We start from the raw sequence: 223,714 nt of genomic DNA, 5'->3' as shown, positions 1-223,714 counted from the left end.
GATGGAACTCTCCCGACACGGCGTCGAGACGGCGTGGTGGACCCTCTTCTCGAAGGCGGCCTTCGCGGGCCTGATCGTTGCCGGCGTCGTCTGGATCGTCTACGCCTCCCGCGACACAATTTCGCGGCTCGTCGTCGTCTACATGGCCTTCCTCGCCATCCCGCTGGGCGACCTGTTCCACGTCGTCGTCTCCTTTACCGAGATGGTGTATCTGGTGCTGGCCGGCGAACTCGCCCTCTTGACCGGGCTCTACGGCTTCGTCCTCCCGGTCCTGCTGGGCAACACCATCGGCGGCATCGCCCTCGTCACCGTCGTCAACTACTTCCAGACCAGCGAACACCGCCTCGAGTCGGCCCGCTTCGAGGGCGCCGACAGACAGCTCTCGATCGGGGAGTGGGTGTTCGGCGGCTACGCGGGCCGCTCCTATGTGCCGCTGATCAACACGACCGAGATTCACGGCGACGACGAGGACGCCTATCGTATCCTCGTCCCCATCGCGAACCCGCGGACCGAGTCGGCGATCGTCGACTTCGCCTGCACGCTGGCCAGCGGCCGCGAGAACGCGATCATCCACGCCGTCCACGTCGTCCAGATGCCCAACCGGACGTCGATGCGCTACGGGGCCGGCCAGACCGAACGGATCGTCGCCGAATCCGAAGAGCGCATGGCGGACGTCCGGAAGCGGGCCGACGCCTACGACGTGCCCTGCGAGACGTCGACGGTCGTCTCCCACCGGTCGTTCGAGGACGTCTTCGCCACCGCCGAACGCGAGCGGTCCGACCTCGTCTTGCTCGGCTGGGGCACCGACCGACCCTGGAGTTCCGGCCGCGCCGAGCGCCGGATCAGCGAACTGACGAGCAACCTCCCCTGTGACTTTCTCATCCTCAAAGATCGGGAGCTGGATACCTCCCGGGTCCTCTTGGCGACCGCCGGCGGCCCGGACTCCGACCTGAGTGCCGAGGTCGCGCAGACGCTACAGACGAAAATCGGGGCCGACGTGACGCTGTTGCACGTCGTCGCCGGCCCGGACGACCGCGAGGCCGGCGAGCAGTTCCTCGCCGACTGGGCCGCCGAGCGGGATCTCGAGGACGCTGAACTCGTCGTCGACGATTCCGGCGACGTCGAGGACACCATCTGTCGGGCGGCCGCCGATCACCCGCTCGTCCTGCTGGGCGCGACCGAAGAAGGCGTGATTTCGCGACTGATGACGGATTCCCTGCACATGGACGTGGTCAACGAGGTCGAGGGGTCGGTCCTGCTCGCCGAGCGACCGAGCGATCGGAACGTCTTCGAGCGGCTGTTCGGTCACTGGTAGGCCGTCCCGACGATCCGAGAAGGGGACGTTCGATGCGTGTTGTCGTTTGCCGCACCACGCACGCTTTTTTCGCGGGTTTCCGTACGGCCGGTATGGAGTACACGACGCTCGGTTCGACCGGGATGCAGGTGAGTCGCATCTGTCTGGGCTGTATGAGCTTCGGCTCGAGCGACTGGCGCGAGTGGGTCCTGGATGACGAGGAGAGCAAGGAGATCATCGACCGCGCGATCGATCTGGGGATCAACTTCTTCGATACGGCAAACATGTACTCGATGGGCGAGTCCGAGCGCGTGCTGGGCGACGCTCTCGAGGGCCACCGCGAGGAGTCCGTCGTCGCGACGAAGGGCTTCTTCCGGATGCGCGAGGACGACCCGAACTCCGGTGGCCTCTCCCGGAAGGCGATCGAGCAGGAACTGGCGGCCAGCCGGGAGCGGCTGGGGATGGACACGATCGACCTCTATCAGATCCACCGGCTGGATCACAACACCCCGATCGAGACGACGCTCCGGGCGCTCGACGACGCGGTCCGCAGGGGCCACGCGCGGTACATCGGCGCCTCCTCGATGTGGGCCCACGAGTTCGCCGACGCGCTCCACGCGAGCGACTCGCTGGGACTCGAGCGCTTCGCGACGATGCAGAACCACTACAACCTCGTCTACCGGGAGGAGGAACGCGAGATGCTGCCGCTGTGTGACAAGGAGAACGTCGGCGTCGTTCCGTGGTCGCCGCTAGCGCGGGGCTATCTGACCCGCCCCCACGAGGAGATCGACGCGACGACGCGCGGCGAGTCCGAGGAATACCTCTACGAACACCCCTACCGCGAGGGCGGCGGTCCGGAGATCAACGAGCGCGTCGCGGAGGTCGCAGACGACAAGGGAGTCACGATGGCCCAGATCGCCCTCGCGTGGCTGCTCCACAAAGAGTGGGTCGACGCGCCGATCGTCGGCACGACCAGCGTCGAACACCTAGAGCAGGCCGTCGAGGCCCTCGAGATCAGCCTTTCGGATTCCGAAATGGAGTACCTCGAGGAGCCCTACGAACCGGTGCCGGTGTCGGGTCACCAGTAGCCGATTCGGCGGTCGCGCCAGGGGGTGGCAGGCTCCGGCCCGGCGGCCCTGCCCGTGGATCGCCGCCGCCCGCTCGAGTCACTCGCGCGAGCAGCACCCTTCGGTCGTGTCGATGCCGAGCACGAAGTTTCCGCCGCAGAATCGGGTCACCGCGTTGATCAGCAGGCCCGATCCGGCGATCGCCGTTGCGGCGGCGGTAGTCCGGCGATCGGTCAACAGGGCCGCACCCGCGACGACGAGCAACCACGTTCCCAGGACGGCCCTGACGATTCGATCGAGTCCGCCGACGTTTCGCTGCATATGCGGTCGGACGACCGCCGGGGTGGAATCGATTCGGCCGAATCGGTCGGGTGGGTTTATCATCTGCCGTTCGAGGCCGTCGTCGAGGCGAAGTGATTTCACGGGCGTTTTCGAACGCGAACGCATGAAACGCGTCCGCATCACGCTGGACCCGCGGGGTGACTACGCGCCGCCGATTTACGAGCGGCTCGCGGGCGGAGCCGACTACGTAGAGCGAGCCCGGATCGTCAACTGGAACGTCTCGAGCCCGCCGACGGGCTTTCTGTTCCGACTCGAGGGGGACTATCGGCGCTTCGAAGGCGAACTCGCCGAGAGTCCGATGGTGTCGAATTACGAGATACTGCCGGTCACGGACCGAGCGTGCTATTGCTTTCTCGAGGGAGAGGTCTCGACGGCGGCCCGCTCGCTGTTCGAGAACTTCACCCGCGGCAGCCTCATGACGGTGCCGCCGATCGAGTGCAACGACGACGGGACGAACACGTTCAGCATCGTCGGGACGGAGGCCGACATTCAAGCCGCGGTCGACGGCGTCCCCGACGGCGTCGGCGTGACCGTCGAGCGGGTCGGCGGGAAGCGCGTCGCCGCCGACAGCGTCGTCGGCCGCCTCTCCGAGCGCCAGCGGGAGGCGGTCGCGACCGCGCTCGAACTCGGCTACTACGACGTGCCCCGGACGGCGACGACCGAAGACGTAGCCCGCGAACTCGACTGCGCGACCGCGACCGCGGCGGAGCACCTCCGGAAGGCCGAGTCGACGCTACTCGCGTCGCTGTTCGACGGCTGATTCGATCGACGTGCACCCGGTGTCACTCCGGCCGCGTTCACGGCAGCGACTCGGCGGCCTCGACGAGGTCGGCCTCGGTCTCCCACCGGTACAGTCGCTCCTCGGTCTCGAGCAGGTCGAAGACGCCGTCCTCCATCCAGCCGTAGGGTCGGTCGTCCTCGGGGTACGTCCGCTTGAGCACGTGGGTCTTTTCGAAATACTCGGTCGTCCCGGCGAGGAGTCCCTGCTCGACGAGGAAGCCGCTGGGCTCGCGCTCCGCGACGCCGACGATGTGGGTGACCAGGTCCGCGAGCAGACAGAACTTCGCGATCCCGTTGTCCCAGTCGCCGCGAACGTCGACCATCCGGAAGGCATAGGCGTCCGGTCGGCGGTTCAGGCGATCGACGACCAGGTTCAGCCGGCGGATCGGCTCCCGGTCGTAGTTCCCGAGGACGAAATACGAGCGCTCGGTCTCGTAGAGCGGCCGGAGTTCGCTCAGTTCGTGGAGGAGTTCCTCGTTGTCCGACAGCGAAAGCTCCGCGTTCTCGAGTCGTTCCGTCGCGCTTGCCAACACCTCGTCCGGCTCCGGCGGATCGTCGTCGGTCATACGAATCAGTTATCGCGAATTACGGATAGTCGTTACCGTCCCGTTTCCGATTTTTCCGATACTGACCGCGGCGCGCTCGAGCCCCCGTAGTTTACCCCAGAGTAAACTACTTGGCGCTGCGTTCCGTACGGGCCCGTATGAGTACCGACGTGGGGACGCCGAAGGGGGCGAACGCGCGCGAACTCGTTCACTTCGTCACCCAAGAGACGCGGTTCGCGATCCTCGCGAACATCCTGCAACACCCAGAGGGGCTGCCGTCGCTGTACGAACTCGAGCAACTGAACCCGAGCGTGAGCGAGGCGACGGTATACAAGCACGTCCAGAAGTTGATCGACGCCGGAATCGTCGAGGCGGTCACCCTCCCGAACGACCGACGCCAACAGGGCTATCCTTGGACGTTCTACCGGCTGACCGACGAGGGACGGGCGTTCCTCGAGGATCACAACCTGCTCGCAGCCGAGGCGACCTTGCAACGAATCTACGAGACGATTTCCGATAAATCGGAAAAGATGATCAGATACGAGAACGCCCCTCGTCCCGATGTCGACTGAACTCGCGGGCATCGCCCGGTGGCGCGTTCCGGCGTCTCCGCTGCGCCGCGTCGGAGTGCCGACCGGTCCCCGCGTTGATCCGACCCGCTAAATCCGGTTTTCGACCGTCTGGAGTCCGTCCTCGAGCGTGTTGCGTTCGAAGTAGAGCACCTCGAGGCCGACGACGATCGCGGTGAGCGCGACGACGGTCACGAACACCGACCGCTGCTCGGTGTAGAGGCGATAGAGCAACAGCGGGAGCAGCGTCGCGGTGCCGAGCATGCCGACCGCGGGAACGAACGCGGAGACATCCTCGGCGTCGCGCTGGCGGAACGCGAGGTAGCTCATCGCGCCGAAGACGACCATGAAGGCGAGCGAGCCGAAGGAGGTGATCCCCTGAAGGCTGCCGTAGAAGGTGAACGCGGCGGCGGCGACGCCGATGACCAGAACCGTCTGTGTCGGGACGCCCTCCTGTTCGGCGTCGCCGAATCGATCCGGAAGGAGACCGTCGGCGAGCATTCCCTTCGCGAAGTGGGCGGCACTGAAGAGCGTCCCGTTGATCGCGCTCCCGGTCGAAAAGAGGGCCGCGACGGCCACGAAGACGAAGCCGAGACCGCCGAGGAACGGACGAACGGCCTCCGCGACCGCGATCTCGGGGTGGTTCGCGATCACGTTCGTCGCGACGAGGCTCGTGACGAGGATCGAGACCAGGCTGTCGACGACGATCGCCCCGAGTATCGAAACGTAGACCGCCCGCGGCACGTTCTTCGACGGGTTCTTGATGCTCTCCTGGTCGTACATCACGAGTTGCCACCCCTGGAACGAGACGAACGAGATCGCGACCGCAGTCAGGAAACTCGTGTTCGTCAGGTGGCCGAAACCGTACTCGAGTTGGTCGACCGTCCAGCCGTAGTACAGTCCCCAGCCGCTGATCGCGAGGAGGATCGCCAGCTTGAGCCCGACCAGCAGTTCCTCCGTCGTCCCCGTCGCCTTCGCGCCCACGACGTTGAGCGCGATGAACCCGCCGACGGCGAGGGCGGAGAGCAGCGGCCGGGCGGAGAACCCGAGGACCGAGTGGACATCCAGCAGCCGCTCGGCGAAGCCACCGAACGCGAACGCGTACATCGCGATCGCGCCCACGTACCCGAACAGCAGTGTCCAGCCCACCATCCCGGCGAGCGTCGAGTTCCCCACGTACGCTTCGATCATCGAGACCGAGCCGCCGCGCTCGTCGCTGAGTTGATTGAGTTTGATATACGAGTACGCGGCGGCCATCGAGACGAGGCTCGCCGCGGTAAACGCCAGCCACGCCGCAGCGCCGGCAATCGTCGCGACGACGCCGAGCACCGAGAACACGCCGCCGCCGATCATCCCACCGAGCCCGATCGAGGCCGCTCCGAGAAATCCGAGTTCGCCGTCTTCCTCGGCCATGATTGCATTCCCGACGGTCGAACTGATGAATATTCGGCCGGCAGTAGTCGGATGGGGTTGGGCGATACGCGCGCTCGAGGATCGAACGGGCGATCAGGAGAGCCGCGCGGCGATGTCCGCCTCGGTGATGATGCCGACGGTTTCGCCCGCCTCGGTGATCATCACGGCCTTGTAGTGCTCGAGCAGGTTGCTGATCTCGTCGAGGGTCGCGTCCTTCGAGACGGTCGGGAAGCTCTCGCTCATGTGCTCCTCGACGGGTTCGTCGCGGTCCTCCGAGTCTAAGTGGACCAGATCGGTCTGGCTGATCGAGCCGACGGGGATGCCGTCCTGGATGACCGCCAGTTGGGAGTAGGCCTCCTCTTCCATCTCGCGGGCGGCCTCGCTGACAGAATCGTCGGGCGCGACGCTGACGACGGCCTCGTTCATCAGGTCCGCCGCCCGAATCACGTCGCTCTCGGCTTTCTCTAAGGCGTTGACGATCCGGCGGAGCGTCGACAGACGCGGGTCGACGTCGCCGCCCTCGATGCGGGCGATCAGCGGTTGAGAGACGTCCGCCGTGTCCGCCAGTTCGCTTTGCGTGAGCCCGAGTTCGGTACGGCGCTGTCGGAGGTCCGCGGGCGTCGGAAGTTCCATGTCTCTAAATAACCGAGGGTTATAGAAAGAGCTTTGGGTCGATCGGCGAACTCAGTCCTCGTCCGGAACCTCGACGACTTCGACGACCGACAGCGGCACGTCACGCAGCGCGCCACCGACCTCGCTTTTCGCGATTCTGGAGGCGTGTTCTTCCCCATCGGCGTTGAAGACCTCCATCTCGAGTCCGAGGCCGACGAGCGCAGTGTCGGCAGCGATAAAGGCGGAGTCGAACGGCTCGCCGCAGGCCGGACAGCCCGTCGCGCCAACTTCGACCTCGACGTAGTCCATGTCTTCGCTGTTGAGTCGCTTCCCGGCTTCGCTGACGGCCACGCCGATCGCGTCGTCGATCTCGTCGACATCACGAACGAGCCATGCCGCCTCCATCGCGACGAGGTAGTTGCTCATACGTGGTGGTCGGTCCGGGGGGTTTCCTGCTTTGCGGTTCGTCGCCGCTCGTCCGCGCCACTGTGGCATGCTCACACGGCGACTGCGACGCTCTCGCAGGCGCGCGCCGTCGACGCAGCGGTGCGCACGTGAATCGAATGATTCCCATAACTTACGGGAAATCCCCGGATCGATTGGCGCCCGCTTAGGCGTAGATCGCCTCGAGTGCGCCTCCACTTGTGCTCGGAGAAAGCTAGATTGAATCGCACGACTGCGCCGACCCGTTCGCGACAGATAGATAATTATGAAATCCGTCCTTCAAGAAGGCTTATATACTCCCTCCGTCTGAGCCACGGCTGAACGCCGATGATATCCCGCGTGTACCGCGCGACGCTGTTCGCACTGTACCAGCTCTGCATTGTGACCGGCATCGTCGCAATGCCACTCGCCATCGCCGCCCGCCAGGCCGGGCTGACTCTCCCGATCCACCGCGTCCTCGCCAACGTCGAGGAAGCGTACGAGGCGACCCAGCCCTGATCGGCCAACCGCGTTCCGCGTTTTCCGTTCGTCGGTCCCCGAGCGACCGCGTTTCGATACCGCCGACCGGCGCTCGAGTCGACTTTACCTCGCGACCGCTGGAAGCGGAAACGAGGGCAGTGACCGCCGGTGTTTTATACCGTCCCGGTCGTATCTGTCCGGTAATGCGCACGCCCACACACGACTCCGACTTCTCCCGGACGGTCGACCAGTTGGCCGACGATCCGAACCCCTACGAGCCGGAGATCGGCTCCCTCCCGGAGAACGATCTGACGCGGGCCGACCTCGAGAACGTCAACAAGACCGGAACGACGACGATCGGCATCTCGACGGCCGACGGCGTCGTCATCGCGACGGACATGCGCGCCAGCCTCGGCGGCCGCTTCGTCTCGAACAAGAACGTCCAGAAGGTCGAACAGATCCACCCGACCGGCGCACTGACCCTCGTCGGCAGTGTCGGCGGCGCCCAGTCGTTCATCTCGAGTCTCCGCGCCGAGGTCAACCTCTACGAGGCCCGCCGCGGCGAGGACATGAGCATCGACGCGCTCGCGACGCTGGCGGGCAACTTCGCCCGCGGTGGCCCGTTCTTCGCCATCCACCCGATTCTGGGCGGCGTCGACGAGGAGGGCAGCCACGTCTACAGCATCGACCCCGCCGGCGGCGTCATGGAAGACGACTACACCGTCACCGGCTCCGGCATGCAACTCGCCTACGGTCACCTAGAGCAGGCCTACGAACCAGACATGTCCAACGAGGAAGCGAAGACGGTCGCCGCTCGCGGCATCAAATCGGCCGTCGAGCGCGATACCGGCTCCGGTAACGGCGTCTTCCTCTGTGAGATCACCGACGAGGGCGTCGATATCCACGGCCACCACGACTTCGACGACGTGCTGTAATCGGCGCTCTGGACAGATAGTCGGGGCGACCGCCCTCGGCTCCGTTCGTGCCTTCGCTTTTCGTTTTCTGACCGCAGATCAGTGCGTCTGAACGAGTAGTTACAGAAAACCGGGCCCCGTCACTGGTCGCCCTCGAGACGGGACATCTCGGGTGGCCGTCGGTGCGACCGGGGGACCGGACTACTTGATTCGCGTCGTCTGCTCGAGTTCGATCTCGGCCTCTCTCACCGTCGTCGCTCGACCGGTCTCGCTCGAGCGGTAGATCGCGTCGATGACGCGCTGGACGGTCAGGGCCTCCTCGATGGTGTTGCTCTCCGGCGTCGTGCCGGCGGCGATGGCCGCGAGGAACGCTGCGTCCTGTTCGGCGTAGCCGGTCATCGCGGTGTCGCCGGTCATCTCCACGTCGGCGTAGTGGTCGCAGCCGGCGGTGCCAGCTTCGAGGATCCGCAGGTCGGTGTCGCCGATGTCGAACTGGGCGCCGGCCCGCGTGCCGCGCACGCGGAAGTCCATGCTCCCTTCGCGGTTCGTCGCCCACGCGGCCTCGAGGGAGATGGTCTGTCCCTCGGCGGTGCGGATGAAAGCGCTGACGGAGTCGTCGACCTCGTATGTCTCGGCCTCGGCGTTCCAGTTGTCGCCGAAGCCGTCGGGGTCGGCGTACTCCGCTTGGGGCCCGAACGTCGTCCGGGCGACGCCGCTGACCTCGGTGATCTCGGGAAAGTCGAGCGCGTAGAGGGCGAGATCGAGGGCGTGGACGCCGATATCGAGGAGCGCTCCGCCGCCGGCGAGTTCCGGATCGGTGAACCAGGAGCCGGGACCGGGGACGCCGCGTCGGCGGACGTAGTTCGCCTCGACGTGGGTCAGGTCGCCGAAGCGACCGCGGGCGTGGTGTTCGTCGAACATAGCCATCGACGCCGCGTGGCGGTTGTGGAAGCCGACCATACAGATCCCGTCGGCTCTGGCCGCCGCCGCGGCGATGCGTTCGGCGCTCTCTAAGGTGTGCGCGAGGGGCTTCTCGACGAGTACGTCGCGGCCGGCCTCGAGTGCGGCGACGGTGATCGGTTCGTGAAACCGGTTCGGCGTCGTCACGATGACGGCGTCGACCGCGTCGTCGACGACGAGGTCCTCGTGGGTCTCGTAGGTCGCCGCGTCGAACTCGGCGGCGAACCGCTCGCGTTGCTCCGGGACGAGGTCCGCGCCCGCGACGACATCAGCGCCGAGGTCGCGGACGCTTTGTGCGTGGAGCGTCCCCATTCCACCGAGACCGACGACGCCGACGCCGATCTCCTCACCGTTCATATCTCAACCCCCGATTTCGCGCCCACACCGACGAGCGAGTAGTGAGAAATCAAGTATTTCGATGACGTTTGAGTGCGATCCCGGTCCATAGAGAGAGGCGGTCGGCGATCGAAATAAGAGTTGTGACCGATTAATCATACAGTCGGGCCATCATTCCGGTAAAACTAGACTATTACTCGCCAAGACCGGGCGTTAGATTTGATTTGTTATATTATTTCGTGAACGTATCCGGCGCTGACCGGCCGAGCTAAGGGCGGCGACGATGGAGGACACCGCTATGGCAGCAGTCACGATCTGGAACGAGTACCGACACGAGCGAGCGGACGACGAGGTTGCGGCCGTCTATCCCGACGGGATCCATGCGGCGATCGCCGATGCGCTCGCCGACGAGCACACGGTCCGAACCGCCACGCTCGACGATCCCGATCACGGCCTCACCGACGCAGTGCTCACATCGACCGACGTGCTGGTGTGGTGGGGCCACGAAGCCCACGACGAGGTCGCCGACGTAATCGTCGACCGGGTCCAGGAGCGCGTCCTCGAGGGGATGGGCCTGGTCGCGCTTCACTCGAGCCACTACGCGAAGATCTTCAAGCGACTCATGGGGACGACGTGTAGCCTGCAGTACCGCGAGGATGGCGGGACCGAGCGCCTGTGGATCGTCGATCCGGGTCATCCGATCGCCGACGGGCTCGCGGAGTCGATCGAACTCCCCCGGACGGAGATGTACGGCGAGCCGTTCGACGTGCCCGAGCCCGATCGGCAGGTGTTCGTCAGCTGGTTCGAAGGCGGCGAGGTGTTCCGCAGCGGCTGTTGCTACCGGCGCGGCAGCGGGCGCATCTTCTACTTTCGGCCGGGCCACGAGACGTATCCGATCTACGAGAACGAGGACGTTCGCCGGGTGCTCCGCAACGCGGTCGCGTGGGCCAGCCCGACGGACGGCTCGCCGCGAGCGTTCGGCGAACGGGACTGATCGCGCGTCGCGTCGGGGCCGTCAGAACTCCTGTCGCCCCTCGTCGGTGATCACGCTCTCGAGCAACGCCGTCGGCGTCGCGTCGTAGGCGGGGTTTTTCACGTCGAAGCCGTCGGCGGGTTCGGCCATCACTTCGCTGCCCGGCCGGAACTCGTTCTCGAAGACGAACCCCTCGCTGACGATCTTCGACGCCGAGCCGAGGACGGTGACCGGCACGTCCACCTGGGCGGCCGTCGCCGCGATCGGAAACGTGCCGACGCGGTTGTAGAGGGTGTCGTCGACGATACAGTCCATGCCGACGACGACGCGGTCGCACTCCTCGAGATAGATCCCGTGGGCGCTGTCGGCCAGCAGCGTCGCCTCGACGCCGTCCACGTCGGCCAGCGTCCGGGCGGTCTTGCGCCCCAGGTACCGGGGCCGGGCCTCGGTGACGTAGACCTCGAACGTCTTGCCGGCCGCGGTCGCCTGCTCGAGGGCCTCGAGCACCGTCGAAGAGTAGTCGTGAGTCAGCAGCGTCGCGCCGTCCGTGAGGTGCTCGACGGCGTTTTCGGCCGCGAGTCGCTTGCCGGATTCGATCCGCGTGACGACGTCTTCGATCTTCTCGCTGGTGAGCCGGCGGGCCGCCTCCACGCTGTCCAGGTCGGCGTCGGTCACATCGTCGACCACCTCGCGGACGGCGTTTTGCAGCGAGGCATGGGAAGGGTTGGCTCGCCGCAGGACCGAGCCGTTGCGCTCGAGCGCGCGGACGTACTCCTCGACGGTGGCGAACTCCCGCTCGGTCAGCTCCTCGAGGGCGCGCGCGGCGTTCGCCGCCACCACCGAGGAGCTGTGGGTCTGCATCTCACGGATTTCCTCGGCCGTCTCGTCGATCATACGTGGACGAATTCTCGTCAGCGGGAAAGGTGTTCCGGGTGGCGACACGCCGCGGGCCACAGCCTTACGTCCGCGAGCGCCCTAGGACGGCCGATGACAGTCACCGTTCGATACACCTGCCCCCACTGCGATGCCGTCGTGAGCGTCGAGCGCAGCCCAGACCTCGCCGACCGCTCCGTGACTACGGCCCCGCAACCGGGTTGGGAGTATGCCGGCCCGGACGACGACTTCGAGGACGCCGACGGGATCGAATTTCTCTGCGGCGAGGACGGCCCCGTCACCGACCTCGAGGGCGACCCAGTCGAGGGCTGTGGCCGCCCGTTCTATCTCAACTTCGTGCGCTACGAACAGGGGGTCGAACTCGAGCCCGATCCGCCGACCTACGGGGGGCCGCGGTTCGATTTCAACGCGTAGAGGCGAACTGTACGAGCGTTGCACCCCCGAACGACCAACCGTATGGCGCTTTGCGCCGTAAGGGCCTGCACCCGTGTGGTAGGGAGCGAGCGGCTTTTTTGGTCCAGATTTTTGTCGGGGTCCGAGGGCGGCAACGCCGCCCGAGGACTCCGATAAAAAGGTGGGAACACAACCCTTTTCGACGCCCGGCAGTACCTACTGGCATGGACGAAGCCGCCGTTCGCGACCGCCTTCGGGGGGTCGACGATCCCGAACTCGGCGACGACATCGTTTCGCTCGGACTCGTCAACGACATCAGCGTCGATGGCGACGAGGTCCACGTCGATCTCGCGCTCGGTGCACCCTACTCGCCGGCCGAGAGCGACATCGCCGCGGACGTTCGCCGTGTGCTGACCGACGCGGGTCTCGAGCCGGAGCTCACCGCGAGCGTGCCCGACCGGGACGATCTCACGAACGACGAACAGGTGTTGCCGAACGTCAAGAACGTCATCGCCGTCGCCTCCGGCAAGGGCGGCGTGGGCAAATCGACCGTCGCGGTCAACCTCGCGGCGGGGCTCTCGCAGTTGGGTGCCCGCGTCGGCCTCTTCGACGCCGACGTCTACGGCCCGAACGTCCCGCGGATGGTCGACGCCGACGAGCCGCCGATGGCCACCGAGGACGAGACCCTCGTGCCGCCCGAGAAGTACGGCGTGAAGCTCATGAGCATGGCCTTCCTCACGGGCGAGGACGACCCCGTCATCTGGCGCGGCCCGATGGTCCACAAGGTCATCACGCAACTCACCGAGGACGTCGAGTGGGGCCACCTCGACTACCTCGTGGTCGACCTGCCGCCGGGGACCGGCGACACCCAGCTGACGATGCTCCAGACCATGCCCGTCACCGGCGCGGTCATCGTCACAACGCCCCAAGACGTGGCGCTAGACGACGCTCGCAAGGGCCTCGAGATGTTCGCCAAACACGACACCGTCGTCCTGGGGATCGCCGAGAACATGTCGACGTTCGCCTGTCCCGACTGCGGCGGCGAACACGATATCTTCGGCTCCGGCGGCGGGGAGGCCTTCGCCGAGGAACACGAACTCCCCTTCCTCGGCTCGATCCCGCTCGATCCGGCCGTCCGCGAGGGCGGCGATGGCGGGAAGCCCACCGTGTTGAAAGACGGTGACGGCACCAGCGACGCCCTCCGGACGATCACGGAAAACGTCGCGAACAACACCGGGATCGTCCACCGACAGGGGATCTCGCAGACGCGCCGGAGCGAAGCCGCATCGCCCGATCGATGACCACCGGCGAAGCCGACGATGACGGCGGGGAGGCGACCCCTGCCGTCGCCGACGGGTTCGAACCCGACCCCGAACGCGTCACCCTCCTCCGCGAGGTCGCCGACGAGATTCGCGGCGACTCGAGCGAGCGCGACCAACTCGCGAACATCCTCTATCGAACGAGCGACCTGTACGACGAGTCCGAGGAAACCTCGCCCGAGGTGATCGTCCGCAACGTGAAGTACATCCTCGAGGTCGGCGAACGCGGCGGTCTCGAGCGCTAATTCTCGTCTCATCGTTTCCTGCTGTGGTTCCAAACCGGGGCGGCTCGAGACGGCTCGACGCGCCTGCTCGCGGTCTCGTTCGACCGACCACTCCGAGGCCGACGGACGGCCGCGCCAGCGGACGCAGCGGTGGCTGTTGGGTGCACTGAAACGCGACGCCTCCAGTGGAGGTTCCGCTCAGAGGTGTTCAATGGTGACTAAAACCATTTAGGGGAGTTGTTTATATCATTGACAGGTGTACGCCGGGGTAGGACCCGGCGACGGACGCGGCAAGCGCCGTCACCGATCCGCCACACTCATGACAAACGCAACGACCCCCATCGAAGCGACGTTCGAGTTGCAACGCCGGTCGATCAAGCACGGCCAGCAACTGCTCGAGCAGAGCCTCGAGATCCAAGAGAACGCGGCCGAGAGATTCCTCCGGACCGGCTTCGCAGCCCAGCGAAGCGCACAGCGTCAGGCGACGGAACTCGCTCGAGCGTTCTTCGATGCGCAACTCGAGGCGTTCGAGTCGGCGCTCGACGAGGACCGATACGACGTTCGATCGAGCGTCGACGAGCAGTTCGAAGAAGGGGCTGAGGGAACCATGCAACTGCTGAACGGCCAGTTCGAGCAGAGCGCGAAACTGACCCAGCAGCTCCTTCACGTCCAGTTCGACGCCCTCGAGTCGGCACTCGACGGGGACGGGCCCAACATGCGGACGGTCGTCGAAGCCCAGTTCGACGAGCTCGAACGAACGCAGGACGCAGCCTTGGAAGTGCTCGAGTCGAGGTTCCTCCGGGCGGTCGACGAACTGACCGACCAGCAACATCACGTTCTGGTGGAATCGACCGAATCACTCCTGGACGCACAGCTGGAAACCGAACACCAGACCATCAACGGGGTTCGCAGCGTCGAAGAGAGTGTCGAACTGGCCCAACAACAGACCGAGGATATCGCCGAGACGACCCGACAGGGCACGCAGGAGCCGGCCGGCGAAGCCGCCGCGGCGACCGAAGAGATAGCCATCGAAACGACGAGCGCGGTCGAAACGGCGACCGAACGAGAAACCGATGCAAACGAGCAGAGGGTACAGCGCATCGACGGCGTCGGGCAGACGTACGCCCAGCGACTCTCGGACGCGGGCATCGAGAGCGTCGCCGACCTCGCGGACGCGGCGGTGGACCACGTCGCCGAGGCCGCAGAGATCTCGGCCGACCGCGCCACGGAGTGGATCGAAACGGCCCAGTCCCGAGAGTGACACGGTTGCTGGGAGTGGTCTCGTCGTGGCGACCGCTCCGATTCGGCCAGTCGCGCAGCTTTTGCGTCCCAGCCACGAGAACCGAGTATGGACGCGAGTCAACGGTCTCGAGCGAACCCATTCGGGATGGACGAGGCGTGTCGGAACTGTCCGGCGCTGTGCGAGACGCGCACGCAGGTCGTCCACGGCTACGGTGACGTGGGCGCGGACTTCCTGTTCGTCGGCGAGCGGCCCACGGCGCGGGCCGACGAGACCGGCGTCCCTTTCGCTGGCGCAGGCGGCAGCGACGGCGACGGTGGGCTACGACGCATGCTCGAGCGACTCGGCCTCTGTGCTGTCGACTCGCCGGCCGAGCGCCCCGAACTCGAGAACGTCTATCTGACGACCCTCACCCGCTGTCGCGACCCCGAGCGGGGGCCGACCGACGAGGAGGTCGACAACTGCGAACCCTTCCTCAACGCCGAAATCAGGATGATCAACCCCGAGATCCTCGTCCCCGTCGGTGAGCGCACGCTCGCCGAACTGGGAACCGAGTACACGACGACGCCGGTCGACGACCTCACGCTCCCCGAGGACCACGCACAGCGAATCCGCGGCCGCGGCTTCGAACTCGTCCCGATGATCGACCCTCGCGACCAGACGGACGACCAGACGCAGGCGTGGCTCGAGGCGTTCGTCGAACTGATGGCGTCGGATTATCGGCAGACGAAAGGGCGGCGAGAACGCTGAGAGAGCCCCGGGACGGCAGAATCGGCTACCAGTAGGGGTTCTCGCGCCAGCGTCGCGACCCGGCGCCGAGCGCGGCCAGGCCGCCGACGACGAGGACCGCGACGACGAGGATGGCGACCGTCGGCGCGAGGTAGATACTGGTGGGCGGATCGATCAGGTAACCGCTACTGAAGCCGAAGACGCCGATGACTGCCAGCACGGCGATCGTGGCAGTCCCGACCAGTCCGGCGATCGTTCGTTCGTCCATACCGCCTCTGAGACGCTACTCCATTATAATTCATCGTCATTTCGTCCCTCATCTCCGCGTCCGCTCGTCGCGATCCCGGCCATCGATCCCCGGAAGCGCCGCGTTCAAGAAGCGCGCGCCCCGAGTGGGCAGCATGATCGTCGTCGTTCCGCTCGACCCGCCACAGGAGGGGCTCGTCCTTCCCTCGCTCGTCGAGGAGACGCCGCTGTCCGACGCCGAGGCCGTCTCGCTGTACGAGGCCGCCGTCGCCGACGTCCTCTGGGCCGTCGCATCGAGCGGCGGCGACCTCCTGCTCAACTACCGTGATGCCGAGACGCTGCCCGCGGCGTACGCGGACGGCGACCCCGAGGCCGAGGTCCGATCGCTCGCTCTCGGCGCGCTCGGCGAGGACGCCGACGTGCGATTCGAGCGCCAGGTCGGCTCGAGCCGCTCGGCACGGATCGGAAACACCGTCACGCACCTGCTCGAGCGGGAGGGTGCCCAGAGCGTGGGCGTGCTCGAGCCGACGGCCCCGCTGGTCGCCCGGACGGAGATCGACGGCGCGGCGATGTCGCTCCGCCGGCACGACGTGGTGCTCGGCCCCGCGGACGAGGGCCGGACCTACTTCGCGGGCTTTTCCGAACCGATCGACTTCGAGAGTGCGTACGCGACGCCGGAACTGTCCACGCTGGCCCGCCGTGGGGCCGATGCGGGGCTCGCCGTCGGGTTTGCGCCGATGCTGCCGACCGTGGCGACGCCGGCCGGGCTACGGGCGACCGTCGTGGGACTCGAGGCCCGCCGGGCCGCCGGCCGACCGGGAGCCGAGGCGACGGCGGCGTTCGTGGACGAACTCGGACTGCGGGTCGGGGAGGGCGGCGGGCTCGAGCGCGAATAGACCGACAACCCTTTTTGAACGTGTGGAGAAGCGGAGGGTGAGGTGGGGTGGCAGAGCGGCCTAACGCGCCTGCCTTGAGAGCAGGTGGCTGTCAAGCCTCATGGGTTCAAATCCCATCCCCACCGTTGCTGTCGCGAACAATACCGTGAGCGACAGCGAGGTCGATGGGATTTGAATCAGACCAGTCGCGCGCAGCGAAGCGAGCACGTCTGGGCGTGGTTCAAATCCCATCCCCACCGGTTTTCGCCAACGAACGAGAGGGGGGAGACCTCTCGAGTACGCTACCGTGGCCTCGAGAATGCAATTCTTGAACTGAGAGCACCGAGAAGGGGGTTTCGTCCTGCTATCGTGGCAACAGGGAATTTCCACGTCCTCCCCAACCGATTCGCTCGCTCCGCTCGCTCATCCCTCGCACAGCGTCGAGTCACGACTCGCTGGTCGCTCGTCGTGACACAGCGCGCGCCTCCGCAGTGGTACCCCGACCTCGCGCCGACGGAAATCGCAATGCGGCCCGCTGGACGGTTGCGTCGACGGAATTAAAAATCGTTCACTCGACGATTCGAGAGCGTCGGCGATCTCAGTTGTAGGAGAGCTCGAGTTCGCGGGCGCGCGTCAGCAGGTCGGCGTCGTAGTACTCCTCGGTCTGGTCGGGACGCATCTCGTCGATGGCGCGGACCTGTTGGACCGTGTTCTTGAAGTTCTTGAACGTGGCCTCGTCGACCATCTGGCCGTCGAGCGTGACCGCACCGGTGCCCTCGCGTTTGGCCTCGTTGAAGCGCTCGATCTTGCTCACGTCGCGCTCGAGCTCCTCGGGGGTGGGCATGTGGACGGTGTTGGCCTGGATGGTCTGTTTGGGGTACAGCGACCAGGAGCCGTCGAGCCCCAGTTGCGCTTCGTGTTCGACCTGATCCGCGTACTCGTCGGCGTTGTAGTAGGTCAGGCCGGCGCGCTCCTTGAACAGGTCGTCGAAGGGGCCGCCGATCGAGAGCAGGCCGGCGGCGCTGGCCTCGTTCGAGAGGGCCTCGAGCAGGCCGTCCCAGCGGGGCATCCCGTCACCGAGGTCGCGGCCGCCGAGTTCGGCGGCGTAGTCGACGGGGCCGAAGATGAGCGCGGTGAGCCGGGAGTCCTCGCCGAACTTGGAGATTTCGCGGAGATCGGAGCGGGCGCGGCCGGTCTCGATGATGATCGAGAGACCGATCGAGCCGTCCTCGTAGCCGTGCTCGGCTTCGGCCTCGGCGACGACTTCCGCGGCGCGCTCGACGTCCTCGAGGCGGCCGACTTTGGGGACGACGACGCCGTCGATCTCGTCGCCGATCTCGGCGACGAGCCGGTCGATCTGGTCGCGACCCTTCTCGCAGTACTCCTCGTCCTCGTAGCTCCACTCGACGCGGGGCCAGATCTCGCCGGGGAAGTCGTACTCGGGAACCTTCTCGATGGTGTTCTCGAGGCCCTCGGCTTTCATGTTCGGCGCTGTCCCGTCTTCCATGTCGGGGACGAGCCAGTCGGGGGCCTGGAAGCCCTCGGCCTCGAGCGCGGAGACGAGGTACTTCGCGGAGTCGTCTTTCGGAACGCCGGCCGGTGCGGTCTGGAACGTGCGGCAGAGTCGGATGTCGTCAGTCATGGATTCGTGATTGTCTGCGGTCGTTTGTGATAATCGATCGTGTTAGTTAGAACGCTTTCGAATCTCGGCGGTCCGCGTCCCCGAGTAGACGGGTTCGTCGTCCTGGTTGAACGCAATGTGTTCGAAGGTGACGGTGCCCGCCTCGTCGCTCGAGGCGTCGTCGTCGGCCTCGATGACGCGCGTGAAGGCGTAGACGGTGTCGCCGACGGCGACGAACGTGTGGAACGACTCGTCGTCGAAGCCGACCTCGCGCCAGGTCTCCTCGTCCGAGCGGGCGTGGCCGAGCGCCGTCGACCGGGTCACGTCGCCGTAGGTGACGATACTTCCCGACGGGGAGTCGCTCATCACGTCGACGTTGTGGTGCTGTTTGGCCGTGTTCAGCGTCGCGAGCGGCAGCGAGGCGACGGTCACGTCGTCTTGCGTACGGCCGCGCTCGTGGCGGTAGGCGACGGCGGCGTTCTCGTCGTCGGCCGCTTCGAGAGCCTCGACGAAGTCCTCGAAATACCCTCCCTCAGGAGCGACGAACTCCTCGGGGAGTTCGGGGCCGTCCTCGTCGTCTTCGGCCGCCGCGGCGCCGCTCCCGTCGGTCGCGACGGGCTCGCGGCGGGGAATCATGTTCGTGCGCTCGTACGAACAGAGCACGTCGCCGGTCTCGGCGTCTTTGCCGCGGGTGCGCCAGGAAACGATGCCGTACTCGGGTCGGGAACTCGAGGTGGCGCAGTTGACGACCTCGCTCTCGACGTGGAGTTCGGTGCCGGTGTAGACCGGCGAAGTGGGGAATCGCACGTCGGTGCGACCGAGGAAGTAGCCGCCCTTCTCACTGAGGTCCTCGACGGTGATACCGAGCGTCGCGGCGGTCAGATAATCAGGGTGGACCGGCGGCTCGTCGAAGCCGCGTTCCTCGGCGGCGTCGGCTCGCCAGTAGGCGGGGTCGTGGTTGAGCGTCTGGCTCATCCAGCCCTCGTTACCGAACTGCGTGAGCGTGAGGCCGGGGTCGTGTTCGATCACGTCCCCTTCTTCGAAGTCCTCGAAGCAGTTCCCCTTCTCTTTGGTCTCGACCTGCTCGAGCGCCTGTGCGAACGTGTCGGGATCGGTCCAGTCAGTCATCTGCTGTCACCTCGTCGGTATCGGCCGTTAACTGTTCTCGTTCTCGTCGGGCGATCGTTCGTCGCATCTCGTTTTCGACGATCATGTAGCCCTCGTCGAAGCCCATCCCGGGCTTTGCGAGCACCTGCGCGGCGTCCGTCGCGAGCGCGACGTGGGCGCAGGCACGCGCGGAGGTTTCCGTCTCGTTGCAGGTGCCGCCAAGGTAGGCGCGGGTCTCGGTCCCCTCGCAGTAGCGGACCGCCTGTCCGCTGCGGTGGATCCCGCCGAGGTCGGGCGTCTTGACCTGCACGAGGTCCGCGGCCCCGGCGTCGACGAACGCCTGCACGTCCTCGAAGGTGTTACACCACTCGTCGGCCACGATGTCGACGCCGACGCCGGCGTCGGCCAGCCCCTCGCGGAGTTCGACCATCGCGTCGATCTGGTCGGCGCGGTTGCCCACGTCCATCGGCCCCTCGATCTGGATCGGGAACGGTGCGGCGGCCTCCTCGAGCGCGGCGAAGTAGTCGACGACCTCCTCGCGGTCGTAGGGCGCGCCGAAGATCTCGCCGATCATCCCGTAAACGTCGATGTGGAAGCGGGGCTCGTACCCCTCGGGACCCAGTTCCTGCGAACGCTCGACTAACCACTCGACGTACTCGAGCAGGACCTCGCCGTCCTCGCCGATCTTCTCGACGCTGTTGATCAGCGCGTGGGGGAGGACGGGGACGCCCTTGACGAACATCTTCTCGGTGTTGTTGTAGCGGTCGTCGCCGGACTGTCCGAAGACCGGCACCGGCTCCGTCGCGGGCTCGGTGCCGAGCGCGTCGGCGACGATGTCCGTCTGCGTCGTGTTCTCGGCCTCGGCGGCCGCGGCGAGCAGCGCCTGGGAGACGCCGTAGCGGATCGCCGTGTGGAGCCGGTCGCCCTCGACTTCCAGCTCCTCGAGCAACTCGGCGTTGTCGAGGAAGTCGGTGGCGTCCCGTCCCTCGAGTTCGTCGGCGACGGGACCCTCGATGACTGGGGCGTACTCCTCAGCCTGAAAGAGCGGGTCGCGGCCGCCGGCACCGGAGTACTGGACCGCGGCGCAGTCGCCCCGCACCACGGTGCCGTCGGCGAGTTCGATATCGACGATGATCGTTTCGCCGGCCTGTCGAATCTCGTCGAAGCCGTCGGTGACGGGCTCGCCCTCGTAGGTGAAGCCGTCCTGCGTTGCTCCTTGCTTGATTGCGCGCTGGTCGTCGAAGAAGAACCCGGAGTAGCCGGGCGTCGCGTACACTCCTGTGATTTCCATATTAGACGTCACCCTGCGGTCGGCCGATGAGCTTTCCATCGCTGATAGCGTCGACGTCGTCCGCGACCATTCGGAACGACTGGTCGCGGCCTTCGGTGTCGGCGCGCTGCGAGAGTCGAGCCTTGTGAATCTCCTTGATGTCGTCGTCCATCTCGAGGTCGGCCCACTCGAAGATGCGGACGCGACCGTCGTCGTCGCGGGCCGGGAGGACGGCTCCCCGCGCACTGTCGCTGGGCGCAAAGGGCACGTCGAGCGCCCCGGAGTCGAACGCCTTGAGCGTCCCCTGAACGACGTCGCCGTCGCCGTGGTCGAAGATGGTGTCCATTAGACACCGGGTCTCGCGCTCGATTAAGTCCTGTTCCTCCTCGATGCCGTCGATGTCGATCTTCTGCTCGATCGCCATGTCGATGACCTGCCGCGTGGTGCGCAGGCCCGAGGCGTTGGCTTCCTTGGTCGGAACCCCCTGGAACTCCTGGGGCGACTTGGTGATGACCTTGTCCGGCTTCGCGATGGCGGCGGTCATGCCGCCGAGGCTGATGACGCCGTTGGCGCGGGCCTCGTCCGGCGGGAAGCCGCCCATCCACTCGTGGAAGACGGTGGTGACGACGACCTCGTCGGGGAGGTACTCGTTGCCCAGCTTTTTGAGGGCGTTCAGGGCGGCCACGTCCTGGACGACGTTACCGACCTGCCCGTAGCCGAGCGTGATCGAGCGCACGCCCTGCGTGGCGGCGAGCTTGCCCTCGACCAGCATGATCGCGATGGCGATCGACGGTGGGACGAGCGTCCCCGTGAGGGGACCGAACGGCTCGCGGTTGATCCGGATGCCGCGTTCCGTGTACGCGCCGGCCAGCCGGTCGACGAACTGCCATCGCTCGATGGTCTCCTCTAAGCCGTGGCGCTTCGTGTACGGGATGTTGTAGGAGATCGGCCCGCCCTCGAAGCTCTGGAAGCCGCCGGCGAAGGTGATCGCCGCGAGCAACCGGGCGTCCGGCGTCCCGTGGCGAACCTCGATCGGCGCGTCGACCGCGTCGATCAGCTTCCGGCAGCCGTCGACGCCGTGGTTGACGGCGGGGAAGCCGTTCAACGTGTCGTCGCCCGTCTCGCGGGCCTTCTCCAGACCCTGCTGGGCCTTCTCGTACTCGTTGTCACGCGTGTACGAGTCGATCGTCGTCGGAAGCAGGTCCGCCTGCCCTTCCCGATGGAGGTACTGGAGAAGTTCGATCTGGTCGTCGAGTCGAGGGACGCCGGCCCGCGGCTGGAGCAGCGGTTTGTCGGCCGACTCGAGGACGTCGGCGAACTGCTTGTGGTCCGGTAGCGATTCGTGGTACTCGATGGCTTCCTCGAAGTCGACGTCTGCCCCCGTTGGCCAGTTCGACCGGATCTCCTCGTCGATACGCTGTAGCTCGTCGGATGGAATGCGTTCGTCTCGTATCATCTAGACATCTAAGAACTGATAGTTGCCCGCTCGGACTCCGGTGGCTTGAGCTGGAGGTCTTCGCGGAGTGTGGCAATCGCGTCCTCGGGATCCGTCTCGGAGTCGAACACGCGGTCGAACCCGAGCTCCCGGAACGTCTTCCGGGTCTGCTCGAAGTCGTCTTGTCCGACGGCGAGGTTGCCGCCGATGTAGCTGACCGCGTCGACGCCAGCGTCCTCGAGGACGCTGTGGAATCCCTGGCAGTCCTGCTCGGCGTGTCCGTAGAGCGACGAGACCAGTACAGCCTCGGCGTCGTGGGCTACCGCGGCCTCGGCGAACTCCTCTTGGGAGGTCTGGACGCCGAGGTTGACGACATCGAAGCCGGCTGCACTGAAGGCTTGCTCTAGGATTGTGATGCCAACGACGTGGGCATCGGAGCCGATCACGCCGAGGACGACCGTTTGGGACATCGTATCCAGAACCATGAGGGACTCGGGTATAAACCTAATGATCTTCCATGATAATACACCTTAAACGTCCTAGCAGCGTCCCTATGTCGGGCGTTCCCACGTCCCCTGGTAGGCGAACTCAACTACATGATCGATGGTAAGGGTTTTGGTAATGGTTTGGTAAGGTGGGCGTACAGACTATGGGAGCGCTTTCCAACCTTCGTGTCGTTGATCTAACGCAGGTGCTCGCCGGGCCGTACTGTACGATGTTGCTCGCGGACCTGGGCGCGGACGTGGTCAAAATCGAGCGACCGGGCGGCGACATGATCCGGTCGAACCCGCCGTTCGTCGACGACCCCGAAGAAGAAGCCTACGGGGGCTACTTCCAGAGCGTCAATCGCGGCAAGAAGAGCATCGAACTGAACTTCCGCGAGGAGGACGACCGCGAGGACTTCCTCTCGCTCGTCGAGGAGGCCGACATCGTCGTCGAGAACTACCGCGCGGGGACGATGGAAAAGTACGGCCTCGGTTACGAGACGCTGAAAGAACACAACCCCGATCTCATCTACTCCTCGATCCGGGGCTTCGGCGACCCGCGCACCGGCGAGACTGACCGACAGGGCCAGCCCTCCTTCGACCTCATCGCGCAGGCCCTGGGTGGCGTCATGGAGACCACCGGCCAGCCCGACGGCCCGCCGACGAAGACCGGTCCCGGCGTCGGCGACCTCTTCACCGCGACGCTGAACTGCATCGGCATCCTCGCCGCCGTCAACCACCGCGAACAGACCGGCGAGGGCCAGTACGTCGACACCGGCATGTACGACTCCATGATCAGCTTCACCGAGCGCGCCATCTACCAGCAGTCCTACACCGGCGAGGCCCCCACCCGGCGGGGCAACTCCCACCCTACGCTGTTCCCCTACAACGCCTTCGAGACCGACGACGGCTACGCCGTCATCGCCGCGTTCAACAACAACCACTGGGCGGAACTCTGCGATATAATGGACCGCGAGGACCTCGCAGAGGAGTACCCCACGACCCCCGAGCGCCTCGAGCACCGTGACGCCTTGCGCGAGGAGATCGCCGACTGGACCCGCGAGCAGACCAACGACGAACTCGTAGGCAAACTCGAGGGCCGCGTGCCCGCCGCACCCGTCCAGACCACCGAAGAGATCTTCGACGACCCGCACGTCCACGCACGCGACATGCTGTACCCCGTCGAACAGCCCGGCGCCGACCGAAAGGTCGAGATCGCGGGCAACCCGATCAAGATGAGCGAGACGAATCCCGAGCCCCGCGGTCGCGCGCCGCTGTTAGACGAGCACCGCGAAGAAGTGCTGGGCGAGGATGCAGACGCCGAAACGGCCGACGACTGAGCGGCAGCCGACGTATCGATCGGTTTTCAGCTGAGACAGTGCTTTCGAAGAGGGGGTCGGGACGTTTCCGTACCTCCCCGAATTCCGGAGAGCGGCTTCCAGTTTGACGGTTGACTCGTTGTGCCGTATACCTGTTCGTTGTTCTATGAAAGAGAGGCGGACTCGAGGTCGAGTCGCGACTGTGAGGAGCGACGACGACCGAATTACTGTTTCACTTTCACTCCGCTACGCGAGCCCTTACGACCGCTCGCCCCCTTTCGATTTCATGGTCACCGTGACTCTCACACCGCTACTCGAGACCGCGAGCACGGCGTCGAAAGCGGCGGATCGACCCTCCCTCGAGTCGGCCGGCGGTGATCGCCGATGACGGAGAGCCGAACCCCACCCACGGACCCCACGCCAGAGCACAATCGCTCTCGACTCGAGGACGGCCCCACCCTCGATCGGGTGACCTTCCGGGCGACCGACGAACAGCTCGCGGCGATCGAATCGCTCGTCGACGACGATCTCTATCGGAATCGAAGCGAGGCGATCAGAGCCGGGCTGCAGCGGTTGCTCGAGTACCACACCGAGACCGACGACGATCGTGACGAGCGATAAGGTCGTGGGTCGCCGACGGTCGACCGCCTCGATCTCCGCTCATCATCCGTAACTGTGCGCGATCGGTCACACCGCGGTGCTCGAGTCGCGTCGGGCTCTCAGCACGCGCCGCCGCCACCGCCCGCCGCGCCAGCGCCGGCACAGGAGGCGGCGCTCGCGCTAGCACCCGCCGCGGCGGCCGCACCGGCCGTGACGATCGCCGCGTTGGTCGTGCGACTGTAGTTTTTGCACTCGCCCCACGCGACCGGCGCGATCGCATCGTCGATGTCGTCCGCGGCGACGACCGCCTCGCGGAGGTCGTCGATCCCGAACCCCGGATCGGTCGCGAATCGGTCGACGAGGTCGTCGGTCAGCGCGATGCGACGACACTCCTCGGCCTCGAAGAGTTCGTCGCCATCGAAGGTGAACTGAATATCGTAGTGGCGAACGAACACGTCGTCGAAGGGGTCCTGCACGGCGTCGACCGCCTCGCCGACGAGGTCCCAGACCAGATCCATATCCGGGTCCTCGACATCCTCGCCGAGCGAGAAGCGGGCGATCGGCACGACGACCGGCTCGCCGTCCGGCCCTTCGTTGACGACCGCGACGCCGGTCACGCCGCAGTCCTCGACGGCGTAGCCGGCTCGCTCCGTGGCGTCGCGCAGCGCCTCGTCCGCCTCGTTCTGGCGCGACTCGAGGTCGACCTGTTCGTCGGGCGTGTCGTCACCGAGCAAGCGCTCGAGCAGGGACATTGTAGCAGCCCGTTGCACGACGAGCCACTTTGTCATTGTGATAACTAGTTCGCCCGATCCCCGACGGGGTGCGATGGGGAGAAACGAGAGCGTGCAACTGGAGGGCGATCGGTCTACGACGAGCCGGTCGAAATCGTGATCTCGACGGTCTCGCCCGCGTCGAGATCCGCCGTGTCGACGAGTCGCAGGACCTGCTCGCCGTCGCCGTCGGTGAGGACGCGAGCCCGGACGGTCTCCCCGTCGGGCTGCTCGAGTTTCGATTCGATCGCCGCAAGCCGGTCGAGAAGTTCCGCCTCGAGCGACCGGTCGTCCGCCTCCTTCACCTCGGCGTCGGCCGTCGTCCCGTCAGTCGTCGGCTCGCCTTCGACGCCGACCGCCGTCCCCGCAGTCGCCGGCTCGTCCTCGGCGGTCGACGCTTCGTAGGGATCCGCCGACGATCGAGCGAAGGCGTCCTCGAGCGCCTCGAGATCGAGCCCCTCCGCAGCGAGGTTGACCGAGTCCCGTCGGACGGTCGGAACTGCTCCGGCCGCATCGAACGAGCGGTTTTTCATCGCTTTCCACTGTCGCGTGCGGATCTTCGTCGCCGTCGTCTCCGCGATCCAGTCGGGGGCCAGCCACTCGCCGCCCTCGTAGAGTCGGTGGATCTCGTCGTCGTTCGTCCCCCACGTGAAACAGCGGTCGAAGCGGCGCTGGAACCGATTTAACGTCTCTCCCATCGCGTGTTTGATCACGACCTGCGTCGGCGCGAGGTCGCGGACGGTGTCATCGATCGTCTCGATCGACGGGTGATTCCGCAGTTCGACACAGCGCGTCGTACACCGCACGTTCGACACCGCCACGCTGTCGCCCGTCGCGAGCTGGACGAACACGGCGGCGGGGTCGTCCGCGACCGCCTCGAGCAGTCGAGACGCGCTTCCCCGCGTCGGCGTCTCCGGCCCGCCGATCGTGACTCGGCCCTGCTCGAGTACCTCGCCGGGCCGGTCGAACACGTCCCGCGTCTCGATCCCGGGGTCGTCGAGCCCGAGTCCGTCGTACAGCTTGGCGGCCTGGCCAACGAGCGTGATCGGGAGGTCGCGGTCGAGCGCCGCCGCCGCGTGGCCCAGCAGCGTCGCGTAGTGAACGCCGGTCAGCGAACTCGTCGCGACGACGACCCGGGAGCCGGCGTAGGCGCGCTCGAGGACCGTCCGCACCGATTCGTCGAGCGCGCTCGGATAGGCGTCCTCGGTCGAGGCGTTCAACAGGACGGCGTCGATGTCGAACGGGTAAGTCGTCTCCAGCCCGGGATAGCCCGCACAGGGGCGCTCGGTGAAATCGCCCGTCGCCAGGAGATGGTGCTCGCCGTTCAGGAGTTCGCCGGTCGTCTCCGTCTCCCGGAATCGGACGAGAAACCCTGCCCCACCGGGCGTGTGGCCCGCGGGGACGGGCCGAACGTCGAGGTTGGGAAGGATCGACGTCCAGTCGTCGATGGGCTCGAGCGCGTCGAGCGCGGCCGAGATATCGCCCAGATCGTTGTCCTTTCGCGCCTCCGGGAGCGCCCGCTTGAGGACGGTCGCCGTCGCGGGCGAGGTGTAGATCGGGGCGTTGTGCCGAACGTTTCTCGCCAGCGTCCGGTAGTGATCGATGTGTGCGTGTGTCAGGAGGATCGCGTTCAGATACTCGTCGGGTCCAAGCAGCGAGTCCAGATCGACGTCGTCGCCGGAGTCGACGAGGATGCACGCCCGTGTCCCATCGTCGGTCGTGAATCGGAGGAGCGTGGACTCGTTCCCGCTCCGAACGTTGGCGTGTTGATAGGACACACGCATGCTTTCGAACCCACTATGTTTCACCGCTACTTCAATGTCAGCACATTTGTTGTGTGCCATACCATACGAAAACAACAGGTATAACGAGAAGCGGGACGGACCCGGGCCGCCGAAACGTGACTTCGCTGAGTCGGGCGAGGACGCGATACCGAGTGAGCGCCGTCTCGTTCCGCTACACCGTCGAATGAGGCACGGAGAGTGCGTCAGAAACAGCAACTGCTCGCACCGCTCGGTTCCGACGGGCGGTAGTTACCGGGCGGCTGGCCACCGTCGATAGTTCCGCCCAGCCGCAACTGGAACCCGACCCCAAGTTATTTCTCCGCTGTAACGAGAGAGAACCTATGCAAACCCGAGACGAATCCCCTCCCGGGAGCGTCTCGATGGAGCCGATCCGCGTACTCTACGTGGACGACGACCCGGAGTATCCCGACGCATCAGCCGCCCTCGAGCGAGCAGACGAGACCATCGAAACGTTTCGCGCGAACAGCGCCGACGACGGGCTCGAGCGCCTCGCAGAGACCGAAGTCGACTGTATCGTCTCGGAGTACGATCTCCCTGATATGGACGGACTGGCCTTTCTCGAGTCCGTCCGGGCGGAAACCGACGATGTACCGTTCATCCTCTATACGGATGCGGGGTCGGAAGCGATCGCGAGCGAGGCAATCTCGGCGGGCGTTACAGACTACGTGTGCAAGGGGCACGAAGGGGGCGCGACGTTGGCCGATCGGATCGTCGACGCCGTCGCAACGACGCGGGCGCGACTAGGGCGCCAGCGACAGCTCCGTGCCATCGAAACGGCCCAGGAAGGGATCGGGATTCTCAACGACGACGGCCAGTTCGTCTACGTGAACCAGGCGTACGCAGACCTCTACGGCTACGAGCCTGCTGACCTGGTCGGCCAGGGATGGGGGCACCTCTATCCCGAGGACGACCTCGCGACCGTCCGGGAGGAGATCGTACCGACGGTGATGGCGGAGGGCGACTGGCACGGGGAGACGACCGGACTCCGAGCGGACGGATCGACGTTCACCGAGGCCCACTCGCTGTCGGCGGCGGGTGACGGCGACCTGATCTGTACGGTACAAGACATCTCCGACCGCAAAGCGCGCGAGCGGGACCTCGAGCGCTACGAAACGATCATCGAGGCGCTGGGCGACCCTGTCTACACGGTCGACGCCGACGGCCGGTACACGTACGTCAACGATGCCTACGCCGAGTTGACCGGCTACGAAAAAGGCGAGATCGTCGGCCAGCACGTCTCGGTCCTACTCGACGAGGCGTCCGTCGAACGCGCCACCGACAGCGTCCAGTCGCTGTTCGCAAAGACCGAGACGGACCAGCGGACCTACGAGACCACCGTCACGACCAAAGACGGCGAGCGGATTCAGTGTGAGGCGAAAGTCTCGCTGTTGCCCCTCGAGGACGGCCAGTATCGCGGCGTCGCCGGCGTCGTTCGCGACATCACCGACCGAAAGGTGCGAGAGCGAGAACTCGAGGAGTACGAGACGATCCTCAAAACGGTTCCCGACGAAGTATACGCGCTGGACGCCGACGGCTACTTCACCAAGGTCGTGCCGCCGGTCGACGCCGAAGTGACAGTGTCCGGGTATCGATCCGACGAGATGGTCGGCAAACACGTCTCGCACGTGCTCAGTGACGACGACATCGAGCGAGCCGAGTCGATAATCGAATCGATGTTGCGCGACGGTGACCGTGACCGCGCATCGTTCGAGATGGAGACGATAACGGCGGACGGCGAACGCGTCCCCAACGAGAATCACTTCGCCCTCCTCCCGCCCGACGAGGACGGCCGCTTCCGAGGGACCGTCGGCGTCCTGCGAGATATTACCGAGCGGAAGGCCCGAGAGCGCGAACTGAAGGCGCAGAACGAACGCCTCGACCGGTTCGCCGGCATCGTCTCCCACGATCTCCGGAACCCACTGAACGTCGCGCAGGGCCGCCTCGAGCTGGCCCGCGAGGAGTGCGATAGCGAGGACCTCGAGGCCGTCGCCTGGGCGCACGACCGGATGGTCGTCCTGATCGAGAACATTCTGGCGGTCGCCCGCGAGCGCGATCCCGATCCGGACACGAACCCGGTCGGTCTCGCGGCGATCGCCGAGGATTGCTGGGCACACGTCGAGACGGGCGAAGCGACGCTTCGACTCGAGACGGACGCCGTCGTGAATGCCGACCGGACGCGGCTCAAACAGTTCCTCGAGAATCTGATCCGGAATGCGGTCGAACACGGCTCGGGGAGTCCGGACCCGTTCGCCCAGCAGGGCGGGGCTGACCGCAGCGGCGCAGGCGTCACGATCACCATTGGCGACCTTGCCGACGACCGAGGACCCGGATTCTACGTCGAAGACGACGGCCCCGGCATCGCCGACGACGAGCGCAGCAAGATCTTCGAGAGCGGCTACTCGAGCGCCAGCGACGGCACCGGGCTCGGGCTGGCGATCGTCGCGGACGTCGCCGAGGCCCACGGCTGGACCGTGACCGTCACCGACGGTGCCGACGGCGGGGCGCGGTTCGAGTTTACCGGCGTCGAGCGAGCGGACTGGCGGCGACCCGACGGCGACGGAGAGTAATCCTTTTGCAGGACCCCTGCACACGTCCGGGTATGAGCAACGATTGGCCGGTCGACCCCGACGGCGAGGAAGGTAGCGAGGGGATGCGCAAGTTCGACATGCGGATCATCGCGGACAAAGTCGACGAGGAGGAGGACTTCCCGATGAACCGCGACGAGTTCGTCGAGGAGTACGGCGACTACCCGATCCGGATCAACTACCAGCGCGTCGTCCCGATGCGTGAGATCTTCGAGTACGTCGAACCCGAGGAGTTCGAGACGATGGTCGACATGCACAAAGCCGTCGGCGCGGCGATGCGCGCCGGCGACTTCTGGGAGTACCACCCGCAGGGGGCCGACCCCGAGAAGAAACACGCCTGACCCGTTCTCGAGCCGAATCACGAATCTGGATTGCGTATCACTTATACGACGGCGTTCGAAACCATCGCCCACAGTGACTAACACGCAGGTAACGCTCGTTCAGATCGACAACTACGGTCCCTGGACGGTGACGCCCGAGCCGCGACGGGAGGCCGACCTCCAGACCATGCAGTCGCGGCTGTACGCGGACATCTCTCAGTTCGTCGGCAACCGCGGCGGCTACACCTTCTTCACTCGCTTCGACAACATGATCGCCGTCACGAACGGCTGCTCGCTCGAGGACCACGCGCTCCTCCAGGAGTCGGTCGGTAACCGCTACCCGGTGACGCTCAGTCTCGGCGTCGCGACCGGCCGCAATCCGGTACAGGCGCTGTCTGACGCGACCGAGCGTCTTCAGGACGCCGGCAGCGCTCAGGACAAGGACCGACGCGAGTGTCTCGAGGGCCGCGTCATCGACGAGGAGTACCGGACCGGCGAGGACGTTCAGATCGCCCACTTCGACGTGGTCGATGCGACCGGCAACTACACGGACGAACTCAACGCCTTCGACACCTTCATCGAGATCGAGCAGGGGTACGCGGAACTCATGCGCCACATGCGCTACGCCCACGATAGCCTCTCGTTTTTCGTCGGCGGCGACAACGTCATCGTCGTTTGTCCCGACCTCGCAGCCAGCGAGTACGAGGACGCAATCGCCCACGTCGAGGCGGCCGTCGATGTCGAGATGCAGGTCGGCGTCGGCCGCGGAAAAAGCGCACACGACGCCGGCTACGCCGCCAAGCACGCCCTCGAGACGTGCCGAGCCCACGGGACCAGAGTCGAACTCGAGTGGGAAACGGCTTAAAACCCGGAGACAGTGAACTTCGACGCCGTTTTGCTTAAGTGTAGCGGGGGTAGCTTTTAGCCCATCCGTGCTATTCGTTCACACATGGAATCAGAACTGTCCGTCAGGGATGTCCTGACGAACGAGTACGTCGGCGTCAGCGAATCCGACAGCGTCCTCGAGACCGTCCGGCTCATGCGCGAGGAACGGACGAGTTGTGCGCTGGTCGTCCGCGGGAGCGAGCCGGTCGGCATCGTGACCGAGTGGGACGTCCTCGGGCTCGTCGCCGACGAGGACGACACCGCCACGACGACCGTCGAGGAAGCGATGACGACCCCGGTCATCACGGTCGGTCCCGATCGCTCGCTCACCGACGTCGCCACGACGATGGCCCGCCAGAACATCCGCAACGTCCTCGTCGAGGACGAGGACGGGATCGTCGGCCTCGTCACCCAGCGCGACGTCATCGCCGCCGCGGGCTCGTTCCAGGCGACGATGACCCCCGTTCGCTCGAGCGGGTCGCTGCTCGACTACGACCGGGAGGTCGCCGAGGCGACGACGGCCCCCGCGACCGAGTCGGCGGACGCTCGTCTCGTTCCGAACGGCGGCGACGAGTACACGACCCAGGGCGTCTGCGAGGCCTGTGGCTCCCTCGCGGACGCGTTATGGGACGCCAACGGCCAGCTAGTCTGTGCGGACTGCCGCACGGTGTGATCGGTAGGCCTGGTTTACGGCATCGTGAGCCGTGTCACCAGCCACCGGACGCTATCTCTCCGATAGAAAGACCTTTCGGGTGGCGCGGTGGAGGGCCCGGTAATGATCGAGACCCTCGACGACCTGGACGTCGACGGGACTACCGTCGGCGTTCGCGTCGACGTCAATAGTCCGATCGACGACGACGGGACGCTCGCGGACGACGCCCGACTGCGCGCCCACGTCGATACCCTCTCCGAACTGCTCGAGCGCGGCGGTCGGGTCGCCGTCCTCGCTCACCAGGGCCGACCCGGCGGTGACGACTTCGTCTCCCTCGAGTCCCACGCCGATCGCCTCGCCGAACTGCTCGGCCGACCCGTCGACTACGCCGACGTGACCTTCTCCGCGGCCGCCCGCGACGCCGTCGACGAACTCGAGAACGGCGACTGCCTCGTGCTCGAGAACACCCGCTTCTACAGCGAGGAGTACATGGAGTTCGACCCAGAACGAGCCGCCCGAACGCACCTCGTCAAGGGGCTCGAGCCCGTCCTCGACGCCTACGTCAACGACGCCTTCGCGGCGGCCCACCGCTCGCAGCCCTCGCTGGTCGGCCTCCCGACGGTCCTCCCGAGCTACGCCGGCCGCGTCATGGAGTCGGAACTCGACGTGCTCGGCTCTATCGAGGAGACCGCCGAGCCCCGCGTCTACGTCCTCGGCGGCGCGAAGGTTCCCGACTCGATCGACGTCGCTTGGTCGGTACTCGAGAAGGGGCTGGCCGATCACATCCTCACCGCCGGCGTCGTCGGCAACGTCTTCCTCATCGCCGACGGCGTCGATCTGGGCGACGAGAGCTCCGATTTCATCTACGACCAGGGCTACTGGGACGAGATCGATCGCGCCGCCGACTTACTCGACGCCTACGGCGACCGGATCGCGCTTCCCCGTGACGTCGCGGTCGACCGCGACGACGAGCGCCACGAACTCGGCGTCAACGCCCTCCCGCCGGGCGACGGCGAGTCCGCGATGGACATCGGCGGCTCGACGCTCGACTACTACCGGCGGATCCTCGACGACGCGGAGACGGTCATCCTCAACGGCCCCGCGGGCGTCTTCGAGGACGAGCGCTTCCAGACGGGCACCCGCCAACTCTACAGCGCGGCGACCGACAGCCCCACGAGCATCGTCGGCGGCGGCGACACGGCTTCGGCGCTGCGCAAACTCGGCGTCGAGGGCTTCTCCCACGTCAGCACCGGCGGCGGCGCTGCCCTGCGGATGCTTACCGCCGAATCGCTCCCTGCCGTGACGGCCCTCGAGAATGCCCCACGACAGCCCGCAGCCGACGATTGAACCCGCCTCGGCGGACGACGTGGAGACCCTGGCGGACATGTGGGTCCGGCTGGCGCGCGACCAGCGCCGGCACGACTCGGCGGTCCTCGCCGACGCGAACCGGGAGACGATGCGCCAGACGCTCGGCGCCTATCGAGTCAGCGACGGCCTCCTCGTCGCCCGCCTCGAGGGCGAGCTCGTCGGCTTCGCCTCGATATCGATCGAACGCGGCTCGCTCGAGCTCGACGCCACCCGCGGCCTGCTCTCGAACATCTACGTCGAGCCCGCCGTCCGCGGGCGAGGGATCGGCACCGCCCTGCTCGAGGCCGCCGAGGAGTCACTCGCCGACAAGGGTGCCGACACGATGGTGCTCGAGGTGATGGCCGACAACGAGGCCGCCAGACGATTTTATCGCCGGCATGGCTACGACGCGTTTCGGGTGTCGATGTCCCGATCGCTCGACGAGTCGGGCGAAAACGATACACACTCAAAGGAGGACGGCTAACCCACGGCCTGCGCCAGGGGAGCATGGGCGGTTCATGCACTCGACTTGTAATCGAGACTTCCGGGGTTCAAATCCCCGCCCTGGCTTTCAGTCTTCTCGGACGGATTCGTTTGGCCCAACCGCGGCGATTGCTCGAACGCCAGTCGAAATTTGTTAAATTAACGTAGGTCTTATATACGATGTGTGTGACATGTTCGGTATGTCAACTGATGTGGATGGAGATACGACGATGGCAGCCTTAGCACACCTATCGTCGCTGATTGCGTCGTTTGTCGGCCCACTGCTCATTCTCATACTCGCCGACGACGACGATACACTGGTCAAAGAGAACGCGAAGAACTCGTTGAATTTCCAGATAATGATCGCTATCGCGCTCATTATTTCTGGGATACTGATGGTTGTCCTCATCGGCTTCCTCTTGTTCCCGGTGATCGCTTTGGTCGACCTCATCCTGGTCATTATCGCGACAGTGAAAGCCAACAACGGTGAAGTCTACTCCTACCCCTTCACGCCGGACATCGTCTGAGACAGCCGCTGTCGTGCGGTTCCGTCGTACCCGCAGCGAAGATACAATCCTACACTACCGAACTTCGTGGCTCGTTTCGACAGTCGTCGCCACTCGAGCGGAGTCACCAAATATACCGGACACAATGCGACGGTACGACGCGACGAGGACGCCGCGCCTACTCCTCTCGAGACTGGTCCGTTCGCCGGTACCGCAACGCGGCGGCACCGCTGATGCCTGCGACCGCCGTCAGTGTGCCAAAGCCCGGTGAGCCGCTTGCAGAGCCCGAGGTGGTTCCGTCGGACGTCGACGGTTCGCCGTCCGAACGAGTGGAGTCGTTCGATGCCCCACTCCCGGCACCTTGGGTGCTTTCGCTGGAAGACGAGCCGTCGCTCTGCTCGGTGTCGTCGGACCCTCCCCCGATGTCGTCGGGGTGTACGGGCTGTGGTTCGGATGGCTGGTCGCCGCCGAAGTCGAGTTCGCCGAACGCGACCGACTCTCCGGCCCAGGCACCGGTGTGGCCGACCGTCCCGAACCGAACACGTGATCCGGTACTCGAGGCGTCGCTGTGAGCCTGGACCGCCTCCAGATGACCGGCGTCGCCACCGAGGTAGACGACGCCGTTCGAAACCGTCGCGCCGGTGAGCGTCTCGTTTCTCGAGTCGTAGGTCCACCGCTGGTCGCCGTTCTGGGTGTTCAGGGCGTACAGCGTGCCGGTGTCGGTTCCGACGTAGACGGTCTCACCCGCGACGGTCGGCGGAACGCCGAGATACCCATCGAACTGTGTCGCCCACCGGCCGCCGCCGCTGATCTCGAAGGCGTGGAGGGTGCCGTCCAGCGCCGGGACGAACACGGCCCCGTTCGCGACGGTCGGCGTGTCGTATACCGCATCGCTCGTCCCGGACGACCAGCGTCGCTCCCCCGACTGCGCGTCGATTCGATAGGCGTTGCCGGCCTCGTCGCCGACGAAGACCGAGCCGGCGGCGACCGTCGGCGCGCTGTCGACGTAGCCGTTCGTCTGGTGGTGCCACACCTGATCGCCCGTCTCCGCGTCGATGGCGAAGACGCCCCTATCGTCGCTGTCTCTCACGTTCGGCGAACTGCCGACGAAGACCGTGCCGCCGACCACGGTCGGCGTGCTGGCGTTCAACTGTTGAGCGCGGAACTCCCACACCCCTTCGCCCGTCGCCGCATCGAGAGCGACGACGGTGTTGGCGTCCCCGAGGTAGACGGTGCCGTCAACGACCGTTGGCGCTGTCTCGACGGCACCGCCCATCGGGCGTTCCCACAGTTGCTCGCCGGTCGCGGCGTCAAGCGCCCGGAGCGTGCTGCTCGCGTCGACGTAGACGGTGCCGTCGACGACCGTCGGCGACGCGTCGACGGTACGCACGTCCGTCGACCAGGTCTCGTCACCCGTCGCCGCGTCGACGGCGTAGACGGTTCCGGTAGGTGTGTTCGGACGGTTGTCGCTACCAATGTAGACCGTTCCATCGACGATCGTCGGAGAGCCGCCGATCGAGCCGCCGGTCTCGAGGTGCCACTCGGACGCACCGGGTGCGAGCGTGCGCCCCGATGCCACGGCAGTCTGTAGTCCCGCGATCCCGAAACCGATTCCCCCACAGTGAGAGATGAATGAACGTCGTCTCACGTGTCGCTCGAGAGATGGAATTCCGAAAAGGATTGGGAATACGGAAGTTTCAGCCAGCCCGAACGCTACCGTCGTGTCCGCCGGTCACGGGACTGGTCGTCGATTATCGCGCCGGAGAACCGAGATCGAAGCCGATATCGGGCCGGGTCCGGTTCTCGCAGCCTCCCGTAGCGATCTCAGTCGCCGATTCCCGAATCCGGAAAGCGGTATTGATCCGTATAGAACGTATATAGTATCATATACTACTACCCAAGAAATTCTTATATCACATGGCGGTGATTACTGGTTTGCAATGGTAACTTCAGACGGAACTCGGCGGACGAAAACGCTGTCGCGTCGCCAAGCACTGAAAGTCACCGGTTGCAGTCTCGGTGCGTTCACGGTTGCAGGAGCGGGGATCACCGCGGCCAGCACGACCGACACCCGATGGCGAGTCGGGCTGTCGTTCCCGACGCTCGCCATGGACGACAACGGCCAGGATCGGCTCTTCAACGTCGACAACGCCGACGGGACGGTCGAAGGCTACGAGGGATACGAGTACGACGGCATGTTCGTCCTGCCGAACGGGACACAGAACACCAACTGTTCGTTCTGGAACGGCTGTGACTACTACCGCGCGAAACTGCCGTACATTCTCGAGTGGGGCTGTGAGACCTCGAACTTCGGCGAGGTGGAGATCATCATCAACACGACGCCGTTCAGCGGAGTCGGGTACGGTGCGGTCCACCAGTTCAACAGCCAGCACGACTCGGTAGCAATCGAGTCGGGCGCACCCGGCTCCGATCTGCTGCAGCCGAAGTTCACGAAAGAGAGCGTCCCGGCGCAGAACTACTTCAGGCCGTTCGACGTGGAGTTGACGGTGAATCTGAGTAACTCGTCGCTCGGCGACGGCGAGGTGAGCACGACGATCCCGGCGGCGATCCCGAGCGTGGACATCCTGAACGATCTCGAGAATCTGGTGAACACGACGGACGAGATCTACTCGCAGGGCGTCGATCTGGCCGACAAGACGACGCCGGTCGACCTCAACCGGCTGGACAAACTCGGCCGGTACTACGCGTACACGGCCTCAGCAGCGGTCGGACTCGACGACGATCTCCCGCGGGCGGCAGCGAAAGACGGGATCGGTGCGTTCACCGAGCCGATCAAAGACTACCAGGAGCGGCAAATCTACGGCGAGAACACCGTCTCGACAATGGGCGGCCCGACGATCTTCAATACGCCGTAACGCCTTCGGCGGGGCTGCTCGAGAACCCCCCTTGACTACCGCGGCCGTCACAGTCCCGCCGGAAGCACCACCGCCACGCGAGGCGGGGATAGCGGGTCAGTCCTCGAGACGGTTGCTCGTCCGTGCGACCACGTCGAGGCCGGGGCTATAGTATCGCACTGGGTCGGCTTCGGGGTACGCGAAGCCGTTCCCCGAGAGTAGCGTGTTGGTCTCGACATCGGCGGTCGCCGGATACAACGTCCAGGGCTCGTGGTCGACATCAGTATAACGCACCGAGCCGTCGGGGGCTTCCGTATAAAATCGGTAGCGTTCGACGAGGAAGCTCGCCAACGGATCGTCCGGAGCCGAGAACGAATCGCCGGTCGGCCGATAGGTTGCCTCGTAGCGGGCGGGGCGCGCGCCGGGATGGTATCGGCGACTGCTGAACGCGACGCCGCCATTGGCTCGAGACAGCGAGATTCGGGCGTAGTAGTACGGGAGGTGATGGAACAGTCGCGCACCCGTCACGCTCGCGACTCCCTGTGCGTCGAGGCTGAAGAAATACACGCTCGGGACGCCGTCGTGCGTGACGTACGTCCTGACGTTGATCTCCGGCAGCGCGACGCCGGCCCACTCGGGGAGCCCCTTCGGCCGGACGGCGACGTTCGTAAAGGGAATCACCGAGAGCCACGCGGAGCCGTCGTAGGTGTCTGCCTCGAGCGCGTCGGGGAGCCGCGCGTTCAGTTCCGCGGGATCGACCGGCCAGTTCTCGAACAGGAGGTTGCGCCACCCCATCGCCAGCGGGAGGACCATAGCGGTAGCTCGGTGCTGGTCTCAGAAATAGGTCCTGTCTCGTCGAGTGAACCGTCGGCGGGATCGACGGCCCGTCGGATCGTGACTGTCGCCGGTGTCACCCCCGCAGAAAACGCCGGTCGGACGCCGGCGTTCGAGCCCCCGTTCGATCGTGGTGTGTCAATCGACGGGCCGAAATCGAGACACGCGGCCGATGCGCCGTCGTGGACCGATCCCGGAACGGCGAGGACTGATGCATGGTCGGACGAATTCCGTCGCTGAAGACCGAACCCGTTCCTCGCCATCCGGTCTGTCACATCCGGGGAGAATAACGTTGGCGGCCGATCGGCTCGAGCCAACAGCTATAAATGCGGGCGCCGACTCAACCCGGCAAAGCGGTGCACGACGTGATTCCGACAACAACCGGCACGGACCGACCCCTGCTCGCCGCCTCGCTCGCCTGTTTTGCAGTCGCCGGCGTCGGAACCGTCGCCGTCGACGCGATCGAACTCACGCTCGGGGCCACGACGCTCGCGATCGGCGGCGTCTACTGCGTCGCTCGATACGCCCAGTCGGTCGACCGGCGGGTACTCGCACGGACGGCGCTGGGCCTCTGGCTCGCATTCCTCGGGGTTGCGGGCAGCCACGCCGTCGGCCTCGAGACGATCGGCGCGGCCACACCGGGTCCCGCCGAAATAACGATCGTCGCGCTCACCGCAGTGACGTGGGCGACGCTGCTCGCCGCGGCCGCCGCGACGATCTTCCTCGGCTTCCGTGAGTACGGCTCCCCGGCCCCGGCCGAAGAGCCCGACGAGAGCGTGTTCGAGGGCGACGCCTCCGACTACTCGATGCGGTAACTCACCGCGATTCCTTCGCCCAGCGGGACGCCGATCGTCTCGAAGGCCGGATCGGCCCGCACCGTCTCGAGGTAGTCGATGATTCCCTGCGTGTGATCGTTCACGTCGGTCGGGGAACCGCCCTCCGCCCACTCGAGGATCGCGTCGAAGTCGACGACGCTGGCCGTGATCGCGTTGTCGGCGACGACGACCCCGCCGACCGGGACCTTCGATCGGATGGCCTCGAACGCGTCCGCGTAGCGCTCCTTCTGGTGGTCGATCAGGACGACATCGAACGGGCCGTCGTAGTCCTCGACGGCCTCCATCGCGTCGCCGAGTTCGTACCGGGCGATCCCGTCGTAGCCGCCCGCAGCCATGTACTCGCGGGCCAACTCGAGTTCGACCTCGTCGACCTCGGTGAGGACTATTTCGCCGGCGTCGGGCAGCGCCGCGGCGAGCCAGTAGGCCGAGTAGCCGTAGCCAGAGCCGAACTCGAAGACCCGCTCGGCGTCGGTCAGTCGGGCGAGAAACCGGAGGAACGCGCCCACCTCGGGGCCGACGTGGGGGAACCCCTCGGCGGCCGCATACTCGTCCATCTCGAGCAAGGTCTCGTCGGGGTCCGGGCCGACCGCGCGAACGAAGCGAGCGATCTCGTCGGAGAGAACGTCGGTCATAGGCGACGCTACGCGCGCCAGCCTATAGGAGTCGGGGCTGTGGGCGAACCTGAATCCTTTTTCCCGCTCGAAACCGTCGTTTCGAGTAACATGTCCGCCGACCATCCCTTCGCCGAGAGCGTCGACAATCTAGTGTACGAGCCAACTCAGGTCCACGAACACGGGATCGACCTGACGGTCAGCGCGGTCTACGAGGTGGCCGCCCCCGGCCGCATCGATTTCGGCGGCGACGAACTCGCGGACGCCGATTTAGAGCCCGTGCCGACGGTGCTGCGAAACCCCGACGACGAGTTCGGCTGGTGGGAACTCGCCGGCGGCCAGTACGTGATCCAGCACAACGAGTTCCTGACGGGACTCGGGGAGCCGGCGCTGCTCCAGCCGCGCAACGAACTGCTCGCCCGCGGCGGGTCCCATCCATCCGTGCAGGTGCGCGACCACCTGCCGCTGCTGCCGCTGTCGGTCGCCGACGGCGGCCTCGAGCTCAAGGAGAACGCGCGGGTCTCGACGCTGCTGCCGACCGGCCGCGAGTCGAGAGGTGTCGAGTAACGCTCTACGGCCACTCGACGGCCGCCCACTCGCCGGTGTGACCACTCAACCGTCGGTGGACGGAACCCGATCCGATACTTTCGTATAGAATCCCTTTAATGTAGCATGTGATGGGGGATCACACTGCTTACGATTCGGCCGATTCGGTGTCGGACTCGGTGGCAGAGTCCGACTCCGGTCGGTCGGGGGATTGGGGAATCGAGACGCGACAGATACTGGCCGCGATCGCCGTCGGCCTGGTACTCGTCGCCGCCGGAACGGCGGTCGGCAACTGGGCCACGACCGGCGGTGGCGAGGTCGAGGTCCGCGAGACGACGGTCGAGACCGACTCCGGGGTCGCGCTCGCCGCGACCGTCTACGAACCGGCGAGCGTCAGCGCAGACGATCCCGCGCCGGCCGCGCTGCTGATCCACGGCTACACGGGCGACCGCGGGACGATGTCGAGTTTCGCGACGGAACTCGCCGATCGCGGCTACGTCGCCGTCACCGTCGACCAGCCCGGCCACGGCGACTCGGCGCCGCCGGCCTTCGCCGACGGCTGGGGCGGCCCGGCGAGTCTGGAGTACACCCGCTCGCTCGAGACGGTGGACGAAGATCGGGTCGCGCTGGCGGGACACTCGATGGGCGGGTTCGCCTCGCTGGCGGCCGCGGAGGCCCATCCCGACGGCTACGAGTCGATCGTCCTGATCGGCTCGACGTGGGGCTTTGTGGGCGCGCCGGCGGCCAACGAGACGTTCCCGCGGAACGTGGCGGTCGTCTACGCGCCGTACGACGAGTACAGTTCGGCGATGTGGAACGAGTCGACTCCGGGGAACGTCAACGAGGGTGAGAAACTCGCCACCGCGTTCCCGACGGCGCCGCCGGTCGAGCCCGGCCGGACCTACGGCTCGATCGAGGACGGCACCGCGCGGCAGTTCACCGCACCGCCGACGATCCACACCGGCATGCACCGGTCGACGACCGCCGTCGCGGACACGGTCGGCTGGATCGAACGCACCACGGGCGGCGCCGACGAGCCGACGACCGCCGACCAGCGCTGGTACTGGGCCTCGATCGGCCACGCCGTCGCGCTGCTCGGCGGGGTCGTCGTCGCGGTCGGCACGAGCGCGCTCGTCTGGCGGCGCCTCGAGGGGAGCGGGGCACGAAGCGCTCGAGAATCGCCTTGCGATTCTCGCAGCCCATCAGAAGTGCGAAGCACTTCTGAGGACGCCTCGGAGGAGCGAGCGGGGAGCGAAGCGACCCGCGAGACTGGGGCGACCGCACCGATCGGGGCCGACGATGGGAGTTCACTGTCGATGCGCGTCGGGCTCTCGCTCCTGCCAGCGCTCACGCTCTACCCGCTGTACGCGATCGGCACCGCCGCCGTGCCGACGACGCGGCTCACGCATCAGGAACTCACCCACGGCTACCTCCTCTGGATCGTCGGGACGGTCGCGCTCGCCGCCGGCGTCGTCCGCTGGCGGCGCGGTGGTGTCGACCGGGCGTCGCTCCGGCGGCTCGCACCCGACGGCGCGACGATCGGCCGCGCGCTCACCGCGGCCGTCGCCGGTATCGGCGCGCTGTACATCCTCGCGGTCGTCGCCGACGCCGTGGCCGGCGGGGCGCTCAATGCCTGGGTCGTCGGCGTCACGACGCTCTCTCCGGTGCGGTGGGTCTCGCTCGCGGTGTACGTCCTGCCGATCACGGCTGCCGCGGTCGCCTTCGCGGCCGGCCTCGAGCGCGTCGGCGGCTCGAACGGGCTCGAGGCGCGCTCGCTCCCGCGGACGCTCGGTCGCGCGCTCGCGGTCACCTGCGGGGGACTGCTCGTCTTGCTGGCCGTCCAGTACGTGCCGCTGTTCCTCGGCTACGGACTGCCGGTGCCGAGCGCGGGGCCGCTGGCGATCACGGCGATCAGCGCGACCGGGACCCTCGCGGTCGCGACCGTCGTCGCGACGGCGGCCGCGCGACTGACCGACTCGCCGCTGGTTGGCGGGCTCCTGACCGGGGTCCTCGTGACCTGGATGATCGTCGGGACCGGCCCGATCCACGTCGCACCGTTCTAGACTGCTGGGCCGGCATGGCGTTTTCGGCGGTCCTCACTCGACCTCGTAGGCGAGGTGCTCGACCGCCAGCACCAGTCGGTAGAACAGATAGCAGATGAACGCGGATCCGAGCAGGAAGATCGGAAGGACCGAATAGAGCAGGAGTTCACGAGACAGGAATCCGACGACGATACTTGCGAGCACGAGTCCGGCGATACCGAGCCCGTGACGCGTGTCGAGTCGTACCCCAGAGTGCGGTGTCGACATGGCGGCGCGTTCGACCGATCGTTACAAAACGATTGTGTTATCAAATTGATGTCAGAGAGACAAACCGGGCCTCGAGACGGCGACGTTCCCACCCTCGAGAAACAGAAACAGGAGTCCGAATCGGTAGCGACCGGCTAGCGGCCTTCGAACTCGGGATCGCGGTCCTCGAGGAAGGCGCTGACACCCTCCTCGTGATCCCCGGTCTCGAAGACGATCCCCTGTGCGACGGCCTCGTCGGTCAGGGCTTGCTCGAGGGATTTCTCGAGGCCTTCGCCGACGAGCCGGTTGGCGTGGCGCAGCGCGATCGGCGGGCCGGAGACGACCTTGTCGACGAACTCGTCGGCACGCTCGTCGAACTCGTCGGCGTCGTAGACGTGGTTGACCAGTCCGAGATCTTTCGCGCGGTCCGCACCGAAGATGTCGCCGGTGAGGACGAGTTCCTTCGCGACGTTCTCGCCGACGATCCGGGGCAGCAGGTAGGACGTGCCGGCGTCGACGCTCAGACCGACCTGCCGGAAGACGAAGCCGAACACCGAGCGGTCGCTGGCCAGTTGCACGTCACAGCCGATGGCGAGGTTCGCGCCGGCACCGACGGCGGGGCCGTCGATCACGGCGATCGTCGGGATCGGGCAGTCGACCAGCGCGGTCATCATCTCCTTCGTTCGCTGCTCGAGGCTGCGCGCCCGCTCGTCGGCGGGGATATCCTCCTCGAGGGCGTCGACCATCCGGTTGACGTCGCCGCCGGCCGAGAACGCGCCGCCGGCGCCTTCGATGACGACACAGCGGGCATCGCTGCCTTCGATCTCTTCGAAGGCCGCGACGAATCCGTCGTGGATCTCCGCCGAGAAGGCGTTGCGGCGGTCAGGCTGGTTCAGCGTGATCGTCGCGGGGCCGTCGTCTTCGATATCGAGAAGGACTGCATCTCCGAGTGCCATTATTCGTCACCTCCTTCCTGTCCACGAAGCTTAAATTTTTGCACTTTCCCGGTGGTCGTCCGTGGCAGTTCCTGAACGAACTCGACCTCGCGGGGGTGTTTGTACTCCGCCATGTTGGTCAGGCAGTACTCTTTGATTTCCTCCTCGGTCACGTCGCCGTCGGGAGTGCGAACGATGAACGCCTTGACGGTCTCGCCGCGGCGTTCGTCCGGGATCCCGGCGACGGCCGCGTCGGCCACGTCGGGGTGCTCGAAGAGCAACTCCTCGACTTCACGCGGGTAGACGTTGTAGCCGCCGGTGACGATCATGTGCTTCTCGCGGTCGACGACGTAGAAGAACCCGTCCTCATCCTTGTAGCCGATGTCGCCGGTGTGGAACCAGCGCCGGCCGCCGTCCTCGGTGAAGACCTCCTCGTTGGCCTCGGGCAGCCCGTAGTAGCCCTTCATCACGTTCGGACCGGCGACGACGATTTCGCCGGTGATCTCGCGGAGGTCGGCCTCCTCCTCGTCGATCGGGCCCTCCTCGACCGGCGAGACCTCGTTGAAGTCCTCGTCGACGACTTTCGAGTCGACGCCGGGGACGGTCTTGCCCACGCTGCCGACGCGACGACCCTCGATCGGGCTGTTGAAGTGGGTGATCGGGCTGGTTTCGGTCAGGCCGTACCCCTCGTAGATCTTCGGTTCGTAGAGCTCCTCGAACTGGCGCAGCACTTCGACGGGGATGCCGGAGCCGCCGACGCCACAGAGGCGCAGCGAGGACATGTCGAACTCCTCGGCGTTGGGCTGGTTGATCACGTCGTTGTACATCGCCGGCACGCCGTGCATGATCGTTAGCTGCTCGTCTTCGATGAGCGAAATGGCGTCCTGTGCCTCCCACGAAGGCATCGGGTAGTAGGCGGCCCCGTTGAATAACGCCGCGTTCATCGTCACGGTCATCCCGTAGATGTGGAACAGCGGGAGGACGCCGAGCCCTTTGTCGTCGGGTCGGATCCCGTCGGGGATCAGCTCCGAGGCGGCGTTCGCGTTCGACGCGAGGTTGCCGTGAGTGAGCTGGACGCCCTTTGGCTGGCCCGTCGTTCCGGACGTGTACGGCTGGACGGCGTCGTCGTCGTCGTCACGGTCGACGATTTCGGGCGCGCCGCGCTCTAAGAACGCCTCGAACGCGGTCGCACCGTCGGCGTCGCCGCCGACGCTGACGACGTGTTCGACGCTCGTCTCGTCCTGTACCTCGTTGACGAAGGGGACGAGGTCGGCCAGCGCGACGACGACCTTCGCCTCGCTGTCGTCGAGCAGATGGCCGATCTCACGGGACTTGTACTGCGGGTTCATCGGAACGACGACTCCGCCGGCACGAAGCGTCCCGTGGAACGCGATCACGAACTGCGGCAGATTCGGAAGGTACAGTGCGACGCGGTCGTCGGGACCGAGGCCGCGTTCCTCGAGCGCGGCCGCGAACGCGCCCGTCTGCCCCCAGAACTCCTCGTAGCTGATGTCGGACCCCTGGAACCCGATTGCGGTGTTGTCGCCGTACTCCTCGACGGCACTGGCGACGTTAGTGACAAGATTTGTCATGCTCCGTGCGAACCGTTTCCGCGTACCGTAAAAAAGATTCTCAAAGGCGGGACGGCTGCCCGTTTCGACCTCGGCTCGAGCGGGCGAACATCCTGTGGTGGTCCGAAGCCGACAGGATCCGACTCGAGGGTATTTAGGCACGGGTTCCCTAGGCACGCGATATCGATGTATCAGGACATTCTCGTGCCGACGGACGGGAGCGACGGCACCCGGCGGTCGCTCAATCACGGGGTGACGATCGCGGATCGGTTCGGCGCGACGATCCACGCGCTGTCGGTCGTGCCCGAGGGGCCGCTTGGCACGCTTCAGACCGACGAGGCGATTCCGGCGGCCGAACGCGCGGTCGAGCGCATCGAGACCGAAGCGAGCCGAGAGGGCGTCGAGGTCGTCACGGCGGTCGAACAGGGCGTCCCCCACGAACAGATCCTCGCGTACGCCGACGAGCACGGGATCGACATGATCGTGATGGGGACCCAGGGCCGGACCGGGCTCGACCGGGTACTGGTCGGCAGCGTCACCGAACGGATCGTCCGCATGGCCGACGTGCCCGTCGTCACCGTCCGCCTGACCGACGAGATCCGCATCGAGGACGCCGACGAGGCCGCCGATATCGCTCGCAAAACCGCCGAGCAGGAGGGGTACGACGACATCAGCGTGCTCGAGGACCCACACCGGACCAGCGCGTCGTGGATCGTCCCGCTCGAGACGGGCTCGGGGCGGGTTCACGTCCACGTCGATGCGGTGACGAGCGAGGGTCGCGTCGCGAAAGGTCGGGAGTAGGGACCCCGTAGGGGCCGCCGACGGCGACGACGCCGGTACTGAGGAGTGTGTCGGCGCCGTTCCGGATCGGTGGTGTTAGAGCCCGACCGCGGTTTCAGGGGGAGCCTGACGCGGCGAATGGGAGGTTTTCCGGCCGAAACGGTAGCGCCGCTTTTTACCCGGAATTCCGGTTTCCGATCACGAATGACGGTCAACCGGCGGACGCTGTTGCGAGGGGCCGTGGCGAGTAGTATCGTTCCCGCTACGTACGGCCGCGTCCGTTCTCGGGGCGACCGGACGGAACGTGCGCCTCGAGACGACGCATCGGAACCGATCTCCGACGGCTCGGGCGTGCTCGTCCGGATCGCCGACGCGACCGATCCCGTCGCGGGTGCGGGGCTACTCGAGGTGACCGCCGAACTCGAGAACGCGACGGACCGGACGGCGCGTCCGACTGTCGAGTATTTCGTCGACGGCGAGTCCGTCGGCAACGTCACGCTGACGCTCGAGCCGGGCGAGACGAGGCGACCGTTCCCCGCGAGCCACCGCGTCGAACCCGCCGACGAGGACCGCGACGTGACGGTCCGCGTCGAGGCCGCGGGCGGGTCGGCCGCGCGGACGGTGACCGTCCGCGGTGTCGACGAACTCGGCGACGGACTGACGCGCCCGAACGCTGAGATCGCGGTGCAGCCCGGTGCGTCGGTCCTGCTCGAGGCCGGCGCGGTCGATCCCGACGCGTCACAGACCACCGCCTGGTGGGTCGACGGCGAGTCCGTCGGCGAGTCGACGGCCTCCCCCTGGCAGTCGATCTACTACGCCGAGCGCAACGCCCACTACTGGCAGTACACCGCCGACGCCGAGGGCGATCACGAGGTTACCGCGGGAATCGAGAGCGAGGCCGGTAACTACCGGGCCGACTGGACGGTCACGGTGACGCCCAACGGGCACGCGCCGCCCACGATCGAAGCCGCTCGACCGGCGCGAGGGTCACTGCCGGTCGATCACGAGGGAACGACCGACCTCGCGCTCGAGGTCGCCGATCCCGACGGGGCGCTGGATCGCGTCGTCTGGTGGGTCAGTCAGGTCGACCGCTTGCTGGGCGTCTCCGGCGTGTCAGGCGCGACCGACACCGCGTCGCTGACGATCGAGGGTGGGCTCCCGCAGCGCTGCCCGATCGTCGCCTGGGTGATCGCGGACGACGGGACGATCGCGTCGGAGCGCGTCTGGACGGTCGGCAGCGCCGACGGCGGTGCCGGCGGTGACGCCGGCGTGACCGTCTCGATCGCGGGGACGAACGACCCCGTCGACGCCGGCGACGTACTCGAGGTGACCGCGACCCTCGAGAACGCGGGCGACCGGTCGGTCACACAGGCCGTCGAACTGCTCGTCGGCCACGATCCGACGCTGGTGGACACGCAACACGTCTCGATCGACGGCGGGGAGTCGAAAACGGCGATTCTCGAGTTCGAGACGGCGGTCGTCGCGAACGACCAGTCGTTCCCCGTCAGGGTCGAAACGGTCGGGAGTACGGCCGAGCAGTCGGAGACCGTTCGCGGGACCGACGGGTCGTAGCCGGCTCGAGCCCATCGCGGACAGTCCCACGCGACAGCCTACTGGACGAAGTCGCCGCCGCAGTCGTACTGCTGGATCATGATCTCGCTCGTCGATTCGGTCTCGTTGTACGGCTCGGAGGGCTGTCGGACGTAGTAGAGCTCGAGGTCCTCGATGTCGGTCTCGTGGCTGCGGTTCCAGCGCTCACAGAGGTAGTTCGACAGGTACGACCGATGGTTCTTGTTGTCGGCCCCGTAGACGTTCGAGAGGTACTTTCGCCAGCGGGCGTTGGGGTACACCGCCGCGCCGCTCGGCGGGGGCTCCCAGCTTACCTCGGACTCGTACATCGCGTCGACCGTCGACCCGTTCTCGAGGGTGGCCGGGACGACGTACCAGCCGTCGGTCTGGAGCGGCTCGGGCGCGAACATGCGCCAGTGCTGTTCGGCCGCGGCCGCGTCGAGGGCCGACTGGCCGGGATCGGGCACCTGCGTGTAGCCGACCGCCTGTGCGTTCGAGAGGACCACGAGGACGAGGAACAGCGCCGGGACGGCCGTCGTGAACAGCGTCCCCCCGCGCTCGCGGACGTTCGAGACGGCCGATCGGATTCCCCGAGCGGTGGGTATCGGGGCCGCGGGCGCGTCAATCCGCGAGTCGAAACCGCGGACGGCGGTCGCGAGCCGTCTCCCCCAGCGGCGGCTCGGCTCGGCGAGACCGGTTCGCGTCGCCAGCGCGCTCGCGCCGTTCCAGACGACCGGCGGATAGAACGGAACGAACGCCGCGACGACGATCAGCGGGAACAGCCCGATCCGCATCGTCAGCAACATCCCGAAGTGCATGCCGACGAACGCGGACGCCAGCGCCGCGCGCGGCAGGCCGGTGAGGATGAGCAACAGCGGCGAGCAGATGACCAGCGCGATCCACGCGTACGTCATGAGCGACAGGAGATCGTGGTACTCGGCGAGGACGTTGCCCAGCAGGACCGTGAACTGATAGTCGAGGCTGAAGACGTAGACGACCGCCTCGCCGTTCATCCACATCTCCCCCTCCGTCTTGTGGAGGGCGTTTACCACGTACATCGCGACGACCTGGCAGAGCAGCGCCATCGTGGCGACGTTCGAGACAGTCGTTCGAGCCCAATCGGTGCGACCGGCGTCGATCGCCCACCGGTCGCTCAACGGGAGGAACATCGCCCAAAAGAGCAGCATCCGGAACAGGACGTCCCCGCCGTTGAGGACCATCGGATTGCGAACGTGCAGCGAGACGAGGAGTAGCCACGAGCCGATCGTCGCCAGCCGCGTCCGGTAGCCGACGACCATCGCGGTGGCGAAGCCGGCGGCGACGACGAACAACAGCCCGATCGCCCACGCCTCGCCGGAGACGGCGTGTATCGAGTAGACGGCACCGTAATCCGAGTACAGCGCCGATCGCGGGAGGACGCCAGCGTCGGTGTAGAACGCCTCGAGGTTCCGCGCGCGGAGCGTGAGGTCGGCGAGCAACAGGAGTCCGAGCGCGATCCGAAACGCCGCGAGCGCTCGCCGGTCCACCGCGAACCGGCGCGTGATCGCGCCGGAGAGGCGGTCGAGAGCGGCTGCGAGCCGGTCGTCTGATCCGAGGGAGGGGAGTCGTCGATGCATCGTTCGCGCTAGATATCATCGGTCTCTCGAGGGGATCGGCATAAGCTTGCTGTTAACTGAAACGAACGTTTCGGGCCGGGAGTGTGCGATCCGAGACGGGGCGCTCGAGTCGTCTCGGGCGCGATCGTCGCCGGTTCGACGGCGATCCCCCACCGATGGCCGATAACCCTATTGAGCCGTGTCTCGACTGCATGATCGCGAGGGGCAGAGCGCCGGTCGTTGCCACGATTGGGGTTCCGACACCGAGACATCCCCCTCGCTCCGCTCAGGGATCTCGTCCAACGTCGATCTCTGGCCGGGTTTTCCGATCAGTAGCTACTAGCGCGATTTCTGTATTCAGAGCGCCGACTGAACCTGAACCGAACAGTTCGGTCACTACACATGAGAACTTAGCGCCGATATATCCACCATCGACCGAAGATGTTGATAGAGGCGTTCTGGGTACAGAGCGCGAATGCGGTCCGGAGGCTCGAGGGCACCTCAGAAAAAGTAGATTGTCTCAGTTACCGGGTAGAGTCCAACTCGTAGGCCGCCGGATGTTCGGGGTCCTTCCATCCCCTTTTGCCACTCCAAGAATCTACGTCGAGACGGTAAACGGCCGTCCGATCGATGGACTCCTCGGACATCTCTCGGTAATCTTCACCCGATGTCAGTTGGGGAGCGAATTTCTCCATGAACTGCTCTAGAACGCCTCGTTTTTCTTCCCGATCAGAAAGGAGTTCGATCGATCCATACGCGACCACGCTCGAATATTCGACGGTGAAGTTCACTGGTTCGTTGGCCGGAACGTAGCGTCCTTTCTCGCTCGTCGTAAAAGCGACTCGTGGCTGGGCGCCGTCCTCGACGAGACCGTGGGCACGCCCCGCTTGTGCGCCATGAAGAAATATACAGCCCTCCTCGGGATCGAAGACGAAAAGTTGGGTCACGAGATGAGGGGAATCGTCATCTACGAGACCGAGCACGCCAGTCTCCTGCTCGGCGAGAAATTCGGCCATCCACGCCGGGTCATCAATCGCTTTTCCCTGGTACCTAATCGAATCGGAGACATCTTCCGGCGTCCCTCTGGGCATACGGGATACTAGTCGAATCTCGATAAAAAGCTTAAGCGACGGATGACCCTCGAGACTCTGCCGGCTGACTGCGGATTCACCTCCTCGCCGATGCTCTGCTGAATTCACTCTGTATTCAGCACGCAGTTTCTGCCGTTTCTCGTAGAAATCGTTCGTCGCTTCGTCTCCTACTTACCCTATACCGAAATATAATCCCATAAAATAAAGAAGTGGCAGTACCAACTACTGCAGTACAACGAGGCGTTCGCCGTAACCCGTCTGTTACGGTTTCGAGAAGCTACCGGAGCGACGTCGAGAAGCGAGCCGCAGGACGGTCGTATCGCCCATGGGGTCGGTAGGTGGTGTGGTTTCGGTGGCAACCCCACGGGCAGTTCGACAAGCGGGTGCGATCCAAATAAACCTGCGGAAGCTACGTTCTTTCCCAGCTTCCAGCGTTAACGAGCCGTCTCCCCACGGTTTACGATTCGCCGTCGACCGCGGGGAGCGTGACCGAGAACGTCGCGCCCTCGCCGGGCGTCGAGTCGACCCTGATCTCGCCGCCGTGGCGCTCGACGATCCGCTTGCACAGCGCCAGTCCGATCCCCGTCCCCGCGTGCTTCTCGGGGGCGTGGAGCCGCTGAAATACCCGAAAGATCCGCTCCTGATCGTCGGGGTCGATGCCGATCCCCTCGTCGGCGACCGCGACCTCCCACGCGCCGTCGGTTCGCTCGGCGCTCACGCGGACCCGCGGGGGCTCGTCGCCGCTGTACTCGAGCGCGTTCGACAGCAGGTTCTGGAACACCTGCCGGAGTTGACTTTCGTCGCCCTCGACGCAGGGCAACGGCTCGACGCTGATGTCGGCGTCGCGCTCCTCGATTCTCACCTGAAGATCCTCGCGGACGTCTTCGAGGACCGCCTCGAGATCGACCGGTTCGAGCGGGTCGCCGCGCGTCTCGACGCGGGAGTACTCGAGGAGGCCGTCGATCATCTCGCGCATCCGCTCGGCCCCGTCGACAGCGTGCGCGATGAACTCCTCGCCGTCACCATCGAGCGCGTCCGCGTACCGGTCCTCGAGCAATCGCAGGTAGCTGGTGACCATCCGCAAGGGCTCTTGTAAGTCGTGGGACGCGGCGTAGGCGAACTGCTCTAACCGTTCGTTCGACGCCTCGAGTTTGCGCTGGTACTCCCGTCGTTCGGTGATGTCTTGGATGACCAGCATGCCCGCAGTGACTACATCGCCGGTGCGAACGGGAAGGGTGTGGGCGCGCAGTTCGCGGCCGTAGTAGCTCACGTCGAAGGTTCGCTCGTCGCCGTCGAGCGCGGCGCGGAAGTGGGGTTCGATCTCGGCAACCAGCTCGTCGGGGTACCGTTCGTAGATCGTCTGCCCGATCGTGGTCGCCCGGTCGATCCCGAGATCGCCGAGGAGCTGCCCGCCGGCGGCCGTGTACCGCAGGCTGTCGTCGAACAGCGCGACGACACCGTTCGGGAAGTTCTCGGCGAGGGTGCGGTAACGCTGTTCGCTTTCCTCGAGTTTCCGCTGTCGCTCCTTTCGGTCGGTGATGTCCCGGACGACGCCGATCCGCTGGCGGCCGGTGTCGGTCGACGCGGTCGATGTCACAGTCGCCTCGACCGGGACGCGGTCGCCGCCGCTCGTCTCGAGTTCGGCCTCGATCGTCGAGGCGTCGCTCTCGTCGGCCGCGACCCGCCGGGCGAGTTCCATCACCTGCTCGTCGACGACCAGCGAGGCGTGGCTCTCGAGTAGTTCGTCGCGGTCGTAGCCGGTCAGATCGACGTAGGCGTCGTTGACGGTTACGAACCGACCGTCCTCCTCGAGCACGTAGATGCCGTCCTCGACCGTTTCGATGATCCGTTCGTACTGCTCGAGTTGCCGCTCGCGGCGCTTCCGGTCGGTGATGTCCCGGAAGTACACCGACAACCCCGTCTCGGAGGGATAGGCCTGAATCTCCATCCAGATCCCGAGGGACTCGGAGTAGCGTTCCCACGAGAGGGGGCGTTGCGTCGCCATCGCTTCGCGATAACGCTCGCGGAGGTCGGACCGCGTTCCGCTGGGGAATCGCGCCCAGATGTTCTCGCCGACGAGTTCCTCGGGATCGTGGCCGAGCAGCTCCGCGGCGCGGTCGTTGACGTGGGTGAAGCGCCACTCGTCGTCGAGCGCGTAGAACGCGTCCGAGACGCGACCGAGGATTTCGCTCAGTTCGGTCTCGAGTTCGTGTTTGCGGCGCTCGAGGCGGCGCTCCTGTTCTTTGAGGGCCGTCACGTCCTCGGCGGCGGAGACGACTCGCTCGAGCGATCCGTCGGGGTCGAACACGGGGACGGCGGTGATCGAGAACCAGCGCCGCTCGCCGTCGGCGTCCTCGACCGCGAGTTCCTCGTTCGTGACTGGCTCGCCGGTCGCCCTGACGCGCGCCGAGGGGCCGTTCTCGGGAGAAACGGGCTCGCCATCGGCGTCGCGAACATCGAGTTCGGCGAGCAGTTCGGTCTCCCCGAGGGGTCCGCGGTCGTCGAGTCCGAGTTTGGTCTGTCCGTACCGGTTCGCCAGCAGCCGCTCGCCGTCGTCGTCCTCGACCGAGATACCGACCGGAGCGGTCTGGAGGAGCGTCGCCGTCTGGGTCCGCTCGCGCTCGACGGCCCGTTCGTGGCTGATCCGGTCGAAGGCCGCTTCCAGGCTCGAGGCGACAATCTTTGCGAGCGAGAGGTCGCCGTCGTCGAACGCACCCCGCTCCAGGGAGCCGATGAGGACGACGCCGTGGTCCTCGATCGGGAGGCAGATCTCGCTTCGAATCGGCGTCTCGGGGTTGTAGACGTCGGGGTCGGCTCTGATGTCGTCGTAAATCGCCGGCTCGGCGGTCTCGAAGACGCGCCAGGCGACGCCCTCGCCCGCCGCGAACGTTGGGAGGTCGTCGAACAGCGCCGCCGCCGCCTCAGAGCGGGCGACCGGCTCGAGCGCGTCGGTTTCGGGCTCGTGGAGGAAGATGCCGTTGATCTCGAGATCGAGGATGTCGGAGAGGTGTCGGCAGGCCTGCACGGCGAGTTCGTCCCGGCTGCCGGAGCCGAACCACTCGCGGACGGCCTCGTTCAACCGGCGCAGTTGGTAGGCGCGCCGGTGCTGTTCGGTGACATCGTAGTAGAGCTCGATTCGACCGCCGGCGTAGGGGCCGGACTCGATCGGCTTGCTCCGGTGCTCGAGCCAACGTTCCGCTCGGTTCTCGCCCGGCGTGACGCGACACTCGAACCGTTCGCTGCCGCTGTTGTCGTCGTAGATCGCGCCGACGCTCTCGAGGAACCGATCCGGCTCCGCGACGCGCTTGGAGATCGTCTCCTCGATCAGGTCCCGCTTGTCCCGACCGACGACGCTCGCTTGCTCGAGGCCGAAGTACCGCTCGGTGGCGTCGTTGATCCACGCCACGTCGAACTCGCTGTCAAGGACGAAGACGCCCACGTCGGCCTCCTCGAGTGCGGCGGTGATCGAGTCGAGTGGCGGTCCCGACGCCGGTGCTCCGTCGCCGGCCGGTTCGTTCCAGCCGGTCGTCGCTGTGTCCAGTCCCTTGGGGTCCGTCTGCGAGTCCGCTTCTGGCTCGCCGGACTCGCACGCCCGAACGACGCCGACCGTCCCCGCTCGACCGCTGTCGGCCGGCACCACACCGAGCCGGAGCTCGCAGGGGATCACCGCGCCGGTCGCGGTCCGGATCGCCTGTTCGAGCGAGACGGGTGCGGTCGCACCGGTGTCGGACTCGGCGCGGCGATCGTCGCTGTCGGCCGATACGGGCCACTCGAGGGAGTCGGCGTCCCCGTCGGCGATGAGGTGCGACACGTGTTCACCGCGGAGCGCCTCGCGGTCGTAGCCCGATAGCTCGAGGAGGGTGTCGTCGACCGCGACGATGCGATCGTCCGCGTCCAGCCGGAAGACGCCGCCCGCGACGATGTCGGCGAGGGTTCGATACCACTGGTGGGCCGCGCGGCCGTCACCGTCGCCTACGGGTACCTGTCCCGCCGATTCCGCCGGTTCAGTCATTAGCAGACAGTGGACGCTCAAACGGATAAGGACAGCGCCGACAGCCGTCTCGAGGACCGAACCGACTGTCGGGCCGTGACGGTAGCTGCTGTCTTCGATCGGCCGGCGATCAGGGGTTCCGGGTCCCGTAGGCTATTGGGCGTCCGCATCCGATACCGTCACATGTACCTCGGCGACGAAGCCTGGCCGGACCTCGAGTCGTACTTCGAGTCGGAATCGCTCGCGCTCGTGCCGCTGGGCTCGACGGAACAGCACGGCCCGCACTTGCCGGAAGCGACCGACCACCTGATCGCGGAGGCGTTCGCGCGCGAAGCGGCCGACCGAACCGGCTACCTCTGTACGTCGACGATCAATATCGGCGTCAGCGGTCATCACCGCCAGTTCCACGGCACGATGTGGGTCGAACCGCCCGAGTTCCGCCAGTACGTGGAGTCGCTGACGCGGAACCTCACGTCCCACGGGATCGACCGTGTGATCTACGTCAACGCCCACGGGGGCAACGTTCCCCACCTTCGGGAGGTCGGCGCGCGGCTCCGGCAAGACGAGACCGCCTACGCCATCGAGTGGATGTGGGACGAGTCGATCCCCCAACTCGTCGACGAGGTTTTCGAGCAAAACGGCCCCCACGGCGGCCCCAAGGAGACCGCGATGATCCAGTACCTCGAGCCGGAGCTGGTCCACGACGACCGACTCGAGGAGGCCCGCGACACCGGCGTGCCGAGCGTCGCCGACGCCGACACGGTCAAACACGGCTCCCGAACGTTCTACGACGCCGCTGACAACACCCAAAACGGCGTACTGGGCGACCAGACGGACGCGACGGCCGAGAAGGGCGAGCAGTTGTTCGAGGCCGCGAGCGACCAGCTCGCCCAGCTCTGCGAGTGGCTCGCCGCCCAGGAGTTCGCGGACCTCATGCCGAGAGAGCACGTTTAGCTCGGGCGCTCGAGAGCGGGGAAAGCGAAAGTACGAGCTCGGCGCGAACCCACGGAAGCGCCGAGAGCGTCCGTCGAGGTCGCTCGAGCCGACGGCGGCCGACGCCGGAAGCGGTTGCCGGGCAGTTCGATAATAAGCCTTAATAGATCACTGCCGGTCGATTATTACATGGCCGTCGTCAGCGTCTCGATGCCGGACGAACTGCTGGAGCGACTCGATCAGTTCGCCGACGAGCACGGGTACACCGGGCGGAGCGAAGTCGTCAGGGAGGCCTCCCGCAATCTCCTCGGGGAGTTCGAGGACACACGACTCGAGGACCGCGACCTGATGGGCATCGTCACCGTCCTCTTCGATTACGAGACCACGAGCGTCGAGGAGCGCATGATGCACCTGCGCCACGAACACGAGGACCTCGTCGCCTCGAACTTCCACAGCCACGTCGGCGATCACTACTGTATGGAGCTGTTCGTCCTCGAGGGGGAGCTCGAGGAGATCTCTGCGTTCGTCGGGAAGATCCGGGCGACGAAGGACGCGCTGACCGTCGATTATTCCGTCATTCCGGTCGATAGCTTCGATCCGCTCGCGCAATCCTAACGAATTCGGTCCCGAACTGTGGCGAACCGTCGCGGTTCGTCGTGGAAACTACACGGACCGAGAGGGAACGCGTAGTTTTACTGTCGCCCTCACCAATGGAGACGTATGTCATACCGGAAGGTCAACTACGAGGAGGTCGAGCAGGTCTCGAGCGCGATGCACTTTCTCAGCGACCCGCTCGAGACCGAGCAGGTCGGGGTGACGGTGGCGCGGTGCGATCCCGACTGGAAGAGCATGCCACACGATCATACGGACAACGATCACGAGGAGATTTACGTCCTCATCGAAGGCGAGGCGACGGTCGTCGTCGACGACGAACCCGTGGAGATGGAAGCCGGCGACGCGCTGTGGCTGCCGCCCGAGTCGACCCGCCAGATCCGCAACGGTGACAGCGAGAGCGCGTTCGTGCTCGTGAGCGCGCCGAGTATCGCGGACGACGAGGGCGACGGCGACGAGTGGCTCCTGTCGGGCTTCGCGGGATAGAAGCGCGACGGGGCTGGAGCTGTCCGCGCTGGCCTCGCGAGCGGACGACGACGGAACGATTTACCGGATCGACGTAATCGTCTTTGGTAGGTGAGTCTCTATTTACTCGAAACACCACGCGCTCGTCTCGCTCATCGTCGCAGCGATCCTCGCATCTCTGCTTCCGCCGGTCACCGTCAGCGGCTATTCGGTTCCCGTCGTGGCCGTCGTCGCCTACGGGACCGCCGTCGGCGTCTGCATCGATCTCGACCACTTCCTCATCGCTCGCGCTAAGACCGGCGGCTGGGACGCCGTCCGGTTCTGTCTCGCGAATCCCGGCGCGGCGGTCGCCGACCAGTCGCGGATCTTCGAGCCCGGCGACGTGGGCGTCCTCTCGAGGCTGACGAGCCACGTCGTCATCGCCGGCGTCGTCGTCCCGGCGCTCGCCCTCGTCAGCGTGCCGCTTGCGATCCTGACCGGGGCCGTCCTCTACGCACACCTGTTGGCCGACCTCCTCTGGGACATCTATCTGCTCCCCGAGCACGCGGAGGCGGCCGACTCGATCGACGACCTCGCACGGATGCTGGGGTAGGAGACGCGAACAGACGTGCGCGGGCGTCGACGCCGTGATCGAATCGCGTCGAGACGGCCGGATTCTCAGGTTGCATTGTTCGACCACGGCTATTTGCCCCGCGCGGTCGTCCTACGTGGTATGGAGTTGCTCGACGACAGCATCGTTCCGGAACACGCACGGGACGTCAAGGCGGAGGCCCGCGAGTTCGCCCGCGAGCACATCGAACCCAACGCACAGGAGTACTTCCAGGCTGGCGAATATCCCGAGGAGATCCTCGAGGCAGGCCGGGAGGCGAACCTCGTCGCACAGGACATCCCCGAGGAATGGGGCGGTCGCGGGCTGGATCTCGCACAACTGCTCGCGATCACCGAGGAGTTCTACCGGGCCGACGCGGGGATCGCGCTGACGCTGCAGTTGGCGAGTTTCGGCTGTGAGATCACCTACGAGTACGGCACCGACGAGCAGTGCGAGGAGTACATCCGGCCGGTCGCGACGGGCGAGCAGCGCTCCGGACTCGCCGTGTCGGAACCCGACACCGGGAGCGACCTCTCGGGGATGCAGACCCGCGCCGAGAAGGACGGCGACGAGTGGGTCATCAACGGCGAGAAGTACTGGATCGGCAACGGCGTCGAGGCCGACTGGGTGACGCTCTACGCCCGCACCGGCGACGACGAGGAGAACCCCTACGGCAACCACTCGATGTTCATCGTCCCGACCGATACGGACGGCTACGAGGCCGAACACATCCCCGAGAAGATGGCGATGCGCGCCTCGAAACAGGCCCACATCGAGTTCGAGGACTGCCGAATCCCCGAAGAGAACCTGATCGGCGAGGAGGGAGACGGCTTCTTCATGCTCGCGGACTTCTTCAACCACGGTCGCGTCGCCGTCGCGGGCCACGGCCTCGGCATCGCCGCGGCCGCCATCGAGGAGGCCTGGGAGTTCACCCACGACCGCGAGGAGTTCGGGCGGACGATCAGCGACTTTCAGGCCGTCCAGCACGGCCTCGCCGACATGATCCTCGAGTTCGAAAGCGCCCGGACGCTCACCTGGCGCGCCCGCGAGAAAGTGGCCAACGAGGAGAACGCGGGTTACTGGGCCGCGATGGCGAAGACGAAGGCAACCGAGACGGCCGTCGATGTCGCAGAGCAGGGCATGCAGTTCCACGGCGGCCGGTCGGTTCTGGACGAACGCCGGATCGCGCGCGTCTACCGCGACGCGCGGATTCCGGTCATCTACGAGGGGGCGAACGAAATCCAGCGCAACCTGATCTACGGCCAGGCCCCCTGAGCACTGCTCGTTTTCAGGCTGGTAGCGGCCCCGGACACTCCGTATACCGCACCGGCCGGCGGGAGACCGCTGTCGTCCGTCAGAGAGCATCCGAGTAGACTTATTGTCAGACACACTAGTAGTCGGTCGAAAGAACAATCCCGATCGACTACGTTCGTACCGGCAACCAACCGCCGTTGTGAGAGAGATGCTATCCGGAACTATCCACCCGATATGAGTCGGCCACGCGTCCTCTGTGTGAGCAACGATCGGACGACGCGCGCGGCCGTCACGCTGTCGCTGACCGACGCCCCCGTCGACATGGTCGTCGCCCAGCGACCGTCCGAGGCCGTCGACCGACTCGAGCGAGAGGCGATCGACGCGGTCGTCATCGACGTGAACACGGTCGGCAGCGTGGCTGCGCTCGTCGATGCCGTCGAGAGCGAGACGGCGACGACACCCACGTTCGTCCACTGGGGTAACGGCGACGAGGACGCCACCGTGCTGAGCGAAGTCGTTGCTCGAACGGACGAAACCGATTCCGACACGCGGCTCGTCGACGCGATCAGCGAGCGGATCGGGACCGGATCCGACGCCGAGATCGACGCGAGCGCCGGCGGCGACGTGTCGGCTGCAAGACCGACCCCATCGATCCGCGACCTGCCGGACGGACTCGCGTCGATCGTCAGCACCGCCCGCTGTCGGCTCGTCGACGTCACCTCGCCGCTCGCGGTCGAACGGACCCTCCGCGAGGAGTTGACGGCCAGCGATCGCTTCTCGTTCGCCTGGGTCGGCGAGTACGACCGCGGCGAACGCGCGGTGGTCCCGTGGCTGTCCGATCCCGACGCCGTCGAGTGGTCGCTCCAGCGGACGTTCCCCATCGGGGACGGCGACCACCCCGTGCTCGAGCGAGCGCTCCGAACGCGGACGCTGCAGACCCAGCGCTACGACGCGACAAGCCGCGACGCCGTGCCGTTCGGCGACCGCGCCTTCGAACACGGCGTCCGATCGGTTGCGGTCGCACCGCTTGCTGCGAGCGGCGACCTCTACGGCGTCGTCGTCGTCTACGCGCCGGACCCGATCTCGGACGCGGAGCGAGACGCCATCCGGGCGGCCGCGGGAGCGGCGTCCCACGTTCTCGAGACGATCGCCCTGCGCGGCCGACACCAGCAGCAAGAACGAACACTACACCGGTACGAACGCCTCGTCGAGACCGCGGGCGACGGGATGTACGTCCTCGACGCTACCGGACACTTCACGACCGTCAACGATGCGCTCGTCGAGATGACCGGCTACAGCCGCGAAGGGCTGCTCGGCGAGCACGCCTCGTTGCTGTTCGACGCCGACGACATCGAGGCCGCCACCGACACCGTCCGATCGCTCTTGCAGCGTGGCGCGAGCACCGACACCCTCGAACTCCCCCTCGAGACGAAAGCCGGCGACCGGATCCCCTGTGAGGCACAGATAGCGGTCCTCGTCCCGGACGGCGAGTTCAACGGCACCGTCGGCGTCCTGCGTGACATCACCGAGCGCAAGCGCCGCGAGCGCGAACTCCGCGAGCGCAACGAACAACTCGATGCCTTCGCCCAGATCGTCAGCCACGACCTCCGCAACCCGCTGGGGGTCGCCCAGGGTTACCTCGAACTGCTCGAAGACACCGGCGACCTCGAGTACGCCGAGCGGACTCACGAGGGGCTCGACCGGATGGAGACGATCATCGAGGACGTGCTGGCCATCGCCCGCGAAGGCGAGTGGGCGACCGACACGGCGTCTCTCGACCTCGAGTCGGCCGTCCGCGACGCGTGGGACCACGTTTCGACGCCGAACGCGACGCTATCGATGACGGGCACGACGACGCTCGAGGCAGATCGCTCGCGGCTCCTGCGATTGCTCGAGAACTGTTTTCGCAATAGCATCGAACACGGCGGCGCGACCGTCCGCGTCCGCGTCGGGCTGCTCGAGGCGGATGATCAGGGGGACGGCTGCCGCGGCTTTTTCATCGAGGACGACGGCGAGGGGCTCCCCGAGGAGCTTCAGGGGCGGCTGTTCGATCCGTCGGTCTCGTCGTCTTCAGACGGGTTAGGAATCGGACTCTGGGTCGTCAGAGAAGTGGCTACCGGACACGGGTGGTCGGTCACGGCGACCGAAAGCGAGGGCGAGGGGGCCCGATTCGAGTTCGAAACTGACGGTTAGTGCTCCGATTGGAGGTCCTGAAACGCGCCGACGAAGTCGTCGTGGGAGGACATGCCGGAAACCGTCTCGTCGACCCGTTGCTCGAGGTCGTCGACGTGTTCACAGAGCTCCTGATACTCTTCGTTGTCCGCGAGTTCGCGGTCGGCCTTCTCGGACTCCAGCAGGGCCTTCTTCGACACGAGCGCGTAGTACTCCTGAATATCCGACTCGTAGTCCGAGCGGTCGGCGACATCGTCGACCATCTCGACGAGTTCGTCCTTCGAGACCGGCTTGACGAGATAATCGTCGAATCCCATCTCGATGATGTCGAAGTCGGGATCGACCGCCGTTACCATGACGACCCGCGAATCGTGTTCCCGGTCGCGGATCTCCTCGAGGACTTCGTCGCCGGAGAGCCCCGGCATTCGCCGGTCCAGGAGGACGACCTCGACGGAGTCGGCCATCTTCTCGAGCGCTTCCTCTCCGTCGTATGCCGTCTCGACGTTCCACTCGCTCTGGAGCCACGCGGCGAACAGGTCCGCGAGTCGGGCTTCGTCGTCGACGACGAGTATTTCGGGCCCGTCAGTCATCGGGTACCCCCTCTGTTCGTTGCATCGATTACAGCCACGCGTCACCAATGGTACCTCTGCATGATAAATCTCGCGACCAACTGTCAACGTTCGAGAACGTGTCGCGAACAACAATGCTGGTTCGGTCGGGCCGTCTAGCTCCCTTCGAACTCCGGCTCCTCGCCCTCCATGAACGCCGTGATACCTTCCACGAGGTCGTCGGTCGCCATCAGGTGGCCGAACGCGGAGGCCTCGTACTCGAGGCCGGACTCCGTGTCGTCGCGCCCCGCGAGCATCGCGCGCTTGGTGAACGTCTGTGCGATCGGCGGCCCGCCGGCGAGGTCGGTCGCTTGCTCGAGCGCGCGATCGGCGAGGTCGTCGCTGTCGACGACCTCGTTGACGAAGCCGTAGTCGGCCATCGTCGCCGCGTCGTAGCGCTCTGCGGTGAGGATGATCTCCTTCGCGCGGCCCTCGCCGACGACGTGCTTGAGTCGCTGCGTGCCGCCCCAGCCGGGAATGAGCCCGAGATTCAATTCCGGCTGGCCGAACTCCGAGCGCTCGCTGGCGATCCGCAAGTCGGCACAGGTCGCAAGCTCCATCCCGCCACCGAGACAGAAGCCGTCGATCCCGGCGACGACGGGCAGGTCGCAGGCCTCGAGTTCGCCGAACGTCGACTGGCCCAGCCGCGACAGTTCCTGCCCCTCGAGTGGGTCAGCACCGCTGCCGGCCATGCTCTGGACGTCCGCACCCGCGGAGAACGCCTGCTCACCCTCGCCCGTAATGAGAATCGCGCGCACGTCATCGTCGTCCTCGAGGGTCTCGATCGCGGTCGAGAGCTCCTCGAGGAGCGTGTCGCTGATGGTGTTCATCCGGTGGGGCCGATCGAGAACGATGTGCCCGACCATATCGCCGGGGTACTCGATCCGTACCGTTTCGAAGTCGATCTCGTCGGACGCTTCACCGTCCCCGTAGAATCCGCCGTCCTCGGCGCGCTCCGCGAGGTAATCCGCGGGCGCGTACCGCTCGTGGCCGGTCTCCTCGTAGGCCGCCTCGAGGGCCTCGTGGAGCCGATCGAGCCCGTAGTCGTCGACCATCGCGACCGGGCCGTCGGGGAAGCCGGCGCCTAGCTTCACCGCCTCGTCGATCGATTCGGGCGGCGCGACGTCGCCGCCGATCAGCTTCGCGGCCTCGTTCGCGACGATCGCGAGCAGTCGCTTCTCGACGAGTTCGGACTGCTGATCGGTCGGGATCTGTGCCCCGTCGCCGTCCTCGTAGTCGTAGAAGCCTTTGCCAGTCTTCTTGCCGAGTTCCTCGTTCTCGACCGTCTCCTCGAGCAGCGGCGCCGGCTCGTAGGCCTCGCCCAGCACCTCGTGCATGTACTCGAGGACGTGATAGCTCACGTCGTTACCGACCTGGTCGCCGAGTTCGAAGCTGCCCATCGGTAGCCCGAGCCCGTACTTCGTCGTCGAATCGACCTCGGCGATGGTGGACTCGCCCTCGCCGACGAGCCAGCAGGCCTCGTTCATCAGCGGCACGAGGATGCGGTTGACGATGAAGCCCGGCGAGTCCTTGCGGACGCGAACCGGCGTCTTCCCGAGCTCCGCAGCGAGGCCCTCGATCAACTCGAGCGTCTCCTCGGCCGTTTCAGCGCCCGAGATCACTTCGACCAGCTGCATCCGGACCGGCGGGTTGAAGAAGTGCATCCCGCAGAACCGCTCGGGGCGCTCGGTCACGTCCGCCAGTTCGGTGATCGAGAGGCTCGAGGTGTTCGTCGCGAACACCGCGCGGTCGGGGGCGTACTCCTCGAGTTCGCCGTAGACGTCTTTCTTGATCTCCATCTGCTCGGGAACGGCCTCGATGACGACGTCGGCATCGGCGACGGCCGCTTCCATGTCGACGACCGGCGTCACGCGCTCGAGCGCCGCCTCGGCTTCCTCATCGGTGAGCCGGTCGTTCTCGGCGAGTTTCTCGAGCGACCACTCGATCTGCTCGTAGCCGTTCTGGACGAACTCGTCTTTGATGTCGCGCATGACCACGTCGTAGCCCGCCATCGCGGCGACCTCCGTGATACCGTGGCCCATGTTTCCCGCACCCAGAACTGTGATGGTGTTGATATCCTCGAGATCCATAGTCGAAAATCCCATGTGGCCCCGTTTCAACGTTTCCCTATTATCGACTAGAAACTATAATTCAGTTCATCCACGGTTACAAAGCTCTTTATCGCTCGGATAGTAAGGAACGACCATGGAATTCGGACTCAGCGAAGAACAGCAGCAGATCCGCGACGAAGTCCGCCGATTTGCCGAGAACGAGATCGTCCCCAACGCGGAGGAGTACGACACCGAAGAGAAGTTCCCCCACGAGATCGTCGACAAGGCCGCCGAGATGGGCCTGGTCGGCTCCTCGATCCCGATCGAGTACGGCGGTGCCGGCTACTCGACCCTCGAGTCGATCATCATCTCGGAGGAGCTGTTCTCCCACGACCCCGGGATCGCGCTCTCGATTCTGGCCTGTTCGTTCGGGACCGAGGCCATCCGCGAGTTCGGGACCGAAGACCAGAAGGAGCGCTTCTTAGAGCCCGTCGCGATGGGCGAGAAGATCTCCGGCGCTGCGATTTCCGAACCCGACACGGGCTCGGATGTCTCGTCGGTCTCGACTCGCGCCGAGAAAGACGGCGACGAGTGGGTGATCAACGGCAACAAGATGTGGATCACCAACGGCACCGTCGGCGACTTCTTCGTCGTCCTCTGTAAGACCGACCCCGACGCGGACAGCCGGTACGGCGGCTTCAGCCAGATCATCGTCGAATCCGACCGCGACGGGTTCTCTTCGGACAAGATCACGGGCAAGCTCGGCATCCGCGCCTCCGACACCGCCGAACTCATCTTCGACGACGTCCGCGTCCCCGAGGAGAACCTCGTCGGCGACGAGGACGCCGCCTTCCTCCAGCAGATGCAGTTCTTCGACGCCACCCGCGCCGGCGTCGCCGCACAGGGGGTTGGCATCGCGAAGGGCGCGCTCGAAGCCGCCCTCGACTACGCGCAGGACCGCGAACAGTTCGACCAGCCCATCTCGGACTTCCAGGCCATCCAGCACAAGCTCGCCGACATGGCGACCAAGACCGAGGCCGCGCGCAACCTGACCTACAAGGCCGCTTGGAACGTCGATCAGGGCAACGACATCACCATGGGCGCGTCGATGGCCAAGGAGTACGCCTCCCGCGTCGCCGTCGACGTCGCCAACGAGGCCGTCCAGATCCACGGCGGTGCCGGCTACGTCAACGACTTCCCCGTCGAGCGGTTCTACCGAGACTCGAAGATCACCCAGATCTACGAGGGCACCACCGAGATCCAGAAGAACGTCATCGCGCGGGAACTCCTAGACGACTAACAACCTTTTGCGCTGCGGGCGCGGCGAAGCCGCGCCCTCGGCAAAACGTTGATGAAAAGCACTCCTCCCTCCGTTTCGAGCGCAACGCGCTCTTCACATCGGTCGTCGGCCCGCTCGCTCGTCTTTCGGCCTCGCTCGCGGTCGTAATCAGGCAGCGGCCTGCCCTTCCCCGGATCGCGCGACTCTCACTGTCGTTCGAGCCGCGCTCTCGGCCACCGGTCTCCGTCGTTTTGGTTTCAAGCGACGACGATCACCAGCGACAGCGCGACGAAGATCACGTGCGTGGCCATGTGACCGATCATGGCCGCCTCGAGGCTCCGTCGCCAGAACAGCCAGCCGTACGCCAGACCACCGATCGTGTTGCCGGCGATAATCCACGCGACGACGGCCGGAGTGAGCCCGCCGTAGGTGGTCGACGCCGCGGGAAGGTGGCCGAGGCCGAAGACGACCGCCGCGACGACGACCGCCGTCGCCAGCAGCCGGTCGGACGGGCGATCCGTCCCACGGCCGACCGTCTTCCAGAGGGCGAACGCGACCAGTGACAGGAACCCCCAGCGCAGGAGCAGTTCCTCGGTCAGCCCGCCGTAGAGGAATCGGACCGGCAAACTCGAGAGCACCGCGCCGACGGTCGCCTCGGTGGCCCCCGCATCGGCCGGGATCGCGGGGGCGAAGACGGCCTCCGCGAGGACGATCACCAGTCCGGCGACGGCCCCGAGGCCGAGCGCGGTCGGGAGATCGGCGCGGAGGTTCGGGCCGATGGGCGTTCCCTCGGAGACGCGCTCGAGCAGGTGCGAGCGAAGCCCGAGTCGCGGTGCGGCATAACAGCCGATCAACACCGCAATCGCGAGGAGGACCGAGGACTGGACGATCACCGCGACGACGAGGACCGCCGTGGGAACGGCCGGCGCGTCGGGGACCGCCTCGAGTTGCGCAGGCGTCGTGACCGCGAGCGCGACGATTCCCAACAGACCGACCGCGAACAGGACGCCGAATCGACGGATCGTAACACTCGGCGTGGTCCCGGTCGCTCGCTGACTGTCAGCGTGAGAGTCCATTCGGCGATAGATATCGCTCCACGACGATAAAAGTCGCCGTGCGCGAACGAGAGGCTCGGCGAGCGTCGGGAAGCCCTTTGTCGCGTCGGGTCCTACCCGTTCGCAATGAGAGAGTTCGTCTTCGCCCTCGAGTACGATCCCGGAACGAACCCGGTCGCGGACGTGCTCGAGGCCAACCCGGACACGACGGTTCGATCGCTGTCGTGTCACGTCACTCCCGAGAGCCTCTGGCGGGTCGACCACGCGACCGGCTCCGAAGCGGGGATCGAGGCCCTCGAGGCGGCCTATCGCGAGCCGGCGTACTGCGCGGACTGCCTCGTTCGAGACGACTGCGGAGCCGACTGCGAGACTCAGATTCTCGACCGCTCGAGCGACGAACTCGTCGTCTACACCTACTGGGATCGCACCGACGTCTGCACGTCGGTTCCCCACCTCGCGCTCGAGTACATCGGCGAGGGACTGCTGTTCGAGACCTACCGCGAGGGACGGCGCTACCGCTGGCGGATTGTCCTCGGGAGCGACGCGCCGATTCACGACTTCTTCGACGCGCTCGGCGAGGAAGTCGGCGAGTGTACCGGAATGGAGATGCTCCGGCTGACGGACCTCGATCCGGACCGCGATCGATTCGAGTCGGACGACGAACTCCCGCCCGAACAGCGAGACGCGCTCCGCGCGGCGGTCGAGCGCGGCTACTACGAGACGCCGCGCCGGATCGACCTCTCCGACCTCGCCGACGTGCTCGAGATTCCGCGATCGACGCTCTCCTATCGGCTTCGACGGGCCGAAGCGAGCCTCGCGACGGCGTTCGTCGACGGCGACTCGCTCGAGGCGCTCGCGGCCGGTCGCTGAGCGTCGCGCCGACGGTCGAGTTGGCGCACGCCGAATAACCCGTATGGGGAACGAGTACTTACAACGGAGTAATGAGTGATTCGACACCACCGACGCCGCCCGATCGGGACGGAGAGTCCGACACGAGCCGAACCCTCGAGCTTCGCGTCCCCGAGATGGACTGTTCGTCTTGCGCCGGCAAGGTGACCAACAGCGTCGAGCGACTCGAGGGAATAGGGGAGTTGGACGCACGCGTGGCCAGCGGCCGCCTCGTCGTCGAGTTCGATCCGGCGCGGACGAGCGACGGGGAGATCCGTGACCGGGTCCGTGCGGCCGGCTACGAGATCGCAGGCGAGGACGCGGACGCCGAGCTAACGGTGTCGGTCCCGGGAATGGACTGTGCCTCGTGTGCGACCAAGGTCGAGAACGCCCTCGCGGGCGTCGACGGCGTCGACGAAATCGAGACTCAGCCCGCGTCGGGCCGCGTGACCGTGGCGGTGGCCGAAGCGACCGACGCCGAGACCGTCACCGCCGCGATCGAGGGAGCCGGCTACGACGCGACGCCGGTCGGCGGCGAGGGCGATCCGATCGACGCCGACCCCGTCTGGAAGAGCCGCCGAGCGGTCATCACGGCTGTCGGTGCCGTCGTCGTCACCACCGGGATGGCCCTCGAGTTCGTCTTCGCCGGGTCGAACCCGACCCTGTTCTCGGCCGTCGGCCGGAGCTACGAGCTCTCGACGCTGCTTTTCGTCCTCACCGCGGCCGTCGCAGGCGCGCCGATCTTCCGGAACGGCTACTACTCCGCGCGGACGCTGAGCCTCGACATCGACTTCCTGATGAGCGTCGGTATCGTCGCCGCGGTCGCCGCCCACCACCCCTTCGAGGGCGCGACCCTCGCGGTCCTGTTCAGCGTCGCCGAGTTACTCGAGACGTACTCGATGGACCGGGCGCGAGACTCCCTGCGGGAGCTAATGGATCTCTCACCGGAGACGGCGACCGTCAAGCGCGAGGACGGTTCCGAGGAGGAGATTCCGGCCGACGACCTCGCGGTCGGCGACACCGTCGTCGTCCGGCCGGGCGAGAAGATCCCCGCGGACGGGACGATTCGAGAGGGCGAGAGCGCGATCGATGAGTCGCCCATCACGGGCGAGAGCGTCCCCGCAGACAAGGCGGCGGGCGACGAGGTTTTCGCCGGCACCATCGCCGAGTCGGGCTACCTCGAGGTCGCGGTCGAGCACGCGGCCGGCGACTCGACGATCGCGCGGATCGTCCGGCTGGTCGAGGACGCCGAACGCGAGCGGACGGACCGCGAGCAGTTCGTCGATCGCTTCGCGAGCGTCTACACGCCGATCGTCGTCGCGCTCGCGATCGCGGTCGCCGTCGGGCCGCCGCTACTCGGCGGCGCATCGTGGAACACGTGGTTCCTCCGCGGGCTGACGCTGCTGGTCATCGCCTGTCCCTGCGCGTTCGTCATCTCGACGCCCGTCAGCGTCGTCTCCGGGATCACCAGCGCGGCGCGCAACGGCGTTCTCATCAAGGGCGGCCGGTACCTCGAGGCGGTCGCCGAGAGCGACGTGCTCGCGGTCGACAAGACCGGGACCCTCACCACCGGCGATCTGTCGGTGACCGACGTGATCCCGCTCGAGGGGGCCGACGAGACCGATGTCCTTCGGCGCGCGAGCGCGGTCGAACGCCGGAGCGAACACCCGCTCGGCCGCGCGATCGTCGGCTTCGCCGAAGAGCGGGGGCTCGAGCCCGACGTGCCGGACGTGTCCGACTTCGAGGCGCTGACCGGGAAGGGCGTCCGCGCCGCCGTCGACGGCGAGACGCACTACGTCGGCAAACCCGACCTCTTCGAGGGGCTGGCGGACTTAGAGCACGCCCACGCGACGACCGACGGCGGGGAACTGCTCGAGGCCGCGTCGACGGGCGGCGATTCGCGGCCGGATTGCGACCGCGACGGCTGTCTGGACGTGTTACGGGACGTCGTCCCGCGCCTCGAGAGCGAGGGTAAGACCGTCGTGGTCGTCGGCACGGAGGACGGCCCGCTTGGCGTCGTCGCCGTCGCCGACCGAGTGCGACCGGAAGCGGAGTGGGCCGTCTCGCGACTGCAGGAGTCGGGGGTCCGCGTCGTGATGCTCACCGGTGACAACGAGGGGACCGCCCGCGCGATCGCCGATCGGGTGGGAATCGACGAGTTCCACGCCGAGTTGTTGCCGGACGAGAAACTCGAGTGGATCCGGCGACTCGACGGCGAAGCGCGAAGCGCCGACGACGAGTCCGACGACGCGGGAAGCGTCGCCATGCTCGGTGACGGCATCAACGACGCGCCCGCGCTCGCGACGGCCGACATCGGCATCGCGATGGGCGCGGCGGGGACGGACACGGCCCTCGAGACGGCCGACGTGGCGCTGATGGGCGACGACCTCACTCGCCTGCCGTATCTCTACCGGCTCTCGCGGACGGCAAACGGCGTCATCCGGCAGAACATCTGGGCGAGCCTGGCGGTGAAGGCGGTCCTCGCCGTCGGCGCACCCCTCGGTATCGTGACGGTGATCCACGCGGTCGTCGTCGGCGACATGGGGATGAGCCTCGGCGTGACCGGCAACGCGATGCGACTCGCGAATATCGAGCCCGAGGCGCCCGCTGCGTTCGACGGCTCCGACGCCGAGCAGTAGTCGGTACCGCCGCGATCGTCGGCGGACGATCGACCGTTCGTGTGCGGTCTCGTTTTCCGCTCGAATTGCACGCCCGAAGTCGGCAAATCAGCCGACTGAGGGCCCTCGTACGCTGCTTTGCACTGTTCGGGAACGGGGCTAAACGCGGCCGGCACTAACCTAACAGTGATGACAGAAACACCGTCCGACAGCCACGGACCGACGGCCGGCGATCGCCGAGCGACGGGTCGCGGACGGCCCGCTGGCGGCCTCGAGAGCCGCATCGAGACCGACGCCGATCCGGAGTCGACCGACGAGCTCGAGTACGAAATCGTGACGACGCCCGTACTCGTCATCGGCGCAGGCGCGGCCGGCGCTCGCGTCGCGATCGAGATCGCCGAGTCGGGGATCGAACCGCTCGTGATCGGCAAGCGTGACCACGGCGACGCCCACACCACGTGGGCGGCCGGCGGCGTCAACGCCGCGCTCGGCTCGCTCGACCCCGAGGACGACTGGCCGATCCACGCGGCGGACACGCTCACCGAGGGCCACCACCTGAACGACCCCGAGGCCGTCGAACTGACGGCGCGAGAGATGCCCGACCGCATCCGTGAACTCGACGAGTGGGGAATGCCGTTCGATCGAACGGACGACGGGGCGATCAACCAGCGCTACTTCGGCGCCCAGTCCTACCGGCGCACCTGTTTCGTCGGCGACCGAACCGGCGAGGCCATGCTCGAGACGCTCGTCGGCCGCGCTCGCGAGTTGGAGATCCCCTATCGCGAGAACGTGATGATCACGCGGCTGCTCTCCGACGGCGAACGCGTCGACGGCGCCGTCGGCTTCGACATGGAGACCGGCGAGGGGCTGTTGTTCCGGACGAACCACGTCGTGCTCGCGGCCGGCGGGTTCTCCGCGCTCTACCACCGCCACTCCTCGCGGGACGACGAGAACAACGGCGACGGTCAGGCGCTGGCGCTCGAGGCCGGCGCGCGGCTGCTCGACCTCGAGTTCGTCCAGTTCCATCCGACCGGGATGGTCGGCGAGCGCTACGGCGAGGAGTGGGACGGCCGACTCGTCACCGAGGCGGTCCGCGGCGAGGGCGGCCGACTCTACAACGCCGACGGGGAGCGGTTCATGGAGCGCTACTCGCCGGATCAGATGGAACTCGACGCCCGCGATGTCGTCGCTCGAGCCATCGCCCAAGAGGTCCGCGAGGGGCGGGGAACCGACGACGGCGGCGTCTTCCTCGATATCACCCATCGAGAGTCCGAGTACATCCGCGAGCGATTGCCCTCGATGGTCGAACGGTTCGACTCCCTCGGCGTCGATATCACCGCAGAGCCGATGACGGTCGCGCCGACCGCACACTACACGATGGGCGGCGTCGACATCGACTTCCGGACGGGCGAGACCGGCGTCGAGGGCCTTTACGCCGTCGGCGAGACGGTCGCCGGCGTCCACGGCGCGAACCGACTGGGCGGGAATTCGCTCGCCGAAACCGTCGCGATCGGTAAACTCGTCGGCGACCACGTCGCGAGCGCGGTGACGCGAGCCGACGAAGAGCCCGGCGTCACCGACGGTCAGCGGGCGCTGGCCGAACGCGAGTTCCGCGCCCACCGGGCCCTCGCCGCCTCGGACGGCACCGTCACGCCGACGGAACTCCTCCACGAACTCGGCGACCTGCTCTGGGAGCACGCCGGCATCCTCCGCGACGAGGCGGGGCTCCGGGCGGGCCTCGAGAAACTCGCGGCCCTCCGGGAACGGACGACCGACCTCCGCGTCGACGGCGGCCGCACGTCGAAATCGTTCGAGTACGCCGTCGACCTCTCGGCGAGTCTCACCGTCGCCGAGGCGATGCTTCGGGCGGCGCTCGAGCGAACCGAGTCCCGCGGCGCGCACTACCGGACGGACTACCCCGAGACGAAGTCCGACTGGCGGGTGAATCTGGTCGTCGACGCCGATACCGGCGACCTGTCGATTACCCGGCGCGGCGTGGGCGAGCCCAGCGAACCGGTTCGGGAGGCGCTCGCGGAGGGGTACGAACTCGACTATCACCACCTCGAGTAGCGAGCGCGTGCATACGAGCCCAGTCGGTCGGCGCTAACCGGGACGCATATGCGTTCTCGGTCCTGTACTCTCGTATCCCCTTCCCATGAGAGACGAGGCACACGCCGTCCTCCGACAGGACCCCGTGATGGCGGGCCTGATCGACCGACACGATCCGTACGTCGAACCGGACTGGACCGAGTACGAACGGCTCTGTATCTCGATCATCAACCAGCAGCTCTCGACGGCGAGCGCAGCGGCCGTTCGGGAGCGCGTGTTCGACCTCCTCGACGGTGACGTGACCCCGGAGGCCGTGCTAGCCGCGGAGGACGCGGCGCTCCGGGACGCTGGGCTCTCGAGGATGAAAATCGAGTACCTCCGAAACGCCGCCCGCGCGTTTCAGGAGCGTGACTACACGCGAGCGGGGCTCGCCTCGCACACAGACGAGGAGGTCATCGAACTCCTCACGGAGATCAAGGGGATCGGCGCGTGGACGGCGCGGATGTACCTCCTGTTCGTCCTCGAGCGCCCCGATATCCTCCCGCTCGGCGACCTCGCCGTTCGCCGCGGGATCGAGCAACTGTACGGAGACGGGGACGAACTAAGCCGCGGAGAGATGCGCGAGATCGCCGAACCGTGGCGACCGCATCGAAGCACCGCGACGCGATATATCTGGGCCGAGTACGAATCGGACTGACATCGTCGGGCGAAGGATCGTCACCGATCGAATGCGGTATCGGTCGACTCCAGTAATAGCGTACTACCTGTAGCGTGCGCCGTGAAGCGGTTCCCGCCGGAACGAGGTCGGCGAGACGACTTGAGCGATACCGCCGACAGGCGGAACGGCGAGTGAGGGCGACCGCCGCTTACTCGAGGTCGAAGCGGTCGTGGCTCATCACTTTGTGCCACGCGTCCACGAAGTCGCGAACGAACATTTCCTCCGCGTCGTCGGACGCGTAGACATCTGCGATGGCTCGAAGCCGGGAGTTCGAACCGAAGATGAGGTCGGCGCGAGTCGCCGTCCACTCGAGCTCGCCCGTCTCGCGGTCGTACAGGTCGAACACGTCGTCCTCCTCGGTGTCCGTGGTCGCCTCCCAGCCCATGATGTCCTGGGACCCGTCGGACGCTTCCCACTCGTAGCTCATGTCGAGCAGGTTCACGAAGAAGTCGTTGGTCAGCGTCTCGGGCCGGTCGGTGAGGACGCCGAGCTCGGTGTCCCGGTAGGTCGCGTTCAGGGCGCGCATGCCGCCGACCAGCACCGTCATCTCGGGTGCCGTCAGGTCTAAGAGATCGGCCTTGTCGATCAGCAGTTCCTCCTGGGACTGGTCGGCTTCGTCGCCGTAGTAGTTCCGGAACCCGTCGGCCGGGGGCTTGAGCGCCTCGAAGGAGTCTACGTCGGTTTGTTCCTGCGTCGCGTCGGTGCGGCCTGGCTCGAACGGGACCTCAACATCGTGGCCGGCGTCGGCCGCTGCCTGCTCGACGGCCGCGTTACCGCCCAGCACGATGAGGTCGGCCAGCGAGACCCGCACGTCGTCGGCTCGCGAGCCGTTGAACTCTTTCTGGATCTCCTCGTAGGTCGACAGCACCGTCTCGAGTTCGTCGGGCTCGTTCACTTCCCAGCTCTTCTGGGGTTCGAGGCGGATGCGAGCGCCGTTGGCGCCGCCGCGCTTGTCGCTGTCGCGGTAGGTCGACGCGGACGCCCAGGCGGTCTTGACGAGCTGAGAGACCGAGAGGTCCGACGCGAGGACCTCCGCTTTGAGTTCGTCGATCTCCGCGTCGCCGATCAGGTCGTAGTCGGCGTCGGGAATGGGATCCTGCCAGATCATTTCCTCGTCCGGCACTTCCGGACCGAGGAATCGCTCTTTCGGGCCCATGTCGCGGTGAATCAGCTTGTACCAGGCTTTCGCGAACGCCTCCCGGAACTCCTCGGGATTCTCTTGGAAGCGCTCTACGATCTCCCGGTAGTCGGGGTCGCGCTTGAGCGCGATGTCCGTCGTCAGCATCATCACGTCCTCTTTCTCCGACGGATCTTCGGTCCCCGGTGCGGCCTCGTCGAGTTCGCCGTTCTGCGTGGTCCACTGCCACGCACCGCCGGGCCCCTTCTCGGGCCACCACTTGTGCTCGAGCAGGTTGTCGATGTAGCCCATGTCCCACTGGGTCGGCGTGGTGTTCCACGGGCCCTCGATCCCGCTGGTGATCGTGTCGGCTCCGCTGCCGGAGCCGTGGCTGCTCTCCCAGCCGAGGCCCTGCTTGTCGATCGGGGCTGCCTCGGGCTCGGGGCCGACGTGCTCGTCGGGGTCGTCGGCGCCGTGGACTTTCCCGAAGGTGTGTCCGCCCGCGATGAGGGCGGCCGTCTCCTCGTCGTTCATCGCCATCTGGCCGAACGACTCCCGAATCCGTTCCGCGGACTTCTCCGGATCCGGCTCGCCGTCGGGCCCCTCCGGATTCACGTAGATGAGACCCATCACGGTGGCCGCGAGGTTCCCCTCGAGTTCGCCGGTCTCGTCGAAGCGCTCGGACGCTTCCCACTCGTCTTCGGGCCCCCAGTCGACGGCGTCGTCGGGTTTGTACTCGTCCTCGCGGCCGCCGGCGAAACCGAACGTTTCGAATCCCATCGACTCGAGGGCGACGTTCCCGGCCAGGACGATCAGATCCCCCCACGAGAGTTTGCGGCCGTATTTCTGCTTGACTGGCCAGAGCAGTCGGCGTGCCTTGTCGAGGTTCGCGTTGTCGGGCCAGCTATTGAGCGGCGCGAAGCGTTGTCGACCGCCGGACGCCCCGCCGCGACCGTCGCTGGTCCGGTAGGTCCCGGCGCTGTGCCACGCCATTCGGATCATCAACGGGCCGTAGTGGCCGTAGTCCGCCGGCCACCAGTCTTGCGACGTCGTCAGGACGTCCTCGATATCCGCCTTCACTTCCTCGAGGTCGAGGGTCTGGAACTCCTCGGCGTAGTCGAAGTCCTCGTCCATCGGAGTGGACGTGGGGACGTTCTGATCGAGGATATCCACGTTCAGCTGGTTCGGCCACCAGTCTTGGTTTGACCGGGTCATCGCTGAGTTATTGCTACTTTCTCCTATTAAGATTTCCTAATCAGGTGGGTTAGTCTTCGCTTTTAGGTAAGAAATATTGATAAACTGTGAACCAGCCTCGACAGTGAGTCCGCGCTACGTATTCAGTGCGGCCGCTGTGTCCCATCACTACCGGAGAATTTTACCGAGGGCCGAGCCTCGAGGGGGGAATATCGCCCGTCAGCATGACCCGTAGGCGCCCCTGCGCCCGCAGTCCGTCGGGGTCAGCCGTCAGTCGTTTCAGTCTCCCGACTCCGGCGAGTGGCACCTCGCGGTCGCCGAACTCGCGTTTCGGGCTCCGTCTCGCTGTGATAGCAGTCGCCTGACTGGACGAGTGTCGCAAGAAGTGAGTCGAACGCGACTCCGTTCCCGATGACGACCGCGATCGTTTCGAAAATCGAACGAGGAGTTCGGATCGCTGCTCGAGCAGCGGGCGACCGTGCCCTCCGTTCACTCCTCTTCTTCGGGCGTATCGCCGCTGTCGCTATCGATTCGGCGGCTCACATCGACCTGATAGTTCTCGAGGATATCCCGGCCGAGCAAGACGGGGTAGTCCATGTGGCTGCGATCTTCGACGCTGGCCGTGACCGTGTGTTGGTTCCCGCCGACGCCGACGACGACATCGACGACGGGACGGCTCTTGGACTGCTTGCTGCTCCCCGAGCGGATGCGGGTGATCGACTTGATCGGGCCGGCGCCGATGTCGGCGGCGAGTCCGGTGTCGATGCTCGTCCGCGTCGCGCCCGTGTCCGACTTGGCGAGTACCGATTTCGAGCCGCTGGTCCCCGAGAGGACGACCTCCTCGGTGTAGCCGATCACGGCCGGTTCGGTGTCCTGCGTGACCGATCCGGACGGCTGAGCCGTCGGCCGGGAGTCGTCGAGGACGTTCGCGAGGTCCTGGACGCGCTCGTCGTCGACCTCGCCGCCAGCGCGTTCGATCGCCAGCTTGGCGATATACGGTGCGGGACTGACCTGTGTGGCTTCGTAGAGCCCTTTGAACCCCGCCGTCGGGTTGACCTCGAGGACGAACCAGCCCTCGTCGCCCTCGACGAGGTCGACGCCGGCGTAGTCGAGACCGACGACGTTCGCCGCTCGGCGCGCCATCTCGGCGGCCTCCTCGGGGAGATCGTCGGTCGCGTCCTCGACCGAGCCGCCGAGCGCGACGTTGGTCCGCCAGTCGTTGTCCGGCGCGTAGCGGTACATCGCACCGACGATCTCGTCGCCGACGACGTAGACGCGCAGGTCGCGATTAGGCACGTCTTCCTGATCGACGAGTTCCTGTAAGAAGGCGTATCGGTTGCCCACCTTGGCGTTGATCGGATCGTCGGGGCCGACCTTCCACGTTCCCCCACCGTGCGTGCCGATCGCGGTCTTGTATACCGCTTCCTCGCCGTATCGGTCCCGCGCGGCGTTCAACACCTCAGCGCTGAGCGCGAGGGTGACGTCGGGCGTCCGCACGTCGTCCGACGCGAGCGCGGTCGCCGTCGAGAGCTTGTGCATCGCCGTCATCACCGCGCTCGGCTCGTTGAGCGTCGGGACGAGCTGTGAGAACGCGTTGACGAGCCCGAGCTCCTCGGCGGGCTGTTCGGTGTTCGACAGCAGCATCCGATTCGCGATCACATCGACCGCCGGCTCGAGGACCGGGCTCCCGTCTTCGACGCTGATCGACGTGTTCTCGGATCGAAGCCACTCCGTGTCGTGGCCGAGTTCCTCGGCCGCGTTGAGAATCGCTTTCGTTTCCTTGCTCGTATGAAGGCTCAATACCCCGACAGTCACGGGATCGGCACCGACCATAGCGACTAGATGCTGAGCCGTCGGATAAATATTGATAGTCGACTCATTTCCTGTTCGTCACCGTACCGTTCCGACGCCGGACGATACCGGTCTTCGACTCGAGGCGACTCAGCCGATCACCGACCGAACCTGTCGCGGATCGACCAGCCCGCTCAGCACCGCCAGCACGGCCCAGGTAACCGCTCCGAGCGCGATCGCACCGACCAGCATCACCAGACTCGAGACCATCGGCGTCACGAGCAACACGGCGACCGCCATCACGCCCGTGATGGCACAGATGAGCCCCGTGGTGCGGGCGAGCCGCGTCACGTTCAGCGAGAGTTCGGTGTGGACGACGTAGAGGTTGACTGCGACGTACACCGAGTGGGTCCCGACCGTCGCGATCGCCGCGCCGACGACCCCGATCCGGGGGATCAACACGATGTTCAGACAGAGGTTCGCAAGCGCCGTCACCCCCTTCGCGACCGCGCGGGCCCGAGCGCGCCCGAGGTAGTCCAGACTGTCGCTGGTCAGGTTCGTGATCGCCTGCAACACGACGAAGCCAGCGAGCACCTGCAGGACGGGCACCGCGGCCGCGTAGTCCTGCCCGAAGACCATCGTCAGGAACGGCCCCGCGACGATCGCCAGGCCAGCCGCGGCCGGGATGTAGAGCAACAGGACGTTCGTCAGCGATTTCTCGTAGATCCGCCTGGCTTCGGCGAGTTCGTCGGCGGCTTTCTGCTCGCCGAAGTTCGGCGAGATGGTGAAGCCGAGCGACGCCGCGGGCGCGAGGACGAAGTCCGTGATCTGCTTTGCGAGCGTGTAGAACGCCACCGCGGCGGGGTTCAAGAACAGCCCGACCAGCACGATGTCGATCTGCTTGTCGATGACGTTCGCGCTCTGGGTCGCCGTCAGCGGCACGCTGTACTCGAGCAGCCGACGCGAGAGGCCGTCCTCGTACTCGTCGGCCGTCTCGTACCGCCTGAAGAAGCCGTAGTAGAGGATCCCGAGACCGATGGCGCCGGCGAGGGCGTAGCCGACGACGTAGCCGAAGAAGGCCCCCAGCGCCCCGAGGCCCGCGAGGACGAACACGACGGCGAAGAGTAGCCGACCCGCGCCGCTGATCGCCTGCACGATGGCGCTGTAGCCGAGGTGGTTGAATCCCTGAAACGCCACCTGCGAGAAGGTGCTGGCCGAGTAGGCGACGAGATAGAGGGCCCCGGCCGCGAGAAACGGCGCCGCGCCCGGTTCGCCGAGGGCGCTCGCGAGCCACTCGTGGAACAGCAAGAGGACGTACGTGACGAACGCGATCAGGACCAGTTTAGCCGTGACCGTCGTCTTGAGGAGGTGCGGTACCTGCCCCGGATCCGTCTCGCGATACTCCGAGAGGTACCGAGCGACGGACCGCGAGAGCCCCAGATCGGCGAACAACTGGACGATCGCTAACACCCCGATCGCCCAGTACAGCGCGCCGTACCCGTCCGGGTCGAGCAGGTACCGCGCCAGTACGATCATCAACAGCGCGCTCGAGATCATGTAGATCGCGCGCGCAACGAGCGTTGCCTTGAAGCCGTGAACGATGTGATCCTCCCTGTTCATTCGACGTAATGGGTGCGATGAGACGCGCGGTGTCCGCCCGACGGTACAGCCGATAGCGACTATCGTACTCTCGGCATCGCGGGATCGACCAATTGTAATGCGGGGACAACTGACGGAAACCGACTGTAACGAACGGGGGACAGTCGCGTTCGCGCCACGGAAGGCGGCCGAAACCGCGGTCCGAGCGGATCGGACGCGACCGCCGTCGGTAACGTGGTTCAAACGGCGGAAGGCACTCCGTACGAGAGGACCGACGACCAAAACGGAACGAGACGAGCGCGAGTGTCATCCACCGATCGATCGGCGGACTCGGATCGAACGTAGGAGCGAGCGAACCGGCGGCCGGGAATCGGCTTACATGTACGAGGCGTCCCACCGGGTCGCTTTCCGGCGGTTCCCGCAGTCGTTACACTCGATTCGGCCCATGGCGTCCATCGCATTGTCGATCGAATCGCAGTTCCCGCAGAACCAGGCGTAGCGATCGGCCCGATCCTCCGTCCGGTAGGCCGTGTAAAACGGTGCCTTCGATCCGCGGGCGGCCTCGCCGTAGCTCACGTAGACCGTCTCGCCGTCGGCAACAACCTCGTCGATCGCGCCCCACTCGCCGTCGCCCTCGAGGTCGCTCTCGACGTAGACGTTCTCGGTGAACGTTTCGTCGCCGATCTCGACCTCTCGCTGGCCGGCCTGCTCGAAGCCGTGGTCGCGGTAGAACTGGTTGCCGCCCTCGTTGTCCGCGAGGACGAAACACTGGATCGCCGACGCTCCCTCCTCTAACAGCGCCTCGCGGGTTCGGACGAGCAGTCGGATGCCGGTGCCGCCATCGCGGTGGTCGGGATGGATGTGCAACCAGAGAAGGTGGCCGGTGTTCGCCCGCTGGCCGACCAGTTCGCTCTGGGAGAAGCCGACGACCGCACCGTCTCGTTCGACGACCAGAGAGAGCAGTCGATCGTCCGCGAGCTCGTCCGCGAACGACTCGCCGTACCACTGGTCGACCGCATCGTCGATGGTGTCCTCGTCGAGGAAGGCGGTGTACGTGGAGTTGAGCGACTCGTGTGCGATCGACCGAATCGCGTCAGTGTCGTCGGTAGTTGCCTCACGAATTTGCATAGGTGACTATACTGCGGCCAGATACAAAACGTATGCCCACAGTCCCAGATTCCGATCGTCGTTGTTCGAGTGTAACCAGTTTTCTCCGGAAAAAGCGACACGGAACCGCTCGAGAGCGCTCGAAGGTGCACTTTCGGGCCCGGAAGGGGGAAGATTCACGGTCGTGCCGCCGGAGGAGTGGGTATGAGCGACGACGCCGGCGCGACCGAACCGCCCGACGGGGAACCGAACTCCGAACCCTTGAACGATGTGTTTACGTACAACGGCGGCCGGGTTGACCCCGGCGAATCGGCGAACATCCGCTACGGCATCAGCGAGACGTACCTCGGTGACCCCGTTCGGATTCCCGTCACGGTGATCAACGGCGAGCAACCCGGACCGACGGTCTTCCTCTCGGCGGCGGCCCACGGCGACGAGTTGAACGGCATCGAGGTCGTCCGCGAAGTGGCCCACGACTGGGATCACTCCATACTCCACGGGACGCTGATCTGTCTGCCCGTGATGAACGTCCCCGGCTTTCTCGCCCAGGAGCGGTATCTCCCGATCTACGACCGGGACCTGAACCGGTCGTTTCCCGGCCGCGAGGGGTCGACCAGCGCCATGCGCATGGCCCACCAGATCTACACGAACTTCATCGAACCCTGCGACCTCGGCATCGACTTCCACACGTCTACGCGCGGGCGAACGAACATGCTCCACGTCCGGGCGAACATGGACCGCTCGAGCGTGAGCAGACTCGCCAGAGCGTTCAGTTCGAACGTCATCATCGCCGGCGAAGGTCCGTCGGGCACGCTACGGCGGGAAGCGACCGACGCCGGCATCCCCACGATCACCGTCGAGATGGGCGAGGCCCACCGATTCCAGCGGCGACTGATCGACCGCGCGCTCACCGGCGTCGCGAGCGTCCTCGCCGAGTTCGGCCTCCACCGGGAGTCGTCGGTCCACTGGCCCGGCTGGCGGACCGTCATCGACAGCGACGACGAGAAGACTTGGCTCCGCGCCGACGCGGGCGGCATCGTCGACATGAAACGCGGTCGTGGCGCGCTCGTCGAAGAAGGGGAGGTCATCTGTACCATCACCAACCCGTTCAAAGAGGAGGAGGACATCGTCACCGTCGAGGCACCCTTTACGGGCCTCATCGTCGGCGTCCTCGAGAACCCCGTCGTCTATCCCGGGAACCCGCTGTGCCATCTGGTCGGCCTCTCGCCGGACACGCTCACCGCCTTAGAGCGCGAGCGGACGACCGAGAGTTCGCGATCGGATCTCTGAGCGAGGCCCGACAGCGGAAAAGTCGGACATCCGAAAGGATTCGGCCGAACAGAGTCGGAATTTGTCGGGAATTTGGTTTCGTTTCCGTGAATTCTACCCTGTGGGGAGAGTCCAGTGGAAGCGATAAAAGTAACTTCTATACCCCCACGGTCTAACGGACCACATGAGCGTATGAGTCAGTCTTACAATCGCGGCCTCATTGAGGACTTCGGCCGCTGGAAGGAGTTCTCGGCCGGCATGTGGGCGTGGATCTTCCACAAGTTCACCGGATGGGTGTTGATCGGCTACCTGTTTACCCACATCGCCGTGCTGAGTACCTCTATTGGTGGCGCACAGGGCGAAACGACAATGGTCGACGGCGAAGCGGTCAACGTGTACACCGCGACGCTACAGGGCCTCGAGAGCCTGTTTCTCATCCGGCTCCTCGAGATCGGCCTGCTCGCGGTGGCCGTCTTCCACATCCTGAACGGGCTCCGCCTGCTGATGGTCGACCTCGGCATCGGGCTGGACTCGCAGGACAAGAGTTTCTACGCGTCACTGGTGTTGACGGGCGCGATCACCGTCGCGAGCGTCCCGACTTTCCTCACGGGGGTGTCGATCTGATGGCGGAGCGCTACTCCTCTTTCACGCCCGGCGGCACGCGCTGGTTCCTCCAGCGCATCACGGCGGCGTTTCTGGTCGTCGTTCTCGCGTTTCACTTCTTCCTCCTGCACTTCGTCAACCACGCGTACGAAGTAACCTTCATGCAGACGCAGGTCCGAATGGAGAACATCGGCTACTTCCTCACGATGGTGCTGTTCCTGATCACCGCCGCGTTCCACGGCGTCAACGGCGTCTACAACGCGCTGGTCAATCAGGGCCTCGAGGGAGGGCAGAAGAAAGTCGTGCTGGCAGTACTCGTCATCGCCGGCGTCGGCCTCGTCGCACAGGGCATCTACGTCGCGCTCACGATGAACGGGATGATCTAACATGAGTACGCAACAAGCCGAACCCGAAAGTCAGGAAGCACCGAAAGACCCGGAGATGCAGGGCGCGGAATCGCCGGCCGCCGAGACGCAGGAAGGCGACGGCGCAGTCGATCAGACGTCGACCGACGCGTCCGAACTCGACGGAGAGACGGTCCACATCAAGGTGTTCCGTTACGACCCCGAGGTCGAGGGGAAACAGGAACCCCGCTTCGACGACTTCCACGTCCCCTTCGAGAAGGGGATGACCGTCCTCGACGCGGTCATGTACGCCCGCGACGAGTACGACTCGTCGCTTACCTTCCGACACTCCTGTCGGCAGGCCGTCTGTGGCTCCGACGCGTTCTTCGTCAACGGGAAGCAGCGACTGGGCTGTAAGACCCAGATCGCCGACCTCGAGGCGCCGGTTCGTATCGAACCGCTGCCCCACCAGGAGGTCGTCAAGGACTTGGTCGTCGACATGGACCACTTCTACGACCAGATGCACACGGTCGAGCCGTACTTCCAAGACGAGGATACGCCTGCGGTGGACGACCTCGAGGAGCAGCGCCAGAGCCCGGAGAACCGCGAGAAGATCAAGATGTCCTCGCGGTGTATCTGGTGTGGCGCGTGTATGTCCAGTTGTAACATCGCGGCCGGCGACAACGAGTATCTGGGCCCCGCAGCGATCAACAAGGCCTACAAGTTCGCGATGGACGACCGCGAGAGCGAGGAGATCAAAGAGCACCGACTCCGCATTCTCGAGCAGGAACACGGCGTCTGGCGGTGCCAGACCCAGTTCTCCTGTACCGAGGTGTGTCCGAAAGACATTCCGCTCACCGAGCACATTCAGGAGCTCAAGCGGGAAGCGGTCAAGAAAAACCTGAAGTTCTGGTAACTATGTACGAACACGACGTTATCGTGGTCGGCGCAGGCGGTGCCGGCCTCCGAGCCGCGGTCGCAGCGCACGAAGCGGGAGCCGACGTGGCGATGGTCTCGAAGCTCCACCCCGTCCGCAGCCACACCGGCGCGGCGGAAGGCGGCATCAACGCCGCCTTACAGGAGGGCGACGACTGGGAACTCCACGCCTACGACACGATGAAAGGGTCGGACTACCTCGGCGACGCGCCGGCGGTCGAGACCCTCGCGAAGAACGCCCCCGAAGAGACGATGAACTTAGAGCACTGGGGGATGCCGTTCTCCCGCGAGGAGGACGGTCGCGTCTCCCAGCGGCCGTTCGGCGGCCTCTCCTATCCGCGGACGACCTACGCCGGGGCCGAAACCGGTCACCACCTGCTGCACACGATGTACGAGCAGGTCGTCAAGCGCGGCATTCAAGTCTACGACGAGTGGTACGTGATGGACCTGGCCGTCACCGACGAACCCGACCCGAACGATCGGGAGTGTCACGGCGTCGTCGCCTACGACGTTCAGTCCGGCAAAATCGAGGGCTTCAAAGCGAACGACGGCGTCGTCCTCGCGACCGGCGGCCCCGGACAGGCCTTCGACCACACCACCAACGCCGTCTCCTGTACCGGCGACGGCCACGCGATGGCGTATCGAGCGGGCGCGCCCCTCGAGGACATGGAGTTCATCCAGTTCCACCCGACCTCGCTGCCCTCCACGGGCGTCCTCATCAGTGAGGGTGTCCGCGGGGAAGGCGGCATCCTCTACAACAACGAGGGCGAGCGGTTCATGTTCGAGTACGGCTACGCGAACAACTCCGGCGAACTCGCCAGCCGCGACGTCGTCGCTCGCGCCGAACTCACCGAGGTCGACGAAGGGCGAGGCGTCAACGACGAGTACGTCCACCTCGACATGCGCCACTTGGGCGAGGAGCGCATCATGGACCGCCTCGAGAACATCCTCCACCTTGCGGAGGACTTCGAGGGCGTCGACGGCCTCGTCGAACCGATGCCGGTCAAGCCCGGCCAGCACTACGCGATGGGCGGCATCGAGGTCGACGAGAACGGCCAGACCTGCGTCAGCGGTCTCTACGCCGCCGGCGAGTGTGCCTGCGTCTCCGTCCACGGCGGCAATCGCCTCGGCGGCAACGCCCTGCCGGAACTGATCGTCTTCGGCAAGCGCGCCGGCCGCCACGCCGCCGGCGACGACCTCGGCGAACCCGAGATCCGAACCGGCTACGGCGACGACGTGGAAGACGAGACCGACACCGAATTGCCGGTCCAACCCGGCGAAGCAGGTCTCGACACTACCGGTGGCGTCGCCGCCGACGGCGGTGTCACGGCCGACGCGGAGGGCGTCTTAGAGCGGACCGTCGAGACGGCCCGCGAGCGCGTCGACTACTTGATGGAGAAAGACGAGGGCGTCCAGCACGCCGAAATCCGCGCGAAGCTCCAGCGGGCGATGACCGACTACGTCAACGTCTTCCGCACCGGCGATGGCATCAGGGAGGCGCTGAAGGTCATCCGCGAGTGTCGCCAAGAGTACCAAAACGTCTACGTCGACGACCCGTCGCGGACGTTCAACACTGACCTCCAGCAGACCATCGAGACGCGCAACCTGATCGACGTCGCCGAGACAATCGCGCTCGGCGCACTCGTGCGCAACGAGTTCCGCGGCGCGCACTGGCGTCAAGAAAACCAGATCCGTGACGACGAAAACTGGCTCAAGCACACGCTCATCTCGTGGGACGACGGCGAGCCCTCGATCTTCTACCGACCCGTCATCCTCGAGGGCGAGAACAAGACCTACGAGCCGAAAGAGCGCAGTTACTGACCGCGAGTTTCCGTTTCTGTGTTCACGGTTCGTGAGGCGACCGTCACCTCGAGTAGAATCGTTTATCCCTGCTCCATCTAATGGCGGATATATGGGCACCAGCTTACTGTTCGCCGTCGTCGCGGCTCTCTTCAGCAGTTCCATTCTGGCCGGACCGCTGCTGTTCGTGGCGGTCGTGTTCGCGCCCGCAGCGCTCTTGGTCGTGCTGTGGACCCTCATGCGGTTTTTCTTTACAGCCGACTCGGCGGCCTGAACTCCGGTCACTCTCGCCGCTCGGCCGGCTCGCTACAGCCCCAGCGTCTCGAGCAGATCGACCCCGATATCCAGATACTCGATCACTCTGTAGCCGACGTAAATCCCGACGATACCCATGAGTCCGGGCAACTCCGGCGGTGCGGGGATCGGAATATTGAGAAACCGAAACAGCGCGCCGGTTGTCAGTCCGGTCAGAAGCGCGAGGGCTGTAAGTTGCGTCGACATTCGTCCCTGTCATTCGGGGGCGCGTCTACAAAAAGCGATCCGCCGGCCTGCATCGATCGCGTGGCGCGGTACCACGGGGCGTCGATACGACGATCGCCTATACTCGAACGCGGCGGCTCGAGCCGCTCACGTCCGCTCTCGAGGGCGTTCGACGATCGACGACCGACATATCGACGGTCATTCCGTCGCCGCGTTTTCGACGATCGTTGTAGAGTGACTTTATTATCGTCGAAAGAAAGAGATGGAAGTATGACCTCGACAACGACGACGGGGCTCGACGCATCGATACCGACCGATCTCGATTCCGCGCGAGCGAAACTCGTGTACCTGTATCTCGCCGCCGTCGGGAGCGCGACCGCCGAAGACCTCTGTGAGGAACTCGCGGTCAACAAGGGAACCGTCCTCTCGATCACCGGCACGCTCCGGGATCGCGGCTATCTCGAGCGGCGAAACGGTCGATTCGAACTGGCCTGAGACCACGGCCGAGAGCGGGTTCCGAGCGCTGCGAGGAACCCGTGATCTGGGGAAAGGCAGGCAGTCACCCGATCACCAACCGCGAGCGAACGAATGCGCGGCGCGTAGCGCCGCGGTAAGACGAGCGGCCGACAGCCGCGAGTCAGGGAGCGAGCGGGCCGACGACTGACCCGGAAGGAACGAAGTGAGTGGAGGGGAGGGAGGAGTGCTTTTGGTCCAGCTTTTGCCGAGAGACGCCGCGCTGGGTGACGAAGTCACCAGCGCGGCAAACCGTAGGGCAAAAGGTGGATTTTAGAGCTCGATCCGCTCGACCAGCTGCTCGCGGTTCTCGTTGGTGTTGAGCGCGACGATTCGGATCCGGTCTTCGAGGCCGGAGTCCTCGAGTTTGGCTTTGAGGAGATTGTCGACCTGGTAGACGCCAGCGGCGTTGGTCATCTCGATTTCGACCATGACTGGCGTGGTGTCGCCTTGCTGGAGCGAGACGCGGCTGATGGCCTGACTCGAGAGGGTGTTGATACCCCGACCGCCGTGTTCGTAGGGGATCCGCGAGCGGCCGTGTTCCATGTCCAGGGCGTCGGCGACGCGGATGACACCCGCTTCTGTCGTCAGGGGCGTCTCCGAACGGTGGTGACAGAGGATCGCGTGGAGCACTTCGCCTTTCATTCGGACCGTGTCGGCGACATCGTAGAACTCGGGGAGAACCCTATCGAGAATGTCCGCAGCGAGCGGAATCGAATAGTAGGCGTGGCTGTCGCGATGGACGACGTGGCCCACGTCGTGGAGGGTAGCCGCGAGCGCGATGATGACCGACTCGTCTTCCTCCTCGAGGCCCTGCTGGCGCGCGCCGTTGAAGTCGACGTCGCCCTGCTTGAGCAGGTCGTAGAGACAGAGCGCGCGGTTGCGGACGATCTCGATGTGTTTCGTTCCGTGATCGTTGTACCGCATCCGGTCGACCGCGTTGACGTTCTGGGCCTCGAGGTAGGCCGCGATTTCCTCGTCGGTTTTGACGTACTCGAGGACGGCATTGAGTTTCTCGTCGGGGAAGGCGTGGTCGTCGTCGGGAGAGTAGACGCGGCGGGGATCCTCGTTGGCGGCAGAATCACTCATACGCGAACGTCGGCTGCCTGCGTCAAAAGCGCTACGCCGTCGCGTCTGGGCGTTCGTCGCGGCCGTCAGGAGAGGTCCTCGACGGCGGCCTCGACCTCGTCGTAGTCGGGTTCGACGCCGGGGTCGTCGCTGACCCACGCGTAGGTGATCTCGCCGTGGCCGTCGATTACGAAGACGGCTCGCTTGGCGACGCCGTAGACGCCCAAGTCGGCGAAGTCCATCGCGATGCCGTAGTCGTCGGTGATCTCCTTGTTGTAGTCGCTGATGAGTCCGAACTCGAGGCCGTTCTGTTCGCGGAACTCGTTTAGCGTAAACGGCGAGTCGCGGCTGACCCCGTAGACCGCGGCGTCGAGGTCGTTGAAGTCCGCCAGCCGATCCTGGAACGCACACATTTCGGTCGTACAGACGCTCGTGAACGCGCCGGGGAAGAACGCGAGGACGATCGGTGCTTCGTCTTCGAGGCGGTCCGAGAGCGCGAACTCCTCGATGTCGCCGTTTGCGAGCGGTGCGGTGAAGTCGGGTGCGTCGTCTCCGGTCGTTACCATCGTCCGCGTATTGTGTCCACCTCGGAAAGACAGTTTCGCTCGCGGAACGGAGGAGGGGGCCGGACGATCGCCACGGACCCGCCGGGCCTAGAGAGCCGAACCTAGTTCTCGGCGAATCTCGCGCTCAGGACGACTGTCGCGGCCGCTTGCTTGCCTTATCGGTCCAAAAAGGTTATAATTGCCAGCGGGTAAGCCACGCATAGAGATGGTAGTCGAAACCGCACCGCTGTTCATCCCGGGCGGCATGGGGCCTCCGGAGCTCGCAATCATCCTCATCATCGCGATCTTGCTCTTCGGGGCCAACAAGATCCCGAAACTGGCTCGGTCGACAGGTGAAGCCATGGGTGAGTTCCAGAAGGGGCGCGAAAAGGTCGAATCGGAACTCGAGGAAATGCGCGACGGCAGTCAGGCCGAGGGCGCTAGCCAGCAAAACGAGGATTTCGTCGACACGGAGCCGGTCACCACCGAGGAGGAGTCGACGACCGAGGCCGAGACCGAGACCGAAACGGAAACCAACTAGCGTTCTTTTCACGCCGGGGCGTGTGGCCTAGCGGAGAGGGCAGGAGGTTCCTAACCTTCTGATCGTGGGTTCGAATCCCGCCACGCCCGTACAGCGATCCGCACACGTAGTTCGAATCCCGCCATAGAACCCACCAGCGTACCCCCCTCGAGCCACCACACGCTGACTCGAGGCCGGGCCGCATCGCGGGTCGCGTTCGCGCGCCAGTCTCGAGCGCGGAGACACGCCGATTGTGGCTCGATTCTGCGTCCAGATTGCCGATCGAACGGCCGGAATTGTCGGGGTGCGGATCTAGATGATCGTGCCAACGACGGTCACAGCGCCGGTCGATACGTCGCGGATGCGGCGTCGGTCGTGACTAGCCGCTGAACGGAGGGGAACCGGAGCGTCGACCGTCGACCGTCGTTTCGGCGCTCGAGACGGTGTCGGCAGTCGCCACACCACCGACGCGCATCGCCGACCGCCGCTGCCATCCGTGGGCAGCGCTCGCGGGTAGACCACACGAGGGTTCCGTCTCGGGTGAGGGGAGATCGTGACGATCGAAAACGAGTTCGGGCGATCTCTGGCGAAATTGGTCGGCGTTACGATCGAACGCCGCGGCGATTCAGTGGTCCGCGCCTCGGTCGCGGTTCGGATCGCCGAAGCGGGTGAGCGGCTCGAGTTCTTCCTCGGGAACGTCTTCGAAGGCGGCGCGGGCGATGACCCGGCGGTGGACCTCGTCTGCGCCGTCGACGATGCGGAACGCGCGGACGGCCTCGTAGAAATCCGAGATGGGAAGGTCCTTCCCGATACCGTTCGCGCCGCAACACTGGACCGCGAGGTCGATGGCGTCCTGCGTGGCGTTGGCGGTGAACACCTTGCACATCGAGACGGGGAGACGGGCCTCGTCGCCGGCGGCGATCCGGTCGGCGGCGTCGCGGATCCCGGTGCGGGCCATGTGGAGTTTCGTCTCGGCGTCGGCGATCCGGTAGCGAATCGACTGCTTGTCCGACAGGGTCGAATCGAATCCCTCGCGCTCGCTGACGTACGCCTTCGCGATGTCGAGCGAGCGCTGGGCCATCCCGGAGTAGCGCATACAGTGGGTCAGGCGGGCCGGACCGAGCCGTTCCTGAGCGTGGGTAAAGCCCTGATTCAGCTCTCCGAGCAGGTGTTCCTCGGGGACGCGGACGTTCTTGTAACGGATCTCGGCGTGGGAGGCGCCGCGGTTACCGCCGCCCATGTGGGGCACGTCGCGGATGACCTCGACGCCGTCGGCGTCGGCCGGCACGAGGAACAGCGAACAGGCCTCGTAGGGGTGGGCATCCGGGTCCGTTCGGGCGAGGACGATCAGGATATCGGCTTCGACGCCCTGTGTCGTCCACCACTTGTGGCCGTCGATGACCCACTCGTCGCCGTCCTTCTCGGCCGTGGTCTGGATCATCTTCGGATCCGAGCCCGCGCCTTGCATCGGCTCCGTCATCGAGAAGCCGGACTTGATCTCGCCCTGAACGAGGGGCTCGAGGTAGGTCTCCTTCTGGAGGTCGTCCCCGGCCAGCTCGAGGAGGTGCATGTTCCCCTCGTCGGGCGCGTCAACGCGCATCGCGACCTGTCCGAGCATGCTGCGACCGGCCTCTTCGAACGCCGGGAGGGAGTCGCGGAAGGAAAGCCCCATGCCGCCGTACTCCTCGGGGATCTGCGGTGCGTAGACATCGTACTCGCGAGCCGCCTCGCGGAGCTCCGCGATGGTCCCGCTCGAGACGGCCATCCCGCCGGCTCGTTCGCGTTCGATCGGAAGGACGACCTCTTCCATCAGGTCGTGAGCGCGCTCGGCGACCTCGCGTGCTTGGGCACTGTCATTATAGCGCATAGGAGATCTTCTCCCGTTTCGCGCGTAAGGATTAGGAGAACCACCACTCGGTAGCAACCATCCCCACGTTTTTTGATTCGAACGCGTTCGAGCCGAACCTGATCGGGTGAACGATATTGAGTGTCGTTGCGTGGCGGTTCGAATCGCTGCAAGTGACGGCGCAGCGTTATCGTGCCGTCCAGCCGCCGTCAGCCGCGAACACCGAGCCGGTCACGTAGCTGGCGGCATCGCTCGCGAGAAAGACGACCGGGCCGGCGATCTCCTCGGGGTCGGCGAACCGATCCAGCGGCGTGCGGTCGATGATCGACTGACGCAGGCGGTCGTTCGCCTCGAGATCGGTGGTCAGGTCCGTCGAGACGTAGCCCGGCGCGACGGCGTTGACGCGAACCTCGGGCGCCCAGTCCAGGGACATGCTCTTGGTGAGCCCGACCAGTCCGTGCTTGGAGGCGACGTAGGGGTGCTGGCGCGGCAGGCCGACGAGGCCGCCGACGCTAGCGACGTTGATGACGGAGCCGCCGTCGCTCTCGAGGAGGTACTCGGCCGCCGTTCGCGTCACCTCGTATGCGCCGTTTAGGTTGACATCGAGGACGCGGTCGAGGCTCTCGGTCTCGACGTCCTCCGGCCGGCCGAGCGCGTCATCGGGGTTGAAGCCGGCGTTGTTGACGACGACATCGACACCGCCGAACTCGTCGGCCGCTCGGTCGATCACGTCGCTCACGGCGTCGGAATCGGTCACGTCCGCGGGGACGGCGACGGCGTCGCCGCCGTCCGCTTCGATGTCCGCGGCGACGGCCTCGATCTCGTCCACCGACCGGGCGCTCGGAACGACCGCGGCACCCGCGTTCGCCAGTTCGACGGCGATCGCGCGGCCGATACCGCGGCCGCCGCCCGTCACCACTGCGACTCGCCCCTCGAGGTCGAACAGGTCGCTCATCGCTCTCTCGTACCGCCGTCGCACACGTCAAGGTTTCCACACGGCGGCCGCTCGCGACGTTCGAGTCCTGTCTGCCGAACAACCCGTGAGTGTGTAGCGTGGAGACAGGCGCGCGTGCGTATCGTTACTGGCTCCTGTTTGGCTGTGACAGCGTCGAACTCGAGCAAAATCCGGCGTCGCCAGGATTATCAGAAGTGGTAATGGACGGATGAATTTTTTGAGGGGTGAGAGTTAGGGTGGATGCAATGGCTATTGACGAGGCCGACCAGTCGGATGCCGGGGACTTATCTGAGGGGGAGGTGTCCGACCCCGCGTCGGAGGATGAGCGGTCTCAAGAGTCGGATCCCACACCGGACCCGGGTGCTCGGGTCGGCGAGTACACGTGGGCGGAGTTCATGGACGAGTACGGCCACGGGGACGAAGTGTCCACGCTCTACCCGGACGACCCGGAGGCCGACGACCAGCTCGGGCTCGACACCAACGAAGGCGGACGAGTACCGAGCGGTGAGGACTGGGCTCGAGTCGAGTTCGATCCAGCGGCGTACCTCGGTCACCACCCGGACGACCTCGTGGACAGCGTCCTGCCGACCGCCGGCGACAACGCCGACGCGCTCTGGGAAATCTTCCTCGAGCACGTCGACCCGGAGACGACGCCGGTCGTCAAGGACACCTGGTCCTGGGAACACTACAAGTGGGAGTACTACTACGAGGACGACGGGAGCCGCCCGCGGGACTCGAGCGGTGAGATCGTTCGCCACGACGAGGAGGAGGCGCTCGGGTTCGATCCCGAGACGCTCGAGGGGCGGCTCGCGGCCGGCAACGATGCGGCGCTGGAACTCGACGATATCGTCGAGGAACGAACCGTCAACGTCCAAGAGGACGTAGACGAAGACGAATTCTTCTCGACGGCCGCCGGCAACACCACCGTCTCCAACCGCTACGACCTCGAGAAGGCGGTTCCGATGGAGAAGAAAACCCACTTTCGTGAGGTCGAGCGCTACTGGGTGAACAAACCCTACGCGTACGTGGTCATCTTCCACTCGGAGAAGGAAAACGAGAAGAAGTACTACATGATCGAGCCGTACCAAAACGAGATCGAGACGGAACTCCAGGAGTTCCTCTCGGGCAAACTCCGGACGGCGATCAAGTACTCCGAGGAAGGCATCAAAGAGCAATCGACCGAGGACGGCCGTCGGACGGTCATCGAGGACGAGACGCGACGCCTGCTGAAACGCTACGACCTCTTCGAGGCGACCTCCGAGGAGGCGTCGAAAGGGATCCTCGATACGCTTCGGGGACTGCTCGACGACGATGACGACGATGTCGAACTCGAGTCCGGCCCGAGCCAACTCGACGGGATCGAGGTCCGGCCCGAGCCGGCGATCCTCGCGGACGATCCGGACACGTTAAACGAGTATCAGGTCGAGAAGCTCCTCTACCTGCTCAAGCGCAACTTCATCGGCTACGAGCGCATCGACGGCATCAAACACGACATCAACGTCGAGGACATCTCCGTCGACGGCTACAATTCGCCCGTCTTCGTCTACCACTCCGAGTACGAACAGATCATCTCGAACATCTACCACGGCGAGGACGAGCTCGACGACTTCGTCGTCAAACTCGCCCAGCGCTCCGGGAAAGGGATCAGCAAGCGGCTCCCACAGGTCGACGCGACGCTCCCCGACGGCTCGCGTGCCCAACTGACGCTCGGCAAGGAAGTCTCCGACCACGGGACCAACTACACCATCCGTCAGTTCAAGGACGTTCCGTTCACCCCGATCGACCTCATCAACTGGAACACGTTCAGTTTAGACGAGATGGCCTTCCTCTGGCTCGCCATCGAGAACCACAAGAGCCTGATCTTCGCCGGTGGTACCGCGTCCGGGAAGACCACCTCGCTGAACGCCGTCTCGCTGTTTATCCCCTCGAGCGCGAAGATCGTCTCCATCGAGGACACCCGCGAGGTCGAGTTGCCACAGCGAAACTGGATCGCCTCCGTGACGCGGCCCTCGTTCGCCGACGACGAACAGGGCGACGTCGACGAGTTCGACCTGCTCGAGGCCGCGCTCCGGCAGCGGCCCGACTACATCGTCATGGGTGAGATCCGTGGGGAGGAAGGTCGGACGCTGTTCCAGGTCATGTCGACCGGGCACACCACCTACACCACCTTCCACGCCGACTCCGTCGACGAGGTGCTCAAGCGCTTTACCACGGACCCGATCAACGTCTCGAAGACGATGTTCACCGCGCTGGACCTGGTCTCGATCCAGACCCAGACTCGGGTGCAGGGTCGGAAGGTCCGCCGGAACAAGTCCCTGACCGAGATCAACCACTACGACGCCGAACACGACGAGATCAACGTTCAGGACGTCTACCAGTGGCAAGCCGAGACCGACGAGTACCTCAAGATGGGGGACTCGAACACGTTAGAGGAGATCCAGTTCGATCGCGGCTGGAGCGACGAGAAGCTCCAACAGGAGTTGTTCAAACGCGAGATCATCCTCGCGTACCTCATCAAGAACGAACTCAACACGTACGCGCAGGTCGCGGCGACGGTCCAAGCGTTCATCAACGATCCCGATACGATCCTCACGCTCATCGCGAACGGCCAACTCGAGGACAGCCTCGAGGACCTCCGGGAGATGGAGAGCGTCCTGATCGACGTCGATCAGGAGAAAGAGGAACTCGTCCCACGACCCGAGGCGACCAGCGAGACGTACAACCTCTCGATGGACATCTTAGAACGGGCCGAGGAGTCGCTGTTCGAGGAGTACCGCGGCAAGGTGCCAAGCGGCCTCGCGACCGCGCTCGGTGACGTCGAATCGGAGAGCACGATCGACGTCGACCGCGCCGACAGCGACGACTTCGACTTCGCCGGCGAAGTCGACGACGGCGTCGAGGACGACGAGTGGGAACTGGGCGACGGCTCGACCGCGTTCGCTCCCGAGAGCGAGGCCGAGGACGGCAACGAGCCGGCGTGGCTCAACGAGGACTCCGGCTTCGATATCGGCGACGACAACGCGAGCGCTGCCGACGCCTCGGCCGGTGAGGGTGGCGACGCTGCGCCGGCGACAGCGTCGACGGCCGAACCCGAGACCGCAGTCACGACCGCGGAGTCGTCGGGAGCGGCGACGGACGCCGAGCCAAGCGGTGATCCGTCACCGGCCTCGAGCTCCGGAGCGGACGCCGGCGGCGGGGGCGGAACTGCCGGCACCGGTAGCTCGGGATCGACAGTCTTACCGTCCGAAGACGCCGAAGACGGCGACTTCGGCGGATTGTTCGACGATATGGGAGAGACGATCGACGAACTCGACGATCCGGACACCGGACAGGCGACCGCGGGCGGCGGTTCGGCCGCCGAGCAGCCGGATACCTCCGGATTCGATACGATGTTCCCGGAGGACGACCTCGATTCGATCTTCGATCCGGACTCCTCAGACACCGAATCCGACGCCGACTTTAGCGAGCAACTGGCCGACGCCGGACAGGCCACCGACGAACGGGAGCCGCCGACGATCGACCTCGGTGATGGCACCGACGATGACGGCGACGATCGGGCGGACTCGGCCGACGATCCCGGCGCCGACGCCGATACTGACGCTCCCGACGACGAATCGGCGGCTGCCCCCGAACCACCGACGATCGATGTCGGCGACGCTCCCGACGACGAATCGGCGGCTGCCCCTGAACCACCGACGATCGACGTCGGTGACGCTTCCGACGACGGCGATGCGGGACCGTCGGACGACGAGGAACCGATCGCCGGCTCGCCACCGGAGTCGGCCGGGGAGCCCGACACCGACGCCGAACCGGCCACCACACCCGCTGACGACGATGTCGACGAGGACGAGAGCGGGTCGATCTTCGGCGACGAGTCGAACTCGGTCTTCAGCGACGACGACGAGGACGACGACGGTGGCTCGCTGTTCGACGACTCCGACGAGGACGACGGTGAATCGATTTTCAGAGACGACGGTGACGACGATGCGTCCGAGAGCGACGGCAGCATCTTCGGCACCGACGAGAGCGACGAGGACGGCGACGCATGAGCCTCCAGACCGACAGCGGAAGTGGCTCGGGGATGTCGGCCTCCTCCGACGCGCTCGGAGATCGGTTCTACCCCCTCTACGAACGCGTGTTCGGCGACGACAGCGAGTTCGTCGCCGACGTCGAGACGAAACTCGCACAGGCTCGGATGACCGACACCGTCGAGCTCTACCTCTCTCGAGCCCTCGGAATCGGCACCATCAGCGGACTGAGCCTCTGGATGCTCGGATTGATGCTCGGCTACGGCCTCTTTGCCACCGGGCTCATCGACGTCGGAACGATCCTCGGCATCCCGATCAGCAACGAGCAGTTGCTCAATCTCGTCCTCGCGCTTCGCATGCCGGCGCTGATCCTGTTTACCGGGCTCCTGTTCGGCACGATCGGCTTCGCGATGGGGTTCGGATCGATGGTCGCGATCCCCTACTCGCGCGCCTCGGCCCGCAAGCGCGAGATCAACATGCTGTTGACCGACGCGGTCTCCTTTATGTACGCGCTGTCCGTCGGTGGGCTCAATCAACTCGAGATCATCGAGGCGATGGCGCAGGCCGACGACACCTACGGCGAGGTCGCAAAGGAGTTCCAGAGCATCGTCAAAGAGACGGAGTACTTCGACATCGACTACCGGACCTCGATTCGGAAACAGGCCCTCGAGACGCCGAGCGACGACCTCTCGCAGTTCCTGACGGACATGCTCTCGATCGTCAACAGCGGCGGCGACATGGAGAGCTTCCTCGAGGACAAGAAGGAAAAGCACATGCGAACGGCGAAACAGGAGCAGGAACTCACGCTCGAGACGCTCGAGCTGTTCGGCGAGATGTACATGACGCTGTCGCTGTTCCCGCTGCTGTTGATCATCATCATGGTCGTGATGAAGATGATCCCGAACGCGAGCGTGACGAACAACATGCTCTACATGACCGTCTACGGCCTCATCCCGATGATCGGCGTGGGCTTTCTCGTCCTCGTCTCGACGGTCAAACACGACGAGCCCGGTGACGGCTACCTCTCGATGGGATCGACCGAACAGCGGACCGAGACCGGCCAGCAGGGAGGGCTGTTGAGTCTGGGCCTCGTCGAGCAGTTCACCGGCGACCACAGCGTCTTCGATCGGATCAAGAACCGCGAGGGGACCTACGAGACGATGGAGGTCCTGCGAAACCCCCACCTGTTCTTCCGCGACCATCCGCTGGTGACGCTGGCACTGACCGGCCCCCTGGCGCTGGTGATCATCGTGACGGCGATGGTCAGCGGCTCCGCTCCCACGTCGTGGCAGGGGATGCTCGAGCGGCCGATCTGGGGGACGTTCATCTACGTCTACCTGCCGCTGTACATCACCGCGGTTCCCCTCTCGATCTTCCGCGAATGGAACGTCCGCCACCGCAACGCCGTCGTCAACAAGCTCTCCGAAGACCTCCGGAAGCTCTCGAGTTCGAACGACACTGGGCTGACGTTGCTCGAATCGCTCAAGGCGGTCTCCGACACGACGAGCGGGAAGCTGGCCCGCGAGTTCGAGATGATGCACACGAAGGTCAACTACGGAACGAGCCTGAAGGAGGCGCTCATCGAGTTCAACAACAAGTACCACATTCCGCGACTCGCCCGGACGACGCGCCTGATCACCGAAGCTCAGGAGGCGTCGAATCAGATTTCGGCCGTCCTTCGAACGGCCGCGCGGGCGAGCGAGAACCACGACGACATCGAGCGCGAACGCAAGTCCCGGACCCGGATGCAGATCGTGATCATCATCATGACGTTCATGACGGTGCTCGCGGTGATCGCGATCCTCAAGACCCAGTTCATCGATACGATGGCCAACCTCAACGCCGGCGGCGGTTCCGGTGCCAGTTCCAGTGCTAGCAGTAGTGCCAGCGGTGCCGGCGGCGGTGCGATGCAAGGCGGGAACCTGAGCGAGAACATCGACGTCGAGATGCTGTCGGTGCTGTTCTTCCACGCGGTGACGCTGCAGGCGATCATCTCCGGATTCATCTGCGGCTACATCCGCGACGCCGACCTGCTGAGTGGACTGAAGTATGCGATCGGACTGTCGGCGGTCGCGCTCATCGGCTGGACGCTGGTGGCCTAACATGACTCGAGCACAGACCCACGACCGAACGCAGCCTCGGGGAACGCGGACTCGACGGTCGCGGACGGTTTCGGTCTCGCTCGAAGAACGCGGCCAGACGACGCAGGACTTCGCCGTTGGAATCGGCATCTTCCTGCTGGCGATCGCCTTCGTGTTCGCTTTTCTACCGTCGGTCATCACGCCGTTCGATTCCTCGGTCGGGGGAGCGGAGACCGCACAGGCCGATCGGATCGCCGATCTGATCGTTCACAACACGTCGACCGGCGGGAACAATATCAGCAAGAGCGAGTTCGACACCAGGTATACGAAATCGGATCTGACCGCAGAGTTGGGACTTCGGAAAGCGAATGGCAACACTATCGATCAGGTGAACGTGAGCGTCGAATATCTCGGCAACAGCAGCACGATCGGACCCCCGTCCGACTGGACCGGCGGAGACGAATACGATAGTCAGTCCGCGGCCAGCGCGGCACGAATTATCACGACGGACGACCCGCGTTGCAAACCGGCGTGTCGACTCGTCGTGAGGGTCTGGTGATCGTATGTATCGGCCACACGACTCACCGGAAGACGAGACTGAGACTGACCGCGGACAGGCCTACACCCTCGAGGGATTCATCGGCGCGATGGTAGTCCTGATGGCCGTGCTGTTCGCGCTACAGGCGGTCGTCATCACGCCGACGACCGGAGGGCTAGCCGATCGGACGGCCCAACTGCAGATCCAACAGGAGATACAGGACTCGCTCGTCGTCTCGAGCCAGAACGGGAATCTCTCCGAGATCGTGCGAAATTGGGCGGGCGGCGGCGGGTTCGAAGACACGAGTCAGCCCCCAGCGCCCGGCGAGAGCAACGAGACGTACTCGGTCGATCGGTTCGCGAACGAATCCGATCTCGGCCACATACTGAAAGAGCGGTTCAGCGAAAACGGCTGGACGTACAACGTCGAACTGCACGCCGAAGGCGGCGAAGAGCGGACGCTCGTCTATCAGGGTAGTCCGCCCGCAAGCGCGCTGACGGCGAGTTACACCGTTACGCTGTACGACAATCAGACCGTGACATCGGACACGTCGAACGATAACCTGTACGAAACGAACGGTAGCGAACGAATGATTCCGCGAAGGTACGGCGACGACACGCCGCTGTACAACGTCGTCGAGGTCCGGGTGATCATATGGTAAGCGAACGTGACGACCGCGCGCAGTTGATCCTGATCGGCGCGATCACCCTCGCGTTCATCCTCCTCGGCATCGTCGTCGTCTTCAACGGCGTCCTCTACACCGAGACGCTCTCCTCAGGCGGAACGAGCCAGAGCGCGAGCACCGCCGACACGGTCGAACTCGAGGTCCAACAGGGCGTCGGCTGTCTGCTCGAGGAGGTCAATGATGATACCGGTACGACCGCTCTCCTCGATGATCACGCTGAGGATAATATCACGATGTTCAGTAACGCATACCGAGATTCGACGGTTCACTCAACGCCAGCAGTAGTGACTGTCAGTTACGACGGTATAAATATACTATCTGGTTCCATAACTGATGTTGACATAATAGTCACATACGACACGAACGAGCTACACTTCAGGCGGGAATTGACCGTGGGACCAGGTGACTGCCCAACATGAGAGCCAGGATTCACCGGAGCACTGGACAAGACCGTGCGGTATCTATTTCGATCACCCACGTCCTGACGCTCGGCATCACGACGGTCCTGATCGCGATGCTCGTGACCAGCGCCGGGACGATGCTCGAGACGGAAACGGATCGGAGCGCCGAATCATCGCTCGAGACGATCGGCGAGCGACTGGCAGACGAGATCGGAAACGTCGACCAGATCGGCTCGGGGTCGGCGCACAACGCGACCATCAGGAGCGACCACCCGCAGCGGGTCGCGGGTTCGCGGTACACTGTCGAGTTACTGGAGAGCGGCAACTGTGCCACGGCATCGCTGCTCGATGGGAGCACGCCCTGTGTGAAGCTGACGGCCGAAGACGCGAACGCCGAGGTGTACGTGCCAATCAAGACCGACGCCGGCGTTGACGGCGGAAGTTCGGTATCCGGCGGGACGATTACCATCGTCTACGAGAGCGGTGCGAACGAGATATCGATCGAGGACGGGACCCAATGAGACGAACACGACCGCAGACGGTGGGACCGAGTCGCGACGACGACCGTGGCGTCTCCGACGTGCTCGCGTTCGTCCTCGTCTTCGGGATCATCCTCAGCTCCGTCGCCTTGCTGGCGACGGTCGGCTTCCAGTCGATGCGCGACTATCAGGAGGGCGAACAGCTGCGCAACGCCGAACGGGCGATGGAGGCGCTCGCGGTGAACTTCGATTCCGTCCTGCGACACGATGGCGTCGAGAAACGATACGGAGAACTCTCGCTGCGTGAGGGAACGATTTCGACGGGCCCCAGCGGGACGAACCTCACGATACTGATCGATGGCAACGCGGGCAACGTCTCTGCGAATCCCATCGACCTCGGCGAGTTCACGTACGAAACCGGTGAGACCACCATCGCCTACGAGGGCGGCGGGGTCGTTCGCGCCGGCGAAACCGGCAGCGCCGTCGTCAAGCGACCGCAGTTGACGTGTCGACCCGAGAGCGACACCGTCGTCATCTCGGTGGTCGCGATCAACGCGAGCGACCAGTCGATCCTGAGCAGCGGCGGGCTCGGGGTCTCGATGACCGAACGCCAGCGCGAGACGTATATCGAAGACGGCGATGTCTCGGTGCGGCTCAACACGTCCTACGAACGGGCGTGGAACGCCACCCTCGAGCGGTCGGGTTGGCAGACATCGGGGTCGGCCAGCGGGGATATCCTCGCGACCTGTAACAACCCAACAGACCGAGTCGTCATCACGGTCGTCCGGGCGGACGTCAACTACTGATTACGCCGTCCACTCTCGTCGGCACGGAAACGCGTTATCCCCAGTCACCGGTCAGCATCGCTCGCAGCCCAGCTTGAGCGGCCAGCGCCTCGACGCGTGCAGCCCGCTCGTCGGTGTCGCCGGCAGTTTCGAGAACGAGGCCGTTCGAGAGCTGCCGCGGCCTCGCCATCGGTGACCCGTCGGCGTGTGCCGGTTCGGCGTTCAGCACGGTCTCGTCGGCGTCGTCGGGGCTCCAGGGGACATCGACCCCGGCGAGTCCTCGCTCGAGGAGATAGTCGGCGGTCTGGACGAGCGCGCCCGCGGACGTCGAGTGGCCGACCGCGCCGATCGAACCCCGCTCGTTGAAGAACCGAACGACGTACTCCCCGTCGCCGTCCTCGTCGTCGGCGATCGAGGGCACGTGGTCCGAGCCGTCGCCTCGAGCGTCGGCCGTCGGTCCGGAGCCGTCGACGCCAGGCTCGTCGGACGCGGCCGGTCTGTCGGCTTTGCCGTCACCGCTCGCGTCCGAGACATCCGCTCGCTCCGTCGATGCCGGCTCCGGATCGGTGCCGTCGCTGCCGTGGGGCCGGTCCGCGTCGCCGTGTTCCGATCGAGTCCGCCACTCGCGTTCGGCGACCGTCGATTCGTCGTCGCCGATCGTCGACTCGTCGAACCGGATCGAGACGTCGTCCGTCTCCTCGGCAGGCACCGTCTCGTGTTCGTCATCGTCGGCGAACGCGACGACGAGTCGGTCGAGAAAGCGGTCCGTCGCGGACTCGAGTTCGCCGGCGTAGACCTCGCCCTGTACGGTCACGTCCGCGAGGCGATCGACGATCGATTCGACCAGCGCCGGCCGTTCGACGGCGAGCTGGCGGGCGACGTGGTCGCGAGCGTGGTGCTCGAGACGGCGTTCGCAAGCCGCTCGCGAGTAGTCGGCGACGGCCGCGTCCGCGTCGACGAGTTCGGTGACGGTGAGCGCGTGATACTCGATGTCAGTCGTGCCCGAGAGAAAGAGGTACTGCCGTCCGTTCGTGTAGATCGCACGATCGACGCCGGTCCACACCATGGCCGATCGGAGGGCGTTCACCCGGGGTTCCTCCAGCGAGTCGTCGTAGCGTTCGACGGCGACGAACAGCGCCGGGACCGACTCGATCTTCGGGACGTACTCGACGTGCATTCCGCCAACGGCGCGGTCCGTCACACAGGCGTCGGCAAGCTCCCAGCCCAGCGTCTCGAGGAAGGGTTCGACGAGCCAGCTGCGGGTCTCACCCAGATCTGCCGGCGGCGATGCGTCGGCAAGCGCCACGGCGCGGGCGACGAACGAGCGGAGGTCGAGCGAAGGCATTCGTCGGGAGTAGTCGGCGGACGGTCATGTAACACCCGGTCGGTTTCGCCGACGAACCGCGGAGGATCAGGATTCGGGGCTCGAGTTCGCGCGCCGATCCGACTGTTCGGCGCTCGTCCTCGCCATCTCTCGCTGATAGATGCGCAAGCGAGCCTCGCGAACGGTGAAGGCGGACTTGAGGTTCGGCGGGATCGTCTCCGCCTTACCGATGACGAGGTAGCCGGCCGGTCGCAGCGACCGCGCGATGGTCTCGAGCATCGACTGCTTGTACGCGTTGTCGATGTAGATAAACAGGTTCCGACAGACGACGAGGTCGAAGCCGGACTTGGGCTCGTCGTTGATCAGGTCGTGGCGCTGAAAGCGCACGTTACGTCTCACGTCGTCGCGGATCCGGTAGGTCCGCCCGTCGACGTCGACGTACTGATGGTAGTCGTCGAGATAGGAGAGCTGGTCGTCCAAGTCGACCGTTCGAGACTCCTCGTAGACGCCGGCTCGAGCCGTCTCCAGTGCCGGTTCGCTGATGTCGGTGCCGAGAACGTAGACGGAGGACGCGTCGATATCGGGGTCGTCGCGGGCGAGCATCGCCAGCGAGTAGGGTTCACGGCCGTCCGCACACGCGGCGCTCCAGACGCGGACGGTCTCGGTGGTCGCGGTGAGCCCCCGGAGGACCGTTCGGATCCCCGACCAGACATCGGGGTTGCGAAAGAAGCCCGTGACGTTGATGCTCAGCGCCTCGAGTAGTTCCTCCTGTTCATCGGGGTCCTCGCGCAGGACGTCGAAATAGGCCTCGTAGCTCTCGCTTTGCGTGCGGCGCATCCGCGAGGAGACGCGCCGGTCGAGGTAGCTGTCGTTGTAGTGACTCGTCGCGAAAGCCAGTTCGTCCTCGACGAACGCGAGGAGGTCGGCGAAGGTGTCGTCGTCCGTTCGGTCCGGGGGGGTATCGGCGTCGCCAGCGCCGTCGCCGATCACAGCTCCGTCACTCCGTTGTCACTGTTCGAGGACTTCACCGTAAGCGTGCCCGATCCGGGCGTGAACTCGACGGTCCGGCCGTACTCCCCGCCGACGTCTTCGGCCTCGAGGGGAACGCCTAACTTCTCGAGTTCCTCTTTCGCGGCGGCGATGTTTCGCTGGCCGACGCCGTCGCCGAAGCTCTCGAACTCGAACATGTCGCTGCCGCCGGCGATCTTCGCTTCGACGGTGGTGTAGTTGGCTCCCTGCTCGACCATCCGCCGCAGCAGTGCGCGAATCGCGGTGTCGGCGTACTTGCCGGGTTTGCGCTCGCTGTTGTCCGCGGCGTCGCCGTCGGGGAGCATGACGTGTGCGAGCCCGCCGATCCCGGAGTCCGGATCGTACAGGGCGATCGCCAGACACGAGCCGAGTCCGTAGGACTTGAGCGTGTCGTCGCCGTCGCTGACGACCAGCTCGGAGATACCCACCTGGACCGGCGTCGGTGCACCTGGTTCGGTTCCGTAGGTTTTCATGCGTTATCGACTTCCTGGAACTCCGCCGTCGTCGGGGTGTCCTCGATCCGATCGACGTCTAAGTTGTTCAGCGCTCGTTCGAGATCCGACTCGTCCGGGATCGCGTACACTTCACAGTCGAACTCGCGGCCGTCGGCGACGACGACCGTATCGAAGACGAACGCGAAGTCCTGATTCTCGCCGAGTTGGATGATCACGGGGTCGACGGCGGCAGCGCCGATGTCGTGGATGAACTCCGGCGTCGAGTGATCGATCGTCGTATCGAGGACGTTCGCCCAGCCATCCAGAAAGCCACTGGCCATGATGTTGCCCAGTTCTTTGATCGCGCTGGTCCCCATCTCGCCGAAGCCCTCCTCCTCGATCTCCATCGGCACCATCGCGTCGACGATCTCGTGGGCCGACTCCTCGTCGAACAGGAAGAGGAGATAGCCACTCGGCATCCCGTCGAACTCGAAGGCGACCCCGACGAGCGTCTCGTTTGCGACCTGCTCGGGGATCGCCTCGAGCGAAACGAAGTTGAGCCGGCGGATCTCGACGCTCGTATCGATTCCGGTCAGCGTGGTCGCGGTCTTGGCGACCTCTTCGGCCCCGCGTTCGGCCATCCGGTCGAAACCGTCCAGCTTGTCGTACTCGATGCCGTCGCTGCTGCGCAGTCGCTCGAGGAGCTTCGAGAGCGACTCGCGTTTGGGGAAGAGGTAGTGGCTGAAGCCGACCTCGGTGCCGACGGTCTCGATCCGACTCTGGAAGAGCAAGGCGAGGTCGTCGTCGGCCGGCGCCTCGTCGATGTCGCCGAAGAACGGTTCCGCGGTCTGGCCCTCGACGAACTCCGGCGTCGAGACGTCGATGACGGCCTCGAGCACGTCGGCCCAGCCGTCGATGAACCCGCTGTTCATGATGTGGCCGACCTCGGTCGTGGCGCTCTCGGTCATTTCGTCGAAGCCCTCGAGATCGTCGACATCGGCGTCGACGTCGGCCTCGGGACCGGCCTCGGCGAGCAGCGTCTGGACGATCCGCAACGCGTTCTCGCGCTCGAAGACGACGACCGAGTAGCCCTCGATCGCGCCGGTCAGCTTGACCCGAACGCCGACCTTCTCGGTCGAGTCCTCGAAGTCACGCCGGATCTCCTGACCGCGCATGAAGTTGAGTTTCGTCACACCGACCTGCGTTTCGACGCCTAACATGTGGGTGAGTCGGCCCGCCGCCAGTCCGGCCCCTTCTCGAGCCATCCGGTAGAACGTGCCGAGCGCGTTGACGTCGAGTTTCATGCGGGCTGGACTTCGATGCCGTTGACCATTTCGACGAACTCAGCCAGGTCGGGGAAGGCGTATATTTCGGCTTCGATCTGATAGCTGGGCACGGAGAGATCCGAGTCGAAGAACAGGGCGAGATCGTCGCCGCCCAGACTGGCCGTCCGGGTGACGATGTCGCCGGCGGGCGCGTAGACGAGTTGGGGCGCGGCGATGTCGATCGCGCGCCCGAGCACGTCGGCCCAGCCGTCGATGAACCCGCTGGCCATCATGTTGCCCATCTCTTCGACAGCGCTTCTGGCCATCTTGCCCGAGACATCGCCCATGTCGTCGACGACGTCGCGCAGCATGATCGCGGTGATCTTCTTCGCGCTCGCCTCGGGGAAGAGGATGAGGATGTGTCCGTGGGGCGGATCGAGCAGTCGGACCCGGACGCCGACCCGCTTGCCGCCGTCGAGTTGGGACTCGATGTCCTCGACGTCGATGAAGTTGGTTTTGGTCACCTCCATCTGGGCGTCCTCGCCCGTGAGTTTGCTCATGTTGTCGGCGACGCCGTTCGTCCCGACTTTCGCCATTTCGTTTATGAAGCTCAGCTTGCGTATGTCGACCATCATCGTCATGGTTTCCTCCGTAGGGTTGGGTGTTTGCGTTCGTTCATAATGTCGTCACATCCAAGATGTTGACTACCTCTCCCCGCCCTCGCACCGTCGCACCGCTGAGCCCCGGAACCCCGCTCATGAAGCCCTCGAAGGGCTTGACGACGACCTCCTGCTGGCCATGGACGCGGTCGCAGTGCAGGGCCACCTCGCGGACCTCGCCGCGGATTCGGACGACCATTCCGTCGCCGTTCGCGCCCGGCGCCGGCGTCTCGAGCACGTCGGCGAGCGGGATAACGGGGTAGTCGCCGTCCTCGCTGGGGAGGACGGAGTGCTCGCCGGTCGACTCGAGGGCGCTGGCCGACTCGATGTCGCGGACGGCCTTGGTCGGGACGCCGAACTCCTCGCCGCCGCTCTCGACGAACAGGATCTCGTCGATCGCGACCGTCACGGGGAGTTCCATCGTCACGGTCGTGCCCTCGCTGGGCTCGCTGTCGATCGAGACCGTCCCATCCAAGTCCTCGATCGTCCGCTTGACCACGTCCATGCCGACGCCCCGGCCGCTGATGTCGGTCACTTCGTCGACCGTCGAGAGGCCGGGATGGAAGATGAGTTCGTAGGCATCCTCGTCGGACAACTCGGCCGCTTCGGATTCCGTTATGACTTCGGCATCGACGGCCTCCGCCCGGAGTCGATCGGGGTCGAGCCCGCTGCCGTCGTCCTCGACCGAGATCGTCACGCGATCCCGGGCGCGGTCTGCGTGGACCTCGACGGTCCCTTCGGGAGATTTGTCCGCTTGTTCGCGCGCCTCGGGCGATTCGATCCCGTGGTCGACGGCGTTGCGGACGAGGTGGATCAGCGGGTCGCCGATCCGGTCGAGAATACTCCGGTCGAGTTCGACGGTCTCACCGTGCATCTCGAAGGCGACCTCTTTGTCCTGATCGCGAGCGATGTCGCGGACGACCCGCGGCAAGCGGTTCGTCACGGTCTGGAGCGGCACGAGTCGGATGTCCATGACCGTCTCCTGGAGGTCCGTCGTCAGTTCCGACAGCGCATCGAGTTCCGTCTCGAGCGCGTCGTTGCCCTCGGCCTCTGCTTCGGCCGCGTGGCGAAGGCGGACGCGGCTCGTGACCAGCCCCTCGACGAGGGTCAGCAGCGAGTCGATCTGTTCGACGTCGACCCGGACGGACTGGACCTCGCCGGGCTGGCTCTCGTCGTCGTCCGCCTGTTCGTCCGTCTCGGGGACGGTGAGCTCCGGAATCTCGAGAGTCGGCTCCTCGATAGTCCGTTCGATGTCGTCGTCGGCATCGGTACCGTCGTCGGTCGGATCGTCGCCGAAGGCGGCCGACTCGGCGGTCGCGTCGGTCGCATCCGAGTCCGGCGTCGGCGAATCGAATCCCGCCGCGCCGACGTCGAATTCGTCGGTTCCAGCGAAGACCTCGTCGTCGAGTTCCTCGTCGAAGTCGTCGTCGAAACCGTCGTCAAACTCATCATCGAGGTCGTCATCAAACTCGTCATCGAGGTCGTCGTCGAAACCGTCGTCTGCCGATTCAAACCCGTCGTCGAACGCCTCTGTCTCGGCGTCCGCGGAGCCGAAGTCGCCGAACGCCGCCGTGGGCTCGACATCGTCGGCGTCGTCTCCGAACGAGTCGACGGTCCCTGACTCGTCGTCCTCGGCTGTCTCGACCGCCTCGGTCTCGAGGTCGACGTCGTCGGCCGCGTCGTCGCTCGGTGCAGCCGGGTCCGCTGCTTGCACCGACGCGTCGTCCGTCTCCGGAGCGTCCGATTCGACCGGTTCCGCGGCCGAGTCGGTCTCGGCTCCGTCCTCGGCCGGAGACTCGATGGCCTCCGTCTCTTCGCCCGGATCGGCGTCGGTGGGAGCCACATCATCGGTCGCCGTCGACCGATCGTCGTCACCACCGGTTTCGTCGTCGGCCGCCGGTTCATCATCGACGCCGCCGTCAGACGGTTCCTCTGCGTCGTCGCCTTCGGTATCTGCGTCGACTGCTGGCTCCTCGAGATCGGAGTCATCGGTCTCATCGCCGGTATCGACCTGCTCGAGATCGGAGTCGTCGGTCGCATCGGCCGAGTCGTCGGAGTCCACGTCCGCCTCGGATGCGTCCGAATCGTCGTCGACTCGCTCCGTCTCCGGCGCTTGCGTCGCCGTCGAGTCCGCGGCGTCGTCGGTGGCGTCTACCACGTGGTCGCCGTTGTCGGCCGTTCCGTCGTCGCTCGCGTCCGATTCCGTCGGCTCGACCGTGGATTCGATCTCGGCACTCTCGTCGGCTTCGATATCGTCGGCTTCGACATCATCGTCGACGAGGATGTCGTCGACCTCGCTCTCGGACGGCGCATCGCCCTCGAGGAACGAGTCGTCGTCGGCGTCCTCGCCGAGGAGTTCGTCCATGCCGACTTCCTCCTCGTCGTCGAACTCGTCGAACTCGAGTTCGGCGAGTTCGTCTTGGAGTTCGTCGAAGCCGACCATCTCCACCTCGTCTTTGAGCTCGTTGAAGACGGCACTGGCGTCGTCGACATCGTCGGTGTCGGACCCCGCGTCGGCCGTCGACCCCTGCTCGGACGCGTCGGTGTCGGCCTCGTCGAGCGCTTCGGCCGGCGGTTCGCCGGGCTCGTCATCGATGTCGACATCTTGCTCCGCGAGCAGGTCGTCGAACGAGCCGGCCTCGCCCATGTCCTCAAAGGCAGCGAGGTCGTCGTCGTCGACGTCTTCGACCATCTCGTCTAAGTCGTCGAACTCGGTGAACTCGTCGAGGAGGTCGTCGACCTCGAGGTCCTGAGCCTCTTCGGCGGAGATCCCCTCGCCCGGCTCGGGGTCGTCGACAGGCTGGGATGGCTGGTCGGTCTCGTCGGCCTCCTCGAACCGGTCGCTTACGTCGACGATCTCGAACTCGTCGACCTCCTCGACCGGCTCGAGGCCGGACGTGATCGCGGCTTCGCCGACCGCAGTCCCGAAGACAGCGTCGAATCGGCCGTCGTACTCCGCGGCCTCGAGACGCTCCTGTGAGGGGGCGGTCCCGATTAGATCGAACGCGTCTATTAGGGCGTCGACGACCAGCTTGCCGTTGTTCACGCCCTCGCGCTCGGCGATGTCGAGTCGGACGAGATAGACGTCGTGGTCGTCGTCTTCGGGCGGGTCGAACCGCGAACAGACATCGTCGATCTCGTCGGCCGTCGGCGCGGCGAATCCGGCCGCCTCGTCGGCGCGATCGAGCTGCGCACGGAGCGCCCGGATCGTCGCCGACGGATCGGTCTCGATCTCGCCGGTCGCGGCGACTTCGTCGATCATCGTCTCGAGTTCGTCGACGGCGTCGAAGACGGCGTCCATCAGTTCCGACGTCACCTCGAGGTCGTCCCGACGAACGGCGTCGAGCAAGTCCTCGATCGCGTGGGCGAGATCGCTGGCCGAGTCCAGCCCCATCGCCCCACAGTTACCCTTGAGGGTGTGTGCGATCCGGAAGATGTTCTCCATCGCCTCCTCATCGTCGGGCTCGCGCTCGAGGGTGAGCAAGGCGTTGTTCAGTTCCGTGATTCGTTCTTCGCTCTCCTGAACGAAGTCTGTGAGATAATCAGTCATCGTTCTCACCGTCCGTCGTGAACGCGTCGACGATCGCGTCGGCGACGCCGTCCGCGGGCACGATCGTGTCCACACAGCCCGTTTCGATTGCTTGACAGGGGATGCCAAAGACCGGACTCGTCGCCTCGTCCTGTGCGATCGTGTGGCCGCCGGCGGCTTTGATCGCCTCGATTCCGGCTGCTCCGTCGCGGCCCATTCCGGTCAGCACGACGCCACAGAGGGCGTCAGAAACCCGTTTAGCGGCGCTTTCCATCGTCACGTCGATCGCCGGGCGCACGCCGTGGACGCGCTCGCCGTCGTCGAGTCGCAGGCGCAACCCATCGCCGACGTTGCTCACCACCTCGAGGTGGTGGCCGCCCGGCGCGACAGCGACCTCGCCGGACTCGAGTCGCTGTCGGTCCGTCGCCTCGGTCACGTCGTAGGCGCTGCGCTCGTCGAGCCGTTCTGCCAGCCGCGCCGTGAAGCCGGCGGGCATGTGCTGGACGACCAGCACCTTCGCCTCGAGAGCGGCGGGAAGCCGGTCGAACAACCGCTCGACGATCTTCGGGCCGCCGGTCGACGCGCCGATGACGACCGTCGGGGCGTCCGCGCGATCATCGTCGACGGCGATCGGTGTGGTCTCGTCGCCGGCGGAATCGGAGCCGAAACCGGGCGTGACGCCCGGACTGATCGTTCCGCTGTCGACGTTCGACTGGACGTCCGAACCGCCCGCGACAGCGTTCCCGGTCGCTGTCGTGTGGCCGGGGTTTTCGGCGCGGCCCGCGCTGGTCGCGTAGGCCGTCGCCGCAGTGCGGGCGAGCGCGACCGACGAGACATCGGCTTCCGCGAGGTCGTCGACCGTCTCGATAACCTCGTCGGTCAAGTGAGCGATGTTCCGCGAGCCGGAGCCGTCGGGTTTGTGGAGAAAGTCCACTGCTCCACGCTCTAAGGCGTCGAGCGTCGCCTCCGCACCGCGTTCGGTATGGACGCTGAGCATGAGAATCGCGGTCGGATTCGTGGCCATAATTCGTTCGACGGCGTCGATGCCGTCCATTTCGGGCATCTCGACGTCCATCGTAACGACGTCCGGATCGAACGTACCCGCGAGTTCGACGCCTTCCGATCCGTTCGCAGCTGTTTCCACGTCGTATCCGGCCCCAGAGAGCGCGTTGCCGATGACTGTCCGCATAAACCTCGAGTCGTCGACAACGAGTACTCGCGTCATGCCGCAACGACGTCTGAGAGGGCCTTTCTGACGCTGGGTTCTTCGAACGGTTTCGTGACATAGCCGTCCGCGCCAGCCTTCACGGCGAGTTTCATCTTCTCACGCTGTCCGACGCTCGTACACATGATGACGCGGGCGTCCGGATCGATCTTCTTAATCGCCGCGGTCGCCTTGATGCCGTTGCACTTGGGCATCACGATGTCCATCATCACGATATCGGGATCGTGTTCTTTGTACAGTTTGACGGCTTCTGCTCCGTTGGACGCCTCTCCGAGGATGCGGTAATCCTGCTCCAAGATCTGACGCAGTAAATTCCGCATAAAATGAGAGTCGTCCACGATGAGCACCCCTGTCGACATTCAGTAGTACACCAAACTCTGGTAGAGATACAACTACCATAAATGCTGTCTCTCGATTATCAGTCGTGATAAGCGTCGAATACGCCCCGGAGAAGCCTCTCAAGCCGCGATCTCGTGAACCGCCCGTCAGCGCCCGTCTTCTGCCTGACCCGACGCCAACAGCAGTCGGTCGACATCGACGAGCGGCGTTGCCTCGACGGAGATCTCTTCGATCGAGTCCTCGTCCGCTCCCCCCGTCTCGGCGTCGGGTTCGGCGTCGGCGTCCTCGCCCTCGAGCTCGAACGTTTCGCCGACCGATTCGCCGAGTCCGCCGCCGACGCCTCGAGCCGACGACAGCGTCGCGGAACCACCCGCGCTGGCCGCACCGCCAACGTCGAGGCTCGGCGTCGTCGCGACACCCGTGTCGCCCGGCTGTTCCGTGACCGCGCGACCGACGTCGGCCCGCGGCGTCTGTTCCTGTCTAACGAGGGCGACGACCAGCGGATGGTCGAGTGCGTCGCCGTCGAACTCGCTCGCCTCGATCGCGTCGCCGTCGAGGACGTCGCTTTCCGGAACCGTTTCGACGCCGATCACGTCGTCGACCCGGATCGCGGCCGACTGCTGATCGCTGGGTCGGTCGAGAACGAGCAGACGCTCGCGTCCAGATCGGGACTCCGTCGTCGGGAAGTGGACGTGCGCATCGATCACCGCGGTGATCTCCCCGCGCAAGTCCATCAGTCCCTCGACCGCGGGCGGCGACCGCGGGACGCGAGTCAGTTCGGTCGGCGGTTCCGTGATCGTCCTGACCGCATCGACCGGCAGCGCGAGCCGGTGTTCGCCGACGCCGACGAACACGAACTGAACGAGTTCCTCCTCCTCGCCGTCGTCGCCGCCCGCCTCGCGAGTCCGGTCGGCAGCGTCGTTGTCCGTTCCGAGAAGCGTTTCCGAGAGATCCGGGGCCATAGTCCTGTTCGTGTATCAGGTTCCATCAATAAAACGTTGACTCTGCTTTGACAACCGCTTGTCAGAGAGTGTTGTGTCCGCTAACACCGTTCGTCGACTCGGCCCGGAGTGATGGAACTCGGTTTGTGAACGACTGCTTTCCCGTCGTGATTCTCACTCCCTCCGTCGTTACCCCGGCCATCCGGGCCGGAATCAACGCGGTCAGCGACCTGCAGACACGGCCAGTTGTTCGTAAAGATGTCTGTCAACTCTGACTTTGTGTTCTCATACGAGACTACGTCATAAGTGAGAGATAATGGATCTCAACTTCCGTCTTCGTGTGCTTGGATGGAACCGACCCGTCCTCTAGTTCCCAGCCATGCCGTTACCGGAACAACAGTGTTAACGGCCGACAGCTATTCTCCAACAGCGTAACCTAATTAATCGTATGTCGGGATGGTAACAAATAATGGTCGCTATTGATCCGTTGAACTTCGACTTCTCTCGTTCAGGACAACGCCGATCATCGCTCATTACATCGCACGTGACTGACTCGAGAAAAATCGCCTTCCCAGTAGTCAGGTGATTTGCCTGGCATGAATCGCCCAAATGGGACTTCGACCGCACTCGCCAGCCTCGGTGGCCTCGCGAATGCGGTCATCGTCGTCGGCCTTCTGCGCTATTTCGAGTATCCACTAGTCGAGACGACTATCGGGTTCGCCTCAGTGGTGGTCACTGCATTCGTCTTCGGATTCCTCCCGGTACTGATCTCGGTTAGAACGGGATTGCTCACGCCTACGATCGGTTTCCTCACACTACTGATCGGCGTCGTGCTCGTCGAGATTACTACGCCAGCCCCTGAGCGAGTAGGACGGCTCGGGAGTTCCCATATCGTCGAGGGCCCGTTCTACGTTTACGAATACGCGGATTCGTGGTACGTCTGGCTCGCGTTGCTACTGGTCGCTGGCGTCGGCGAGTTCGCGATTCGACGCGGGTACGGCCTCGGAGACCAGCGGCTTCGCCGAGTACCAACCCTGCCGCTATCGCAGGCCGCGTCCGTCGGAGTCGCCGTCGGCCTCGGGAGCGTCCTCGGTGCTGCGACGGCCCTCCTCACCGGCGTTTCTCTCGGTCTCGGGCCGATCGAGAGCGTGATAATCGGGTGTTTAGTGGCAGCGGCAACTGCGATCCCGCTCACAGCGTTGCTATCGTCCGGTATCGTCGCTCCGTTCGCGTTGTTCGCATTCTGGATCGTGCTCGTCCTCCGCGCGCTCGTCTTCGGCTCTCCGACTGGTATCGCCGCACTCGCCGTCCCCGGCTTGCTCGCGGTTCTCTGTACGGTCGTTTGGATCGTCGAACACCTCCTCAGGTCTCGATTTCGCGGCTGGAACGGTGGTCGGTTCGCTAACAGCATACGGCCGCGATAACACGAACGCAACTACCGACCGCCGCTCCTGCGAGGCCCACGTCTGGATCACGGGGATTCCGCTTCGCCCGATCTCATACTCGGCCCAATATTCCTCCCCTACCGGCACTTATTTTATGGCATTCAAACCTTCAGACAGAATGGGAGCGGCGTCGAACCCCGAATCCAGTACCGACGACCGCGTTACCGTGTCACGTTCGACCTCGAGGAGCGAGGCTACTGCGTCAGGGCCGAGTCGGTGGCCTCCGTCCTCGGCGTCGCAGACGAAACACCGCTCTGAGAGGCCGCCGACCCGCGGAACGCGGGAACGATCACGGTCGCCGGCGAGCGGATCAGAGTCGTCGACTTGCCGCGCGTGTTCGGATCGACGTTTCGGACACCGGCGCGGATCGACGACCCGCGACTGCTCGTCCTCGATATCACCGATGCGGACGAGCGGTACTACGGCTGGCTCGTGGACGACGTCGCGACGACAAGAACGGTCCGGCCGTCCTCGCTCGAGCCACCACACGTCGAGACGACCCACGTCAAGGGACGGCTCGAGATCGGCGACGCGGACGTAATCTGGCTCAACGAACGAACGATACACGGCTGAGCGCTGTTTCGGTCGAACGTGACGGCGGCTAGAGGAGCCCCGGCGGGCCGCCACCGTCCGAGTCGTCGTCGGCGTCGACGTCGATACCGAACTGCTCGCGTTGTTCTTGCAGCCGTTTGACTTGCCGGTAGTAGTAGCCGATCCCGATCCCGCCGAGCAGAACGGCGATCCCGATGAGTCCGAGGAACACCGGGATGTCTCGAGCGAGGTAGTACCGCAGCGAGATCGTGCGGTCGGCCTCGATCTCCTCCCAGTAGAGTCGTTCTTGCCCGTCGACGATCTCTCGCTCGGCGCCGTTGGGCGAGACATCACCGAACAGGAAGTTCGTCGTTCGATGATTCTCGGGCAGCGTGACCTCGTAAGAGCCGTCGACATAGGCCGGGAGACGGAACGTCTTGCGGCCGGCCTCGCCCGAGAACGCGAGGGTCCCGTTCTCATCGGGAACCGCGACCGTCGTCGCAGAGCGCCCCTGGCTGACCTCGAGTTCCGAGCCGGTCACCTCGGTGCCGTTGGGATACCAGTAGCGGACGCTGTGGATCTGGAGCGGCTCGTCGCGGTAGATCGTCGACCGGTGGAGGGACAACTCCTCGGTCCCGTTCAGGTCGTACACCGCCCGGAACTCGCCGCTGTTGATGACGTTGCCACTCGAGAGTTCCATTGCCACGTCGGCGTCGCTGTCACGCAGATCGCTGTAGTTTTGCTCCCGATCGAGTTGCTCGTCGGAGATGCCGCCGAAGAACCCGGTACAGCCCGCTCCCATCGTGAGGAGCGCGACCGCGACCATCCCGAGAACGAGTCGTCGGTTCATGCTAAGGAACGACACAGCGGAGTTCCGCCGACAGGTACTCGCCGACGCTCGCGAGCAGTCCCGGCGGATCGGTGTCTTCGGTACAGATCACGCTCTGCTCCAAGAGCCCCAGCCGTTCGACGGTGACGTAGTCCTGGGCGTGGCCCGCGCGGTTGAGCGTCGCTCGCACTTCCGCCCGGGTGGCGCTGTTGACGTTGAGTCGGCCGGCACCGCGAGTCCACTCGTAGAGCCGATCGCGCTCGGCGTCGGCGAGGCGGGCGGGCTCGCCGTAGACGAACTGCAACGGCATGTGCTGGACCAGCCCGTAGCGATCGCGGATCTGCGTTGCCGATCCCGGGCCGAGCCCGAGTTCGTCGGTCGGAATTCGGACGCCCTCGCCCTGTCCGGCATCGAGCACAAGCCCGTCCTCGTCCCAGGACTCGAGCGTGCCGACGTAGGTCTCGCCGGCCTCGAGATCGGGGACGATCTCACCGAACGCCTCGCGGAGGACGTTGCGCGCGACGACGGCGTCCTCACCCTCGATCGTCACTGAGGGGAAGTCGTCGTGGCGCACGCCGATGTCGAACGCGACGTCCAAGTCGCCGATCTCGTTTGCCACCAGCGACCGCAGCGAATCTATCGAGCGCTCGCGGGCGTCGCCCTCGACGTACAGTTTGGTTGCGAGTACGACCATCAGGCGTCCGCGTCGATGTTGAGTTCGTCCTCGAGGGCGTCGAGGCGGTCGTCCATCGCGGTGACCAGGCGGTTGTTGTCCATCGATTCCAGCGGCGAGCCGCATTCGGGACACTCGAAACCGAAGTCCATCGCCTCGCCGAACTCGAAGCGGATCGAGCAGATCTCACAGAGGTAAAACTCGTGGTTTCGCTCGTACTCGCGCCGGTCCGCTAAGGCCTCGTGGAGCCGGTACATCTCCTCCTCGAGATTCTCCGGGATGTTGTCGTACTCGAACGTCCAGAGGTAGGTCAGCCACCCCGAGTCCTCGTCGCGCAGCCGCCGGTAGCTGGCGAGGTCGTTCTCGTAGAGTATAAACAGCGCGCGCCGCACGTCGTTCAACTCGAGGTCGAGTTCCTCCGCAAGCTCCTCGTCGGTCACCTCCCCGTCCGGGGGCGCCGCCGCAACGGGCATCCCCTTGGGACCGACCAGCTCGTGCAAATATTTCTGGATCACCGGGTCCTCGAGCAGGTCCTCAAAAGCCATTACCTACGTATAACGGCATGACGCCATTAAGTCTTATCAACTGTCGTGCCCCGGTGAGTCTGGATTCGGGAGGGCGATATCACACCGGACCGTGAAATCGCCGTGCGGTGGCGCGCGCTGTGCGACGGTTCGCCATCGGCGAACCGTCCGCTCGACGCCGTGCGAGGTCTTCGCGAGTTTCACGAGCGAAGGCTTGTCAGAGCGTGCGCTGACAGTGGATGAGCGAGCGGCGCGAGGCCGAACGGAGAGAGCCCTCGAGAGCGAACGGCGACCAGCGGGAGCCGTGAGCAGTGAGTGAATCGGCTGGGGAGGGTGTGGAAATCCCTCGTGCCCACGATAGCAGGAGCCTTCGTTTTCGGTTCTCCTCTTTCGAAGCCATCGCTCGATGGAGACGTTCGCTAGCTAGATCGAGGCAAATTCCACCACGAGCGCCGTAAATCCGACCGTTGCCGGAGAGTGGCCGGGCGCGACGTTTATGTGGATGGATGGCACTTCTCGAGACAATGACTACCGATTCCTCCTGCAGAACCATCCGGGCCGACCGCGCCCGCTCGCGGATCCATCGCCTCGAGTTCGAGGTGCCCTGGCCTCCGAAACACGTCGCGGCCTACTTACTCGAGGGGCCGGAATCGATCCTCGTCGATGCAGGCGCGCCGGGCGAAGTCGGCCGGTCGGAACTGCTCGAGGGACTCGCCGAGATCGACCGCGAACCGGCCGATGTCGATCACGTGCTCGTGACCCACGTCCACAGCGACCACATCGGCCAGCTTCCCGCGCTCAGAGAAGCCGGCGCGACGGTCCACGTTCCGAAGGCTGCACTGGCGCGACTCGAGCGCGACCGCGAGACGGCCCGCGAGGAGATGTGGGCGGCGGCGACGGCGGCCGGCTACCGCGGCGACGATCGCGAGGAGATCGTCGACGAGGAGAGCAGCGAGATCGGTCGGCATCGGCAGCTGATCGGCTTCGAGACGGCGCGCTCCGTCGACCCAACCGGGCCGTTCACCGTCGGCGGCCGCGAGTTCCGCGCCTTCGAGACCCCTGGCCACGAGATCAACCACCTCTGTTACGAGACGACGATCGAGGGGACGACGGTGCTGTTCGCCGGCGACGCGCTCATCGAGCCGTTCCGCGCCGGGGCCTTTCAGGTCGGCATCGACGACGGAGCCTACGAGGCTGTCGACGACTACTACACGGCGATGGACCGGCTAACCGAGACCGACGCGACGCACGTCTTCCCCGGCCACGGGCCGTCGTTCGAGGACCCACAACGGGTCATCGAGACCACTCGCGACCGACTCGACGAGCTGCTGGCCAAGACGCAGGCGGCGACCGCGGCGATCGAACCCGCCACGCCGCTGTCGATCGCGAAGGAGCGCGCCGGGACCGTCCGACATATGGCACCGGTACTCGACACGCTCGGAGCGCTGGGCACGCTCAAGCGGCGGGACGAAGTCACGTATGAAACCAACGACGGCGTTCGGTACTACGAGACGACCTAAGCGCTGCTCAGCGGGCCTCAGTACGCGGCAGAATCAGTGACTCGAGTCGATAGTATGCTGGAATCGAGACGCCGAAATAGCCGGAATCGGGTACGAACAAAATATTTATCACCGACTGATTGCAGTAACGAAACATGAAAGAGACTAGTACGGGGACTGAGAAGTTCTTTTCTTCACTCCACCGAACATTCCTTGGCTACCTGCTTACGCTGATTGGCCTCGCTGGGCTGGGACTGGTGACGCAGGGCGATAGCCTGTCGGCCGTCGTTTTCGGTGCTGCCGTCGTTGGTGTTGCAGGCTGCTGGATCGGGTATCTGTTCGTCGACGGACTACGAGAGCGATAACGCCGTCCCGAGAGGGACGCTGCGGCCCATGATCCAATCGTCGAGCAGGACTGCAGTAGCGTGGAACTGTTCGATAAAACCGCTGACCCGCACACCGTTCCGAGAACCGCCGTCGGCCGAAATCGTCGCTACTCCTCGTCCTCGAGTTTGAACTTCTGAATCTTCCCGCTGGTCGTCCGCGGGAGTTCGTCGATGAACTCGATCTCGCGGGGGTGTTTGTAGCTGGCCACCTCCTCGAGACAGAACTCCTTGAGCTCCTCGGCGGTCACGTCGCTGCCGGGTTCGACGTCCTTGGCCGTGACGATGAACGCCTTGGGAACCTCGTTGCGCCGCTCGTCCGGCACGCCGACGATGGCCACGTCCGCGACGGCTTCGTGCTCGAGCAGGAGGTTCTCGAGTTCGCTCGGATAGACGTTGTAGCCGGCGGTGTTGATCATGTGCTTTTTGCGGTCGACGATCTCGTAGTAGTTGTTTCCGTCGCGGCGGGCGATGTCGCCGGTCCGGAAGTAGCCGTGTTCGGTGAAGGACTCCTCCGTGGCCCTGGGCAGATTGTGGTAGCCTTTCATCACCTGCGGGCCTCGGACGACGAGTTCGCCCTCCTCGCCGGGCGCGACCTCGTCGCCGGACTCGTCGACGATCTTGCAGTCGGTCATTCGCAGGGGCTGGCCGATCGTACCGTGTTTCAGGCCGAACGTCGAGCCGCTCTGGGTGTGGGTTGCGCCGTGGGTCTCGGTGAGGCCGTACCCCTCCGAGATGTCGACGCCGGCGGTCTCCTCGAACCGCTCTTGGACCGCCGTCGAGAGCTTCGCGCCGCCCTCGGAGGCCGCCTCGAGGCTGGTCAGGTCGTACTCCCCGAACTCGTCGGAGTCGACCATGTCGGCGTACATCGTCGTCACGCCGACGAAGTGGGTGATCCCCTCCGCCTCGATGAGCTGCATGCACTCCTTGGCGTCCCACTCGAGCGCGCTGCGGAAGTAGAGCCGGCCGCCGCCGACCAGCGGCTGAAGCGCGGTGTGAGTAAAGCCGGTGATGTGGTACAGCGGCAGCCAGGTGAGGCTGCGCACCTCCTCGGGTTCCACATCGACGTTCGAGGCGACCAGCGGCCACATGAGCTGCGCTCGCGTGTTGTTGTGGGTGAGCTGGACGCCCTTCGGATCGCCCGTCGTCCCGGAGGTGTAGGGCAACAGCGCCACGTCGTCGCCGTCGCGGTCGACCAACGTCGGCTCGCCGCGCAGTTCCTCGAAGGCGTGGTCCGCGTCGTCTCGCGGCCAGTCCTCGCTTTGAATCGTGATCACCTCGGGGTCCATCCCGGCGTCCTCGGTCCCCTCGTCGACGACCTCCCGAAGCGCCGGGTGGGTGACGATCGCCTTCGCGTTCGTGTCCTCGAGCTGGTAGGCCACCTCGCGGCGCTTGTACTGCGGGTTGACCGGCGAGATCTCGACGCCGGCTTTGAACGCGCCGATCGAGGCGACTAGATACTGTGGGCAATTCGGCAGGAAGAGCAACATTCGGTCACCGGGCTCGAGCCCGAGATCGTGGAGACCGCCGGCGAGTTCGGCCGTCCACTCGCGCAGTTCCGCGTGCGTCCAGCGGCGGCCGTGGTGTTCCATCGCCTGTGCCTCCCCGTGCTGGGCCGCCGTCTGATCGAAGAGCTTCGCGACGTTCCCCTCCAGTGCGGATTCGTCGACCGCGTCTAAATCCATGGATCGTGATACCGAAGGCCACATGTAAAAACTTCCGTCCGACGGCGGCGGGATAGCTTGCCGCGACTCGCTCGAGACGGGGAACCGGTACGTTTAGTGTCGTCCGTGTGAAAGGACCAGGAAATGGTTCAGCGGATCGCTGGGCGGCTCCGGAAATCGATCGACGCGAGCGACATCGCCGCCGTCGCGTTCCTCGGCGTCGTCCTCTCGGCGTTCGGACTCGAGCCGGTCGAAATCGCCACGGTCGTCTCCGCGGTGGTCGTCGGTCCGATGATCGCCGACGCAGCGTCCGGCGCGTCCGATATCGACTCGGCTCCGGGACTCGCCGAACTCGCCTTCGGCGTGCTCTGTGTCGTCGCCGGCGTCGTCCACCTTCGAAGCGCGAGTAGCTGGCTCGGGTGGGTGTTCGTTGCGGTCGGCGGCTGGCTCTGTCTCGACGGCGTCTACGCGCGGCGGGCAGCGGGTGACGACCCGACGACCGCCCGCGAGGACGACGTGACGGAAGGGGAGGTCTACCTCGCCGGACTCCACAACCGGTGGCTGCTCACAGAACTCCGCGAGGCCGACCGGCCGCTCACGAAAGCGGAACTCTGCGACCGGACCGGACTACTGGAAGACGATTTCGAACGGCTGCTCGAGCTCCACGGCGAGTCGGGGCCGATCGAGCGGGTCGGCACCGGCTACGCGATCGACGAGCGCGAGATGGGGACCGGCGGGATCGCTCGAGCGGTCGGCCGCCGACTGTACCGACCGATTCGCCTGTTTCGACCGGCCGGCTAAGACTGCCGCGCCGAAATCGTTCGAGCCGTTACTCCTCGCCGTCGCCCGCCGACTCGACGCGCTTGCCCGTCTCCATCGGAATTACGCGCCGGTCAGCGTCGGCCCACTCCCGCTCGAGTTCGCGCCCTTCGAACAGGCGGTCGAGAAAGACCGCGAGCCCCGCGACCTCGGAATGGGGCTGGTTGGTGACGCCGACGTTCCAGTCGGCTTCCTCGTAGACGTCGAAGGAGACCTTCTCGGAGCCGACGACGAGCAAGAGGGGGTCGCCGTCCTCGAGATGCGCACCCCGAATCTCAGCTTCTACGTCCTGAACGCGTTCGCCGTACATCGTGAGGTGGACGACCCGTCCCTCCCAGTTACGGATGATTCCGTGGGGCGAGTCGGTGAGTTCGGCCTCGAACGGGCCGCCGAAGCGGTCGGTGATGTCCGCGACCGTCTCGAGCGATTGGCCGGCGTTGTCGGGAAAGAGGACGCGGTCGGCACCCAGTGCCCGCGCGGTCAGGCCGACGTGGGTCGTCATCCGGTCGTCCCGGCCGGGGCGGTGACCGAGCCGGAGGACGGCGACCTCGCTGTCGTCGTGCATGCCTGAAGTCACTCTCGGACGGGGTTAGGGGGTTTCGTTTTCGACTTGATCAGTTCGGGATTCGCCGCTCCTGTGTAGTCTACCCCCGTTCTCGTCTCTGTCACGATAATCGACAAACGTCGCGGTGTCGTGGTCGGTTCCAGCGGCTCCTCCGCTTCGAACGGTCAGTTCCGCTCTGTTCGGTTGCCGTGGAACGGCTACTCGGATCGCGATATTGTACGGTGTCATGACCGTTCCGTTCGCCCCACCGTTGTGATAGCGACACGTGTACGCGTGGACCGATCTGCTCGCTGGTCGTGTGACGCCGACGATTTCGATTTGATAGCCGGTGCTCGCGGTACTCGTTTGCCAGACGAGAAGCGTCTCCGTTTCGAAGTCCGTCTCCGCGATGAACGACCGAACCGTCGCGTGGTCGGCATCAGTCTCGTCAAGCGCATCCAATCGGAGGCGTGTCTCGATGTCTGCTTCCGTCGAAACGAGCACAAACGGTGTCGTCTCCTCGGTTTTCGCACCATCGACGAACTCGCCACCGACGACGAGGGGGACGTAGTCGTGACGGAGAATCGCCGTCTCGTATTGCAGTTGGTCGCCAGTAGCCGGCATATGCGAACACGCTGCGTCTCGACGGTCCGATTCGGACGACTCGAGACAACCGGCAGTAGCGGAACCGAACGTGATTCCAGCAGTGGTAAGAATCGATCGGCGGTTCATAAGGATGGTTCCGGCCGCGAATAAAATAGTTCTAACGTGTCAGTGTACATTCGATCTGTTCTGCGTACTTCGGACGCCGCGTCCGATCGACGCCGGATCTATCGAAACTGCCGCGGAATACTAAATCCCTGACGAGAGTGAACGGGTGTATGAAGAAAGTAAACGAGTCCGCGATCGACTGGAAAGCGTACGAACGCGAGGAGACGATGTTCCGCCGGAAAGAGCTCTCGAGCGCCGTCGACGCCGATGACCTCGGCTGTAGCCTCTACGAACTCCCGCCGGGGCGGCGCTCGTGGCCCTACCACTACCACACGGCCAACGAGGAGGCGATTTACGTGCTGGCCGGCGACGGCCAACTCCGGACTGAGGAGGGCCTCGAGCCCCTGACTGCGGGCGATTTCGTCACCCTGCCGGCCGACGAAAGCGGCGGTCACCGACTCGTCAACGACGGCGAGGAGACGCTCAGATATCTCGCGATCTCGACGATGAACGAGCCGGACGTGACGATTTACCCCGAAATGGAGAAATTCGGCGTCTTCGTCGGCTCGCCGCCGGGCGGCCGCGACGAGCGCTCGTTCCACGGCTACTACAACATCGACGACGAGACGAGCTACTGGGACGAGTGACGGGGTATCGAACCCTCGAGGAGCCGTCTGCGCCGCCCCTCCGATAGGCTTTTTCGGGACCCTGCGAAACGGTCACACTATGGTCGATCACAGGAGCCGGGTGACGGGGCGATGACCGGGATTCGCGAGTGGCTGCAGACGGCGCGCGAAGAGCGGTGGGGGATACTGACGGATCTGGCGTTCGCGGTCGTCTGGGTGACCGGGGTCGATCTGGTCTTCCGCGTTCTGGACGGCCCGACGTGGGCGTACTACATGTTCATGCTCGCGGGGATCGCCGCCTACTTCGGCCTTATCTGGAGTTTCAAGCTCGCGACCGCCCAGCAGAAGTAGTCGGGCCGATCGGCGTTCCGCTCGCGCTCGGCGGACGGCGCTTTCGCTACCCGAAACGGGCGCATCGTCGCAAAAAATCACCGTAGTCTACGATCGCTACTCGCTTTTGTCGATGTCGACAACCAACACGGGTACGTGGGTCGACCGGAGCGTCCGCTCGGTGACGCTGCCGAGCAGCGCTCGGCGGATGCCCGAGCGGCCGTGCGACCCCATCACGACGAGGTCGATATCGTTGTCCTCGATGTAGTCCGCGATCAGCGAGTGGGGCCTGCCGGCCGAGACGTGCTCGACGGTCTCGAGGCCGCGGTCTCGAGCGCGGTCGGCGACGTGGCCGGTCGCGCGGTCGGCGCGCTCTCGGACCTCCTCCATCTCGCCGTACTGGCCCTGCTCGATGCGATCGAGTTGTTCAGCACCGAGGCTGAGACTCATCGAGTCGGTGTCGATCACGTACAGCGCGTGGACCTCGGCCTCGTACTTCTCGGCGAGGTCGAGCGCGTGATCGACGGCTGATTCGGCCGTACCGCTACCGTCCGTGGGAACGAGGATGCGTTCGTACATGGGTTAGTCGTCCGCGGGGGTCTGGCCCCCGTCGGTGGCGACGTCTTCGGCGGTCTGCTGGCGACTCATCGGTTCGGGGCTGTGACACTGGCGGACGATCCGCTTGGTCTCCATATCGGGTTCGTCGGTCACCATCGAGACGACGATGGTGACGGCGAACACGACCGGGACCGCGATCAGCGCGGAGCCGATCGCGGGCACCCACTGTGCCAGCACCGGCACGTACGGTTCTCCGCCGCCCGTGTACGTCGGCAGCACCTCGTTGATCATCGGAATCGTCCAGATGGTCAGCCCGGTGAGCATGCCGGCGAGTGCGCCCTCGCGGTTCGTGTTCTCCCACCACATGCCGAGGAAGAACATCGGGAACAACACGGCACCCGCGAGCGAGAACGCGTACGAGACGAGCGCCGCGATCGGTGCCGCGGGGTTGAGCGCGGCGGCCGTCGTCAGGACGCCGAGCGCGACGATGCTCAGGCGACCGACCAGCACCTGCTGGCGCTGGGTCGCGTCGGGGTTGATGATGTTCGTGTAGATGTCGTGGGAGATGGCCGACGAGCCCGCGATGAACAGGCCGGCGACCGTCGCGATCGCCGCGGCGATCCCGCCCGCCGCGACGAGGCCGACGAACCACTGGGGCAGTTCCGCGAGCTGTGCGGCCAGCACGACGATAACGTCACCTGCAGCGCTGCTCATTCCGGGGTCGCCGTAGACCGGTCCGACGTTCTCCGCGAAGAGGTCGGTCCCGAACGCGGCGAACGCGGGCGCGCTCCAGTACAGCAGGCAGATGAAGAACAGGCCCCACACCGTCGACCAGCGGGCCGTCCGCTCGCTCTCGACGGTGTAGAACCGAACTAACACGTGCGGGAGCCCGCAAGTTCCGACGATCAGTGAGAAACACGTCGCGATCCATAAGTAGTAGCTGCCGCTCGAGAAGGGCTCGCTGAACTCAGCACCGAGCTGGTTGATCAGCGCCCCGTACTCGAGCTGGGGAAGCACCGTCGAGTACCCCTGCGTGAAGCCGACGACGTAGAGGCCGAGGATGAACGCAGCGATGAGGATGACGTACTGGACGGCCATGTTCTTGGTCGCACCCAGCATCCCCGAGATGGTCAGATAGCCGACCGTGATGGCCATCATGAAGACGACCATCGACTGGTAGCCGGTCAGGCCCGGCAGGCCGATGTCACCGAAGATGTAGAGCCCGACCAGGCCCATCCCGCGGGCCTGACCGATCGAGTAGACGAACCCGATGAGGAACGTCGTGATCGCCGCGATCGCGCGTGCGGCGTCGGAGTTGAATCGATCGCCGACGAAGTCCGGCGCGGTGTACTTGCCGAACCGGCGCAGCTGTGCGGCCATGAAGATCAGGAGGATGAAATAGCCCGTCGTCCAGCCGACGACGAACGCCAGGCCGTAGAAGCCCGACAGCGCGATCAGCGCAGCCATTCCGAGATAGGACGCCGCCGACATCCAGTTGGCACCGATCGCCATCCCGTTCTCGACGTTCCCGATGGATCGGCCGGCGACCCACATGTCCTCGGTATCGGCCACGCGGAAGACGAATCCGATCGCGAGGAACAACAGCAGCATCGAGAGGACCAGAATGGCCGGGCCGAGCTTGAACGAGACGTTCAGCCCCTCGGGGAGGAGCCCGCTCTGGAGGACGACTCCGGCAGCGCCCGTCATTCGTCGACCCCTCCGTCAGTCGCCGCGGCGTCCCCGCCGCGACCGGCCTCCTCGACCGTCCGATGTTCGATGCCGTACTTGTCGTCTAACGCGTCGCGCTTGCGAGCGTACCAGAACGAGAGGATCAGCGCGCCGGTCGGGGCGACGAAGGCCACCAGGAAGTAGTGCAGCGGGAAGCCGATCACCGGTAGCTCCGTCGTCATTACGCCGGGCGCGAGCCGCGTCAGCGTCACTGGCCCGAAGACGATGACGAACCAGATGGCGAACCCGGTCCAAACGATGCGCAGATGATCGCGCATGAACGTCGTACTCGGGTTCAGCAGGTTTACCTCCGAGCTGAGGTAGTCAGTGTTTCGGTGAGCCTGACCGGGCTGTCCGGCCACCCCACCGTCCGTTGCGACCTGTTCGTCGGTCGAATCGTGGCTGTGATTGTCTGCCATATGTTCGTGAATCGTGTGTTTTCGTCGCGTTCGTGTTCGAAAATCGAACGGTAGCTAGTCGCTCGACACCTGTTCTGCGATGTCGTCGACGACCTCCGGGTTGCGAAGCGTCGACGTGTTCCCGAGTTCGTTGCCGCTCGCGATGTCCTCGAGCAGACGGCGCATGATCTTGCCCGAGCGCGTCTTCGGCAGCTCGTGGGTGAAGACGATCTCTTCGGGCTTTGCGATCGGACCGATCGAGTCGAGGACGGCCTCCATGGCCTGTTCCTCGAGTTCGTCGTGTCGGTCCTCGTAACCGTCCTCGGGGATGGCGTAGACGTAGACCGCCTCGCCTTTGACCTCGTGGTCGCCCCCGACGACGGCGGCTTCGGCGACCCCTTCGACGCCGACGACGGCCGACTCGATCTCCATCGTCCCCAGCCGGTGGCCGGAGACGTTGATCACGTCGTCGACCCGGCCGAGGATGGTGATGTAGCCGTCCTCGTCGATCTTCGCGCCGTCTTCGGGGAAGTAGACCCACTCGTCGGTCTCCTCGTCGGAGTACTCCTGCCAGTACTCGGAGATGAACCGCTCGTCGTTGTCGTACAGGGTACGGAGCATGCCGGGCCACGGGTTGTTGACCGTGACGTAGCCGGCCTGACCGGCGTCGACCTCCTCGCCCTGTGCGTCGACCACGCGGGCGTCGATGCCCGGTAGCGGCGGCCCCGCGGAGCCGGGCTTCATGGTGTTGATTCCCGGCAGCGTCGTGATCATCATGCCGCCGGTCTCGGTCTGCCACCAGGTGTCGATGATCGGGCACTCCTCGTCGCCGATGTGCTTGTAGTACCACTTCCACGCGCGCGGATTGATCGGCTCCCCGACGGTCCCGAGCAACCGCAGGCTCGAGAGGTCGTGTTTCTCGGGGTACTCCGACCCCCACTTCATGAACGCGCGAATGGCCGTCGGCGCGGTGTAGAAGATGTCGACCTCGTTCTTCTCGACGATCTCCCACAGCCGGTCCTTCTCGGGGTAATCCGGCGTCCCCTCGTACATGACGCTGGTCGTGCCAAGCGCCATCGGCCCGTAGACGATGTAGGAGTGGCCCGTGATCCAGCCGATGTCGGCCGAACACCAGTAGGTGTCGTCGGCCTCGATGTCCAGAACGGCGTGGCTCGTCCACGCGGTGTACGCGAGGTAGCCGCCGGTGGTGTGTTTGACACCCTTCGGCTGGCCGGTCGTCCCCGACGTGTACATCAGGAACAGCATGTCCTCGGCGTCGCGGGAGACCGGCTCGACCGTCGACCCCTCGTGGTCGGCCACGAGTTCGTCGTAGTCGTGCTGGTTGTCCGCGAGTTCGTGTTCGAGTTCGTCGCCGAGTCGGTCGACGACGACGACGTCGGAGACCTCGTGCTCGACGCCCTCGAGGCCCTCGTTGGCCTTCGAGATGTGATCGAGCGCGTCGCCGCGGCGGTAGTAGCCGTCACAGGTGACGAGGTACTCGCTGTCGGCCGAGTTCATCCGCGTCGCGAGCGCGTCGGCCGAGAAGCCGGCGAAGACGACGCTGTGTGGCGCGCCGATGCGGGCACACGCCAGCATGGCGATCGGCAGCTCCGGAATCATCGGCATGTACAGCGTGACGATGTCGTCTTCCTCGACGCCGAGGTCCCGCAGCGTCGCGGCGAAGTCCTCGACCTCGTCCAACAGCTCCTCGTAAGTGTAGGTGCGCGTCTCGCCGAGTTCGCCCTCCCACTCGATCGCGACGCTGTCGCCGCGACCCTCTTCTACGTGCCGGTCGAGACAGTTGTACGACGCGTTCAACTCGCCGCCGGTGAACCACTCGTAAAACGGGGCGTTCCCGTCCTCGAGAACCGTATCGTACTCCTCGTCCCACGTGAGCAAGTCGGCAGCCCGCTCCCAACACTCCGGCCAGTTCTCCTCGAACTCGTCGTAGATCCCCGGATCCGTGACGTTTGCCTGCTCGACGAACGACTCGGGCGGCTCGAAGGCCTCCTGTTCCTCGAGTCGTGCCTCGAGTTCGGCGTTGTCCTGTGACATGGTACACTCACCCAGTCATCAACTATCATAGTAAAGCCGGCCTCTAGCTGTACAAAATCGACCCCATTCTCGGAGGAAAACATAGGGAATATTGACCATATTAGGTCCTGATAGACGGGCGGCGACCGTCACTCGCGGGGAAAATCGGCGGCGCGACGAATCGCTGCTCGAAGACCGACGGAGGAATGTGTGTATCGGCCCACATATTCGGCACGGACATCTAGAAGCTTAGTACCGAACAGGTCGCCGACCGAGAGATGGGGTGCCCGCCAGATACAGTGCATTCGCCCGCGCGCGACGAGACTGGTTCACTGCGAGCTCCCGTCCGGTTCGTCGAAGAACGTCCGGAGCAACTCGTGTTGGCCCTTCCGCAGGTGGTTGTGCAGCGTCGGCGACGAGACCCCCATCGCGTCGGCGACCTCCTCGGCCGTGCTCTCTCGAGGCCAGTCGTAGTAACCGCCGAAGTAGGCCGCCCGAAGCGCCGCCTCCTGGCGATCGGTAAGTCGATCCTCGAGCCCCTCCCGGAACTCGCGGGCCGTCTGGACGGCCCGTTCGGCCTCGCGTTTGCCCACCAGTTCGGAGTCGGGGAACGCGGTGCGCAGGCCGTCGACGATCGTCCGGAGGTCGGCGTCGGCCGCGCAGTCGCCGGTGATCGTCGCCGTCCCGACCTCGAAGGCCGCCTCGCGGACGGTGACGCCGTACTCGGTGAGCGTGACGACCGGGCAAGAGCCCTCGATGACGAACTCCACGCGCCAGCCCTCTTCGCCGGTCTCGACCAGCCGGCAGTCGTCGATTCCGGGATCGTCCTCGGCGAGGTCGAAGACGTCGGCCGGCGACGCCCCCTCGAGGCGGACGTAGTACAGCTGGGTCCCCTCTCCGAGCGGCACCAACGAGTCGAGTTCGAACCGGCAGTCCAGCCGCCGCGAGGCGTCGACGAAGAACGACCCGGCGTCGCGACAGGTGACCTCGAGTTCGGTCACCCGGTCCGACAGCAGGAGGTTCCGCCGGCGGACAGCGGCGATGGCGTAGCCGACCTGACGGCCGATCGTCGCCAGCCACTCGCGTTCGTCCTCGGCGAACGCGCCCGGCCGCTCGGTCGCGACCGAGAGCGTCCCGTAGACGGTGTCCCCGTAAGCGAGGGGCACCCTCCCGACAGCGCCCGCGAACGCGTCGCCGTCGACCGCCCCCGAGACGTCGTCCGCGACGGTCACCGTCCGCTCGCGCAGGTCGGTCTCGGCGTCCAACGCCGGCCGGTCTGCGGTCGGCTCGTCCTCGCGCCACTCTTCTGGGAGGAGCCGGCCGACTTCCCCAGATTCGATGCCGCTGGCCGCGCGCTGCTCCCGGCGGCGATCCCCGACCGTCGCCCGGTCGATCCAGGCGGCGTCGTAGGCGGTTCCGTCCGTCAGCGTCGTACAGGTCGCCGTTTCGACCTCCTCGTGATCGGTCGAGTCGAGCAACGCGTGGGTGACGGCCCGGTGTCGATTGGCGACGGTGTACAACCCCTCGAGTTCGTCCCGACGCTCGCGGGCGGCCTCGAGGTCCTCGTAGGCGGCCGTCGCGTCGCGGACGAAGACGGCAAAGCCGCGGTGGCGGCCCTGGTCGTCGCGCAGCGGCGAGACGACCTCCGTCGCGCGAAACCGCGAGCCGTCCTCGTGGACGCGCCAGCCCTCGGTTTCGGCGCCGGACTCCTCTATGGCCGCCGAGAGCGTCCGTTCGGGCTCCCCAACCTCGATGGCGTCGTCGGTGTAGAACGTCGAGACGTGCGTGCCGACGATCTGGCTGGCCCGGTAGCCAAACAGTGCGGCTGCGCTGCGGTTCCAGCGCTCGACGTAGCCGTCCGCGTCGAGGCGCACGAGCGCGTATCGGTCGCTGGCAGCCAACAGGAGTCGAACGACGCTGTCGTCGCTCACCGCGGGACCGGACCGGGACTCCCCGGGGTGGGCGCCCGACGGCCGCTCGACGGCGTCGAAGGCATCGACGAGCTCGGTGTCGGTCGGCTCGGGCAGGTAGGCCTCGAGCGCTTCGAAGCTGCGCCAGCCGCCCGCGGCCTTGACGACGCGGGGATTGATGTCGTGATCGACCAGGGCCGTGTGAGCGAAATATCGCCGGAGATCGCTCGTCGAGGCGTCCGCTAGAGACGGGTCGTCGAACAGGTCGCTCGCCCGGTCGGCGACGCCAGCGACGAGCATCTGGAGTCGGCGGGCCGTGACCGAGAAGACTCGATCCTCGGGCGAGAGATCGTTGCTGCGGGCGTACCGCCGGAGTTCGCGTTCGACGCGGGTGGGCAGGTACGCGGTTCGGTCGCGTCCTTCGTCGCCGCCCGGCACCCGAACCAGATACCGCGGCGGGTCGATCCGCACCTGCTCGATGTCGTCGACCGTCAGCCGCGTCAGTTCGGCCGGCCGAAGCCCCACATCCCCGCAGAGACGGACGACCAGCGCCTCGCGGTAGGTCTCGGCGGCGTCGAGAAGCGACTCGTACTCCCGGCGCCGCAGCACCGACTCCTCGGCTCCCTCGAGGCTCATGGTTCGCTCGTTCTGGCGACGCGAACATAACTGTGTCGCCGAGCGCGCCGATCGATACGTAATCCGCTGGTAGAACTGCGGCCGTAGTACCTGCGAGCGTTTCGTGAAAATTGAAACGGCGAAATCATCTGCCGCGCCCGTCGCCGTCGTCTCCGATTTCGGCCTGAATCTCGCCGACGATCTCGGGGTTACGAAGCGCGCTCGTGTCGCCCAGTTCCTCGCCGTTTGCCACGTCCTCGAGCAGGCGGCGCATGATCTTGCCCGAGCGCGTCTTCGGGAGTTCTGGCGTGAAGACGACCTCAGTCGGCCGGGCGATCGGTCCGATCGCAGACTCGATGTTCTCGAGGATCGCTTGGCGGATCGCCCCGTCGGGCTCGCGGCCGCGCTCGGTGCTGACGTACGCGTATATTTCGGTGTCGCCGGTCGCGCTCGAGCGGCCAACGACGGCTGCCTCGGCGACCCCGTCGACGTCGGCGATCGCGCCCTCGATCTCCATCGTCCCCAGCCGGTGGCCGGAGACGGTGATCACGTCGTCGACCCGGCCGAGGACGGTGACGTACCCGTCCTCGTCGACTCGGGCAGTGTCGCCGCTGAAGTAGCGCCACTCGTCGGCGTCCGGGTCGGAAAAGCGCCGCCAGTACTCCGTGACGAAGCGTTCGTCGTTGTCGTACAGCGTCCGAGCCATGCCCGGCCACGGCTGGGTGATCGTGAGGTAGCCGGCCTCGCCGGGGTCGACCGCCTCGCCCCCCGCATCGACGATCCGGGCGTCGATTCCGGGCAGCGGCGGCCCGGCGGAACCGGGCTTCATGTCGTCGACGCCCGGCAGCGTCGAGATGGTCACCGCGCCCGTCTCGGTCTGCCACCAGGTGTCGACGACCGGACAGTCGCCGCCGCCGACGTGCTCGCGGTACCAGTTCCACGGACGGGGACTGATCGGTTCGCCGACGGTCCCGAGCAAGCGCAACGAGGAGAGGTCGTGGCGCTCCGGATACTCGGCTCCCCACTTCATGAACGCGCGGATGGCCGTCGGTGCGGTGTAGAAGACGTCGACGGCGTTGCGGTCGACGATTTCCCAGAGCCGATCGCGGTCGGGATAGTCGGGCGTTCCCTCGTACATCACCGTGGTCGTCCCCAGCGCGAGCGGGCCGTAGACGATGTAGGAGTGGCCCGTGATCCAGCCGATGTCGGCCGCACACCAGTAGGTGTCCTCGGGCTTGACATCGAGGACGGCGTGGCTCGTCCACGCGACGTGTGCGAGATAGCCCCCCGTCGAGTGGACGACGCCTTTCGGTTCGCCGGTCGTCCCCGACGTGTACATCAGGAACAGCATGTCCTCCGCATCGCGGGAGACCGGCGCGACGGTCTCGCCCGCGAATGCATCGCGAAGCTCGTGGTAGTCCCACTCCTCGTCGCCGAGGACGTGGGGCAGGTCGTCGCCGAGTCGATCCACGACGACCGTCCGCACGTCTTGCTCGAGGCCGATACGGGCGTTGTCGGCCTTGCTCTTCTGGTTGAAGGCGTCGCCGCGGCGGTAGTAGCCGTCGCAGGTGACGAGGAACTCGCTGTCAGCGGCCTCCATTCGCGTTGCAAGCGCGTCCGCGGAGAGTCCGGCGAAGACGACGCTGTGTGGCGCGCCGATGCGGGCACACGCTAGCATCGCGATCGGTAACTCCGGGATCATCGGCAGGTAGATCGTCACCACGTCGTCCTCCTCGACGCCGAGGTCCCGCAGTGCGGCCGCGAACTCGTTGACCTCGACGTACAGATCCCGATAGGTGTAGGTCCGGCGCTCGCCCTGTTTGCCCTCCCAGCGGATCGCCGCGTGGTTCTTCCGCCCCGCCTCGAGATGTCGATCCAGGCAGTTGTACGCGGCGTTCAGCCGGCCGCCGGCGAACCACCGGTAGAAGGGGGCATCGGCCTCCTCGAGGACGGTGTCGTAGGACTCGTCCCACGAGAGGAGGTCGGCGGCACGCGTCCAGCAGTCCGGCCAGTTCTCCTCGAACATCTCGTGAATGTCCGGATCGGCGACGTTCGCCTGGGCGACGAACGACGCTGGGGGCCTATGGGCGGAACCGGTCGGCGCCGTCGCGTCCCGGTCCCACCCGTTCCGATCGTCCATTTCGTCCGAACCGTGGTCGGTCAGCGGAATAAACGTTCCTCCGAATCGCCGTGCGGTGGGCGGGTCGACGGGCGGCCCTGCTGCCAATCAGAGGTCGTCCTGTGTCGAGTCGATATCGGCCAGTTCCTCGGGATCGATCTCCTCGCCGGGTTCGCGGACGACGTAGACATCGTAGCGCTGATCGTTGGCGACCGGACTGCCGACGCTGGACTGGGGCGCGATGACCGAGCCCGCGTTCTCCGAGCCGATGAAGACCACGGAAGCTTCGACCTCACCGGCGACCCGCCGGATCTCTCGGACGACGTTCGTCGTCGACGTGGCGGTCGGCTCGTCCGAACTCACTCGCTCGGTCCGGAACGTCGCCTCCGGCGCGACCTCGTCGGCGCGACGCTGCATTCCCGCAGCGATCGCCTCCGCGTCGAACGGCTCGCCTTCCGTGATCCAGCCTCGAGCCCGCGCGTAGTCCGCGTCGTCGGGGATGACCGTCAGTACGACGACCTCCTCGTCGAGTAAGTCGCCGAACGTCGAGGCTCGCTCGAGTGCGTTCGTCGCCAACACCGATCCGTCGAAGGGAACAAGCAGTGACATACTGGTAGGTCACACGACAGTATAGGTAAGTGTTCTCCCTCCCCCATCCGGCCAGCGTTCTCACCGGCCGTTGACACCGGCCTCGGACGACGGCTCGCCGCCGCCGGCGGGGCGGTTCGGCGCCGAATCCGCCGGCCCGTCACTCGTCGGTTCCGACGACGAGCACCGTCCGGTCCGCCACCCGGACGACCCTGTCGACGGTGCTGCCCAGCAGCGCGCCCTTGAACGACGAGCGGCCGCGGGCGCCGACGACGATCACGTCGCTCTCGGTCTCGGCCGCGTACCCGAGGATCTCCTCGTGGGGCACGCCGGTTCGAACCGTCGTCTCGACTGCCACGTCGGACTCGCTCGCCGTTTCCTCGAGGTCTGCGAGCCACCCCACGGCACGCTCGCGGAGGTGCTGGCGGGCTTCCTCGGGATCGACGATGCCGGTGTCGTACTCGGTGCGATCGTCGACGACGGCGATGGCATACAGCGGCGCGTCGAATCGCTCCGCGAGCGCGACAGCGTGATCGACCGCGGTTGCCGCGGCCTCGCTGCCGTCGGTCGCGACCAGAATGGAGTCGTACATGCGAGTTGATACGGATCCCCACGAAAAAGACCTGTGGCTCTCGGCGCAGCGTCTCGTTGGTAGGCCCCGCATACGGCCGACACATACAGCGCCGAAACGCGGGTTTGGACGGACTAGCAGCCGTCCTCGAGCGCGACCCCACGCGCCGCGGTCGCCTTCACCGACGCGACGATCGATCGGCCGGGATCGAGGCCGAGCGCGTCGACGCTGCGGCGAGTGACCAGCGCCACGAGTTCGGCGCGCTCGTCGCCGTTCGAGGCGCTCTCGAGGGTGACGCCGACCCGTGCGACCGCGTCGCCGGCCTCGAGCCACGAGACGGTCCCCGAGAACTGGTTCCGGACGCTGGTCCCCTCGGCCCGCGGCGCGTCCGCGGGCGCGTGTAGGCTCACGGCGTCGGACCGGATCGTCACGGACGCGGTCGACGCGTCGGCCGGGACGACCGCCAGCACCTCGCCGACCGCCGTCTCGACGGTCGCGAGTTCGCCGTCGCGAGCCACGACCGGCCCCGACAGCACCGTCTCGTCGACGCGGGCGACCCCCTCGTAGGCCGCGACCAGCCGATCGAATCGCGCCAGCAGGTCCCTGGCCGCCCCCGTCAGGGAACTCCCGCCGCCGTCGGCCCCGCCGCGGGTGCGCTCGACCAGCGGACCGATCGCCGCCTCGAGTTCCACTACCCGCTGCTGGAGGCGGGGGTAGGATCGCTCGAGGGCGTCGGCCGCGCCGGACAGCGAGCCGCGGTCGTCGATCGCGCGCAACATCGCGACGTCGCTGCGATCGACGGCCACGTCGTCGATCCGCAGGTACGGGTCGAACTCCTTTTCCATGGGCAATAGTCGGTGACACGAATCGGCCGTTCGGGCGGCCGTTTGCGTCTCCGTTCGCGCTCGGACGAGAAGTTCGTTTTCATCGACCGAGCGGCGTTGGCTACCGCCCCGCGGTTTAGTGTCGAGCGGGCTGCCCGCTCGGCAAGCGCATTCGATCGAGGAATAGAGGGGTGCTCCGTGCAGATCGTGAGGGAAACGATTATACTCGTGCCAACGGAAGGGCGATATATCTATGTCGGAATATCGGAGTCGACGGGCGTTTCTGGCGGGGGGCGGGAGCGCGGTGGCGCTCGCCGTAGCCGGCTGCATCGGAGAGAGTGGCAGTAGCGACTCGATGATGATCTTCCACGCCGGGTCGCTCGCCCCGCCGTTCGGCGAGGCAGAACCGCACTTCGAGGAAGAACACGGCGTCGACGTCACGCGCGAAGCCAAAGGGTCGGTCGACTCGAAGAACAAGATTACCCAGCAAAATCGGAAAGCGGACGTGCTCGGTGTCTCCGACTTCCGGCTCATTCGCGACGACATCGTTCCCGATTACGGGGACTGGTACGCCGTCTTCACGACGAACTCGATGTCGATCCAGTACCGGGAGGACTCGCCGGGCGCGGACGACATCTCGAAGGACAACTGGTGGGAGGTGCTCAGCCGCGACGGAATCACGATCGGTCACTCCGATCCGGCGGTCGACCCCGGCGGCTACCGCGCGGTGATGACCCAGCAACTCGGCAAGGAGGAGTTCGAGGGCGAGCGACTGTACGACGAGGCCACCTACCGGAAGCTCCGCGAGAACTCGACGGTCCCGACCGGGACGGAGACGCATCTCGAGGGACAACTCGAGTCGGGCGAACTCGATTACGTGTTCTACTACCAGTCGATCTCCAGTACGTCGGGGAAACCGTTCATCGACCTGCAGCCGGAGGTCGACCTCTCGAAGGCGACCAGTACGTACGCGGACCACTACGCCAAGGCGGAGGTCGAGACCGATTCGGGGACGTACACCGGTGCACCCATCGCCTACGGCCTCACCGTACCGAGTGTTGCACGGTCACCCGAACTCGGCGCGAAGTGGGTCGAGTACTTCGGCACCGAACCGGGGCGGGAGATCCTGAAAAATCAGGGGCTCACCCCCGTCGACCCCATCGTCGTGCCGAAGAGCGGCGAGGACGCGGTCCCGGACCGCGTGATGGAGGTCGCCGGCGCGAAGTCGAACCTCGGTCCGCTCGAGCTCAGCGGATCGTAGACAGCCTCGCTTTGCGAACCGAAATCGACACCAAATGACACTCACAAAGGATGGCAACGGGTACTGAAACTGAGACGGGATTCGGGGACAGGAACATCGGACGAGCGCCGCTCGTGGCGGCGTTCATAGCCGTGCAGCTACTCGCGTTCGTCGCAGCCTTCCTGCTCGAGAGGCCGACCTGGTACGCGTTCTTCATGGTGGGCAGTGCGGCCGTCACCGCCTACGCGCTCGACGGGTCGCCGTTCACCATCGCGACCGCGACCGCCGGGAGTCTCCTCATGGTCGCACTGGGGCTGCCGCTGTTCCTCTTCGTCGCGCGACAGTCCCCGTCGCTCGTTCTGGAGAAGGCACTCGACCCGGACGTGCAACGCGTGCTCTATCTCGGCGTCTACGGCCCGCTGTTGGCGGCGGTTCTCAGCCTCCTGCTGGGCGTCCCGCTCGCGCACCTGCTCGCGCAGGGATTCGCCGGCCAGCAGTTCGTCGAAAGTCTCGTCGACCTCCCGCTGGTCGTTCCCCACTCCGTCGCGGGCATCATCATCCTGTTCGGCTTCGGCCAGAACGGCGCATTTCCCCGGCTGTCGGTGCTCGGGACGATGGTCGGCATGGTGCTCGCGATGACGTTCGTCGCTGCACCCTACGCCGTGAACACGACTCGAGAGGCGTTCGAGACGATCGACGTGCGTCTGGAGTACGCCTCCCGCATTCACGGCGCGAACCGCTGGCAGACGTTTCGCCGGGTGACCGGTCCGCTCGCGGTCCGAGGCATGATTACCGGCGGCGTCCTCGCGTGGGCGCGGGCCGTCTCGGAGTTCGGAGCCGTCGCCGTCGTCGCCTACAGCGTCTCGTTCTTCTACCCGCCCGCGGGCGGACAGGTGACCGCACAACACGCCCCCGTCTTCGTCTACAACTCGTACCTCCAGGGCGGACTCGACGAGAGCGGCGCGGTCGCGTTCCTGCTACTCGGGGTGTCCGCGCTGGTCTTCCTCGTCGTCAGATATCTCACCGACAGCAACGCGACCGGCGGAGGGATATCCCGATGAGCCTGCGCGCCGATCTCAGGGCGACGTTCACCGCGCAAGGGGCCGAGACGTTCACCGTCGACGCCGCGTTCGCCGTCGAGCGCGGCGAGAGCCTCGTCGTCCTCGGCCCGAGCGGCAGCGGCAAGACGCTGCTGCTCGAGGCCGTCGCCGGCTTTCACGACCACGACGGCACCGTGACGCTCGACGAGCGACGGCTCGACGACCGGCCGCCGGAGCGGCGCGGCTTCGGGTTCGTCTTTCAGGACTACGCGCTGTTCCCGCACCTCTCGGTCCGGGAGAACGTCGAATACGGCGTCCGCTACCGCGACGAGACGCGCGATCCCGACGAGTTGCTGGCCGAACTCGGCGTCGCGGCTCTCGCCGACCGCTACCCGCCGACGCTCTCCGGCGGCGAAAAACAGCGAGTTGCGCTCGCCCGCGCACTCGCCGTTCGGCCCGACGTCATGTTGCTCGACGAGCCGCTGGCCGCGCTCGACGTGCCGACTCGACAGACGCTGCGGGCCGACCTAGCAGACATCCTCGCGGATGTCACCAGTGTATACGTGACGCACAACCGGACGACAGCACGTGCGATTGCGGATCGAATTGCCGTAATGCGGGATGGCCACGTGGTCCAGATCGGAACGCCGGAAGACGTTTTTCAACGCCCTGCATCGCCGATGGTCGCCGATTTCACGGGATCGAACGCGATCGCGCTGTCGGCTGCGCCGTCGCTCGCGGACGCACTCGGACGCGAGGGGCCGTCTGACGAATACGCGGCGATCCGGCCGGAAGCAGTTGCAATCGACGAGACTGACGGTGACGTTTCGGGAGTCGTCGAACGGGTCGTCCGCGAAGACGCGACCAACAGGGTGACGATCTCGTTCGACGAAACCGCCGTCGAGGCGTTCGCCGACGACCCTCCGACCGTCGGAGCAACGGTCCGGCTGACGTTTCCGCGACCCGACCTCCATTACTGTTGAATTGTCTGTGGGCCCTCGAGGGGCACCGATCGACGCTACTCGAGCGAGGCGACCCGAAGCGCGTATTCGCCGCGGGTCTCCCCCTCGTCGTGGTACCGCACCGGTTCCTCGATGGCGGCGACGGTGCCGTCGGCGACGGCGGCCGCCGTGGCGATGCCGTCGAACCGCTCGCGACCGCCCGCGCCGGACTCGAGGTCGAAGCAACTGATGGCGTGCGTGTCGGGATCGCGCACGCGGAAGTTCTGCGCGCAGGGGGCGACGAGCCGATTTCCGTCGGCCGCGAGCCCGTGGACGAAGCCGCGGACCGCGTCGTCCCACAGCGGGTCGCCGTCGGCGTCGAACGCGGCGACCCGGTGTTCGTTCGGGTGCCGGTTCTCGGTCTCGCGGCTCTCGACGGCGTAGGTGTTGCCGGTGACGAACGCCACCCGGGCGTCGTTCGCGTAGGCGTGGTTCGGGTACGCGTACAGCGTCTCGCCGTCGATTTCGGTCTCGACGGCGAGGTCAACGCTCCAGCGCTCGGCCCCGCCCGGACCGAGCAGGTAGCCGCGCTTGTCGCCGTGGCTCGAGACGGCGATCGATTCCCCGTCGACGGAAACGTCGCCGATGCGGCGGTCGCCCTCGGTGCCGGGGTCCCACGTCCACGCGAGCTCGCCCGACGCCGTCTCGAGAACGACGAGTCCGGTGTCGTGGTCGCCCAGACAGCGGTTGTAGCCCACCGCGAGGCGGTCGCCGTCGCCGTCGAGATCGAGCGCGATCGGCGAGGCGTCGGTCTCGTGAGTCCACCGGATCGATCCGTCGGCGTCGAACGCGTAGACGGTGCTGTGCCACTGCCGGGTCTCCCCGTCGCGCTCGTAGCGGCGCGCGGCCGCGTAGAGCACGGCGTTTCCGTCGGCGTCGGTGCCGGCCTCGAGCGCGACGACGTAGGGTAGATAGAAGACGGTGTCTTCGACCGCCTCGCCCACGTCGGCGACGGTGTCGTAGCGCCAGCGCCGGTCGCCCGTCTCCGCGTCGTAGGCCGCGATCGTCCCCGTTTCGCCGCGGCCGGCGACGACGATCGTCTCGGCCTCGTCTCCGTCGGCGTTCGCGTCGCCCCTGTCCTCGAGCGACGCGATCCCGACTGCGTGGTCCGGATGATCGGCCGTCCAGCGCGCCTCGAGGGAGTCGGCGTCGCGGGCGGTGACGGTGCCGTCCCACTCGCCGGTGACGACGAGGTAGCCGGACGCGGCGATGCAGACCGCAGAACGGGTCCACATATGCCGGCTGCGGGCGGGTTCGATCTCGCCGAGCGGGACCGATCGGAACCTGGGCTCGCGATCGGTATCGGTTGCAGTTTCGCTCATCGTCACTCCTCGACCGGGAACGTCTCGTGGAGGGTGTCGTGAGCGTCGCCGAGTCCGTCGACGATGTGCTCGCCCTGTGCGGACAGCCGCTGGACCGCCCGCTCGGCGTCGCGAACGGCGAGCAACCGCCCCCGCGTGTAATCGTATTCGGGGTCGTCGCTCTCCATCGCGGCGACCTCCTCTTCTAGATCGACCAGCGCCGCATCGAGGTGGCGCGTTACTTCCGCGAGGCTGTCGGCCTCCGCGAGCCCCTGGATAGGGCCCTCGAGGTGACCCTCGAGTTCCTTTTCCGCGTGTTCGCGAGCGCTGTCGTCCCCGACGCCGAGGACGCTCATCAGTCCGAGTCGCAGTGCTTCGATTTCGTGGCAGCTCATGGGTTATGTGTTGAATCGAGTTCGTATCTGCAGTCAGTTGGCGTGCTATTCGATGAGGATACTGCGATAATTTGCGCGGCTACAGCGTCTGATCGACGAGGTCGCTGACGATGCGGTCCCGATCGAGGTGGTCGGCCACGATCCGTTCGGCGTCCGCGCCCGCCACGTCGCCGTACCAGATCCCGTCCGGGTAGACCGCGACCATCGGCCCGTCGCCACAGCGCCCCAGACAGGACGACCGCGTGATGCGGGCGTCACAGTGCTCGGAGTCGCGGGCTTCCTGGCGTAAGCGCTCGAGGACCGCCGGCGACCCCTGTTCGGCGCAGGTCTGGTTCAGACAGACCGCGACGTGTTTTTCGGGCGCGTCGTGGCTGTGGGGCTCGTCGTCGACGTCCTCGCGGTCGGCGTGGGCCTCCTGGTGGGCGAGCGCGCGGAGCATCGCCCGCGCGCCGCCGACGTCCTCCTCGTAGCCCTCGAGGTCGACCTTGTACTTGCACGTGTCACAGGACATCTCGACGCTCCCCGATCGCGCCTCCTGCCAGCGGTCGGCGAAGACATCGAGCAGCCGCGAATCCGTGCCGAGCGGGTCGCCGGCGAGCGCGTCGACGTAGGGGTAGTCCGCGTCGAAGTCGGCGGTCCAATCGCGCACCCGCTGGGTGAGGACGCCGTCGCCGAGCATATAGGGCAGGACGACGACCGCGTCTGGTCGGTGCTTCGAGAGTCCGTGGAGGCTCTCCTCGAGCGTCGGCTCGGTGACGCCGATAAAGGACGCCTCGACGCGGTCGAACGCGCGGCCCTCGAACAGCAGCCGAGCGAGTTTGTGTACGTCGCCGTTGGCGTCCGGGTCGCTCGAGCCCCGGCCACAGACGACGACGGCCACGTCGTCGTCCTCGCGGTCGACGCCGAGGTCGCGCTCGACGGCGGCAGCGCGGTCGTCCAGCAGGTCCAAGATTGCGGGGTGGACGCCGAGATGCGCGCCGTTTCGGATCTCGAGGTCGTGTTCGGCGCGAGCCTGCTCGATCGCCAGCGGCACGTCGTTTTTGACGTGGCTCGCGGCGAACAGCGAACAGTGGACGACGGTCACGCGCTCGGCGACGGGCGCGAGCCCCGCGAACGCCTCGTCGATCGCCGGCTCCGCGAGTTCGAGGAAGGCGGCGTCGACCGGAATCCCGAGTCGCGACTCGAGGTCGGCGGCCAGTTCGCGCACCTGTTCGTTGGATTTCTCGCGTCTGGAGCCGTGGCCGACCAGCAGGACGGCTTCGTCGTCGAAGCCAGCGACCGCCGCGGACATGGTCTCGTCGGGTGTGCTCATCGATCGTCGGTCTCAGGCCGCCTCGCCGTCGTACGCCGACGCTTGCTCGAGGCTCCGCTCGAGTTTGCGCCGGCGACTCGGGGCGAACAGTCCGGTTTCCTCACAGTTCTCGTAGAGCCACGTGCCGAAGGCGGGCGCGGCGTCGTCGTCGACGCCGAACCAGTAGCCGCCCGAGGACGTCTCGGAGAGGTCGTCGACGGGCGCGTCCACGGGAGACTCCGAAATCACGTCCTGTGCGAACTCGAGCAGCTCCCGGTCGTCGTGAACGAACGAGATTCCCACGGTGCCCGTCGAGGACTTGAAGCAGATGGTGCCACAGCCCTCGAGCAGCCCCGGCAGGAGTTCCCGATCGTGGTTCACGAACGCGCCGAAGCGGTAGTTGCCGCGGCCGTCGACGGGAAGGCCCAGCGCGCCGCTGCGGCCGAGCAGTCCCGACTCGTCCGTTTCGTCGTCCTCGCTGCCATCGCCGCCGATCGACAGCGTGTACTCGTCCTCCGTACGCGTAATCGAGGTGTCGTGAGCGTAGTCTCGAGTCGTCATCTCGTGCTCGAGATCGCCGCCGGCGACGGCCGCAAGCACCTGCGCGGACGCCTCGTCGTTGGTGGCGACCTCGATCACACTGTCGGCGACGTCGCCGCTGCCGGCGACGTGCCCCCAGAAGTACGCCGTCGCGGGGTGGCCGGCGAGGGGGTCAGACGGGACGGCGACCTCGAGGGCGCCGTCGTCGGTCGTCGGCCCCGCGTCGCTCATTCGCCCACCTCCCGGACGACGATGGCGTCCGTCGGGCAGGCCGCCGCGGCCTGCTGCGCTTCGTCGATGCGGTCGTCGTCGAACGTCGCGACGACGCGCTCGGCAGTGTCCGTGACCTCGCCCTCGCAGTCGTAGACCGGATCCGCGTTCGGGTCGATCGTCGCGAGGCCGTCCGCGCCCTCGACGAACCGTGGGTCGCGGGTCAGACAGGCGAAGATGCCGTCGCAGGCGTCTTTCTCGATGGTGACTTCGTATCGTGCCATCGTTAGTAATCGTACTTCGTCTCGTAGCCCCGCGGCGTGACCATCCGGTCGTCCCAGACGTAGGTGTCCTCGGTGCCGACGACGATCGTCGTCGTCATGTCGATGAGCTCGCTCTCACCGAGGTCCTCGAGTTCGGCGAGTTCGGTGATCATCACCTGCTCGTCCTCGCGGCCGGCACCGTGGACGATGCCGACCGGCGTGTCGGGGTCGCGGTGGGTCAGGAGGATCTCACAGCACTTCTGGAAGTTCTCTCGGCGCTTGCGGCTCCACGGGTTGTAGATCGTGATCGTGAAGTTCTCGCTTGCGACGGAGTGCAGCCGCGATTCGATCTCCGGCATCGGGACGAGGTGGTCCGACAGCGAGACCGAGACGGTGTCGTTGACCAGCGGCGCGCCCAGCCGGGCCGCACAGGACTGGGCCGCCGGCACGCCGGGAACGACCTCGAAGTCAACCATCGAGGCCGTCGCGCCCTTGGACTCCAAGATCTCGAGTGCGAGTCCGGACAGCGCGTAGACGTTGGGGTCGCCGCTGCCGACGATCGCCACGTCGTTGCCCGCGAGCGCGCGATCGATCGATTCCTCGGTGCGGGAGACCTCGCCGCACATCGGCGTGTCGTAGATATCGTCGGCTTCCTCGGTGATCTCGTCCGGGATGAGCTCGATGTAAGTCGTGTAGCCGACGATGTGGTCGGCCTCGAGCAGCGCCGCCTTCGCGCGGTCGGTCATCCCTTCCGGGTGGCCGGGGCCGAGACCGACGGCGATCAGCTGCCCGGGCTCGGCATCGAAGTCGTCGACCGTCGCGCCGACCTCCTGCTCGTTCGAGCCACCATCGTCCGAACTCGAGGCGCCGCAACTCGAGGCCGAGGAACTCGCACTCGAGGATGCGCCGCACGTCGAGGTACTCGAGTCGTCGGTGTCGCTGGTGCTCGAAGCTCCGCATTTGGACCTCGAGGGCTCGGTGCTGGCCTCGCCGTTCGAGGAGGCACCGCACTTAGAAGTCGATTCGTCGTCAGCGTCCGCATTTGTGTCCGTACTCATGGTTGGGTTCAGAAATCGTCGACGTCACGCCCGCCGCGCGGGGTGACGAGGTACGTTCGGTCGTCGTTGCGCCAGGTCTCGGTCTCGTGGGTGCCGATGAGCAGCGAGGTGCCCATCCCCGACACCTTGTCGTCGTGGTCGACGGCCTCGCCGAGCGTCGTGATGAACTGGCTCTCGCCGTTGCGGCCGGCGTCCTCTCGGCCGGCGTCGTTGACGATGGCCACGTAGGCGTCGTCGGTCCGCTCCTCGCGGACGATCTCGACGGCCTTCTCGTAGTTTCGCCAGCAGTTGTAGAGGACGATCACGAAGTCGCTGATTGCGGCCGCGCGCAGCTTCTCCTCGATCTCGTCCCAGCCGCGCCACTTGTCCGACAGCGAGACGGTACAGAAGTCGTTACACAGCGGCGCGCCGACGTTGGCCGCACCGCCCAGCGCCGCGGTGATGCCGGGGACGATCTCGATGGGAACGTCCGTGGCGTCCTCCGCTTCGGCCATCGTGAAGACGAGGTCGGACTTGCCGTACACGGAGGGGTCACCGCCCGAGACGTGGGCCACGTCCTTTCCCTCGCGCACGTAGTCGAACGCCGCGCGGGCGAGTTCGATCTGCCGACCCATCGTCGAGCGGACGATCTCCTGCTCGAAGCCGTCCTCGCGGTCGCCTTGGGCTCGCGCTGCGGTGTCGCCCTCGCGGACGGCGACACCGTCCTCGTCCGTCTCCTCCTCGGGCAGGAGGGTGCCGTCGGCCCGCAGGAACTCCTGATAGAGGCTCGAGGCGATGACCACGTCTGCGGACTCGATGACCTCCTTCGCTCGCGCGGTCATGTGGTCGGGCAGACCGGGGCCGATCCCGACGACATAAAGCGTGCCGTGGTCGTCGGGCGTGCCGTCGCCGCTGGTAGCTGCATCCTCGACGTTCATCGACCGATCGCCACCGTGACCTCGTTCTCGTAGCTCACCTTCTCGAGGACCAGTTCCTGCTCGGCCCCGCCGGCGATCGCGCTCGCCTCGGAGACGCCCGGCCAGCCGATCAGCTCCTTCGATTTGGAGGGCGTCGGCCCCTCGTGTGCGAGCAGCGTCTCCTTGTCGAAGGCAACGACGCCCAGATCGAGTTCCCGTGCGGCCTCAAGCAGCCCCTCCTCGTCTTCCTTTCGCGTCGCAGTGCCGACGAACTCGACGTCCGCGACGTCGTAGTCGGTCCGCTCGAGGGCGTCCTCCCAGGCGGCGAGGAAGGCCGCTTTGCTCGCGCCGGAGACGCTGCCGGTACCGAGCACGACGCCGTCGTCTTCGTTGCGCTTGAGCACCGTCACGTCGTCGCCGACGAGGACGGCTCTGGGCCCCTCGAGTCGGGCGACGGGACCGAGATCGTCGTCCAGCACGGCGAGGTTCGTCTTCACCGTCGAGTCGCCGTTGACGACGTGGGCGTCCATCGCCTTCGCGCGGGACTCGACACCCTGCTTGCCGGCCGCTTCGGAGGCGGTCGTCATCGCCGGAACCGCACCCATCGTCGCCAGATCTTGCGCGACCTGATTCGCGCCGTGGTGCCCGCCCGTGATCGGGATCGCCCACGTGAGTTCCTCGTCGACGACGCAGATCGCGGGGTCCTCCCACTTGTCGTCGAGCAGGTGGGCCGTCTTCCGCATGGCGATCCCCGAGGCCATCAGCCCGACGAAGCAGTCGTACTCGCCCCAGTGTTCCTCGAAGACGTCGCCGTGGTACTCGAGGATCTCGATCGCCTCGTAGCGATCCTCGAGTTCGGCTTTGATCTCCTCGGCGGTGTCCATCTTCCGACCGAAGGAGACGATCGCGATCTCCTCGGCGACCTCGCCGTCCGAATCCGGCGTCGAGCAGTGGCCGCCGCCGGAGTCCGATTCGTCCGTCGTATCCGTGTTCTCAGTTCCTGAACTCATTGTGAAACCTCTCTCGTGCCGAAATCGTCCTGTCCACGTGCTATCGACCCGTCCAGACCACTGCGGGGGTGGGACTGAAAGGGGCTGCCGCGCTCGGTCCGGTGAGCCGACGCAAGGACCGCAACGCAGTGAGGACCGCAGCGAGGCGCAACCGGTCGAGCGCGGCAGGGGCTTTCATCGTGTTCGCGGTAGCAACTCCAGCGAATCTCAGTCATTACCAGCCTCCGTTCCACCCGAGTTTTCAGCGGACCCTCGATTCGCCCAGTCGCCGTAGAGGAAGGATCGCTCGTAGCCCGCGCCGGTCACCGCGTCGCCGATGACGACCAGCGCCGAGGCCCGATACCCCGCTTCCTCCACTTTGTCGGCGATGTCGCCGACCGAGCCGACGATCACATCCTCGTCCGGCCACGAGGCGTGGTAAATGACCGCGACCGGCGTCTCGGGGTCGTGGTCATCCTCGAGCAGCCGATCCATCGTCTCCCGAACCGCGTGGGTGCCGAGGTAGATGCAGGTCGTTACATCGCCCATCTCGACGAACTCGGAGATGTGGTCTTCCTCCGGCGTCAGGGTCTTCCCCTGCGGCCGGGTGAACGCGACGTGGTTCGAGACCTCGTTCAACGTCAACTGGGTCCGCAGCGTCGCGCTGGCCGCGAAGGCTGAGGTGACGCCGGGCACGAAGTACGTCGGGACGCCTTCGTGTTCCAGCGCGTCCATCTGCTCGAGCGCGGCCCCGTAGATCGCTGGGTCGCCGCTGTGGAGCCGGACGACGTTGTCGCCGTCCTCGTAGGCGTCCCGCATCAGCGGGATCAGTTCCTCGAGGTCTTTCCCGACCGAATTGACGAGTTCGGCGTGGCCGCAGTACTCGTCGAGCAGTTCGCTGTTGACCAGCGAACCCGCGTGAACGACGAGGTCTGCCGCCTCGAGCACTTCCTTCCCGGCGACGGTCAGCAGGCGCGGGTTGCCGGGGCCGGCGCCGACGAAGGGGATCCCCGCCTGCTCGTCGCCGGCGCTGTGTTCGAAGATCCGGTCGTCCAGTTTCTCGCGGCGGGCTTCGCCTTGGGAGTCGATCGCGTCCTGCGGATCGTCGCCCGTCTCGTCTGTCATCGCTTCCCTCCGCGGTGCTCGCCGCAGTCGCCGCCCTCGCAGCCCTCGCTTCGCTCGAGTGCGGCCAGTTCGTCGGCGCTCAGTTCGCGACCGCCGTCGGAGCGAACCTCCGATTCGCTACCGTCGGTCTCGAAGGCCGCCGTCGTCTGGTCGACCTCGAGATCGGCCTTCTCGGCGTAGGCGAGCGTATAGTAATCGCGCTCGTCGATCTCCGCGGGGTCGTCGGTGACGATCGTCTCGCCTTGCTCCATGAACAGTCGGCGGCCGTAGGTCACCTCGTAGCCGGCCTCGACGAGTCCCTCGTGGGTCGCCGGCGCGTCGGTGACCTTGAACAGGATCATCCGGTCCGGTCCTGTCGGGCTGTGACCACCCGCCGCTTCGCGCAAGGAAAGTCCCGCGCCAGCCTCGATCTCGACCCCCATCGCGGTCGCAAAGGCCGTCACCGCGCTCACGCCGGGGACGATCTCGAGGGCCACGTCGGGGTGGAAGGCGTCGATCGTCCGGCGCAGGTGGCCGAACGTCGAGTAGACGTTCGGATCGCCGAGCGTCACGAACGCCACGTCGCCGTCGCGGGCGTTCGGGGCGATCTCCGCCGCGGCCGCCTTCCAGGCCGCTCGCAGCTTCTCTTCGTCTTTCGTCATCGGGAAGTCGAGATCGCCGATCTTCGACTCGTCGACGTGCTCGAGCGCGACGGTCCGCGAGAGTCGGCCCGGCGAGTAGACCACGTCCGCGTTCTCGAGCACTGCCTTCCCGCGAACGGTCACGAGATCGGCCTCGCCGGGGCCGAGTCCGACGCCGTAGAGTGTCATTGGCGGCTCACCTCGCCGCCATCGGCTGCGACTTTCTCGCCGCCGTCTTCGTCCTCGTCCGCGGTCGCACTCCCGACCAACATGTACACCGGGTTGTCCGAGTCGAAACTCGTCGCACCGGCGAGTTCGTAGCCGTGACTCACCTGAAACTGGACGACCTCTTCCAAGATCCCTCGCTCGCGGAACGCTTCGGTCGCCTTCCCGGCGACCTCGAGCCGCGAGACGTTCATCACGACCCGATCGACCTCGGTTGCGACGGCGTGGTCGAGCACCGCCTCGAAGTTGCGGCTCCCGCCCAGAAAGAGCGCGTCGGCGTCGTCGGGCAGCCCTTCGGGCGCTTCCGCGTTGCGGAGGTCGATCTCCGCGCGGATCGAGTCCTCGTTCGCGGCGAGATTCTTTTCGGTCGTCGCGAGGCGCGCTGCCTTCCGTTCTACGGCGGTCACGCGCCCGGCTCGCTGTGCGGCGTCGATCGTGACGGCTCCCGTACAGGAGCCGACCTCCGCGAAGTGGTCGTCCGGCTCGAGCGCGAGCTTCGAGCGGACGACGGCTCGAACCTCCGACTTGGTCGGCCCGGCCTTCGCGTCGTGTGGAAGCGCGATGGGTGGCATCACCCGTTGGAACAGAGCCCGTCCCTAAAACAATTTTGTTTGGAGTAGACCAACTCCGGTTGCCCAGGTAGAGTTGGAGTAGAACAAAGAAACTTGTCGAAGTGGGCGCGAATTTCCGTATCAGAAACGAGCGACACGACTCGTCATGCCGCGGCTCGAGCACCTCCAACTGTCGGCCTTACCACTCCATGCCCCCGTTGATGCCCAGCACTTGCCCTGTCATGTACTCGGCTTGATCGCCGGCGAGAAATCGGACCATCCCGACGATGTCTTCGGTTTTTGCGAACCGATCGAGCGGAATGTCCTGGCGGATCTTCTCCTGAACGCGTTCGGGCACCTTCTCGAGCATGTCCGTCTCGGTAAAGCCCGGCGCGACGCAGTTGGCCGTCGAGCCGTGGCTCGCGAGTTCGAGGGCGAGCGTCCGAGTGAGCGCGAAGAGTCCGCCCTTCGAGGTCGCGTAGTTGGCCTGTCCGTAGTTACCCTGCTGGCCGACAACGCTCGAGATGTTGATCAGTCGGCCGTACTCGGAGGTTTTGATGTCGTCGTAGAACTCCTTCGTACAGTTGAACGTCCCGTTCAAGTTGACGTCGATGACGGTCTGCCAGTCCTCGTAGGTCATGTCCTCGAACGTGCGATCGACGGTGATCCCCGCGTTGTTGACCAGCACGTCAACTTCGCCGAGGTCGTCGCGGACCGCCTCGGCCATTCGCTCGACCTGCGCCGGATCGGAGACGTCGGCTTGTACCGAGACGGCCGTCTCGCCGTTCTCCTCGATGGTGTCGGTCACCTCGAGCGCTCGTTCCTCCGACGAGCGGTAGTTGACCGCCACGTCGGCACCCGCGCGGGCGAGTTCGAACGCGATATCGCGACCGATCCCGCGCGAGGAACCGGTGACGAGGCAAGTGCGGTCGGTCAGCGGACGGCGCTCCAGGGGCTCGAGACGCTGGACGGTTTCGGACACACTTCGTATCGCCACCACCATCGTGTTAATTATACGACCGAGTCTCAGAATTTGCGAATCACCGTTCGCTCGTCACGTCGTCGCCACCCGCTCGAGGAACCGATCGAACGCGCCGCTCTCCGGATGGACGTGGACGTACGTGCCGAGCGACTCGTACTCGGTAAGTCCGTCGTGATCGCCGTCGATGCCGTCGCCCCGGACGGTTTCGAAGGCGAAGCGGGCGTCGCCGTCGACGGCGGCACTCGAGTAGTGGAACTCGTGACCGCGAATCGTCTCGCCGGCGGTCGCGTTCAGAGTGCCGTCGACGGCCTCGAGTTCGACGTGATCCAGTGCCTGATAGCGGTCGTGCATGGTCACGTCGGCGGGGAGAATCCCGGCCAGTTCGCTGCGCTCGCCGTCGGCGGTGGTCAGCGACCGGCTCATCGCCATCAGCCCGCCGCACTCGCCGAGCACGGGCAGCCCCTCGCTGGCCCGCTCGCCCAGTTCGGCGAGGGTGCCGGCCGACTCGAGGTCGGCGGCGTGGAGTTCGGGGTAGCCGCCGGGCAGGTAGACCGCGTCGCAGTCGGGAACGGGATCACCCGCGACGGGCGAGAACGCGACCACGTCGGCCCGCTCGCGGAACCGTTCGATCGTCGCCGGATACCGAAAGCAGAACGCGGCATCGCTGGCGACGGCGACAGTGGCGTCGACCGGTGCGGTGGACTCGAGCGGCGCGCCGGGTGCGGGCGGTTCGTTCGCAACCTCGGCCAGTCGCTCGGCGCGCAGCGATTCCGCGGCCTCCCGCAACGCTCCCGTCGGCAGCGCGGCCTCACCGCCCATCTCGAGGCCCAGGTGGCGATCGGGAATCTCGAGGTCCGCCGACGGCGGAATCCGGCCGAAGTACTCGAGATCCGCCGGGAGTGCGTCGCGGATCCCCTGTTCGTGGCGGCCGCCGTGGGCGCGCTGGGCGACGATCCCGGCGACGTCGATATCGCGGCCGACAGCGTCCGCATACTCGCGAAATCCCAGCGCGGTCGCCGCGACGCTTTCCATCCCCGCTTTCGCGTCGACCACGAGGACGACCGGCAACTCGAGCGTGTCGGCGACCATCGCGGTGCTCGAGCCGTCGCCGTCGTACAGCCCCATCACGCCCTCGACGACGCAGATGTCGCCCTCGCCGCGGTGGTAGTTCCGCCGGAGGCCGTCCTCGCCACAGAGCCACGAATCGAGCGTTCTGGACGGGCGACCCGCGATCGCTTCGTGGTGGCTCGGGTCGATGAAATCGGGGCCGGCTTTGGCCGGCTGGACCGCGTAGCCGGCGTCCTCGAGGGCCTGTACGATCGACAGCGTCGCAACCGTCTTCCCGACGCCGGAGCTAACGCCGCCGAGGACGAACCCGTTCATCGGTCGCCCTCCGGAGCCTGATCGATCGTCTCCGCTCGAGCGACCGCGCCGGTCGACCGGTGTACAGTCATTGTACTTGGATTAGAACAAGTAGACTTGAAACCGTCGGTGAGGGCGAGGCTCCGACCGTGAGTCGACAGGAGCGCCGAGGGTTCGCGGCGGCGTCTCCCGCGCGTCGGGTCACTCGTTGGCGAGCGAGAGGACCACGTTGGCATAGACGTTCGCCCCGGCGACGCAGTCCTCCCAGGCGGTGTACTCGGACTCGTTGTGCGTTTGCCCGTCGACCGAGGGGACGAAAATCATCGCGGTCGGCGCGATATCGCTGACGTACTTCGCGTCGTGGCCGGCACCGCTCACGAGGCGTTCGTAGTCTACCCCCACCGTTTCCGCAGCAGCGGCGACGGCGTCACAGACGTTCGGATCGAACTCGGTGTGCGGGATCCGCCACACTTCCTCGATGTCGGCGGTCGTCCCGTGCCGTTCGCAGGCCGCCTCGATCTCGCTCTCGGCCCGAGCGACGGCCCGGTCGACGGTATCGTCGTCGTAAGACCGGAGATCGACGGAAAACGTCGCGCGGTTCGGAATCACGTTGATCGAGTCCGGTTCGAGGTCGAACTCGCCGACGGTCGAGACGGCGTCCGCTGAGAGCCGGTTCGGGAGCGCGGTGATCGCGCTGACGGCATCGGCCGCGGCCGCCATCGCGTCGCGCCGAGCGTGCATCGGCGTCGGGCCGGCGTGATCCGACTCGCCGCGGATCGTCACGTTGAGCCACGCGATCCCGTAGACTCCCTCGACGACGCCGACGGCGTTGCCGTGGGCCTCGAGTTTCGGTCCCTGCTCGATGTGGAGTTCGACGTGACTGTGGATGTCGAAAGGGTCGACCGAATGGTCGCCGTCGTAGCCGATCCGCTCGAGTTCGTCGCCCAGCCGAACGCCCTCGTCGTCCGTCAGGTCCAGCGCGGTCTCGAGGTCGGTTTCGCCGGTGACCACCGCGCTACCGAGCATCGCGTGCTGAAAGCGCGATCCCTCCTCGTTGGTCCAGTTGACGATCTCGATCGGACGCTCCGTCTCGACGCCGTTCGCCTCCAGGGTTCGGAGGGTCTCGAGCGCCGAGAGGACCCCGAGTTGCCCGTCGAACCGACCGCCAGACGGCTGGGAGTCGAGGTGCGAGCCGATCAGAACGGGGGCCGCGTCGGGGTCCGCGCCGTCGCGTCGTCCGAACACGTTCCCGATTTCGTCGATCCGGACGTCCAATCCGAGTGCCTCCAGATCGTCGACGAACCGATCTCGGGCCTGCTCGTCTTCGTCCGTCAGTGTGAGGCGGTCGAGTCCGCCCGCATCAGTCGCGCCGATCTCGGAGTACGTCTCGAAACTCTCTCGGAACCGCTCCTCGTCGATCGTTATCATATGTGAATTCGTATCACGGACGCCCTTAGCTCCTCGGAGCGAAGCCCAACGCGGGCGTGCTGATCCGGGTCGTCGCCGACGTCCGCGCGGAGTATAGGCGGACTCGGCCCACCGACGACCTTAACCGCTCGAGTCAGTTACGACTCGCCGCTCGAACTATGGCTGACGAAAACGAAACCGATATCGAACGGCACCTTCGGCAGACGCTTCGGCACCTGAACGAGGCGCAGGAAGCCGACGATCTCAGGAAGACCAACGCCGTCGCGCTCGAGGAAGTCTCGAACACGGTTTCGTCCGTGCTACGCGAATACGAAGACGACGAGTAACGGCGAACCCGTTTCTCTGCGCCATTCGCAGTGACGACGGGCGACGCTCGTCGCCGATTCCCGGTCGCACGCGGCGCGTCGGCCGGCGGTCGTCCGTTACCGTCCGCGAGACGGCTCCGTCGACTGTCGAGTTCGACCCGGAGGCGGACGACCCGAACACTTATATTAGCAGGCGCTAATATTAGCAATCGCTAAAATGAGTGGGCAACAGACGGACGAGACGGCGACCGAATCGCGAAGCGAGGAGAGCGCCGACTGCTGTTCGGTCGGCCGTTCGCCGGCAGCTGAAACGGTCGCCGCCGACGTTCGGACGCTCGCCGCGCTCGGAAACGATACCCGATACGAAGCGCTTCGGCTCATCGCAGACGCAGACGGCGCCGTCTGTGTCTGCGAGCTAGAACCGGTACTCGGGGTGAGCCAGGGAGCGGTCAGCCAGGCTCTCTCGCGGCTCTTCGGCGCCGACCTCGTCGAGCGACGAAAAGAGGGTCGATGGCGGTACTACACCGCGACGCCGCGCGCGGAACGGCTCCTCCGTGCCCTCGACGAGACGAGATCGCTCGAGGAGAACTGACGCACCCACCGATACCGACGACGGAGATCGATCAGACGATGCACGTACCACCGACCGATCCGACCTCGAGACGCCCCGATGGACGAACGATACTCACTGGCTACGCGCTGGTAGCTGCAGTCCCTGTGGTTCTCTGGGCCGTCGAGTATCCGTCGACCGCCGTCGCGGCCCTCGTGATTGTCGTCAGCCTCGTCGCCGCCACGCGGCGCGCCTCGCGAGTAGTCCGCTGCCTCTACGGCTGTCGGCCGCTCACGGTCGATCTGGCCGGCAGAGTTCGACTCACGATTACTCGCCCGCACACCGATGACTCGAGCTAACCGACGTTTCGAGGGGGTCGACGCGACCGGATGACCGACGTTACGATAACCGTCTCGAGGGCGGAGACGGGCGCTCTCGGCCGCATCGAAGCCATACTGAAAGCGAACGATCTCCCACATCGAGACGTGCGAACGAAGCCGGAGTGTTTCTTCGTCGCCGTCTCCGACGCGGAATTCGTCGGCGCCGGCGGAATCGAACGGTACGAGCCCGACGGACTCCTCCGGTCAATCGTTACGAAGCGATCGGTTCGTGACCAGGGCTATGGGTCCGCGATATACGACGAGCTGGAAACCCACGCCCGAAAGAACGGAATAGAGACGCTCTACCTGTTGACCACGACAGCTGCGGAGTTTTTCCGACGGCGGGGATACGAAGCGATCGACCGCGAGGAGGTGCCGTCGAGGATTCGGCAGACAGCCGAGTTCGCCGAGCTGTGTCCGTCGTCGGCGACCTGTCTGAAGAAATCGCTTCGATAGGTCGCTGTCTAGACCGGCTGTCGAACCGCCAGCACGACCAGATCGGAGAACGGGGTATCGTCTTTCCCGCTCCCGCCGGCATGGGCCGCCAACTCCGCGAGCGTAAACCGATGGATCGCCTCGTCGTCGTGAGTCAGCTTCTCGAGCACCAGCGCCTCGAGATCCGACTCGGCACCCGCCTCGAGCAGGAACTGCGCGATATCGCCGGGCATCCGATCGTAGGGTCGCGGGAGCGCGAGCAGGTGTCGCCCGTCGTCGGTCACGGCGGCCGCGAGGCGGTCCATGTCGGAGTCGAGGTCGCCGCTCTTGTGGAGCGTGACGAACTCGGTGTCCTCCATCGGCATCCGGGCGCGGCTGGCGGCCAGCTGGAGCGACGAGATGCCCGGAACGACGCGGACGGGGGTAGCGGGCGCGTCGCGCTCGACGGCGTCCTGCTGCGCCTGCGAAGCAGGGTTCGTCGTGCTCCGCTCGACGGCATCTTGCACCTTGCCGACGAACTGGTAGCCCGAGTGATTCGGGTCGCCCATTGCGACCGCGGTGCCCGACTCGCCGGCCGCGACGCGCTCGCCGAAGGCCTCGAGCGCCGCGGCCTCGTCCCTGTAGCCGCAGGTCAGTAGATCGGCGTCAGTCAGGTCCGCGATGAATTCGACGACGGTCGTAAAGCCGACGACGACATCGGCCTCCCGGATCGCTCGTTTGCCACGGGGGGTGAGATACTCCTGATTCCCCGGGCCGACGCCGACGGCGTAGACCGGATCGTCGGCCTCCTCGTCGATGGCCGGCTCCGGCGCTCCCGCTGCGAACGTCGCCGGGTCCGGCCCCGCCTCGAGGTCGTAGTCGCCGCTCATCGGTTCCGGCCGTCCGCGGCCCGCGTCTCGGCGTCGATCTCGAGGTCGAGTTCGTCGGTTCGAACGTCCGTCGCGACGTGGATCAGTTCGTTCGTCAGCGCGGCGGCGAGCCCGCTCCCGCCCCGCCGGCCGACGTGCGTGATCGCGGGGACGCCATACGCCTCGCTGACCTCGCGGATGCGCCCGCGACTCTCCTCGGCCTTGACGAAGCCGACGGGGTTAGCGACGACGACCGCCGGCCGGGTCCCCTGCTCGATACAGTCGGCCAGCGCCAGCGCCGCCGTCGGCGCGTTGCCGATCGTCACGATCGACCCGTCGAAGGCGTCGGCCTTGTCGAGCTCGAGCATCGCCGCCGCGGTCCGGGTCATCCCCGTCTCCTCGGCGAGTTCCTTCCCGTGGCCGATGGCCTTCGAGACCTCGCAGTCGTGGCCCCGCCCCGTGACGCCGGCTTTCACCATCGTGATGTCCGTGATGATGTCGGCGTCCTCGAGTACAGCCCGCGCGCCGGCCCGGACCGGCGCGTCTTCGTCGTCGCCGACCGCGTCGCCGCCGGTGAACTCGATCAGGTGCTGGAACTCGATGTCGCCCATCGAGTGGACGGACTTCTGTCGGATCCGGTCGGCGAGCGTCTCGTCCGGCGTGAACTGCCGGACGATGTCCATGCTCGTCTCCGCGATGTCCATCGCGTTCTGCGTCGTTGCTCCCAGATCGACGTATTCGTTCTCGAATTCTTGACTGTCACTCATTGGCAATCACCCTCCGCGGCCCGCGTATCGCTCGTCGGTCGAACACCGTCGTTAGTCATCGTTCGCTACCCCCACGGCCTCGTTGGTCGTCCGCGCTTCCAGATCGCCCTCGACCTCGAGGTTCAGGTCGCGCAACCGGTCGACCGTCTCGTCGTCGGCATCCCACAGATCGCGCTCGATCGCCTCGAGTAAGGTGTCCGTGATGGACTCGAGCGCCCACGGGTTCACGTCGCGCATCCATTCTTGACGAGCGTCGTCGAAGGCGAACTTCTCGGCGACTTCCTCCCAGAGGGTGTCGCTGACGACGCCGGTCGTCGCGTCCCAGCCGAGCGTCACGTCGACCGTCGTCGAGAGGTCGCCCGCGCCCTTGTAGCCGTGGTCCTCCATGGACTCGAGCCAGTCCGGATTCAGGACCCGAGAACGCATCGCCTTGCGGACCTTTTCCTCGTTGGTGTAGACGTCGACGTTGTCGGGATCGGAAGAGTCGCCGACGTAGGAGGCGGGCTCCTCGCCCGAGATCTCCGAGACGGCGGAGATGAAGCCGCCGTGGAAGGCATACCAGTCCGAGGAGTCGAACTCGTCTTGCTCCATCGTGTCCTCGAGTTTGACCGTCGCGTCGACGCTCGAGAGGCGGCGCTCGAACGCGTCGTGGGCGTCCGAAACGCGGCCTCTCGACCCCATCGCGTAGCCACCCCACTGGACGTAGACGGAGGCGAGATCGGAACGGTCGTCCCAGTTGCCCTCGTCGACGGCCTTGTTCGTCCCGGCACCGTAGCCGCCGGGGCGAGTCGTGAAGACGCGGTGTTTCGCCGCTTTTCGTGCATCCGATTCGTCGAGCCCCTCCTCCTCTTCGAGTTCCGCCTGCTCTTCCTCGACGTGTTTCTTCACGTAGTTCATCTCGTGCGGTTCGTCGAGGTCGACGACGGCGTCGACGGCGTCGTGGATGACCCCCGTCGCGGCCGGGAAGGCGTCGCGGAACAGTCCCGAGACGCGGGTCGTCACGTCGATCCGCGGCCGATCGAGTTCCTCGAGCGGGATCGGCTCGACGTCGTCGATTCGGCCGGCGTCGGTCCACTGGGGCTCGACGCCCATCATCGCGAGCACCTGCGCGATGGTCTCGCCGCGGGTGCGCACGGTCGGGGTCCCCCAGGCGACCACGCCGATCTCCTCGGGGTACCCGCCGTTTTCGTCGTGGTGGCGCTCGAGCACGCCCTCCGCGACTTCGCTCCCGACCTGCCAGGCGGCCTTCGCGGGCACCTTCCGCGGGTCAAGCGTGTAGAAGTTCCGCGCGGTCGGCAGCAGGTCGACGCCGCCACGGGTCGGCGCACCGGAGCCGCCGGGCGGGACGTACTCGCCCGAGAGGGCATCCGCGGTGCGCGGGATCTCGTCTTCGGCCCCCTGCACGCGGGGCTGGGCCTCCTCGCAGATGTACGCCAAGACCTCCCGCAGGTCGTCGTGTGCGCCCGACTTCGCTCGCGCGTCGCCGATCGTCTCGAGGTCGACCACGAGCAGGTTCATATTGACCTCATCGTCTGGACCGGCTTCGCGCTCCGATTCAGGTACGTCGAAGTCGTGTTCGGCGAGCGTCTCGAGCAGGTCGACGCTAGTCTCGTAGACTTCGTCTGCGGCCTCGGCGTAGGTCATCCCGAGGGCCGCGTCGTACTCCCCGGGCGCGTTCAGCATCTTTTCGTAGTCGACGCCCAGTGCGCCGGCCACGCTCTCGCGCAGGCTCGGTGCGCCGGGGTTCTCGAGGCGGGTCAGCGCGACGAGGTACTCCACGAGGCGCTCGTCGGCCGGCGGCTCGGACATGGTGTGCAGTCCGAGCCGGATCTGGGTCGTCTTCACGTCCGTGAGGTATTCGTGGACGCGCTCGACCAGCTCGTCGATCTCGAGGTCGTCACCGGCGACCTCGCCCTCCGCCAGCGTCGACCCCGCTTCCTCTGGCCCGCGGACATCTGCCTTCTCGTCTACGGTCCCCGAAACCCCGAGTTCGACGGCGAGATCGAGTTCCTCGACTGTCTCGCGGATCAGCGTCTCGAGGTGCTCGCCGTCGTCGCTTCGGGCGTCTTCCATGCCGGCCTCGCGGTACTGGTTGGCCAGTTCCTCGAGTTCCGAGAGCTCGTCGTAGGTGCCGGCGTTTCGCATGACGGGCGTCAGGTAGTCGACGATAGCGGCGTAGGAGCGGCGCTTGGCCTGCGTCCCCTCACCGGGGTTGTTCACGATGTAGGGGTAGACGTTCGGAATATCGTCGATCAACTGGTCGGGCGCGCTCTCGCCGTTCAGCCCGACCGTCTTCCCGGGGAGCCACTCGAGGCTGCCGTGGGTGCCGAGGTGGACGACAGCGTCGGTCTCGAACGTATTCCGCAGCCAGCCGTAGAAGGCGAAGTAGTCGTGTGGCGGCTGCAGGTCAGAATCGTGGTAGACCTTCGAGGGGTCCATCCCGAACCCGCGGGGGGGCTGAACCGTTACGAGGACGTTGCCGAACTCGACGCCCGGAATCGCGAACGGCCGATCGGGGACCTCGCCCCACTCCTCGACCACGTTCTCCTGGAAGCGCTCGTCGGCCTCGCCGAACCAGTCCGCGTAGGTCTCCGGCGACACCACGTCGACCGAGAGGTCGCGAACGTCCTCGGGGGCGACCCAGCGGTCCTCGAGCGTGAGTTGGGCAGTGAGTTTCTCCACCAGGGACTGCCCGCTGTCCGGCATGTCGTCGCCTACATCGTACCCTCGAGCGTCGAGTTCGGAGAGCAGGTTGACGGTCGACTCGGGGGAATCGAGGCCGAACGCGGTGCCGATCCCGTCGTCGCTCGGCGGGTAGTTGTGGAGGACGACGGCGACCCGCTTCTCCTCGTTCGGCGTGTGCCGAAGCTCGGCCCAGTTGACCGCCAGCCGCGTGGCGTGGTCGATCCGGTCTTCCATCGGGAAGTGGTGTTTCGGCGCGGAGCCGATGCCGGCCTCGTCGTCGGTGCGCTCCTTGCCCGAGATCGGGTGCGTGATGACGTTGCCGTCGAACTCCGGGAGCGCCACGGAGAGGGCGAGTTCGAAACCCATCACACCCGTGTCGCTGGACTCGTAGCGCGATCGCGAGCGCATCGTCGTGATCGTCTGCAGGACGGGGACCCCGAGGCGGTCGAGGAAGACGTCTTCCGCGGAACTGCCCTCGTCGTCGGCGCTGCGGCCGCGCTCGTCCATCGAGAGCGAGAACATAAAGGACGAAAGCACGGCGTCGACCACCGGATTCCTGGCGTCGGCGGTTTCACCGCCTCCTCGAGGCGTCGGAGACGCCTCGCCGTCAAGCAGCCAGTTGTCCGTCACCCACTCGGCGTCTTCCTGTTCGTCCGTATCGGTCGCCGGATTACAGAAGATCGGCAGTGCGTTCGCTCCCTGCTCCTCGAGCGCCCGGACCTGCGCATCGACGTAGCGGGTGTTCTCGTGGGTCCAGTGTGATTCGTAGAACCAGATCGCGACCGTCGGCCTGTCGGGGTCGTGGGTCGCGAGCAGATCCTCGTACTCGATCCCCGGATGATCGGGGTGGTAGACTCCCTCCGTGGGAAGTTCCGCGGGCTCGTCGTACTCGAGGTCCCGGCCCTCGTACTCGGCGGCGAGGAACCGACACAGGTTCGCGACGTTGATCGTCCCGCCTTTCTCGAGGTAGTCGTAGACCTGATCGCGATGGTCCGTCGATACCGTCGTGTCCTCGACGGCGAAGGCGTCACCGGTCGCCTTGACGATCAGCGGGACGCCGGCGTCCTCGAGCGCGCCCGTCGCGTAGTCGTAGCCCGGCATGCTGTCTTCGGCCCCGTGCAGCCAGAAGATCGCTGCCGCGGCGTCGCGCAATTCCTCGACGAACTCCTCGATGTCGGCCTCCTCGGCGAGGTCGCTCTCCGAGCGGACGACCAGTTCGACCCCCTCGAGGCGGTCGGCCGCCTGCCCGATCGAGCCGAGTTCGTTCTCCGTCGCGGTGTAAATACCGATGCGTGTCATCGCGTTTTTAAACCTCTATTGTATTAGCTCAAGTATGGTTGCAAACGCCGGGGCCAAAAAGCTGTCGTCACTCCCCTTTCCGGCGATCGTCGGACAGGACGATCTGAAGCGAGTGTTGCTGACCGTCGCGGCCAACGACGGCCTCGACGGGGCGCTGATCGTCGGCGAGAAGGGGACCGCGAAGTCGACCGCCGTCCGAGCGCTCGTCGAGCTCCTGCCCGAGCAGCGGGCCGTCGCCGACTGCCCGTACGGCTGTTCGCCGGACGACCCCGACCTGCAGTGTGCGGACTGTCGCGACCGCGAACCCGACGATCTGCCGGTCGAAACGCGGCCGGTCCCCCTCGTCACGCTCCCGCTCGGCGCGACTCGAGACCGCGTCGTCGGCACCCTCTCGGTCGAGGACGCGCTGGCCGGTGCGGCCGACTTCGATCCCGGCCTGTTGGCTCGCGCCCATCGGGGCATCCTCTACGTCGACGAGGTCAACTTGCTCGACGACCACCTCGTGGACGTCGTGCTCGACGCGGCAGCCAGCGGTGTCAACACCGTCGAGCGCGACGGGATCAGCGTCTCCCATCCCGCGGACTTCACGCTGATCGGGACGATGAACCCCGAGGAGGGCGACCTCCGACCACAGTTGCGGGACCGCTTCGCCCTGCAGGCCACCGTCGAGGGCTGTCGCGAGATCGACGACCGCGTCGAGATCATCGACCGCGCGCTCGAGGCCGACGGCGGCGAGACGGACCCGAAAGCGGCGTATGCCGACGACGTAGCGGCCCTGCGCGACGAGCTGGCCGCGGCCCGCGAGCGCCTCTCGAGCGTCTCGCTCCCGACCGAGTTCAAAGCAGAGATCGCCCGCCTCTGTCTCGAGGCCGGCGTCGACGGCCACCGCGGCGACGTGGCGACCGCCCGAACGGCGATGACGCTGGCCGCGCTCGAGGGCCGCGAGACGGTCATCGAGTCCGATATCCACGAGGCCGCGACGTACGCGCTCCCCCATCGCCTCCGGAGCACGCCGTTCGAGGACGAACCGGACCTGGACGACCTGCTCGAGGACCGGTTCGACGGAGAAGCGCCGGACGACGCCGACGGCGAGGGGGAATCCAACGAGAGCGACGCGGACGAGGGAGACGGCGACGAGGAAGTCGACTCCGACTCGGGCGACGACGAATCCGGTGATCGCGAGGGAGAGCGCGACGAGGGAGCTGAGAACGAGGACGGCGGCTCGAGCGGGGACGACGCCGACGACGATTCCGACGGCAGGAACGGTGACGAGGGTAGCTCCGAACGGCGACCGGAGGACGGCGAGCGACCGGCCTCGACGAACCAGTCGTCCGCGGAAACCGGTGACGGAAGGTCCGACGACTCGAGCGGCCGCGACTCCGATTCGGAGTCAGAATCGGACGAGTCGCCAGACGACGCGGAGGACGAAACCGCCGAGCCGCTGGTCCCCGGCCAGCAGCGGGCCGAGATCGGCGAGGCGCGGGCACCCGATCTCGAGGCCGCGACGGTCGAGCGCGGCGACGGAACGGCGGCGACGGGATCGCGAGCGGGCACCGCCCCGAGCGTCGACAACCGAGGCGCTCGCGTCCGCACCGAGCCCGCGTCCGGCGAGGGGCCGATCGACGCCGCGGCGTCGGTCCGATCGGCCGCGGCCCGCGGCGAGTCTCGGGTCGAGAAACGGGACCTCCGCCAGTCCGTGCGAACGGGCGAGACCTCGGTGACGATCGTCTTCGCCGTCGACGCCAGCGCCTCGATGCGGCCGGCGATGCGGGCCGCGAAGGGCGTCGTCCTCGAGTTGCTGCGTGAGAGCTACGAACACCGGGATCAGGTCGCCTTCGTCGCGTTCGCCGGCGAAGACGCCGACGTGTTGCTGCCCCCGACCGACAGCGTCTCGCTGGCCGCCCGCCACCTCAAGGACCTCCCGTCGGGTGATCGAACGCCGCTTCCCGCGGGGCTCGAGACCGCGCGGCGAGTCATCGAACGAGCCGATACCGACGCATCGGTCGTCGTCCTCGTCACCGACGGACGGGCCAACGTCGCCGACGGGAGTCCGACGGACGCGACGCGACGGGCCGCTCGAGCGCTCGCGACCGACGACGCGCGGGTGGTGGTCGTCGACGCCGGCGACGACTCTCGCGCGGGCCTCTCGGAACTGGTCGCCAGCGTGACCGAGGGCGAACTGGTCGCCCTCGAGTCGCTGTCGGCAGAGACGGTGCGGATCGCCGCCGAACGCGCGGCGACCGAAGAACGGCCGTAGCGCCGTCAGAAGCGAGGTCTCGGTCGAATCAGAGGGGCCGACGGCTCACGGAGCGGTCGATTTACGGCGCTCGATTGCGCCGGGTGTGACAGTGAGTCGTATCAGGCGTCCGGAGTGCCTGACCGCATCCGGCGTCGAAACCGATCGAGCGCGCACTGCTCGAGGCCGGCCTCGAGAAGACCTTCGAGTGCGAGGACTGCGGACACGTCTGGTCCGTCCCCTTCTGAGCGGCTCGCTCGAGGGGAGTCAACGAGACAGCCGGCCGAACAGTTCGCCGACCGCGGATCAACACCCCTATGCGAGACCTCTGCCGTTATCCGACGAGAATCGATGACGGGGAACGAGTCAACCGCCGATGGAACCGTCGGCGACGATATCGAGTACGGAATCGACGAGCGACCGCCGCTCGGGGAATCGGTCGTGCTGGGCGTCCAGCACTATCTGACGATGGTCGGCGCAAACATCGCGGTGCCGCTGATCCTCGCGGGGGCGATGGGGATGCCGGGCGACGTGACCGCACGGTTCGTCGGGACGTTCTTCGTCGTCTCGGGGATAGCCACGCTCGCGCAGACCACCTTCGGGAATCGGTACCCGATCGTGCAGGGCGCGCCGTTCTCCATGCTCGCACCCGCGCTGGCGATCGTCGGCGTCGTGACCGCCGGCAGCGTCTCCGGACAGCCGAGTTGGGAAGCCGCGTTACTACAACTACAGGGGGCGATCATCGTCGCCTCGCTCGTCGAGGTCGCGATGGGCTACTTCGGACTGGTCGGGAGACTGCGCCGGTTCCTCTCGCCGATCGTCATCGCACCGACGATCGCGCTGATCGGGCTCTCGCTGTTCAGCGCGCCCCAGATCACCGCGTCGAACCAGAGCTGGTGGCTGCTTGGACTGACGCTCGGTCTCATTCTGCTGTTCTCGCAGTATCTCGACGTTCGACACAAGGCGTTCCGGCTCTATCCCGTGATCCTGGCGCTCGTGATCGCCTGGGTCGTCGCCGCCGCGCTGTCGGTGTTCGGCGTGATCGGCGTGGACCATCCGGGCTACGTCGACCTGGGGGCCGTCGCGAGTAGCCGGCTACTGCTTCCGATCTACCCCTTCCAGTGGGGAACCCCGCAGGTGACGACGGCGTTCATCATCGGGATGTTCGCCGGCGTGCTCGCCTCGATCGTCGAGAGTATCGGCGACTACTACGCGGTGGCGAACCTCTCGGGATCGGGCGCGCCCAGCGAGAAGCGGATCAACCACGGCATCGGAATGGAAGGGCTGATGAACGTCTTCGCGGGGATCATGGGAACCGGCGGTTCCACGTCGTACTCCGAGAACATCGGCGCGATCGGACTGACCGGCGTCGCCTCCCGATACGTCGTTCAGCTCGGTGCCGTCGTCATGCTGTTCGTCGGCTTCGTCGGCTACTTCGGCCAGTTGATCGCCACGATTCCCGACCCGATCGTCGGCGGCCTCTTCATCGCCATGTTCGGCCAGATCGTCGCCGTCGGCATCTCGAACCTGCGCCACGTCGATCTCGACTCCTCGAGAAACACCTTCGTCGTCGGCTTCGCGCTGTTCGTCGGGCTGGCGATCCCGGCGTACATGGGCAACTTCGAGAGCACGATCGCGTTCCGCGAGGCCGTGGGGTTCGCGAGTATTTCCGCTTCGCCCGCGCTCGAAGCCGCCGCACAGGCCGTCGTCGACACGATCTACATCATCGGCTCGACTGGGATGGCCGTCGGCGGACTCGCGGCGCTCGTCCTCGATAACACGATTCCGGGCTCGCGGGAGGAACGCGGCCTGGCAGCCTGGGACCGCATCACCGAAGACGAATCCGAGTTCGACTCGGCCTGGGACCGCTGGCTTGGGGCCGACGCGGAAAGCGAGCGCTGAAACGGGATCTCCGACGCGCTCGTCTCGGGTTCTCAGGCCGCGCCAACGCAACCACTCGTTCTAAGAGCGATCGGACCCAGAGAGTGAGCATGGCAGAACTCGCGCTCGAGGACGGTTCCATCTACTACGAGACGACCGGCGACGGCTCCCCGCTGGTGTTCGTCCACGGCGGGTGGATGAACGGCGAGGCCTGGCGGCCCCAAGTCGAGCACTTCGCCGACGACTATCGGGTCGTCACCCTCGACGTTCGCGGCCACGGCGAGACCGGCGCGACCGACCCCGACCAGTACTCGATCGAACTCTTTACGGACGATCTCGAGGCGCTGCTGGCCGATCTCGAGATCGAACGGCCGGCCCTCTGTGGGCTCTCGCTCGGCTCGATGGTCGTCCAGGAGTACTTAGACCGCCACCCCGACGGTGCGACTGGCGCGATCATGGGCGGTGCAGTCCGATCGATGCCACCGATCGATATGCCGCCGGGGCTGAAACCCCTCTGGTCGCCGGTACCGGCACTGACCGCGTCGCTGTCGCTGACGGGGACGACGGGGACGTTCCAGTCGATGCTGTATTCGATTCAGGCGACGACCGGCGAGCGGTGGCTGTCGGTCGACCCCGAAGTCAGAGCCGATGCGATCGCCGACGTCGGCGACATTCCGGCGACCGAGTTCCGGAAGATCTTCGACGCGCTCTACCGGTACGACCCGCCCGAACTGACCGACGTCGAAACGCCGACGTTCGTGGTTCACGGCGAGCAGGAAGCTCCGCTGGTCAAGCGCCAGGGCCAACAGATCGTCACGGCCGTGACCCACGGCGACCGGCTGGAGTTGTCCGACTCCGGCCACCTCGTCAACCAAGATCGGCCAGACGCGTTCAACGCCGCCGCGGCGAAATTCCTCGACGGACTGCCCGCGACGTAACGAAATCGGGCTCCATTCGGTACCCGCCCCGACGTATCAGTTCAGTTCGAAACGTGTCAATCTGTTATCCGCGAGACTGTCGCTGTCAACGGTCCAATGTAATTTGGCGACACCTCAAAGACAGTAACCACCCTATACTGAGGTGGACCCAGTACCTTCGTCGGATCATCCCCGCACCACTATGAGTAGCCAATGCCCGGACACTGACAGCGTCGACTCCCCGCCAGCAACTGCCAACTGGACGAGCGTCTCGAAACACGTCTTCAATAGCTATCTCGAGGCGAACAACGCCCTCCTCGCGGCGATGGGACTCACCTCCTCGAGCGGAGAGCCGGCACCGTCTCAGTCGGAACCGGCGACGACCACAGAGTCGGTCCCCGAAGTCGCGTTCGGCGACGAAACCTGGATCGTCGAGCGCTCGACGGACGAGTACGAATCGCTCGGCGTCGGCGACTACGTCCGGTTCAGCAAGCCGATCGCGGACGCGGACGTGACCGCGTTCGCGCAGGTCTCCGGCGACACCAATCGGCTCCACCTCGAGTCGGCGTTCGCCGAAGACACCCAGTTCGGCGGCCGGATCGCCCACGGCACCCTCGTCGCCGGCACGATCAGTGCTGCACTGGCAAGATTTCCGGGCGTGACGGTCTACCTCTCCCAGGACCTCGAGTTCACCGGGCCGGTCCGAATCGGCGAGACGGTCACCGCCGAGTGTGAAATCATCGAAGCCCTCGGCAGCGACCGCTACCGGCTCCACACCCGGGTCTTCAGTGAAGACGACGAGCCGGTCATCGACGGCGAAGCCGTCGTCATCATCAACGAGTCCCCCGACGCGTAACGGCCGATCCGGTTCGACGCCGAGGAGCGCGCCACGTGCGTGTTCCTAACTGGCAAGCCCCGCAGTCAGCGTTGGCGCCGCCTTCGAGTCTCGAGTACACGGAGCAATCCTTCGCGGAGATGATTCTCCGCTCACGTTGCTCGCGGAAGAATCATGGGCGCTGCAGGATTTGAACCCACGGCAGCTTGGTCCGAAGCCAAGTACTCTGTCCAGACTGAGCTAAGCGCCCGCATCGTTTTCTTCCCGATGGGTCCGTATAAGTCACTCGATTTTCAACGGTTTCGACAAGGATAGACACGCTCGCATCCCAGCAATTTTCAGTCGGTGACAATCACCGCGAGGAGTCTTTGGTATGGAGTGCCAATATCTATCCGTGCTATGACGATGAACGAGGCCCCCATCCCCGACGAGGCGCAGTCCGGCGCGACGCCGCTCGAGTTGCTCACCGACGACGAGCAGGTCTGGACCGCCGTGCCAGCCAACGCGAGCGGCGACGAGCAGATGACCAAGTGGCTCGAGGTCGAGGGCGACGCGCTCTGTGACCTCGAGCAGTGGCGCTGAGCCGCAGACCCGGTCGCGGGGATCGGACGCCCGGCTTCGATTCTTTCGTTTTCGAGTTCGTCTCTGCCGCGTCTGCGAGCGAACTGGCGGCTGCGGACCGCACCGTTTAACCGGGCCGCCTGACCACTCCCCCCTATGACAGCGGGGGAGACGGTTCGCGGGTTGCTCGAGTTGACCCGGCCGGTGAACGTGGCCGCCTCGAGCGTGCTGACCTTCATCGGGGCGTTCGTCGCCGGCGGCGTGACCGGTGACCCGCTCGCGGTGGCCGCGGCGGTCGCGGCGACGGGCCTCGCGGTCGGTGCGGGGAACGCGATCAACGACTACTTCGACCGGGAGATCGATCGGGTCAATCAGCCCGGGAGGGCGATTCCGCGCGGTGCGGTGAGTCCGCGCGGCGCGCTCGGTTTCAGCGTCGTGCTCTTCGTCGGCGCGGTCACGTTCGCGCTGACGCTCCCGCGGCTCGCGCTGGCGATCGCCGGAATCAACCTCCTCGCGCTGGTGGCCTACACCGAGGTGTTCAAGGGGCTGCCGGGGCTCGGCAACGCCCTCGTCGCCTATCTGGTCGGAAGCACGTTCCTCTTCGGAGCCGCGGCCGTCGGCGGTGCCGGGGAGCTGGTGCCGGCGATCGTCCTGTTCGTTCTCGCGGCGGTCGCGACGCTGACCCGCGAGATCGTCAAAGATGTCGAGGACATCGAGGGCGACCGAGAGGAGGGGCTGAACACGTTGCCGATCGCGATCGGCCAACGCCGGGCGCTGGCCGTCGCCGCCGTCCTCCTCGTGGCGGCCGTGGTCGCGAGCCCGCTGCCGTACGTTCGCGGGTATTTCGGGGTCGCCTATCTACTGGTCGTCGCCCCGGCCGACGCGGTCATGCTCGCGGCCGCCTACGAGAGCTTCCGCGATCCGACGGCCGGCCAGTCGCGGCTCAAGTACGGCATGTTCCTCGCCGCGCTGGCGTTTATCGTCGGCCGCGCCGCCCTCGAGTTCCCGGCGGTGGGATAGCCCGCGCGCGGGACCGTTACTAGTCGGGTCACTGAGTGGACAGCAGTCTCCAACGTGTTTTCTAATCAAAAGTACTATAAGCCGCTTCACGTATTTCCATACAACACGCCGGACGCTGGAGTGGGCGGTACCAGTAACGGTCGTCGCGGCGGCGGTGGATGTGAGTATCTGGTATGTATGACCTTGCAGATGTCCTTCCGGGCGTCGAGATCGATCCGGGGGCGAACGTGCTCATCGCGGGCCCGCCACTGACGGGGAAACGACGGATCGCCTTCGATATCCTCGCGAGCGGTGCGAATCGCGGTGACGGGTCGATCGTCGTCACCACGAAAGACAGCGCCGACAAGGTCCTCGAGAGCTTCGACGGTCACCTCAGCGAGGGCGCCGAACCGGACATCGGCGTCGTCGACTGCGTGACCAAACAGCGCGGTATCGGGACCATCGACGACGATCCGCGGATCAAGTACGCCTCCTCGCCCGTCGACATGACTGGCATCGGGATTAAACTCTCGGAGTTCCTCCAGGAGTTTTACGAGGGCCGCGGGCTCACCGAGAACCGCGTGCTCTTGCACTCGGTCTCGACGCTTTTGATGTACTCCGACCTACAGACCGTCTTCCGGTTCCTCCACGTTTTCACGGGACGGATTCAAAGCGCCGACGCCATGGGCGTCTACGTCATCGACTCGACGGCCCACGACGATCAGACGATGAACACGCTCAAACAGCTGTTCGACGGCGTCCTCGAACTCGAGGAAGCGACCGACGGTGAGGAGCCCGAGATTCGGACGGCCGGCTTCTCGACGTAGTCCGTCGCTTGGCTCTCGTCGCCAGCGTCACCGTACCACGAGACGTTTTACTACTCGAGCGCGTACCAGCGTGTATGCCTGTCGACTCCACAGACGAACTCGAGGCAATTCTCGACTACGAGACGATCGCCGTCGTCGGCTGTTCGAGTACGCCGGGGAAGGCGGCCCACGACGTCCCGAAGTACCTGCTCGAACACGGCTACGACGTGATTCCGGTCAATCCCTACGCCGACGAGATATTCGGCCGTGAGGTCCACGACTCGCTTTCGGACGTCGACGACGAGATCGACGTCGTCTGTATCTTCCGCCCCAGCGAGGAGGTCGGCGAGATCGTCGACGCGGCCCTCGAGCGCGACGACGTGAAGGTCATCTGGACCCAGCAGGGTATTCGCGACGACGAGGCGGCCGCCCGCGCGGAAACCGGGGGAAAACAGGTGGTGCAGGATCGGTGCATGAAAGTGCAGCACCGGCGACTGGCGGCCTGAGCCGGCCCGCTTACACCGTTCACTCTTCGAGCGGTCCCCTTGGAGCGGTATCGCTCGCTCGAGTCGAGGACGATCGTGACGACCGGCTCGTGGGGAGTCGCCACCGTGTCGAAAAAGGGACCGCCGCTGTTGGGTCTTGTCCCGATCCGGTCGAGCCGGCGGCCGAGTGCGGGGCTACTCGCTCGTCGTCTCGCCGACGGCCGCCTCGGCCGGGCTCGACTCGTCGGCGTCGACGTCGTCGATCGCCGCTTCGGCGAGGATTTCCTCGCCGTTGAGCCCCTGCTCCTCGGCGATCGCGAGCAAGAGCGCGCGCTGCTCGGTGAGCTGGTGGTCCAACCGCGCGACCGTTTCGTTCGTCTCGTCCGTCTTCTCCTCGAGCCCCGTGATCCGCTGCTGGAGCTTCTGTACTTGCTTGTACATCGCCTCGGCCCGATCCGAGAGCGTCTGAATCTTCTTTGCGGTGCTGCCGAGTCCCATGACGGAAGGATGTGTCGGGGAACTAATGGGCCTTTTCCTCGCTCGGCGCGTCGGTAGCGACCGCACCTCGCGGATTTCGGCGAGAGATCGCGATGATGACGAGCCACGTCGAACTCGAGGAATGGATAGGCTCGGCCAGTTCGACGCGCGTCCCACACGATAGCGCCACTGCCGGTCCAGACATCGGGTCGGCCGGCGATCCGTCGCCGGTGTGCCTCGATCGAGCACAGTATTAAGAGGGTTCGATCACGAACGAAAGGCGTCGATTAGCATGACCGGCGGAGACGACGCGCCAGATGCGACTGACGCGACCGACAGGCGAACGCTACTGAAGGGGATCGGCCTCGGAGCCGTCGGCACGGGGGCGGTCGGAACGGGCGTTCTCTACCGCGATCGGCTCGGTGGCGAGGCCGCTCACGCGGCCAGTGCCGCGGCGCTCGTCTCCGAGGACGACGTGACCCACCGAGCGACAGGCGGTCGATGGGCGGCGGCGTCGACGTGGGAAGAGAGCGACGGTCCTGGCGACGGCGCAAACGTCCAGGTTCCGGCGGAGACGACGGTCACGGTCGATCACGAGGACGATGCGCGGCTCCGGACGATCCGCGTCGATGGCACGCTGCGGTTCGAGCCGACGGCAGTGGCGGAACTCGCCGTCGACACCATCGTCGTGATGAGCACCGGCCGACTCGAGATCGGATCCGCCGACGAACCGGTCGCGGGCGGCGCTGACGGCGGGTCGGCGTCGATCACGTTCATCGACCGCGGCCCCATCGACACGGACTGGGATCGCGATCGCCTGAGCCGCGGGCTGCTCGCGCTCGAGGGCGCGACCGTCCGCATGCACGGCGGGGAGACGACGTCGTTTACGGCGCTGGCCGAGCCGCCACGGCGCGGCGAGTCGACGCTCCGGCTCGCGGAACCGCCGGCCGGCTGGCGTTCCGGCGATACTCTCGTCGTGGCCGGCGTGAATCCCGACCGGAACGAGGACGAGCGAGTGACCGTCGCCGGCGTCGACGGGACGACCGTCGAACTCGAGGACTCGCTCGAATACGATCACGTCCCGCCGCGGACGGATCTCCGAACGTACGTCGCACACCTCGAGCGGCCGATTCGACTCGAGTCGGGGACCGAGCAGATCCCCCGCAGAGGGCACGTCATGTTCATGACGGGAGACGTCGACGTTCGCGGCGTCGAGTTCCACGAACTCGGGCGGACGGACAAGTCCCGGCCCGTGACGAACCCCGACAACGGCGTTCCGCCGAAAGGCGTCGAGCCGAACCCGAAGGCGCGGTACGCCTGTCACTTCCACCGGAACGGGACCGATACCGACGGCGAGCCGGCGGTCGTCGCCGGCTGCGTCGCCCGCGGCAGTCCCGGCTGGGGGTTCGTCAATCACCGCAGCTACGTCCATTTCACGAACAACGTCTCCCATCGCGTCTTCGGCTCAGGGTTCGTCGCCGAGGTCGGCGCCGAGACGGGTCGGTTCGCGGGGAACTTCGCGCTCCGGTCTCGAGGGACCGGCCGACTGCCGGACCACCGTCAGTTCCACGAGGACAGCGAGGGCGCGATCGACGACTTCGGCCACGGCGGCTACGGCTTCTGGTTTCAGGGTCCCGCCGTCGCCGTCGAGGACAACGTCGCCGCCGGCCACCGCCACTTCGGCTTCGTCTACTGGACCCGCGCCAAACCCGACGCCTCGGTGCCGGCGGGCGAGATCGGCGGCGTCATCGGTAATCGCGCCAACCTCCCGCTCGAGCACGTCGACGGCCAACCCGAGTTGAAACGCTCCGATCGCGTCGACGACGGCAAAGTCCCCTCGAGTTTCGTCGCCTTCCGCTCGTTCCGGAACAACACCGTCTTCGCCTCCGGCGGCGGCCTCGACATCTCTCGTCACCAGTTCGGGAACCACCACGATCGCGTCGCGGAGTACAGCGTCGTCGAGGGCTTTACCGCCTACAACGTCGGTGGACTCACGAGCGAGTGGGGCTCGCGTTACATCCCGAACCGCGGCGGCGGGCAGGGCGGCGCGAACGGGATCTCGATCCGCTACAGCGCGAACGTCGTTCTCCGAAACGTCCGCCTGATCGCCGGCGACGGCGACGCCCGCGGCGTCGGGGTAAACCGCAATCACGCGCCGATCAACGTCCGCCTCGAGAGCGGCGAGATCACCGGCTGGACGGTCGGCGTTCGGGCTCCGCCCCGCGGCACGTGTCCGGTCCGCGACGTGGCGTTTAACAACTGGCTCGACATCCAGACCGTCGACGGGATGGATCGCAGGTGGACGCCGCCACAGCGGATCGAGATCGAAGGCTGTTCGTTCGCCGACGGCGGTCGCGGGCGCGTCCATCTGGGCACACACCTCGAGGAGGGGCCGTACGCGCTGTTCAGACCCGACGGGGCGGTCACGCTCGAGGGAGAGCGCCTCTACACCGCGGCACAGGAGCGATCGTTCGAACCGTATCCCACCGACGCGGATCTGGCCGTCGTCGAGCCGGGCGAGGACGCCCTCGACGACCTGACCGACGCCGAGCCGGCCGCGCTCGTCGGCGAGTCCAACCGAGCCCTCTACGAAGAGTACGGCATCAGCGCCGGCGGGGAGCTCGTCCCCGACTCGGCCGGACCGGATCTCGATATCGTCGGCGGCTACCGCGCGGACGCCAGCGGCGACCCGCGATCAGACGCCGACGGCCTCGTCGCCCGCGTCACCTCCGGTCGCGGATCGATCTCCCAGCAGGGCCGCCTCGAGCGCGGCGAACCGCTCTACGTCTACGACGAGTCCGCGTACACGACCGTTCCCGGCAAATACGCCGGTCTCGAGTGCGTCCGGCCGGAACGGGAAGACCACGACGGTGAGCGCCGCTCGTTCCTCGGGCTCACGCTACGCGCTCCGGCCACCGTCTACGTCGCCTACGACGCCGAAGTCGAGCCGCCGGCGTGGCTCACCGACTGGACGGACACCGGCGACACGCTCGGCACCGAGGACGGACTTCGGCGGATCTACGCCCGCGAGTTCGACGCTGGCACCGCCTGGCTCGGCGGCTGCCCGAACACGCACCGGATGTATACGCCGTTTCTCGAGCGGGCGTGAGTTGGGACCCGAGACGGGACGCCTTCCCGAGGTGACCGCGTCCAGTTTGGCTCGGCGATACTCACGGTGTGAAACCGCAGTGCAACCGTACACCGACATCACGTAATTATATATTACCACCATTTCTACACCGAAACGATGGATTCGGGGAGGGAGCAGACGACCGACGGCCGATACCGCCGCGATCTGATCGCCACAGGAGCAGTCCTCGGTAGCGGACTGGCGGGGTGTCTCGGCGTACTCGGGGGGAAGAGGAGATCGAAAGAACCGGACGAAGACGCTTCGACCGACCCAACCGAACGATTTCGAGAAACGCTCGCCGCGTCCGATCCGTACCGGATGCATCAGTACGGACCGCGACACGTGGGCGATGCGGGCGGTCCCGGCCCGACCGACGCCGTTGAGGCCGTCTGGACGTTCCGCAACGGAGTTCCCGGTCCTGCGTATCAGATCGGAACGCCGGCGATCGTCGAGGGAACGGTCTACGTAGCGGAGGGGCAAGCCGTGGGTGAGGAGCGAGTGGAGTCAGTCGTGTACGCCCTCGACGGTGCAACCGGGGAGGTCGAGTGGGAGCATCCATATTCCGGGACGAACGTCGTCGGTGCGACACTGGTTGCCGACGGTTTGGTCGTTCAGGCCATTGGCTCCTCGATCGTCGCTCTCGAGACCGAATCGGGAACCGAACGCTGGCAGCTCGTTCGGGACTTCGCTACCGAACTCGCAGTCGCCGACGGGACGATGTACGCGATCAACACGACGTACGCGGACCCGCCGACGCTCGTGGCAATCGACCTCGAGACCGGCCGCGAGCGCTGGACCGCTCGGCTTTCCGACGGCGAGATGTACATTCCGACGCCGCCTGCGGTCGCCGACGGAACCGTCTACCAGGGCGGGATCGAGCTCACCGCGCTATCGGCGGCCGATGGCGACGTCCAGTGGACGCGGGATCTGGGGAACACGATCACCGGGCCGCCGACCATCGTCGGTGACACGATCTACGTCCCGGTCGGCGACGGGACTGTCGCCGCGCTCGAGCGGGACGGAACGCCGCGCTGGCGTCAGCCCATCGAAGGACGTGGCCAGGGGTGGGGACTGGAAACGGTCACATCGCCAGCAGTGGCCGGCGGAACGATATACGTCACGAACTCGGGGCAGATTACGGCGCTCGAGGCCGAAACCGGTTCGGAGCGCTGGACGGCCGAAACCTACGGCAACCGACCACCAGTTATCGCCGACGGCGTCGTCTACGTGAGCGGCCTGGACACGGTGGAGGCGTACAACGGGAGCGACGGCGGGTTCTTGTGGGGCTATCAGTCAGACGCGACGCGCTCGAGCGGCGAAAAGCTCGCGCCAGTCGTTGGCGAGACAGTCTTTTTCCCGAGTAAGGGATTGCACGCGCTCCACGAATCGGAAGCCTCGAACTGATCAGCCGTTTGTCCCGGCTCGAATGGCTTCTGCGGATACGGTCGAACCGTTTCGAGCCCCTTGTCTCGTGATAGACTACTGTGCAGTCGTGCGATCCGGGAGACGAAAGGCCCTTAAGTTCTACCCGTCTAGTTGGAAATGGACTAGGTCGGGCAGTTTGGCCCTGCTCGTCACCCGCGCTATGGTCATTAGCGGGGACCGAATCCCGCGGGCGTCCGGTCAGACCGACCGGGGCCCCGGGAGCCAACAGAGAAGCCTCGTCCGTCGGGGACAGCGGTCCACGATGGCCGTCCGCAGGGACGCCCCATCGTGGTTAGTCGGCGACAGCCCATCAGGCGCGGAAGCGAGCAGTGGACCGCCGGACACCTGTCGCTCGACGGGTCGCGGGGTGGAGAAGGCAACCGGGATTCCCCCGGCCGGAACGCCGGGCCACCGCGGTCGTCCGCATTCATACCGATCTTTGACGCTCCGTGAGCGGCTGCGCTACGCGCCTTGCTTGCTCGATAAGAGTTCGATGAAAAGCTTCCTCCCTGCGTCCTTCTTTCAGTCACTCACATCGGTCGACAGGCCGCTCGCACCACCGCGGTGCGGAGCGCCGCGCTCCCACTCGCTCACGGAGCGCACGTGACCACTCTTTTTCGAGCGAGGGATTCGGTGACTATCCAGTGCGACGATCCGCGAAACTGGCGCCGTTTGCTTTCAGTACTCGAGATGCGAACCCTTATTCGATCCTAATTTTATGCAGTATCATATGGGGAACTATCGATTTGCGGCTGTTTTGGTGCTGCTCGTGGTGAGCGTCCCGCTGAGCGGCTGTGCCGCGTTCGAGACGCCCTCGAGCGATGCCGAGGAGTCCGATTCCGAGCCCGACCCCGAGGCGGTGTTCGAAGGCGCGTACGTTCACGCCGACGACCTCGAGAGCGTCGCGGGGACGCGGCGGACCGAAGTGACGAACGGGAGCCACACGCTGACGGAAACCATGCGGGTGTACAAACGGCCGTACGTCGACCAGCGAACGAAGGTGATCGACGCGCCGGATCCGGACCAGATCGGAAACCTCTACGTGTCCAACGCCACGAAGAACTGGTTCTACTATCCGAACGCGGGGGTCGCCCAGTACTTCGAGCCGGCGGAGCCGTTCGACAACGAGGAGGTCCGATCCAGTCGGGCGGAAATGGCCGCGGAGGGCCTCGAAAAGTACGACATCGAGTACGACGGGACCGAGCGGATCGCCGGTCGAGAGACGCACGTCCTCGACGTCGCGGCGAAAAACGAGACCGTCGAGAAAGGCATCTCCGCGATCGTCGGGGACACGAAGTACGTCTACGCGCTCGAGACGAGCAACCCCAGAGAGGAGTTGCTGGTCGTCGAACAGCGGCTGTGGATCGATACGGAGTACGACTATCCGCTCAAGGAAAGAGTGGTGTTCGAGGCGCCGGACGGCGAACGAATCGTTCTGACGGACTACTACGAGTCGGTCTCGTTCAACGACGGCCTCGACGACGAGCGGTTCGCGTTCGATCCGCCGGAAAACGCGACCGTTCAGGACATCTCCTGAGCGACACAACGAGGAACCAGCGGGGCCTATTCGGCCGGCTGGACGACGCTCTGACCGTCGCCGCTCTCGATGTTGAGGCCGCCCTCGAGCGTGCGAACGGGGTAGGGGATGTCGATCCCCTCCTCGTCGAAGCGTCCTTTGACCGCGGTGACGTACTCGCCGCGGGTTCGGACGAAGTCCGCGCGCGAGGGGTTCTCGATCCAGAACCGCGACTGGAGGCCGACGTCGGAGGAGCCGAGTTCGGTCAGCCGGACGGACGGTGCGGGGTCGTCCATGATGTCGGGGTGGCGTTCGGCCTCCTCGACGATGATGTCGGTCGCCCGCTGGATGTCGTCGTCGTAGCCGATCCCGAAGACAAACTTCAGTCGCAGCTTGTCGGCGTCGACCGGGTTCTTGAGGACACCGTCCGTGAGCGCCGAGTTCGGCACCGTCAGCAGTTCGTTGTCGAAGGTCCTGACGCGGGTGACGCGGAGGCTGATGTCCTCGACGGTGCCCGCGTAGGTACCGTTTTCCCACTCGATCCAGTCGCCGATGCGGAACGGTTTGTCCGTGTAGATGAAGACGCCGGCGACGAAGTTCGAGATCACGTTTTGCATCGCCAGTCCGACGGCGAGTGCGCCCGCCGCCGCGATGCCGGCCATCGAGACGAGGAAGTTCCCGTAGTCGGCGAAGCCGAAGGCGATCGCGATCGCGACGAACACGATCCCGAAGTTCGTCAGCATCAACAGCGGGTTCTGGACGTGCTCGTCGAGGCCCCGCTTGTCGAACGCCCGTTTGACCAGCGGTCGCACGATCGCCCGGCCGACGAGCCAGATGACGACGAACGCGATGACGAACTTGATCGCGCTCTCTGCGCTCGCGGCGAGAGCCGAACTGAGGCCGGCTTCTTCCAGCGTGCGGCCGATCGGACCGAGCGCCTGTAACGGGAGCAGACCGGCTCCGCCGCTCATCGATGTACCACCGCCGTATGCCCACGCGTGTCGATCAGTTCTGCGTTGACGCGGTCGGCGAGGTCGGCCGCCTTCTCGTCGGTCGAACTCCCCGCTCGAGCGGCGCGGAGGAACTTCACCTTGACGAGGTCGCGGTTCGCGAGCTGATCGTCGAGTTCGTCGACGACGGCGTCGACGCCGCTCTTCCCGACCCAGACGGTGACGTCGAGGTCGTGTGCCCGCTGCTTGAGGTCCTGTTTATCCATGGCGCTGCATAACGAAGCGAGGCGTTTCAATCTTCTCGAATCGGAATTCGACAGTCCCGACGAGTGTCTCAAGGTGGGCCGCTGGCCGGCGATCACTCCTCGTAGGGATATCTGGCGTGAGCGCCGCAGTCGCAGGTGATCACCACGTGACCGTCCTGTAATCTAACGCGAGCGTTCGCCCCCGGCCGAAGGTACGCGTCGCACCGATCGCAGGTAAAGCGCCGGAACTCCCGCGGCAGCGTCAGTCGGTTCCGCTCTGCGACCCGTCGCGCCAGCCGCACGTAGTAGCGCGCCCGGTCGTCTTCCCCGTCCGCTGCCGCCGCTCGAGCGAGGTCGTGAAGCCGCTCGAGCCGTTCGGCGGCGAGCTCCATACGTCCCTGTTTCGTCGGTCGACCTATTGGTGTTGCGCTCCGGGGACGGGACGGCCGTCGGCGGTTCGCAGCCCTCACGCCGGTACGACAAGCCTTCACCTGTGGCGAATGTACCGCCGTTTGAAAAGATTCTTTACCCCGCCCCGTATTCGAACAGAGTGCACAGTATTGTTATATATCGAATCAAATGAGGTGTGTCATAACCAATGAATTGGAACCTCTCCCCGCCTTCAGACGGCGTCAGCAGACGCTCGTTCCTCGCTGCCGGTGCCGCCGGCGCGACAGTCGCGACCAGCGGCTGTATCGATAGCGTCCGAAGCGTCGTCGACCAGAGCGGATACAATCAACTCTCGCTGTCCATCACCACCGTTCCAGCGGACGCGGACAGACAGAACGTCCGCATCGCCCGCCGACTCGAGCAACGGCTCGAGCAGGTCGGCATCGACGTGACGCTGGATATGCGGTCGCGGTCGGAGCTCCTGGAGACGGTCCTGATCAACCAGGACTTCGACCTGTACGTCGGCCTTCACCCCGCCGACTACGACCCGGACTTCCTCTACGAGGCCCTCCACTCCACGTACGCGAGCGAGGCCGGTTGGCAGAACCCCTTCGGGTTCACCAACATGGCCTTCGATACCCGCCTCGAGGCCCAGCGGCGTACTGACGGCACCGAGCGAATCGACCACGTCCAGTCGGTCCTCCGAGGACTGGCACAGGCCAAACCGTTCGAACCGATCTGCCTCCCGGACGAAACCCGGGTCGCCGACGCGGATCGGTTCGACGGCTGGAGCGACGGCGACCTCGCGACTCGACACGGCTATCTCGGCCTCGAGCCCGCCGACGGCGTCGACCAGTTGCGCGCCCTCCTGACCAGCGGCCGCACGACGATGAACCTCAATCCGCTTTCGGCGACGTTCCGGAAGCAGGGCACGACGATCGACCTGCTCTACGACTCGCTGGGAAGCGAACGCGATGGCACCGTCGAGCCGTGGCTCGCGGAATCGTGGGAGTGGGCCAACAAGCCCACGGACGAAAAGACGAGCGGCGACGCGACGGCGAAACGGACGGCGACGGTTACCCTCCGAGAGGACTGTCGGTTCCACGACGGAACGCCGGTAACTGCCGACGATGTCGCCTTCACGTACCGATTCCTCAGGGATACGTCGCTGGGACGGGCCCACGTCCCCTCTCCATCACCACAGTACCGAGGACACGTCGGAATCGTCGACGGCATCGACGTCGAGGACGACCGCCGGCTGTCGATCACCGTAACGAGCAACCGCGAGGTCGGCGAGCGCGTATTTACCGTTCCGATCCTGCCGGAGCACGTCTGGCGAAAGCGGGTCGATCAACACGCTGCTACGGGCGACTTTACTGCCCCGCAGGGACGCTGGAGCGTCGTCACTTCGAACAACGTTCCACCCGTGGGAAGCGGCCCCTACCGATTCGAAACCAGGACCGAAGACGAGTCGCTCGTCCTCCGACGATTCGAGGACCACTTCACGCTCCGAGAGGACGTGTCGCTACCCGGACCGACCGTCGACGAACTCCGATTTTCCGTCGATCCCGGCAGCGTCTCGTCGATCGATCGCGTCGCGGACGGCGACGCCGATCTGACGGCGTCGGTACTCGGGGCCCACTCGCTGGGAACGATCCCCGATTCGTCGGCCATCGAGCGACTAGAATCGCCGTCACGGATGTTCTATCACATCGGCTTCAACGTTCGGAACGCCCCCTTCAGCAACTCCCACTTCCGGCGAGCGATCACACAGTTGCTCGACAAAGAAGCGATCGTCGAGGACGTGTTCTACGGCAACGCGACGCCCACTGCGACGCCGGTGACCGGCGAGTGGGTACCGTCCTCGCTCGAGTGGAACGGCGAGGATCCGGTGACGCCGTTCGTCGGTTCCGACGGGGAACTGAACGTCGAAGCGGCGAAGTCGGCGTTCGAGACGGCAGGGTTCCGTTACGATGATAACGGGCGCTTGCTTGGTGGCTACTAGTAGCGATGCTCGCTGAGGTTTTGATTCAGCTCGCGGTCGTGACTGTGGTCTTGCTTCTGGTCTCGGTAGCCGTCTTCATCGGCCGTGAGCACTTTGCACGAGCGCTAGCGGAGTGGCGGTCGCGTCTCAGAAGGACTGCGCCGGTCATCGCCGTCCTGCTTATCGTCTTACTGATCAATCGAGTCGCGAGGCAGACGGCACCGGCGATCTCGCGGGAGATCGGGATCCACCTGACCGCGACGTTTTACAACATCGAAGGGGAGTTCATCCTGCTCTTCCAATCGATCGCGACCCCCGAGCTGACGGCGTATTTCTCGATGATCTACGTCTACGGCTACACGTTCCTGCTGATTTTCCCGGTTATCGCGTACTTTACGCTCTCCGATACCCGGATCTTCCGTCGGCTGTTGACGGCCTACGCGCTCAACTACGCGATCGGGTTGGTCCTGTACATCCTCGTGATCGCGTACGGTCCCCGGAACGTGATGCCCGCCGAGCTCGCGCCGACGATGCTGTACGATACCAATCCGCAGTATCAGTATCTCACACGCGAAGTCAACACGAACACCAACGTCTTTCCATCGTTGCACACCTCGCTGTCGGCGACCGTGGCCACGTTCGCGGCGATGACGCGATCCGCGTTTCCGAAGTGGTTTCCCGTCGCGGTCGTGCTGGCCGCGAGCGTCGCGATCTCGACGATGTATCTCGGGATTCACTGGGGGATCGACGTGACCGCCGGATTGCTCCTCGCTGCGCTCTGTGTCAGACTCTCCGACCGGCTCGTGGGCCGCTGGTCGCTCTCCGAGCGGTTCGGCAACCGATATCAGCGACTCCGGGACCGCGACCGCGATCACGACTGAGACCGCAAGGAACCCCTCGCTACCCGGACGTCGGTACGACGATGGTGGGGACGATACCACTCACGTGAGCACAATACTGTTATATCGCGGCTGGCCAACAGTGAGAAACGAACCAAATGAACGGACGACGGGCCGCACCGAAGCGGCGCAGTCGCGACGCCGACGGCAGTTCCATCAGCCGTCGCGCCATGCTGGCAGCGACGGCCGGTCTGACCGTCTCGACGAGCGGCTGCGTACAACGGCTTCAGGACCTGGTCACCCGAAATAACATCGATCAGCTCTCGCTGACGATCACCACCCTCCCCGCCGATAGTGACAGAGAGAGCATTCGAATCGCCAACGAACTAGAGCGCGTCTTCAAGCGAGTCGGCATCGACGTCTCCTACGACATCCGGTCGGGTATCGACTTTCGCCGAACGGTACTGTACGACCACGAGTTCGATGTCTGTATCGGTCGCCATCCGGGCGGCACCGATCCCGACTTCCTGTACGAGACGTTGCACTCGCTGTACGCCGACGAGTCAGGCTGGCAGAACCCCTTCGGGTTCACCAACCTGAACGTCGACGGCTTCCTCGAGAAACAGCGCCGCGTCTCGGGCGAGAGACGCCGAGAGGCCGTCACGGCGGCCCTCGAGTCGATTGCGACCGTCCAGCCGTTCGTGCCGATCTGCGTCCCGGAGGAACACCGACTCGTCGGGACCGCTCGGTTCGAGGGCTGGGGCGAGAATCATCTCGCGACCCGGCGCGGCTATCTCGGCCTCGAGTCGGCAGTCGGCGTCGATACACTGCGGGCGAGCCACACGGACGGCAGGCCGACGAAGAACCTCAATCCACTCGCAGTCGGCTACCGCGGTCGTGGGCTGATCACCGACTTGCTCTACGATTCGCTGGCTACCGACGACCCCAGCGGGGATGTCGAACCGTGGCTCGCGGAATCGTGGGAGTGGGACGGTCGGACGGCGGACGTGCGTCTCCGCGACGGCTGTGCGTTCCACGACGGTGTGTCGGTGACGGCCAGCGACATCGCGTTCACCTATCGCTTTCTGCAAGATATGTCCCTCGGGAACCACGACGCCGCCGTCCCCACGCCTCGGTACCGCGGACGGGTCGAAACCGTCGACTCGGTCGACGTCCGCGGCCGGAATCGACTGGAGATCTCGGTCGACACGAACCGTGCGGTCGGCGAGCGCGCGTTTCTCGTTCCGATCCTCCCGGCACACGTCTGGCGCGAGCGGGCCGCCGACGCGACGGGACCGGGCGGCGTCAGCATGACACAGGGGACCACGAAGGCGGTCACCGCGAACAACGTACCGCCGGTCGGGAGCGGTCCCTATCAGTTCGCCGGCCGGACGCAAGGAGAGCAGCTGACGTTCGAGCGCTTCGATACGCACTTCACGCGCCGAGCCGGCGTTGACCTTCCGGCGCCGACCGCAGACGAGTTCACCTTCAGCATCTCTCCGAGCAGCAAGACGGCCGTGACCGCCGTCAGAGACGGCATCGCCGACGTAACGAGTACGGCACTCGAGACGGACGTCATCGATTCCGTCGAGGCGACGGAGACCACCCGACTGGTCGAGTCCCCGTCGTGGACGTTCTACTTCCTCGGCTTCAACGCGCGGAAAGCGCCGTTCAGCAACCCGCGATTCCGCCGGGTCATCGCGCAACTGGTCGACAAGGAGTGGCTGGTCGACACCGTGTTCCGCGGGAAGGCACGACCCGTCGCCACGCCGGTCACCCGGCAGTGGGTTCCGGAGAGCCTCGAGTGGGATGGGAACGACCCCGAGGTGCCGTTCCTCGGAACCGGCGGTGAGGTCGACGTGAGCGCAGCGCAAGCCGCGTTCGAAGAGGCCGGCTTCCGATACGACGAACGCGGCCGGCTCCGGGTCAGACAGTAATCAGCAGCCGTCGGCGACGACCGTATCGCGAAGGAATTCACGTCTCACTAGCCGGTGACTCGAAACGCGAAAAACGGATCCGTCGGGGTCGTTACTGATCCTCGAGCGCGTCGGCGATGCGCTTCAGCGCGCGAGTCTGGTCGCGCATCTCGTCGCGGAGCTGTCGGACCTCGCGAACGAGTTCTTCGTTGCTCTCGTCCTGTCCGCCGGCACCGGGGCCGCCCGGACCGCCGGGACCGGCACCCGGGCCGCCGCCCATCATGCCGCCCATCATCTGTGCGAACGGGTTGCCACCGCCCATGCCGCCCGGACCGCCGGGGCCGCCCGGACCGCCGCCGAACGGGCTCTCGGGGGCGTCGCCCTCCCCCTCGCCCTCTTCGGCGCGCTTCTCACGAATCTCCTCGACTCGCTCGCGGAAGGATTTCTCCTCGCTACCTTCGCCTGCGTCGTCTCCGTCGGGGGCGTCGTTTTCGTCCGTCATACCATCGGATTCTGTAGCCCGGGGGAAAAGGATTGCCATGTCTCGGACGCGCACGACGATCCGTCGCCGTCGGTTCGCGACTCCGCGGGCTCGCAACCGACGCTGAAGACGACCCGTCGGCGGTCGAACTGACCTGCTACGAGTGCGGGAAGACCCGAACCGACATTGGCGACGACGAACGCGCCTCGTGTCCGCGCTGCGAGACCGAACTCCCGCTCGAGGGAACCGGCCCGTGCTGGCCGCGAGCCATCCGGGCGCGAACCCGCCTCGGCGTCCCGCGGTTCACTCGGGGGTTGACTCGCGTTCGGGTGGGTCGCTATCGCGACGCGACGCGAGAAACGCGTCCTCGTCGGCGGAGAGGTCGCGGTCGCGAAACCGCTCGAGGCCGGCCTGGTAGCGCTCGCGCTCGGTCCAGTCCCGGTCGGCCGCGGGCGCGGGATGCTCGAGGATCAGTTCCGCGATCCCCGTCGTCTCTCCGGTGTAGGCGAACCCGCTCCGATAGAGCGCCTCGTAGGCGTAGGGGTTGTTGACGGCGATCCGAAGCCGATCGTAGCCACGCTCGAGCGCACGGTCCCTGACGCGGCGGAGAAGTGCCGGGCCGATCCCCTCGCCGCGCCGATCGCGGGCGACGGTCACGTAGCGCAGCCAGAGCGTCCCGTCGTCGGTCCGATCCTCGTTGAACGCGACGGCCGCGATGAGGCGTCCGTCGTCGGCTCGAGCCACCGCTTTGCCAGTGTTCGTCATGACGAACTTGCCCGCGTAGCTGAACCGTTCGTGATCGAGCCGCAGCTTCGGGCCGTCGGGCGGCCAGCCGAGCAGTTCGTACTCCACGACGGTCGTTTCGCGCGCCGACCACTACAATGTGCGGTTCGTCATCTCGCTGCTCGGTCCCGCGGTTCTCTCGAACGGATCGCCGGCGACTCGACGGCGCTCGAGTCGCTCCGTTCGTCGGCGAGGTCAGGAGAAACGATGCGGACGATGTTTCTACACAGAAGGATCGGGACATCGCGAGAAGTGCGCGGACCGGGATTTGAACCCGGGCCATGAGCTTGGAAGGTTCTATCACAATCCGTGTGATTTCACCCATCGAACAGGGTTCAATTCGACACGGAACGACACAGATTCAACACCGTCTTCGACAGTCACCCCGTCTCCGTCTTGCATTTTCTCCTCGTCAGCGTTCCCGGTTTCCTCGTCTCGTAATACTATCTAGGATATTATAAAGGCCCGCGTCGTGGGCTTCAGGGCGTACATCTATACTACGAACCAGTCGGTCGACGGTGTTTCAAGTCGGTCACAATCCCTCACCGCTACGGGAGGATTCTGTGATCGACTCAAACGATTACCCGAACGCGGAGGCAGAGTGCGTGATCGCTGATCCTGATTTTCCGACCGACAGAAGTTGTCAGAGAGCGGTTCCCATACCCTCGCCACCTGATCTTCGGATTCGGTAAGTACAGGGCAACAAGATACCATGCGCGTATGTTCTCCCATTGCAGGCGAATGGAAAGGCCAATTCCCGGTTTCACCAAGCGTCAGAGTTTCACCGAATAGCTTTATCATGGTGCTTGCTGGCATACCACACGGTGTTCATCAATGGTACAAGAATGGACCATCAAAGGAGACTACGTCGAAGCCTGTAACTGCGATGTCGCATGTCAGTGTGTATGGATGGAATCACCGGACGATGGCGTCTGTACTGTCTCACTGGCGTGGCATATCGAAGAAGGAAGCTACGGCGATGTCGACCTCAGTGGGGTAGATGTCGGCATGCTCATTTCGACCGATGAGGGAGTCATGTTCGCCCCCGAGACGGAGTGGGACATCGTGTTACTCCTCGACGAGACAGCCGACGACGATCAGCGCGAAGCTCTCGAAGACATCTACTCCGGCCGCGCCGGTGGCATCTGGGCACCCGTCGCTGATACACACGTCCGATCCGCAGACGTCACAACCGTTCCGATCAGTTTCTCGCGGGACGGGGTGGACTTCTCCGTCGAAATCGGTGACGCCATCGAAATGGATGCGAGCGGTGCAGTCGGATTCAACGAAGAGGTCGGTACGATCACGCCCCACCCACTGACGAAGAGTACAGAGGTACAGACCGGAAAGTCAACCACGGCCACCGTCTCCTACGACGACCAGTTCACGTGGGACGTCTCCGGAAACAACGCTTACCTCGGCGACTTCGAATTGGCGAACTCCTAAGAGCGGTAGGACAGCGACAGAGTCAATCATGGGTGCACAGGACTCGTTCCGGGATCGAATTACCCACCGACACATCCCGATCGTCGCGGTCGTTACCTACGTAATCGCGTTGCTCGCGTGGGCAGCAGTAATTGGTCGCTGGCTCCCGATGCCCGGCGGGCAGATGGGTATGAAGATGCGTATGTCCGAGCCAGGCGCACCGGAGGCGATGGCGCTCTCGAACGGGTTGACTGGCATCGGTCTCTATCTGTTCATGTGGGGGGTGATGATGGTCGCTATGATGTACCCGTCGTCAGTTCCGCTCTTCCGGCTATACGCCGAGACACTCACGGGGACGACGGCAACAGGCAAAACGATGCGAATTGGGGCGTTTATCGGGACGTACGCATTAGTTTGGACGTTGACGGGGGTTGTCCCGCTCGTCGTCAATGTGCTGGTGCCGATCGTCAGCCTCGCGGACTCCCATGGCGGCCTCCTGCTGGGTGGGTCGTTGCTACTCTTATCGGGATACCAGCTCTCACCGTACAAATACCGGTGTCTGCGGTATTGCCGGTCACCGCTTGGGTTCCTTCTGGGCCATTACCGGCCGGGAGTGCGTGGTGCCGTCAGAATGAGCTGGCAGTTCAGCGTCTTTTGTGCCGGGTGTTGTTGGGCCCTTTTCACGTTCATGGTGATCGTGGGCTCGATGAATATCGTTTGGATGGCGCTCATCGCGGTTGTGCTCTCGCTCGAACGGACGGTTGCGTGGGGTGGGCAACTGGCGCGCGGAGTCGGCATTCTTGCTGGTATTGGTGGCAGTGTTATTCTCGTGATCTCACTGGTTTAGGTTGCCCTCTCGTCTGATAAGCGAGCATATCTGTGAACGGCTGGTTCAGTAGATTGGTCGTGTAACAAACGAGACAATCGTGTACCCATTCTCTGTATTCAGCACGACTCTACCAACATCACTGATAACTGATGGAAGTGTCAACGTTAGATTCGCACTCTGCAGTGACAGTAGTCCGCGATCTGTAGAATCACACCTCAAGTTCGCATCCGGCGGACAGTCCCATCGTGATCAATCGCCGCAGCAGCACCACGATCCCATTTTCGAGGCACGTCGTCTCGTCGTGGGCCATACACGATTGTGATCACCAGGGGTATTCAGCGAGCGGTATGCAAACGCTTAGTCGACGCGGTAGCGCAACGGCAGAGGGGGTAATCACCCCATCTGCTCGAGTGCCGCCTTTCGTTCCTCGATCAGCGCACGATCGTACCGCAGCGTAGATTTGATCGATCGATGGCGCAACTGCGCTGCGGCCGCCTTCACCGTCAATTCGTTCGCCATGTACGTCCCGATACTGTGGCGCATCGAGTACCACGTCAGGTCCCGATCCCCGACTGCGATTCCGGCCTCTGCACAGATCTCTCGGAATATTCGGTTCAGTGATCCAGTCGAATACGGGTTTTCGAACCGGGTGAGCCAGAGCTGCTCCGTGTCCTCGTATTTCTCCCGATAGCTGCGTTCTTCGAGCCACCGCTCAACTGCCATCACCGTTCGATCCGACAAGCTACACTGCCAGTTCTCCGTGTATCGGTTCTCTGCCTTCCACGTTTTTCGGTAAAGCGTGTCGAGGCGGTACGCTCGTTGACGAGTCGTCGAACGGGCGTAGCCGATCGATCGCTTCGGATCTTTTCCCTCGGAGAGCATCCAGTCGACGAGCTTGCTCCGGGTCTCGGTAGGAAACGCGCTGTCGAGGACTGAGGTGTTTCGCTGACGGTTCGGGCACGAGGACGATGTTCTCTGTTTCTTCACTCATAGGTCGATGGACCGCGTACTGTCTACGTGAGGAAACCCGGAAGCAACGAGCCACGTCTCGTCCAGTTTCGCGTGAAGCCTGTTCGTGGGTCGCTGGCTTACTGCACTGAGATGGCCGCCGCTCGAATGGACGCTGACGATGCGGAGAACGGTGATGCGCGGACCGGGATTTGAACCCGGGCCATGAGCTTGGAAGGCTTCTATCACAATCCGTGTGATTTCACCCATCAAACAGGGTTCAATTCGACGCAGAACGACACAGATTCAACACCGGTTTCGACAGTCACCCTGTCTCCGTCTTGCATTTTCTCTCGTTAGCGTTCCCGGTTTCCTCGGCTCGTAATACTATCTAGGATATTATAAAGACCGGCGTCGTGAGCGTAGGGGCTTACATCCATAACACGTACCATTCGATCTACTGCTGTTTTTCAGTCGGTCATGATCTCTCGTCGCTACGGGGAGGGCTCAGTGATCGATCCAGACGATTACCCGAAGGCAGAGACAGAGTCAGTGCTCATAGATCGTGATTTCCCAACCGACGGAAGGTGTCATAGAACGGTTCCTATATCCTCACTACCTTATCTTCGGATTCGGAAAGTACAGATATAGTAGTGAGTACTCTGGCTCGGAGCTAGCGACACCGAAGTACTGCCGGAAATATTCGCAGAAATCAGGCCGGATTCGTGGTGGTAGCACGCTTCCTGACATGGTTCGCCGTCCCAACGAGAAAACCAAGGCCGCCAAGGATCGTGAGTGCCGCGGCGACGGTGACGACGAGTGGATCGGTGCCGAAGCTAAGGACGAATCCGAGCGTCGCCACGCCTGCTGTAATAGCAGGAATCTTCGCCCGGATGACCACAGCGGCAAGCGTCGTTACACCTGCAAGAGCGAGCAACACGACATTCGGCCCCTGTGGAACTGGCACAACTCCACCAAGCACGAGGAAGTACGCACTTACGGAGAAACCGAACAGGACAAGCGGTGCAAGGACTGATCGTGGGGAGACCTTCAACATATTCGATAATACATGGTTGGCGTGGTAAAATGATTTTCGACTGTTACTATAGACACTATGCATCTGTACCTATACGAGTACCATGTTCATGACCCCTGAGGACAGCGATAAGTGCAGGGTGAGCAGGTAATGGAGCGGCCGACCGATTTGTCTGGAAGATAGTAGAAACTGCGCGTTTAGAGGCTATAGCCAGTAACTTTCCACCGATATATCTCCCAATCAATCCTCGAGTCAACTGGCGTCTAAACTGTGTGAGGGTCGCGTCAACGGTCGAGTGACCACTATGAGGAAGCAACTACGAGTTGCCGCCAGGTTCTGTGCTCGAAGAGCCAACTTGTGTAGCGTTTGCTCGAAAGCGATCAATAGTTTCCCTCGCCCATTCGATCGCATCTGGGGTATCGTTTACGACCAATCCTGTGATGAGTGGTCCATCACGCAGCTCGATCGCCATCCGCGGATACGACCCCTCGGTTACGAGTATACCGAACGGAATTTCAGTGGTGGTTTTGGAGAGTACGACACGATCCGAGAGGGTAGATAATTCGTTTGGATGTGTTGATTGAAAGGATTTCAAAACCTCTTCGGGGAGCACGAGATCGGCAGTGAGACCGCCATCCAAGAATGAGCGAAATCGATCAATGTATCCTGGAGAAACAACCGGTGTAATACCGGTAATGTGGTCCGCATCGTCCAGCAGTTCCCAGAACGCTTCGAGGTGTCGTTCCACATCGGACTCATCTGGCCGGACGACATCTGCGCCAACAAGCGCTTTGGGATCGACTGACGATCCTGGAAACTCTGCCAGCAAATCCCCAGTATCGGCAGTATCCGCTAGCGTCCGATACCGTGCAAGTGCCACCACCCCAAGAAGGGTGAGCTTGAGTCCGTCCTCGGTGCGCTCGACAAGCCCAGACTCTTGAAGTTGTGACAGGCCTTTATAAATGGTCGACTTCGAGTCCGGAAGCACATCAATGAGTTCGTGCCGAGAGTACTGTTCATCAGCGAGCTCGTCGAGAACATCATGACGTAGTTGTAGCAGTTCGACAAGACCATCACCGTCCATAGAGTCAAACCTCCTACTCGGTAAACAAAAACTCATCGCTGGGAGGTCACTTCCACGCACCTCGGAATTTCCACGGCGGTGTATTCACACCCCCTGGCATCAATTCTTGAGATATGAATCAGACCAAATCTGGCACAGTGGAACAGGCACATCTCCAAGACAGTTTGTCCGAGGTCGAACTGTCACAGGGAACGATTCAGTACAGCGACATAGGAGAAGGCGAACCAATCGTGTTCGTCCACGGAGCGCTTGTTAACGGAAACCTCTGGCGAAACGTCGCTGGGCCGCTTTCTCGGGAACGCCGCTGTCTGGTTCCAACTCTCCCTCTCGGTGGTCACGAGGTCGCGATGCACCCCGACGCTGACCTTACACCGCCTGACGTAGCTGCGTTGCTCAGCGAGTTCATTGACGCACTTGGACTGGAACGAGTGACCCTGATCGGTAACGATTCGGGGGGAGCCTTTTGTCAGGTGTTTTTAGCCGAGTACCCTGAGCGTGTAGAGCGTTTAATTCTCACCAATTGTGATGCCTTTGATAGCTTTCCCCCACTACTTGCTCGTCCATTCGTCTGGGGCGCACGCGTGCCCGGCTTTACGACCTTGCTGGCCCGAACGCTCGGATCGAAGATTGCTCGTCGTCTGACGTTCAAACTCTTCGCAAAACACTCTATCAGCCCAAACATCCTTGCTGGGTATCTGGACTCATTGTGTACGGACCCAGCCATCCGACGGGACCTTCGGAAAGCGCTACTCGGTGCTTCACCCCAGTACACGAACGCAGCTGCTCAAACGTTCTCATCATTCGATCGGCCAGTTCTGGTCGTATGGGGATTTGACGACCCGATTTTCCCGTTCAAGGACGCCGAACGCTTGGTTGAATGTTTCCCTAATGCACGACTTGAACGTATCGAGGATTCCCACCTACTTGTTCCCGAAGATCAGCCCGAGCGACTCGTCGAACGTATCGCTGAGTTTCTCGATATCAAAATTACTGCCTGAATTTACCGATTCTATTGTGTCGTCACCGATCTATCTTTCGTGACTGGCCTGCGCTATGTATTCACCCCCGGCGGGTTGGTGGTGCAAGATCTCGGCCGCTTCATCGGATCTCAGTTCATAGATCGAAGAGGATTATTTAGAAATTTAATAATTATGTACCGGAAAGCGGGTGAGGACGCATACGTCTTAGAAGTCCGAGTCGTACTCTTCGAGGTCGCTTAGTTTCTTGACGACAGTAAATACGATCGGTTCGTCCGCCTTGCCAGCCCCCAGGAGCGCGACGACGTGTTCGTCGTCCGGCTCGGACACGTTGACTGTTCCTTCCGCTGTGGTCGTTCCGTTGATTCCGCTCCCGTCGTCTAAGGTGACAGACAACGTGTACTCTCCCCCATCGGCGAGAACGTCTCCGTAGAACGCCATGTTTCCTTCCTCTCCACTGTCGACCTTGTCTTGCGAAACGAGATCGAACCGCTCGTCTCGTAACGTGTCGCCGTTTGGGCCGGTTACTTCGATCGTCCCAGCGACAGACTGATCCGCTGCATTGACGACGTTCACATCTTTGAGAATTAAATTGCCGACCGCATCGGAGAGTGTCGAACAACCGGAAAGTGCAACGACGCCGCTGCTCGCGCCGACTGCCAGCACGGCTCGTCGGGTGATCGACCGCTGATCAACGGCGAGACGCTGTGAGGCTGAATTCCAGGGCATCTGTGACTTGCCATTGGAATTGGGGATAAAAAACACCAGAAGCAGAGTTTCTCGACCTGAAACCGTCTTTAGATTGAGATAGGGAGTTGGACACCGTCTAGTTAGTTCAGTTTGAGAGACAGGCAGGTCGTGGAGTTAATTCGGCTATGCAGCTCGCAGACCTTCAGCGGGTGCTATCCGGCGGAATTTGATGAATCCTGGGAGTGTGAGCGGACAGCGAACACCGTGACTAGACAGTGTCCGTGGAAGACTGCTGAACCCTCTACGAAACGAACTCGACAATTAGATGTTCGCGAACGCCTCGTCCTCTGCACCTTGGCTGTCTCGAAGTCGGATGAAGGCTTCTGCAAGGATGCCGAGTGTGAGCAACGAAAACGGGAGGTAGAACAGACCGGAGACGAGGGTCCCCATTATCTGACTGCTAACCGCAGTGACGGCAACCATGGTAATTACGGAGCCGATACCGGCGATAATCCCGTTACCGATAAATACGATTAAGAATAGCAAGAACAGCCGAAGCCAGTGTCCACGTGTCAAACTCCAGCTATCGCGTAACGCAGCAACGAAGTTCTTATCCTCAGAAGAGATATAGAATATAGCGAACGGAAATGCGACGTAGGCGATGATCCCCGGAATGAGAAAGAGAATAGAGCCGAAGGCTACGAGCAGGCCATACACGATATTACCGACGATTGCATTGATGAGAACATAGACGATATTGCGCGTGTAGTATTCGGACGGTATCGACCGCGAGTGTCCGCCCACGAACGTCCTGATCGCGACGACGGTCAAGTAGAGGAGTAATAGCAGTGAGAGGGCCGCGACACCGGCGAGGATAGAGCTAGGTGCTTCGAACGACGGGAGAGCCACGTCCGACGTTGAGACGTCCGACTGTTGCAACCAGGCCATGACTGCGCTGTAGAACGCTACCTGCCACACGAGTCCGAGGAACAGATAGGCGACTAGGAGCAACAGACCGTTTCGATTGGCGACGCGACGGAAACCGCCAGTCAACGATGAACCGATATTCAGGGTCACGATCTGAAAATTCGTTCCACTTTCAGTAGGCATATCGATGGATTTCTGTGTCAGAAACGGGTGTCGATCCCCTTCACATATCGAGGTGTGTAATGGTGAGGCAACTTCTGTGTCGTCGGCTTTTCCTGAAGCGATCCGATACGGATGACCGTTCCGAGTACGGAAGTACTCTAGATACGCAGGGATGCACCCTTCATCAGAAGTGGGCGATAGCGCCCAAAAGACAGCAACAGCCTCGCATGGTTCGATATTGGCGCGACACTGGTCTCTCGATGCTTTCTATTAATTGCCGTTCTGGACAATATCTGCATCACCCATGAGTGAAAATTCGATCTCACCAAGGATGAGTCGGAACTCCTTTCGGCATTGCCCGCAGGGCGAGGGGGCCATCGTCGTCTCAACGGCGCCGATCGATTCGAGTCGGTTGAGCCGCCGGTACACCGTCGGACGGGAGGCACCAGAACTGTCGGCAATCTCGCGGGCGGATAGTGATTCTTTGCCCAGCGCTGCGATAATCTCGTTTGTGTACTCTTCGGCCAGTACCGCCAGAAGCTCGTCGAGATCAACCGTTGGTTCCGCGTTACTCAAGGGGGTCTCGAGCGCTTTATCGGATTTGGACTTGTAATCGTTGTCGGCCATCAGTTATGCCTCTGTACCGACCGAACGACCCTGTAGTGTCCCGCTACTATTCGGAACCCTGACCAACGCCACCCTCTAGTTATGCAGAGGCAGAGCAACGTCACGTCCTCGGTCGGCTCGATCGTTCGCTTCCACTGTGATCCCGTCACTTTCGAAGGTGAGCCGAATTCGATCGACCGAGACGCAGTATCGCCGTTGATGGTGACCGTCCGCCCGCACGCTGATCGAGCTTTGGACGAGTCCTGCTGACTCGAGACTGTCCAGGCGTCGATACACGGTGGGACGCGAAATGTCCAGGCGCTCCACCAACTCCTTTGCAGAGAGTGGACCTTCGTCGAGTTCGTCAAGCACGCTTCGGGCATAATCGTCGCTCAAGAGTCTGACCGCCGCATTCGAGTCGATCATCGTCCCGTCACTCTCAGACGGGCTCCCTCGCCGTCCGGTTGGTCGCAATCTGCTACGGGATGAGTCCAGTTTCGGCATCGGTATCTGTTAATCGAACGGGACGGTCCCTATACGATGATGCTACTAATCGCAATGGTGTCGTCGCGCCACTCTAGTTATTAGTAGAGTTGTGTATCCGACCGTATTTGGCCGGCAGTTCGAACCCCTCCCCTTGCGATTACGGCCGGCCGTTCTACCCACATGTGTGCGATCACGTTCCACTTGTGACGGGATATTAGTACGGTGACAGCCTACCGGCCGGTAAGATGGGTAACGTGATGCGCGTGGAGGAGCCCCGGGTCTTGATGGTTGATGATGAGAAGAAAGTGGCCGACGCGTACGCACTCCGCCTTGAAGATGTCGCCGACGTGACCGTCGCGTACGGCGGTGAGGAAGCGCTCGAGGTCGTCGACGATCAGACGGTCCCTGATGTCGTCCTGCTCGATCGGCACATGCCCGGACTTTCGGGGGACGAGGTGCTCGAGCGTCTCCGGGAACGGGACCTCAAAACGCGGGTCGTGATGGTGACGGCGATCGACCCTGGACTGGATATCGTCGACATGCCGTTCGACGACTACCTCTCGAAGCCGGTTGAGCGCGAGGACCTTCACGCGGCCGTCGACCAGCAGTGTCAGGTCCTCGCGTACGAACTCCTCGGCGAATACTTCCGACTGGAGTCGACGCGGGCGGTCGTCGACACCGAACTTCCCGCCGACGAGATCGAGAACGATGGTCGGCTTGCTGAGATCGAGACTAGACGCACCGCCATCGAGGATCGGGTTTTAGGACTTCTCCCAGAAGTCGAGGAGCTACTGGCAGAGTTCTCGGGCATCGACCGCGGACGGTACTGATGCCGACTTACTGCTCGTCGGACATTCCCGTCCCCGGGTCGGTCGCCCCTGCCTCCGAGCCGATCACATCTGCTTCTCGGTCGGCATGAAAAAAGGCTTCAACGAGTTTTTGCTCGGCCCGCCGGAGGTGATATAGCATCGTCGACCCGGCGATGTCGAGCGTCTCCGCTACCTCCTCCGAGGTACTCCCCCGCGGCGAGGCGAAGTAGTCTGATAGATGAGCGGTCCGCAGCACCGTCCGCTGTCTGTCGGTCAGCCGCTCGTCGAGGGCGTTCTGAAACGCCTCGGCCGGCTCGGGCGTCCGGGTCGTCTCCTCCTTCGCGACGAGCTGCGTCTCCGCAACCGTGGCGTCGACGGCTTCGACCAGCCGCCGAACGTCTCCGTCTGACGGGAGTTCGGCGACAAGTCGGGCCGACTCGGAACTGTACTCCCCGTTCTTGATCGTCGCACCCCATGCTGCGAGGGTAGTTACGGGCGCTTCATCGACGATAGTCGCTTGGAAGAGCGGTTCGGTTTCTGACCGTATCTGTCGCACGTCGGTGATACCCTCACAACCTGTTAGCCACTCGTCGACGGCCTCGATCGGACCGTCGGTTGTGAGATAGCAGACGACGGCTCCGTCGCCCCGAGGGACCGCGCCGTCCAGCGACACGGTGCAGTTACCCTCGTCCGCAGCGCCGATGAACGGGATTGTCTCGTCGCGGACCCCGACGGTCACCTCGGTGACCGTATCGGCAACCAGCAGATCTTCCTGTCGCCCGGCCTTGATCGCGAATCCGGCGACACTTCCTAGCGTCTCGAGGCCGACCCGCTCCTGTTCGCTGAACCCGTTTTCCTGACCGGAATACACCGTTACGACGCCGTAGACCGTCCCCTGGTACGCGAGCGGAACTGCTAAACACGACTGGAGCCCGTTTCCGAACGCCACTCGTCGAACGCCGCGGGGAACGGCGTCGTTTTCGGCGATTGCTTCGACGAGCTGCGTTTCCCCGGACGCCACTGCTGTCTGGCCGGGCAAAGTTTTCTCGCCGCCTAGACTCTCGTCGATTCGGTCGCGAAGGTCGGTAGCATCGCCCGCCGCGGCGAGCACCCGGAGGCGCTCCTCGGAGAACTTCCGATCGCCGACCCATACGAACTTGTAGCGGTCGGTCCCACCTAGCCGCTCGCAGACTGTCCGAGCGATGTCCGAACGGTCCGACGCACCGATGACTTGCTGTAACACGGTCGCGATCAACGAGTTGATGCGTTGGACCCGGTCGAGTTGCTGGTCCAGCCGAGCGACGGTTTGTTCGGTCTCCTTACGCGGCGTACAGTCCTGTACGTATACGAGTGCGCCTTCGTCGACGCAGATGTCGACCGCGAGCCACCGATCGATCAGCGGGTAGTATTCCTCGAACGACGCAGGGGACGGTGACGCGCCGTCGAAGACTTCACGCAGCGTCCTGACAGCTGACTTCGGGAAGCTTTCCTCGATCGCCGTCCCCCGAAGTGCGGCCGGCTCGGTCTCCAACAGCGTCGTTGCGGCGTCATTGATGTCGACGATCTCCCCTTCGCTCGTCGTTTCGATGACTCCTATCGGCGCCTGTCGTAGTCGATCGTCCATTGTGTCCGAACCACCACTGTTCGCCTCCCTGTCGGCATCACTAGATCGGTCAGTCATCGTCCGCGATCGATCGAAATTCGAATCTAGCGCCACCACGCGATCCCTCTTCGACCGAGACGGTCCAGTCGTGCGCGCGGGCAATCTGCTCGACGATCGTCAACCCGAGGCCAGTTCCGCTCCCCGTCTCGGTCGACGAGTAGCCAGGCTCGAACACTCGTTCGCGCTCGCTGACTGGGATTCCAGATCCGTCGTCGGCAACGAGAAACCCGCCGTCGATGCTCTCAACCCGGACGCGGACCGCTTCGTCGCGGTCCGGTTCGGTCGCGTTCGGACTGCCTGCTGGACCGTGTTCAACGGCGTTCCGGAATAGGTTCTCGAACAGCCGCTGCAGCCTGTCGGAGTCAGCGTTGATCTGCGGCAGGCTCTCGGCGACAGAGAGTGACGCCGTTCCCGTGTCGACGGTTGCCCAGGCGTCGGCTGCAACCGTGTCGATCGCGACGCTCTCGGTTATATCGAGTGCGCGCCCTCCGCGGGCCAGCGCGAGCGCGTCTCGAATGATCTGTTCCATCCGATCGTGGGCGTCCTCGACCTGATCGAAGTGACTCGATTCACCAGTTTCCCTAGCCGCTTGAAGGTGCGCCTTCGCGACATCGAGCGGGTTCCGTAGGTCGTGAGTGATGACGCTCGCAACCCGGTTGAGTTCGACTTTATCGGCGCTCGTTGGCGCTAATTTCGTCACCAGAACATACCCGTCAACCGCATCGCCACCGTCAGATTCACCGAAGCTGCGAAGTCGGACCGGTTGTGGTTCAGCGTTGGGCTCGTCGACCGATTGGACTCTGGTCTCGACTTCGAGTGCGCCCCCGTCGGTGAGCGCGGCGCAAGCGTCTGCGGCCGTTTCCTCGTCGACTGCGCAGTTCCGAAGCAGCCACTCGCGGACGCTCGCTCCATCCGACACCGCGCTAAACTCTGCTTCGAACGCATCATTCGTAGTTGCTATCTCTGGATCCCCGCTCGAGATTTTGTAGCCGACGACCGGTTTCGGAACTGCATCGATCGCAACGGCGTCAGGCCCCTCCGCCCGAGCGTCATTCTGGTTGTCTGTCACGAAGCTCACCGGATCCCGATCCCAGAGGTAACACGACCGATTCGGTTCGTACGACAAATAATGTCAAGCCCAATTGCTTTTGTCCGATTTACTGCTGTCGAAGTCATATACTCACCGTTGTGGCTCTGTACCTATAGACGCACACTCTAGCAATACTGAGAAGCGATCTGAAACATGTTTCGGCTGCCCGACATAGCGTTTCTCCGACTGTAATTAATCTGACTGTCGGCGGAGTTCTGTGTCCCTAAGTCCACGAATTCGTCCATACCGTTAGCGTCCATCGACCGGTGTTTCTCAACGTGATACGCAGTGGCGATCATTTTCCCTCCCGTATTCGAAGCCGCAGCTATGACGGCAATCTCCGTCAACGGACTGTCGAAGCGGTACGCAACTATCACAGCGCTCGATCGGGTCTCACTCTCCGTCGAGGAGGGTGAAATTTTCGGGTTTCTTGGCCCGAACGGCGCCGGCAAGTCTACGTTCATTAATATTCTGCTGGACTTCGCGCGGCCGACTGACGGAACAGCCGAACTGTTCGGTCACGACTGCCAGTCAGAGGGCGTCGCAGCCCGTGAACGCGTCGGCGTGCTCCCCGAGGGGTACTCGGTGTTCGACCGGCTCACCGGCCTCCAACATATCGAGTACGCCGTTCGGTCCAAAAACGCCGACGACGATCCAATAGAGATCCTCGATCGCGTCGGCGTCCGGGAGGCAGCCGACCGGCGGGCCAGCGACTACTCTAAGGGGATGAAACAGCGCCTCGTACTGGGGATGTCACTCGTCGACGATCCCGATCTGTTGATCCTCGACGAACCGACGTCGGGGCTAGACCCGAACGGTGCTGCCGAGATTCGGTCGATCCTCCGTGAGGAGAGCGAGCGCGGCGCCACGATATTCTTTTCCAGCCATATTCTCGAGCAGGTCGAAGCGATCTGCGACCGCGTCGCTATCCTGCAGGAAGGCGAACTCGTCGCTGTCGACTCGATCGACGGACTCCGGCAGTCGATCGGCGGCGGCACCAAGCTCCTGATCGACGTCAACGAACTGGACGATTCCACGGCCGAGGCAGTCCGAACCGTTGACGGCGTTGAGACGGCGACGGTCCGCGATGGATCGACGCTCGAGGTGACCTGCACGAACGACGCGAAGATGAACGTCATGGTCGAACTTCAGGGTCTGGGGGGGGACGTGGTGAATTTCCGGACCGAGGAAGCTTCACTCGAAGATATGTTCGTCGCGTACACTGGGGGCCGTCGAGAATGAACTGGCAGACCATCGCCCGAACAGATAGCGCGCTCGCCGTGAAGCCACGATCGACCCACCTACTGCTCGGGCTGCCGGTCGTGACGATTCTCGCAGCAGCATACCTTTACCCGTTGCTCGGCGCTGATCCGATCACGACTGCGCGCTTTGCCGGGTTTGTCGATAGCTGGCTCGCGACCGTCATTCCCCTAACCGGTATCTTACTAGGCTATGATGCGGTCGTGGGTGAGCGTGAATCCGGCGCGCTGTTGCTCTCGCTGTCGCTGCCGCACGGACGGGATGACTTCGTCCTTGGAAAGGTCCTCAGCCGCGTCGGACTATTGAGCGGCGCTATCCTCGCTGCGATGGTTGTCGGTGCGGGACTCGTCGTTTATCCGTTCGGCCAACTTGTCGTCGTGCGGTTTTGCGGCTTCGTCGCGACGACCGTCGCCTTCGGGGCGATCTGGACGAATCTCGGGATCGCCGCGTCACTTTCGACCGCAACCAAACAGCGTGCGTCTGTACTCGCGTTCGGACTGTTCTTCTTGTTCGTGATGGTCTGGGACGGTATCGCTAGTGCCCTCCAATTCGGGCTGAATCGGGTCGGCCTCACCGATGGCCCCCTTCCAGGTCCCGTTCAGTTCATTTTCGATCTCGAGCCCGGCGCCGTCTTCCAGCGAGTGACTGCAGGCTTTCTCGATCCGGGTACCAGTGTCGACGGTCCCTGGTATCTTAGCGAGTGGGTCGCGCTCGTCGTCTTCGTCCTCTGGTTAATCGGACCTCTGGCACTGACTTATAGCCGGTTCGCCGGCAGTGATCTGTCATGAGCTGGCGAGATGTAGCGCACAAGGACATTCACGACGCCAGCCGATCCCTGACGCTCTGGGGACTGTTTGGATTCCTATCGCTCCTGTTCATCGGCTACGCCGTTGCGTACGCCTACTCCGGTGACGAGACGTTCGTGGGGTTCGTCGCCGGTATCGTCGCGATTGTCGACCCCGTCCTACCGGTGCTTGGTATTTTGCTGGGCTACCGTGCGATCTCCGACGAGCGGAACGACGGGAGCCTCTTGCTCTCGATGTCGCTCCCGCAATCACGTACGGAATTGCTCGTTGGAAAGGCGCTGGGCCGGACAATCGTGTTGCTGGTACCGACGCTTCTCGGATTGTCAATCGCCGGGCTCTACGCGGCGCTGCGGTACGGAACCAAGGGTGTGATCGCGTATCCGTGGTTCCTCTTCGCAACCGTCCTTTACGGCGCGTCGTTCGTCGCGGTCGCCGTTGCGCTTTCAGCGTCGACAACGAACGACCGCCGAATTACCCTCGGCGCTGTTGGGGCATACGTGCTAATGGCGGTTCTCTGGCGCCGCCTCATCTCATTTGGCGTCGCATTCCTCCACCGTTTCGACCTCAGCTTGGGAACGCCCGACTGGGCGCTGTTTCTCCAGTTAGCCGAACCCGGCGAATCGTACGCCAGACTCTTGCGCGCAGGGTTCGACATTGACCGAGCAAGTCGATACGCCGTGGACGGAGTGCCGATGTTCGTCGACTGGTGGGCCGCACTGGTGTTGCTCCTCATCTGGATCGCGGTTCCGCTGGCAGCCGGCTACCGTCGGTTCGGGTCCAGTGATCTATGATTAGATCTCTTCGTTCAACCGTTTCGGCGACTGCGAGGGCCGTGGGATCCCCGATCAATTGATGGAATGCAGACCACTGCGTTCATTACAGCCGGTTCACAAGAACGTGAGAAGGATAGAATGATCTCGCCCGTCGAGATGTTCGCGGCCATCGTTCTGGATGTAGGTGCCGTTGCATTGCTGGCCTGGACAACTTGGTTCGCCATTAGATTGCGAGATCGGCCCAGTGCGCCCCCCTTCATTACCATTCTGGCCCTTTTGACGACCATGGGGATACTCTCGGTACTGGCAGAACTCCCCGGCATATCGGCAATTCCGTTTTTGTCACCGGTCATCGACTTCGGCCAACTCGGCGTCGGGATCATCATCCCGGGAGTGTGGGTCGTGTATGCGCTCAGTTACACCGGCCGAGGCACCGGTCTAACGCGGTGGCGCGTCGCCATGTTTCTGGGGATCGCGATCCCAATCATTCTGAGCGCCGTTGTCATCGCCATCCAACCCCCGATGTCTGTGACCAGACCACTGATCGCCTCGTTTTTCGGGACAGAGATCATGTTTCTGTTGGGACTGTTCTCATATGGGACATACCTCTTGCTCCGACACGGCTGGAACCACGCTCGCATCTCGAGGCTACAAATCGTGATCGTGGCTTCGATGGTCGCGGCACCGTATTACGCGGGCGGGGCGGGGAGTAGCGAACCCATCGCCGACGGCGTGACCGTCGGCCTCCTCGTTTCCAGCGGATTGGCCGCGATTGCAGTACGGCGCTACCCGGTGATGACCGGCTTTCCCAAGGCCGATTACGTCGCTCGAACACGCGTCGTTGAGGCGCTTCGGGAGGGAGTCGTTGTACTCGATTGGGAAGATCACGTGCTCGATGCCAACGCGACGATCGCGGAACTGTTCGATCGGTCTCCGGCGTCAATGATCGGCGAACCGATCCACTCGATCGTCGACGGACTCGAGGGGAAGGATCTCTCGGCAGGCGCTACTGGGACGGTCACTCTTCAGACGACGAAAGGGCGCCGACGGTTCCAGTTCAGCGTCTCGGCAGTCGATGACGCTAAAGCCGACGCCGAAGGGGAAACTGACCCGGTCGCTAGAATTGTGCTGTTGCGGGACGTGACCGACCGCCAAACGCGCGAACAGCGGCTCTCGGTCCTCAACCGCGTCCTCCGACATAACGTCCGGAACGAACTGGATGTCGTCCTCGCGTACGCCGATCGCATCGACGACGAAGACGTTCGGAGTGGGGTCCGAGACAGCGCGACTGACCTCGTCGAACTCAGTGACAAGGCTCGGAAGGCCGAAGGCGTGATGACTGCCAGTGCGGACTCCCCGGAACCAGTCGACCTTGTGGCCGTCGCGTCGGATGTCGTCAAAGAGTATCGAACTGCAGACCGGCCATGCGAAGTTTCGCTGTTCTGCCCAGACGAGCTGGTAGTTTCGTCGCATCAATCCGTCGTCCGACAGGTGCTATCGGAACTCGTGGATAACGCGGTCGAACACGCAGACTCTCCCCACGTCGAGGTTACCGTTCGGACGGGCCCCGACGGAGTTGCCGAAATCCGTGTCGCCGACGACGGTCCGGGGATTCCGGATCGAGAACGGAAAATTCTGGACGCCGGACCGGAGACGCAACTCGAACACGGGAACGGCATCGGACTCTGGTTCGTTAACTGGGCCGTCGCACAACTAGGCGGCGATCTTTCGTTTCGCGAGAACGATCCGACGGGGAGCGTTGTGACCGTCCGCCTCTATGATACCAGATACGAATTGTGACAAGCAGTGAAGAATAGTGGCGATCTATCCCGTGCCGCCTTTGAAGCGGCTGCGGGCTTGTGTGAATCGCCGGGCAGACTTACCTACCAGTCTTCGGTTTGGTCGTCTCGTTCGTTCTGGGCGTCGTTGATGATCTTATACACGTGGATCGGGACAACTACGATGCCCAGCAGCAGGTAATTGAGCGTCAGTAAGTTAATCACTGCCAGCTTCGTCCGGCCGACGTAGTAGTACGCGACCGGCGAAAGTACGAGTGCTAGCAGGACCGCCATCGGCGTAGATTTGTCTGCAATCGCCTGAGCTTGATGTCCGTTATCATCAGCTGGGGGCCTATTCTTCACCATTGGTGTCAGAGGGATTAATCGAGCGGCGCCGATAAAGCGCGTACCCGAATATGGTCGTAACTGCGACGATGCTCGCAATCCTCGTTTTGCTCACCTCCATGTCTAATCGATGGGCCGGTAATCAAATAGGTCCCGCCGCAAGATCTCAGCCCCAGAAACACCTGTGGATGGCCTCATTGAATTACTTTGGTGAGGGATATACGAGAGTACTGCCAGGGAAGACGGATGAAACTACTCGGAACAACGGATCAGGAGGGTAGTGTGACGACATTGGTGGGTGTGGATGGCCGGACATCAATTCCCTGTCTCAAGTGTTTCTCACCGAGAGAACCGACGTTCCTGTTTACCGCCGATCCAGTCTACTGTTTTGACGAGTGCCTATGACATCTCAGAAACCCGATAAAGGCGGTCTGACTACCAGACGAAAGTTGCTCGTGACAAGCGGAACGACGGGATTAGCGCTGACAGCGGGCTGTACGGCTGTGGCGGATTTCATCGGAGATCAATTGCTCAAACAGGTCAACGTGTTCAACGAAACCAGCCAGCCAGTCACTGGCTCCATCGTCATCGTGGATCCTGCTGGCGACACCGCTCTCGATCAAGAGTACGACCTCGCTCCCTCGGACTCCGAAAACAACGACGAACGGTCGGTTGCAGTATATGACGACGTATGGGGCAAGACGGGTGCATACGAGGTGACTGTCGAACTGGCCGACGTTGAGGCCAACGGGAAATCGCGAGCAAGCGAGACAGTCACGATCGACGATTCTGACGAGCAGATGCTCGCCATCGAACTCGGTTCCGAAAACATCGGCTTCCACGTCGGCAAGAGCCTCTCGGACTTCGAATAATGTGAATACGGCTCATACTCGATGTCTCCGAACCGTCGGTTTTGACTGCAGTCCACAATCGAACGGCATCAGCGGCTGTGCTCAGCTATCCACATCCAACCGCCCCGAAAGAGTGCTAATCGGTGGACTCTCGGGGACGCCCTTGTAGAAATACTCGTCGGCAGCACCCCGTTTCGACTGCTCACGTAGCCTTCATCATAGCATCTCACGTGCTCGCACCATTGACCCCCTCCACTCCTTTTCTCGCCTTCTCACTTTCTTCTCCCACCGCGAGAGCAGTCGCGGTAGTCAACCCCTCACTTCGACAACTAGTTCTGATTTGGGCGGCATCTATCGACGATTATCTGTGTTTCCTCGGTGTTTCTGGACGAGTTCACTAGCTTCCGCTCATTTCAGTAGTTCATAATGGTTCTTAACGTGAACGGATGTTCGGGTACTCTCTTGATCGTTCGGTACAGAGAGCCCACGAATCGCTCAGTACAGACGAAGTACTTCACAGCGTTCCTTGTACGCCATCCGATAGAGCCGGTATCATGGAGCTTTCAGACGCCCCATTGGGCATATCGATAACCGTGTATCAGTGGGTATGTTCGGTCCATCGCTGAGTTTCTGAGTTAAAAAGTAGAAACGCAATTACGTCTGCCTCAGTTGATACTAATCTCAAGATCGTCTGTCTGAGGATCTAAGCTGCCTATCCACGCCCTGATCGCCCCCATTGGAAGTAAATAGAGTAACAACCAGGCCCGTGAATTTAGATTGGTATCTATTGCGAATACGATACCCGCAAGCACGATGGTGATGGGAGCGGCCACATAGAACAACATTAGATACAATTCAACAACTGGAACAAACGCAAACTTAAGCGCGTCCGCCGGTGACCTGTGTTGATATGACCGGTTGACGATGAAGTAGCGCCAGACGCGCGCCAACTGAAAGAAAACAATGCTAGCAATCGCCAGTCCAACTGAGAAGGGAAGTCCCGAATCTAGACCGTAACTGGAAAATACAGGTATCATAACTGCCCCAATAAGGATACCAGCGGGAATAGCTCTGCCCAGAATGAATTTGATATTCCGCCAGTATACCGGCGGTATTAGCGCAATCGGCTGAAGTGGAGTGGGGTTATTATTCCAAGAGTCCCCATCAGGCTCATCCACTGGCTGTGGCGTGAACAACGCGACAGAAAAGAATAGGAGATTGATAATCGCTATCTCAAGGAGATATATAATAGCAATTTCAACGAGACTCCACTCAAACACAACCACACCGGTAATAAGTCCAAGGTTCAGAACGCACCCAGAAGCGAAATCACGGGACTCTCTGAGCACTCTGGGAACCGTTTTAATAACTCCCGTCCCACTGCTCTTTCCCATCTATCCACACATTTGCCCGGCAGCCATTTATTTCATAACCATTGGATTCGCTTGACCGGCATTAATTTTCGTTAATAAATAAGACAGGGAACTACAGTGCGCGATCCGAACAGACCGTTTTGGGCGAATCTTCCGTGTGAGATCTGCGCTCTGTATCTTACACGGCGATCCAAACATCAACTGAGCGGACGAATGACGCGATAGAGGATGGTGAGTGCGACGAAGCGGATGTGCTTCGTCAGGAGTTACTCCGTGATTTCGCAGAAGCGACTGATGCGGATACGGAAAACGTTGGGCAGATGTTCGGTGACGTGATTGAAGAAGTTCGTGAAGAGGAAGACGAACAAGAACTGCCGGGAAGTGAGGAAGACAAGGAACTGTATCTGTTGTTTGAGACGAATTACCCTGATCTCGAATTTCCCGACGATGCAGGGGAGGACAGTGACAAAATATCCGGGATAGAGAAGACACACATGGCGGCGCGGGTGATCAGGAAGTATAAGCATCGGTGGGGGATTAAGAACGGATTCAAGCAGATCCAGAACTTCCGTGTCCGTACCATGTCGATGAACCACGAGTACCGGTTCTTCAACAGTGTTTCTGGCACAGAGACTGTGCTCTTCGATTGATCAATGAACGGTCCTAATCCCGAAACGGAATGACTCCTCGCATGACGAGACGACGGTGCTTCAGTGGATTAGCGATCGCGGCCAGTGCCTCCCTTGGCGGCTGTCTCAGCGACGCTGCGAAAAACAACGATCAGGACGCAGATGAGCCGAGCAACGAATCTGGTCCCGACAGTGAGGAACAAACTTCATCTGACGACGTGCACGAGACGCCCGAGGAGACGCTCCGACAGTACATCAAGGCCAGCGTGGAAGCGGATGACCCGGCCGAAGTCGGTACGCACTTCCATCCCGTCCATCCCTTCCATCCGAACAACCTCGAGGACGAGAACGCCGAGGAATGGCTACTGGAAGACGACTCGGTTTCCGAGATTGAGACTGAGACCGTCGACCGGGACATCACGATCGAGACTATCCTTTCGGCCCCAGTCTTGCAGGCGATGAGCGTCGAACGCGACGCAGTTGCCGATGCGATCGACGGCGAGCGGACGGCGGTCGTTGACGTGACGGTGACGGACGAGAACGGTGTAACTACCGAATACAGCGCTGTGACTGTTACGGTTGATGGCGAGTGGACAATCCTCGCACGGGCGATCAGAGCGAGCGATGAATCCAAGGAATCAACTGATGAGTCCACTGAGCCGTCGTCGTTCGCTACACGTGTCGTCGAGGAAGTCACGTTTGACATTGAGGCAGACCGAGCTCGCGTTCACTTCGTCGACTCGCCGGTAGCCGATAGCGTCACCGTCAAGGCGGAGACTGCTTACTCCTCTAGGTCGTCGAGCACGCCAGACGTGATCGATTACTTCGACATCTCGCTTGATCCCGACGGTGACGAAGTGGTCGTAACAGCGACGATCGACGGCGAAACTCGTCTTGTCCACCGGGAGCAGTATCCGCCATCTGACCGGGTCGTGGATGGGGTTGTGTTCGATGGTCAACCCGACAACGCAGTATTCGACGCGGTTGCTCGGATCGAGTTCACAGGCCGGCAGACAGGCGATCGAATCACTGTCGCCTCGACAGTCCGAGGTGACGAAACATCGGTCGAACCCGCAGAAAATGTGACGCACCTCACCGTCGGCATCGAACCAGAGGGCGATGAAGTCGTCGTAACGCTGACGGACGGTGACAAACGCGAAGAAATCCATCGTGAGCGATATCATCCGTAACCGTGATCTTGGACCGACTCGCCGACGCTGTCTCTGTCTCGAAATGCAAAACACTAAACGTCAAGCAAAAGCACTTACAATCATGACACAAGTTAATTCGCTTTCGGAAAGATTGGACGAAGCATGGCAGTATGCACTCCTTGGCGGTCTCGCTTCGCTCCCGTTCACGGCCACCAGTTACTGGCAGACGGGATCCAAAATATCGCTCGGTGCAGTGTTCTTCGGTGGGATCCTCGCCGGGTTTCTAGCCAAGCGTAAGACTGGGACGAGTAGCGATGTCGGCGTCCGCGTTGGGATCATCGGCGGACTGCCGGCGGTCTGGTTGATCGTTGACCTCCTCGCCGCTTCGGGCGGTCTGGATGGTCCTTTGTGGTTCATCGCTATTGGACTTATATTCCTGATTGGTTTCGCGGCTGTAGTTACCGTGTTCGCGTTCGGATTAGCCGCGCTCATCGGCACTGCTGGTGCACGAGTTGGCGGTTGGCTTGCCGATTTCGGCAGTCGTCGTCGCCCGCCCGGTGCTGGCAGTTGAAATAAAACCATCTGAAGATATCTACTGTTTCGCGCCAGGGTGGATGCCACCGTGAGCCGATATCTGGACTCCAATGCACCGTCCTTGAAAAGGGAAGTCAAGTTGTCAGGGAAGAGTGAGAGATGTGCTCGGTTGTCGGGAGTACAGATCAGAGCGCTTCGGAGATACGAAAGAGGACATACCCTATGACGACGACTATCGGAAGAAAGAACGTACGGAGAGGATATTTGTCTGCCGCCACACATTCTGTCCAATGAGCAGTACAAACAGTCCCACCCGTCGTGTATACGAGTAAGCCGGAGACGACACCAAAGATAGCAACAAGCAAAGCAAACCGGTGTGGTGAAGAAGCCATAGAAATTTAATCAGAATCGATGAGATCCGGACGCCTTCATATTCTATACACCGTATGGAAGATTCGTATACAAGCTTCTGTGACAGACAGTTGTTATTAATCTGTCGGAGGACGTTTGATACGAAATTACATAAGCCGACAGTCGAGAGACCGGCAGAGAAACGTTTGAACAATCTGCCCGCTCATAACACACAGCGACCCCACCAGCCACTCAACAACCAACCGTCAGCGGAGGTACTAAACTAGACAGTGCCGGCGCGCGAAACGCCGACTCGGTCCTGAATTCCGTCACGATATGGCGGCCCATCGAGGAGAATCGTCAGCAACTCGCAGTTCGTCGAATCGAGACCACCGTACGAGCAAAGAAAGTATTTTGTTGGAAAACGAAAACGACGCGATTCACAGGGCAAAGCGTGAGCTAACGAGCATCGTACCGCCGGACGAGGGCACCGACAAACAAGAACTTGAGTCCCATCGAAAGCACGCCGGCGACAATTGCTCGGTACGGTTGTCGGCGGTACGCAGCGACGAGAGCGTAGGCCGACAAGGGAACGTTGAGTAGGTTGAGCACGTTCGGATACGACGCACTGAGGACCCCGCGATTCATCTCGTCGGTCCACCACTGCTCCGTCAGCACGACCCGAGTCATCCACGCGTCGTCGTTCTCCGGCGGAGCGAACAGGAGCGGATTGAGGACCGCGAACACGACAGCGCCGATTACGAGCCGCCAGTTCCGATGATAGATTCCGGTGAGAATGGCGGGCAACAACAGGGTCCGGCTCCACCCGCTTTTCGGATTGGAGTGACGGCGCCAGAAGATTTCTCTCAGATCAGCCAGAGGAGATGCTCTCTTAGTCGACATACATACAGTACGTCACAACATAACATAACCGCTCCCCACGTGTTACGGTCGATGACGCGGTGGCGCAGTTCGTTCAACGACGGTACTCGCTCTCGGAGTCCCACATCGAAGGGGTCTCTACGGGTTCAGCATCCACCACTGTCTCCCGTTCGAAATGGCCGAGCTGTCCGCGGCGATCGGAGTCGTGATGGGACCGAGATATTCCGGGCGTACACTTCCAAGACGAGACTCAAATCGGAGAAAATCTTCTCGATCGAGATGAGCGTGATGGGGAGCAGCCATCACTCAAACGCCGAGGAGTCGCCCGTCACACGATGGCACCCCATCATGTTCGGTGATCGTATCGCAGAGATTTTTCATGTAATCGGGTCCGGTAGTCTCTGCGTTAGCCAAGCACGACTGTGATCGTCGAGGGCGTTCAGTGGGCGGTGTACAAACACGTGGTCGTCGCAGTAGAACAACGGCAGCAGAAGGGGTAATCACTCCATCTGCTCGAGTGCCGCCTTTCGCTCCTCGATCGGCGCTCGATCGTACCGCAACGTGGATCTGATCGATCGATGGCGTAACTGTGCTGCGGCCGCTTTCACCGTCAATTCGTTCGCCATGTACGTCCCGACGCTGTGACGCATCGAGTACCACGTCAAGTCGCGGTCCTCCACTGCGATTCCGGCTTCCGCACAGATCTCTCGAAATATTCGGTTCAGTGATCCGGTCGAATACGGGTTTTCGAACCGGGTGAGCCAGAGTTGCTCGGTGTTCTCGTATTTCTCCCGACAGTTCCGTTCTTCGAGCCACCGTTCGACCGCTATCACCGTTCGATCCGACAAGCTACACCGCCAGTGATCCGTGTTCTTCGCCGAGTCTTCCTTCGGAATCCGCACTACGCTGTTCGTCGTGTCTATCCACGACGTCGTCGCTCGCCGCACTTCGATCGGTCGCAGTCCGACGTCCAGCGTCGTCCACAGTAGCGACGGGATCTTCCAACCGTTCGTGGCTTCCCAGTCGTCTACCGTCACGTCTTCCTTTGGCTTTCCCAATCGCTGTGCGAGGTACCGCCACCAGTGCTCGCGCTCGTCCGGCGTGATGGCGTCGTAATCGGGAATACCTCTGTATTCGAGCGCGGCCTCCCGAACGCGCTCCCGCTCGTTACGCGTGAGGAAATCGCGCGGGTTGTGTAGCGATCGCGATGCGAACGATAGTTTCGGTTCCCATTCGATCGAGTTACCGAACTCGTGTCGTTTCCATTTGAACAGTGTCTGCACCGCTTTCTGACAGCAGTGTTTGTAGCTCTGAGAGTAATCTGTCTCCGCTAACTCTTCCATCCAGGCGTCCGCATGCGTGGAGGTGATGTTCTCCGTGTATCGGTTCTCTGCCTTCCACGTTTTTCGGTAAAGCGTGTCGAGGCGGTACGCTCGTTGACGAGTCGTCGAACGGGCGTAGCCGATCGATCGCTTCGGATCTTTTCCCTCGGAGAGCATCCAGTCGACGAGCTTGCTCCGGTGGTCTCGGTAGGAAACGCGCTGTCGAGGATTGAGGTGTTTCGCTGACGGTTCGGGTACGAGGACGATGTTCTCGGTTTCTTCACTCATAGGTCGATGGACCGCGTACTGTCTACGTGAGGAAACCCGGAAGCAACGAACCACGTTTCGTCCAGTTTCGCGTGAAGCCTGTTCGTGGGTCGCTGGCTTACTGCACTGAGATAGTCTCCGCTCGAATGGACGCTGACGATGCGGAGAACGGTGATGCGCGGACCGGGATTTGAACCCGGGCCATGAGCTTGGAAGGCTCAGGTCCTGCCACTAGACCATCCGCGCGCACTCCCGAGTTTTCGTTCCACGTTTAAGGCTCTTCCTTTTCACCCTGACCGCCCGCAAGCGAATTGCCACCGGCCGTCGTTTCGCCGTCGAACGATCCCACTCACTCGCTCGCCGCCGCCCCCGCCACCGTCGCGTAACAGTTCCCGCTCGAGAGCTCCCACTCCAGCAGCTCGAGGTCACTGGCGACGAGGTCGGCCTCGAACTCGTCGGGTGCGTAGATGTGATAGAACCGCCCGACCGGCTCGCCGCCAGGGAGAGTCCACTCGACCGTCGTATCGAACCCGTCGGTCTCGTCGAACCGATCGTGAGCAGTCGACCAGGCGCTGACCAGCCCCCGGCCGTCGGGCGAGAGCACCCGCGCGAGTTCGTCCAAACTGTCTCGACGGGCTCCCTGCGTCGGGAGGTGGTGCAGCGTCGCGACGTAAACCGCAACATCGACGGCGTCGGCCGACAACGGCAGCGCTGCCGCGTCGCCCTGTATCAAATCGACGGCAAACCCGCGCTCGAGGGCCCGTTCGCGGCCCGTTCGGAGCAAGCCGCGGCTGACGTCGAGTCCGACGACGGACTCGAGGCGAGCGGCGAGCAGTTCGGCGTGGCGACAGTTGCCACAGCCCAGGTCCAGTCCGACGCCGGCAGCGCGGTCGGGCGCGTGCGTCGCAACGAACGACTCAACCTCGGGCCAGCCGTACTCCCGCGTTGACGCGAAATGGGTCGCGATCCGGTCGTAGGTATCGCGAACGTCGGCGCGACGAACGGATGCATCGCCGCTTTTCGTTCGGTCTCGACTCCGCTCCTGATCCCCAGCCATCGTCGGAGATGGTCGATAGACGCGCAAAAACGTTCCCAACCCGCGACCGGCCACGCGGCCGCTCAATGTCGACGACCAAAATCGCGCGGCGCGGTCGTCCAGCGATCACCACCCACACGATTTGCGACGGAACCGTGGGCACAGAGATGGGCAGCCCGCGACCGGAATGAGGGACCGTAACGGGGACTCGAGAAATTCGAGGGGTTTATCTATGCCCGACGGAAACTGTGGGATGCACACGAGGGCTCGTAGATCAGAGGTAGATCACTCCCTTGGCATGGGAGAGGCCCCGGGTTCAAATCCCGGCGAGTCCATTCGAAATTTGGCGCTTCAGGCCCTCTACTTTCCGAATTCCGTTCCCTAAGGGTATTCTGATGACTATCGATACGACAGTGCTGACAGCTGCTTGTGTGAGAGTCATGTTCCGGTTATAGGTCTTCGATAAAGTCGCGTCGCTGTTCCATCTTCTCACGGTCTGTACGGCGGTCGTAGTGGCGATCGAGGACTTCCGAGGACACGTCGCACCGATCGCTGACGATCTTCTCGGGAATGTCCTCGCGGAGCTGGTACGTGATCGCCCCGCGCCGAATCGTGTGCGGCGAGAGACTGCTCGGGCAGTCGTAGTAGTGACCGTATCCCGTGGCTTCGCAGTCCGCCGGATCGCGGTCGTGAGGACACTCCCCGACCATACAGGGCTGCGTAAGCCGGTACACCTCCGAGCGAATCTGTCCGGAACTCAGCCGGCCCTGGTCGCTCGTGACGAGCGGCTCGCGGCCGTGTTCGTCCACGACATCGTGGCGGTGGAAACGGATGTACTCGTCGAGGACATCGCAGTAGTAGTCGTCGAGCGCCATCGCCCGCTCGGCTGGCCCCTGATTCTTGAGCGGCGTGCCCGTGTCGGGCCGGTGCCGCAACCAAAAGCACTGCTCGTCGGGCTCGTAGTCCTCGAGGTCGACCGCGCGAAGGCTCCCGAGGCGGATCCCCGTGTGCCAGAGGATCGCCATGATGACGTGGTCGCGACTCGCGCGCTTGTACCGCTCGAGGTAGCCGATGATCTTGTGGCCACGATCGGCTTCGAGCATCTCGTCGCGCGCTTCGTCACCGCGGTCGACGTCCGGCAGTTTCACCCGCTCGCGCATCCCCGGTTCGACGGCGTCGATCGAGGCACAGAACTCGAGGAAGACGCGGAGCGTCGCGAGCTGCCCGCGGAGCGTGACGATGTTTACGTCCTCCTGTCGCCACACCCGGTATTGGTGGAGATGCCGACCGGTGAGATCGTTGAGGTTGTCGATCCCGACCTCGTTGCACCACTCGACGAAAGCGTCGAGCCGGTACTTGTGATTCTGGAGCGTCTTCTCGCTCACCTCGAGTTCACGGTGAGAGACGTAGAGGTCGACCGCTTCGCGTGGTGAGATCGGCTCGAGATCGTCGTTCATCGGTCACCTCCATCGGTTCGAACGGCTACCTCGTCGAGACTGGACTGGCCTTCACCACGAAGGTCCTCCGGCTGTGGTTGTTCCGCGTAGGGCGAGAACTTCCGCAGATCCTCGACGAGTTGAGCGGCGGCGCGTGCGGCGACGACCGACATCCGCTCTTTCCCTGGAGCGACATCGGTCCCGTTGGCGCTTTGGATCGGCGTCGAGTAGTCGATCGAATCGAGCAGTTCAGGATCCGCTCGGATCGCGTCGACTATCCCATCCGTTGCGCCGTATCCGAGTCCATGTAGGTGAATATCGGAACCAGCGACATCTCGAACGCACCGTGCGGCCTCGATCCGCGTTTCATCGCCGGCGTCTTTCACACCGCCGACAGCGTACACGTCGACCTGTCCCTCGAGTTCGAGAAAACACTCGTCGTGTGGCGGTTGGAGCGGAGCAATCACCTTCCCGTCGTAGGAGTGGTCGTCGTAGAGTTCGATACCCTCGAGGATTGCAGTGACCGTCTCGTCCTTGTCGTGCCAGACATCGGCGAGAACGACCATCTCTGCGTCCATCGCGTACGCCGTATCGAGTGCGTCCTCGTTGGTGATCGACTCGTCCTTGAACGATGAGTCGACGACGTAGCTCTCACAGGCGTTGCGATGGCGCTCGCTCGCTTCGTGGACAGGCTGCATCCGCCATGGCCAGTAGATACGAGCCCCGTCAACGGCGGATAGGTACAAGTCGACGTGAGCTGCGTCGAGGAGACGCCGCAGGTACTCATCGCGGATCATGACTCGAGTACCTCCACGGTATCGCAGTCATCGCAGAGGTAGCCGGCATCGAGATCTTGGCCACACTCTCGACACTGAGTCTGGTCGTTCATGCGCTGGCCCTCCGTGTGGCGTAGTTCCGGAGCCAGCGGAAGACACCGCCTCGTCGGAGTTCCCTGCCGTCTTTGGTACGGACGATGTGCTCGCCGGCATGATACTCGGTACAGCGGTAGCAGGACGCCTCCGTTGCGCCCCACGCGATCCGCCGAGCAGACCCTCCGCAGGTCCGGCAGGTGACCGCCTCAGGGTCGTCGCTCATCGTTCACCTCCCTCTCGTCGCGATCGCCGTCGTCGACGATCAGGTCCTCAAGGTCGCTCCGGTTGGCGCTGTGTTCCTCGTCGGCGAGTCCTTCAGTGAACGTCGCGACCTCATCACGGAATAGCCGGAAGAACTCGCGCGTGCTTTCCTCCGAGCGAACCTGCGAGTGCTGTTTCGTGATCGAGGCGACCATCGACTCGAAGATCTGGTCTTCATCCTCGAGTACGTCGATTCCGTCGGAAAGCCGCCGGTAGGCGAGCATCTTCTGGAAGCCACGCGTGTTGACGACGGCCTCAATCTCCTCGTCGGAGAGTTCCGTGACTTCGATCACGTCTCGTCACCTCCGTCGGTCGCAGCGATCTCGATCCCACAGGCGTCCGCGCGTCGATGAACGCTCTCCTCGAGCAGCGCCTCGGCTTCGGCCGTCAGCGTGTAGCTGTTTGTCCGCCCGTCGAGTTCGCCGCGATCGATGAATCCGGCATCGGTCAGGCTGTCGAGGTTCTGGTATAGTCGGCTGTGGCCGATCTCGCCGTAGTACTCCTCGAGGTCTTCTTCGATCGCGAGCCCGTAGGGATCCATCCCGACCGACTCAAACCCAGCGATCGTCTCGAGGATGTCTCGCTGGAAGCCGGTGAGGTCGCCCCAGGCGATGCCGCCGTCGGCCACTAGCTCGGGCTCGGCTTCGTAGTCCTCCGCGAGTTCGTCCGCGCAGTCCTCACAGACGTAGCCGTCGGGCGTGAAGACTTCCTTCCAGTTGGTGCAGCCCGGCGTATCGCAGGTGTAGGGGCTGCGTCCGTTCATCGGCTCACCCCCTGCACGTCGCGAGTGGTCAGGTGATCGTCGATCGCAGTGTTGATCGACGTCGCCGAACGCATCTCCTGGCCGTGGATTGCACCGAGGGTGCCGATAACCTCGGTGAGAACGGCGTTCTGATACCGCAGTTCACTGGCGATCGTCTTGAGTGCATCCGCTTGGCGCCGTGCCTCCGGCGAGCCCGACGTAGGTCCACCGTCGGTGCGGAGGTGCGCACAGGACTGACAAACCGGCTCGTTGCTGCCGGCGTCGTAGCCGTCCGCTCGAGCACCGCAGGCGCACCGAGCGTCAGACCTTTTGGAGGGCGATGCCTCTTGCCGTGCGTGGGGTGCATGCCCCACGGAAGTTCCGAGATTCATTCCAGATCACCGGAGCTACCTTCTGGGCGGCGCGCCAACGCCGCCCGGTCTCACATACCAACAAGAGTCATCTTCAGCCGAGTTGGTAGCTCCGTACAGCCACTGTTAGTCTAGTCTTGCATAAATGCAACGGTTAGTCATCGGTGCCTAATTATGTTTTTAGCAGTATATTCCGTATCATTAGGGCCATAGATACGTTTTTGGATCTTAATGAGACAATCTGGGACATGGATGACTATCTGGGACGATCGTATTCTGGAGATCATTCGAGACGAGGATGCAGGACGAGTAGGAGATCTCACCGACCGAGACGGGATTAGAATCTCTCAATCATCAGTATCCCGGAGATGCAAGAAGCTTGCAGAGCATGGTCTTCTCACTCCTCTCGGAAATGGGGTTTACACGATCACTGAACGTGGCGAAGCATATCTCGACGAGGAGTACGACGCCGAAAACGAGGTCTACCTCAATGGAAACGGCTCGAGAGACGGCCCCACTGCAAGCGAAACCTCTGAATCGTGACGAACCGAAAACCCGCCCGCTGGATGTGTACGCTCGACGAACGGATCCTTGAGCATCTCTCGGAAGATCCGTGGTCGACACCGCGGCATATGTCTCGAGCAGTCAATCTCACCGCATCGCGTGGGCGGGTCAAGGAGCGTTGTCAACTGCTTTCTCAGGTAGGACTGGTTGCCCCACTCTTTGAGGATAGTCACATGTACGAAATCACATGTGAGGGACAGGAATATCTCGATGGAGAACTCGATGTCGAGAATCGACCGAAACCGTCGCCTAAAATACTACGAGAATAAGGCCATAGGTTTGTTTCAGCGCCTATATCCGATAGAGATTGACCGCCTCACTTGTAAGTGTATAGCGGTACGCCTCATACCGGAAAGTTATCATCCCGTAGTCTCCTCGCGTAGCGAGACCTGGATGTTCCTGGATTGCTGAAACAGCGGTTCGAAGTGTTTTGACCGGATCGCCGGTTCGGAGTCGGTTTTCTATTCTCGCCGGCTCAATGCCGAACTCATCTTTGAGAACACCTCGATGAGTCACGCCACCATCTGCAATTGCAGGCGAATCGCTGGCATCAGTAGCGTGCATGTGGTCGATAAGTGCCTCAAGAGCGTCTTCCGCCGTATCTTCTACCTCTCCATTGATGATTTCGCCATCGGTTCCTAACCATTCTGCGATAGCGAAAGTACGCAGATCATCGGCTTCTTCTGGGTCAGACTCTATGAGCCCGACTTCTTGCAGATGATCTAGTGAGGTTTTTGGATCATAAGTCAGTAATAAACTGAGTTCTGCCTCAGTATCACTGGATTTGATTCCTTCGTGAGCGGGACCGATCCCTTCACGAAGGAACCCATGTGCGATCTCGATCATCTCTCCACTACAGTCTTTGCCTCCTTTCAGGAGGCGGATTACTCGTTCTACGTGTTGTCGACCCATTTTTCTGGATCTGCGACCATTCCAGTCGCTCGCGGATCTACCGCGAGGGGCAAAATCTATAATGAGTGGAATACAAGGTCCACTCGCAATAGATCGCCTTGCGGTTCTGCAAACCCGATCCGTAAGGTGATTTCTACGACCTGGGCAGCACCCGTCCTGTGTGGCAGCCGGTTGGGTGCTGCACAGGGCGATTCAACCTGTTTAGGCTATCCCTTCTTGAGTTACATCTGTTCTAACTACTATTACGTAGATTTATGTAATAAGTCTTCGTCTGTGTTAGTACAGACGTCTGGAGTGATACCGATGACTAATAAAGATAATGGGAGCAATCGACGGAATACGGGTATACTTACAGCTAGAGATGAAGAGGTATTAAGTGGCGACTCTGACTTGACGCGAAGCGCAGAAAGAGACGCTAAATACAGAATAAGAGAAAAAGTGAAACAATCGTTTGAAGACTTGTCATTTGTATTTGATAATATTGGCGAAAAAGACAGAGAGTTAATATTCGATGATTTACTCAAACAGGAAGTCGATCACATTGCAACGACGCTTGCGCTCATATATATGGGAATTGAGGATTCGTCTGTTGACCGAAAGAATCCCGATGAATTGTTTATGGAATCGCTTGGGGTGTCATACTACCTTTGCACAAATGAACGGGGTGAACTCTACAATGTTGATCTCAATATTGACGTAGAAAGAACAAAACCAGATGAAGAGAGACTATTTAGGAAAATAAAGAGAGGAGATGGGACCTATGCAGATTTTGTACACCTTCATACCATGGGTTCTGTTGAAACTCTTTATGAGTACGTTATCGAAGAAGACACAGTAGTATCGATTAGCATGTTAGGTTCGGAAACCGATTATGAGATAACTCCGAGAATCGCAGAGAGGAGACTGGATTCAGATGAAAATGAGTAGAGATTAGTTTTCGCTGTCGAGATGAGCCAACGCAGAATTATTCGGATCAATATCTTCTACGAACCGTAGCAGTCGCCGTGTTGCCGTCGGGTTCTCTTCGATATGCTCGAGGAAGTGAACCATCCCCTGAAGCGCGACATTCTGTTTGTGGTAGTCCCAGGTTCGGAGTTGAATTCGGAGGTCCGTATCAGTGATGACCTTCACGCCCTCCTCCTGTAGGGTTTCTCGAGCGTCTGCTTTGACCTCCCGACAGACAGCGATCGAGATCGTAGTCGACCGCTCGGCTAACTTCATCATAGTACCGAGTTCGGTGTCGATATTCGACTCGTCGATGACTCGGTCCTTCGCTTCGACCGAGATCATGAGGTCCGGGCCATGATAGCCGTCGATGTCCCCGAACCGATGCTGTCGTGAGGATCCCGTTCGGACGCTACTCGCTCGGAGTGATAGATGCGTCCACTCGGCCGTCGCGTAGCCGTACACCATCGCCTGGTAAGCCAGCCCGCCCATCTCGTTGTCGTCTTTTCGCTCGTAGTCGTTGAGGATCTCGAGGAACGGCTGTGAGAACGCGGGCTCCCGTCTCGGGTAGTCCTTCGACTGCAGGCGATCGAGCCCTAGCTCGATGATTCGCTCCGCTGCTTCTCGGCGTCCTGCTCTCGAGAGGGCAAACGACGACTCGAGGACCTCGATGTGGTCTTTCCAGTTGCCGGTGTAGTGGCCCGGAGCGTTCGGAAAGTTCGTCCGGCTCATTGTCTGGTGGAAGAAGTCACCGATGTCGTTGATACATCCCCGAATTCCGACCTCATGATCGTTGTACCGGAGCGAGAGGGTGTCGAGGTTACGGCCGGTCCGATAATCAACGCCCTTCTGTTCGTACCGCGGGAGGATGTCGTCTTCCCAGTTGAGGTCCGGCTGGAACTCCGCAAGCCACGGATCCGCCTGCGAGAGGTCCTCGACGGACAAGATGAAAGAGAGCGCAAGACCTAGATAGCCTTTCCCGCGCTCGTCGTAGATGTTCCTGGTTCGATCGACAAGTTCCTCAATCTCGTCGGCTTCGTCGACCGATGACTCCTCGCTATCGTCCTCACTGTAGTCGAGGAGACGTTGATCGAGGTCTACGTCGAAGTAATCAGAGAGAAACCCGTCGATCTTTTCCTGTTCGTCGTCCGTGATGTCCACGCTCATTCTAATATCTCCCCCTCGAGAGGTCTGCCACTCAACCCGCCTCCGGTATCGCCTTTGGAAACGAGCTACAGTCGTAATGTGTACTTCAATAATACATCCGCTAAAGAACTTTCCATCGAAATACCACTTTTGGTAGAGCTATCGAGAGGGCGAATGATTAAATACGGTTAAGCAGCAGTCTCTATTAGATGGGTGACCGGACTCTTACCTACGTTGATTTATTTGCCGGCGCAGGAGGGCTCTCTATCGGGTTGGAGAGAGCCGGCTTTGAATTGGAACACGCCGTCGAGGTAGACGAGGACGCGAGGTCTACGTTCGCGAAGAACCGAGACGGTCTAAAGCCGGACGATATCACGAGAGATATCCGGGATGTTGGTAACCATGAAATCGTCGACCTCGTCGGTCAGGACACGATTGATTTGGTCGCGGGTGGCCCCCCGTGTCAGGGGTTCTCCGAAGTCGTAAGCCCCGACGGCTCCGACGATCGGAACCATCTCTTTACGAACTTCATCAGCTGGGTGAACGAACTCGAGCCCGACGCGGCGCTCTTCGAGAACGTCCGCGGCATCCAGAATACCGCTGACGGGAAGTTCCTCGAAGCTGTCGAGAAGTCGTTCGATCTGATCGGCTACGACGTGACCCACAGGGTCGTCAAAGCATCCGACTTCGGCGTCCCACAGCACCGACGTCGACTTGTCGCGATCGCGACGAAAAAGGACATCCGAGAGCATCCGTTTGACGGGTTCGAGTTGAACCCAGTGCGGACGCCCGGCGTAATGGACGGGATCGGTGACCTTCCGGAGGTCGGTCCCGGCGAAGAGATCACGGAGTACGACGCAGAGCCCCAGACGCTTCTCCAACAGGATCTCAGAAACGGTAGCGAGGAACTGTCTGCTCACATCGCTGCGAGCCACTCGGATGACATGGTCGAGATGATTTCTCACATCCCCGATGGGGGGAACCGAACGGCCATTCCCGACGAGCTACAGCCTTCCTCCGGCTATCACAACTCCTACTCTCGTCTCAGTTCGGACGAACCGGCGGTCGCGATCACGTCGAATATGTCGAAACCCTCGAGCGCACGGTGTATTCACCCGTTCCAAGATCGTGGACTCACCCCTCGCGAAGGCGCGAGGCTCCAGACGTTCCCCGATACGTACCGCTTCGACGGCGGCCTCGTCTCGATTCGAAAGCAGATCGGCAACGCGGTACCGCCGTATCTCGGCGAGGCTCTCGGCTACTATCTCAGAGAGAGCATCTATGGCGACGAACTCACCGAGACCGACCGAGAGCGAATCTACGAGCTGCGGTGTGGGGCCATGACCCCGGACGAATTCAGTGACAAGCGGACGGAGATCGGTGGCTACGCCAAACAAGCAACGCTGGATTTCGCGGACTGAACGAGGTTCCTACAGCCAGTCTACTTTTCCTCGCTCTCGCTGTTGCGCCTCGGGGCTGTAGCTACCCCGATAATGCTCGAGGAAGGTCTCGAGGTCGTTCCATCCGCCCCAGTCACAGACCAGGAGCGGATCAACATCGTCGGAGGCGAGCGCGGTCGCCCAGGTACGGCGGAGATCGTGGAAGCCGAGATGGTCCCACCCAGCGTCTCCCGTCTCGTCGTACAGTTGGTCGGCCGCCGATCGAACCCATCGTCGGAGTGACCGCGTACTCGTGATCTTGACGAGCGACGAGCTGGACGGTGCGTCGCGTACGTCGTCGACCGTCCGGATAGTCGTCGCGAGATCTCGCGGGACCGGCGTCTCACGGAACTTGTCTCCCTTCCCGTGCCACACGCGGAGCATCGTCCCGGCGTCGGTATCGACGATATCCTCCGGCGCAACGTCGAGGACCTCGTGTGAGCGGAGCCCGCACCGCGCCCCAAGTGCGAACGCGATCCGCTGCTGGGTATCGTCGGCAGCCTCGAGCAACTGTTCTACTTCGTTCTGGCTAAGCCAGACCTTCATGTCGTCGCGGTTCTCGTGCTGTTGCAGATTCATGCGTCCGGGTTACCTGCATTCCGGACAAAAAACGCCAGCAATCTAGTTCTTTCGGTGGTCCTCAAGGGGGAGATCGGGCTAATTCTGTCCGACTCTGTCCGTATTCTCGGACGCACCTCTATACCAAGGCTTCTCGGTCTAGATCATCGATTACTCTTTTAGGAAGTCCACGACCTTCGAGAGAACTTGACGCTCTCGAGTCGTAAGTTGTGGCCCGTAGCTCATGAGTCGTTGGTCTTTCCAGACCCACCAGCGCTCTGTCCCATCGTTCACTAGAACCGGCTTATAGTATTCCGTTCCATCTTCGTCTTCTTGTTCTAGTCCAACGAGGTGCTGCCACTCGCCGTTCACATACTTCTTATCCATCCAATCCGGAGCTTCGAATCGGAGCATCATTGTTTCAGTCATATCGACCGCACCAGGCTATGATCGGATTTGGCTTAAACAAGAGTATTAGTCGATAATACATTCAGCGATGGGTTTATAAGCCAAATCTACCGGTGTATATCAGGGAGTCTAGTCTTCATCGATTTCTCGGACATAGTTGGGAAGCAAAATATCTCCTTCGAGACCATGATCGAAGTTGATCCTGTCCGAGAGTACGGTAGTTCTCGGACACAGAACTTGCGGTTCGTACTCACTACGAGTCTACTGGATAATCAGGTATATTTAAACAACTGAGATTAAAACAGCAGGATCATGCTTACCGAAATCGGTATCGCGGTTCTTGCTGGATTTTTCGGGGCCCTCGTAAAAGATTTTATCGTGAGGCCACTCCGTGGATATCGACAAGTACGGAAGAAAATCGCAAAGGATCTAATTAAATATAGCCACCTAATTTCCTCCCCGGGTGCCGGAAAGAAAAGCAGAATTGACGAAGCACGCTATGAATTGCGGGATGATGCTGCTGAACTCAGAGCAGTTATGGAAGATCTTCCTGGTTATGTCCTCTGGTCTCTTTTTTGGGTGCCTGCCCCCTCAACACTTGAACGTGTAGAAGGTCACTTGATTCGACTCTCAAATTCGGTTCATAGCGGAGACCCAATCAGAAATGACGAAGACAGGGAAAAAGTCAAAGAGTTACTGAATATTGGTGGTTGAAGCCTTAGATGATAGTGGCTTCAGTCCGAATCAATAACAATTCCCGGACAATTAATTCCTCCCGTTCAGTCTACTGATCAGCAAGCCCTATTTTCGCTGATCTACCCATAACGAGACGTGGTCTCCTCTTACTGGCCAAACGATATGTGGAAATACTTAGTTCATCAAATGGAAGTCGTCAGGATATGAATAGAAAAGTTCTCTATGGGATATTCTGGTTTGCGTGTATCTCAATTCCCCGTTTTCTTTTGGCTAGCGCGTTGTACGGACTTTCGATAATTTCGAGGCAAGTCGGCCGAATAGGGTCGGTCGTACTCTTTCGAGGCATTCCATATCTTCCAGTTCGGGTTATGCTGTCACCGGAGAGTGCTCGGATGCTTCGAGATGATTTTATGACTGTAATGGACGGGGTAGCAGAAGCACTCATCGAGAAGCATTTCGGTGAAGGACATACGCAGGAGCTGGTTAGTCAGAACCTTCGAAATGGTCTTGAGAGCGGGAAGTTTGTGGAATCAGAAAAGTATAATATTGGAGAGTTTGGCGTGAGTTTGATGCTCACTTTTGCAGCACTCGGTCTGGTATACTTTGAGGTTCCAACGGGTCTTGCAGAGGCTCTTTCTTTGTGGATTGCCGGCGCAACGTTCATTCTATTGCTCGCTATCAGTACCCGAACTTTGTTGATTGATCTTCTCGCGTATGAAGAGCCAGCTCAGGGATCACTCGTTGAGAATACCAAACGGCTCGCTTGGAATGGTTCTTTTTTATCTGACCTCTATCCTCTCACGACGCTCCTTCTGTTGAAGTCAACACGCATTGCTGGTGATGATCTGTACCGTCTCACGGCCTATTCGTTTGGGGAGGGTATGGAACGGGCCATCAGAGAAGACGTGTCTATGATGCGTGTGTTTGCTGGAACTTTTCTGGATGGGTGCTGGTGCATCCTCTTTGATGATGAACTCCCGAAAGAAGTACCTCCTGCTGGAGAATTCACATATCTAAATCAGTAGCTCTTGTCCGACTCTACTGTGATTCTCGGACACCGCGCTCGCGATAACTACAGATGCTTACCCCGCAGCGTTAACCCTCTTCAGGAGGTACGAGTAGTATGATTGGCCAGATCGTCGGTGATGTGATGACAAAGTCAGTTCGAACGATTCCGCCGGAGACGACAGCCTGTGATGTGGCGACACTGTTCGCGGAACAGGATACCGGCTCGGCAGTCGTGGTCGATCCCGAGACAGGTGAGTACAGCGGTATCGTCACTAAGTCCGATATCATGCAACAGGTGGCAGCGGGGGCTGATATCGAATCCGTTCGTGTCGCTACGTTTCTGAGTACGCCACTCGTCACGATCGACAGCACAGAGGACATCCATACCGCGGCCATGCTGATGAAAGAGCACTCGATCCAGCGACTCCCGGTCACCGACGATGGCGACCTCGTCGGCGTCCTCACAACGACTGACCTCACACACTATCTGCCTCGCCTCAGGAACACGATCCTCCGTAGACGAAACGACCTGACCAGTCAGTGAGATCCCTGTACTTACTGGTGACTCGAGATCGTCCGTCCGACCCTGTAGCAGTTCTCAGACAAAGAGACTTGCATCCTGGTAGCCGTTAGGTGAGAGACTCACTAAACTGTCCCACTCAGATTTTTCCGCCAAGTACCCAGAGGGCACGGTCAATTTGTCGTAGACTGAAGGTGTTGTTGAGATCGTCTTGTATCTGTTTGCAAATCTTGACATAGGTTGGGTAATGTTTTCGGGTCGCCTTCTGGTGTTCCGTCCACTGATACTTCTCATCAGCAGAATTAGCAAGCGCTGCCAAAGCTCGTTCATCCATAACCGTATATTCCTCTGGCTTCCAAAAGGTGAGAATCACAGATGCCATTGCCGGCCTAACACCCTCAAGGCATGTGAGAACACCAATCTGATCCTTGAAAATCGTATTCCTGCTCTGAGGTGAACATTCTGGAACCCAGCTAAAGGCTGCACGAGTAATTCGCTCTATTCTCTCAGCGGAATTCTTTTTAGCATGGTTTGACCAGAGGCCGGCCCACTTCCAGCGGGTAAGAACTTTGAAGTCTTTTGGCTGTTCAATACAGCCACTGTTTTGGAACTGCGTCGGAAATCTCCGTAGGATTTCCTGTTCTTCTGCCCATCGATGATCAACGTCAAGCTCTAATGGAGATCTGTTCTCCTGCGTCTGACGATATTCATAGCAACTGTTTTTGATCCGTTCTGTTGTGAACTCAAGCCCCATTGTATTCTATATCGTTGTGTTGCCTCCTTAATGGGTATGGCCGCGCAGGAGCCTGAAAAATAGGAGTGACAGACTCGGCATAGTGTTACCCTATGTTGGAACCTGGTTCCCGATTGCTTGTCCGATTTTTAGTGAATTCTCGGACACACTTCTCTGGTCTCTAGTAGATAATTCGCAGACTCGATTTGCCGGAGTCAAGTAATATCAGCAGAAGTTATATTTTGGTTGAATCTATCCTTTCTCTCATGGGCGTTGTACGGCGAGAGGGAGAATGGCGACTTGAGAAGGTTGAGGAGGGGCTCTACGATGTAACATACGATAAGACTGTAGAGGCTAATATCATTACTTCTGACTATGAACCCGCTGTCTTCAACGATCGATCTGCTATCGGCGTGCCCAGTTATGAGGCAGACTCTCCTTCAGAAGCTAAAGATATATTTGATGAAATAGTCGCAAATGGATCTACCTCTGCAATCAGTAGCTTCGGACCGGCTGTTGACTCTAATATCGAAAATAGAGGAGCAGAACTCAGATATTCTGGAGGCGAAGTCGATGAAAATCTCGCTGATGCGCTTGAGGATCTTCCACCAGGAGGATTTGCACTGACATTATCACTAACCGGTCTGATTGTCCTCTATTCATCTAGCTTTACCGTTGGATCACCAGCGTTCTATCTCGGTAGCGGGATGGTGATGGTCGGGGGAGCAATTTTCGGTTGGGCTGCCGTGCTGTTCTCTACAAGCGGAGCAGGTGAAGCATGGGATTTCCTCACGACGGTAGATAGCGATGAGGAATCAAGTACCACGAACAGTGAATCTAATGGGGAGACTAAACGGACACCGCCTGCACCACAATCACTGAAGGATGAGTTGTATTTTGATCGAGCTGATCAACAGTGCGAGTGGTGTGGTGAGCGTGTTGATCAACCAGAGGTCCATCATATCGAACCACGTAGCGAAGGCGGTCCAAATAAGCCATCCAACCTGATTGTTCTGTGTCCCGGATGTCACGCGAAAGCCGACAGAGGCGGAATTTCAAAGACAAAGCTTCGCTCAAAAGTTCGGCGACTTACTGAATCGACGTAGTTGTACCTAGCAAATTCTGGTGTCCTCGAAGCCCAGTTTTGTCTCTACAGAACATGAAAGACTGAGTCGTTCGTTCAGATATTGGCCCCTATCCCGCTTGAAATGTCCTCGAGGACCGGCTTCGCGGACAGGGATCAATCGTCCCGAAGATTCGTCACTTCCATTTTCGACTCGAGCGCGGCCGTCTGAAAGTCCGAATCCGCAACGACGAGGTGATCGCCGGTCGAACGGGCGGTCGCCGCGATCATCAAATCGCGAACGGCCATCCGGTCGCCATCGGAGAGGAGTTCGTCTTGTAGCCGAGCTGCCTCGAGCGCGATCTCCTCGTTGAACTCAAGCGAATGGACGCCGCCGAAGTGCTGGCGCTCCGCCCGGAGATCGGTGTCGCCGCTGCCGAGCGTTCCGGCGAGGACCTCGTAGACACAGATCGCCGACGTGAGGTACGGTTCATCTTGTGATTCGACGAATGCAACAGTTTCATCGACGCCCTCGAGCATGTCGATGATGACCGACGAATCGAGAAACGTCATCGCTCGAAGCTCTTACGCGATCGATCGATAGCGTCGCGGGCCCGGTCGGCGGTATCCGAATCCCATGCACCGACGGTGATCGGCTCTTCGTCGCTCGCCAATCGCTCGAGTAACTCGTCGAAACTCTCGTCGTCGCGCTTGAGGCGGTCGAGTTTTGCTTTCGTCTCGTCCGAGACACGGATGGATGTACTCATATGTATGCATCGTGTATGCAGCGGCTAAGAAGTTTCGCCGCGAAATCGACTACTCGTTGGCTAAGGCGTCGTAGACATCGCGGTGGCGGTCCATATCTCGCTTGACGATAAATCGGAGCAGTCGCTCGCGGACCTCGTTGGAATCCATATCCTCGAGTTCATCGTCCTCTGGAAGAGTGGGCTGATCGGTCACGTTCTATGCCTCCAGCTTCGGGTAATCATTCGGATCGATCACGGAAACTTCCCACGTCCCTGCATCTGTCTGCGTCACCCGCACTGGCTGATCTTTCACGTTCCCCTCTTCGTCGACCAATCCAAGCGCCCGAAGCTCGCTTTTCGGGAGTACAACACCGCCCGACGTACGACCAACTTGTGTCAACTGATGGATCGGCATGGCTACGTTCCTAACTGGTCCTGAACCTGTTTAAACATTGGTCTCACCAGTACGAGACTATGATATTCCCGACCGCTATCAGTCGCTCACGAATCCCTCTGAGCATGGGTGCAGACAACCCACCACCGACTAATGACAAGGAAATTGACGATGTCTATCACGACCGAAATCTCCTCGCGATCGCCTACGCAAGAGCGATCAAACTCACCTGGGGACGAGAGAACGCTGGCTGGTACTGGCACGCCGACTGGCCAGTTGTCTGGGTCGACACTCCCGTCGGCCAGCAATCGTGGCACGTCACGCCCGACCTCGAGGATGTCCTTGAGCGCTCGTCCCTCGAACAGACCGAACCGGCCGGTGGCTACGACGGCCACTCGCGGACGCTGAAGAACTGCCGACTCGCCCGCTACATTACTGGATCCTACTGATGACCGACTACTTCTGCCCCGTTGAGGGGTGCGACAAACACGAAGACGAATGGAACGACGAGCAACCACCCTTCGCCTCGAGGCAGGCGGTCAGGAGCCACATCAACGCGAAGAGTGGTGACGACCACCAGCGAGCGAGGGGCGAAGGGGCCTGGAAGGAGGCACCGACCAGCAGCGAAGGCGCAGACGGCGACGGGGTCGAGAGCAGCGACGAGCAGCAACCCGAAGCAACCGAGAGCAGCAACGAGCAGCCAGACGAGCAGGCAACAAGCAGCAACGAAGGGGGTGAACCCAGCCCCTCGAGCAGCGACTCGACTGACGAGAGCAACGACGAACAGGGAGACGAGCAAGTGAAACCCGCAGACAGCACCGACCCGTGGGACCCAGACGAGCAGCCAAACGACCAGCAAAAAGGGGCCACTCAAGGGGGTCAAAGCAGCCCCTCGAGTGCCTCGAGCACTGGCTCGAGCAGCGGCCCGAGTCTCCGAGCCACTGCCATCCTCATCGGAGCGGCTGTCGCCGTGGCCATCCTGATCCTGCTGTGGCGGCGTCGGCGGTCGAACACGATCGATGTCGACTCGACCACTCCGACATCCGACGAGGACAACTCGAGCGGCAACGACATCGACCGCGAAGCCGGGGGTGGTCTCGTTGACTAACGACCAGGACGACGCCGACGGCCAACCGGAAGCTGAACTCGAGGAAGAGTCCTACGCCGAGATCGATCCGGAAATCGCCGAGCAGGTCGCGGCAGCCGACTCCGAAGACGCTGATGGTGAGGATGTCGATGTCGACGACCCGGCAGACGAGCCGAACGACACCGACGAAAGGGCCAGCACCGGCGACCGGAAGACGGTCGGCCACGTCTACTGCCGGGCGCTCGGGGCCGGCGCTGCCATCAGCCAGGATCGGATGGGCTCGGGTGTCGACGACCGTTCGGCGGTGATCGACGAGTACGCAGACCTCGCGAAGGAACTCGACCTCGACGAGTACATGGACCAGTGGTACCGAGAGAACCTGAGTGGCAGCTCGGAACTCGGGCCCGGTCAGGGCCTCGTCGCGATGACATCGCTGTTCGCCGTGATGGTCCTCGTTGAGGACACGGAGATGCTCGACGGGGCGATCGACTCTATGAGCGGAGCCACCGCGGAGGTGGAGGCATGAACCTCCGAAATCTCGCGACCGGCGGCGATCCGCGGAAGGCCCTCGCGACGAAGTTCTTCCAGAGCCAGCAGGCCGAGGCGTTTCTCTCGATCGTCGCCCACCGCGAGCGGCGAATCATGGAAGCCGTCGCCGACCTGCAGGAAGCCGTCGACGCTGATGTCGACCAACTCGAGGGGCTGCCGTCGGTCGACGACCGCGTCGAGCAAATCCGCTCGATGGCGCTCGCGATGGTCGATGAGTCGCTTCCCTCGTGGTACGTCCAGGAGGCGATCGACATCGACAACGCCGACGAAGCCGCCCAGTACGCCGACCTCACCGACGAGGAATGGCAGACGACCAAAGAGACGTGGGCCGACCGCTACCGCGAGCAGGGCGTCGAGGGCGGCGTCGACGAACTTGCGACGGCCCACGTTCGGGCCCGCTTCAATGTCGACGACCTCGAGACGTTCCGCGAGGCCGTCGTCGAGTGGTCCGACGAGCGACAGCAGGCCGTCCTCGAGGAAGCCCTCGCTGGTGGTCTCGAGATGGCCGAGCAGGGGATTCGCGACGTAACCGACGCCGTCGACTCGGAGGATCGATGAATCTCGCGTTCGGTGCTCGCACGAACTGGGGGAAGAGCTACGGCCTGCAGGCGTACACGGAGCGCAACGCGCCCGAGTACGATCGAACGGTCCTCGTCGACTACAAGGACGAGTACACCGGACTGGTTGAGTCGGGCTTGCTGCAGCGGCTCCCACTTCGACCCGGAACGGAGGAGCTGTCACGGTCCGAGTGGCGGCAGATCTTCGAAGACAACGGCAGCCTCCAATTGGCCCGTGACGGAATGACCGACGACACCTGGCGTGAGGCGATCGCGACGGCGATTGAGGCGCTTGCCCAACTCGAGGAACGCACGTTTCTGGGCTTGGACGAGGCTCATCGGCTCGCACCACAGGACAAGGGCTATCCCGATGCCTTCGACACGCTCGCGACGACGTGGCACGGTGACGGAATGGGCGTCGCGTGGGTCACCCAGCGCTTCGCGAAACTCGACGAGGACATCTGTTCGCAGTGTCAGGCGTCGATGCTTGGCGGCTTCGGCAGCGGGAACGACCTCGATAAGGTCCGCGGGATCGTCGAGTACCCGGCTGACGTTCACAAGGCCGACGCCGAGACCTGTCCGCGGACGCTTCCCGATGAGTTGCTCGTCGATGGCGAACCACTGACGCTGCAGCGGTTCACTGACGCCGAAGGGAACACGATCGGCTCCGAGTGGATTTATTCAGACGACACGACGCTCAGACGTATCGATTCACGCGACTGGACGCTCGAGAGCACGCACTACGGCAGCGACCGGGTCCGGATCAAACACCCCTTCGACGACTAACTCACGATGCGAACCGACATCACGCTCCGCGGGAGCAAGGCCGATCAGTTCGAACGGATTCAAAACCACCTCGAGGACCGTCGCGGTCACGAACTTTCGCGGGCCGATGTCGTTGGGGCCTTGATGGCGGACTTCGAGCAGGATCTCGAGGACACCCGAAGCAGTTCTGTCCGACGACGTAGCGGGCAGTGAACCCACGATCTCCAAGCTAGTGATCCGGCCTTCTCTCGAGGATGTCGAAGATATCGATCGCTTTGTACTCCTGATTCCGCTGGTTGCCGGTCGTCTCGACGAGAACACCGTCGGACACTAACTCCTCGATGGCGTTATACGCGGTTTGTCGACTGACATCGAACTCCGCTTGGACATCGTTGGCAGTGAAGTACGGCATGTCGAAGACGCCCCGCGCGAGGCGATGGCTCGTTTTCTGATGCGGATACCGCTGTTCGTAGTCGCGCCGAAGGTCCATCAACCGCTGTGTCCGCTCGTACGAGTCTCGCGCCTGTACCTCGATCCCTTCGATGAAGAACGTAATCCAATCTCGCCAGTCTCCGGTTTCGCTCACAGCGCGCATCTTCTCGACGTACTCCTGCTTGTTGCGATTGAAATAGGCGCTCGGATAGAGATACGGCTCGCTCAGGTATCCTTCAGCGCAGAGTTGCAACACGATGAGAATGCGACCAAGCCGACCATTCCCGTCCTCACAGGGATGAATCGTCTCGAACTGATAATGTGTAATTGCGAGATCAACGAGCGGGTGATGTTGGCCGCCCATCTGGATGTACGTCTCCAGGGAGTCCATCAGCTCGGGAACCGATCCGTGCGGCGGGGGAACGAACGGCGGTTGGCTGGCGTACGGAGAGGGAAGGTGGACATCAGTCGTCCGCCAGTCTCCGACAACCTCACCTTCGTTGCGAACGTTTTCGAGGAGCAGTTCGTGAAGCGACTGGAGGAGTTCGAGCGTTATCGGCTCGCCCTGTTTGATCGCGTTGAATCCCTTTTGAAGGGCGCGCTCGGCATTCAGAACCTCCTGTAAGTCCCGACTCACATCGACGTTCTCGTCTCTGCCGGTCCGAGTATGGTGGGCGTATACCTCGTCCACGTCGACATCAGCTCCTTCTATTTCCGCGGTCTCGACGGCCTCGAGCCGGACGAGAGACGTGTAGAGTACCGGTGAGAAATCGACGGTTGGACTGATACCGTCGATTCGGCCGAGCTGAAAGGACGCATCGGCGAGAAGCTCCGTGAGTTCGTCGTCGACATCGATCCGTGTCGAGAGAGGGAGCTTGTCTGGGATGTAGTATGGATGTGGATGAGACTCGCGATAGTGCCCGGGGGCCTCTTCCGGAAGTTCTCGAGTCCGCATTTGACTATACCACGAACCCCGGCCTGTTAATCATATCGCTCTTAAACCAATTTGATTACTGGTGTCTAAGACGGTCCCACTCCAAATACGAGACGAGAGTTTTGGAGGACGGGTCGTCTCGCAACAGCAGTTGACTGCAGATCACCGCACACCGCCACCAGCTACGTCAACAGACTGCGGTCCTGACGCGCTCTTATATCCGAATTCGGCCGGTTGATTGGACTCGCATGGCGATGAATTTCGATCAGGCCACGCAGGTCCTGACTGACAGTGATGTGTGGATGGACGTTGGAATGGTCGCAGGCGGCTACCTCGCACCGTACCTCGTCGACACCGCGACGGGGACGATGCTCCCGTCGGAAATCTTCGGCATCGGCGGGATGGCCGTCGGCGAGATGGTCGTCGGAAACCGAGCGTTCACCCTCGGCTCGGGCGCGTTCGTCGTCCGCGAGGCCGCCGAACGGTTCAATGCCCAGGGGATGATCAACGAGGTGCTGGCGTAGATGAGCCTCTCGTTGTACGCTGCCCTCGGTGACGTGAGCAAGTACGTCACCACGCAGACCAACATCAGCGATCAACTCACGCCTGTCCTCACGATCAGCCCCAAAGACGGTGTCGGGGTACTCATCCGGAACGCCGTCAGCGTCGGCGATAAATCCGGCCTACCGATCTACGGCAAGTTCAACGACTCGAACGGCAACCCGCTCCCGGCGAACACGCGCCTCGCACTCGGCTACAAGTCCCCGACCGACGAGAGCATTCAGGTCGTCTCGGACCCGAAGGCGACGATCGCGAGCTACATCAAGAACAGCGTCTCCGACCAGCAGGACGAACGCAAGGTCGACGCCGTCAAACACCAGCTCAAGGGCAACAAGCTCGAGGTGAGGGACATCGACGAAGCGTACATCCTCGTCGATTCGTCGGCCCAGATCGACCACTCACAGAGTGAGATCTACTTCGAGGAGTCGGCGCTGGCGGAGGTGGACCTCGAGTAATGGCGATCAAACACAAACTCAAGCAGGCCAGTTGGGTTCCGGGGAGCCTCACCCTCCGCGAGTTCACAATCCAGGAAGGTACCCCTGACGAGGCGAGCGTCGTCGCTGAAACCAAGCTCGGTCGGCCGCTCCAGCTCCGAGACGACCCGGACAGCGAGCTTCGACTCGTCCTCCCGGCGTACGAGCACTTCACCACCAACGGGACGGCAGACGAGCAGGAAACGTTCGACCTCTCGCACAACGCGATCGACTCGCCGTCGACCGAATCGTTTGTCCTCTACGAGGACGGCACGGTCGTCGAACCGGACAGCGTCGACTTCGCCGGCAACTCGTTCGATTACACGTCGACGAGCACCGACACCGACCTCGACGTCTTTTACGTCCCGCGCGATCCGGCATCGGTCGAGATCCGCAAGACCGCGCCCGGAGCGGGCGGCCAAGTCAATCAGACGCTCAAGGAGGCGCAGACGGCGATCCTGCACACGCGAGACCAGGCGCAACAGGAGGTTCGCTTCGGCTTCGAGCGGACGCCGCTACAGCCGTACCTTCCGCGGAAGTTCAAGCTGCAGGTCGTCGTCGACGCGCCCTATACCGTCGCGTTCGAGGCACCCGAGCGGACGAACGGGACACCTCGAGCCCGCAACGCCCTGCTGTCGCTGCCGCGGTTCCAGACGGAGGCCCGTATCGAGGGGCTCGGTGCGGCGGTCAAGCAGGACATGATCGGAGTTCGAGAGTGATCCATCGTGCAGGGTGGCCTTTCGGACGGCACTGGACCGGGCGAGGTAGCCGTCACTGCGACGACTACCTCGACGCCGGCGACGCCCTCGAGCCCGACGGAGCAGCTCGTCGCCGGGACGCAGTGGAC

General features: G+C 64.0%; 219 protein-coding genes, 6 tRNA genes, 1 other RNA gene and 1 pseudogene (2 of these 227 running past the window's edge). 115 read left to right on the top strand and 112 right to left on the bottom strand.

Translation table 11 applies throughout. The features are described 5' to 3' along the window. Positions 1-1,315 carry the 3' portion of a formate/nitrite transporter family protein gene (locus NKH51_RS01985; RefSeq protein WP_254763567.1) on the top strand. 557 nt of this gene lie to the left of the window's left edge, so only the last 1,315 of its 1,872 coding nucleotides appear in the window; the start codon falls outside the window, past its left edge; the stop codon is at positions 1,313-1,315. 92 nt (positions 1,316-1,407) lie between these two features. Next, positions 1,408-2,382: an aldo/keto reductase gene (locus tag NKH51_RS01980; protein ID WP_254763566.1), complete on the top strand. Its 975-nt coding sequence runs from the start codon at positions 1,408-1,410 to the stop codon at positions 2,380-2,382. A 78-nt stretch (positions 2,383-2,460) separates the two neighbouring features. On the opposite strand, the gene NKH51_RS01975 is transcribed toward NKH51_RS01980, so the two are convergent. Then, entirely contained in the window at positions 2,461-2,682 is a 222-nt protein-coding gene (locus NKH51_RS01975; protein ID WP_254763565.1) for a YgaP family membrane protein, read from the bottom strand. 124 nt (positions 2,683-2,806) lie between these two features. On the opposite strand from NKH51_RS01975, the gene NKH51_RS01970 reads away from it, so the two are divergent. Beyond that, positions 2,807-3,463 (top strand): helix-turn-helix domain-containing protein, encoded by a 657-nt coding sequence (locus tag NKH51_RS01970; protein WP_254763564.1) that lies wholly within the window; start codon positions 2,807-2,809, stop codon positions 3,461-3,463. A gap of 37 nt (positions 3,464-3,500) precedes the next feature. Here the strand turns inward: NKH51_RS01970 and NKH51_RS01965 are convergent, their stop codons facing one another. Next, positions 3,501-4,049, bottom strand: a complete 549-nt coding sequence (locus tag NKH51_RS01965) for a DUF8170 family protein (RefSeq protein ID WP_254763563.1) — start codon at positions 4,047-4,049, stop codon at positions 3,501-3,503. 137 nt (positions 4,050-4,186) lie between these two features. On the opposite strand from NKH51_RS01965, the gene NKH51_RS01960 reads away from it, so the two are divergent. Further along, on the top strand, positions 4,187-4,600 hold the full coding sequence (locus NKH51_RS01960; protein ID WP_254763562.1) for a helix-turn-helix domain-containing protein: 414 nt from the start codon (positions 4,187-4,189) through the stop codon (positions 4,598-4,600). Positions 4,601-4,687: 87 nt separating this feature from the next. Here NKH51_RS01960 and NKH51_RS01955 read toward each other — a convergent pair whose 3' ends face one another. From NKH51_RS01955 to NKH51_RS01945, 3 genes are all read right to left on the bottom strand, one after another. Continuing rightward, positions 4,688-6,010, bottom strand: coding sequence for an APC family permease (locus tag NKH51_RS01955; RefSeq protein WP_254763561.1), 1,323 nt, complete (start codon positions 6,008-6,010; stop codon positions 4,688-4,690). A 93-nt stretch (positions 6,011-6,103) separates the two neighbouring features. Next, on the bottom strand, positions 6,104-6,643 hold the full coding sequence (locus NKH51_RS01950) for a CBS domain-containing protein (RefSeq protein ID WP_254763560.1): 540 nt from the start codon (positions 6,641-6,643) through the stop codon (positions 6,104-6,106). Between the two features lie 51 nt (positions 6,644-6,694). Further along, on the bottom strand, positions 6,695-7,048 hold the full coding sequence (locus NKH51_RS01945; protein ID WP_254763559.1) for a DUF555 domain-containing protein: 354 nt from the start codon (positions 7,046-7,048) through the stop codon (positions 6,695-6,697). A gap of 345 nt (positions 7,049-7,393) precedes the next feature. On the opposite strand from NKH51_RS01945, the gene NKH51_RS01940 reads away from it, so the two are divergent. Beyond that, the gene (locus tag NKH51_RS01940) at positions 7,394-7,564 is read left to right on the top strand and encodes a hypothetical protein (RefSeq protein WP_254763558.1); all 171 of its coding nucleotides are present in this window, start codon (positions 7,394-7,396) and stop codon (positions 7,562-7,564) included. Between the two features lie 164 nt (positions 7,565-7,728). Beyond that, positions 7,729-8,460, top strand: coding sequence for an archaeal proteasome endopeptidase complex subunit beta (psmB, locus tag NKH51_RS01935; RefSeq protein WP_254763557.1), 732 nt, complete (start codon positions 7,729-7,731; stop codon positions 8,458-8,460). Positions 8,461-8,640: 180 nt separating this feature from the next. On the opposite strand, the gene NKH51_RS01930 is transcribed toward psmB, so the two are convergent. Continuing rightward, on the bottom strand, positions 8,641-9,756 hold the full coding sequence (locus NKH51_RS01930) for a Gfo/Idh/MocA family protein (RefSeq protein ID WP_254763556.1): 1,116 nt from the start codon (positions 9,754-9,756) through the stop codon (positions 8,641-8,643). Positions 9,757-10,033: 277 nt separating this feature from the next. Between NKH51_RS01930 and NKH51_RS01925 the strand changes: the two genes are divergently transcribed. Beyond that, positions 10,034-10,729, top strand: a complete 696-nt coding sequence (locus tag NKH51_RS01925; RefSeq protein WP_254763555.1) for a ThuA domain-containing protein — start codon at positions 10,034-10,036, stop codon at positions 10,727-10,729. A gap of 21 nt (positions 10,730-10,750) precedes the next feature. On the opposite strand, the gene NKH51_RS01920 is transcribed toward NKH51_RS01925, so the two are convergent. After that, positions 10,751-11,602: an eIF2B alpha/beta/delta subunit family protein gene (locus NKH51_RS01920; RefSeq protein WP_254763554.1), complete on the bottom strand. Its 852-nt coding sequence runs from the start codon at positions 11,600-11,602 to the stop codon at positions 10,751-10,753. A gap of 93 nt (positions 11,603-11,695) precedes the next feature. On the opposite strand from NKH51_RS01920, the gene NKH51_RS01915 reads away from it, so the two are divergent. The 5 genes from NKH51_RS01915 (at position 11,696) to NKH51_RS01895 (ending at position 15,528) form a co-directional block, all read left to right on the top strand. After that, a complete protein-coding gene (locus tag NKH51_RS01915) occupies positions 11,696-12,016 on the top strand; it encodes a DUF7969 family protein (protein ID WP_254763553.1) in 321 nt (106 codons plus the stop codon). A gap of 203 nt (positions 12,017-12,219) precedes the next feature. Beyond that, on the top strand, positions 12,220-13,296 hold the full coding sequence (locus tag NKH51_RS01910) for an Mrp/NBP35 family ATP-binding protein (RefSeq protein ID WP_254763552.1): 1,077 nt from the start codon (positions 12,220-12,222) through the stop codon (positions 13,294-13,296). After that, a complete protein-coding gene (locus tag NKH51_RS01905) occupies positions 13,293-13,559 on the top strand; it encodes a DUF7976 family protein (protein WP_254763551.1) in 267 nt (88 codons plus the stop codon). Before NKH51_RS01910 ends, NKH51_RS01905 begins: the two co-directional genes overlap by 4 nt. A 298-nt stretch (positions 13,560-13,857) precedes the next feature. Continuing rightward, entirely contained in the window at positions 13,858-14,799 is a 942-nt protein-coding gene (locus tag NKH51_RS01900; RefSeq protein WP_254763550.1) for a helix-hairpin-helix domain-containing protein, read from the top strand. A 126-nt stretch (positions 14,800-14,925) separates the two neighbouring features. Further along, positions 14,926-15,528 (top strand): uracil-DNA glycosylase, encoded by a 603-nt coding sequence (locus tag NKH51_RS01895; RefSeq protein ID WP_254765101.1) that lies wholly within the window; start codon positions 14,926-14,928, stop codon positions 15,526-15,528. 25 nt (positions 15,529-15,553) lie between these two features. Here NKH51_RS01895 and NKH51_RS01890 read toward each other — a convergent pair whose 3' ends face one another. Further along, positions 15,554-15,775: a hypothetical protein gene (locus tag NKH51_RS01890; protein WP_254763549.1), complete on the bottom strand. Its 222-nt coding sequence runs from the start codon at positions 15,773-15,775 to the stop codon at positions 15,554-15,556. A 133-nt stretch (positions 15,776-15,908) separates the two neighbouring features. Between NKH51_RS01890 and NKH51_RS01885 the strand changes: the two genes are divergently transcribed. After that, entirely contained in the window at positions 15,909-16,649 is a 741-nt protein-coding gene (locus NKH51_RS01885) for a glycosyltransferase family protein (protein WP_254763548.1), read from the top strand. Positions 16,650-16,690: 41 nt separating this feature from the next. Beyond that, positions 16,691-16,774 (top strand) — tRNA-Ser (locus NKH51_RS01880). A 452-nt stretch (positions 16,775-17,226) separates the two neighbouring features. On the opposite strand, the gene citE is transcribed toward NKH51_RS01880, so the two are convergent. From citE to glmS, 5 genes are read right to left on the bottom strand one after another with little or no spacing between them, the layout of a single operon-like run. Next, positions 17,227-18,270: an L-malyl-CoA/beta-methylmalyl-CoA lyase gene (gene citE, locus NKH51_RS01875; protein ID WP_254763547.1), complete on the bottom strand. Its 1,044-nt coding sequence runs from the start codon at positions 18,268-18,270 to the stop codon at positions 17,227-17,229. Between the two features lie 42 nt (positions 18,271-18,312). Further along, a complete protein-coding gene (gene mch, locus NKH51_RS01870; RefSeq protein WP_254763546.1) occupies positions 18,313-19,377 on the bottom strand; it encodes a 2-methylfumaryl-CoA hydratase in 1,065 nt (354 codons plus the stop codon). After that, complete coding sequence (locus NKH51_RS01865) at positions 19,370-20,647, bottom strand: methylaspartate ammonia-lyase (RefSeq protein WP_254763545.1); 1,278 nt, start codon at positions 20,645-20,647, stop codon at positions 19,370-19,372. The genes mch and NKH51_RS01865 overlap by 8 nt, the downstream gene beginning before the upstream one ends. 1 nt (position 20,648) lies before the next feature. Continuing rightward, entirely contained in the window at positions 20,649-22,082 is a 1,434-nt protein-coding gene (locus NKH51_RS01860) for a methylaspartate mutase subunit E (protein WP_254763544.1), read from the bottom strand. 8 nt (positions 22,083-22,090) lie between these two features. Beyond that, positions 22,091-22,546 carry a methylaspartate mutase subunit S gene (gene glmS / locus NKH51_RS01855; RefSeq protein ID WP_254763543.1) on the bottom strand — a complete coding sequence of 152 codons (456 nt, stop codon included), beginning with the start codon at positions 22,544-22,546 and terminating at the stop codon, positions 22,091-22,093. Positions 22,547-22,710: 164 nt separating this feature from the next. Here glmS and mct point away from each other — a divergent pair, with 164 nt between their 5' ends. Next, complete coding sequence (mct, locus tag NKH51_RS01850; RefSeq protein ID WP_254763542.1) at positions 22,711-23,886, top strand: succinyl-CoA:mesaconate CoA-transferase; 1,176 nt, start codon at positions 22,711-22,713, stop codon at positions 23,884-23,886. Between the two features lie 363 nt (positions 23,887-24,249). After that, positions 24,250-24,486, top strand: coding sequence for a ribbon-helix-helix domain-containing protein (locus tag NKH51_RS01845; protein WP_254763541.1), 237 nt, complete (start codon positions 24,250-24,252; stop codon positions 24,484-24,486). 98 nt (positions 24,487-24,584) lie between these two features. Here NKH51_RS01845 and NKH51_RS01840 read toward each other — a convergent pair whose 3' ends face one another. Then, positions 24,585-25,217 (bottom strand): hypothetical protein, encoded by a 633-nt coding sequence (locus NKH51_RS01840; RefSeq protein WP_254763540.1) that lies wholly within the window; start codon positions 25,215-25,217, stop codon positions 24,585-24,587. A gap of 113 nt (positions 25,218-25,330) precedes the next feature. Continuing rightward, complete coding sequence (locus NKH51_RS01835; protein ID WP_254763539.1) at positions 25,331-27,019, bottom strand: MBL fold metallo-hydrolase; 1,689 nt, start codon at positions 27,017-27,019, stop codon at positions 25,331-25,333. A 341-nt stretch (positions 27,020-27,360) separates the two neighbouring features. Between NKH51_RS01835 and NKH51_RS01830 the strand changes: the two genes are divergently transcribed. The 8 genes from NKH51_RS01830 (at position 27,361) to NKH51_RS01795 (ending at position 33,839) form a co-directional block, all read left to right on the top strand. Then, complete coding sequence (locus NKH51_RS01830; protein ID WP_254763538.1) at positions 27,361-29,607, top strand: PAS domain S-box protein; 2,247 nt, start codon at positions 27,361-27,363, stop codon at positions 29,605-29,607. 32 nt (positions 29,608-29,639) lie between these two features. Then, a complete protein-coding gene (locus tag NKH51_RS01825) occupies positions 29,640-29,966 on the top strand; it encodes a DUF5785 family protein (protein WP_254763537.1) in 327 nt (108 codons plus the stop codon). 73 nt (positions 29,967-30,039) lie between these two features. Next, a complete protein-coding gene (locus NKH51_RS01820) occupies positions 30,040-30,810 on the top strand; it encodes a GTP cyclohydrolase III (protein WP_254763536.1) in 771 nt (256 codons plus the stop codon). An 84-nt stretch (positions 30,811-30,894) separates the two neighbouring features. Beyond that, on the top strand, positions 30,895-31,503 hold the full coding sequence (locus NKH51_RS01815) for a CBS domain-containing protein (RefSeq protein ID WP_254763535.1): 609 nt from the start codon (positions 30,895-30,897) through the stop codon (positions 31,501-31,503). Between the two features lie 102 nt (positions 31,504-31,605). After that, positions 31,606-32,829: a phosphoglycerate kinase gene (locus tag NKH51_RS01810; protein ID WP_254763534.1), complete on the top strand. Its 1,224-nt coding sequence runs from the start codon at positions 31,606-31,608 to the stop codon at positions 32,827-32,829. Then, positions 32,798-33,313, top strand: coding sequence for a GNAT family N-acetyltransferase (locus NKH51_RS01805; protein ID WP_254763533.1), 516 nt, complete (start codon positions 32,798-32,800; stop codon positions 33,311-33,313). The genes NKH51_RS01810 and NKH51_RS01805 overlap by 32 nt, the downstream gene beginning before the upstream one ends. Before the next feature lie 12 nt (positions 33,314-33,325). Continuing rightward, positions 33,326-33,399, top strand: a tRNA-Thr gene (locus NKH51_RS01800). 113 nt (positions 33,400-33,512) lie between these two features. Next, positions 33,513-33,839 carry a DUF4870 domain-containing protein gene (locus NKH51_RS01795; RefSeq protein ID WP_254763532.1) on the top strand — a complete coding sequence of 109 codons (327 nt, stop codon included), beginning with the start codon at positions 33,513-33,515 and terminating at the stop codon, positions 33,837-33,839. A 157-nt stretch (positions 33,840-33,996) separates the two neighbouring features. Here the strand turns inward: NKH51_RS01795 and NKH51_RS01790 are convergent, their stop codons facing one another. Next, positions 33,997-35,397, bottom strand: a complete 1,401-nt coding sequence (locus NKH51_RS01790) for an outer membrane protein assembly factor BamB family protein (RefSeq protein ID WP_254763531.1) — start codon at positions 35,395-35,397, stop codon at positions 33,997-33,999. A gap of 361 nt (positions 35,398-35,758) precedes the next feature. On the opposite strand from NKH51_RS01790, the gene NKH51_RS01785 reads away from it, so the two are divergent. Then, positions 35,759-36,694: a hypothetical protein gene (locus tag NKH51_RS01785; protein ID WP_254763530.1), complete on the top strand. Its 936-nt coding sequence runs from the start codon at positions 35,759-35,761 to the stop codon at positions 36,692-36,694. Between the two features lie 96 nt (positions 36,695-36,790). Here NKH51_RS01785 and NKH51_RS01780 read toward each other — a convergent pair whose 3' ends face one another. After that, positions 36,791-37,486 (bottom strand): YqjF family protein, encoded by a 696-nt coding sequence (locus NKH51_RS01780; RefSeq protein WP_254763529.1) that lies wholly within the window; start codon positions 37,484-37,486, stop codon positions 36,791-36,793. 377 nt (positions 37,487-37,863) lie between these two features. Here NKH51_RS01780 and NKH51_RS01775 point away from each other — a divergent pair, with 377 nt between their 5' ends. Further along, positions 37,864-38,322: a hypothetical protein gene (locus NKH51_RS01775; RefSeq protein ID WP_254763528.1), complete on the top strand. Its 459-nt coding sequence runs from the start codon at positions 37,864-37,866 to the stop codon at positions 38,320-38,322. On the opposite strand, the gene NKH51_RS01770 is transcribed toward NKH51_RS01775, so the two are convergent. After that, positions 38,307-38,975: an O-methyltransferase gene (locus tag NKH51_RS01770; RefSeq protein WP_254763527.1), complete on the bottom strand. Its 669-nt coding sequence runs from the start codon at positions 38,973-38,975 to the stop codon at positions 38,307-38,309. The two genes, NKH51_RS01775 and NKH51_RS01770, sit on opposite strands and share 16 nt — an antisense overlap. Positions 38,976-39,065: 90 nt before the next feature. Between NKH51_RS01770 and NKH51_RS01765 the strand changes: the two genes are divergently transcribed. Both NKH51_RS01765 and NKH51_RS01760 read left to right on the top strand, forming a co-directional pair. Continuing rightward, a complete protein-coding gene (locus NKH51_RS01765) occupies positions 39,066-39,521 on the top strand; it encodes a dCTP deaminase/dUTPase family protein (protein ID WP_254763526.1) in 456 nt (151 codons plus the stop codon). Positions 39,522-39,679: 158 nt separating this feature from the next. Further along, on the top strand, positions 39,680-41,563 hold the full coding sequence (locus NKH51_RS01760; RefSeq protein ID WP_254763525.1) for an alpha/beta fold hydrolase: 1,884 nt from the start codon (positions 39,680-39,682) through the stop codon (positions 41,561-41,563). Positions 41,564-41,596: 33 nt separating this feature from the next. Here the strand turns inward: NKH51_RS01760 and NKH51_RS01755 are convergent, their stop codons facing one another. The 3 genes from NKH51_RS01755 to NKH51_RS01745 all read right to left on the bottom strand — a co-directional run bounded on the left by NKH51_RS01755 (position 41,597) and on the right by NKH51_RS01745 (position 44,315). Continuing rightward, positions 41,597-41,809 carry a hypothetical protein gene (locus tag NKH51_RS01755; RefSeq protein ID WP_254763524.1) on the bottom strand — a complete coding sequence of 71 codons (213 nt, stop codon included), beginning with the start codon at positions 41,807-41,809 and terminating at the stop codon, positions 41,597-41,599. 134 nt (positions 41,810-41,943) lie between these two features. Next, the gene (locus NKH51_RS01750) at positions 41,944-42,744 is read right to left on the bottom strand and encodes an enoyl-CoA hydratase/isomerase family protein (protein ID WP_254763523.1); all 801 of its coding nucleotides are present in this window, start codon (positions 42,742-42,744) and stop codon (positions 41,944-41,946) included. Next, on the bottom strand, positions 42,744-44,315 hold the full coding sequence (locus tag NKH51_RS01745) for a long-chain-fatty-acid--CoA ligase (RefSeq protein WP_254763522.1): 1,572 nt from the start codon (positions 44,313-44,315) through the stop codon (positions 42,744-42,746). The genes NKH51_RS01750 and NKH51_RS01745 overlap by 1 nt, the downstream gene beginning before the upstream one ends. A gap of 165 nt (positions 44,316-44,480) precedes the next feature. Between NKH51_RS01745 and NKH51_RS01740 the strand changes: the two genes are divergently transcribed. Next, the gene (locus NKH51_RS01740) at positions 44,481-45,095 is read left to right on the top strand and encodes a universal stress protein (protein ID WP_254763521.1); all 615 of its coding nucleotides are present in this window, start codon (positions 44,481-44,483) and stop codon (positions 45,093-45,095) included. Between the two features lie 183 nt (positions 45,096-45,278). Then, a complete protein-coding gene (locus tag NKH51_RS01735) occupies positions 45,279-46,646 on the top strand; it encodes a hypothetical protein (RefSeq protein ID WP_254763520.1) in 1,368 nt (455 codons plus the stop codon). Between the two features lie 38 nt (positions 46,647-46,684). Here the strand turns inward: NKH51_RS01735 and NKH51_RS01730 are convergent, their stop codons facing one another. The 3 genes from NKH51_RS01730 to NKH51_RS01720 form a co-directional block, all read right to left on the bottom strand. Beyond that, complete coding sequence (locus tag NKH51_RS01730) at positions 46,685-48,259, bottom strand: HTTM domain-containing protein (RefSeq protein WP_254763519.1); 1,575 nt, start codon at positions 48,257-48,259, stop codon at positions 46,685-46,687. A gap of 503 nt (positions 48,260-48,762) precedes the next feature. Further along, positions 48,763-49,329, bottom strand: a complete 567-nt coding sequence (locus NKH51_RS01725; protein WP_254763518.1) for a pyridoxamine 5'-phosphate oxidase family protein — start codon at positions 49,327-49,329, stop codon at positions 48,763-48,765. Positions 49,330-49,786: 457 nt separating this feature from the next. Beyond that, positions 49,787-53,341 (bottom strand): PAS domain S-box protein, encoded by a 3,555-nt coding sequence (locus tag NKH51_RS01720; protein WP_254763517.1) that lies wholly within the window; start codon positions 53,339-53,341, stop codon positions 49,787-49,789. A gap of 162 nt (positions 53,342-53,503) precedes the next feature. Here NKH51_RS01720 and NKH51_RS01715 point away from each other — a divergent pair, with 162 nt between their 5' ends. The 6 genes from NKH51_RS01715 (at position 53,504) to NKH51_RS01690 (ending at position 59,366) form a co-directional block, all read left to right on the top strand. Further along, positions 53,504-54,274, top strand: coding sequence for a creatininase family protein (locus NKH51_RS01715; RefSeq protein WP_254763516.1), 771 nt, complete (start codon positions 53,504-53,506; stop codon positions 54,272-54,274). A 168-nt stretch (positions 54,275-54,442) separates the two neighbouring features. Next, positions 54,443-54,868, top strand: a complete 426-nt coding sequence (nikR, locus tag NKH51_RS01710) for a nickel-responsive transcriptional regulator NikR (protein WP_254763515.1) — start codon at positions 54,443-54,445, stop codon at positions 54,866-54,868. 105 nt (positions 54,869-54,973) lie between these two features. Next, the gene (locus NKH51_RS01705; RefSeq protein WP_254763514.1) at positions 54,974-55,351 is read left to right on the top strand and encodes a cupin domain-containing protein; all 378 of its coding nucleotides are present in this window, start codon (positions 54,974-54,976) and stop codon (positions 55,349-55,351) included. Between the two features lie 145 nt (positions 55,352-55,496). Further along, positions 55,497-55,922: a hypothetical protein gene (locus NKH51_RS01700; protein WP_254765100.1), complete on the top strand. Its 426-nt coding sequence runs from the start codon at positions 55,497-55,499 to the stop codon at positions 55,920-55,922. A 120-nt stretch (positions 55,923-56,042) separates the two neighbouring features. After that, complete coding sequence (locus NKH51_RS01695; RefSeq protein WP_254763513.1) at positions 56,043-57,194, top strand: acyl-CoA dehydrogenase family protein; 1,152 nt, start codon at positions 56,043-56,045, stop codon at positions 57,192-57,194. A 213-nt stretch (positions 57,195-57,407) separates the two neighbouring features. Beyond that, the gene (locus tag NKH51_RS01690) at positions 57,408-59,366 is read left to right on the top strand and encodes a PAS domain S-box protein (RefSeq protein WP_254763512.1); all 1,959 of its coding nucleotides are present in this window, start codon (positions 57,408-57,410) and stop codon (positions 59,364-59,366) included. Here NKH51_RS01690 and NKH51_RS01685 read toward each other — a convergent pair. Both NKH51_RS01685 and NKH51_RS01680 read right to left on the bottom strand, forming a co-directional pair. After that, positions 59,363-59,935, bottom strand: a complete 573-nt coding sequence (locus NKH51_RS01685; protein WP_254763511.1) for a HalX domain-containing protein — start codon at positions 59,933-59,935, stop codon at positions 59,363-59,365. The genes NKH51_RS01690 and NKH51_RS01685 overlap by 4 nt on opposite strands. 134 nt (positions 59,936-60,069) lie before the next feature. Beyond that, entirely contained in the window at positions 60,070-62,043 is a 1,974-nt protein-coding gene (locus NKH51_RS01680) for a 3-hydroxyacyl-CoA dehydrogenase/enoyl-CoA hydratase family protein (protein ID WP_254763510.1), read from the bottom strand. A 115-nt stretch (positions 62,044-62,158) separates the two neighbouring features. On the opposite strand from NKH51_RS01680, the gene NKH51_RS01675 reads away from it, so the two are divergent. Then, entirely contained in the window at positions 62,159-63,304 is a 1,146-nt protein-coding gene (locus NKH51_RS01675; protein WP_254763509.1) for an acyl-CoA dehydrogenase family protein, read from the top strand. 236 nt (positions 63,305-63,540) lie between these two features. On the opposite strand, the gene NKH51_RS01670 is transcribed toward NKH51_RS01675, so the two are convergent. Beyond that, positions 63,541-64,359 carry a CPBP family glutamic-type intramembrane protease gene (locus NKH51_RS01670; RefSeq protein WP_254763508.1) on the bottom strand — a complete coding sequence of 273 codons (819 nt, stop codon included), beginning with the start codon at positions 64,357-64,359 and terminating at the stop codon, positions 63,541-63,543. A gap of 105 nt (positions 64,360-64,464) precedes the next feature. Here NKH51_RS01670 and NKH51_RS01665 point away from each other — a divergent pair, with 105 nt between their 5' ends. The 4 genes from NKH51_RS01665 (at position 64,465) to NKH51_RS01650 (ending at position 70,590) form a co-directional block, all read left to right on the top strand. Beyond that, a complete protein-coding gene (locus tag NKH51_RS01665) occupies positions 64,465-65,208 on the top strand; it encodes a helix-turn-helix domain-containing protein (protein ID WP_254763507.1) in 744 nt (247 codons plus the stop codon). 71 nt (positions 65,209-65,279) lie between these two features. Next, entirely contained in the window at positions 65,280-67,865 is a 2,586-nt protein-coding gene (locus NKH51_RS01660; RefSeq protein WP_254763506.1) for a heavy metal translocating P-type ATPase, read from the top strand. Positions 67,866-68,033: 168 nt separating this feature from the next. After that, the gene (locus NKH51_RS01655; protein ID WP_254763505.1) at positions 68,034-69,914 is read left to right on the top strand and encodes an L-aspartate oxidase; all 1,881 of its coding nucleotides are present in this window, start codon (positions 68,034-68,036) and stop codon (positions 69,912-69,914) included. Positions 69,915-69,999: 85 nt separating this feature from the next. Continuing rightward, positions 70,000-70,590: a DNA-3-methyladenine glycosylase family protein gene (locus NKH51_RS01650; protein ID WP_254763504.1), complete on the top strand. Its 591-nt coding sequence runs from the start codon at positions 70,000-70,002 to the stop codon at positions 70,588-70,590. Positions 70,591-70,759: 169 nt separating this feature from the next. On the opposite strand, the gene katG is transcribed toward NKH51_RS01650, so the two are convergent. The 4 genes from katG to NKH51_RS01630 all read right to left on the bottom strand — a co-directional run bounded on the left by katG (position 70,760) and on the right by NKH51_RS01630 (position 77,440). Further along, positions 70,760-72,943: a catalase/peroxidase HPI gene (katG, locus tag NKH51_RS01645; RefSeq protein WP_254763503.1), complete on the bottom strand. Its 2,184-nt coding sequence runs from the start codon at positions 72,941-72,943 to the stop codon at positions 70,760-70,762. Positions 72,944-73,411: 468 nt separating this feature from the next. Next, positions 73,412-74,755, bottom strand: coding sequence for a RimK family alpha-L-glutamate ligase (locus NKH51_RS01640; RefSeq protein ID WP_254763502.1), 1,344 nt, complete (start codon positions 74,753-74,755; stop codon positions 73,412-73,414). Positions 74,756-74,863: 108 nt separating this feature from the next. Next, positions 74,864-76,333 carry a flippase gene (locus tag NKH51_RS01635; protein ID WP_254763501.1) on the bottom strand — a complete coding sequence of 490 codons (1,470 nt, stop codon included), beginning with the start codon at positions 76,331-76,333 and terminating at the stop codon, positions 74,864-74,866. Between the two features lie 354 nt (positions 76,334-76,687). Next, a complete protein-coding gene (locus NKH51_RS01630) occupies positions 76,688-77,440 on the bottom strand; it encodes a GNAT family N-acetyltransferase (protein WP_254763500.1) in 753 nt (250 codons plus the stop codon). A gap of 183 nt (positions 77,441-77,623) precedes the next feature. Between NKH51_RS01630 and NKH51_RS01625 the strand changes: the two genes are divergently transcribed. The 6 genes from NKH51_RS01625 to NKH51_RS01600 all read left to right on the top strand — a co-directional run bounded on the left by NKH51_RS01625 (position 77,624) and on the right by NKH51_RS01600 (position 82,645). Then, on the top strand, positions 77,624-78,709 hold the full coding sequence (locus NKH51_RS01625) for a succinylglutamate desuccinylase/aspartoacylase family protein (protein WP_254763499.1): 1,086 nt from the start codon (positions 77,624-77,626) through the stop codon (positions 78,707-78,709). Between the two features lie 171 nt (positions 78,710-78,880). Further along, the gene (gene sdhC, locus NKH51_RS01620) at positions 78,881-79,312 is read left to right on the top strand and encodes a succinate dehydrogenase, cytochrome b556 subunit (RefSeq protein WP_254763498.1); all 432 of its coding nucleotides are present in this window, start codon (positions 78,881-78,883) and stop codon (positions 79,310-79,312) included. Further along, complete coding sequence (locus tag NKH51_RS01615; RefSeq protein WP_254763497.1) at positions 79,312-79,677, top strand: succinate dehydrogenase/fumarate reductase transmembrane subunit; 366 nt, start codon at positions 79,312-79,314, stop codon at positions 79,675-79,677. The genes sdhC and NKH51_RS01615 overlap by 1 nt, the downstream gene beginning before the upstream one ends. Position 79,678: 1 nt before the next feature. After that, positions 79,679-80,551, top strand: a complete 873-nt coding sequence (locus tag NKH51_RS01610; protein ID WP_254763496.1) for a succinate dehydrogenase/fumarate reductase iron-sulfur subunit — start codon at positions 79,679-79,681, stop codon at positions 80,549-80,551. A gap of 2 nt (positions 80,552-80,553) precedes the next feature. Next, entirely contained in the window at positions 80,554-82,392 is a 1,839-nt protein-coding gene (locus tag NKH51_RS01605) for an FAD-binding protein (RefSeq protein ID WP_254763495.1), read from the top strand. A gap of 91 nt (positions 82,393-82,483) precedes the next feature. Beyond that, a complete protein-coding gene (locus NKH51_RS01600; RefSeq protein ID WP_254763494.1) occupies positions 82,484-82,645 on the top strand; it encodes a hypothetical protein in 162 nt (53 codons plus the stop codon). A 32-nt stretch (positions 82,646-82,677) separates the two neighbouring features. On the opposite strand, the gene NKH51_RS01595 is transcribed toward NKH51_RS01600, so the two are convergent. Continuing rightward, a complete protein-coding gene (locus NKH51_RS01595) occupies positions 82,678-82,872 on the bottom strand; it encodes a XapX domain-containing protein (protein ID WP_254763493.1) in 195 nt (64 codons plus the stop codon). Positions 82,873-83,121: 249 nt separating this feature from the next. On the opposite strand from NKH51_RS01595, the gene NKH51_RS01590 reads away from it, so the two are divergent. Then, positions 83,122-83,346 carry a helix-turn-helix domain-containing protein gene (locus tag NKH51_RS01590; protein ID WP_254763492.1) on the top strand — a complete coding sequence of 75 codons (225 nt, stop codon included), beginning with the start codon at positions 83,122-83,124 and terminating at the stop codon, positions 83,344-83,346. Positions 83,347-83,637: 291 nt separating this feature from the next. On the opposite strand, the gene NKH51_RS01585 is transcribed toward NKH51_RS01590, so the two are convergent. Both NKH51_RS01585 and NKH51_RS01580 read right to left on the bottom strand, forming a co-directional pair. Beyond that, positions 83,638-84,453, bottom strand: a complete 816-nt coding sequence (locus NKH51_RS01585; RefSeq protein ID WP_254763491.1) for an HD domain-containing protein — start codon at positions 84,451-84,453, stop codon at positions 83,638-83,640. A gap of 65 nt (positions 84,454-84,518) precedes the next feature. After that, entirely contained in the window at positions 84,519-84,998 is a 480-nt protein-coding gene (locus NKH51_RS01580; RefSeq protein WP_254763490.1) for a redoxin domain-containing protein, read from the bottom strand. A gap of 205 nt (positions 84,999-85,203) precedes the next feature. Here NKH51_RS01580 and tatA point away from each other — a divergent pair, with 205 nt between their 5' ends. Both tatA and NKH51_RS01570 read left to right on the top strand, forming a co-directional pair. After that, on the top strand, positions 85,204-85,518 hold the full coding sequence (tatA, locus tag NKH51_RS01575) for a twin-arginine translocase TatA/TatE family subunit (protein WP_254763489.1): 315 nt from the start codon (positions 85,204-85,206) through the stop codon (positions 85,516-85,518). Positions 85,519-85,534: 16 nt separating this feature from the next. Beyond that, positions 85,535-85,607 (top strand) — tRNA-Arg (locus tag NKH51_RS01570). Between the two features lie 515 nt (positions 85,608-86,122). On the opposite strand, the gene NKH51_RS01565 is transcribed toward NKH51_RS01570, so the two are convergent. Next, positions 86,123-87,364 carry an acyl-CoA dehydrogenase family protein gene (locus NKH51_RS01565; RefSeq protein ID WP_254763488.1) on the bottom strand — a complete coding sequence of 414 codons (1,242 nt, stop codon included), beginning with the start codon at positions 87,362-87,364 and terminating at the stop codon, positions 86,123-86,125. Between the two features lie 166 nt (positions 87,365-87,530). Continuing rightward, positions 87,531-88,298, bottom strand: coding sequence for an SDR family NAD(P)-dependent oxidoreductase (locus NKH51_RS01560; protein WP_254763487.1), 768 nt, complete (start codon positions 88,296-88,298; stop codon positions 87,531-87,533). Positions 88,299-88,543: 245 nt separating this feature from the next. Here NKH51_RS01560 and NKH51_RS01555 point away from each other — a divergent pair, with 245 nt between their 5' ends. From NKH51_RS01555 to NKH51_RS01525, 7 genes are read left to right on the top strand one after another with little or no spacing between them, the layout of a single operon-like run. Further along, a complete protein-coding gene (locus tag NKH51_RS01555) occupies positions 88,544-92,347 on the top strand; it encodes an ATPase, T2SS/T4P/T4SS family (RefSeq protein ID WP_254763486.1) in 3,804 nt (1,267 codons plus the stop codon). After that, entirely contained in the window at positions 92,344-94,428 is a 2,085-nt protein-coding gene (locus tag NKH51_RS01550; RefSeq protein WP_254763485.1) for a type II secretion system F family protein, read from the top strand. Before NKH51_RS01555 ends, NKH51_RS01550 begins: the two co-directional genes overlap by 4 nt. A gap of 1 nt (position 94,429) precedes the next feature. Then, a complete protein-coding gene (locus NKH51_RS01545) occupies positions 94,430-94,966 on the top strand; it encodes a DUF7287 family protein (RefSeq protein WP_254763484.1) in 537 nt (178 codons plus the stop codon). Between the two features lie 4 nt (positions 94,967-94,970). Continuing rightward, positions 94,971-95,606: a DUF7288 family protein gene (locus NKH51_RS01540; RefSeq protein WP_254763483.1), complete on the top strand. Its 636-nt coding sequence runs from the start codon at positions 94,971-94,973 to the stop codon at positions 95,604-95,606. After that, entirely contained in the window at positions 95,600-96,049 is a 450-nt protein-coding gene (locus tag NKH51_RS01535) for a hypothetical protein (RefSeq protein ID WP_254763482.1), read from the top strand. Before NKH51_RS01540 ends, NKH51_RS01535 begins: the two co-directional genes overlap by 7 nt. Then, complete coding sequence (locus tag NKH51_RS01530) at positions 96,046-96,552, top strand: DUF7266 family protein (RefSeq protein ID WP_254763481.1); 507 nt, start codon at positions 96,046-96,048, stop codon at positions 96,550-96,552. The genes NKH51_RS01535 and NKH51_RS01530 overlap by 4 nt, the downstream gene beginning before the upstream one ends. Beyond that, complete coding sequence (locus NKH51_RS01525) at positions 96,549-97,316, top strand: DUF7289 family protein (RefSeq protein WP_254763480.1); 768 nt, start codon at positions 96,549-96,551, stop codon at positions 97,314-97,316. The genes NKH51_RS01530 and NKH51_RS01525 overlap by 4 nt, the downstream gene beginning before the upstream one ends. A gap of 34 nt (positions 97,317-97,350) precedes the next feature. Here the strand turns inward: NKH51_RS01525 and NKH51_RS01520 are convergent, their stop codons facing one another. The 9 genes from NKH51_RS01520 to NKH51_RS01480 form a co-directional block, all read right to left on the bottom strand. Next, positions 97,351-98,640, bottom strand: coding sequence for a hypothetical protein (locus tag NKH51_RS01520; RefSeq protein ID WP_254763479.1), 1,290 nt, complete (start codon positions 98,638-98,640; stop codon positions 97,351-97,353). Positions 98,641-98,706: 66 nt separating this feature from the next. After that, positions 98,707-99,609: a CheR family methyltransferase gene (locus NKH51_RS01515; protein ID WP_256527489.1), complete on the bottom strand. Its 903-nt coding sequence runs from the start codon at positions 99,607-99,609 to the stop codon at positions 98,707-98,709. Continuing rightward, positions 99,606-100,121: a chemotaxis protein CheD gene (locus NKH51_RS01510; protein WP_254763478.1), complete on the bottom strand. Its 516-nt coding sequence runs from the start codon at positions 100,119-100,121 to the stop codon at positions 99,606-99,608. The genes NKH51_RS01515 and NKH51_RS01510 overlap by 4 nt, the downstream gene beginning before the upstream one ends. After that, on the bottom strand, positions 100,118-101,386 hold the full coding sequence (locus NKH51_RS01505) for a chemotaxis protein CheC (RefSeq protein WP_254763477.1): 1,269 nt from the start codon (positions 101,384-101,386) through the stop codon (positions 100,118-100,120). The genes NKH51_RS01510 and NKH51_RS01505 overlap by 4 nt, the downstream gene beginning before the upstream one ends. After that, on the bottom strand, positions 101,383-101,988 hold the full coding sequence (locus NKH51_RS01500; RefSeq protein ID WP_254763476.1) for a chemotaxis protein CheC: 606 nt from the start codon (positions 101,986-101,988) through the stop codon (positions 101,383-101,385). Before NKH51_RS01500 ends, NKH51_RS01505 begins: the two co-directional genes overlap by 4 nt. 34 nt (positions 101,989-102,022) lie before the next feature. Beyond that, positions 102,023-105,556: an Hpt domain-containing protein gene (locus tag NKH51_RS01495; RefSeq protein ID WP_254763475.1), complete on the bottom strand. Its 3,534-nt coding sequence runs from the start codon at positions 105,554-105,556 to the stop codon at positions 102,023-102,025. Continuing rightward, on the bottom strand, positions 105,549-106,760 hold the full coding sequence (cheB, locus tag NKH51_RS01490; protein WP_254763474.1) for a chemotaxis-specific protein-glutamate methyltransferase CheB: 1,212 nt from the start codon (positions 106,758-106,760) through the stop codon (positions 105,549-105,551). The genes NKH51_RS01495 and cheB overlap by 8 nt, the downstream gene beginning before the upstream one ends. Beyond that, on the bottom strand, positions 106,757-107,119 hold the full coding sequence (cheY, locus tag NKH51_RS01485; protein WP_006181855.1) for a chemotaxis protein CheY: 363 nt from the start codon (positions 107,117-107,119) through the stop codon (positions 106,757-106,759). The genes cheB and cheY overlap by 4 nt, the downstream gene beginning before the upstream one ends. A 126-nt stretch (positions 107,120-107,245) precedes the next feature. After that, complete coding sequence (locus NKH51_RS01480; RefSeq protein WP_254763473.1) at positions 107,246-108,061, bottom strand: chemotaxis protein CheW; 816 nt, start codon at positions 108,059-108,061, stop codon at positions 107,246-107,248. Between the two features lie 575 nt (positions 108,062-108,636). Between NKH51_RS01480 and NKH51_RS01475 the strand changes: the two genes are divergently transcribed. Both NKH51_RS01475 and NKH51_RS01470 read left to right on the top strand, forming a co-directional pair. Further along, a complete protein-coding gene (locus tag NKH51_RS01475) occupies positions 108,637-109,464 on the top strand; it encodes a hypothetical protein (protein ID WP_254763472.1) in 828 nt (275 codons plus the stop codon). Positions 109,465-109,603: 139 nt separating this feature from the next. Beyond that, positions 109,604-110,058: pseudogene (locus NKH51_RS01470) on the top strand (chemotaxis protein CheW). Positions 110,059-110,086: 28 nt separating this feature from the next. Here NKH51_RS01470 and NKH51_RS01465 read toward each other — a convergent pair. The 3 genes from NKH51_RS01465 to NKH51_RS01455 are packed head-to-tail and all read right to left on the bottom strand — an operon-like array spanning position 110,087 to position 112,063. Then, positions 110,087-110,866: a DUF5803 family protein gene (locus NKH51_RS01465; protein ID WP_254763471.1), complete on the bottom strand. Its 780-nt coding sequence runs from the start codon at positions 110,864-110,866 to the stop codon at positions 110,087-110,089. Position 110,867: 1 nt separating this feature from the next. Further along, on the bottom strand, positions 110,868-111,539 hold the full coding sequence (locus NKH51_RS01460; RefSeq protein WP_254763470.1) for a DUF2110 family protein: 672 nt from the start codon (positions 111,537-111,539) through the stop codon (positions 110,868-110,870). After that, the gene (locus NKH51_RS01455; protein WP_254763469.1) at positions 111,539-112,063 is read right to left on the bottom strand and encodes a transcription factor; all 525 of its coding nucleotides are present in this window, start codon (positions 112,061-112,063) and stop codon (positions 111,539-111,541) included. Before NKH51_RS01455 ends, NKH51_RS01460 begins: the two co-directional genes overlap by 1 nt. 503 nt (positions 112,064-112,566) lie before the next feature. Here NKH51_RS01455 and NKH51_RS01450 point away from each other — a divergent pair. Together NKH51_RS01450 and NKH51_RS01445 are read left to right on the top strand one after the other, a co-directional pair. Next, complete coding sequence (locus tag NKH51_RS01450) at positions 112,567-113,562, top strand: MBL fold metallo-hydrolase (RefSeq protein ID WP_254763468.1); 996 nt, start codon at positions 112,567-112,569, stop codon at positions 113,560-113,562. Positions 113,563-113,696: 134 nt separating this feature from the next. Then, positions 113,697-113,906: a hypothetical protein gene (locus tag NKH51_RS01445; RefSeq protein ID WP_254763467.1), complete on the top strand. Its 210-nt coding sequence runs from the start codon at positions 113,697-113,699 to the stop codon at positions 113,904-113,906. 128 nt (positions 113,907-114,034) lie between these two features. On the opposite strand, the gene NKH51_RS01440 is transcribed toward NKH51_RS01445, so the two are convergent. Continuing rightward, positions 114,035-115,609, bottom strand: a complete 1,575-nt coding sequence (locus tag NKH51_RS01440) for a class I adenylate-forming enzyme family protein (protein WP_254763466.1) — start codon at positions 115,607-115,609, stop codon at positions 114,035-114,037. Between the two features lie 123 nt (positions 115,610-115,732). On the opposite strand from NKH51_RS01440, the gene NKH51_RS01435 reads away from it, so the two are divergent. Continuing rightward, positions 115,733-116,389 (top strand): hypothetical protein, encoded by a 657-nt coding sequence (locus tag NKH51_RS01435; protein WP_254763465.1) that lies wholly within the window; start codon positions 115,733-115,735, stop codon positions 116,387-116,389. A 28-nt stretch (positions 116,390-116,417) separates the two neighbouring features. Here the strand turns inward: NKH51_RS01435 and NKH51_RS01430 are convergent, their stop codons facing one another. Next, positions 116,418-116,972 carry a tRNA (cytidine(56)-2'-O)-methyltransferase gene (locus tag NKH51_RS01430; RefSeq protein ID WP_254763464.1) on the bottom strand — a complete coding sequence of 185 codons (555 nt, stop codon included), beginning with the start codon at positions 116,970-116,972 and terminating at the stop codon, positions 116,418-116,420. Positions 116,973-117,832: 860 nt separating this feature from the next. On the opposite strand from NKH51_RS01430, the gene NKH51_RS01425 reads away from it, so the two are divergent. Further along, a complete protein-coding gene (locus NKH51_RS01425; protein WP_254763463.1) occupies positions 117,833-118,309 on the top strand; it encodes a cupin domain-containing protein in 477 nt (158 codons plus the stop codon). A gap of 111 nt (positions 118,310-118,420) precedes the next feature. Continuing rightward, the gene (locus NKH51_RS01420; RefSeq protein WP_254763462.1) at positions 118,421-118,639 is read left to right on the top strand and encodes a DUF8119 family protein; all 219 of its coding nucleotides are present in this window, start codon (positions 118,421-118,423) and stop codon (positions 118,637-118,639) included. 96 nt (positions 118,640-118,735) lie between these two features. Here the strand turns inward: NKH51_RS01420 and NKH51_RS01415 are convergent, their stop codons facing one another. From NKH51_RS01415 to NKH51_RS01375, 9 genes are all read right to left on the bottom strand, one after another. Continuing rightward, on the bottom strand, positions 118,736-119,197 hold the full coding sequence (locus tag NKH51_RS01415; RefSeq protein ID WP_254763461.1) for a universal stress protein: 462 nt from the start codon (positions 119,195-119,197) through the stop codon (positions 118,736-118,738). Positions 119,198-119,200: 3 nt separating this feature from the next. After that, on the bottom strand, positions 119,201-120,883 hold the full coding sequence (locus NKH51_RS01410) for a VC_2705 family sodium/solute symporter (RefSeq protein WP_254763460.1): 1,683 nt from the start codon (positions 120,881-120,883) through the stop codon (positions 119,201-119,203). Then, positions 120,880-121,323, bottom strand: a complete 444-nt coding sequence (locus NKH51_RS01405) for a DUF4212 domain-containing protein (RefSeq protein WP_254763459.1) — start codon at positions 121,321-121,323, stop codon at positions 120,880-120,882. Before NKH51_RS01405 ends, NKH51_RS01410 begins: the two co-directional genes overlap by 4 nt. A gap of 54 nt (positions 121,324-121,377) precedes the next feature. After that, positions 121,378-123,357 carry an acetate--CoA ligase gene (gene acs / locus NKH51_RS01400; protein WP_254763458.1) on the bottom strand — a complete coding sequence of 660 codons (1,980 nt, stop codon included), beginning with the start codon at positions 123,355-123,357 and terminating at the stop codon, positions 121,378-121,380. A 308-nt stretch (positions 123,358-123,665) separates the two neighbouring features. Continuing rightward, positions 123,666-125,882, bottom strand: a complete 2,217-nt coding sequence (locus NKH51_RS01395) for a bacterio-opsin activator domain-containing protein (RefSeq protein ID WP_254763457.1) — start codon at positions 125,880-125,882, stop codon at positions 123,666-123,668. Between the two features lie 124 nt (positions 125,883-126,006). Continuing rightward, positions 126,007-128,001, bottom strand: coding sequence for an acetate--CoA ligase (gene acs / locus NKH51_RS01390; RefSeq protein WP_254763456.1), 1,995 nt, complete (start codon positions 127,999-128,001; stop codon positions 126,007-126,009). Positions 128,002-128,088: 87 nt separating this feature from the next. Beyond that, positions 128,089-128,589, bottom strand: coding sequence for a universal stress protein (locus tag NKH51_RS01385; RefSeq protein WP_254763455.1), 501 nt, complete (start codon positions 128,587-128,589; stop codon positions 128,089-128,091). Between the two features lie 139 nt (positions 128,590-128,728). Then, positions 128,729-129,160, bottom strand: a complete 432-nt coding sequence (locus NKH51_RS01380; protein ID WP_254763454.1) for a universal stress protein — start codon at positions 129,158-129,160, stop codon at positions 128,729-128,731. A gap of 113 nt (positions 129,161-129,273) precedes the next feature. Next, on the bottom strand, positions 129,274-129,984 hold the full coding sequence (locus NKH51_RS01375) for a TOBE domain-containing protein (RefSeq protein WP_254763453.1): 711 nt from the start codon (positions 129,982-129,984) through the stop codon (positions 129,274-129,276). Positions 129,985-130,216: 232 nt separating this feature from the next. On the opposite strand from NKH51_RS01375, the gene NKH51_RS01370 reads away from it, so the two are divergent. Genes NKH51_RS01370 through NKH51_RS01360 form a run of 3 tightly spaced genes read left to right on the top strand, consistent with a single transcriptional unit; the run spans position 130,217 to position 133,226 of the window. Further along, on the top strand, positions 130,217-131,224 hold the full coding sequence (locus NKH51_RS01370; protein WP_254763452.1) for a substrate-binding domain-containing protein: 1,008 nt from the start codon (positions 130,217-130,219) through the stop codon (positions 131,222-131,224). A 50-nt stretch (positions 131,225-131,274) separates the two neighbouring features. Further along, a complete protein-coding gene (locus tag NKH51_RS01365) occupies positions 131,275-132,264 on the top strand; it encodes an ABC transporter permease (protein WP_254763451.1) in 990 nt (329 codons plus the stop codon). Continuing rightward, on the top strand, positions 132,261-133,226 hold the full coding sequence (locus NKH51_RS01360; protein ID WP_254763450.1) for an ABC transporter ATP-binding protein: 966 nt from the start codon (positions 132,261-132,263) through the stop codon (positions 133,224-133,226). The genes NKH51_RS01365 and NKH51_RS01360 overlap by 4 nt, the downstream gene beginning before the upstream one ends. 35 nt (positions 133,227-133,261) lie before the next feature. Here the strand turns inward: NKH51_RS01360 and NKH51_RS01355 are convergent, their stop codons facing one another. The 14 genes from NKH51_RS01355 to NKH51_RS01290 all read right to left on the bottom strand — a co-directional run bounded on the left by NKH51_RS01355 (position 133,262) and on the right by NKH51_RS01290 (position 146,480). After that, positions 133,262-134,566 carry a PQQ-like beta-propeller repeat protein gene (locus NKH51_RS01355; RefSeq protein WP_254763449.1) on the bottom strand — a complete coding sequence of 435 codons (1,305 nt, stop codon included), beginning with the start codon at positions 134,564-134,566 and terminating at the stop codon, positions 133,262-133,264. A gap of 2 nt (positions 134,567-134,568) precedes the next feature. Next, complete coding sequence (locus NKH51_RS01350) at positions 134,569-134,940, bottom strand: DUF3209 family protein (protein WP_254763448.1); 372 nt, start codon at positions 134,938-134,940, stop codon at positions 134,569-134,571. A gap of 79 nt (positions 134,941-135,019) precedes the next feature. Beyond that, the gene (locus NKH51_RS01345) at positions 135,020-136,252 is read right to left on the bottom strand and encodes a CbiX/SirB N-terminal domain-containing protein (protein WP_254763447.1); all 1,233 of its coding nucleotides are present in this window, start codon (positions 136,250-136,252) and stop codon (positions 135,020-135,022) included. Between the two features lie 12 nt (positions 136,253-136,264). After that, positions 136,265-137,002 carry a cobalamin biosynthesis protein gene (locus tag NKH51_RS01340; protein WP_254763446.1) on the bottom strand — a complete coding sequence of 246 codons (738 nt, stop codon included), beginning with the start codon at positions 137,000-137,002 and terminating at the stop codon, positions 136,265-136,267. Next, on the bottom strand, positions 136,999-137,265 hold the full coding sequence (locus tag NKH51_RS01335) for a ferredoxin (protein ID WP_254763445.1): 267 nt from the start codon (positions 137,263-137,265) through the stop codon (positions 136,999-137,001). The genes NKH51_RS01340 and NKH51_RS01335 overlap by 4 nt, the downstream gene beginning before the upstream one ends. A 2-nt stretch (positions 137,266-137,267) precedes the next feature. Continuing rightward, complete coding sequence (gene cobJ / locus NKH51_RS01330) at positions 137,268-138,302, bottom strand: precorrin-3B C(17)-methyltransferase (RefSeq protein ID WP_254763444.1); 1,035 nt, start codon at positions 138,300-138,302, stop codon at positions 137,268-137,270. Between the two features lie 8 nt (positions 138,303-138,310). After that, complete coding sequence (locus tag NKH51_RS01325; RefSeq protein WP_254763443.1) at positions 138,311-139,219, bottom strand: precorrin-3B C(17)-methyltransferase; 909 nt, start codon at positions 139,217-139,219, stop codon at positions 138,311-138,313. Continuing rightward, positions 139,216-140,208 carry a cobalt-precorrin 5A hydrolase gene (gene cbiG / locus NKH51_RS01320; RefSeq protein ID WP_254763442.1) on the bottom strand — a complete coding sequence of 331 codons (993 nt, stop codon included), beginning with the start codon at positions 140,206-140,208 and terminating at the stop codon, positions 139,216-139,218. Before cbiG ends, NKH51_RS01325 begins: the two co-directional genes overlap by 4 nt. Positions 140,209-140,415: 207 nt before the next feature. Next, positions 140,416-141,312, bottom strand: a complete 897-nt coding sequence (locus NKH51_RS01315; protein WP_254763441.1) for a cobalt-precorrin-4/precorrin-4 C(11)-methyltransferase — start codon at positions 141,310-141,312, stop codon at positions 140,416-140,418. Then, entirely contained in the window at positions 141,309-142,121 is an 813-nt protein-coding gene (locus tag NKH51_RS01310; protein ID WP_254763440.1) for a cobalt-factor II C(20)-methyltransferase, read from the bottom strand. The genes NKH51_RS01315 and NKH51_RS01310 overlap by 4 nt, the downstream gene beginning before the upstream one ends. Further along, complete coding sequence (gene cbiT / locus NKH51_RS01305) at positions 142,118-142,729, bottom strand: precorrin-6Y C5,15-methyltransferase (decarboxylating) subunit CbiT (RefSeq protein ID WP_254763439.1); 612 nt, start codon at positions 142,727-142,729, stop codon at positions 142,118-142,120. Before cbiT ends, NKH51_RS01310 begins: the two co-directional genes overlap by 4 nt. A 178-nt stretch (positions 142,730-142,907) precedes the next feature. Beyond that, positions 142,908-143,690, bottom strand: coding sequence for a 3-oxoacyl-ACP reductase family protein (locus NKH51_RS01300; protein ID WP_254763438.1), 783 nt, complete (start codon positions 143,688-143,690; stop codon positions 142,908-142,910). A gap of 72 nt (positions 143,691-143,762) precedes the next feature. Beyond that, positions 143,763-145,073, bottom strand: coding sequence for a cobyrinic acid a,c-diamide synthase (locus NKH51_RS01295; protein WP_254763437.1), 1,311 nt, complete (start codon positions 145,071-145,073; stop codon positions 143,763-143,765). A gap of 180 nt (positions 145,074-145,253) precedes the next feature. Then, a complete protein-coding gene (locus NKH51_RS01290) occupies positions 145,254-146,480 on the bottom strand; it encodes a Zn-dependent hydrolase (protein WP_254763436.1) in 1,227 nt (408 codons plus the stop codon). A 158-nt stretch (positions 146,481-146,638) separates the two neighbouring features. On the opposite strand from NKH51_RS01290, the gene NKH51_RS01285 reads away from it, so the two are divergent. The 3 genes from NKH51_RS01285 (at position 146,639) to arsN2 (ending at position 148,171) form a co-directional block, all read left to right on the top strand. Continuing rightward, positions 146,639-146,806 carry a hypothetical protein gene (locus NKH51_RS01285; protein ID WP_254763435.1) on the top strand — a complete coding sequence of 56 codons (168 nt, stop codon included), beginning with the start codon at positions 146,639-146,641 and terminating at the stop codon, positions 146,804-146,806. 196 nt (positions 146,807-147,002) lie between these two features. After that, entirely contained in the window at positions 147,003-147,377 is a 375-nt protein-coding gene (locus NKH51_RS01280; RefSeq protein ID WP_254763434.1) for an ArsR/SmtB family transcription factor, read from the top strand. A 347-nt stretch (positions 147,378-147,724) separates the two neighbouring features. Continuing rightward, complete coding sequence (arsN2, locus tag NKH51_RS01275) at positions 147,725-148,171, top strand: arsenic resistance N-acetyltransferase ArsN2 (RefSeq protein ID WP_254763433.1); 447 nt, start codon at positions 147,725-147,727, stop codon at positions 148,169-148,171. Positions 148,172-148,179: 8 nt separating this feature from the next. Here the strand turns inward: arsN2 and NKH51_RS01270 are convergent, their stop codons facing one another. The 3 genes from NKH51_RS01270 to cobN are packed head-to-tail and all read right to left on the bottom strand — an operon-like array spanning position 148,180 to position 153,749. Beyond that, complete coding sequence (locus tag NKH51_RS01270; RefSeq protein ID WP_254763432.1) at positions 148,180-149,019, bottom strand: cobalt-precorrin-7 (C(5))-methyltransferase; 840 nt, start codon at positions 149,017-149,019, stop codon at positions 148,180-148,182. Next, positions 149,016-149,765 carry a precorrin-8X methylmutase gene (locus NKH51_RS01265; RefSeq protein ID WP_254763431.1) on the bottom strand — a complete coding sequence of 250 codons (750 nt, stop codon included), beginning with the start codon at positions 149,763-149,765 and terminating at the stop codon, positions 149,016-149,018. The genes NKH51_RS01270 and NKH51_RS01265 overlap by 4 nt, the downstream gene beginning before the upstream one ends. A gap of 51 nt (positions 149,766-149,816) precedes the next feature. Then, positions 149,817-153,749, bottom strand: coding sequence for a cobaltochelatase subunit CobN (gene cobN / locus NKH51_RS01260; RefSeq protein WP_254763430.1), 3,933 nt, complete (start codon positions 153,747-153,749; stop codon positions 149,817-149,819). Between the two features lie 34 nt (positions 153,750-153,783). Between cobN and NKH51_RS01255 the strand changes: the two genes are divergently transcribed. The 4 genes from NKH51_RS01255 to NKH51_RS01240 all read left to right on the top strand — a co-directional run bounded on the left by NKH51_RS01255 (position 153,784) and on the right by NKH51_RS01240 (position 159,639). Further along, complete coding sequence (locus NKH51_RS01255) at positions 153,784-156,006, top strand: VWA domain-containing protein (RefSeq protein ID WP_254763429.1); 2,223 nt, start codon at positions 153,784-153,786, stop codon at positions 156,004-156,006. 330 nt (positions 156,007-156,336) lie between these two features. Further along, on the top strand, positions 156,337-157,887 hold the full coding sequence (locus tag NKH51_RS01250) for a uracil-xanthine permease family protein (protein ID WP_254763428.1): 1,551 nt from the start codon (positions 156,337-156,339) through the stop codon (positions 157,885-157,887). An 89-nt stretch (positions 157,888-157,976) separates the two neighbouring features. Continuing rightward, positions 157,977-158,804 (top strand): alpha/beta fold hydrolase, encoded by an 828-nt coding sequence (locus NKH51_RS01245; RefSeq protein ID WP_254763427.1) that lies wholly within the window; start codon positions 157,977-157,979, stop codon positions 158,802-158,804. Between the two features lie 181 nt (positions 158,805-158,985). Beyond that, positions 158,986-159,639, top strand: coding sequence for a MaoC family dehydratase (locus tag NKH51_RS01240; RefSeq protein WP_254763426.1), 654 nt, complete (start codon positions 158,986-158,988; stop codon positions 159,637-159,639). Positions 159,640-159,793: 154 nt separating this feature from the next. Here the strand turns inward: NKH51_RS01240 and NKH51_RS01235 are convergent. Next, positions 159,794-159,868: transfer RNA gene (locus tag NKH51_RS01235), tRNA-Arg, on the bottom strand. 149 nt (positions 159,869-160,017) lie between these two features. Here NKH51_RS01235 and NKH51_RS01230 point away from each other — a divergent pair. The 4 genes from NKH51_RS01230 to NKH51_RS01215 all read left to right on the top strand — a co-directional run bounded on the left by NKH51_RS01230 (position 160,018) and on the right by NKH51_RS01215 (position 162,490). After that, positions 160,018-160,200: a DUF7511 domain-containing protein gene (locus NKH51_RS01230; RefSeq protein ID WP_254763425.1), complete on the top strand. Its 183-nt coding sequence runs from the start codon at positions 160,018-160,020 to the stop codon at positions 160,198-160,200. Between the two features lie 135 nt (positions 160,201-160,335). Beyond that, positions 160,336-161,199 (top strand): geranylgeranylglycerol-phosphate geranylgeranyltransferase, encoded by an 864-nt coding sequence (locus NKH51_RS01225; RefSeq protein WP_254763424.1) that lies wholly within the window; start codon positions 160,336-160,338, stop codon positions 161,197-161,199. Positions 161,200-161,372: 173 nt separating this feature from the next. After that, complete coding sequence (locus NKH51_RS01220) at positions 161,373-162,005, top strand: RAD55 family ATPase (RefSeq protein ID WP_254763423.1); 633 nt, start codon at positions 161,373-161,375, stop codon at positions 162,003-162,005. 74 nt (positions 162,006-162,079) lie between these two features. Further along, positions 162,080-162,490 (top strand): CoA-binding protein, encoded by a 411-nt coding sequence (locus tag NKH51_RS01215; RefSeq protein ID WP_254763422.1) that lies wholly within the window; start codon positions 162,080-162,082, stop codon positions 162,488-162,490. Between the two features lie 174 nt (positions 162,491-162,664). Here the strand turns inward: NKH51_RS01215 and NKH51_RS01210 are convergent, their stop codons facing one another. Then, positions 162,665-162,967 carry a DUF5798 family protein gene (locus NKH51_RS01210; protein WP_254763421.1) on the bottom strand — a complete coding sequence of 101 codons (303 nt, stop codon included), beginning with the start codon at positions 162,965-162,967 and terminating at the stop codon, positions 162,665-162,667. Positions 162,968-163,238: 271 nt separating this feature from the next. Between NKH51_RS01210 and NKH51_RS01205 the strand changes: the two genes are divergently transcribed. The 4 genes from NKH51_RS01205 (at position 163,239) to NKH51_RS01190 (ending at position 169,038) form a co-directional block, all read left to right on the top strand. Then, on the top strand, positions 163,239-166,055 hold the full coding sequence (locus tag NKH51_RS01205; protein WP_254763420.1) for a G8 domain-containing protein: 2,817 nt from the start codon (positions 163,239-163,241) through the stop codon (positions 166,053-166,055). A gap of 138 nt (positions 166,056-166,193) precedes the next feature. Next, positions 166,194-167,480 (top strand): outer membrane protein assembly factor BamB family protein, encoded by a 1,287-nt coding sequence (locus tag NKH51_RS01200; RefSeq protein ID WP_254763419.1) that lies wholly within the window; start codon positions 166,194-166,196, stop codon positions 167,478-167,480. Positions 167,481-167,616: 136 nt separating this feature from the next. Continuing rightward, positions 167,617-167,928: signal recognition particle sRNA (gene ffs, locus NKH51_RS01195), an RNA gene on the top strand. 303 nt (positions 167,929-168,231) lie between these two features. Next, positions 168,232-169,038 carry a LolA family protein gene (locus tag NKH51_RS01190; protein ID WP_254763418.1) on the top strand — a complete coding sequence of 269 codons (807 nt, stop codon included), beginning with the start codon at positions 168,232-168,234 and terminating at the stop codon, positions 169,036-169,038. Between the two features lie 26 nt (positions 169,039-169,064). Here the strand turns inward: NKH51_RS01190 and NKH51_RS01185 are convergent, their stop codons facing one another. The 3 genes from NKH51_RS01185 to NKH51_RS01175 form a co-directional block, all read right to left on the bottom strand. Next, positions 169,065-169,988 (bottom strand): mechanosensitive ion channel family protein, encoded by a 924-nt coding sequence (locus NKH51_RS01185; RefSeq protein WP_254763417.1) that lies wholly within the window; start codon positions 169,986-169,988, stop codon positions 169,065-169,067. Continuing rightward, the gene (locus NKH51_RS01180; RefSeq protein WP_254763416.1) at positions 169,985-170,233 is read right to left on the bottom strand and encodes a YhbY family RNA-binding protein; all 249 of its coding nucleotides are present in this window, start codon (positions 170,231-170,233) and stop codon (positions 169,985-169,987) included. The genes NKH51_RS01185 and NKH51_RS01180 overlap by 4 nt, the downstream gene beginning before the upstream one ends. 92 nt (positions 170,234-170,325) lie before the next feature. Further along, positions 170,326-170,604 carry a ribonuclease P protein component 4 gene (locus NKH51_RS01175; protein WP_254763415.1) on the bottom strand — a complete coding sequence of 93 codons (279 nt, stop codon included), beginning with the start codon at positions 170,602-170,604 and terminating at the stop codon, positions 170,326-170,328. Between the two features lie 206 nt (positions 170,605-170,810). On the opposite strand from NKH51_RS01175, the gene NKH51_RS01170 reads away from it, so the two are divergent. The 3 genes from NKH51_RS01170 (at position 170,811) to NKH51_RS01160 (ending at position 175,362) form a co-directional block, all read left to right on the top strand. Further along, complete coding sequence (locus NKH51_RS01170; protein ID WP_254763414.1) at positions 170,811-172,607, top strand: ABC transporter substrate-binding protein; 1,797 nt, start codon at positions 170,811-170,813, stop codon at positions 172,605-172,607. Positions 172,608-172,612: 5 nt separating this feature from the next. Beyond that, positions 172,613-173,467 carry a phosphatase PAP2 family protein gene (locus tag NKH51_RS01165; protein ID WP_254763413.1) on the top strand — a complete coding sequence of 285 codons (855 nt, stop codon included), beginning with the start codon at positions 172,613-172,615 and terminating at the stop codon, positions 173,465-173,467. 116 nt (positions 173,468-173,583) lie between these two features. Further along, a complete protein-coding gene (locus NKH51_RS01160) occupies positions 173,584-175,362 on the top strand; it encodes an ABC transporter substrate-binding protein (protein ID WP_425606682.1) in 1,779 nt (592 codons plus the stop codon). Between the two features lie 91 nt (positions 175,363-175,453). On the opposite strand, the gene NKH51_RS01155 is transcribed toward NKH51_RS01160, so the two are convergent. Together NKH51_RS01155 and NKH51_RS01150 are read right to left on the bottom strand one after the other, a co-directional pair. Further along, entirely contained in the window at positions 175,454-175,843 is a 390-nt protein-coding gene (locus NKH51_RS01155) for a hypothetical protein (RefSeq protein ID WP_254763412.1), read from the bottom strand. A gap of 282 nt (positions 175,844-176,125) precedes the next feature. Next, a complete protein-coding gene (locus NKH51_RS01150) occupies positions 176,126-176,674 on the bottom strand; it encodes a GNAT family N-acetyltransferase (RefSeq protein WP_254763411.1) in 549 nt (182 codons plus the stop codon). Positions 176,675-177,439: 765 nt separating this feature from the next. Here NKH51_RS01150 and NKH51_RS01145 point away from each other — a divergent pair. Then, complete coding sequence (locus tag NKH51_RS01145) at positions 177,440-178,051, top strand: DUF1326 domain-containing protein (RefSeq protein WP_254763410.1); 612 nt, start codon at positions 177,440-177,442, stop codon at positions 178,049-178,051. A gap of 28 nt (positions 178,052-178,079) precedes the next feature. Further along, the gene (locus tag NKH51_RS01140) at positions 178,080-178,877 is read left to right on the top strand and encodes a DUF2182 domain-containing protein (RefSeq protein WP_254763409.1); all 798 of its coding nucleotides are present in this window, start codon (positions 178,080-178,082) and stop codon (positions 178,875-178,877) included. 375 nt (positions 178,878-179,252) lie between these two features. Here the strand turns inward: NKH51_RS01140 and NKH51_RS01135 are convergent, their stop codons facing one another. The 3 genes from NKH51_RS01135 to NKH51_RS01125 all read right to left on the bottom strand — a co-directional run bounded on the left by NKH51_RS01135 (position 179,253) and on the right by NKH51_RS01125 (position 181,927). Next, complete coding sequence (locus NKH51_RS01135) at positions 179,253-179,582, bottom strand: site-specific integrase (RefSeq protein WP_254763408.1); 330 nt, start codon at positions 179,580-179,582, stop codon at positions 179,253-179,255. A 937-nt stretch (positions 179,583-180,519) separates the two neighbouring features. Then, positions 180,520-180,864: a hypothetical protein gene (locus tag NKH51_RS01130; protein ID WP_254763407.1), complete on the bottom strand. Its 345-nt coding sequence runs from the start codon at positions 180,862-180,864 to the stop codon at positions 180,520-180,522. Positions 180,865-181,159: 295 nt separating this feature from the next. Next, positions 181,160-181,927, bottom strand: a complete 768-nt coding sequence (locus NKH51_RS01125; protein WP_254763406.1) for a helix-turn-helix transcriptional regulator — start codon at positions 181,925-181,927, stop codon at positions 181,160-181,162. A 113-nt stretch (positions 181,928-182,040) separates the two neighbouring features. Here NKH51_RS01125 and NKH51_RS01120 point away from each other — a divergent pair, with 113 nt between their 5' ends. After that, positions 182,041-182,925 carry an alpha/beta fold hydrolase gene (locus NKH51_RS01120; RefSeq protein ID WP_254763405.1) on the top strand — a complete coding sequence of 295 codons (885 nt, stop codon included), beginning with the start codon at positions 182,041-182,043 and terminating at the stop codon, positions 182,923-182,925. Positions 182,926-183,111: 186 nt separating this feature from the next. Here the strand turns inward: NKH51_RS01120 and NKH51_RS01115 are convergent, their stop codons facing one another. From NKH51_RS01115 to NKH51_RS01100, 4 genes are all read right to left on the bottom strand, one after another. Next, positions 183,112-183,669: a hypothetical protein gene (locus NKH51_RS01115; RefSeq protein WP_254763404.1), complete on the bottom strand. Its 558-nt coding sequence runs from the start codon at positions 183,667-183,669 to the stop codon at positions 183,112-183,114. A 246-nt stretch (positions 183,670-183,915) separates the two neighbouring features. After that, a complete protein-coding gene (locus NKH51_RS01110) occupies positions 183,916-184,671 on the bottom strand; it encodes a DUF7847 domain-containing protein (protein WP_254763403.1) in 756 nt (251 codons plus the stop codon). 282 nt (positions 184,672-184,953) lie between these two features. Continuing rightward, positions 184,954-185,310 (bottom strand): ArsR/SmtB family transcription factor, encoded by a 357-nt coding sequence (locus NKH51_RS01105; RefSeq protein WP_254763402.1) that lies wholly within the window; start codon positions 185,308-185,310, stop codon positions 184,954-184,956. 75 nt (positions 185,311-185,385) lie between these two features. Continuing rightward, the gene (locus NKH51_RS01100; protein WP_254763401.1) at positions 185,386-185,715 is read right to left on the bottom strand and encodes a winged helix-turn-helix domain-containing protein; all 330 of its coding nucleotides are present in this window, start codon (positions 185,713-185,715) and stop codon (positions 185,386-185,388) included. Between the two features lie 305 nt (positions 185,716-186,020). Here NKH51_RS01100 and NKH51_RS01095 point away from each other — a divergent pair, with 305 nt between their 5' ends. Next, positions 186,021-186,605, top strand: a complete 585-nt coding sequence (locus NKH51_RS01095) for a response regulator transcription factor (RefSeq protein ID WP_345779977.1) — start codon at positions 186,021-186,023, stop codon at positions 186,603-186,605. Positions 186,606-186,612: 7 nt separating this feature from the next. Here the strand turns inward: NKH51_RS01095 and NKH51_RS01090 are convergent, their stop codons facing one another. Together NKH51_RS01090 and NKH51_RS01085 are read right to left on the bottom strand one after the other, a co-directional pair. Continuing rightward, entirely contained in the window at positions 186,613-188,208 is a 1,596-nt protein-coding gene (locus NKH51_RS01090) for a bacterio-opsin activator domain-containing protein (protein ID WP_254763399.1), read from the bottom strand. A gap of 49 nt (positions 188,209-188,257) precedes the next feature. Continuing rightward, positions 188,258-189,316 carry a sensor histidine kinase gene (locus NKH51_RS01085; protein ID WP_254763398.1) on the bottom strand — a complete coding sequence of 353 codons (1,059 nt, stop codon included), beginning with the start codon at positions 189,314-189,316 and terminating at the stop codon, positions 188,258-188,260. A 348-nt stretch (positions 189,317-189,664) separates the two neighbouring features. On the opposite strand from NKH51_RS01085, the gene NKH51_RS01080 reads away from it, so the two are divergent. The 4 genes from NKH51_RS01080 to NKH51_RS01065 all read left to right on the top strand — a co-directional run bounded on the left by NKH51_RS01080 (position 189,665) and on the right by NKH51_RS01065 (position 193,976). Beyond that, entirely contained in the window at positions 189,665-190,579 is a 915-nt protein-coding gene (locus NKH51_RS01080; RefSeq protein ID WP_254763397.1) for an ABC transporter ATP-binding protein, read from the top strand. Then, positions 190,576-191,385 carry an ABC transporter permease subunit gene (locus tag NKH51_RS01075; RefSeq protein ID WP_254763396.1) on the top strand — a complete coding sequence of 270 codons (810 nt, stop codon included), beginning with the start codon at positions 190,576-190,578 and terminating at the stop codon, positions 191,383-191,385. The genes NKH51_RS01080 and NKH51_RS01075 overlap by 4 nt, the downstream gene beginning before the upstream one ends. Further along, entirely contained in the window at positions 191,382-192,194 is an 813-nt protein-coding gene (locus NKH51_RS01070; RefSeq protein WP_254763395.1) for an ABC transporter permease, read from the top strand. The genes NKH51_RS01075 and NKH51_RS01070 overlap by 4 nt, the downstream gene beginning before the upstream one ends. A gap of 120 nt (positions 192,195-192,314) precedes the next feature. After that, positions 192,315-193,976, top strand: a complete 1,662-nt coding sequence (locus NKH51_RS01065; RefSeq protein WP_425606708.1) for an ATP-binding protein — start codon at positions 192,315-192,317, stop codon at positions 193,974-193,976. An 83-nt stretch (positions 193,977-194,059) separates the two neighbouring features. On the opposite strand, the gene NKH51_RS01060 is transcribed toward NKH51_RS01065, so the two are convergent. Beyond that, complete coding sequence (locus tag NKH51_RS01060) at positions 194,060-194,320, bottom strand: TM2 domain-containing protein (RefSeq protein WP_254763393.1); 261 nt, start codon at positions 194,318-194,320, stop codon at positions 194,060-194,062. 482 nt (positions 194,321-194,802) lie between these two features. On the opposite strand from NKH51_RS01060, the gene NKH51_RS01055 reads away from it, so the two are divergent. Then, complete coding sequence (locus tag NKH51_RS01055; RefSeq protein ID WP_254763392.1) at positions 194,803-195,171, top strand: hypothetical protein; 369 nt, start codon at positions 194,803-194,805, stop codon at positions 195,169-195,171. 644 nt (positions 195,172-195,815) lie between these two features. Here the strand turns inward: NKH51_RS01055 and NKH51_RS01050 are convergent. Then, positions 195,816-196,544 carry a hypothetical protein gene (locus NKH51_RS01050; protein ID WP_254763391.1) on the bottom strand — a complete coding sequence of 243 codons (729 nt, stop codon included), beginning with the start codon at positions 196,542-196,544 and terminating at the stop codon, positions 195,816-195,818. A 230-nt stretch (positions 196,545-196,774) separates the two neighbouring features. On the opposite strand from NKH51_RS01050, the gene NKH51_RS01045 reads away from it, so the two are divergent. The 3 genes from NKH51_RS01045 (at position 196,775) to NKH51_RS01035 (ending at position 198,874) form a co-directional block, all read left to right on the top strand. Next, entirely contained in the window at positions 196,775-197,173 is a 399-nt protein-coding gene (locus tag NKH51_RS01045) for a hypothetical protein (protein ID WP_254763390.1), read from the top strand. Positions 197,174-197,214: 41 nt separating this feature from the next. Next, positions 197,215-198,342 (top strand): hypothetical protein, encoded by a 1,128-nt coding sequence (locus NKH51_RS01040; protein ID WP_254763389.1) that lies wholly within the window; start codon positions 197,215-197,217, stop codon positions 198,340-198,342. Positions 198,343-198,424: 82 nt separating this feature from the next. Next, entirely contained in the window at positions 198,425-198,874 is a 450-nt protein-coding gene (locus tag NKH51_RS01035) for a DUF5518 domain-containing protein (RefSeq protein ID WP_254763388.1), read from the top strand. A gap of 773 nt (positions 198,875-199,647) precedes the next feature. On the opposite strand, the gene NKH51_RS01030 is transcribed toward NKH51_RS01035, so the two are convergent. From NKH51_RS01030 to NKH51_RS01015, 4 genes are all read right to left on the bottom strand, one after another. Further along, on the bottom strand, positions 199,648-200,091 hold the full coding sequence (locus NKH51_RS01030) for a DUF6653 family protein (protein WP_254763387.1): 444 nt from the start codon (positions 200,089-200,091) through the stop codon (positions 199,648-199,650). 479 nt (positions 200,092-200,570) lie between these two features. Next, the gene (locus NKH51_RS01025) at positions 200,571-201,734 is read right to left on the bottom strand and encodes a tyrosine-type recombinase/integrase (RefSeq protein WP_254763386.1); all 1,164 of its coding nucleotides are present in this window, start codon (positions 201,732-201,734) and stop codon (positions 200,571-200,573) included. A gap of 100 nt (positions 201,735-201,834) precedes the next feature. Then, positions 201,835-201,905 (bottom strand) — tRNA-Gly (locus NKH51_RS01020). A gap of 103 nt (positions 201,906-202,008) precedes the next feature. After that, a complete protein-coding gene (locus NKH51_RS01015) occupies positions 202,009-202,716 on the bottom strand; it encodes a class I SAM-dependent methyltransferase (RefSeq protein WP_254763385.1) in 708 nt (235 codons plus the stop codon). Between the two features lie 242 nt (positions 202,717-202,958). Between NKH51_RS01015 and NKH51_RS01010 the strand changes: the two genes are divergently transcribed. Beyond that, positions 202,959-203,030 (top strand) — tRNA-Ala (locus tag NKH51_RS01010). Between the two features lie 114 nt (positions 203,031-203,144). Here NKH51_RS01010 and NKH51_RS01005 read toward each other — a convergent pair. From NKH51_RS01005 to NKH51_RS00990, 4 genes are all read right to left on the bottom strand, one after another. Beyond that, entirely contained in the window at positions 203,145-204,152 is a 1,008-nt protein-coding gene (locus NKH51_RS01005; protein WP_254763384.1) for a tyrosine-type recombinase/integrase, read from the bottom strand. Continuing rightward, complete coding sequence (locus NKH51_RS01000; protein WP_254763383.1) at positions 204,149-204,829, bottom strand: hypothetical protein; 681 nt, start codon at positions 204,827-204,829, stop codon at positions 204,149-204,151. The genes NKH51_RS01005 and NKH51_RS01000 overlap by 4 nt, the downstream gene beginning before the upstream one ends. A 380-nt stretch (positions 204,830-205,209) precedes the next feature. Next, the gene (locus NKH51_RS00995; RefSeq protein WP_254763382.1) at positions 205,210-205,557 is read right to left on the bottom strand and encodes a hypothetical protein; all 348 of its coding nucleotides are present in this window, start codon (positions 205,555-205,557) and stop codon (positions 205,210-205,212) included. Beyond that, positions 205,554-206,027 carry a helix-turn-helix transcriptional regulator gene (locus tag NKH51_RS00990; protein WP_254763381.1) on the bottom strand — a complete coding sequence of 158 codons (474 nt, stop codon included), beginning with the start codon at positions 206,025-206,027 and terminating at the stop codon, positions 205,554-205,556. The genes NKH51_RS00995 and NKH51_RS00990 overlap by 4 nt, the downstream gene beginning before the upstream one ends. Positions 206,028-206,608: 581 nt before the next feature. Between NKH51_RS00990 and NKH51_RS00985 the strand changes: the two genes are divergently transcribed. After that, a complete protein-coding gene (locus NKH51_RS00985; RefSeq protein ID WP_254763380.1) occupies positions 206,609-206,920 on the top strand; it encodes a helix-turn-helix domain-containing protein in 312 nt (103 codons plus the stop codon). 312 nt (positions 206,921-207,232) lie between these two features. On the opposite strand, the gene NKH51_RS00980 is transcribed toward NKH51_RS00985, so the two are convergent. Continuing rightward, a complete protein-coding gene (locus tag NKH51_RS00980; protein WP_254763379.1) occupies positions 207,233-207,787 on the bottom strand; it encodes a hypothetical protein in 555 nt (184 codons plus the stop codon). A gap of 369 nt (positions 207,788-208,156) precedes the next feature. On the opposite strand from NKH51_RS00980, the gene NKH51_RS00975 reads away from it, so the two are divergent. After that, positions 208,157-208,780: a DUF8102 family protein gene (locus tag NKH51_RS00975; protein WP_254763378.1), complete on the top strand. Its 624-nt coding sequence runs from the start codon at positions 208,157-208,159 to the stop codon at positions 208,778-208,780. Positions 208,781-208,783: 3 nt separating this feature from the next. On the opposite strand, the gene NKH51_RS00970 is transcribed toward NKH51_RS00975, so the two are convergent. Beyond that, positions 208,784-209,965: a hypothetical protein gene (locus tag NKH51_RS00970; RefSeq protein ID WP_254763377.1), complete on the bottom strand. Its 1,182-nt coding sequence runs from the start codon at positions 209,963-209,965 to the stop codon at positions 208,784-208,786. 188 nt (positions 209,966-210,153) lie between these two features. Here NKH51_RS00970 and NKH51_RS00965 point away from each other — a divergent pair, with 188 nt between their 5' ends. Further along, positions 210,154-211,365 (top strand): DNA cytosine methyltransferase, encoded by a 1,212-nt coding sequence (locus NKH51_RS00965; protein WP_254763376.1) that lies wholly within the window; start codon positions 210,154-210,156, stop codon positions 211,363-211,365. A gap of 9 nt (positions 211,366-211,374) precedes the next feature. Here the strand turns inward: NKH51_RS00965 and NKH51_RS00960 are convergent, their stop codons facing one another. Continuing rightward, positions 211,375-211,962, bottom strand: coding sequence for a tyrosine-type recombinase/integrase (locus NKH51_RS00960; RefSeq protein ID WP_254763375.1), 588 nt, complete (start codon positions 211,960-211,962; stop codon positions 211,375-211,377). A gap of 150 nt (positions 211,963-212,112) precedes the next feature. Next, positions 212,113-212,370 carry a hypothetical protein gene (locus NKH51_RS00955; protein ID WP_254763374.1) on the bottom strand — a complete coding sequence of 86 codons (258 nt, stop codon included), beginning with the start codon at positions 212,368-212,370 and terminating at the stop codon, positions 212,113-212,115. Between the two features lie 291 nt (positions 212,371-212,661). Here NKH51_RS00955 and NKH51_RS00950 point away from each other — a divergent pair, with 291 nt between their 5' ends. From NKH51_RS00950 to NKH51_RS00940, 3 genes are all read left to right on the top strand, one after another. Continuing rightward, the gene (locus NKH51_RS00950) at positions 212,662-213,063 is read left to right on the top strand and encodes a hypothetical protein (RefSeq protein WP_254763373.1); all 402 of its coding nucleotides are present in this window, start codon (positions 212,662-212,664) and stop codon (positions 213,061-213,063) included. A 392-nt stretch (positions 213,064-213,455) separates the two neighbouring features. Beyond that, the gene (locus tag NKH51_RS00945) at positions 213,456-214,070 is read left to right on the top strand and encodes a hypothetical protein (protein ID WP_254763372.1); all 615 of its coding nucleotides are present in this window, start codon (positions 213,456-213,458) and stop codon (positions 214,068-214,070) included. A gap of 125 nt (positions 214,071-214,195) precedes the next feature. After that, positions 214,196-214,597: a CBS domain-containing protein gene (locus NKH51_RS00940; protein ID WP_254763371.1), complete on the top strand. Its 402-nt coding sequence runs from the start codon at positions 214,196-214,198 to the stop codon at positions 214,595-214,597. Between the two features lie 115 nt (positions 214,598-214,712). On the opposite strand, the gene NKH51_RS00935 is transcribed toward NKH51_RS00940, so the two are convergent. Continuing rightward, positions 214,713-215,327: a hypothetical protein gene (locus tag NKH51_RS00935; RefSeq protein ID WP_254763370.1), complete on the bottom strand. Its 615-nt coding sequence runs from the start codon at positions 215,325-215,327 to the stop codon at positions 214,713-214,715. 245 nt (positions 215,328-215,572) lie between these two features. On the opposite strand from NKH51_RS00935, the gene NKH51_RS00930 reads away from it, so the two are divergent. Beyond that, complete coding sequence (locus NKH51_RS00930) at positions 215,573-216,412, top strand: HNH endonuclease (protein WP_254763369.1); 840 nt, start codon at positions 215,573-215,575, stop codon at positions 216,410-216,412. Between the two features lie 134 nt (positions 216,413-216,546). Here the strand turns inward: NKH51_RS00930 and NKH51_RS00925 are convergent, their stop codons facing one another. Genes NKH51_RS00925 through NKH51_RS18970 form a run of 4 tightly spaced genes read right to left on the bottom strand, consistent with a single transcriptional unit; the run spans position 216,547 to position 217,530 of the window. Next, complete coding sequence (locus tag NKH51_RS00925) at positions 216,547-216,942, bottom strand: PIN domain-containing protein (protein ID WP_254763368.1); 396 nt, start codon at positions 216,940-216,942, stop codon at positions 216,547-216,549. Continuing rightward, the gene (locus tag NKH51_RS00920) at positions 216,939-217,136 is read right to left on the bottom strand and encodes a DUF7557 family protein (protein ID WP_254763367.1); all 198 of its coding nucleotides are present in this window, start codon (positions 217,134-217,136) and stop codon (positions 216,939-216,941) included. The genes NKH51_RS00925 and NKH51_RS00920 overlap by 4 nt, the downstream gene beginning before the upstream one ends. A 49-nt stretch (positions 217,137-217,185) precedes the next feature. Beyond that, entirely contained in the window at positions 217,186-217,329 is a 144-nt protein-coding gene (locus NKH51_RS00915) for a hypothetical protein (RefSeq protein ID WP_254763366.1), read from the bottom strand. A 3-nt stretch (positions 217,330-217,332) separates the two neighbouring features. Continuing rightward, entirely contained in the window at positions 217,333-217,530 is a 198-nt protein-coding gene (locus NKH51_RS18970; RefSeq protein ID WP_486633424.1) for a DUF8053 family protein, read from the bottom strand. A gap of 104 nt (positions 217,531-217,634) precedes the next feature. Between NKH51_RS18970 and NKH51_RS00910 the strand changes: the two genes are divergently transcribed. From NKH51_RS00910 to NKH51_RS00885, 6 genes are read left to right on the top strand one after another with little or no spacing between them, the layout of a single operon-like run. Then, positions 217,635-217,958, top strand: a complete 324-nt coding sequence (locus NKH51_RS00910; protein WP_254763365.1) for a hypothetical protein — start codon at positions 217,635-217,637, stop codon at positions 217,956-217,958. Continuing rightward, positions 217,958-218,617, top strand: coding sequence for a hypothetical protein (locus tag NKH51_RS00905; RefSeq protein ID WP_254763364.1), 660 nt, complete (start codon positions 217,958-217,960; stop codon positions 218,615-218,617). Before NKH51_RS00910 ends, NKH51_RS00905 begins: the two co-directional genes overlap by 1 nt. Continuing rightward, complete coding sequence (locus NKH51_RS00900; RefSeq protein WP_254763363.1) at positions 218,601-219,122, top strand: hypothetical protein; 522 nt, start codon at positions 218,601-218,603, stop codon at positions 219,120-219,122. The genes NKH51_RS00905 and NKH51_RS00900 overlap by 17 nt, the downstream gene beginning before the upstream one ends. Further along, complete coding sequence (locus NKH51_RS00895) at positions 219,119-219,703, top strand: hypothetical protein (RefSeq protein WP_254763362.1); 585 nt, start codon at positions 219,119-219,121, stop codon at positions 219,701-219,703. The genes NKH51_RS00900 and NKH51_RS00895 overlap by 4 nt, the downstream gene beginning before the upstream one ends. Further along, positions 219,700-220,488, top strand: coding sequence for an ATP-binding protein (locus NKH51_RS00890; protein ID WP_254763361.1), 789 nt, complete (start codon positions 219,700-219,702; stop codon positions 220,486-220,488). The genes NKH51_RS00895 and NKH51_RS00890 overlap by 4 nt, the downstream gene beginning before the upstream one ends. A 6-nt stretch (positions 220,489-220,494) precedes the next feature. Next, the gene (locus NKH51_RS00885; protein ID WP_254763360.1) at positions 220,495-220,680 is read left to right on the top strand and encodes a hypothetical protein; all 186 of its coding nucleotides are present in this window, start codon (positions 220,495-220,497) and stop codon (positions 220,678-220,680) included. Between the two features lie 16 nt (positions 220,681-220,696). On the opposite strand, the gene NKH51_RS00880 is transcribed toward NKH51_RS00885, so the two are convergent. Continuing rightward, positions 220,697-221,854 (bottom strand): Fic family protein, encoded by a 1,158-nt coding sequence (locus NKH51_RS00880; protein ID WP_254763359.1) that lies wholly within the window; start codon positions 221,852-221,854, stop codon positions 220,697-220,699. A gap of 227 nt (positions 221,855-222,081) precedes the next feature. Here NKH51_RS00880 and NKH51_RS00875 point away from each other — a divergent pair, with 227 nt between their 5' ends. The 4 genes in view from NKH51_RS00875 to NKH51_RS00860 are tightly spaced (at most 6 nt apart) and all read left to right on the top strand, a layout consistent with a single transcriptional unit that may run on beyond the window. Next, complete coding sequence (locus NKH51_RS00875) at positions 222,082-222,357, top strand: hypothetical protein (RefSeq protein WP_254763358.1); 276 nt, start codon at positions 222,082-222,084, stop codon at positions 222,355-222,357. Continuing rightward, positions 222,358-222,849 carry a hypothetical protein gene (locus tag NKH51_RS00870; RefSeq protein WP_254763357.1) on the top strand — a complete coding sequence of 164 codons (492 nt, stop codon included), beginning with the start codon at positions 222,358-222,360 and terminating at the stop codon, positions 222,847-222,849. Then, entirely contained in the window at positions 222,849-223,586 is a 738-nt protein-coding gene (locus NKH51_RS00865; protein ID WP_254763356.1) for a hypothetical protein, read from the top strand. The genes NKH51_RS00870 and NKH51_RS00865 overlap by 1 nt, the downstream gene beginning before the upstream one ends. Positions 223,587-223,592: 6 nt before the next feature. Beyond that, positions 223,593-223,714 carry the 5' portion of a hypothetical protein gene (locus NKH51_RS00860; RefSeq protein ID WP_254763355.1) on the top strand. It continues 73 nt past the right edge of the window, so the window shows 122 of its 195 coding nt (coding positions 1-122); the start codon lies at positions 223,593-223,595; its stop codon lies beyond the right edge, outside the window.

It is taken from the genome of Natrinema marinum (genome assembly GCF_024296685.1).
Lineage (GTDB): Archaea > Halobacteriota > Halobacteria > Halobacteriales > Natrialbaceae > Natrinema > Natrinema marinum.
Note: the sequence above shows the minus strand (reverse complement) of the source record. Positions and strands in the feature narration are given on the sequence as shown.

What these genes read in the sequence shown, in the direction of transcription:
- NKH51_RS01915 (WP_254763553.1), top strand. Translation starts at nt 11,696, where the DNA reads ATGACAGTCACCGTTCGATACACCTGCCCCCACTGCGATGCCGTCGTG.
- NKH51_RS00895 (WP_254763362.1), top strand. Translation starts at nt 219,119, where the DNA reads ATGAACCTCCGAAATCTCGCGACCGGCGGCGATCCGCGGAAGGCCCTC.
- glmS (WP_254763543.1), bottom strand. Translation starts at nt 22,546, where the DNA reads ATGGTTCTGGATACGATGTCCCAAACGGTCGTCCTCGGCGTGATCGGC.
- NKH51_RS01460 (WP_254763470.1), bottom strand. Translation starts at nt 111,539, where the DNA reads ATGGTCGTACTCGCAACCAAACTGTACGTCGAGGGCGACGCCCGCGAG.
- NKH51_RS01125 (WP_254763406.1), bottom strand. Translation starts at nt 181,927, where the DNA reads ATGGACGGTGATGGTCTTGTCGAACTGCTACAACTACGTCATGATGTT.
- NKH51_RS00925 (WP_254763368.1), bottom strand. Translation starts at nt 216,942, where the DNA reads ATGACGTTTCTCGATTCGTCGGTCATCATCGACATGCTCGAGGGCGTC.
- NKH51_RS01950 (WP_254763560.1), bottom strand. Translation starts at nt 6,643, where the DNA reads ATGGAACTTCCGACGCCCGCGGACCTCCGACAGCGCCGTACCGAACTC.
- NKH51_RS01145 (WP_254763410.1), top strand. Translation starts at nt 177,440, where the DNA reads ATGGTACAAGAATGGACCATCAAAGGAGACTACGTCGAAGCCTGTAAC.
- NKH51_RS01200 (WP_254763419.1), top strand. Translation starts at nt 166,194, where the DNA reads ATGGATTCGGGGAGGGAGCAGACGACCGACGGCCGATACCGCCGCGAT.
- NKH51_RS01920 (WP_254763554.1), bottom strand. Translation starts at nt 11,602, where the DNA reads ATGATCGACGAGACGGCCGAGGAAATCCGTGAGATGCAGACCCACAGC.
- NKH51_RS01890 (WP_254763549.1), bottom strand. Translation starts at nt 15,775, where the DNA reads ATGGACGAACGAACGATCGCCGGACTGGTCGGGACTGCCACGATCGCC.
- NKH51_RS01040 (WP_254763389.1), top strand. Translation starts at nt 197,215, where the DNA reads ATGACGAGACGACGGTGCTTCAGTGGATTAGCGATCGCGGCCAGTGCC.
- NKH51_RS01100 (WP_254763401.1), bottom strand. Translation starts at nt 185,715, where the DNA reads ATGATCGACTCGAATGCGGCGGTCAGACTCTTGAGCGACGATTATGCC.
- NKH51_RS01565 (WP_254763488.1), bottom strand. Translation starts at nt 87,364, where the DNA reads ATGCGCTATAATGACAGTGCCCAAGCACGCGAGGTCGCCGAGCGCGCT.
- NKH51_RS01705 (WP_254763514.1), top strand. Translation starts at nt 54,974, where the DNA reads ATGTCATACCGGAAGGTCAACTACGAGGAGGTCGAGCAGGTCTCGAGC.
- NKH51_RS01465 (WP_254763471.1), bottom strand. Translation starts at nt 110,866, where the DNA reads ATGAACCGACGACTCGTTCTCGGGATGGTCGCGGTCGCGCTCCTCACG.
- NKH51_RS01295 (WP_254763437.1), bottom strand. Translation starts at nt 145,073, where the DNA reads ATGAACGGGTTCGTCCTCGGCGGCGTTAGCTCCGGCGTCGGGAAGACG.
- NKH51_RS00875 (WP_254763358.1), top strand. Translation starts at nt 222,082, where the DNA reads ATGGCGATGAATTTCGATCAGGCCACGCAGGTCCTGACTGACAGTGAT.
- cheY (WP_006181855.1), bottom strand. Translation starts at nt 107,119, where the DNA reads ATGTCGACAGGGGTGCTCATCGTGGACGACTCTCATTTTATGCGGAAT.
- NKH51_RS01580 (WP_254763490.1), bottom strand. Translation starts at nt 84,998, where the DNA reads ATGGTAACGACCGGAGACGACGCACCCGACTTCACCGCACCGCTCGCA.
- NKH51_RS01245 (WP_254763427.1), top strand. Translation starts at nt 157,977, where the DNA reads ATGGCAGAACTCGCGCTCGAGGACGGTTCCATCTACTACGAGACGACC.
- NKH51_RS01590 (WP_254763492.1), top strand. Translation starts at nt 83,122, where the DNA reads ATGACCTCGACAACGACGACGGGGCTCGACGCATCGATACCGACCGAT.
- NKH51_RS01945 (WP_254763559.1), bottom strand. Translation starts at nt 7,048, where the DNA reads ATGAGCAACTACCTCGTCGCGATGGAGGCGGCATGGCTCGTTCGTGAT.
- cheB (WP_254763474.1), bottom strand. Translation starts at nt 106,760, where the DNA reads ATGACGCGAGTACTCGTTGTCGACGACTCGAGGTTTATGCGGACAGTC.
- NKH51_RS01630 (WP_254763500.1), bottom strand. Translation starts at nt 77,440, where the DNA reads ATGCAAATTCGTGAGGCAACTACCGACGACACTGACGCGATTCGGTCG.
- NKH51_RS00920 (WP_254763367.1), bottom strand. Translation starts at nt 217,136, where the DNA reads ATGAGTACATCCATCCGTGTCTCGGACGAGACGAAAGCAAAACTCGAC.
- katG (WP_254763503.1), bottom strand. Translation starts at nt 72,943, where the DNA reads ATGACCCGGTCAAACCAAGACTGGTGGCCGAACCAGCTGAACGTGGAT.
- NKH51_RS01180 (WP_254763416.1), bottom strand. Translation starts at nt 170,233, where the DNA reads ATGGATAAACAGGACCTCAAGCAGCGGGCACACGACCTCGACGTCACC.
- NKH51_RS01355 (WP_254763449.1), bottom strand. Translation starts at nt 134,566, where the DNA reads ATGAGCGAAACTGCAACCGATACCGATCGCGAGCCCAGGTTCCGATCG.
- NKH51_RS01130 (WP_254763407.1), bottom strand. Translation starts at nt 180,864, where the DNA reads ATGTTGAAGGTCTCCCCACGATCAGTCCTTGCACCGCTTGTCCTGTTC.
- NKH51_RS01975 (WP_254763565.1), bottom strand. Translation starts at nt 2,682, where the DNA reads ATGCAGCGAAACGTCGGCGGACTCGATCGAATCGTCAGGGCCGTCCTG.
- NKH51_RS00965 (WP_254763376.1), top strand. Translation starts at nt 210,154, where the DNA reads ATGGGTGACCGGACTCTTACCTACGTTGATTTATTTGCCGGCGCAGGA.
- NKH51_RS01170 (WP_254763414.1), top strand. Translation starts at nt 170,811, where the DNA reads ATGAATTGGAACCTCTCCCCGCCTTCAGACGGCGTCAGCAGACGCTCG.
- nikR (WP_254763515.1), top strand. Translation starts at nt 54,443, where the DNA reads ATGGCCGTCGTCAGCGTCTCGATGCCGGACGAACTGCTGGAGCGACTC.
- NKH51_RS00985 (WP_254763380.1), top strand. Translation starts at nt 206,609, where the DNA reads ATGAGACAATCTGGGACATGGATGACTATCTGGGACGATCGTATTCTG.
- NKH51_RS00945 (WP_254763372.1), top strand. Translation starts at nt 213,456, where the DNA reads ATGACTGTAATGGACGGGGTAGCAGAAGCACTCATCGAGAAGCATTTC.
- NKH51_RS01135 (WP_254763408.1), bottom strand. Translation starts at nt 179,582, where the DNA reads ATGGCAGTTGAGCGGTGGCTCGAAGAACGCAGCTATCGGGAGAAATAC.
- NKH51_RS01865 (WP_254763545.1), bottom strand. Translation starts at nt 20,647, where the DNA reads ATGGAAATCACAGGAGTGTACGCGACGCCCGGCTACTCCGGGTTCTTC.
- NKH51_RS01930 (WP_254763556.1), bottom strand. Translation starts at nt 9,756, where the DNA reads ATGAACGGTGAGGAGATCGGCGTCGGCGTCGTCGGTCTCGGTGGAATG.
- NKH51_RS01780 (WP_254763529.1), bottom strand. Translation starts at nt 37,486, where the DNA reads ATGGTCCTCCCGCTGGCGATGGGGTGGCGCAACCTCCTGTTCGAGAAC.
- NKH51_RS01240 (WP_254763426.1), top strand. Translation starts at nt 158,986, where the DNA reads ATGAGTAGCCAATGCCCGGACACTGACAGCGTCGACTCCCCGCCAGCA.
- NKH51_RS01720 (WP_254763517.1), bottom strand. Translation starts at nt 53,341, where the DNA reads ATGACTGAACCGGCGGAATCGGCGGGACAGGTACCCGTAGGCGACGGT.
- NKH51_RS01310 (WP_254763440.1), bottom strand. Translation starts at nt 142,121, where the DNA reads ATGACACTCTACGGCGTCGGACTCGGCCCCGGCGAGGCCGATCTCGTG.
- NKH51_RS01540 (WP_254763483.1), top strand. Translation starts at nt 94,971, where the DNA reads ATGTATCGGCCACACGACTCACCGGAAGACGAGACTGAGACTGACCGC.
- NKH51_RS01625 (WP_254763499.1), top strand. Translation starts at nt 77,624, where the DNA reads ATGAGCGACGACGCCGGCGCGACCGAACCGCCCGACGGGGAACCGAAC.
- NKH51_RS01395 (WP_254763457.1), bottom strand. Translation starts at nt 125,882, where the DNA reads ATGAGCCTCGAGGGAGCCGAGGAGTCGGTGCTGCGGCGCCGGGAGTAC.
- psmB (WP_254763557.1), top strand. Translation starts at nt 7,729, where the DNA reads ATGCGCACGCCCACACACGACTCCGACTTCTCCCGGACGGTCGACCAG.
- NKH51_RS18970 (WP_486633424.1), bottom strand. Translation starts at nt 217,530, where the DNA reads ATGCCGATCCATCAGTTGACACAAGTTGGTCGTACGTCGGGCGGTGTT.
- NKH51_RS00870 (WP_254763357.1), top strand. Translation starts at nt 222,358, where the DNA reads ATGAGCCTCTCGTTGTACGCTGCCCTCGGTGACGTGAGCAAGTACGTC.
- NKH51_RS01910 (WP_254763552.1), top strand. Translation starts at nt 12,220, where the DNA reads ATGGACGAAGCCGCCGTTCGCGACCGCCTTCGGGGGGTCGACGATCCC.
- NKH51_RS00990 (WP_254763381.1), bottom strand. Translation starts at nt 206,027, where the DNA reads ATGAACGGACGCAGCCCCTACACCTGCGATACGCCGGGCTGCACCAAC.
- NKH51_RS01830 (WP_254763538.1), top strand. Translation starts at nt 27,361, where the DNA reads ATGCAAACCCGAGACGAATCCCCTCCCGGGAGCGTCTCGATGGAGCCG.
- NKH51_RS01605 (WP_254763495.1), top strand. Translation starts at nt 80,554, where the DNA reads ATGTACGAACACGACGTTATCGTGGTCGGCGCAGGCGGTGCCGGCCTC.
- NKH51_RS01745 (WP_254763522.1), bottom strand. Translation starts at nt 44,315, where the DNA reads ATGACAAATCTTGTCACTAACGTCGCCAGTGCCGTCGAGGAGTACGGC.
- NKH51_RS01690 (WP_254763512.1), top strand. Translation starts at nt 57,408, where the DNA reads ATGAGTCGGCCACGCGTCCTCTGTGTGAGCAACGATCGGACGACGCGC.
- cobJ (WP_254763444.1), bottom strand. Translation starts at nt 138,302, where the DNA reads ATGAGTACGGACACAAATGCGGACGCTGACGACGAATCGACTTCTAAG.
- NKH51_RS01500 (WP_254763476.1), bottom strand. Translation starts at nt 101,988, where the DNA reads ATGACGATGATGGTCGACATACGCAAGCTGAGCTTCATAAACGAAATG.
- NKH51_RS01425 (WP_254763463.1), top strand. Translation starts at nt 117,833, where the DNA reads ATGAAGAAAGTAAACGAGTCCGCGATCGACTGGAAAGCGTACGAACGC.
- NKH51_RS01640 (WP_254763502.1), bottom strand. Translation starts at nt 74,755, where the DNA reads ATGGTCGGTGCCGATCCCGTGACTGTCGGGGTATTGAGCCTTCATACG.
- cobN (WP_254763430.1), bottom strand. Translation starts at nt 153,749, where the DNA reads ATGACACGCATCGGTATTTACACCGCGACGGAGAACGAACTCGGCTCG.
- NKH51_RS01090 (WP_254763399.1), bottom strand. Translation starts at nt 188,208, where the DNA reads ATGGACGATCGACTACGACAGGCGCCGATAGGAGTCATCGAAACGACG.
- NKH51_RS01160 (WP_425606682.1), top strand. Translation starts at nt 173,584, where the DNA reads ATGAACGGACGACGGGCCGCACCGAAGCGGCGCAGTCGCGACGCCGAC.
- NKH51_RS01405 (WP_254763459.1), bottom strand. Translation starts at nt 121,323, where the DNA reads ATGGCAGACAATCACAGCCACGATTCGACCGACGAACAGGTCGCAACG.
- NKH51_RS01685 (WP_254763511.1), bottom strand. Translation starts at nt 59,935, where the DNA reads ATGACTGACGGGCCCGAAATACTCGTCGTCGACGACGAAGCCCGACTC.
- NKH51_RS01440 (WP_254763466.1), bottom strand. Translation starts at nt 115,609, where the DNA reads ATGGATTTAGACGCGGTCGACGAATCCGCACTGGAGGGGAACGTCGCG.
- NKH51_RS01955 (WP_254763561.1), bottom strand. Translation starts at nt 6,010, where the DNA reads ATGGCCGAGGAAGACGGCGAACTCGGATTTCTCGGAGCGGCCTCGATC.
- NKH51_RS01905 (WP_254763551.1), top strand. Translation starts at nt 13,293, where the DNA reads ATGACCACCGGCGAAGCCGACGATGACGGCGGGGAGGCGACCCCTGCC.
- NKH51_RS01445 (WP_254763467.1), top strand. Translation starts at nt 113,697, where the DNA reads ATGAAAGAGACTAGTACGGGGACTGAGAAGTTCTTTTCTTCACTCCAC.
- NKH51_RS01735 (WP_254763520.1), top strand. Translation starts at nt 45,279, where the DNA reads ATGACGGTCAACCGGCGGACGCTGTTGCGAGGGGCCGTGGCGAGTAGT.
- NKH51_RS01635 (WP_254763501.1), bottom strand. Translation starts at nt 76,333, where the DNA reads ATGAACAGGGAGGATCACATCGTTCACGGCTTCAAGGCAACGCTCGTT.
- NKH51_RS01420 (WP_254763462.1), top strand. Translation starts at nt 118,421, where the DNA reads ATGACCGGGATTCGCGAGTGGCTGCAGACGGCGCGCGAAGAGCGGTGG.
- NKH51_RS01675 (WP_254763509.1), top strand. Translation starts at nt 62,159, where the DNA reads ATGGAATTCGGACTCAGCGAAGAACAGCAGCAGATCCGCGACGAAGTC.
- NKH51_RS01095 (WP_345779977.1), top strand. Translation starts at nt 186,021, where the DNA reads ATGGGTAACGTGATGCGCGTGGAGGAGCCCCGGGTCTTGATGGTTGAT.
- NKH51_RS01080 (WP_254763397.1), top strand. Translation starts at nt 189,665, where the DNA reads ATGACGGCAATCTCCGTCAACGGACTGTCGAAGCGGTACGCAACTATC.
- NKH51_RS01155 (WP_254763412.1), bottom strand. Translation starts at nt 175,843, where the DNA reads ATGACGGACGAAAACGACGCCCCCGACGGAGACGACGCAGGCGAAGGT.
- NKH51_RS01410 (WP_254763460.1), bottom strand. Translation starts at nt 120,883, where the DNA reads ATGACGGGCGCTGCCGGAGTCGTCCTCCAGAGCGGGCTCCTCCCCGAG.
- NKH51_RS01885 (WP_254763548.1), top strand. Translation starts at nt 15,909, where the DNA reads ATGATCGTCGTCGTTCCGCTCGACCCGCCACAGGAGGGGCTCGTCCTT.
- NKH51_RS01815 (WP_254763535.1), top strand. Translation starts at nt 30,895, where the DNA reads ATGGAATCAGAACTGTCCGTCAGGGATGTCCTGACGAACGAGTACGTC.
- NKH51_RS01455 (WP_254763469.1), bottom strand. Translation starts at nt 112,063, where the DNA reads ATGGCTTTTGAGGACCTGCTCGAGGACCCGGTGATCCAGAAATATTTG.
- NKH51_RS01450 (WP_254763468.1), top strand. Translation starts at nt 112,567, where the DNA reads ATGACTACCGATTCCTCCTGCAGAACCATCCGGGCCGACCGCGCCCGC.
- NKH51_RS00935 (WP_254763370.1), bottom strand. Translation starts at nt 215,327, where the DNA reads ATGGGGCTTGAGTTCACAACAGAACGGATCAAAAACAGTTGCTATGAA.
- NKH51_RS01250 (WP_254763428.1), top strand. Translation starts at nt 156,337, where the DNA reads ATGACGGGGAACGAGTCAACCGCCGATGGAACCGTCGGCGACGATATC.
- NKH51_RS01140 (WP_254763409.1), top strand. Translation starts at nt 178,080, where the DNA reads ATGGGTGCACAGGACTCGTTCCGGGATCGAATTACCCACCGACACATC.
- NKH51_RS00910 (WP_254763365.1), top strand. Translation starts at nt 217,635, where the DNA reads ATGGGTGCAGACAACCCACCACCGACTAATGACAAGGAAATTGACGAT.
- NKH51_RS01380 (WP_254763454.1), bottom strand. Translation starts at nt 129,160, where the DNA reads ATGTACGACTCCATTCTGGTCGCGACCGACGGCAGCGAGGCCGCGGCA.
- NKH51_RS01725 (WP_254763518.1), bottom strand. Translation starts at nt 49,329, where the DNA reads ATGCCCAGAGGGACGCCGGAAGATGTCTCCGATTCGATTAGGTACCAG.
- mch (WP_254763546.1), bottom strand. Translation starts at nt 19,377, where the DNA reads ATGACTGACTGGACCGATCCCGACACGTTCGCACAGGCGCTCGAGCAG.
- NKH51_RS01510 (WP_254763478.1), bottom strand. Translation starts at nt 100,121, where the DNA reads ATGAAAACCTACGGAACCGAACCAGGTGCACCGACGCCGGTCCAGGTG.
- NKH51_RS01970 (WP_254763564.1), top strand. Translation starts at nt 2,807, where the DNA reads ATGAAACGCGTCCGCATCACGCTGGACCCGCGGGGTGACTACGCGCCG.
- NKH51_RS01015 (WP_254763385.1), bottom strand. Translation starts at nt 202,716, where the DNA reads ATGGCTGGGGATCAGGAGCGGAGTCGAGACCGAACGAAAAGCGGCGAT.
- NKH51_RS00980 (WP_254763379.1), bottom strand. Translation starts at nt 207,787, where the DNA reads ATGATCGAGATCGCACATGGGTTCCTTCGTGAAGGGATCGGTCCCGCT.
- NKH51_RS01730 (WP_254763519.1), bottom strand. Translation starts at nt 48,259, where the DNA reads ATGCATCGACGACTCCCCTCCCTCGGATCAGACGACCGGCTCGCAGCC.
- NKH51_RS01105 (WP_254763402.1), bottom strand. Translation starts at nt 185,310, where the DNA reads ATGGCCGACAACGATTACAAGTCCAAATCCGATAAAGCGCTCGAGACC.
- NKH51_RS01600 (WP_254763494.1), top strand. Translation starts at nt 82,484, where the DNA reads ATGGGCACCAGCTTACTGTTCGCCGTCGTCGCGGCTCTCTTCAGCAGT.
- NKH51_RS01205 (WP_254763420.1), top strand. Translation starts at nt 163,239, where the DNA reads ATGACCGGCGGAGACGACGCGCCAGATGCGACTGACGCGACCGACAGG.
- NKH51_RS00955 (WP_254763374.1), bottom strand. Translation starts at nt 212,370, where the DNA reads ATGACTGAAACAATGATGCTCCGATTCGAAGCTCCGGATTGGATGGAT.
- NKH51_RS01750 (WP_254763523.1), bottom strand. Translation starts at nt 42,744, where the DNA reads ATGGCACTCGGAGATGCAGTCCTTCTCGATATCGAAGACGACGGCCCC.
- NKH51_RS01670 (WP_254763508.1), bottom strand. Translation starts at nt 64,359, where the DNA reads ATGGACTCTCACGCTGACAGTCAGCGAGCGACCGGGACCACGCCGAGT.
- NKH51_RS01385 (WP_254763455.1), bottom strand. Translation starts at nt 128,589, where the DNA reads ATGTCACTGCTTGTTCCCTTCGACGGATCGGTGTTGGCGACGAACGCA.
- NKH51_RS01030 (WP_254763387.1), bottom strand. Translation starts at nt 200,091, where the DNA reads ATGTCGACTAAGAGAGCATCTCCTCTGGCTGATCTGAGAGAAATCTTC.
- NKH51_RS01900 (WP_254763550.1), top strand. Translation starts at nt 13,858, where the DNA reads ATGACAAACGCAACGACCCCCATCGAAGCGACGTTCGAGTTGCAACGC.
- NKH51_RS01925 (WP_254763555.1), top strand. Translation starts at nt 10,034, where the DNA reads ATGGCAGCAGTCACGATCTGGAACGAGTACCGACACGAGCGAGCGGAC.
- arsN2 (WP_254763433.1), top strand. Translation starts at nt 147,725, where the DNA reads ATGACCGACGTTACGATAACCGTCTCGAGGGCGGAGACGGGCGCTCTC.
- NKH51_RS00975 (WP_254763378.1), top strand. Translation starts at nt 208,157, where the DNA reads ATGACTAATAAAGATAATGGGAGCAATCGACGGAATACGGGTATACTT.
- citE (WP_254763547.1), bottom strand. Translation starts at nt 18,270, where the DNA reads ATGACTGACGACATCCGACTCTGCCGCACGTTCCAGACCGCACCGGCC.
- NKH51_RS01795 (WP_254763532.1), top strand. Translation starts at nt 33,513, where the DNA reads ATGTCAACTGATGTGGATGGAGATACGACGATGGCAGCCTTAGCACAC.
- acs (WP_254763456.1), bottom strand. Translation starts at nt 128,001, where the DNA reads ATGGACGATCGGAACGGGTGGGACCGGGACGCGACGGCGCCGACCGGT.
- NKH51_RS01220 (WP_254763423.1), top strand. Translation starts at nt 161,373, where the DNA reads ATGTATGACCTTGCAGATGTCCTTCCGGGCGTCGAGATCGATCCGGGG.
- cbiT (WP_254763439.1), bottom strand. Translation starts at nt 142,729, where the DNA reads ATGCCACCCATCGCGCTTCCACACGACGCGAAGGCCGGGCCGACCAAG.
- NKH51_RS01365 (WP_254763451.1), top strand. Translation starts at nt 131,275, where the DNA reads ATGGCAACGGGTACTGAAACTGAGACGGGATTCGGGGACAGGAACATC.
- NKH51_RS01120 (WP_254763405.1), top strand. Translation starts at nt 182,041, where the DNA reads ATGAATCAGACCAAATCTGGCACAGTGGAACAGGCACATCTCCAAGAC.
- NKH51_RS01225 (WP_254763424.1), top strand. Translation starts at nt 160,336, where the DNA reads ATGACAGCGGGGGAGACGGTTCGCGGGTTGCTCGAGTTGACCCGGCCG.
- NKH51_RS01585 (WP_254763491.1), bottom strand. Translation starts at nt 84,453, where the DNA reads ATGAGTGATTCTGCCGCCAACGAGGATCCCCGCCGCGTCTACTCTCCC.
- NKH51_RS01285 (WP_254763435.1), top strand. Translation starts at nt 146,639, where the DNA reads ATGGCTGACGAAAACGAAACCGATATCGAACGGCACCTTCGGCAGACG.
- NKH51_RS01960 (WP_254763562.1), top strand. Translation starts at nt 4,187, where the DNA reads ATGAGTACCGACGTGGGGACGCCGAAGGGGGCGAACGCGCGCGAACTC.
- NKH51_RS01785 (WP_254763530.1), top strand. Translation starts at nt 35,759, where the DNA reads ATGGTAACTTCAGACGGAACTCGGCGGACGAAAACGCTGTCGCGTCGC.
- NKH51_RS00940 (WP_254763371.1), top strand. Translation starts at nt 214,196, where the DNA reads ATGACAAAGTCAGTTCGAACGATTCCGCCGGAGACGACAGCCTGTGAT.
- NKH51_RS01650 (WP_254763504.1), top strand. Translation starts at nt 70,000, where the DNA reads ATGAGAGACGAGGCACACGCCGTCCTCCGACAGGACCCCGTGATGGCG.
- NKH51_RS01335 (WP_254763445.1), bottom strand. Translation starts at nt 137,265, where the DNA reads ATGGCACGATACGAAGTCACCATCGAGAAAGACGCCTGCGACGGCATC.
- NKH51_RS01695 (WP_254763513.1), top strand. Translation starts at nt 56,043, where the DNA reads ATGGAGTTGCTCGACGACAGCATCGTTCCGGAACACGCACGGGACGTC.
- NKH51_RS01165 (WP_254763413.1), top strand. Translation starts at nt 172,613, where the DNA reads ATGCTCGCTGAGGTTTTGATTCAGCTCGCGGTCGTGACTGTGGTCTTG.
- NKH51_RS01550 (WP_254763485.1), top strand. Translation starts at nt 92,344, where the DNA reads ATGAGCCTCCAGACCGACAGCGGAAGTGGCTCGGGGATGTCGGCCTCC.
- NKH51_RS01050 (WP_254763391.1), bottom strand. Translation starts at nt 196,544, where the DNA reads ATGGGAAAGAGCAGTGGGACGGGAGTTATTAAAACGGTTCCCAGAGTG.
- NKH51_RS01525 (WP_254763480.1), top strand. Translation starts at nt 96,549, where the DNA reads ATGAGACGAACACGACCGCAGACGGTGGGACCGAGTCGCGACGACGAC.
- NKH51_RS01290 (WP_254763436.1), bottom strand. Translation starts at nt 146,480, where the DNA reads ATGATAACGATCGACGAGGAGCGGTTCCGAGAGAGTTTCGAGACGTAC.
- NKH51_RS01475 (WP_254763472.1), top strand. Translation starts at nt 108,637, where the DNA reads ATGAATCGCCCAAATGGGACTTCGACCGCACTCGCCAGCCTCGGTGGC.
- NKH51_RS01740 (WP_254763521.1), top strand. Translation starts at nt 44,481, where the DNA reads ATGTATCAGGACATTCTCGTGCCGACGGACGGGAGCGACGGCACCCGG.
- cbiG (WP_254763442.1), bottom strand. Translation starts at nt 140,208, where the DNA reads ATGAGTTCAGGAACTGAGAACACGGATACGACGGACGAATCGGACTCC.
- NKH51_RS01315 (WP_254763441.1), bottom strand. Translation starts at nt 141,312, where the DNA reads ATGACAGACGAGACGGGCGACGATCCGCAGGACGCGATCGACTCCCAA.
- NKH51_RS01430 (WP_254763464.1), bottom strand. Translation starts at nt 116,972, where the DNA reads ATGCACGACGACAGCGAGGTCGCCGTCCTCCGGCTCGGTCACCGCCCC.
- NKH51_RS00885 (WP_254763360.1), top strand. Translation starts at nt 220,495, where the DNA reads ATGCGAACCGACATCACGCTCCGCGGGAGCAAGGCCGATCAGTTCGAA.
- NKH51_RS00905 (WP_254763364.1), top strand. Translation starts at nt 217,958, where the DNA reads ATGACCGACTACTTCTGCCCCGTTGAGGGGTGCGACAAACACGAAGAC.
- NKH51_RS01610 (WP_254763496.1), top strand. Translation starts at nt 79,679, where the DNA reads ATGAGTACGCAACAAGCCGAACCCGAAAGTCAGGAAGCACCGAAAGAC.
- NKH51_RS01860 (WP_254763544.1), bottom strand. Translation starts at nt 22,082, where the DNA reads ATGATACGAGACGAACGCATTCCATCCGACGAGCTACAGCGTATCGAC.
- NKH51_RS01845 (WP_254763541.1), top strand. Translation starts at nt 24,250, where the DNA reads ATGACGGAGAGCCGAACCCCACCCACGGACCCCACGCCAGAGCACAAT.
- NKH51_RS00890 (WP_254763361.1), top strand. Translation starts at nt 219,700, where the DNA reads ATGAATCTCGCGTTCGGTGCTCGCACGAACTGGGGGAAGAGCTACGGC.
- NKH51_RS01190 (WP_254763418.1), top strand. Translation starts at nt 168,232, where the DNA reads ATGGGGAACTATCGATTTGCGGCTGTTTTGGTGCTGCTCGTGGTGAGC.
- NKH51_RS01755 (WP_254763524.1), bottom strand. Translation starts at nt 41,809, where the DNA reads ATGTCGACACCGCACTCTGGGGTACGACTCGACACGCGTCACGGGCTC.
- NKH51_RS01840 (WP_254763540.1), bottom strand. Translation starts at nt 25,217, where the DNA reads ATGTCCCTGCTCGAGCGCTTGCTCGGTGACGACACGCCCGACGAACAG.
- NKH51_RS01370 (WP_254763452.1), top strand. Translation starts at nt 130,217, where the DNA reads ATGTCGGAATATCGGAGTCGACGGGCGTTTCTGGCGGGGGGCGGGAGC.
- NKH51_RS01270 (WP_254763432.1), bottom strand. Translation starts at nt 149,019, where the DNA reads ATGAGCGGCGACTACGACCTCGAGGCGGGGCCGGACCCGGCGACGTTC.
- NKH51_RS01595 (WP_254763493.1), bottom strand. Translation starts at nt 82,872, where the DNA reads ATGTCGACGCAACTTACAGCCCTCGCGCTTCTGACCGGACTGACAACC.
- NKH51_RS01770 (WP_254763527.1), bottom strand. Translation starts at nt 38,975, where the DNA reads ATGACCGACGTTCTCTCCGACGAGATCGCTCGCTTCGTTCGCGCGGTC.
- NKH51_RS01805 (WP_254763533.1), top strand. Translation starts at nt 32,798, where the DNA reads ATGCCCCACGACAGCCCGCAGCCGACGATTGAACCCGCCTCGGCGGAC.
- NKH51_RS00960 (WP_254763375.1), bottom strand. Translation starts at nt 211,962, where the DNA reads ATGAATCTGCAACAGCACGAGAACCGCGACGACATGAAGGTCTGGCTT.
- NKH51_RS01215 (WP_254763422.1), top strand. Translation starts at nt 162,080, where the DNA reads ATGCCTGTCGACTCCACAGACGAACTCGAGGCAATTCTCGACTACGAG.
- NKH51_RS01350 (WP_254763448.1), bottom strand. Translation starts at nt 134,940, where the DNA reads ATGAGCTGCCACGAAATCGAAGCACTGCGACTCGGACTGATGAGCGTC.
- NKH51_RS01075 (WP_254763396.1), top strand. Translation starts at nt 190,576, where the DNA reads ATGAACTGGCAGACCATCGCCCGAACAGATAGCGCGCTCGCCGTGAAG.
- NKH51_RS01810 (WP_254763534.1), top strand. Translation starts at nt 31,606, where the DNA reads ATGATCGAGACCCTCGACGACCTGGACGTCGACGGGACTACCGTCGGC.
- NKH51_RS01325 (WP_254763443.1), bottom strand. Translation starts at nt 139,219, where the DNA reads ATGAACGTCGAGGATGCAGCTACCAGCGGCGACGGCACGCCCGACGAC.
- NKH51_RS01765 (WP_254763526.1), top strand. Translation starts at nt 39,066, where the DNA reads ATGTCCGCCGACCATCCCTTCGCCGAGAGCGTCGACAATCTAGTGTAC.
- NKH51_RS01480 (WP_254763473.1), bottom strand. Translation starts at nt 108,061, where the DNA reads ATGGCCCCGGATCTCTCGGAAACGCTTCTCGGAACGGACAACGACGCT.
- NKH51_RS01680 (WP_254763510.1), bottom strand. Translation starts at nt 62,043, where the DNA reads ATGGATCTCGAGGATATCAACACCATCACAGTTCTGGGTGCGGGAAAC.
- NKH51_RS01345 (WP_254763447.1), bottom strand. Translation starts at nt 136,252, where the DNA reads ATGAGCACACCCGACGAGACCATGTCCGCGGCGGTCGCTGGCTTCGAC.
- NKH51_RS01280 (WP_254763434.1), top strand. Translation starts at nt 147,003, where the DNA reads ATGAGTGGGCAACAGACGGACGAGACGGCGACCGAATCGCGAAGCGAG.
- NKH51_RS01520 (WP_254763479.1), bottom strand. Translation starts at nt 98,640, where the DNA reads ATGCCTTCGCTCGACCTCCGCTCGTTCGTCGCCCGCGCCGTGGCGCTT.
- NKH51_RS01655 (WP_254763505.1), top strand. Translation starts at nt 68,034, where the DNA reads ATGACAGAAACACCGTCCGACAGCCACGGACCGACGGCCGGCGATCGC.
- NKH51_RS01545 (WP_254763484.1), top strand. Translation starts at nt 94,430, where the DNA reads ATGACTCGAGCACAGACCCACGACCGAACGCAGCCTCGGGGAACGCGG.
- NKH51_RS01895 (WP_254765101.1), top strand. Translation starts at nt 14,926, where the DNA reads ATGGACGAGGCGTGTCGGAACTGTCCGGCGCTGTGCGAGACGCGCACG.
- NKH51_RS01835 (WP_254763539.1), bottom strand. Translation starts at nt 27,019, where the DNA reads ATGCGTGTGTCCTATCAACACGCCAACGTTCGGAGCGGGAACGAGTCC.
- NKH51_RS01265 (WP_254763431.1), bottom strand. Translation starts at nt 149,765, where the DNA reads ATGAGTGACAGTCAAGAATTCGAGAACGAATACGTCGATCTGGGAGCA.
- NKH51_RS01940 (WP_254763558.1), top strand. Translation starts at nt 7,394, where the DNA reads ATGATATCCCGCGTGTACCGCGCGACGCTGTTCGCACTGTACCAGCTC.
- NKH51_RS01715 (WP_254763516.1), top strand. Translation starts at nt 53,504, where the DNA reads ATGTACCTCGGCGACGAAGCCTGGCCGGACCTCGAGTCGTACTTCGAG.
- NKH51_RS01495 (WP_254763475.1), bottom strand. Translation starts at nt 105,556, where the DNA reads ATGACTGATTATCTCACAGACTTCGTTCAGGAGAGCGAAGAACGAATC.
- NKH51_RS01615 (WP_254763497.1), top strand. Translation starts at nt 79,312, where the DNA reads ATGGCGGAGCGCTACTCCTCTTTCACGCCCGGCGGCACGCGCTGGTTC.
- NKH51_RS01555 (WP_254763486.1), top strand. Translation starts at nt 88,544, where the DNA reads ATGGCTATTGACGAGGCCGACCAGTCGGATGCCGGGGACTTATCTGAG.
- NKH51_RS01000 (WP_254763383.1), bottom strand. Translation starts at nt 204,829, where the DNA reads ATGCAGCCTGTCCACGAAGCGAGCGAGCGCCATCGCAACGCCTGTGAG.
- sdhC (WP_254763498.1), top strand. Translation starts at nt 78,881, where the DNA reads ATGAGTCAGTCTTACAATCGCGGCCTCATTGAGGACTTCGGCCGCTGG.
- NKH51_RS01035 (WP_254763388.1), top strand. Translation starts at nt 198,425, where the DNA reads ATGACACAAGTTAATTCGCTTTCGGAAAGATTGGACGAAGCATGGCAG.
- NKH51_RS01375 (WP_254763453.1), bottom strand. Translation starts at nt 129,984, where the DNA reads ATGGAAAAGGAGTTCGACCCGTACCTGCGGATCGACGACGTGGCCGTC.
- NKH51_RS01415 (WP_254763461.1), bottom strand. Translation starts at nt 119,197, where the DNA reads ATGTACGAACGCATCCTCGTTCCCACGGACGGTAGCGGTACGGCCGAA.
- tatA (WP_254763489.1), top strand. Translation starts at nt 85,204, where the DNA reads ATGGTAGTCGAAACCGCACCGCTGTTCATCCCGGGCGGCATGGGGCCT.
- NKH51_RS01210 (WP_254763421.1), bottom strand. Translation starts at nt 162,967, where the DNA reads ATGGGACTCGGCAGCACCGCAAAGAAGATTCAGACGCTCTCGGATCGG.
- NKH51_RS01530 (WP_254763481.1), top strand. Translation starts at nt 96,046, where the DNA reads ATGAGAGCCAGGATTCACCGGAGCACTGGACAAGACCGTGCGGTATCT.
- NKH51_RS01965 (WP_254763563.1), bottom strand. Translation starts at nt 4,049, where the DNA reads ATGACCGACGACGATCCGCCGGAGCCGGACGAGGTGTTGGCAAGCGCG.
- NKH51_RS01435 (WP_254763465.1), top strand. Translation starts at nt 115,733, where the DNA reads ATGGTTCAGCGGATCGCTGGGCGGCTCCGGAAATCGATCGACGCGAGC.
- NKH51_RS01535 (WP_254763482.1), top strand. Translation starts at nt 95,600, where the DNA reads ATGGTAAGCGAACGTGACGACCGCGCGCAGTTGATCCTGATCGGCGCG.
- NKH51_RS00880 (WP_254763359.1), bottom strand. Translation starts at nt 221,854, where the DNA reads ATGCGGACTCGAGAACTTCCGGAAGAGGCCCCCGGGCACTATCGCGAG.
- NKH51_RS01005 (WP_254763384.1), bottom strand. Translation starts at nt 204,152, where the DNA reads ATGAACGACGATCTCGAGCCGATCTCACCACGCGAAGCGGTCGACCTC.
- NKH51_RS01060 (WP_254763393.1), bottom strand. Translation starts at nt 194,320, where the DNA reads ATGGTGAAGAATAGGCCCCCAGCTGATGATAACGGACATCAAGCTCAG.
- NKH51_RS00950 (WP_254763373.1), top strand. Translation starts at nt 212,662, where the DNA reads ATGCTTACCGAAATCGGTATCGCGGTTCTTGCTGGATTTTTCGGGGCC.
- NKH51_RS01065 (WP_425606708.1), top strand. Translation starts at nt 192,315, where the DNA reads ATGATCTCGCCCGTCGAGATGTTCGCGGCCATCGTTCTGGATGTAGGT.
- NKH51_RS01560 (WP_254763487.1), bottom strand. Translation starts at nt 88,298, where the DNA reads ATGAGCGACCTGTTCGACCTCGAGGGGCGAGTCGCAGTGGTGACGGGC.
- NKH51_RS01230 (WP_254763425.1), top strand. Translation starts at nt 160,018, where the DNA reads ATGACGATGAACGAGGCCCCCATCCCCGACGAGGCGCAGTCCGGCGCG.
- NKH51_RS01980 (WP_254763566.1), top strand. Translation starts at nt 1,408, where the DNA reads ATGGAGTACACGACGCTCGGTTCGACCGGGATGCAGGTGAGTCGCATC.
- acs (WP_254763458.1), bottom strand. Translation starts at nt 123,357, where the DNA reads ATGTCACAGGACAACGCCGAACTCGAGGCACGACTCGAGGAACAGGAG.
- NKH51_RS01185 (WP_254763417.1), bottom strand. Translation starts at nt 169,988, where the DNA reads ATGAGCGGCGGAGCCGGTCTGCTCCCGTTACAGGCGCTCGGTCCGATC.
- NKH51_RS01175 (WP_254763415.1), bottom strand. Translation starts at nt 170,604, where the DNA reads ATGGAGCTCGCCGCCGAACGGCTCGAGCGGCTTCACGACCTCGCTCGA.
- NKH51_RS01505 (WP_254763477.1), bottom strand. Translation starts at nt 101,386, where the DNA reads ATGAAACTCGACGTCAACGCGCTCGGCACGTTCTACCGGATGGCTCGA.
- NKH51_RS01660 (WP_254763506.1), top strand. Translation starts at nt 65,280, where the DNA reads ATGAGTGATTCGACACCACCGACGCCGCCCGATCGGGACGGAGAGTCC.
- NKH51_RS00930 (WP_254763369.1), top strand. Translation starts at nt 215,573, where the DNA reads ATGGGCGTTGTACGGCGAGAGGGAGAATGGCGACTTGAGAAGGTTGAG.
- mct (WP_254763542.1), top strand. Translation starts at nt 22,711, where the DNA reads ATGGGAGCGCTTTCCAACCTTCGTGTCGTTGATCTAACGCAGGTGCTC.
- NKH51_RS00970 (WP_254763377.1), bottom strand. Translation starts at nt 209,965, where the DNA reads ATGAGCGTGGACATCACGGACGACGAACAGGAAAAGATCGACGGGTTT.
- NKH51_RS01360 (WP_254763450.1), top strand. Translation starts at nt 132,261, where the DNA reads ATGAGCCTGCGCGCCGATCTCAGGGCGACGTTCACCGCGCAAGGGGCC.
- NKH51_RS01340 (WP_254763446.1), bottom strand. Translation starts at nt 137,002, where the DNA reads ATGAGCGACGCGGGGCCGACGACCGACGACGGCGCCCTCGAGGTCGCC.
- NKH51_RS01665 (WP_254763507.1), top strand. Translation starts at nt 64,465, where the DNA reads ATGAGAGAGTTCGTCTTCGCCCTCGAGTACGATCCCGGAACGAACCCG.
- NKH51_RS00865 (WP_254763356.1), top strand. Translation starts at nt 222,849, where the DNA reads ATGGCGATCAAACACAAACTCAAGCAGGCCAGTTGGGTTCCGGGGAGC.
- NKH51_RS01255 (WP_254763429.1), top strand. Translation starts at nt 153,784, where the DNA reads ATGGTTGCAAACGCCGGGGCCAAAAAGCTGTCGTCACTCCCCTTTCCG.
- NKH51_RS01825 (WP_254763537.1), top strand. Translation starts at nt 29,640, where the DNA reads ATGAGCAACGATTGGCCGGTCGACCCCGACGGCGAGGAAGGTAGCGAG.
- NKH51_RS01070 (WP_254763395.1), top strand. Translation starts at nt 191,382, where the DNA reads ATGAGCTGGCGAGATGTAGCGCACAAGGACATTCACGACGCCAGCCGA.